Origin of the sequence: Pseudomonas sp. DC3200b2, assembly GCF_049895785.1 — a bacterium.
Classification (GTDB): Bacteria; Pseudomonadota; Gammaproteobacteria; order Pseudomonadales; family Pseudomonadaceae; genus Aquipseudomonas; species Aquipseudomonas massiliensis.
In genome coordinates this window covers 225186-452135 of the sequence record NZ_JAFCTA010000004.1, presented here as the reverse complement: position 1 = coordinate 452135, position 226950 = coordinate 225186, and the positions used below count along the sequence as shown (strand labels likewise).

Annotated in this window: 209 protein-coding genes, 2 tRNA genes, 1 other RNA gene and 2 pseudogenes (2 of these 214 running past the window's edge); 98 read left to right on the top strand and 116 right to left on the bottom strand. The window is 62.9% G+C overall.

The window, feature by feature from the left end; all coding sequences use genetic code 11:
* The 3 genes in view from ACP691_RS14760 to ACP691_RS14750 are tightly spaced (at most 15 nt apart) and all read right to left on the bottom strand, a layout consistent with a single transcriptional unit that may run on beyond the window.
* A protein-coding gene (locus tag ACP691_RS14760; RefSeq protein WP_426150409.1) for an N-acetylmuramoyl-L-alanine amidase crosses the window boundary here: on the bottom strand, positions 1-177 show its 5' portion. It extends 1236 nt beyond the left edge of the window; the window shows 177 of its 1413 coding nt (coding positions 1-177); the start codon lies at positions 175-177; its stop codon lies beyond the left edge, outside the window.
* Between the two features lie 15 nt (positions 178-192).
* Positions 193-663: a tRNA (adenosine(37)-N6)-threonylcarbamoyltransferase complex ATPase subunit type 1 TsaE gene (gene tsaE, locus ACP691_RS14755; protein WP_426150411.1), complete on the bottom strand. Its 471-nt coding sequence runs from the start codon at positions 661-663 to the stop codon at positions 193-195.
* Positions 651-2150, bottom strand: a complete 1500-nt coding sequence (locus ACP691_RS14750; RefSeq protein ID WP_426151098.1) for an NAD(P)H-hydrate dehydratase — start codon at positions 2148-2150, stop codon at positions 651-653. The genes tsaE and ACP691_RS14750 overlap by 13 nt, the downstream gene beginning before the upstream one ends.
* A gap of 64 nt (positions 2151-2214) precedes the next feature.
* On the opposite strand from ACP691_RS14750, the gene queG reads away from it, so the two are divergent.
* Positions 2215-3288 (top strand): tRNA epoxyqueuosine(34) reductase QueG, encoded by a 1074-nt coding sequence (queG, locus tag ACP691_RS14745; RefSeq protein WP_426150413.1) that lies wholly within the window; start codon positions 2215-2217, stop codon positions 3286-3288.
* On the opposite strand, the gene orn is transcribed toward queG, so the two are convergent.
* Positions 3285-3827 (bottom strand): oligoribonuclease, encoded by a 543-nt coding sequence (gene orn / locus ACP691_RS14740; protein WP_040260044.1) that lies wholly within the window; start codon positions 3825-3827, stop codon positions 3285-3287. The two genes, queG and orn, sit on opposite strands and share 4 nt — an antisense overlap.
* 104 nt (positions 3828-3931) lie before the next feature.
* Here orn and rsgA point away from each other — a divergent pair, with 104 nt between their 5' ends.
* Positions 3932-4963, top strand: coding sequence for a small ribosomal subunit biogenesis GTPase RsgA (gene rsgA / locus ACP691_RS14735; RefSeq protein ID WP_426150415.1), 1032 nt, complete (start codon positions 3932-3934; stop codon positions 4961-4963).
* Positions 4964-4990: 27 nt separating this feature from the next.
* Here rsgA and motB read toward each other — a convergent pair whose 3' ends face one another.
* Together motB and motA are read right to left on the bottom strand one after the other, a co-directional pair.
* Complete coding sequence (motB, locus tag ACP691_RS14730; RefSeq protein WP_426150417.1) at positions 4991-6061, bottom strand: flagellar motor protein MotB; 1071 nt, start codon at positions 6059-6061, stop codon at positions 4991-4993.
* A gap of 3 nt (positions 6062-6064) precedes the next feature.
* Positions 6065-6916: a flagellar motor stator protein MotA gene (gene motA, locus ACP691_RS14725; RefSeq protein WP_426150419.1), complete on the bottom strand. Its 852-nt coding sequence runs from the start codon at positions 6914-6916 to the stop codon at positions 6065-6067.
* Between the two features lie 273 nt (positions 6917-7189).
* Here motA and ACP691_RS14720 point away from each other — a divergent pair, with 273 nt between their 5' ends.
* From ACP691_RS14720 to ACP691_RS14685, 8 genes are all read left to right on the top strand, one after another.
* Complete coding sequence (locus ACP691_RS14720) at positions 7190-8710, top strand: HDOD domain-containing protein (protein WP_426150421.1); 1521 nt, start codon at positions 7190-7192, stop codon at positions 8708-8710.
* 47 nt (positions 8711-8757) lie between these two features.
* Positions 8758-9573, top strand: a complete 816-nt coding sequence (locus ACP691_RS14715; protein WP_426150423.1) for a rhodanese-like domain-containing protein — start codon at positions 8758-8760, stop codon at positions 9571-9573.
* Positions 9574-9582: 9 nt separating this feature from the next.
* A complete protein-coding gene (gene asd, locus ACP691_RS14710; RefSeq protein ID WP_426150425.1) occupies positions 9583-10449 on the top strand; it encodes an archaetidylserine decarboxylase in 867 nt (288 codons plus the stop codon).
* A gap of 114 nt (positions 10450-10563) precedes the next feature.
* The gene (locus ACP691_RS14705) at positions 10564-12312 is read left to right on the top strand and encodes a molecular chaperone (RefSeq protein ID WP_426150427.1); all 1749 of its coding nucleotides are present in this window, start codon (positions 10564-10566) and stop codon (positions 12310-12312) included.
* 196 nt (positions 12313-12508) lie between these two features.
* Positions 12509-13204 (top strand): RraA family protein, encoded by a 696-nt coding sequence (locus ACP691_RS14700; RefSeq protein ID WP_426150429.1) that lies wholly within the window; start codon positions 12509-12511, stop codon positions 13202-13204.
* Positions 13205-13336: 132 nt separating this feature from the next.
* Positions 13337-14764: a multidrug transporter subunit MdtD gene (gene mdtD / locus ACP691_RS14695; protein ID WP_426150431.1), complete on the top strand. Its 1428-nt coding sequence runs from the start codon at positions 13337-13339 to the stop codon at positions 14762-14764.
* 98 nt (positions 14765-14862) lie between these two features.
* Positions 14863-16200: an ATP-dependent RNA helicase DbpA gene (gene dbpA, locus ACP691_RS14690; RefSeq protein WP_426151100.1), complete on the top strand. Its 1338-nt coding sequence runs from the start codon at positions 14863-14865 to the stop codon at positions 16198-16200.
* Entirely contained in the window at positions 16197-17372 is a 1176-nt protein-coding gene (locus ACP691_RS14685; protein WP_426150433.1) for an NAD(P)/FAD-dependent oxidoreductase, read from the top strand. The genes dbpA and ACP691_RS14685 overlap by 4 nt, the downstream gene beginning before the upstream one ends.
* 89 nt (positions 17373-17461) lie before the next feature.
* On the opposite strand, the gene ACP691_RS14680 is transcribed toward ACP691_RS14685, so the two are convergent.
* Both ACP691_RS14680 and ACP691_RS14675 read right to left on the bottom strand, forming a co-directional pair.
* Complete coding sequence (locus ACP691_RS14680; protein ID WP_426150435.1) at positions 17462-18232, bottom strand: ParA family protein; 771 nt, start codon at positions 18230-18232, stop codon at positions 17462-17464.
* A gap of 72 nt (positions 18233-18304) precedes the next feature.
* Positions 18305-19198: a LysR family transcriptional regulator gene (locus ACP691_RS14675; RefSeq protein WP_426150437.1), complete on the bottom strand. Its 894-nt coding sequence runs from the start codon at positions 19196-19198 to the stop codon at positions 18305-18307.
* Positions 19199-19353: 155 nt separating this feature from the next.
* Between ACP691_RS14675 and ACP691_RS14670 the strand changes: the two genes are divergently transcribed.
* Positions 19354-20568 carry an MFS transporter gene (locus tag ACP691_RS14670; RefSeq protein ID WP_426150439.1) on the top strand — a complete coding sequence of 405 codons (1215 nt, stop codon included), beginning with the start codon at positions 19354-19356 and terminating at the stop codon, positions 20566-20568.
* Between the two features lie 127 nt (positions 20569-20695).
* Here the strand turns inward: ACP691_RS14670 and ACP691_RS14665 are convergent, their stop codons facing one another.
* The 12 genes from ACP691_RS14665 to ACP691_RS14610 all read right to left on the bottom strand — a co-directional run bounded on the left by ACP691_RS14665 (position 20696) and on the right by ACP691_RS14610 (position 36885).
* Positions 20696-21085, bottom strand: coding sequence for a NirD/YgiW/YdeI family stress tolerance protein (locus tag ACP691_RS14665; RefSeq protein ID WP_426150441.1), 390 nt, complete (start codon positions 21083-21085; stop codon positions 20696-20698).
* Between the two features lie 70 nt (positions 21086-21155).
* The gene (gene hemE / locus ACP691_RS14660; RefSeq protein WP_426150443.1) at positions 21156-22229 is read right to left on the bottom strand and encodes a uroporphyrinogen decarboxylase; all 1074 of its coding nucleotides are present in this window, start codon (positions 22227-22229) and stop codon (positions 21156-21158) included.
* Positions 22230-22326: 97 nt separating this feature from the next.
* Complete coding sequence (locus tag ACP691_RS14655; RefSeq protein ID WP_426150445.1) at positions 22327-23748, bottom strand: FAD-dependent oxidoreductase; 1422 nt, start codon at positions 23746-23748, stop codon at positions 22327-22329.
* 106 nt (positions 23749-23854) lie between these two features.
* Complete coding sequence (gene gltB, locus ACP691_RS14650) at positions 23855-28303, bottom strand: glutamate synthase large subunit (RefSeq protein ID WP_426150447.1); 4449 nt, start codon at positions 28301-28303, stop codon at positions 23855-23857.
* A 361-nt stretch (positions 28304-28664) separates the two neighbouring features.
* Positions 28665-30251 (bottom strand): AAA family ATPase, encoded by a 1587-nt coding sequence (locus ACP691_RS14645; protein WP_426150449.1) that lies wholly within the window; start codon positions 30249-30251, stop codon positions 28665-28667.
* Positions 30252-30267: 16 nt separating this feature from the next.
* On the bottom strand, positions 30268-31365 hold the full coding sequence (gene aroB / locus ACP691_RS14640) for a 3-dehydroquinate synthase (RefSeq protein ID WP_426150451.1): 1098 nt from the start codon (positions 31363-31365) through the stop codon (positions 30268-30270).
* A 49-nt stretch (positions 31366-31414) separates the two neighbouring features.
* Positions 31415-31933 carry a shikimate kinase AroK gene (gene aroK / locus ACP691_RS14635; RefSeq protein ID WP_040260067.1) on the bottom strand — a complete coding sequence of 173 codons (519 nt, stop codon included), beginning with the start codon at positions 31931-31933 and terminating at the stop codon, positions 31415-31417.
* A 4-nt stretch (positions 31934-31937) separates the two neighbouring features.
* Positions 31938-34046: a type IV pilus secretin PilQ gene (locus ACP691_RS14630; RefSeq protein WP_426150453.1), complete on the bottom strand. Its 2109-nt coding sequence runs from the start codon at positions 34044-34046 to the stop codon at positions 31938-31940.
* Positions 34047-34080: 34 nt separating this feature from the next.
* Positions 34081-34608 carry a pilus assembly protein PilP gene (locus ACP691_RS14625; protein ID WP_426150455.1) on the bottom strand — a complete coding sequence of 176 codons (528 nt, stop codon included), beginning with the start codon at positions 34606-34608 and terminating at the stop codon, positions 34081-34083.
* A complete protein-coding gene (gene pilO, locus ACP691_RS14620) occupies positions 34605-35228 on the bottom strand; it encodes a type 4a pilus biogenesis protein PilO (protein ID WP_426150457.1) in 624 nt (207 codons plus the stop codon). Before pilO ends, ACP691_RS14625 begins: the two co-directional genes overlap by 4 nt.
* The gene (locus ACP691_RS14615) at positions 35225-35821 is read right to left on the bottom strand and encodes a PilN domain-containing protein (RefSeq protein ID WP_426150459.1); all 597 of its coding nucleotides are present in this window, start codon (positions 35819-35821) and stop codon (positions 35225-35227) included. The genes pilO and ACP691_RS14615 overlap by 4 nt, the downstream gene beginning before the upstream one ends.
* Positions 35821-36885: a pilus assembly protein PilM gene (locus ACP691_RS14610; RefSeq protein ID WP_426150461.1), complete on the bottom strand. Its 1065-nt coding sequence runs from the start codon at positions 36883-36885 to the stop codon at positions 35821-35823. The genes ACP691_RS14615 and ACP691_RS14610 overlap by 1 nt, the downstream gene beginning before the upstream one ends.
* Before the next feature lie 182 nt (positions 36886-37067).
* On the opposite strand from ACP691_RS14610, the gene ACP691_RS14605 reads away from it, so the two are divergent.
* Positions 37068-39500 (top strand): penicillin-binding protein 1A, encoded by a 2433-nt coding sequence (locus tag ACP691_RS14605; protein WP_426151102.1) that lies wholly within the window; start codon positions 37068-37070, stop codon positions 39498-39500.
* A 112-nt stretch (positions 39501-39612) separates the two neighbouring features.
* On the opposite strand, the gene ACP691_RS14600 is transcribed toward ACP691_RS14605, so the two are convergent.
* The 3 genes from ACP691_RS14600 to rpmE all read right to left on the bottom strand — a co-directional run bounded on the left by ACP691_RS14600 (position 39613) and on the right by rpmE (position 42046).
* On the bottom strand, positions 39613-40881 hold the full coding sequence (locus ACP691_RS14600; protein ID WP_040260077.1) for a malic enzyme-like NAD(P)-binding protein: 1269 nt from the start codon (positions 40879-40881) through the stop codon (positions 39613-39615).
* An 89-nt stretch (positions 40882-40970) separates the two neighbouring features.
* On the bottom strand, positions 40971-41765 hold the full coding sequence (locus tag ACP691_RS14595) for a thermonuclease family protein (RefSeq protein WP_426150463.1): 795 nt from the start codon (positions 41763-41765) through the stop codon (positions 40971-40973).
* Between the two features lie 59 nt (positions 41766-41824).
* Positions 41825-42046, bottom strand: a complete 222-nt coding sequence (rpmE, locus tag ACP691_RS14590) for a 50S ribosomal protein L31 (RefSeq protein ID WP_040260078.1) — start codon at positions 42044-42046, stop codon at positions 41825-41827.
* Positions 42047-42219: 173 nt separating this feature from the next.
* Between rpmE and ACP691_RS14585 the strand changes: the two genes are divergently transcribed.
* The 6 genes from ACP691_RS14585 (at position 42220) to ACP691_RS14560 (ending at position 49433) form a co-directional block, all read left to right on the top strand.
* On the top strand, positions 42220-44439 hold the full coding sequence (locus ACP691_RS14585) for a primosomal protein N' (protein WP_426150465.1): 2220 nt from the start codon (positions 42220-42222) through the stop codon (positions 44437-44439).
* A gap of 99 nt (positions 44440-44538) precedes the next feature.
* Positions 44539-46275 carry an arginine--tRNA ligase gene (gene argS, locus ACP691_RS14580; protein ID WP_426150467.1) on the top strand — a complete coding sequence of 579 codons (1737 nt, stop codon included), beginning with the start codon at positions 44539-44541 and terminating at the stop codon, positions 46273-46275.
* A gap of 1 nt (position 46276) precedes the next feature.
* Positions 46277-46957: an SPOR domain-containing protein gene (locus tag ACP691_RS14575; RefSeq protein ID WP_426150469.1), complete on the top strand. Its 681-nt coding sequence runs from the start codon at positions 46277-46279 to the stop codon at positions 46955-46957.
* Positions 46958-47095: 138 nt separating this feature from the next.
* A complete protein-coding gene (hslV, locus tag ACP691_RS14570; protein ID WP_040260526.1) occupies positions 47096-47626 on the top strand; it encodes an ATP-dependent protease subunit HslV in 531 nt (176 codons plus the stop codon).
* 22 nt (positions 47627-47648) lie between these two features.
* Entirely contained in the window at positions 47649-48986 is a 1338-nt protein-coding gene (gene hslU / locus ACP691_RS14565; RefSeq protein ID WP_040260527.1) for an ATP-dependent protease ATPase subunit HslU, read from the top strand.
* Positions 48987-49055: 69 nt separating this feature from the next.
* Positions 49056-49433 (top strand): gamma-butyrobetaine hydroxylase-like domain-containing protein, encoded by a 378-nt coding sequence (locus tag ACP691_RS14560; RefSeq protein WP_426150471.1) that lies wholly within the window; start codon positions 49056-49058, stop codon positions 49431-49433.
* A 116-nt stretch (positions 49434-49549) separates the two neighbouring features.
* On the opposite strand, the gene ACP691_RS14555 is transcribed toward ACP691_RS14560, so the two are convergent.
* A complete protein-coding gene (locus ACP691_RS14555; RefSeq protein WP_426150473.1) occupies positions 49550-50179 on the bottom strand; it encodes a phasin family protein in 630 nt (209 codons plus the stop codon).
* A 163-nt stretch (positions 50180-50342) separates the two neighbouring features.
* On the bottom strand, positions 50343-50618 hold the full coding sequence (locus tag ACP691_RS14550) for a polyhydroxyalkanoic acid system family protein (protein ID WP_040260086.1): 276 nt from the start codon (positions 50616-50618) through the stop codon (positions 50343-50345).
* A gap of 122 nt (positions 50619-50740) precedes the next feature.
* Between ACP691_RS14550 and ubiE the strand changes: the two genes are divergently transcribed.
* From ubiE to ACP691_RS14505, 9 genes are read left to right on the top strand one after another with little or no spacing between them, the layout of a single operon-like run.
* Positions 50741-51511 (top strand): bifunctional demethylmenaquinone methyltransferase/2-methoxy-6-polyprenyl-1,4-benzoquinol methylase UbiE, encoded by a 771-nt coding sequence (gene ubiE / locus ACP691_RS14545; RefSeq protein WP_040260087.1) that lies wholly within the window; start codon positions 50741-50743, stop codon positions 51509-51511.
* Entirely contained in the window at positions 51511-52134 is a 624-nt protein-coding gene (locus ACP691_RS14540) for a ubiquinone biosynthesis accessory factor UbiJ (protein WP_426150476.1), read from the top strand. Before ubiE ends, ACP691_RS14540 begins: the two co-directional genes overlap by 1 nt.
* Positions 52131-53741 carry a ubiquinone biosynthesis regulatory protein kinase UbiB gene (ubiB, locus tag ACP691_RS14535; RefSeq protein ID WP_426150478.1) on the top strand — a complete coding sequence of 537 codons (1611 nt, stop codon included), beginning with the start codon at positions 52131-52133 and terminating at the stop codon, positions 53739-53741. Before ACP691_RS14540 ends, ubiB begins: the two co-directional genes overlap by 4 nt.
* Positions 53742-53791: 50 nt before the next feature.
* Positions 53792-54190: a phosphoribosyl-AMP cyclohydrolase gene (hisI, locus tag ACP691_RS14530; protein ID WP_426150480.1), complete on the top strand. Its 399-nt coding sequence runs from the start codon at positions 53792-53794 to the stop codon at positions 54188-54190.
* Positions 54183-54518, top strand: a complete 336-nt coding sequence (locus ACP691_RS14525; RefSeq protein WP_040260092.1) for a phosphoribosyl-ATP diphosphatase — start codon at positions 54183-54185, stop codon at positions 54516-54518. The genes hisI and ACP691_RS14525 overlap by 8 nt, the downstream gene beginning before the upstream one ends.
* 19 nt (positions 54519-54537) lie before the next feature.
* Entirely contained in the window at positions 54538-54804 is a 267-nt protein-coding gene (locus tag ACP691_RS14520; RefSeq protein ID WP_040260097.1) for a twin-arginine translocase TatA/TatE family subunit, read from the top strand.
* A 3-nt stretch (positions 54805-54807) separates the two neighbouring features.
* Positions 54808-55254, top strand: coding sequence for a Sec-independent protein translocase protein TatB (gene tatB / locus ACP691_RS14515; RefSeq protein ID WP_426150483.1), 447 nt, complete (start codon positions 54808-54810; stop codon positions 55252-55254).
* Positions 55251-56039: a twin-arginine translocase subunit TatC gene (tatC, locus tag ACP691_RS14510; protein ID WP_426150485.1), complete on the top strand. Its 789-nt coding sequence runs from the start codon at positions 55251-55253 to the stop codon at positions 56037-56039. The genes tatB and tatC overlap by 4 nt, the downstream gene beginning before the upstream one ends.
* On the top strand, positions 56036-56743 hold the full coding sequence (locus tag ACP691_RS14505) for a 16S rRNA (uracil(1498)-N(3))-methyltransferase (RefSeq protein ID WP_426150487.1): 708 nt from the start codon (positions 56036-56038) through the stop codon (positions 56741-56743). The genes tatC and ACP691_RS14505 overlap by 4 nt, the downstream gene beginning before the upstream one ends.
* Positions 56744-56815: 72 nt before the next feature.
* Here the strand turns inward: ACP691_RS14505 and mdoH are convergent, their stop codons facing one another.
* The 12 genes from mdoH to hutC all read right to left on the bottom strand — a co-directional run bounded on the left by mdoH (position 56816) and on the right by hutC (position 71380).
* Entirely contained in the window at positions 56816-59383 is a 2568-nt protein-coding gene (mdoH, locus tag ACP691_RS14500; RefSeq protein WP_426150489.1) for a glucans biosynthesis glucosyltransferase MdoH, read from the bottom strand.
* Positions 59376-61115, bottom strand: coding sequence for a glucan biosynthesis protein G (locus ACP691_RS14495; RefSeq protein WP_426150491.1), 1740 nt, complete (start codon positions 61113-61115; stop codon positions 59376-59378). The genes mdoH and ACP691_RS14495 overlap by 8 nt, the downstream gene beginning before the upstream one ends.
* 275 nt (positions 61116-61390) lie before the next feature.
* Entirely contained in the window at positions 61391-61828 is a 438-nt protein-coding gene (dtd, locus tag ACP691_RS14490) for a D-aminoacyl-tRNA deacylase (protein ID WP_426150493.1), read from the bottom strand.
* A complete protein-coding gene (gene pip / locus ACP691_RS14485) occupies positions 61825-62796 on the bottom strand; it encodes a prolyl aminopeptidase (protein ID WP_040260108.1) in 972 nt (323 codons plus the stop codon). Before pip ends, dtd begins: the two co-directional genes overlap by 4 nt.
* Positions 62797-62939: 143 nt before the next feature.
* A complete protein-coding gene (hutG, locus tag ACP691_RS14480; protein WP_426150495.1) occupies positions 62940-63734 on the bottom strand; it encodes an N-formylglutamate deformylase in 795 nt (264 codons plus the stop codon).
* Positions 63731-64951, bottom strand: coding sequence for an imidazolonepropionase (hutI, locus tag ACP691_RS14475; RefSeq protein WP_426150497.1), 1221 nt, complete (start codon positions 64949-64951; stop codon positions 63731-63733). The genes hutG and hutI overlap by 4 nt, the downstream gene beginning before the upstream one ends.
* An 18-nt stretch (positions 64952-64969) precedes the next feature.
* Positions 64970-65782 carry a quaternary amine ABC transporter ATP-binding protein gene (locus tag ACP691_RS14470; RefSeq protein WP_426150499.1) on the bottom strand — a complete coding sequence of 271 codons (813 nt, stop codon included), beginning with the start codon at positions 65780-65782 and terminating at the stop codon, positions 64970-64972.
* Positions 65779-66630 carry an ABC transporter permease gene (locus ACP691_RS14465; RefSeq protein ID WP_426150501.1) on the bottom strand — a complete coding sequence of 284 codons (852 nt, stop codon included), beginning with the start codon at positions 66628-66630 and terminating at the stop codon, positions 65779-65781. The genes ACP691_RS14470 and ACP691_RS14465 overlap by 4 nt, the downstream gene beginning before the upstream one ends.
* Before the next feature lie 58 nt (positions 66631-66688).
* The gene (locus tag ACP691_RS14460) at positions 66689-68137 is read right to left on the bottom strand and encodes a purine-cytosine permease family protein (protein ID WP_426150503.1); all 1449 of its coding nucleotides are present in this window, start codon (positions 68135-68137) and stop codon (positions 66689-66691) included.
* Between the two features lie 65 nt (positions 68138-68202).
* Positions 68203-69864 carry a urocanate hydratase gene (gene hutU / locus ACP691_RS14455; protein WP_426150505.1) on the bottom strand — a complete coding sequence of 554 codons (1662 nt, stop codon included), beginning with the start codon at positions 69862-69864 and terminating at the stop codon, positions 68203-68205.
* 200 nt (positions 69865-70064) lie between these two features.
* Positions 70065-70619, bottom strand: a complete 555-nt coding sequence (locus ACP691_RS14450) for a HutD/Ves family protein (RefSeq protein WP_426150507.1) — start codon at positions 70617-70619, stop codon at positions 70065-70067.
* Positions 70616-71380, bottom strand: coding sequence for a histidine utilization repressor (gene hutC / locus ACP691_RS14445; RefSeq protein ID WP_426199722.1), 765 nt, complete (start codon positions 71378-71380; stop codon positions 70616-70618). Before hutC ends, ACP691_RS14450 begins: the two co-directional genes overlap by 4 nt.
* Positions 71381-71467: 87 nt before the next feature.
* Between hutC and ACP691_RS14440 the strand changes: the two genes are divergently transcribed.
* On the top strand, positions 71468-72832 hold the full coding sequence (locus ACP691_RS14440; RefSeq protein WP_426150510.1) for a formimidoylglutamate deiminase: 1365 nt from the start codon (positions 71468-71470) through the stop codon (positions 72830-72832).
* Here the strand turns inward: ACP691_RS14440 and ACP691_RS14435 are convergent.
* Both ACP691_RS14435 and ACP691_RS14430 read right to left on the bottom strand, forming a co-directional pair.
* Positions 72829-73407, bottom strand: a complete 579-nt coding sequence (locus ACP691_RS14435; RefSeq protein WP_426150512.1) for a lipocalin family protein — start codon at positions 73405-73407, stop codon at positions 72829-72831. The genes ACP691_RS14440 and ACP691_RS14435 overlap by 4 nt on opposite strands.
* 62 nt (positions 73408-73469) lie before the next feature.
* Complete coding sequence (locus ACP691_RS14430) at positions 73470-73688, bottom strand: hypothetical protein (protein ID WP_426150514.1); 219 nt, start codon at positions 73686-73688, stop codon at positions 73470-73472.
* Between the two features lie 220 nt (positions 73689-73908).
* Here ACP691_RS14430 and ACP691_RS14425 point away from each other — a divergent pair.
* Positions 73909-74943, top strand: a pseudogene (locus tag ACP691_RS14425) (HAMP domain-containing protein); the annotation flags it as partial.
* A gap of 90 nt (positions 74944-75033) precedes the next feature.
* On the top strand, positions 75034-75798 hold the full coding sequence (locus ACP691_RS14420) for a methyl-accepting chemotaxis protein (protein ID WP_426151104.1): 765 nt from the start codon (positions 75034-75036) through the stop codon (positions 75796-75798).
* Positions 75799-75843: 45 nt separating this feature from the next.
* Here the strand turns inward: ACP691_RS14420 and ACP691_RS14415 are convergent, their stop codons facing one another.
* Both ACP691_RS14415 and ACP691_RS14410 read right to left on the bottom strand, forming a co-directional pair.
* On the bottom strand, positions 75844-76851 hold the full coding sequence (locus ACP691_RS14415) for a class 1 fructose-bisphosphatase (protein ID WP_426150516.1): 1008 nt from the start codon (positions 76849-76851) through the stop codon (positions 75844-75846).
* A 295-nt stretch (positions 76852-77146) separates the two neighbouring features.
* Positions 77147-79600 carry a glycogen/starch/alpha-glucan phosphorylase gene (locus ACP691_RS14410; RefSeq protein WP_426150518.1) on the bottom strand — a complete coding sequence of 818 codons (2454 nt, stop codon included), beginning with the start codon at positions 79598-79600 and terminating at the stop codon, positions 77147-77149.
* A gap of 170 nt (positions 79601-79770) precedes the next feature.
* Here ACP691_RS14410 and ACP691_RS14405 point away from each other — a divergent pair, with 170 nt between their 5' ends.
* The 3 genes from ACP691_RS14405 (at position 79771) to ACP691_RS14395 (ending at position 81600) form a co-directional block, all read left to right on the top strand.
* On the top strand, positions 79771-80175 hold the full coding sequence (locus ACP691_RS14405) for a YkgJ family cysteine cluster protein (protein ID WP_426151106.1): 405 nt from the start codon (positions 79771-79773) through the stop codon (positions 80173-80175).
* Between the two features lie 87 nt (positions 80176-80262).
* A complete protein-coding gene (locus ACP691_RS14400; protein WP_426150520.1) occupies positions 80263-80712 on the top strand; it encodes an NfeD family protein in 450 nt (149 codons plus the stop codon).
* Positions 80713-80739: 27 nt separating this feature from the next.
* Complete coding sequence (locus ACP691_RS14395) at positions 80740-81600, top strand: SPFH domain-containing protein (RefSeq protein ID WP_426150522.1); 861 nt, start codon at positions 80740-80742, stop codon at positions 81598-81600.
* A gap of 57 nt (positions 81601-81657) precedes the next feature.
* Here the strand turns inward: ACP691_RS14395 and typA are convergent, their stop codons facing one another.
* Both typA and thiI read right to left on the bottom strand, forming a co-directional pair.
* Entirely contained in the window at positions 81658-83466 is a 1809-nt protein-coding gene (typA, locus tag ACP691_RS14390) for a translational GTPase TypA (RefSeq protein ID WP_040260129.1), read from the bottom strand.
* Positions 83467-83589: 123 nt separating this feature from the next.
* Entirely contained in the window at positions 83590-85044 is a 1455-nt protein-coding gene (gene thiI / locus ACP691_RS14385; protein ID WP_426150525.1) for a tRNA uracil 4-sulfurtransferase ThiI, read from the bottom strand.
* A 321-nt stretch (positions 85045-85365) separates the two neighbouring features.
* On the opposite strand from thiI, the gene glnA reads away from it, so the two are divergent.
* The 6 genes from glnA to ntrC all read left to right on the top strand — a co-directional run bounded on the left by glnA (position 85366) and on the right by ntrC (position 91517).
* Positions 85366-86772: a glutamate--ammonia ligase gene (glnA, locus tag ACP691_RS14380; RefSeq protein ID WP_040260132.1), complete on the top strand. Its 1407-nt coding sequence runs from the start codon at positions 85366-85368 to the stop codon at positions 86770-86772.
* 177 nt (positions 86773-86949) lie between these two features.
* On the top strand, positions 86950-87513 hold the full coding sequence (locus ACP691_RS14375) for a chorismate mutase (protein WP_426150527.1): 564 nt from the start codon (positions 86950-86952) through the stop codon (positions 87511-87513).
* 77 nt (positions 87514-87590) lie between these two features.
* The gene (locus ACP691_RS14370; protein ID WP_426150529.1) at positions 87591-88115 is read left to right on the top strand and encodes a DUF4124 domain-containing protein; all 525 of its coding nucleotides are present in this window, start codon (positions 87591-87593) and stop codon (positions 88113-88115) included.
* A complete protein-coding gene (locus tag ACP691_RS14365; protein WP_426150530.1) occupies positions 88112-88738 on the top strand; it encodes a DUF4124 domain-containing protein in 627 nt (208 codons plus the stop codon). Before ACP691_RS14370 ends, ACP691_RS14365 begins: the two co-directional genes overlap by 4 nt.
* Positions 88739-88998: 260 nt before the next feature.
* Complete coding sequence (glnL, locus tag ACP691_RS14360; RefSeq protein WP_040260135.1) at positions 88999-90084, top strand: nitrogen regulation protein NR(II); 1086 nt, start codon at positions 88999-89001, stop codon at positions 90082-90084.
* On the top strand, positions 90081-91517 hold the full coding sequence (gene ntrC / locus ACP691_RS14355) for a nitrogen regulation protein NR(I) (protein ID WP_040260137.1): 1437 nt from the start codon (positions 90081-90083) through the stop codon (positions 91515-91517). The genes glnL and ntrC overlap by 4 nt, the downstream gene beginning before the upstream one ends.
* Positions 91518-92077: 560 nt before the next feature.
* Here ntrC and ACP691_RS14350 read toward each other — a convergent pair.
* Positions 92078-92524: a hypothetical protein gene (locus ACP691_RS14350; RefSeq protein WP_426150533.1), complete on the bottom strand. Its 447-nt coding sequence runs from the start codon at positions 92522-92524 to the stop codon at positions 92078-92080.
* On the opposite strand from ACP691_RS14350, the gene trmL reads away from it, so the two are divergent.
* Positions 92523-92978 carry a tRNA (uridine(34)/cytosine(34)/5-carboxymethylaminomethyluridine(34)-2'-O)-methyltransferase TrmL gene (gene trmL, locus ACP691_RS14345; protein ID WP_426150535.1) on the top strand — a complete coding sequence of 152 codons (456 nt, stop codon included), beginning with the start codon at positions 92523-92525 and terminating at the stop codon, positions 92976-92978. The genes ACP691_RS14350 and trmL overlap by 2 nt on opposite strands.
* A 105-nt stretch (positions 92979-93083) precedes the next feature.
* On the opposite strand, the gene secB is transcribed toward trmL, so the two are convergent.
* Genes secB through ACP691_RS14330 form a run of 3 tightly spaced genes read right to left on the bottom strand, consistent with a single transcriptional unit; the run spans position 93084 to position 94273 of the window.
* Positions 93084-93569 carry a protein-export chaperone SecB gene (gene secB / locus ACP691_RS14340; RefSeq protein WP_426150538.1) on the bottom strand — a complete coding sequence of 162 codons (486 nt, stop codon included), beginning with the start codon at positions 93567-93569 and terminating at the stop codon, positions 93084-93086.
* 36 nt (positions 93570-93605) lie between these two features.
* On the bottom strand, positions 93606-93857 hold the full coding sequence (gene grxC / locus ACP691_RS14335) for a glutaredoxin 3 (RefSeq protein WP_426150540.1): 252 nt from the start codon (positions 93855-93857) through the stop codon (positions 93606-93608).
* Between the two features lie 2 nt (positions 93858-93859).
* On the bottom strand, positions 93860-94273 hold the full coding sequence (locus ACP691_RS14330) for a rhodanese-like domain-containing protein (RefSeq protein ID WP_426150542.1): 414 nt from the start codon (positions 94271-94273) through the stop codon (positions 93860-93862).
* A gap of 192 nt (positions 94274-94465) precedes the next feature.
* Here ACP691_RS14330 and gpmI point away from each other — a divergent pair, with 192 nt between their 5' ends.
* The 4 genes from gpmI to ACP691_RS14310 all read left to right on the top strand — a co-directional run bounded on the left by gpmI (position 94466) and on the right by ACP691_RS14310 (position 99496).
* Positions 94466-96001, top strand: a complete 1536-nt coding sequence (gene gpmI, locus ACP691_RS14325; RefSeq protein WP_426150545.1) for a 2,3-bisphosphoglycerate-independent phosphoglycerate mutase — start codon at positions 94466-94468, stop codon at positions 95999-96001.
* An 87-nt stretch (positions 96002-96088) separates the two neighbouring features.
* Positions 96089-97357, top strand: a complete 1269-nt coding sequence (locus tag ACP691_RS14320) for a murein hydrolase activator EnvC family protein (RefSeq protein WP_426150547.1) — start codon at positions 96089-96091, stop codon at positions 97355-97357.
* Positions 97358-97395: 38 nt separating this feature from the next.
* Positions 97396-98718: a S41 family peptidase gene (locus tag ACP691_RS14315; protein WP_426150549.1), complete on the top strand. Its 1323-nt coding sequence runs from the start codon at positions 97396-97398 to the stop codon at positions 98716-98718.
* A 1-nt stretch (position 98719) separates the two neighbouring features.
* A complete protein-coding gene (locus ACP691_RS14310) occupies positions 98720-99496 on the top strand; it encodes a divergent polysaccharide deacetylase family protein (RefSeq protein ID WP_426150551.1) in 777 nt (258 codons plus the stop codon).
* A gap of 114 nt (positions 99497-99610) precedes the next feature.
* On the opposite strand, the gene hisF is transcribed toward ACP691_RS14310, so the two are convergent.
* The 5 genes from hisF to ACP691_RS14285 all read right to left on the bottom strand — a co-directional run bounded on the left by hisF (position 99611) and on the right by ACP691_RS14285 (position 104376).
* A complete protein-coding gene (gene hisF / locus ACP691_RS14305) occupies positions 99611-100381 on the bottom strand; it encodes an imidazole glycerol phosphate synthase subunit HisF (RefSeq protein WP_426150553.1) in 771 nt (256 codons plus the stop codon).
* Positions 100382-100475: 94 nt separating this feature from the next.
* Complete coding sequence (hisA, locus tag ACP691_RS14300) at positions 100476-101213, bottom strand: 1-(5-phosphoribosyl)-5-[(5-phosphoribosylamino)methylideneamino]imidazole-4-carboxamide isomerase (RefSeq protein ID WP_426150556.1); 738 nt, start codon at positions 101211-101213, stop codon at positions 100476-100478.
* Between the two features lie 123 nt (positions 101214-101336).
* On the bottom strand, positions 101337-101975 hold the full coding sequence (hisH, locus tag ACP691_RS14295) for an imidazole glycerol phosphate synthase subunit HisH (protein ID WP_426150558.1): 639 nt from the start codon (positions 101973-101975) through the stop codon (positions 101337-101339).
* Positions 101975-102568 (bottom strand): imidazoleglycerol-phosphate dehydratase HisB, encoded by a 594-nt coding sequence (gene hisB / locus ACP691_RS14290; protein ID WP_040260157.1) that lies wholly within the window; start codon positions 102566-102568, stop codon positions 101975-101977. Before hisB ends, hisH begins: the two co-directional genes overlap by 1 nt.
* 149 nt (positions 102569-102717) lie before the next feature.
* Positions 102718-104376 carry an OFA family MFS transporter gene (locus ACP691_RS14285; RefSeq protein ID WP_426150561.1) on the bottom strand — a complete coding sequence of 553 codons (1659 nt, stop codon included), beginning with the start codon at positions 104374-104376 and terminating at the stop codon, positions 102718-102720.
* A 353-nt stretch (positions 104377-104729) separates the two neighbouring features.
* Here ACP691_RS14285 and ACP691_RS14280 point away from each other — a divergent pair, with 353 nt between their 5' ends.
* The 6 genes from ACP691_RS14280 (at position 104730) to ACP691_RS14255 (ending at position 109407) form a co-directional block, all read left to right on the top strand.
* Positions 104730-106949, top strand: a complete 2220-nt coding sequence (locus ACP691_RS14280; RefSeq protein ID WP_426150563.1) for an AsmA family protein — start codon at positions 104730-104732, stop codon at positions 106947-106949.
* On the top strand, positions 106946-108013 hold the full coding sequence (gene mutY / locus ACP691_RS14275; protein ID WP_426150565.1) for an A/G-specific adenine glycosylase: 1068 nt from the start codon (positions 106946-106948) through the stop codon (positions 108011-108013). The genes ACP691_RS14280 and mutY overlap by 4 nt, the downstream gene beginning before the upstream one ends.
* Positions 108010-108282 (top strand): oxidative damage protection protein, encoded by a 273-nt coding sequence (locus ACP691_RS14270; RefSeq protein WP_040260162.1) that lies wholly within the window; start codon positions 108010-108012, stop codon positions 108280-108282. The genes mutY and ACP691_RS14270 overlap by 4 nt, the downstream gene beginning before the upstream one ends.
* 89 nt (positions 108283-108371) lie before the next feature.
* Positions 108372-108447 (top strand) — tRNA-Phe (locus ACP691_RS14265).
* 95 nt (positions 108448-108542) lie between these two features.
* Entirely contained in the window at positions 108543-108986 is a 444-nt protein-coding gene (locus ACP691_RS14260; RefSeq protein WP_426150568.1) for a hypothetical protein, read from the top strand.
* Positions 108987-109089: 103 nt separating this feature from the next.
* On the top strand, positions 109090-109407 hold the full coding sequence (locus ACP691_RS14255; RefSeq protein WP_426150569.1) for a hypothetical protein: 318 nt from the start codon (positions 109090-109092) through the stop codon (positions 109405-109407).
* 75 nt (positions 109408-109482) lie between these two features.
* Here ACP691_RS14255 and gabP read toward each other — a convergent pair whose 3' ends face one another.
* Positions 109483-110877: a GABA permease gene (gabP, locus tag ACP691_RS14250; RefSeq protein WP_426150571.1), complete on the bottom strand. Its 1395-nt coding sequence runs from the start codon at positions 110875-110877 to the stop codon at positions 109483-109485.
* Positions 110878-111333: 456 nt separating this feature from the next.
* Between gabP and ACP691_RS14245 the strand changes: the two genes are divergently transcribed.
* Positions 111334-112083: a transporter substrate-binding domain-containing protein gene (locus tag ACP691_RS14245; protein ID WP_426150573.1), complete on the top strand. Its 750-nt coding sequence runs from the start codon at positions 111334-111336 to the stop codon at positions 112081-112083.
* Between the two features lie 2 nt (positions 112084-112085).
* Positions 112086-113306, top strand: a complete 1221-nt coding sequence (locus tag ACP691_RS14240; RefSeq protein ID WP_426150575.1) for a methyltransferase — start codon at positions 112086-112088, stop codon at positions 113304-113306.
* A gap of 71 nt (positions 113307-113377) precedes the next feature.
* Here the strand turns inward: ACP691_RS14240 and ACP691_RS14235 are convergent, their stop codons facing one another.
* From ACP691_RS14235 to ACP691_RS14205, 7 genes are all read right to left on the bottom strand, one after another.
* On the bottom strand, positions 113378-114004 hold the full coding sequence (locus ACP691_RS14235) for a response regulator (RefSeq protein WP_426150577.1): 627 nt from the start codon (positions 114002-114004) through the stop codon (positions 113378-113380).
* A 44-nt stretch (positions 114005-114048) separates the two neighbouring features.
* Positions 114049-114810: a molecular chaperone gene (locus tag ACP691_RS14230; RefSeq protein WP_426150580.1), complete on the bottom strand. Its 762-nt coding sequence runs from the start codon at positions 114808-114810 to the stop codon at positions 114049-114051.
* Complete coding sequence (locus ACP691_RS14225) at positions 114807-115991, bottom strand: hypothetical protein (RefSeq protein WP_426150582.1); 1185 nt, start codon at positions 115989-115991, stop codon at positions 114807-114809. Before ACP691_RS14225 ends, ACP691_RS14230 begins: the two co-directional genes overlap by 4 nt.
* Positions 115992-116070: 79 nt before the next feature.
* Positions 116071-117297 carry a hypothetical protein gene (locus ACP691_RS14220; RefSeq protein WP_426150584.1) on the bottom strand — a complete coding sequence of 409 codons (1227 nt, stop codon included), beginning with the start codon at positions 117295-117297 and terminating at the stop codon, positions 116071-116073.
* The gene (locus ACP691_RS14215; RefSeq protein ID WP_426150586.1) at positions 117290-119815 is read right to left on the bottom strand and encodes a TcfC E-set like domain-containing protein; all 2526 of its coding nucleotides are present in this window, start codon (positions 119813-119815) and stop codon (positions 117290-117292) included. Before ACP691_RS14215 ends, ACP691_RS14220 begins: the two co-directional genes overlap by 8 nt.
* A gap of 60 nt (positions 119816-119875) precedes the next feature.
* The gene (locus ACP691_RS14210) at positions 119876-120343 is read right to left on the bottom strand and encodes a CS1 type fimbrial major subunit (RefSeq protein WP_426150588.1); all 468 of its coding nucleotides are present in this window, start codon (positions 120341-120343) and stop codon (positions 119876-119878) included.
* The gene (locus ACP691_RS14205; RefSeq protein ID WP_426150590.1) at positions 120340-121122 is read right to left on the bottom strand and encodes a molecular chaperone; all 783 of its coding nucleotides are present in this window, start codon (positions 121120-121122) and stop codon (positions 120340-120342) included. The genes ACP691_RS14210 and ACP691_RS14205 overlap by 4 nt, the downstream gene beginning before the upstream one ends.
* Before the next feature lie 225 nt (positions 121123-121347).
* Here ACP691_RS14205 and ACP691_RS14200 point away from each other — a divergent pair.
* A tRNA-Thr gene (locus tag ACP691_RS14200) sits at positions 121348-121423 on the top strand.
* A 538-nt stretch (positions 121424-121961) separates the two neighbouring features.
* Here ACP691_RS14200 and ACP691_RS14195 read toward each other — a convergent pair.
* Entirely contained in the window at positions 121962-122348 is a 387-nt protein-coding gene (locus tag ACP691_RS14195; RefSeq protein ID WP_426150592.1) for a type II toxin-antitoxin system PemK/MazF family toxin, read from the bottom strand.
* Positions 122349-122878: 530 nt separating this feature from the next.
* Between ACP691_RS14195 and ACP691_RS14190 the strand changes: the two genes are divergently transcribed.
* Both ACP691_RS14190 and ACP691_RS14185 read left to right on the top strand, forming a co-directional pair.
* Positions 122879-123496: a LysE family translocator gene (locus ACP691_RS14190; protein ID WP_426150594.1), complete on the top strand. Its 618-nt coding sequence runs from the start codon at positions 122879-122881 to the stop codon at positions 123494-123496.
* Between the two features lie 72 nt (positions 123497-123568).
* A complete protein-coding gene (locus ACP691_RS14185; RefSeq protein WP_426150596.1) occupies positions 123569-126904 on the top strand; it encodes a DEAD/DEAH box helicase in 3336 nt (1111 codons plus the stop codon).
* Here ACP691_RS14185 and ACP691_RS14180 read toward each other — a convergent pair.
* The 7 genes from ACP691_RS14180 to ACP691_RS14150 form a co-directional block, all read right to left on the bottom strand.
* Positions 126901-127137, bottom strand: coding sequence for a hypothetical protein (locus tag ACP691_RS14180; protein WP_426150598.1), 237 nt, complete (start codon positions 127135-127137; stop codon positions 126901-126903). The genes ACP691_RS14185 and ACP691_RS14180 overlap by 4 nt on opposite strands.
* A gap of 13 nt (positions 127138-127150) precedes the next feature.
* Positions 127151-127810, bottom strand: coding sequence for a CatB-related O-acetyltransferase (locus ACP691_RS14175; protein WP_426150600.1), 660 nt, complete (start codon positions 127808-127810; stop codon positions 127151-127153).
* Between the two features lie 13 nt (positions 127811-127823).
* Positions 127824-128705, bottom strand: a complete 882-nt coding sequence (locus ACP691_RS14170; protein WP_426150602.1) for a glycosyltransferase family 2 protein — start codon at positions 128703-128705, stop codon at positions 127824-127826.
* A 127-nt stretch (positions 128706-128832) separates the two neighbouring features.
* Positions 128833-130110 carry an OprD family porin gene (locus ACP691_RS14165; RefSeq protein ID WP_426150605.1) on the bottom strand — a complete coding sequence of 426 codons (1278 nt, stop codon included), beginning with the start codon at positions 130108-130110 and terminating at the stop codon, positions 128833-128835.
* Between the two features lie 582 nt (positions 130111-130692).
* Positions 130693-131799 (bottom strand): agmatine deiminase, encoded by a 1107-nt coding sequence (gene aguA, locus ACP691_RS14160; RefSeq protein ID WP_426150607.1) that lies wholly within the window; start codon positions 131797-131799, stop codon positions 130693-130695.
* Positions 131800-131804: 5 nt separating this feature from the next.
* A complete protein-coding gene (aguB, locus tag ACP691_RS14155) occupies positions 131805-132683 on the bottom strand; it encodes an N-carbamoylputrescine amidase (RefSeq protein WP_426150609.1) in 879 nt (292 codons plus the stop codon).
* Positions 132684-132918: 235 nt separating this feature from the next.
* Positions 132919-135822, bottom strand: coding sequence for an aminotransferase (locus tag ACP691_RS14150; RefSeq protein WP_426150611.1), 2904 nt, complete (start codon positions 135820-135822; stop codon positions 132919-132921).
* A 195-nt stretch (positions 135823-136017) separates the two neighbouring features.
* Between ACP691_RS14150 and rfbB the strand changes: the two genes are divergently transcribed.
* From rfbB to ACP691_RS14120, 6 genes are read left to right on the top strand one after another with little or no spacing between them, the layout of a single operon-like run.
* Entirely contained in the window at positions 136018-137100 is a 1083-nt protein-coding gene (rfbB, locus tag ACP691_RS14145; protein ID WP_426150613.1) for a dTDP-glucose 4,6-dehydratase, read from the top strand.
* On the top strand, positions 137097-137969 hold the full coding sequence (gene rfbA / locus ACP691_RS14140) for a glucose-1-phosphate thymidylyltransferase RfbA (RefSeq protein WP_040260196.1): 873 nt from the start codon (positions 137097-137099) through the stop codon (positions 137967-137969). Before rfbB ends, rfbA begins: the two co-directional genes overlap by 4 nt.
* Positions 137966-138514, top strand: a complete 549-nt coding sequence (rfbC, locus tag ACP691_RS14135; RefSeq protein ID WP_426150615.1) for a dTDP-4-dehydrorhamnose 3,5-epimerase — start codon at positions 137966-137968, stop codon at positions 138512-138514. The genes rfbA and rfbC overlap by 4 nt, the downstream gene beginning before the upstream one ends.
* On the top strand, positions 138511-139389 hold the full coding sequence (gene rfbD / locus ACP691_RS14130; RefSeq protein WP_426150617.1) for a dTDP-4-dehydrorhamnose reductase: 879 nt from the start codon (positions 138511-138513) through the stop codon (positions 139387-139389). Before rfbC ends, rfbD begins: the two co-directional genes overlap by 4 nt.
* Before the next feature lie 33 nt (positions 139390-139422).
* The gene (locus ACP691_RS14125; protein WP_426150620.1) at positions 139423-141231 is read left to right on the top strand and encodes an ATP-binding protein; all 1809 of its coding nucleotides are present in this window, start codon (positions 139423-139425) and stop codon (positions 141229-141231) included.
* Positions 141228-142619, top strand: a complete 1392-nt coding sequence (locus ACP691_RS14120) for a sigma-54-dependent transcriptional regulator (protein ID WP_426150622.1) — start codon at positions 141228-141230, stop codon at positions 142617-142619. The genes ACP691_RS14125 and ACP691_RS14120 overlap by 4 nt, the downstream gene beginning before the upstream one ends.
* Positions 142620-142772: 153 nt before the next feature.
* On the opposite strand, the gene cysQ is transcribed toward ACP691_RS14120, so the two are convergent.
* Complete coding sequence (gene cysQ, locus ACP691_RS14115) at positions 142773-143600, bottom strand: 3'(2'),5'-bisphosphate nucleotidase CysQ (protein WP_426150624.1); 828 nt, start codon at positions 143598-143600, stop codon at positions 142773-142775.
* On the bottom strand, positions 143597-144163 hold the full coding sequence (gene nudE, locus ACP691_RS14110) for an ADP compounds hydrolase NudE (RefSeq protein WP_426150627.1): 567 nt from the start codon (positions 144161-144163) through the stop codon (positions 143597-143599). Before nudE ends, cysQ begins: the two co-directional genes overlap by 4 nt.
* Before the next feature lie 86 nt (positions 144164-144249).
* Between nudE and yrfG the strand changes: the two genes are divergently transcribed.
* The 6 genes from yrfG (at position 144250) to ACP691_RS14080 (ending at position 150621) form a co-directional block, all read left to right on the top strand.
* Positions 144250-144939 carry a GMP/IMP nucleotidase gene (gene yrfG / locus ACP691_RS14105; protein WP_040260208.1) on the top strand — a complete coding sequence of 230 codons (690 nt, stop codon included), beginning with the start codon at positions 144250-144252 and terminating at the stop codon, positions 144937-144939.
* The gene (locus tag ACP691_RS14100) at positions 144940-145836 is read left to right on the top strand and encodes a LysR family transcriptional regulator (protein WP_040260210.1); all 897 of its coding nucleotides are present in this window, start codon (positions 144940-144942) and stop codon (positions 145834-145836) included.
* Between the two features lie 91 nt (positions 145837-145927).
* Positions 145928-146761, top strand: coding sequence for a formate dehydrogenase accessory sulfurtransferase FdhD (gene fdhD, locus ACP691_RS14095; protein WP_426150629.1), 834 nt, complete (start codon positions 145928-145930; stop codon positions 146759-146761).
* Between the two features lie 2 nt (positions 146762-146763).
* Entirely contained in the window at positions 146764-149097 is a 2334-nt protein-coding gene (locus ACP691_RS14090; RefSeq protein ID WP_426151108.1) for an FdhF/YdeP family oxidoreductase, read from the top strand.
* Positions 149098-149275: 178 nt separating this feature from the next.
* Positions 149276-149728 carry a glycine zipper domain-containing protein gene (locus ACP691_RS14085; protein ID WP_040260213.1) on the top strand — a complete coding sequence of 151 codons (453 nt, stop codon included), beginning with the start codon at positions 149276-149278 and terminating at the stop codon, positions 149726-149728.
* A gap of 164 nt (positions 149729-149892) precedes the next feature.
* The gene (locus ACP691_RS14080; protein WP_426150631.1) at positions 149893-150621 is read left to right on the top strand and encodes a hypothetical protein; all 729 of its coding nucleotides are present in this window, start codon (positions 149893-149895) and stop codon (positions 150619-150621) included.
* 81 nt (positions 150622-150702) lie between these two features.
* Here ACP691_RS14080 and ACP691_RS14075 read toward each other — a convergent pair whose 3' ends face one another.
* Both ACP691_RS14075 and hslO read right to left on the bottom strand, forming a co-directional pair.
* The gene (locus ACP691_RS14075; RefSeq protein WP_426150634.1) at positions 150703-152247 is read right to left on the bottom strand and encodes a phosphoenolpyruvate carboxykinase; all 1545 of its coding nucleotides are present in this window, start codon (positions 152245-152247) and stop codon (positions 150703-150705) included.
* A gap of 176 nt (positions 152248-152423) precedes the next feature.
* Positions 152424-153329 carry an Hsp33 family molecular chaperone HslO gene (gene hslO, locus ACP691_RS14070; protein ID WP_426150636.1) on the bottom strand — a complete coding sequence of 302 codons (906 nt, stop codon included), beginning with the start codon at positions 153327-153329 and terminating at the stop codon, positions 152424-152426.
* 108 nt (positions 153330-153437) lie between these two features.
* On the opposite strand from hslO, the gene ACP691_RS14065 reads away from it, so the two are divergent.
* Positions 153438-154244, top strand: coding sequence for a phosphatase PAP2 family protein (locus tag ACP691_RS14065; protein WP_426150638.1), 807 nt, complete (start codon positions 153438-153440; stop codon positions 154242-154244).
* Here ACP691_RS14065 and ACP691_RS14060 read toward each other — a convergent pair.
* Positions 154241-154642 carry an RNA-binding S4 domain-containing protein gene (locus ACP691_RS14060; RefSeq protein WP_040260219.1) on the bottom strand — a complete coding sequence of 134 codons (402 nt, stop codon included), beginning with the start codon at positions 154640-154642 and terminating at the stop codon, positions 154241-154243. The genes ACP691_RS14065 and ACP691_RS14060 overlap by 4 nt on opposite strands.
* A gap of 227 nt (positions 154643-154869) precedes the next feature.
* On the opposite strand from ACP691_RS14060, the gene ACP691_RS14055 reads away from it, so the two are divergent.
* Positions 154870-155325: an ATP-dependent zinc protease family protein gene (locus ACP691_RS14055; protein WP_267904426.1), complete on the top strand. Its 456-nt coding sequence runs from the start codon at positions 154870-154872 to the stop codon at positions 155323-155325.
* Positions 155322-156227 carry a 30S ribosomal protein S6--L-glutamate ligase gene (gene rimK / locus ACP691_RS14050; RefSeq protein ID WP_040260222.1) on the top strand — a complete coding sequence of 302 codons (906 nt, stop codon included), beginning with the start codon at positions 155322-155324 and terminating at the stop codon, positions 156225-156227. Before ACP691_RS14055 ends, rimK begins: the two co-directional genes overlap by 4 nt.
* 17 nt (positions 156228-156244) lie before the next feature.
* Here rimK and ACP691_RS14045 read toward each other — a convergent pair whose 3' ends face one another.
* Both ACP691_RS14045 and ompR read right to left on the bottom strand, forming a co-directional pair.
* On the bottom strand, positions 156245-157555 hold the full coding sequence (locus ACP691_RS14045) for an ATP-binding protein (protein ID WP_426150642.1): 1311 nt from the start codon (positions 157553-157555) through the stop codon (positions 156245-156247).
* Positions 157556-157654: 99 nt separating this feature from the next.
* The gene (ompR, locus tag ACP691_RS14040; RefSeq protein WP_040260226.1) at positions 157655-158395 is read right to left on the bottom strand and encodes a two-component system response regulator OmpR; all 741 of its coding nucleotides are present in this window, start codon (positions 158393-158395) and stop codon (positions 157655-157657) included.
* Between the two features lie 218 nt (positions 158396-158613).
* On the opposite strand from ompR, the gene ACP691_RS14035 reads away from it, so the two are divergent.
* Both ACP691_RS14035 and gshA read left to right on the top strand, forming a co-directional pair.
* Positions 158614-160935, top strand: coding sequence for a Tex family protein (locus ACP691_RS14035; protein ID WP_426150645.1), 2322 nt, complete (start codon positions 158614-158616; stop codon positions 160933-160935).
* A gap of 278 nt (positions 160936-161213) precedes the next feature.
* The gene (gene gshA / locus ACP691_RS14030) at positions 161214-162767 is read left to right on the top strand and encodes a glutamate--cysteine ligase (RefSeq protein WP_426151111.1); all 1554 of its coding nucleotides are present in this window, start codon (positions 161214-161216) and stop codon (positions 162765-162767) included.
* 95 nt (positions 162768-162862) lie between these two features.
* Here gshA and argA read toward each other — a convergent pair whose 3' ends face one another.
* Both argA and argE read right to left on the bottom strand, forming a co-directional pair.
* Positions 162863-164161 carry an amino-acid N-acetyltransferase gene (gene argA, locus ACP691_RS14025; RefSeq protein ID WP_040260230.1) on the bottom strand — a complete coding sequence of 433 codons (1299 nt, stop codon included), beginning with the start codon at positions 164159-164161 and terminating at the stop codon, positions 162863-162865.
* Between the two features lie 121 nt (positions 164162-164282).
* On the bottom strand, positions 164283-165437 hold the full coding sequence (gene argE, locus ACP691_RS14020; protein ID WP_426150648.1) for an acetylornithine deacetylase: 1155 nt from the start codon (positions 165435-165437) through the stop codon (positions 164283-164285).
* Positions 165438-165566: 129 nt separating this feature from the next.
* Between argE and ACP691_RS14015 the strand changes: the two genes are divergently transcribed.
* From ACP691_RS14015 to ACP691_RS14005, 3 genes are all read left to right on the top strand, one after another.
* Positions 165567-166931, top strand: coding sequence for an inorganic triphosphatase (locus tag ACP691_RS14015; protein WP_426150650.1), 1365 nt, complete (start codon positions 165567-165569; stop codon positions 166929-166931).
* Between the two features lie 107 nt (positions 166932-167038).
* A complete protein-coding gene (locus ACP691_RS14010; RefSeq protein ID WP_426150652.1) occupies positions 167039-168802 on the top strand; it encodes a GspE/PulE family protein in 1764 nt (587 codons plus the stop codon).
* Positions 168803-168878: 76 nt separating this feature from the next.
* Positions 168879-169196 (top strand): DUF2388 domain-containing protein, encoded by a 318-nt coding sequence (locus ACP691_RS14005; protein WP_040260235.1) that lies wholly within the window; start codon positions 168879-168881, stop codon positions 169194-169196.
* A 45-nt stretch (positions 169197-169241) separates the two neighbouring features.
* Here the strand turns inward: ACP691_RS14005 and gcvH are convergent, their stop codons facing one another.
* From gcvH to ACP691_RS13965, 8 genes are all read right to left on the bottom strand, one after another.
* Positions 169242-169622, bottom strand: a complete 381-nt coding sequence (gene gcvH / locus ACP691_RS14000; protein ID WP_040260236.1) for a glycine cleavage system protein GcvH — start codon at positions 169620-169622, stop codon at positions 169242-169244.
* A gap of 87 nt (positions 169623-169709) precedes the next feature.
* Entirely contained in the window at positions 169710-170789 is a 1080-nt protein-coding gene (gcvT, locus tag ACP691_RS13995) for a glycine cleavage system aminomethyltransferase GcvT (protein WP_426150654.1), read from the bottom strand.
* A gap of 65 nt (positions 170790-170854) precedes the next feature.
* Positions 170855-172489 (bottom strand): ABC transporter permease, encoded by a 1635-nt coding sequence (locus ACP691_RS13990; RefSeq protein WP_426151113.1) that lies wholly within the window; start codon positions 172487-172489, stop codon positions 170855-170857.
* The gene (locus tag ACP691_RS13985; protein ID WP_426150657.1) at positions 172486-173487 is read right to left on the bottom strand and encodes an extracellular solute-binding protein; all 1002 of its coding nucleotides are present in this window, start codon (positions 173485-173487) and stop codon (positions 172486-172488) included. The genes ACP691_RS13990 and ACP691_RS13985 overlap by 4 nt, the downstream gene beginning before the upstream one ends.
* Positions 173488-173574: 87 nt before the next feature.
* Positions 173575-174849 (bottom strand): 2-octaprenyl-3-methyl-6-methoxy-1,4-benzoquinol hydroxylase, encoded by a 1275-nt coding sequence (locus ACP691_RS13980; RefSeq protein WP_426150659.1) that lies wholly within the window; start codon positions 174847-174849, stop codon positions 173575-173577.
* On the bottom strand, positions 174846-176069 hold the full coding sequence (gene ubiH / locus ACP691_RS13975; RefSeq protein WP_426150661.1) for a 2-octaprenyl-6-methoxyphenyl hydroxylase: 1224 nt from the start codon (positions 176067-176069) through the stop codon (positions 174846-174848). The genes ACP691_RS13980 and ubiH overlap by 4 nt, the downstream gene beginning before the upstream one ends.
* On the bottom strand, positions 176066-177400 hold the full coding sequence (gene pepP / locus ACP691_RS13970) for a Xaa-Pro aminopeptidase (RefSeq protein ID WP_426150663.1): 1335 nt from the start codon (positions 177398-177400) through the stop codon (positions 176066-176068). The genes ubiH and pepP overlap by 4 nt, the downstream gene beginning before the upstream one ends.
* A gap of 17 nt (positions 177401-177417) precedes the next feature.
* The gene (locus tag ACP691_RS13965; RefSeq protein ID WP_426150664.1) at positions 177418-177972 is read right to left on the bottom strand and encodes a YecA family protein; all 555 of its coding nucleotides are present in this window, start codon (positions 177970-177972) and stop codon (positions 177418-177420) included.
* 154 nt (positions 177973-178126) lie between these two features.
* Between ACP691_RS13965 and ACP691_RS13960 the strand changes: the two genes are divergently transcribed.
* The 4 genes from ACP691_RS13960 (at position 178127) to ACP691_RS13945 (ending at position 179531) form a co-directional block, all read left to right on the top strand.
* Positions 178127-178336 carry a TIGR02449 family protein gene (locus tag ACP691_RS13960; RefSeq protein WP_040260243.1) on the top strand — a complete coding sequence of 70 codons (210 nt, stop codon included), beginning with the start codon at positions 178127-178129 and terminating at the stop codon, positions 178334-178336.
* Complete coding sequence (locus ACP691_RS13955; RefSeq protein WP_040260244.1) at positions 178333-178650, top strand: cell division protein ZapA; 318 nt, start codon at positions 178333-178335, stop codon at positions 178648-178650. Before ACP691_RS13960 ends, ACP691_RS13955 begins: the two co-directional genes overlap by 4 nt.
* Before the next feature lie 32 nt (positions 178651-178682).
* A non-coding RNA gene (gene ssrS / locus ACP691_RS13950) (6S RNA) lies at positions 178683-178861 on the top strand.
* Positions 178862-178922: 61 nt separating this feature from the next.
* Positions 178923-179531 carry a 5-formyltetrahydrofolate cyclo-ligase gene (locus ACP691_RS13945; RefSeq protein ID WP_426150667.1) on the top strand — a complete coding sequence of 203 codons (609 nt, stop codon included), beginning with the start codon at positions 178923-178925 and terminating at the stop codon, positions 179529-179531.
* Here the strand turns inward: ACP691_RS13945 and ACP691_RS13940 are convergent.
* A complete protein-coding gene (locus tag ACP691_RS13940; RefSeq protein WP_088776188.1) occupies positions 179528-179668 on the bottom strand; it encodes a hypothetical protein in 141 nt (46 codons plus the stop codon). The genes ACP691_RS13945 and ACP691_RS13940 overlap by 4 nt on opposite strands.
* 191 nt (positions 179669-179859) lie before the next feature.
* Here ACP691_RS13940 and ACP691_RS13935 point away from each other — a divergent pair, with 191 nt between their 5' ends.
* Entirely contained in the window at positions 179860-180309 is a 450-nt protein-coding gene (locus tag ACP691_RS13935; RefSeq protein ID WP_426150669.1) for an EVE domain-containing protein, read from the top strand.
* A gap of 74 nt (positions 180310-180383) precedes the next feature.
* Here ACP691_RS13935 and ACP691_RS13930 read toward each other — a convergent pair whose 3' ends face one another.
* Positions 180384-180794 carry a flagellar basal body-associated protein FliL gene (locus ACP691_RS13930; RefSeq protein ID WP_426150672.1) on the bottom strand — a complete coding sequence of 137 codons (411 nt, stop codon included), beginning with the start codon at positions 180792-180794 and terminating at the stop codon, positions 180384-180386.
* Positions 180795-180925: 131 nt separating this feature from the next.
* Between ACP691_RS13930 and ACP691_RS13925 the strand changes: the two genes are divergently transcribed.
* Positions 180926-181915: an NADPH:quinone oxidoreductase family protein gene (locus ACP691_RS13925; RefSeq protein WP_426150674.1), complete on the top strand. Its 990-nt coding sequence runs from the start codon at positions 180926-180928 to the stop codon at positions 181913-181915.
* Here the strand turns inward: ACP691_RS13925 and ACP691_RS13920 are convergent.
* From ACP691_RS13920 to trxA, 5 genes are all read right to left on the bottom strand, one after another.
* A complete protein-coding gene (locus tag ACP691_RS13920) occupies positions 181906-182595 on the bottom strand; it encodes a gamma-glutamylcyclotransferase (protein WP_426150676.1) in 690 nt (229 codons plus the stop codon). The two genes, ACP691_RS13925 and ACP691_RS13920, sit on opposite strands and share 10 nt — an antisense overlap.
* A 76-nt stretch (positions 182596-182671) precedes the next feature.
* Positions 182672-183637 carry a CDP-6-deoxy-delta-3,4-glucoseen reductase gene (locus ACP691_RS13915; protein ID WP_426150678.1) on the bottom strand — a complete coding sequence of 322 codons (966 nt, stop codon included), beginning with the start codon at positions 183635-183637 and terminating at the stop codon, positions 182672-182674.
* On the bottom strand, positions 183638-185104 hold the full coding sequence (gene ubiD, locus ACP691_RS13910) for a 4-hydroxy-3-polyprenylbenzoate decarboxylase (RefSeq protein WP_426150680.1): 1467 nt from the start codon (positions 185102-185104) through the stop codon (positions 183638-183640).
* Between the two features lie 112 nt (positions 185105-185216).
* Positions 185217-186476 carry a transcription termination factor Rho gene (gene rho / locus ACP691_RS13905; RefSeq protein ID WP_040260251.1) on the bottom strand — a complete coding sequence of 420 codons (1260 nt, stop codon included), beginning with the start codon at positions 186474-186476 and terminating at the stop codon, positions 185217-185219.
* Positions 186477-186713: 237 nt separating this feature from the next.
* Positions 186714-187040, bottom strand: coding sequence for a thioredoxin TrxA (trxA, locus tag ACP691_RS13900; RefSeq protein WP_426150682.1), 327 nt, complete (start codon positions 187038-187040; stop codon positions 186714-186716).
* 232 nt (positions 187041-187272) lie between these two features.
* Here trxA and ppx point away from each other — a divergent pair, with 232 nt between their 5' ends.
* A complete protein-coding gene (ppx, locus tag ACP691_RS13895) occupies positions 187273-188775 on the top strand; it encodes an exopolyphosphatase (RefSeq protein ID WP_040260254.1) in 1503 nt (500 codons plus the stop codon).
* Here ppx and ppk1 read toward each other — a convergent pair.
* Complete coding sequence (gene ppk1 / locus ACP691_RS13890) at positions 188762-190972, bottom strand: polyphosphate kinase 1 (protein WP_426150685.1); 2211 nt, start codon at positions 190970-190972, stop codon at positions 188762-188764. The genes ppx and ppk1 overlap by 14 nt on opposite strands.
* A 322-nt stretch (positions 190973-191294) precedes the next feature.
* On the opposite strand from ppk1, the gene ACP691_RS13885 reads away from it, so the two are divergent.
* Positions 191295-191897: a DedA family protein gene (locus ACP691_RS13885; protein ID WP_426150687.1), complete on the top strand. Its 603-nt coding sequence runs from the start codon at positions 191295-191297 to the stop codon at positions 191895-191897.
* A gap of 47 nt (positions 191898-191944) precedes the next feature.
* On the opposite strand, the gene rhtB is transcribed toward ACP691_RS13885, so the two are convergent.
* Entirely contained in the window at positions 191945-192577 is a 633-nt protein-coding gene (gene rhtB, locus ACP691_RS13880; protein ID WP_426150690.1) for a homoserine/homoserine lactone efflux protein, read from the bottom strand.
* Positions 192578-192641: 64 nt separating this feature from the next.
* Positions 192642-194552, bottom strand: a complete 1911-nt coding sequence (locus ACP691_RS13875) for an ATP-binding cassette domain-containing protein (protein WP_426150692.1) — start codon at positions 194550-194552, stop codon at positions 192642-192644.
* Positions 194553-194601: 49 nt separating this feature from the next.
* Between ACP691_RS13875 and ACP691_RS13870 the strand changes: the two genes are divergently transcribed.
* Positions 194602-195042, top strand: a complete 441-nt coding sequence (locus ACP691_RS13870; protein ID WP_426150694.1) for a TIGR02444 family protein — start codon at positions 194602-194604, stop codon at positions 195040-195042.
* Positions 195043-195067: 25 nt separating this feature from the next.
* On the opposite strand, the gene ACP691_RS13865 is transcribed toward ACP691_RS13870, so the two are convergent.
* On the bottom strand, positions 195068-195829 hold the full coding sequence (locus ACP691_RS13865) for an AlgP family protein (RefSeq protein WP_426150696.1): 762 nt from the start codon (positions 195827-195829) through the stop codon (positions 195068-195070).
* Positions 195830-195990: 161 nt separating this feature from the next.
* On the opposite strand from ACP691_RS13865, the gene ACP691_RS13860 reads away from it, so the two are divergent.
* The gene (locus ACP691_RS13860) at positions 195991-196650 is read left to right on the top strand and encodes an FKBP-type peptidyl-prolyl cis-trans isomerase (RefSeq protein ID WP_426150698.1); all 660 of its coding nucleotides are present in this window, start codon (positions 195991-195993) and stop codon (positions 196648-196650) included.
* A gap of 21 nt (positions 196651-196671) precedes the next feature.
* On the opposite strand, the gene rsd is transcribed toward ACP691_RS13860, so the two are convergent.
* From rsd to ACP691_RS13825, 7 genes are all read right to left on the bottom strand, one after another.
* On the bottom strand, positions 196672-197145 hold the full coding sequence (rsd, locus tag ACP691_RS13855) for a sigma D regulator (RefSeq protein WP_426150700.1): 474 nt from the start codon (positions 197143-197145) through the stop codon (positions 196672-196674).
* A 181-nt stretch (positions 197146-197326) separates the two neighbouring features.
* Positions 197327-197815: a disulfide bond formation protein B gene (locus ACP691_RS13850; protein WP_426150702.1), complete on the bottom strand. Its 489-nt coding sequence runs from the start codon at positions 197813-197815 to the stop codon at positions 197327-197329.
* Between the two features lie 135 nt (positions 197816-197950).
* Positions 197951-199186, bottom strand: a complete 1236-nt coding sequence (locus ACP691_RS13845; RefSeq protein WP_426150704.1) for a heme biosynthesis HemY N-terminal domain-containing protein — start codon at positions 199184-199186, stop codon at positions 197951-197953.
* A complete protein-coding gene (locus tag ACP691_RS13840) occupies positions 199183-200277 on the bottom strand; it encodes a uroporphyrinogen-III C-methyltransferase (protein ID WP_426151115.1) in 1095 nt (364 codons plus the stop codon). The genes ACP691_RS13845 and ACP691_RS13840 overlap by 4 nt, the downstream gene beginning before the upstream one ends.
* A 141-nt stretch (positions 200278-200418) precedes the next feature.
* Complete coding sequence (locus ACP691_RS13835) at positions 200419-201168, bottom strand: uroporphyrinogen-III synthase (protein ID WP_426151117.1); 750 nt, start codon at positions 201166-201168, stop codon at positions 200419-200421.
* Positions 201165-202106: a hydroxymethylbilane synthase gene (hemC, locus tag ACP691_RS13830; protein WP_426150705.1), complete on the bottom strand. Its 942-nt coding sequence runs from the start codon at positions 202104-202106 to the stop codon at positions 201165-201167. Before hemC ends, ACP691_RS13835 begins: the two co-directional genes overlap by 4 nt.
* Before the next feature lie 104 nt (positions 202107-202210).
* A complete protein-coding gene (locus ACP691_RS13825; protein ID WP_040260267.1) occupies positions 202211-202957 on the bottom strand; it encodes a LytR/AlgR family response regulator transcription factor in 747 nt (248 codons plus the stop codon).
* A gap of 436 nt (positions 202958-203393) precedes the next feature.
* Between ACP691_RS13825 and argH the strand changes: the two genes are divergently transcribed.
* From argH to ACP691_RS13805, 4 genes are all read left to right on the top strand, one after another.
* On the top strand, positions 203394-204806 hold the full coding sequence (argH, locus tag ACP691_RS13820) for an argininosuccinate lyase (RefSeq protein WP_426150707.1): 1413 nt from the start codon (positions 203394-203396) through the stop codon (positions 204804-204806).
* Positions 204799-205077 (top strand): hypothetical protein, encoded by a 279-nt coding sequence (locus ACP691_RS13815; RefSeq protein ID WP_426150709.1) that lies wholly within the window; start codon positions 204799-204801, stop codon positions 205075-205077. The genes argH and ACP691_RS13815 overlap by 8 nt, the downstream gene beginning before the upstream one ends.
* Before the next feature lie 74 nt (positions 205078-205151).
* Entirely contained in the window at positions 205152-205397 is a 246-nt protein-coding gene (locus ACP691_RS13810) for a TIGR02647 family protein (protein WP_040260269.1), read from the top strand.
* 71 nt (positions 205398-205468) lie between these two features.
* Entirely contained in the window at positions 205469-208303 is a 2835-nt protein-coding gene (locus tag ACP691_RS13805; protein ID WP_426150711.1) for a class I adenylate cyclase, read from the top strand.
* Here the strand turns inward: ACP691_RS13805 and ACP691_RS13800 are convergent.
* Positions 208300-208512 carry a DUF1289 domain-containing protein gene (locus ACP691_RS13800; RefSeq protein ID WP_426150713.1) on the bottom strand — a complete coding sequence of 71 codons (213 nt, stop codon included), beginning with the start codon at positions 208510-208512 and terminating at the stop codon, positions 208300-208302. The genes ACP691_RS13805 and ACP691_RS13800 overlap by 4 nt on opposite strands.
* The gene (gene cyaY / locus ACP691_RS13795) at positions 208512-208844 is read right to left on the bottom strand and encodes an iron donor protein CyaY (protein ID WP_040260273.1); all 333 of its coding nucleotides are present in this window, start codon (positions 208842-208844) and stop codon (positions 208512-208514) included. Before cyaY ends, ACP691_RS13800 begins: the two co-directional genes overlap by 1 nt.
* A 177-nt stretch (positions 208845-209021) precedes the next feature.
* Here cyaY and lptM point away from each other — a divergent pair.
* The 6 genes and pseudogenes from lptM to ACP691_RS13765 form a co-directional block, all read left to right on the top strand.
* Positions 209022-209156 (top strand): annotated as a pseudogene (lptM, locus tag ACP691_RS13790) (LPS translocon maturation chaperone LptM); the annotation flags it as partial.
* Positions 209157-209167: 11 nt separating this feature from the next.
* Complete coding sequence (gene lysA / locus ACP691_RS13785; RefSeq protein WP_426150716.1) at positions 209168-210415, top strand: diaminopimelate decarboxylase; 1248 nt, start codon at positions 209168-209170, stop codon at positions 210413-210415.
* 5 nt (positions 210416-210420) lie between these two features.
* Positions 210421-211251: a diaminopimelate epimerase gene (gene dapF / locus ACP691_RS13780; protein ID WP_426150718.1), complete on the top strand. Its 831-nt coding sequence runs from the start codon at positions 210421-210423 to the stop codon at positions 211249-211251.
* A gap of 17 nt (positions 211252-211268) precedes the next feature.
* Positions 211269-211988, top strand: a complete 720-nt coding sequence (locus ACP691_RS13775; protein WP_426150720.1) for a DUF484 family protein — start codon at positions 211269-211271, stop codon at positions 211986-211988.
* A 2-nt stretch (positions 211989-211990) separates the two neighbouring features.
* Positions 211991-212893 carry a tyrosine recombinase XerC gene (xerC, locus tag ACP691_RS13770; protein ID WP_426150722.1) on the top strand — a complete coding sequence of 301 codons (903 nt, stop codon included), beginning with the start codon at positions 211991-211993 and terminating at the stop codon, positions 212891-212893.
* A complete protein-coding gene (locus ACP691_RS13765) occupies positions 212890-213591 on the top strand; it encodes an HAD family hydrolase (RefSeq protein WP_426150724.1) in 702 nt (233 codons plus the stop codon). The genes xerC and ACP691_RS13765 overlap by 4 nt, the downstream gene beginning before the upstream one ends.
* Positions 213592-213646: 55 nt before the next feature.
* On the opposite strand, the gene sutA is transcribed toward ACP691_RS13765, so the two are convergent.
* The 4 genes from sutA to glnK form a co-directional block, all read right to left on the bottom strand.
* Positions 213647-213973, bottom strand: a complete 327-nt coding sequence (gene sutA, locus ACP691_RS13760) for a transcriptional regulator SutA (RefSeq protein ID WP_040260281.1) — start codon at positions 213971-213973, stop codon at positions 213647-213649.
* A gap of 89 nt (positions 213974-214062) precedes the next feature.
* The gene (locus ACP691_RS13755; protein ID WP_426150726.1) at positions 214063-214485 is read right to left on the bottom strand and encodes a secondary thiamine-phosphate synthase enzyme YjbQ; all 423 of its coding nucleotides are present in this window, start codon (positions 214483-214485) and stop codon (positions 214063-214065) included.
* Between the two features lie 240 nt (positions 214486-214725).
* A complete protein-coding gene (locus ACP691_RS13750; RefSeq protein WP_426150728.1) occupies positions 214726-216060 on the bottom strand; it encodes an ammonium transporter in 1335 nt (444 codons plus the stop codon).
* A gap of 36 nt (positions 216061-216096) precedes the next feature.
* Positions 216097-216435, bottom strand: coding sequence for a P-II family nitrogen regulator (gene glnK, locus ACP691_RS13745; RefSeq protein ID WP_002555808.1), 339 nt, complete (start codon positions 216433-216435; stop codon positions 216097-216099).
* Positions 216436-216850: 415 nt separating this feature from the next.
* On the opposite strand from glnK, the gene ACP691_RS13740 reads away from it, so the two are divergent.
* Entirely contained in the window at positions 216851-217135 is a 285-nt protein-coding gene (locus ACP691_RS13740) for an accessory factor UbiK family protein (RefSeq protein WP_426150730.1), read from the top strand.
* Positions 217136-217173: 38 nt separating this feature from the next.
* Positions 217174-218091 (top strand): LysR substrate-binding domain-containing protein, encoded by a 918-nt coding sequence (locus ACP691_RS13735; RefSeq protein ID WP_426150732.1) that lies wholly within the window; start codon positions 217174-217176, stop codon positions 218089-218091.
* A gap of 3 nt (positions 218092-218094) precedes the next feature.
* Here ACP691_RS13735 and yghX read toward each other — a convergent pair whose 3' ends face one another.
* From yghX to ACP691_RS13720, 3 genes are all read right to left on the bottom strand, one after another.
* On the bottom strand, positions 218095-218979 hold the full coding sequence (yghX, locus tag ACP691_RS13730) for a YghX family hydrolase (protein WP_426150734.1): 885 nt from the start codon (positions 218977-218979) through the stop codon (positions 218095-218097).
* Positions 218980-219057: 78 nt separating this feature from the next.
* The gene (locus ACP691_RS13725; RefSeq protein ID WP_426150736.1) at positions 219058-219459 is read right to left on the bottom strand and encodes an NUDIX hydrolase; all 402 of its coding nucleotides are present in this window, start codon (positions 219457-219459) and stop codon (positions 219058-219060) included.
* A 54-nt stretch (positions 219460-219513) separates the two neighbouring features.
* Positions 219514-220731: a GGDEF domain-containing protein gene (locus ACP691_RS13720; RefSeq protein WP_426150738.1), complete on the bottom strand. Its 1218-nt coding sequence runs from the start codon at positions 220729-220731 to the stop codon at positions 219514-219516.
* Between the two features lie 231 nt (positions 220732-220962).
* Between ACP691_RS13720 and ACP691_RS13715 the strand changes: the two genes are divergently transcribed.
* Positions 220963-222456 (top strand): YifB family Mg chelatase-like AAA ATPase, encoded by a 1494-nt coding sequence (locus ACP691_RS13715; RefSeq protein WP_426150740.1) that lies wholly within the window; start codon positions 220963-220965, stop codon positions 222454-222456.
* A gap of 34 nt (positions 222457-222490) precedes the next feature.
* Here ACP691_RS13715 and ACP691_RS13710 read toward each other — a convergent pair whose 3' ends face one another.
* From ACP691_RS13710 to ACP691_RS13695, 4 genes are all read right to left on the bottom strand, one after another.
* Positions 222491-223867 (bottom strand): hypothetical protein, encoded by a 1377-nt coding sequence (locus ACP691_RS13710; protein WP_426150742.1) that lies wholly within the window; start codon positions 223865-223867, stop codon positions 222491-222493.
* 1 nt (position 223868) lies between these two features.
* The gene (locus ACP691_RS13705) at positions 223869-224855 is read right to left on the bottom strand and encodes a nucleoid-associated protein (RefSeq protein WP_426150744.1); all 987 of its coding nucleotides are present in this window, start codon (positions 224853-224855) and stop codon (positions 223869-223871) included.
* A 131-nt stretch (positions 224856-224986) separates the two neighbouring features.
* Entirely contained in the window at positions 224987-225874 is an 888-nt protein-coding gene (gene bla, locus ACP691_RS13700; protein WP_426150746.1) for a class A beta-lactamase, read from the bottom strand.
* A 49-nt stretch (positions 225875-225923) separates the two neighbouring features.
* Positions 225924-226950, bottom strand: the 3' portion of a protein-coding gene (locus ACP691_RS13695) for an NAD(P)/FAD-dependent oxidoreductase (RefSeq protein WP_426150747.1). The gene runs 266 nt beyond the window's last position; only the last 1027 of its 1293 coding nucleotides appear in the window; its start codon lies beyond the right edge, outside the window; it ends in the stop codon at positions 225924-225926.

The window sequence follows — 226950 nt, the reverse complement described above, 5'->3', positions numbered from 1 at the left end:
AGGCGCGGTCAGGGTGAACACGCTGTGCTCCACTGGCCCCGAAAGATCGAAGACCAGCCGGGTATTATCGGGAGCGCGCCACAACCGCATGCTCTTGACTTGCGTGACGGCCATTGCGTCGACCGCGAATACCGTAAGCCAAAGTCCCACGACCGCGACCAGCGCGCGAATGCGCATATGCTCCCCACCTCTTCATTCAATAACCGGCGCCAGGGCGCCTAACCACGATTCGCCACTTGAGCTGCCGGCGCGCAATTCAAGGCGGCGCCCCTGCTCTTGGGCGCTTATGGTAATGGTCAGGTCAGGCTTTGGCAAAACGCCTTGTCCCTTGGCAGGCCATTCCACCAGGCATAGCGCCTCGCCCTGGAAATAATCGCGGATGCCCATGAATTCCAGCTCTTCCGGGTCGACCAGACGGTAAAGATCGAAATGGTAGAGCGACACCCCTTCGAGCTCGTAGGGCTCGACCAGGGTGAAGGTAGGGCTTTTCACCGGCCCTGCATGGCCGAAACCGCGGACGATGCCGCGTGAGAGCGTGGTTTTGCCCGCGCCCAGGTCGCCTTCCAGAAACAGAGTGCCACGCCCACCGGTCGCCTGGGCGAGCTTGCCACCGAACGTTGTCATCGCTGTTTCATCCGGTATGAAGAGCGTCAGGCTTTGCATGGGGCTACCTCCTCGAGCAACCGACGAATGGTGGGAATCAGGTCCACGGCGGCCAGGCCGCGTCCACGGGCGCCTTCAAGCTCACCTGCCCGGGCGTGCAGCCACACCCCCAGGCAGGCCGCCTCGAAGGCTGGCATTTGCTGGGCCAACAAGGCGCCTATCAGGCCGGACAGCACATCCCCCAACCCTGCGGTTGCCATGGCGGGGTGGCCATGGTCACAGACCGCCAGCCGACCTTCTGGCGCGGCGATCAGGCTGCCAGCGCCCTTGAGCACGCAAACCGCCTGATAGGTCCTGGCGAGCGCGCGAACAGCACCCGGCCGGTCCGCCTGCACCTCTTTCACGGACAGGCCCAGCAGGCGCGCGGCTTCGCCAGGGTGCGGCGTAAGCACAGCCCCAGGTGGCAATTGAACCGCTTTTTCCGCCAACAGGTTGAGCGCGTCAGCGTCCCACACCTGAGCCTTGTGCTGGCCCGCCACTACCGATAGCAGGCTCCGCCCCCAAGCCCCGGTACCAAGCCCCGGGCCAGCCACCAATACGCTGGCCGCGGACAGCAGCGCCGGAAGCTGATTGGCCGAGGCCACGGCCGTGGTCATCACTTCCGGCAAACGCGTCAGTGCTGGCGCTACATGCTCGGCGCGGGTAGCCAGGGAGACCATGCCGGCGCCGCTACGTAGCGCGGCTTCGGCTGCCATGAGCGCCGCGCCCCCGGTACCCTGCTCACCACCGACCACCAATACCCGGCCGAACTGACCTTTGTGAGCCGTCGCCCGGCGCGGCTCGGGCCGTGGCAGGTTGTCTGGCCGCAGCAGAGTCGCCTGGCCCGCGGCCTCGCCTACGGAGCCGATGTCAGCCCCCAGGCCGGCGAATGACAACTGGCCTACATGTGCCGCCGCTTCGCCAGTGAACAAACCGAGCTTGAGGCCAATGAAGGTCAGGGTGAGGTCAGCCTGCACCGCACAACCCATGACATGCCCTGTGTCGGCGTTCAGCCCGGAGGGAATGTCCACCGCCAGCACCGCCAGGCCACAGGCATTGATCGCCTCGATCGCCTGCCGGTGCATGCCACTGACCTCCCGACTCAGGCCTGTGCCCAGCAACGCATCCACGACCACACCGGCCAAGGGGGCGCCTGGTTTCCAGGGCCGGGCACCGACGCCAGCCTCCCGCGCCCGAGCCAGCGCGGCGGCGGCGTCGCCCCGAGGTTCCTCAGCCCCGGTGAGGGTATAGAGCGTGACCGTCCAACCCGCCTGCCGGGCCAGCGCGGCGATGAGAAAACCATCCCCGCCATTGTTGCCATTGCCGGCCAGTACGGTCACTTCGCTCGCATCCGGCCAGCGCTCGCGCAGGGCTTGCCAGCAGGCGTCGGCGGCACGCTCCATTAGGGTCAGCCCCGGAGTGCCGGCGGCGATCAGGCGCGCATCCAGGTCTCGAACCTGGGCGGCGCTATGCAGTACGTCGGGTAAGACGGTGTGGGATAAGGGCATCATGCGACCCTGGGTGTGGATGTCTGGCAGAATTATACCCATCAACGCTTTGGTTTCCCTGTCCATGTCCGCTGTTGCACTCGACCTTGAAGAACTCGCCTCGTCCATCAAGACCTGGGGCCGCGAACTGGGCTTCCAGCAGGTAGGCATCAGTGGCCTGGCCCTGGGCGAGCATGAACGGCACCTGCAGCGCTGGCTGGAGGCTGGCCATCATGGCGAAATGGACTACATGCAGGCCCATGGCAGCAAGCGCTGGCGCCCTGATGAACTGGTACCGGGTACGCTGCGGGTAGTGTCGGTCCGCATGGATTACCTGCCAGGCGATACAGGCATGGCCGAGCGGCTGGCCCAGCCGGAAAAGGCCTATATCTCCCGCTACGCGCTGGGCCGGGATTACCACAAGGTGGTGCGTAAACGCCTGCAACAGTTGGCGGAGCGGATTCAATCCAGCATTGGCCCCTTCGGTTACCGCGCCTTCGTAGACAGCGCCCCCGTGCTGGAAAAAGCCATCGCCGAACAGGCGGGCCTGGGTTGGATCGGCAAGAACACGCTGGTGCTCAACCGCAAGGCGGGCAGCTATTTTTTCCTGGGTGAGCTCTTCATTGACTTACCGTTGCCGGTAGATCCTCCCCAGGCCAGCGAACACTGCGGCAAATGCCGTGCCTGCCTGGACATCTGCCCTACCAACGCCTTCGTGGGACCCTACCAGCTCGACGCCCGACGTTGCATTTCCTACCTGACCATCGAATACAAAGGCTCGATCCCCGAGGCGCTGCGCCCGCTGATCGGCAATCGGGTATTTGGCTGCGACGACTGCCAGCTGGTTTGTCCGTGGAACCGTTTCGCCCGCCCCACGGGCGAGGCGGACTTCAGCCCTCGGCACGGCCTGGACAACGCTGAGCTGGCAGCCCTGTTCCGCTGGGACGAGCAGCAGTTCCTCAGCCAGACCGAAGGTTCGCCCCTGCGCCGGGCCGGTTACGAGCGCTGGCTGCGCAACCTGGCGGTGGGGCTGGGCAATGCTCCGACCACCATTGCCGTGATGGAGGCGCTGCGGGCACGCCAGGCGGACCCGTCGCCGCTGGTGCGCGAGCACGTGGCCTGGGCCTTGGCGCGCCATGGCGAATCGGTCGCCGGCTAGGCCTTGATGAAGTGCTCGCGGTAGTGCTGCAGCTCGGCAATGGAGTCGCGGATGTCATCCAGGGCCAAATGACTGCCGCCCTTCTTCAGGCTGTCGCGTACCTGCGGCGCCCACAGGCCAGCGAGGATCTTGAGCGTGGAGACGTCCAGGTTACGGTAGTGGAAGTAGCTTTCCAGCTCCGGCATGTGACGGTAGAGGAAGCGCCGATCCTGGCAGATGCTGTTGCCACAGATGGGCGACTTGCCCTTGGGCACCCACTGCTGAAGAAAATCGAGGGTCTGTCGCTCGGCCTCGGCCATTGAAACCTTGCTGTCGCGCACACGCTGGGTCAGGCCGGAGCCGCCATGCTGGCGGGTGTTCCATTCATCCATTCGAGCCAGTACTTCGTCGCTGTGGTGGATGGCGATGACCGGGCCTTCGGCCAAGGTATTGAGTTCGCTATCAGTGACGATGGTCGCCATTTCGATGATGACATCGGTATCCGGATCCAGGCCGGTCATTTCCAGATCGATCCAGATCAGGTTGGTGGGGTTGAGCATTGAAACCTCCTCGACAAGACTGCCAAGTGTAGCTTACCGGCGCATGCTAGACTCGCGGCTCGACCCATCGCCCGCAACCGCGCGCCCTCTTTTCCGGTACCTCCATGGCCAAACGCCAGCTCAACCGTCGCCAGGCCTGGCGCATCGATAAAATCCAGAATGAACGCGCCGCCCGTGCCGCCAAGCGCGAGTCCCAAGCCGAGCAAGTGCTGGAAGGCGGTGACCTGGGCCCTGAAGAAACCGGGCTGATCATCGCCCACTATGGCGTACAGGTAGAGGTCGAAGCCCAGCAGGGCGAGCATGCCGGTGAAGTGTTCCGCTGCCATCTGCGCGCCAATCTCCCCGCGTTGGTAACCGGCGACCGAGTGGTATGGCGGGCGGGCAACCAAGGCATCGGCGTGATCGTGGCGCAACTGCCACGTAGCACTGAGCTGTGCCGTCCGGATGCCCGCGGCCAACTCAAGCCAGTGGCGGCGAACGTGGACTTGATCGTGATCGTCTTCGCGCCCGCGCCGGAGCCCCAGGCCAACCTGATCGACCGCTACCTGGTGGCTGCGGAGCACGCAGGGATTCGCCCGCTTCTGCTGCTCAACAAGGCCGACCTGATCGACGCGGGCAACGAAGCACGCCTCAACGACCTGCTCGAGGCCTATCGCCAGCTGGGCTATCCGTTATTGGAAGTCTCGGCCCATCAGGGCGATGGCATGCAGCAGCTCAAGGAGCGGCTCAAGGGCCATACCAGCGTATTCGTCGGGCAGTCCGGCGTGGGCAAGTCGTCCCTGGTCAATGCGCTGCTGCCTGAGGCCCAGGCCAGGGTAGGCGCACTGTCCGACTGGTCGGGGCAAGGCACTCATACCACCACCACGGCCAAGCTGTTCCACTTCCCCCAGGGGGGCGACCTGATCGACTCCCCGGGGATCCGTGAATTCGGCCTGGTGCATGTGAGCCGTCAGGACGTTGAGGCTGGCTTCATTGAATTCGCCGACCTGCTGGGTCGCTGCCGCTTCCGTGATTGCAAGCATGACCGCGAGCCCGGCTGTGCGCTGCTTCAAGCCTTGGAAGACGGCCGCATCCATCCGCAGCGGATGCACAGCTACCGAGCCATCGTCGCTGGCTTGCCGGACGACAGGTATTGACCATAGGGGCCTCGCCGGCCCCTATGATTACAGCTGCTTGCCGGCCGGGGCTTCCATCTTCAACGCACCGCTATCGAAGATGTTCAGTTTTTCCCGCAGGTCCCGAGGTTGTACGGTCGGGGCCCGTCCGGCCACATCGTTGGCCCCGGCACCGGCCGCCGGAGCGGCGGCGCCAGGCGTGGCAGGCGTTGGCGTGGCGGGTGCCGGAGCGGTTGGCGCGGCTGGGGGCGCCGCCGGCTCGTCTGGTTGCTCACCTTCGATGTCGCGCTGGGCCTTCTTGGTCAGCACGATGATATCGATACGACGGTTGACCGGGTTCAACGGATTCTTGCGATCGAACAGCGAGGATGAGCCGTAGCCCACCACTCGGGCAATCTGCGTTTCCGGATAGCTGCCAGCCACCAGAGCGCGGCGCGCCGCGTTGGCACGGTTGGCCGACAATTCCCAGTTGCCGAAGTCCGCGCTTGCCGCGTAGGGCTTGGCGTCCGTGTGGCCGCTGATGCTGACCTTGTTCGGCACTTCCTTGATGGTATCGGCCATCGCCAGAAGAATGTCCTCGAAGTAAGGCTTCAGGCGCGCGCTACCCAGGTCGAACATCGGCCGGTTCTCCGCGTCCATGATCTGGATGCGCAGGCCATCCTGGGTGATTTCGAACAGGATCTGGTCCTTGAACTTCTGCAATTGAGGGTTCTCGTCCACCTTGTTCTGCAATTCCTGCAACAGGAGTTCGAGACGGTCCTTTTCCACCTTCTCAGCGATGTTCTGCGCCTCGTCCGGAGTGACCTGGTTCTCCGCCTCAGGCTTGGGCGGGGCCACCTTGGCTTCCGGGTTGAGGGTGTGGTCCGGCGCCAGCTGCGGCGACCCGCCAAGGTCGATCACATAGGGCGAGCCACTTTCAGTAAAGCCGATCGGGTCCTTGAAGTAACCAGCGATGGCAAGCTTCTGCTCGGGCGTGGCGTTGGACAACAACCACAGCACCAGGAAGAAGGCCATCATCGCGGTTGCGAAGTCGGCGAAGGCAATTTTCCAGGCACCCCCGTGGTGCCCGCCGCCAAAGCGTTTTACGCGCTTGACGATGATCGGCTGATTATTTTCCATGGCTTAGCGACCGCGTACTGCTTGTTCCAGCTCAGCGAAGCTCGGACGGTGGGCCGGGTACAGCACCTTGCGTCCGAATTCCACCGCCAGGGTAGGCGGCATGCCGGAGGCCGAGGCCACCAGCGAGGCCTTGATGGCCTCGAACACGTTCATTTCTTCCTTGGCATCATGGCCAAGGCAGGAAGCCAGGGGCCCGAAGAAGCCGTAGGCTGCGAGAATACCGAGGAAGGTACCTACCAGCGCCGCGCCGACGTGCATACCGATGGCCGCCTTGTCGCCGTCGCCCAAGGACGCCATGGTCACCACGATCCCCAGTACCGCGGCCACGATACCGAAGCCAGGCAAACCGTCGGCGATGCCCTGAACAGCGTGGGAAGGATGCTCGAGCTCTTCCTTCATGCTCAGCAGTTCCATGTCGAACAGGCCTTCCAGTTCGTGAGGCGCCATGTTGCCCGAGGACATGATGCGCAGGTAGTCGCAGATGAACGCGGTCATCCGGGCGTCATTGAGTACGGCCGGGTACTTGGCGAAGATCGGGCTCGCGGCGGCGTCCTCGATATCGCTTTCGATCGCCATCATGCCTTCACGGCGGCTCTTGTTGAGGATCTCGTAGACCAGGCCAAGCACTTCTAGGTAGAAGGCATGGGTGAACCGAGACTTGAACATCTTCAAGGATTTCTTGAGGACGTGCATGGTCATCGAGCCAGGGTTGGCCTGAAGGAATGCGCCAAGGCAGGCACCGCCGATGATCATGACCTCGAAAGGCTGGATCAGGGCCGCGATCTGGCCGTGGGAAAGAACGTATCCGCCGAGCACGCTCGCGAATACGACGATGATGCCGATAATTTTAGCCATAGGTCAGGACACTTCGAAACGTGGGAAAACTGGCACGGGGCCGTTTCAATCTCTGCTTCTACCTATCGGCAGAACTGCGCCAGACTATAGTGACGATTCGTTAGGTTGTGTACGAAAAGTCCGTTAGCCAGCGCTGCACCAGAGGAAGCAGGCAAGGAAGCGACGTTCATATTGTCTAGATCGGCCTTGTGTGCAGCTTCTTGACGCCCCTTGGGCACATTAGGCCACCTTGGCGTATAAACCTGAAAACCGTTCGAGCGAGCGCCGAGCCTTATGTCAGCAGTCCGACAGCAGAATATCGAAGCCTGGATCAAAACCCTGGGCAATGTGCGCATCCCGGTCCCCAAGGTCAGTCATGAACAGGTGTGCCGTGTGCTGAACGATAGCCGCAGCTCGCTGCGTGACATTGCCGACTCCATGCAGCATAGCCCCGCGCTCGTATTGAATGTGATCCGGGAAGCCAACCTCCTGGCCGGAGGTACCCTGGCCGAACCGGCCGAGAGCCTGGAAATCGCCATCAACCGCCTCGGCCTGGCCCGCACTGGGGAACTACTTGCTCGGGTGCCGGCCCTGGAGCCCGACGCCATACCGCTGCCCCTGCGCCAGTTGCAGTTGGTCAGCCAACACGCCAGCCAGCAGGCCAGCGGTTTCTTCGCCGCCCGGCTGGCCCGCTTGTGGCAGGAGATCCATTGGGGCAGCCTTCTGTTCCTGGCGCCCCTGTGGCCCCTGGCAATGGCAGAACCGAAGCTGTTCGAGGAATGGGACCTGCGCGTTCTGCACAAGGGCGAGAATGCGGCGCGGGTGGAGCGCGAACTGTTCGGTGTGCGCGTACTGGAACTGTGCATGGCACTGGCCGAGTACTGGCGCCTGCCAGCATGGGTGCGCCAGGGTTATCGCGCCATGACCGAAGAGCGTCGTTCGCTGGCCAAGGCCATGCTTATCGCACGGCATGAGGATGACCCACTTGGCCAGCAGCGGCAGCTGGATGCCAACCCGGACCTGTATCGCTGGTTCAACCAGCCCGCCACCACCATACTGTTAGCCAATGGCCTGGCGCTGGCTTGCGAGCAAGGCTGGGGCGTGCCCCATGTGCTGCGCTGGCAACAGTTGCTCGCGCTCTACACCCAGGCGCCGCTGGAACAGGTCCAGCAGCAGACCCACCTGCAGGCGGTGCAAAGCGCGCGGATACACGCCGCGCCGGGGGTCTGGCACCCGGCGGCGACGCTGCCCTGGCCGCTTACCGAGCGGCGCCTGCATCCGGGCCTGATGCCGGCGGCGGGCCCAAGCGCCGAAGCCATCGCCCATTGGCGACACCTCTGCACCACCCTGATCAGCGAGCCCAGCCCTTTCAACAACGCCTTGCACCTGACCGGGGTGGCCATGCAAGCGCTGGAAGCCTGCGGCATGCGGCGGATCGCCTTGCTGATGGTCGATAAGGCGCAGGCCAACCTGCGTGTCCATCAGATCGTCGGGTTGCCCAAGGCGGCCAGCGAGCTGAGCATGGCATTGAACCACGCCCCGCTGCTGCAACGCCTGGTTGAACGGCCAGGGCAGTTGCGCCTGACGCCGGAGAACAACGTTTCGCTCTCTCGCCTGATACCGGCAAGCCTGCGGGTCATGTTCCGAGGCGAACACTTGTTGTTGCGCTCGATCACCAGCCAGGACCGCGTCCTGATGCTCCTTCTGGCAGACCAGGGCGGGCTGCCCATGGCCGAGACAAGCGTCCAGGCCTTCACCAAGACAGCCCAGTGCATCGAGCGTGCGTTATCAGTGTTCAGCCAACGCAGCCGTTGAACGTTGCGCTACAATCGCCGCCTGAATCAACCCGAGGGTACGCTTGAATGGCAGACTTTTCCGGCCTAGGCCTGGTCATCGAACCCGCCGAACTGGCCGCGCGCCTCGACGCCACAGGCCTGGTGATAGTCGACCTCACCAGTGCGGCCCGCTATGCCACCGGGCACATTCCCGGCGCGCGTTTCGTCGCCCCGGCCCGCACGCAACTGGGCAAGCCCCCTGCCCCTGGGCTGCTGCCCGATATCAACAGCCTCACGCAGCTGTTCGCCGAGCTTGGACATGGCCCGGAGATGACCTACGTGGTCTATGACGACGAGGGCGGTGGCTGGGCCGGTCGATTCATCTGGCTACTGGATGTGATCGGGCATGGCCGCTACCACTACCTCAATGGTGGTGTGCTGGCATGGGAGGCCGAGGGCCTTCCCTTGAGCACCGAGGTACCGGCGCCCCTGACCGGGCAGCCCCGTCTCGAGCTTCAGGAAGCGCCCACTGCCACGCTCCAGTATCTGCGCAACCGCCTCGGTGCCGCGGACCTGGCCATCTGGGACGCGCGCGGCCCCTTGGAATACCGCGGCGAGAAAGTAGTGGCGGCTCGTGGCGGACACATCCCCGGTGCGATCAATTTCGAGTGGACCGCCGGCATGGACCCGCAGCGCCAGCTACGCTTGCGCCCGGACCTGCGCGAGCGGCTCGGCGAGCTTGGCATCACCCCGGACAAGGAAATCGTCACTCACTGCCAGACCCACCACCGGTCGGGCTTTACTTATCTGGTCGCCAAGGCCCTCGGCTATCCCCGAGTCAAGGCCTATGCCGGATCCTGGGGCGAATGGGGCAACCACCCCGACACCCCTATCGAAGTTTAAGGGCTCCCTATGAAAGATCGGCTGTTTATCCTGTCGCAGTACCTGCTTCCGCACCACCTGGTTTCGCGCCTGGCCGGCTGCGTTGCCGAATGCCGCGCCCGCTGGCTCAAGAACGCCTTCACCGGCTGGTTCGCCCGCCGCTTCAACGTGGACATGAGCGAAGCCCAGGTCGAAGACCTCACCGCCTACGAAAACTTCAATGCGTTCTTCACCCGCGCGCTGAAACCGGACGCTCGACCGCTGGACCCTACGCCCGGCGCCATCCTTTCCCCGGCCGACGGCGCCATCAGCCAGATGGGCGCAATCGAACACGGGCGCGTCTTCCAGGCCAAGGGACACAGCTTCAGCGTACTGGAGCTGCTTGGCGGTGACCCGGCCCACGCGTCGGCCTTCATGGGCGGCCAGTTCGCCACTGTTTATCTCTCTCCTCGGGATTACCACCGCGTTCATATGCCGCTGGCGGGCACCCTGCGGGAAATGATCTACGTACCGGGGCGCATCTTCTCGGTAAACCAGACCACCGCCGAAAACGTGCCCGAGCTGTTCGCGCGCAATGAGCGGGTAGTATGCCTGTTCGATACCGAACGCGGCCCCATGGCCATGGTACTGGTGGGCGCCATGATCGTCGCTTCCATCGAAACGGTCTGGGCTGGCCTGGTGACGCCACCGAAGCGCGCGCTTAAAAGCTGGCGCTACGATGAAGCCGCACGTGCCCCGATCCACTTGGAAAAAGGCCAGGAAATGGGCCGGTTCAAGCTGGGCTCCACTGTGATCATGCTGTTCGGGCCGGACCAGGTCACCTGGGGCCATCACCTGGCGGCGGTCTCGCCGGTACGCATGGGGCAGGCCCTGGGCATGCCCGTCACGGTTTCCTGATTGGTTTGGGTGCGACGTAATCGGGATGCTGTTAGAGTCCGATAGACAAGGCCCCCAAAAAGGCTACGGGGCCGACTGATGCCCCTGGCCCCTTAGGACGATCAGGAATCCTGGATGCCGCGCCCCAGCCCTCATCTTTCGCTACGCGCACCTACACCCTCGCAGAATACGCTGTCGTTCTGCGAGGCGAACCCGCGCGGCCTGAAAGAATGGATTTCCGAATTGCCCAAGGCCAATATCGGGGAAACCGCCAGGCTGCTCTATCAGGGGCTGACCGAACTCAACCAGTTGGTGACACCCAACGAAAACCGCTTGCAGATGCTGGAGCTGTTGCGCCCTGAAGTCTATTACGTGTGCAAGCAGCTGGAACGGCATTTCCTCAACCAGGCCATCGTGCTGGACGAGCGTGCGCGCAAGGTGGCCAACCTGTGCCAGGCCCTGCAGAACCATCTGGCAGCAGGCTACAAGATCATCGTGGTGCGAGTGGCTTCGGCCGGGCGTGAGCAGTCCACGGCCCTGGCCATTTCCTTGCAGCGCGCCATTCACTGCCTCTACGGCCCACTGGTTCGCACCGCCTTGCTGTATTGCCCGGTGCCCGAGGGGCTATGGCTGGAGCTGCATCATCTCTACCTGGTGGCCTGCGATCATAAGGTCCAGCAAACGTCGGTGGCTGATGGCCTCGCCCATGGCGTAAAGGCGCTCACGCCAGAGCAGAGCTATGTGGCGGCGCTGTTGTTGGGTAGCTCTCGTTGCAACCAGATGCGTCAGAGCGCCATCATGCGCCTGGCCGAGATGCTTGAGAGCTGGGCGCAGTTCGCCCGCATGCAGCCTGCCTTGGCGGCCAGTAGCCTGTTCGCGGTTGCTCCGGCCACGGACGGCCCGCCCCGCTACAAGACGCTGTTCGAAGAGCGACAGCTGGACGAGTTGCTAGGCCTGGACACCACCCTCCTCGCGCATGCCATAAAGGAATACCTGGCGTTGCCTGCCGAGCAACGGCCGTTGGCCCGCCTGCCCATGCCGGCAGGCTTCAGTACCGATGTTCTGCAACACGTAGCGGCGGCCTGGGGGAATGTGGCCGAGCGCACCTTCCAGCGCACCCCTGGCCAGGGCAACCTGACCGTGTGCATTGGCATGAGCGCCATGCATTATTACCTCGGTGGCGAGCGAAGCTTTGGCGAGCAGCTGGGCCTGCCGGGCAGCAGCACGTCCGCCCAGTTCAGCGCATTGGGCAAGCACGGGGTATGGGGGCCGGTAGTGGAGGCCCCGGCCCTGGAAGAAATCGAATACCAACCGGACCAGGCCAGGAACCCGGCACCACGCGAGTTCCCAACCTACAGCCTGCGGATCGTCAATCACAGTCCCGGCGGCTACTGCCTGGCCTGGCGGCGGGAAGTGCCCTCCCAACTACAGGCTGGAGAGCTGGTCGGTATCCAGGACGCGCCCTCCCAAGGCTGGAGCGTGGCTGTGGTGCGCTGGATTCGCCAGGTCCGTGACGGCGGCACCCAGATGGGCATCGAGCTGATCGCCCCCCATGCCCAGCCGTGCGGGCTGCAGCTGATCCGCGGTGATGAACCGCAGAGTGAATACCTGCGCGGCCTGGTATTGCCGGAAATCCGGGCTATCGACATTCCGGCTACCCTGCTGGCGCCGCGCCTGCCTTTCCAGGAAGGCCACAAAGTGGTGCTCAATACCAACGGCGAGGAGCACCGTGCCGGCCTACTGAAACGGCTCGCCACCACGGGTAGCTTCAACCAGTTCGAATATCGCTTTGCCGAACAGGCTGCGCCTGCGATCAGCAGGCAGACGGTAAGTGACACTCCAGGGCGCGAGGAAGACTTCGACTCGCTTTGGCGGGACCTCTAGGCCCATTCCCTGCCCCCAACCAGGCGTGCGCCGGGTTTTCAGAAAAACGATTCAGCCATGGTTAAGCCATCGACCCGGTGCCGCTTGCGGTGCAGCGCAGGCCGGGCCTAAGCTTGTTTACCCAAGAGAAGCGTTCCCCGTCACGTCGGCAAAGGTCGGCGCCGAGGTTTCACCAGGTTTTACCGAGGCTTTATCCATGTTTGATGTCGTATCTTCAGGCAAGTGGCCCGCCGGCTACATGATCAACCCCAACGTCGAGCCGCTCGACCCGAAATGGCTCAGCGAATTCAGCAAGATCCCCGCTGCCGCCGTGAGCGACTGCCTGGGCCGTAATGTGGGTGGGCTGGGCCTCAAGGCCTTCCACGGCAACAAACCGATGCTCGGAAGCGCGCTTACGGTGCGGGTACGTCCAGGTGATAATCTGATGATCCTCAAGGCCATGCAGATGGCCCGCCCCGGTGACGTACTGGTCATCGACGGTAGCGCAGACCTGACCCGCGCTGTATTCGGCGGCATCATGCGCGCCATGGCCCTGAAAGCCGGCATCGCCGGTGTAGTGATCAACGGCGCCCTGCGCGACCTGGATGAATGGCAGAGCGGCGATTTGCCTGTGTATGCGATTGGGGTCGTACATCGTGGCCCAAGCACGGACGGCGGTGGTGAGATCAACGTGCCTATTTCCTGCGCGGGCATGCTGGTAATGCCGGGCGACCTGATGATTGGCGATGGGGACGGCGTGGTGGCCGCGGCCCGGGCTGAATTGCCGGAGCTGGTCCAGCGTTGCAACGACCTGCTGGCCCGTGAACGCGCTACACTCGAAGGCATCGCCAACGGCACCCTTGACCCGAACCGTTTCGATGCAATCCTTCGCGCCAAAGGCTGTCCGATCTAACGGGCGTGCGCACGGTAGGAGCCAGCGAAGCTGGCGAATCGGCCCGCTTTTCCAATCCTTGGCTAGCTCAAAGAGCCATGCAAGGATGCCGAATTCGGCAGTTCCGCTGCCTCCAACACGCCAAGAGGTGCCATGCCTACCCACGCCACGCTGGACCCCGCTACCGCTCGCTGGATTCCCTGGGTGGTAGCCATCGCTTTCTTCATGCAGTCCCTGGACGGCACCATCCTCAACACTGCCCTGCCTGCCATGGCCCGCGACCTGGCCGAGGATCCCCTGCGCATGCAGTCGGTAGTCATCGCCTACATGCTCACGGTCGCATTGCTCATTCCGGCCTCCGGCTGGGTAGCGGACCGCTTCGGCATCAAGCGGGTATTCACCTGCGCCATCGGCTTGTTCACCTTCGGCTCGCTCTTGTGCGCCATTTCCATGACCCTGCCGATGCTAGTGGCGGCACGAATTCTTCAGGGCCTGGGTGGCGCACTGCTGCTACCTGTCGGGCGCTTGGTGGTGTTGCGTGCCTACCCTCGCTCCGAGCTGGTGCGAATACTCAGCTTCATTACAGTGCCAGGCCTGGTGGGTCCGCTGATCGGCCCTACCCTGGGCGGCTGGATGGTGGAATACCTGACGTGGCATTGGATCTTTCTGATCAACCTGCCTGTGGGGATCCTGGGCGTTCTGGCCGTCAAGCGATTGCTGCCCGAACTGCCCGGCGGCGAGCGAACTCGCTTCGATAGCCTGGGCTTCGGCCTGTTCGGTGCTGCCATGGTGCTGATCACCATTGCCATGGAAGGCCTGGGCGAACTGCATCTGCCTCACCTGCGGGTCATGTTGCTGCTGTTCGCCGGAATGGCGTGCCTGGCCGCCTATTGGCTGCGGGCCGTGCACATGGATGAGCCGCTGTTCGCGGCCAGCCTGTTCCGCACCCGCAGCTTCGCGGTAGGTATCCTTGGCAACCTGTTCGCCCGGCTTGGTTCCGGCGCGCTGCCCTTCCTGGTGCCCTTGTTATTGCAAGTCGGCATGGGGTATTCACCTTCCCTGGCAGGCATGAGCATGATTCCTCTGGCCGCCGCCGCCATGGTAGCCAAGTCCCTGGCTCGCCCATTGATCGAACGGTTCGGTTACCGCAAGCTGCTGACCGGCAATACCCTGGCGTTGGGCGTCATGCTCGCCAGCCTGGGCCTGGTTACGGCTGAGACACCTTACCCCTTGCTGTTGGCCCAGCTGGCGGTGCTGGGGGCCATAAACTCCATGCAGTTCACCGCCATGAACACGGTAACGCTCATTGACCTGGGCGATCAGGAAGCGAGCAGCGGCAACAGCCTGCTCTCGGTGGTCGCACAGCTCTCCATGAGCCTGGGGGTAGCCTGCGCCGGGGCCTTGCTTGGAGGTTTCGAGGCTTCCATCGGTAAGGAAGGCGTGGAAAACATCCTGGGCGCCTTCCACCTCACCTTCCTGACCATCGGCCTGATGGCAATGTTCGCGGCCACGATTTTCGTCCAACTGTCACCGGAGGTAGGCCGACGCGCTGTTCGTCCGCCCCCGGGCCCGGACGCATAGGGGGTTTGCCCGCGGGCTGGTAAACTGCGCGCCATTTTGTCCTGCAGGCTCCTCCCGTGACCGCCACCGCTTTCGAAACCCTGTCATTGTCCCCAGCGATGCTTGGCAACCTTGTATCACTGGGCTACACCCAGATGACCCCCATCCAGGCCCAGAGCCTGCCGGCCATTCTGGCGGGGCAAGACCTGATCGCCCAGGCCAGCACCGGGAGCGGCAAGACCGCCGCCTTCGGTATCGGGTTGCTCAACCCGATCAACCCGCGTTTCTTCGGCTGCCAGGCCCTGGTGCTCTGCCCTACCCGCGAGCTGGCCGACCAGGTGGCCAAGGAGATCCGCAGGCTGGCCCGGGCCGAGGACAACATCAAGGTGCTGACCCTGTGCGGCGGTGTACCCTTCGGTCCCCAGGTCGGCTCCCTTGAACATGGCGCTCACATCATCGTCGGCACCCCTGGCCGGGTACAGCAGCATCTGGACAAGGGCACCCTGTCGCTCAATGGGTTGAACACCCTGGTGCTGGACGAAGCCGACCGGATGCTGGACATGGGCTTCGTGGACGCCATCGCCGCGATCATCGAACAAACCCCGAGCCGTCGGCAGACCTTGCTGTTCTCCGCCACCTACCCCGCTGGCATCGAAGCCTTGGCCGCGCGCTTCCTGCGCAACCCACGCACGGTCAAGGTGGCGGCGCTGCACGATGATCGCAAGATCGAGCAGCGTTTCTACGAGGTCGATGCCGAGCAACGGCTGAGCACGGTGCTCAAGGTGCTCGGGCATTTCCGGCCGCAGTCCTGCATCGCCTTCTGCTTCACTCGGCAGCAATGCCAGGAACTGACCGATCTGCTGACCAGCAAAGGGGTCAGCGCCAATGCCTTGCACGGCGACATGGAGCAGCGCGACCGTGACCAGGTATTGGCCCTCTTCGCCAACCGTTCCACCACGGTACTGGTCGCCACGGATGTGGCGGCGCGTGGCATCGACATCGAAGGCCTGGACCTGGTGATCAATGTGGAACTGGCACGAGACCCGGAGATTCATATTCACCGTATCGGCCGCACCGGCCGAGCGGGCGAAAGTGGCACTGCCGTAAGCCTGGTAGCGCCGGTCGAAGCCCATCGGGCGCAGGCCATCGAAGCGTTGCAGAAGGCCGAGGTGAACTGGCGCCCCCTCGAAGAGCTGAAACACCGGGGAGACGGCCCGCTGGTCCCCCCCATGGCTACCCTGTGTATCGCCGCCGGGCGCAAGGACAAGCTCCGGCCCGGAGACATCCTGGGCGCGCTCACAGGCGATGCTGGCCTGCCCGGCGCCCAGGTTGGCAAGATCGCCATCTTCGATTACCAGGCCTTCGTCGCGGTTGAGCGAGGCGTGGCCAAGCAGGCCCTGGATCGCCTCGGCAAAGGCAAGATCAAAGGCCGTTCCTTGCGGGTACGCCTGTTGTGAGCCTGGACGTCATCATCATAGGCGCGGGCGCCGCGGGCCTGATGTGTGCGGCCACGGCCGCCGCGCGGGGGCGTCGGGTATTGGTCATCGACCATGCCAACAAGGCAGGCAAGAAGATCCTCATGTCCGGTGGCGGCCGCTGCAACTTCACCAATATGTATACCGAGCCGGCGAATTTCCTTTCCCAGAACCCTCACTTCTGCAAGTCGGCCTTGGCCCGTTACACCCAGTGGGATTTCATCGGCCTGGTAGCGGGCCATGGCGTGCCTTACCACGAGAAAAAGCTCGGCCAGCTGTTCTGTGACAACAAGGCCAGCGATATCCTCGGGCTGCTGCTGGCCGAATGTGAGCGCACCGGGGCTGAGGTTCGCCTGAATACCAGCGTCCAGGAAGTCACCGCGAACGCAGCCGGCTACCGCCTGCTGACCAGCAGCGGTACGCTGGATTGCGCTTCGCTGGTCGTGGCCACGGGCGGGCTGTCCATCCCGACCTTGGGCGCCACCGGCTTCGGCTATCAACTGGCGCGGCAGTTCGGGCACCAGGTGCTGCCCACCCGCGCCGGGCTGGTGCCCTTTACCATTACCGACCACTTGAAAGAGCTATGCAACGCGCTATCGGGCACCTCCGTCGACTGCATCGCCAGCTGCAACGGCCACAGCTTCAGGGAGAACCTGTTGTTTACCCACCGGGGCCTCAGCGGGCCGGCCATTCTTCAGGTTTCGTCGTTCTGGACGCCCGGAGACAGCGTTTCGATCAACCTGCTACCCGACCATGACGCCTTGGCCTGGCTTGCAGCCCAGCAGGCCGAACGCCCCAACGCCGAACTGCGCACTCTCCTGGGCGAGCTGTTCACGCGCAAGATGGCGCAGCTCCTCAGCGAGCACTGGTTCGAATCCAGGCCCATGAAGCAATACACCCCGACACAGCTGCAGGAGGTCGCAAGCCGCTTGAGTGACTGGCAGGTTGTTCCCGCAGGAACCGAGGGCTATCGCACCGCTGAAGTGACGCTTGGCGGCGTGGATACGCGGGAAGTCTCCTCCAAGACCATGGAGTCCTTGAAAAGCCCGGGCCTGTATTTTATCGGCGAGGTGCTGGATGTCACCGGCCACCTGGGCGGATTCAACTTCCAGTGGGCCTGGGCGTCGGGCCATGCGGCGGGCGAGGTCTGTTGAGCCGCCGCCTTCGCCTATCGAAGTGATGCCCTGCAGGCAGGAGCCAGGAAGCTCGGCAATGCATGAGCAGTCCTTGGTTCCTGTTTCTGTCAGTGCCCTTCGAGCAAGTCGTGCAGTTCCACGAACTGCTGGGTCAACTTATGGCGCGAGTCGAAGTGAATCAAGGGTTTGCTCGCTTCATGGGATTCGCGCATGCGCACAGAGCTGTTCAGGTACACCGGCAACACGGGCAGCCCTTCGGCCAGCAGTTCCTCGAGCATCTTCTGAGGCAGGGCTGCCCTGGGCTGAAACTGATTGACCACGATACCCTCTATGGCGAGGTCTTCATTATGCTCGTCGCGCAGTTCGCCGATCTCCTTGAGCACCGTATACAAGGCCTGGCGGGAAAAGCTATCGCAGTCGAACGGGATCAACACACGGTCGGCGGCGATCATGGCCGACACCGCGTAGAAATTCAGGGCCGGCGGGGTATCCAGATAGATCCGTTCGTACTCCTGCTCAAGGCTGTCCAGTAACTTGCGCAGCTTGTTGATCTTGAACTTGGCCTCCAGCTTGGGTTGAAGGTCCGCCAGCTCGGCCGTGGCGGTCACCAAGTGGAGGTTGTCGAACTCGGTTTCGTAGATATCCACTTCGTTCTTCTTGGCGAAGGGGCCGGACGCCAGGGTGTTGCGGAAGAAGGTCGCGATGCCGGGGGGCACCTCCTGCCCGGCGAGCCCAGTCAGGTATTGAGTAGCGTTCGCCTGAGCATCGAGGTCGATCAATAAGGTGCGATAGCCGGCCTTCGCACTGACCGCAGCCAGGTTGCAAGCGATGCTGGACTTACCCACACCGCCTTTCTGGTTGAACACCACCCTTCGCATTGCATCCTCCTGTTCGCCATCGAATCATCCGAACCTAGATATGTACAGGGTTCAGGCGACATTAACCACCGTTTACCCGGCATGGTGCCCTAAAAGCAGCCGGGTGAAGGCTTCTGCCATGGCAGAGCCCAACCCATTGCGACGCACCAGCCAGACGGCGGATTGCGCCGCTTCGTCGAGCAAGGGTCGATAAACCACTCCGGCTATACGAATGGATTGAAACGAGGCGGGCAGCACAGATACGCCCAGCCCGGCGGCCACCAGGCCGATGATGGTCATGGCTTCGCTGGCTTCCTGGGCGAAATGCGGGCTGAACCCCGCGGCCCTGGCTAGCGCCAGCAACTGGGCGTAAAGGCCGCTGCCATAGCTGCGAGGAAAGAACACGAAGGGCTCCTCGGCCAGGGCCGCCAGGGCCACGCCATTCGAAGGCTCGGAGGCGAGCGAATGACTGGCATGAATGACCGCGACCAGCGGTTCCCTTGATAGCTCCACTGCATTGAGGGCGTCGGCCAAGGGCAGCGGCCGTATCAACCCAACATCCAGCCGCTTTTCCAGCAAGGCGTCGGCGACCGCCCGACTGCTCATTTCCCGCAGGTGCAAATGGACATCGGGATACGCCTGGCGAAACTGGTAAATGGCTGTGGACAAGGTCGCGTTGAAAGGCGCTGACGAGCTGAAACCGATTTTCAGCTCGCCCAGCTCACCCAGCTGTGCCCGCCGCGCTACGTCAGCGGCTTTGTCCGCCTGGGCCAGCACTTGCCGGGCCTCGTCGAGAAACAAGCGTCCGGCCTCGCTCAAGGCGACCCGGCGGTTGGTGCGTTCGAACAGACGCGCCCCAAGCTCCTCTTCCAAGGCTTGGATCTGCTGGCTCAGGGGCGGCTGACTGATACCCAGGGCGTCAGCAGCGCGGCCGAAATGCAGCGTTTCCGCCACGGCCACGAAGTAGCGCAGATGACGAAGCTCCAATTGATATGCCTAGGCTATTAAACAGGTCGAACAATATATTGGAAGTCATGTTTGCCCGACTATATGCTCACCCGTGTTTTCTCTGATCCATGAGGCCTGTGTTGAAGACGGTCGAGACGCCAAGCTGTAACTCGGGGTTAGTCAACCCTGCGTCAATGAAAACCGTGCAGTGGATAGAAAAAGGCACGCCGTTGTTCATGCGTACCGTATTGGCGTTGTTCTGCGGTGGCTTCGCGACCTTTGCCCTGTTGTACTGCGTGCAGCCTATGATGCCGCTGCTCTCCCAGGAATTTTCCATCAACGCAGCCCAGAGCAGTCTGGTGTTGTCGGTGTCGACCGCAATGCTAGCCATCGGCTTGTTGATCACCGGCCCCCTCTCGGACCGCGTAGGTCGCAAGCCGGTGATGGTGGCGGCCTTGTTCAGCGCGGCCATATGCACCCTGGCCAGCGCGCTGATGCCCAACTGGCCAACCATCCTGTTGACCCGCGCTCTGCTGGGGCTTTCACTGAGCGGAGTCGCGGCGGTAGCCATGACCTACCTCAGCGAAGAGATTCACCCGGAACACATTGGCCTGGCCATGGGCCTGTACATCAGTGGCAACGCCATTGGCGGCATGTCCGGCCGGCTGATTCTTGGAGTGCTCATCGACTATGTGAGCTGGCACACCGCAACCCTGGTGGTCGGCGGACTGGCCTTTGGGGCCGCCATGGTATTTCTGAAGATACTGCCGCCTTCACGTAATTTCCGCAGCCGGACCCTTCACCCACGTAGCCTGCTGGAGGGTTTCGTCATTCACTTCCGGGACGCGGGCCTGCCGTGGCTGTTCTTGGAGGCCTTTCTGCTGATGGGCGGCTTCGTCACTCTGTTCAACTATATTGGCTACCGTCTGCTGGCCTCGCCCTACGACTTGAGCCAGGCGTTAGTGGGTCTGCTATCGGTGGTTTACCTGGCCGGTATCTACAGCTCGGCCCAGGTAGGCGCCCTGGCGGACAAGTTTGGTCGGCGGCGGATGTTCTGGATCGCTATCACCGTCATGCTGGTCGGGTTGATGCTGACCATGCTGGCGCCTCTGGGCGCGATCCTGCTGGGAATGCTGGTGTTCACTTTCGGCTTCTTCGGAGCTCATTCCGTGGCCAGCAGCTGGATAGGCCGGCGCGCGACCCAGGCCAAAGGACAAGCGTCCTCCCTTTACCTGTTCAGCTACTACCTGGGGTCGAGCCTGGCCGGAACCCTGGGCGGAGTGGCCTGGCACTATGGAGGCTGGCATGGTATCGGCGCGTTCATCGGCGCCTTGCTGGTGCTGGCCTTGGGCGTCGCTGTGAAGCTGGCGCGGCTTCCGCTGTTACCGACGAACCGGAAGCCGGCCTGATTCACTGTGCGGGGGCTGGGCCATCAGTCGGAGCTGGCGAAGGTATTCGTAGCCCTGCCGGTGCCGCCCTATTCGAGAGCCTCGCCCAGCTTCTACAACTCCCAACAGGGTATTTACAACCGGGGCTTCATTTCAGTAGCTGAATCAGCTCTACGTCCACTTCCTGCTTACCGTGGTCAAGGTCGACTTCGCCAAACAGGCGTACGCGCTGCTGGTCATTGATGTCCGCTGGCCATTTGTCGCTGTCGATATCCAGCTGGATACTGTCCTTGCCATCGGTGAACTCGTAGCGGTTGTCTTTTCCAGCGACGGCCAGTTTCTTGACGATACGCCCCTCCAGCACCACGGGCGTGTCTTCGGCAGCGCTCAAAGCGGCCTTGACCGTTTCCACCGCGGTAGCGGCTGTGGCGCCGGTATTCGCGGCCTGGCCGCCTGGGCCAATGAAGCCGGCGGCTTGGCTGTAGCCGGTAACGCCCAGCAGGGGCAGCAGGCAGATCGAAAGATAACGCAGTTTCATCGGAGTACCCTCGTGGCTGTCTTGATGAATACAGCCTAGCGAGGGTAGATGAATCCAACCTTAACTCAGGTCACGGCTGCGCGTGATAGACAGCAGACAGCTCATGCACTGCCTCGATGAACGCCCCGGCATGGGCCGGGTCGACTTCCGGGGTGATGCCGTGACCTAGGTTGAACACGTGCCCCGAGCCTTGCCCATAGCTGGCCAGGATGCGCGCCACCTCGGCACGGATCGCCGCGGGCTTGGCGTAGAGCACGCTAGGGTCCATATTGCCTTGCAGCGCCACCTGGGTACCGACGCGCCGGCGGGCTTCACCAATGTCGCACGTCCAGTCCAGGCCCAGGGCATCGGCGCCTGCATCCGCGATGGATTCCAGCCAAAGGCCGCCGTTCTTGGTAAAGAGGATCACCGGGACCTTGCGGCCTTCGTGTTCGCGAATGAGCCCGCTGACGATCTGCTTCATGTAGGCAAGCGAGAACGTCTGGTAAGCCGCCGAGGACAGGTTGCCGCCCCAGGTATCGAAGATTTGCACCGCCTGGGCGCCGGCACGGATCTGTCCATTGAGGTAAGCGGTTACCGACTGGGCCAGCTTGTCGAGCAAGCGGTGCATGGCCTCGGGTTGGTCGTAGAGCATGGCCTTGGTTTTGCGGAAGTCTTTCGAAGACCCGCCTTCGACCATATAGGTGGCCAGGGTCCATGGACTGCCAGAGAAACCGATCAGAGGTACGCGACCATTGAGCTCGCGGCGGATGGTGCTGACCGCATCCATCACATAGCCCAAGTCCTGCTGAGGGTCCGGGATGGGCAAGGCCTCGATATCGGCCACCGTGTCGATGACCTTGCGAAAGCGTGGGCCCTCGCCGGTTTCGAAGTACAGGCCCTGGCCCATGGCATCGGGAATGGTCAGGATGTCCGAGAAGAGGATGGCCGCGTCCAGCAAGGGGTAGCGGTCCAACGGCTGCAGGGTGACCTCGCAGGCGAACGCCGGATTCATGCAAAGGCTCATGAAATCACCCGCCTTGGCCCGGCTTGCCCGATACTCAGGCAGGTAACGGCCGGCCTGGCGCATCATCCACACAGGGGTGACATCCACCGGTTGCTTGAGCAGGGCGCGCAGGAAACGGTCGTTCTTCAAGGCAGTCATGGGGGCATCCGCGAAAAAAGTGCGGGCATTTTCTCAGACGCCAGCGCAAAAGGCACGGCGTTGCGCCGTGCCTTTTATCAATCGCCTCGATTAAGGTTTACACCTGCAAGTAATCCATGATGCCTTCGGCCGCGGTCCGCCCTTCGTAGATGGCGGTCACTACCAGGTCGGAACCGCGTACCATGTCGCCCCCGGCAAAGATCTTCGGATTGCTGGTCTGGTGCCGGTACTGGCCCCCGGAAGCTGGCGCGATCACCCGTCCCTGGCTGTCCAACTGGATCTGGTGCTGCTCGAACCAGTCGGCCGGGCTTGGGCGGAAACCGAAAGCGATGACCACCGCGTCGGCCGGCAAGATCTCTTCCGAGCCTGGAATCGGCTCCGGGCTGCGCCGGCCACGGGCATCCGGCTCGCCCAGGCGGGTTTCCACCACCTTGACGCCTTCGACCTTTTCCTCGCCAACGATGGCGATGGGCTGACGGTTGTAGAGAAATTTGACCCCTTCTTCCTTGGCGTTCTTCACTTCGCGGCGCGAACCGGGCATGTTCGCTTCGTCACGGCGGTAGGCGCAAGTAACGCTCTTGGCCCCTTGGCGAATGGAGGTACGGTTGCAGTCCATGGCGGTGTCGCCACCACCGAGCACCACCACCCGCTTGCCCTTCATGTCGATGAAGTCCTCCGGTGATTTCTCGAAGCCCAGGTTACGGTTTACGTTGGCAATGAGGAAATCCAGCGCGTCGTGCACACCAGGCAGGTCTTCACCAGGGAAACCACCCTTCATGTAGGTGTAGGTCCCCATGCCCATGAAGACGGCATCGTATTCGGCCAGCAGTTGCTCCATGGTGATGTCCCTGCCCACCTCGGTATTGAGGCGGAATTCGATCCCCATGCCGGTGAAGATCTCCCGGCGGTTGCTCAGCACGGTTTTCTCGAGCTTGAACTCTGGAATGCCGAAGGTCAGCAGGCCACCGATTTCCGGGTTGCGGTCGAAAACCACCGGGGTGACGCCGCCGCGCACCAGCACATCGGCGCAGCCAAGCCCGGCCGGACCGGCGCCGATGATCGCCACGCGCTTGCCGGTCGGCTTGACCTTGGACATGTCTGGCCGCCAGCCCATGGCGAAGGCGGTATCGGCGATGTATTTCTCCACCGAGCCGATGGTGACCGCGCCGAAGCCGTCGTTCAGGGTACAGGCCCCTTCGCACAGGCGATCCTGGGGGCACACGCGTCCGCAGACTTCCGGCAGGGTGTTGGTCTGGTGCGCCAGCTCGGCCGCCGCCAGGATGTTGCCTTCGGACACCAGCTTCAGCCAGTTGGGAATGAAGTTGTGCACCGGGCACTTCCATTCGCAATAGGGGTTGCCGCAACCCAGGCAGCGGTGGGACTGTTCCCCCGCCTGCTGGGGCTTAAGGGGCTCGTAGATTTCCACGAAGCCCTTTTTCCGCACGCGCAGGGTTTTCTTCTTCGGGTCTTTACGGCCTACATCTATGAATTGAAAGTCGTTACTCAAGCGTTCGGACATGGTCGCCTCTCGGCGCAGCTCAAAGCATCGAGCTTCAAGCTGCAAGCAAATTCTGGGTTACCACGGGCAGCCTGAGCTTATCGCTTGAAGCTGCCCGCCAGGGCTCTTATTGGGGGTTGGCAATGGTGCTGGACAGCAGCGACTTGAGGCTGGCTGCCTTGGGCTTGACCAGCCAGAAGCGACGTACATAGTCATCCAGGTTTTCCCAGAGGTTGCGCCCCCACTCGCTGTCGGTCTCGGCCACGTACTCGGCCAGCACGCTTTCCAGATGACTGCGATACGCTTCCATCGCTTCGCCGCTGATGCGCTGTATCTCCACCAACTCATGGTTCACCCGGTCCACGAAGGTGTTGTCCTGGTCCAGCACGTAGGCGAAGCCCCCGGTCATGCCCGAGCCGAAGTTATAACCAGTTTTGCCCAGTACGCAGACGAAGCCGCCGGTCATGTACTCGCAGCAGTGATCGCCAGTGCCTTCCACCACGGTATGGGCGCCGGAGTTGCGCACCGCGAACCGTTCGCCGGCCGTGCCGGCGGCGAACAGCTTGCCACCGGTGGCGCCATACAGGCAGGTATTGCCGATGATGGCGCTGTCCTGGCTCTTGAAGGGGCTGCCTTTGGGCGCCACGATCACCAGTTTGCCGCCGGTCATCCCTTTACCCACGTAGTCGTTGGCATCACCTTCCAGGTACATGTTCAGGCCGCCGGCGTTCCATACGCCGAAGCTTTGCCCGGCGGTACCCTTGAAGCGGAAGGTGATAGGCGCGTCAGCCATGCCCTGGTTGCCGTAGCGCTTGGCGATCTCCCCGGAAACCCGCGCGCCGATCGAGCGGTCGCAGTTGCACAGATCCAGGCTGTAATCGCCGCCGGTGCGGGCTTCGATGCCGGTCAGGGCCAGCTCGACCATCTTCTCGGCCACCAGCCCCTTGTCGAATGGCGGGTTACGCTCGGCCTCGCAGAATTGCGGCTTATCCGCCGGTACATGGGAGCTGCCCAACAGCGGAGTCAGGTCCAGGTGCGCCTGCTTGGCGGTTTCGCCCGGCAGCACTTCCAGCAGGTCGGTACGCCCGATCAGCTCACCGAGGCTGCGCACACCCAGGCGCGCCAGCCATTCACGGGTCTCCTCGGCCACGAAGGTGAAGAAGTTCACCACCATGTCCACGGTGCCGATGTAGTGGTCCTTGCGCAGCTTTTCATTCTGGGTGGCCACGCCGGTGGCGCAGTTGTTCAGATGGCAGATGCGCAGGTACTTGCAGCCAAGCGCGATCATGGGCGCGGTACCAAAGCCGAAGCTTTCGGCGCCCAGGATGGCCGCCTTGATGACATCCAGGCCGGTTTTCAGGCCACCGTCGGTCTGTACCCGCACCTTGCCACGCAGATCGTTGCCGCGAAGCGTCTGGTGTGTCTCGGCCAAACCCAGTTCCCAGGGGCTTCCTGCGTACTTGATGGAGGTCAACGGCGATGCACCGGTGCCGCCATCGTACCCAGAGATGGTGATCAGGTCGGCGTAGGCCTTGGCAACGCCAGCGGCAATGGTGCCCACCCCGGCTTCGGACACCAGCTTGACCGATACCAGCGCCTGGGGGTTGACCTGCTTGAGGTCGAAGATCAACTGCGAGAGGTCTTCGATCGAGTAGATGTCGTGGTGCGGCGGTGGGGAAATCAGCGTGACGCCCGGCACCGCGTAGCGCAGCTTGGCGATCAACCCGTTGACCTTGCCGCCCGGCAACTGGCCGCCCTCGCCGGGCTTGGCCCCCTGGGCCACCTTGATCTGCAACACCTCGGCATTGACCAGATATTCTGGCGTGACCCCGAAACGGCCGGTAGCCACCTGCTTGATCTTGGAGCTGCGGATGGTGCCGTAGCGGGAGGGATCTTCGCCGCCCTCGCCGGAATTGGAACGCGCGCCCAAGCGGTTCATGGCCTCGGCCAGGGCTTCGTGGGCTTCCGGGGAAAGGGCGCCCAGCGAGATACCAGCGGAGTCGAAGCGCTGAAGAATGGCGTTGAGAGGTTCGACCTCGGCCAGGTCCAGTGGTTGATGGGTTTCGCGCACCTTGAGCAGGTCACGCAACATGGACACCGGGCGGTTGTCCACCAGCGCGGTGTATTCCTTGAATTTGGCATAGTCGCCCTGCTGCACGGCTGCTTGCAGCGAGTTGACCACGTCCGGGTTATACGCATGGTATTCGCCGCCGTAGACGAACTTGAGCAGGCCGCCTTGCTGGATGGGCTTGCGAGGGCTCCAGGCTTCCATCGCCAGGGCCTTCTGTTCGGCTTCCAGGTCGCTGAAACGAGCCCCTTGCAGGCGGCTGGCCACGCCGCGGAAGCACAGGCCGGTGACTTCGTCGGCCAGGCCGATGGCTTCGAACAACTGGGCGCCGCGGTAGGAGGCAATGGTGGAAATCCCCATCTTGGAGAGGATCTTCAGCAGGCCCTTGGTAATGCCCTTGCGGTAGTTCTTGAACACCTCGAACAGGTCGCCCAGCACTTCGCCGGTACGAATCAGGTCGCCAAGCACCTCGTAGGCCAGGAAGGGGTAGACCGCCGAGGCGCCGAAGCCGATCAGCACCGCGAAATGATGCGGGTCGCGTGCCGTGGCGGTTTCCACCAGGACGTTGCTGTCGCAGCGCAGGCCTTTCTCCACCAGCCGGTGATGAACGGCGCCCACCGCCATGGCTGCGTGAGCGGGCAGGCGGCCCGGTGCGATGGCGCGGTCGCTGAGCACGATCTGGGTCTTGCCAGCGCGTACGGCCTCCTCGGCCTGATCGGCGATATTGACGATGGCGGCTTGCAGGCCTACCTGCTCATCGTAGTTGAGGTCGATGAGCTGGCGGCCGAAACCTTCGCGCTCCAGGTTCATCAGGGCGCGCCACTTGGCCGGGGAGATCACTGGCGAGCTGAGGATCACCCGGGACGCATGCTCCGGGGACTCCTGGAAGATATTGCGCTCGGCGCCCAGGCAGATCTCCAGGGACATGACGATGGCTTCGCGCAGTGGGTCGATCGGCGGGTTGGTGACCTGGGCGAACTGCTGGCGGAAATAGTCGTAGGGAGTGCGAACACGCTGGGACAGTACCGCCATGGGCGTATCGTCACCCATGGAACCGACCGCCTCGTAGCCCTGCTCGCCCAGCGGGCGCAGCACCTGGTCGCGCTCTTCGAAGGTGACCTGGTACATCTTCATGTACTGTTTCAGGCGATCGACGTCGTAGAAGTCCGAGCCGTGGTCGTGGTCGTCCATCTTCGCCTGGATGCGCAGCGCATGTCGGCGCAGCCACTGCTTGTACGGGTGGCGGGACTTGAGCCGATCGTCGATGGCGTTGGTATCCAGAATCTGCCCGGTCTCGGTGTCCACGGCGAAGATCTGACCCGGCCCTACCCGGCCCTTGGCGATGACGTCTTCGGGCTTGTAGTTCCACACGCCGATTTCAGAGGCCAGGGTGATATAGCCGTTACGGGTAGTCACCCAGCGCGCCGGCCGCAAGCCGTTGCGGTCGAGCAGGCACACCGCATGGCGGCCTTCGGTCATGACCACTCCGGCCGGGCCATCCCAGGGTTCCATGTGCATGGAGTTGAATTCATAGAAGGCCCGCAGGTCCGGGTCCATGGTTTCGACGTTCTGCCAGGCTGGCGGAATCAGCATGCGTACGCCACGGAACAGGTCGATGCCGCCAGTGACCATCAGCTCGAGCATGTTATCCATGCTGGAAGAGTCCGAACCCACACGATTGACCAGCGGCCCCAGCTCTTCAAGGTCAGGGATCAGCTCGTTGGCGAACTTGGTGCGACGGGCCTGGGCCCAGTTGCGGTTACCCGTGATGGTGTTGATTTCACCATTGTGCGCCAGGAACCGGAATGGCTGTGCCAGGGGCCACTTGGGCAGGGTATTGGTGGAGAAGCGCTGGTGGAACACGCAGATCGCCGTTTTCAGGCGCTCATCGCCCAGGTCCGGATAGAACGCCGCCAGGTCGGCGGGCATCATCAGGCCCTTATAGATGATGGTCTTGTGGGAGAAGCTGCAAATGTAATGGTCTGTATCCTCGGCATTGGCGACAGAGGAACGACGACGCGCGCTGAACAGCTTGATGGCGAACTCCTGATCGCTCAGGCCTTCTCCGCCGACAAATACCTGCTCGATCTTCGGTAGCCGCTCCAGGGCCAGCCGGCCGAGCACGCTAGTGTTGATCGGCACTTGCCGCCAACCGACCAGTTGCAGGCCCGCGGCGAGGATTTCCCGGTTCATGTTCTCACGAGCAGCTTCGGCGCGAGCGTCGTCCTGGTTCAGGAACACCATGCCCACTGCATATTGGCGGGGCAGTTCACGCTGGAAGTGCTCCTGGGCGATGGCGCGCAGGAACTGATCCGGTTTTTGCATCAACAGCCCGCAGCCATCGCCAGTCTTGCCATCGGCGTTGATGCCGCCGCGATGGGTCATGCAGGTCAAGGCCTCGATGGCCGTTTGCAACAGGTTGTGGCTCGGCTGGCCCGTCATATGGGCAATCAGGCCAAAGCCACAGTTGTCCTTGAATTCTTCGGGATGGTACAGACCTGTTTTCATAGACACTTCTCACCAGGCTTGCTTCTCATGGAAGCAAATGCTCTTTAATTCAACCACTTACCATCCACGCCGAACGAACGCCAGCTTTGCGGGGGCAAAAGGGCAGTCATTGTACACAGCAGGGCTGCGGGCCACAAATACAAACGACCGAACAATGTATTTTGATGTCGCTAATTTGAACGCTTTTAGCAGCTTTATGAGGTAGGCAAGCTGCTCGAGTCAATGATTATTGGCCGTCGCGACAAGCTTTTGGCTCGCGGGCACTTTGGAGGGACACGAAAGCCCGCCGCGCAATGCGCGGCGGGCTTGTGCAATCGACTCGGGGGACGTCTGGTGGTGGCGAGGGTGAGGCCACCGGCCTTCAGTGGGCTGAAGCCAGCTCTTGTTGGACGCTGGCGACAGTTCTAGGCCAAGGTTTACCAGCCTGGACCTTTGCTGGCAAGTTCTTGATGGCGGCAACCGCGGCGGCACGGTTCGGGAAACTGCCGTAGGTCACGACGAAAAGCGGCTTGCCTTGCAAGGTTTTCTTGAAATACCGGTATTCCCCGCCCTGCTCGCGCACGTAGGACTGCGCCGCGCTCTCGGAGCTCGTGCCGAAGATCTGTACCACGTAGCTGCTGGGCGCCTGGGCCGTATACCAATTGCCGCCTGTCGCCTTGCTTACGGGCTTCTCCGCCGGCTTGGCAGGAACCGGCGCAGGCTTGGCCACGGCGACTTGGGGCACAGGCGCGGGCTTGGCCGCCGGCGCAGGCTTGCTCGGTGCCGGCTCCATCGGTTGCGTTGGTGGCGCGGAGGCGACCGCGGGCGGGGCCACAGCCGGGCCGGCCGGCATGCCGACAGGCGGCGCGCTGGTGGTGACCATTGGGGGCTGACTGGGCGTACCCGCATCGGCTGCTGGCGCGCCGTCATCGTCTTCCGCGCCGGCGGCGGAGGCCAGAGGCTCGCGCATCACAGGCTGGCCGTTCAGAGGCAGCGGCTTGGAGTTGCCAGCGAACTCGATCGACGGGTTACCGTCCTGGTTGGGTTGCGCGCTGCCAGGCTCACCCTGGCCCAAGGGCAGTTGCGCCTGCTCGCCAGCAGGGGCTGGCGCTTTGTTGTGCCCAGACAAAAGGCCGGCAGCGGCGACAACGATCACCACGACGGCGGAAAGGGCCAACAGGTATTTCTTAGGCATTTTAAGTCCTATGGATGGTCGCTTGACCGCGGAACGACTGGCGATCATCGCCTCGATCATCGAATCTCGGGCGACCTGGTTGATAGGGCCAGGCCAGCCGCCGGACGTTTCATGAATGTCCGCGATCTGCTCGTTGCTGAACAATGCGATTCCCTGGCCGGCGCCCTCCAGGCGCTGGGTCAGGTATTCGCGCGTTTCTTCCAGGGTATAAGGCTGCAACTCGATGACATGGTAGCGCTCCGGGCCCCATTCGAGCTGCTCCAGGGTCGACAGCAGCGAAGGCTCTCCGAAGAGGAACACATGCGGCCGCCCTTCCGGCATTCCCGCCGACAGTTCCAGCAGGGCTTCGAGCGCCGACTCGTCCAGTTGTTCCGCGTCGTCGACCAGCAAATACACTTCCTGGCCGGTCAAACCGAGCTGGATCACCCGATGCAGGAGGCTGCCGATCTCGGTATCGGCGGCGCCCACAGCGGGCGCGATCTGCCCGAGCACGCCAGCGGCATCGCCAGCCCCACGCGCCGACACCACCACGCTCATCACCGACTGCTTGTTGGTACTGGCCACCAGCGCCTGGCGCAGCAAGGTCTTGCCGCTACCATGGGGCCCGGTCACCACCAGCATCAGCTGGCTGTAACGCGCCAGGTGATGCAGCTGGCCCAGTACCGGCTTGCGTTGCGCCGGGAAGAACTTGAACCCTGGCACGCGAGCGGCAAAGGGGTCATGGTCCAGTTGATAGTGGCCGAGGAAGGCCTCATCGGCATGCAGACTTGTCATCGAACTCTCGTTAACCTCAAAGCTGATCCACGATGGCGCGGTAATCCGACGTCAGCGTGGCCTGGAGTATCTCGGGTGCGTATTCATCGGTCACTACCGCCTCGCCCAGGCGACGGAGCAGGACCAGGCGCATGCGGCCATCGAGCACTTTCTTGTCCACGGCCATGTGGCGCATGAAATCATCCGGCCCCATCTCGGCGGGCGGGACCACTGGCAATCCCGCGCGTACCAGCAGGGCGATGCCGCGGTCGCGCGCCGCGCGATCGAGCCAGCCCAGGCGCATGGACATTTCCAGCGCCATGGCCGTACCGGCGGCCACGGCCTCTCCATGCAGCCACACACCATACCCCATCTGGGTCTCGATGGCGTGGCCGAACGTATGGCCGAGGTTCAGGGTGGCGCGAACGCCAGCTTCCCGCTCATCGGCATTGACCACCACCGCCTTGGCGGCGCAGGAGCGACTGATGGCTTCGGTGAGCGCGGCCTGGTCCAGGCTACGCAAGGCGTGGATGTTGTCTTCGAGCCAGGCAAGGAAAGGCTCGTCGCAGATCAACCCGTACTTGATCACTTCGGCCAGGCCGGCCGACAGCTCCCTTGGCGGTAGCGAGCGCAGCGTGGCGGTATCGATGAGCACGGCCTTGGGCTGGTAGAAGGCCCCGATCATGTTCTTGCCCAGGGGGTGATTGATGCCGGTCTTGCCGCCTACGGAAGAATCGACCTGGGACAGCAGGGTGGTCGGTACCTGGATGAAGTCCACGCCCCGCTGATAGCAGGCCGCGGCGAACCCGGCCATGTCCCCCACTACGCCGCCGCCCAGGGCGACGATGGTGGTACGACGGTCGTGCCGGCTTTCCAGAAGGCCGTCGAAGATGAACTGCAAGGTTTCCCAGTTCTTGAACGCCTCGCCGTCCGGAAGGACCACAGGTCGTATCGAACGCCCCTCCAGCCCCTTGCAGAGCTGCTCTAGGTACAAGGGGGCGACCGTTTCATTGGTCACCACCGCTACCTGTCGTCCGGCCAGGTGGGGCTGGATCAGCTCCGGGTTGCCCAGCAGGTTTTCGCCAATATGAATCGGGTAGCTGCGTTCAGCCAGTTCGACCTTGAGTGTTCGCATCGCTTTGCAAGTCCGGTTCTGTAGCCATGGGTCGTGATAGCGGCGCGCGTCATCTGGGTGGCAGTTGACGCAGGCGCTCGAGGATGTCGAGAACGACCATGCGGGGTGGACGTTCATCCGTTTCCACCACCAGGTCGGCGATCTCCCGGTAGAGGGGGTCTCGGATTTCCAGGAGAGCGCGCAGGGTAGCCTCCGGGTTCGGCGTACGCAGCAATGGCCGGTTGCGGTCACGGGCGGTACGGCCCACCTGCTGCTCGACCGAGGCGTGAAGATACACCACACGCCCCCCTGCGCGCAGGATCCGCCGATTGGTGTCGCGCATCACCGCGCCGCCGCCCGTGGCCAGGACCACGCCATCGTAGGCGCAAAGCTCGCCCAGCATGGCGTGTTCGCGCTCGCGAAAGCCCGCCTCGCCCTCACGGTCGAAGATCCACGGGATGTTCGCCCCGCAGCGAGTCTCGATTTCCTTGTCGGAATCCCGGAATGGCAAGCGCAACTCTTTGGCCAGCAAACGGCCGATGGTGCTCTTTCCCGCGCCCATCGGCCCAACGAGTATCAGATTTCGCACAGAATCAATGACTCACAGCAATCGCCTGGTTGTTCATGATACGCGGAGTCAGGAATACCAGCAGCTCGGATTTTTCTTCCGAGACCGTATCGCTGCGGAATAGCCGGCCTATGTACGGCACGTCGCCCAGGAAGGGGACTTTCTGCGTGGTCTTGTTCTGGGTATTGGAGAACACTCCACCGATGACGATGGTCTCGCCGTCATTCACCAATACCTTGGCGTTGACCTCGTTCTTGTCGATAGGCGGCACGCCCAGTACCTCGTTCAGGTAGTCAGGGGCGTCCTTGGTCACCTTCACCTCCATGATGATGCGGTTGTCTGGAGTGATTTGCGGCGTGACCTCCAGGGACAGCGACGCTTCCTTGAAGGAGACCGTGGTCGCGCCGCTGGAACTGGATTCCTGGTAGGGAATTTCCTGGCCCTTGAGGATCTTGGCCGTTTCCTTGTCGGAAGTGACTACCTTGGGCTGGGACACCACCTCGCCATTGCCGGTTGCCTCCATTGCGCTGAGCTCGAGGTCGATCAAGGTATTGTTGGTAACGAAGCCCAGGCCGATACCCGAGGTGGCGTCAGTGGCGCCCATGTCCACGAAGGGTACGTTGGTGCCGGTATCGGTGCCTGTATTGCCCGACTCGTCGCCATTGTTATCCAGGCCGTAGATGGTGGTATTGCCATGGCCGGTGGAAGTGCCACCCCAGCGCACCCCCAGGGACTTGTCGTAGCCGACGGTGGCCTCGACGATGCGTGCTTCGATCATCACCTGCCGCACCGGGATATCCAGCTGGGCCACGATGCGACGCAGCTCATCGAGGCTTTCCTGGGTCTGGTAGGCGATGATGCTGTTGGTGCGGTCGTCCACGGTGATGGAGCCGCGCGCGTCGGTATTGTCCTTGGAGCCGGTCACGGACTGGAACAGCTTGGCGATGTCGGCGGCCTTGGCATAGTTCACCTGGATCAGGTCGCGACGCAACGGGGCGAGTTCCTGCAACTGCTTCTGGGATTCGAGCTCCTGACGTTCGCGAGCGGCGATCTCGTCCGCCGGCGCCACCAGCAGCACGTTGCCCACCTTGCGCTTGTCCAGCCCCTTGGTCTTGAGCACCAGGTCCAGGGCCTGGTCCCACGGGACGTTCTGCAGCCGCAGGGTAATGCCGCCTTGAACGGTATCGCTGGCAACCAGGTTGAGGTTGGTGAAATCGGCGATCAGCTGGAGCACCGACCGGACATCGATGTCCTGGAAATTCAGCGAGAGCTTCTCGCCGGTGTATACATTGCGGTCGGCGTTGCGACGCTGCACGTCTTCGTTGGTGAGCGGCCGGACGCTGATGGTCAACCGGTTCTCGGTCTGGAAGGCCGAATAGTCGAACGCTCCGGACGCCTCGATGGAAACCGTGGAGGCCTCGCCTGCCTGAGTGGAACTGACGAACTGCACCGGTGTGGCGAAGTCCTTGACGTCCAGGCGCAGCCTGAGTGGATCCGGCAATGCGGTACGGGCGAACGTGACTATGATTCGGCCGCCCTGTTCCTTTACATCGGGGCTGATCGAAGGGTCGCTCAGGTCGATGACCACGTTGCCCTCGCCAAGCGCGCCGCGCTGGAAGTCCACATTGCGGATGGCTCTGCCTGGAATGCCCACGACCGGGGCCCGGGGCGCGGCGGCCGTTGTCGTCCGGGGCGCGGCGGCTGGCGCGGGCGCCGCCTTGGGGGCTGTGCCGGTGGAGGCCTGGACGGCATTGGCGCCCGGACCGATGAGCACGAAGACGTTGTTGCCTTCGACCCGGGTACTGTAGGGCACCAGGGTAGCCAGGTTGACGATCAGGCGCGTACGGTCCTTGGCTTCGATCAAGGCCAGGGTGCGTGCGTTGCCCACGCCAAGGTCGCGGCTACGGTTGGCGACCTGGGTCACCACGCCGGGAAAGTCCAGGGCGATGCGGGCCGGATCTTCGGTGGTATAGCCACGTGGCGCGGTTACCGGGCTGTCGAAGGACAGCTTCAGCTCCACGCGATCACCCGGCAACGCGGCTACATCGACCGACTTCAGGGTGGCCGCCAGCAGGGCTGGCGACACCAGCATCGCGACCAGCGCGGCGCCTAGGGCGGAGAGGATCCTGTTCATCGTTGTTTTCCACTGAGCATGCTGTACCGACCCGTCAGGAGGGTTCCTTGAGCAAAATGGCGCGTGGCCGTTCGAGCCACCCCCCTTCGCCGTCCGGAACGAGTTCCACCACATCGACTTCTGTGTCGCTGATAGCGATGATCTTGCCATCGTTCTGGCCAATGTAGTCGCCTACCTTCACCCGATGCACGCCTCCGCCGCCTTTCATCAAGGCAAAACGCCCACCGGCATTGGCCAGGGTGCCGACCATTTCGAAATCCTCGATATTGAAGCCCTCCAGGAACTGCTTCACCCGATTCGGATCAGGGTGAATATCCTTCGACCCCTTGGGCCGATTCGCCCGTTCCACGCGGATGGGCGGCTGGAAGGGGCTGCGCAGGTCCGAGGCCTGATAGGTGAAGGCCTGGTACGCCTGGAAACGCGGGATGGGCTCGATGGTGCCTTTGGGCTTCTCGTTCACTTCCTTGAGAAACGCGTCTATATCGGAAAAATCGTCCGAGCCGCCACAAGCGGAAAGCACGGTGATGACCAACAGCAGGCCCGCCTTGGCCCAGGCCTTCATTGTGGCAGCCCCTTGTCGTTGTAGCGGTAGGTCTTGGCCAGGATCTGCATGCGCAGCTGCGAGGCATTGCCCTGGCTGGCGGGCTTCACGTCGAAATCATGCAGGGTGACGATCCGGGGTAGGCTTGCCACTCCGCTGACGAAGGCCGCCAGGTCATGGTAATTGCCGGTGACGGTGATCTGGATGGGCAGCTCGATGTAGAACTGCTGGGCGGTTTCCGGCAACAGCTTGATTTCCTGGAATTCCAGCCCTGCACCCAGGCCGGTGCGGGTGATGTCTTCCAGCAGGCCAGGCACCTCGGTATCGCTGGGAAGCTGACGCAGCATGGCACCGAAGGACGTTTCCATTTCCTTCATCTGGGCAGTGTAGGCTTCCAGGTTCGCTGCCTGGAAAGCCTTGGTCGCGTACTGCTGGCGCAGCGTTTCCTCCTGGGCGATATGAGCGTCCAGGTCCGCTTCCAGATCCTGTAGGCGGAAGTAATAACCCAGCCCAAGCAGAAGCAAGGCCAGCAGAATGGCCGCTATGACCTTCACCGGGGCGGGCCAGCTGCCCATGTTGTTGACATCGAGCTCGCTCAGCTCGACTTTCTTCAGGCTGTCCAGCCAGGCTGCCCCCTTCATTTATCGACCTCCTCCACCGCCGGCGCGGTTTGCCGTACGGACAGCTGGAACAGGTTGGCCTGGTCGGTGCCGATGTCGGCCGCGGCGCTCTCGTCACCGGCGTCGTCAGTCTTGGCCTTGACTTCGGTAAGGGTGGGCGATTCGAGCCAGGGCGAGGCATCGAGGTTTCGCATCAGGTCCGATACCCGATTGTTGGATTCGGCGGCCCCGGAGATGTTGATCTGTTTGTCGACCATCTTCACCTCGGTGAAATAGACCCCGTCCGGCAGGGTGCGAACCAGTTGATCGAAGATGCGTCCTATGATCGGCCGGTTGCCTTGCAGGTCCTGGATGATGCGCATGCGCGCCAGCAGCTGCTTGCGGCGGGTCTTGAGCTCGCTGATGGCCTTGATCCGCTGTTCAAGGTTGGCATTCTGGGTTTGCAGATAGTTGTTGCGGGCGGTCTGGCGGTCGATCTGCCCGGAAATATACTGGCTGGCCAGGAAAATGACTCCGCCGCTGAACAGCACCACCGCCGCCAGCAGCATGAAGAATTGCTTCTTGCGCTCTTCGCGCAACTGCTCCCGCCAGGGCAACAGGTTGATGCGTGCCATCAGTCGAAGCTCCTGAGCGCCAGCCCGCAAGCGATCATCAGCGCCGGGGCGTCACTGGCCAGGGCACCGGCATTGACCTTGCTGTTCAGGGCCATGTCCGCGAAGGGGTTGGCCACCAGCGTAGGCGTGCCGATGCGTTGCTGGATGAGTTGATCCAGGCCTGCCAGGGAAGCCGTGCCCCCGGCAAGCACGATATAGTCAACCTGATGGAACTGCCCTGCTGCAAAAAAGAACTGTAACGAGCGTGACACCTGCTGCACAACCGCTTCGCGGAAGGGTTGCAGCACCTCGGCCACGTAGTCGTCCGGCAACCCGCCCTGCTTCTTGGCCAGGCCGGCCTCCTCCACGCTGAGCCCATAGCGGCGCTGGATTTCCTCGGTGAGCTGGCGCCCGCCGAACAGCTGCTCGCGGGTATAGATGATGCGGCCACCATGCAGCACGCTCAAGGTAGTCAAGGTGGCGCCCACATCCACCACCGCCACGGTCAGCGGCCGCTCGGCATCCCGCAGTTGCGGCGCCAGCAGGCCGAACGCTCGTTCCAGGGCATAGGCTTCGACATCGACCACCCGGGCGGCCAGGCCGGCCACGGCCAGGGCCGCTTCGCGAACTTCGACGTTTTCCTTGCGGCAGGCGGCCAGCAGTACTTCGACTCGCTCAGGATTGCGGGCGGAGGGACCTTGCACCTCGAAGTCGATGGCGACTTCCTCGAGGGGGTACGGAATGTACTGATCTGCCTCCAGCTTGAGCTGGTTCTCCATTTCATCATCGGTCATGCCCGCGTCCATTTCGATGGACTTGGTGATGACCGCCGAGCCGGAAACCGCCAGCGCCACGCCGCGGGTAGGCGTGCGCGCCTTGGCCACGACGCGCAGCAGGGCGTTGCCCACACCTTCGAGCTCGGCGATGTTCTTCTCGACCACCGCATTGACGGGCAGGGGCTCGACTGCGTAGGACTCCACCTTGAAACGATCACCTACCCGGCTCAGCTCCAACAGCTTGACCGAAGTGGAGCTGATGTCGATCCCCAGAAGCGAGCTCGCTTTCTTGCTGAAGAGTCCTAGCACTGCCAATTCCCTAGCACTATCCGCGACTTACGGACCGTTTATGGTACCCGGCATTTAATAGCAGTCTTGACAGAAGCGCAAATGACGCTCCACCCCAAATTGCTTATAATGCCGAGCGTTTTTTTGCCTTGGCCCATGCTTGCCGCCAAGCCCCAACTCTCAATGGAAATCCGAAAGCCTTGATCCGCCTGCTCAAGTTTTTCTGCTGGACCTTCCTCGCCGTGGTATGCGGGCTTCTGCTCGGCCTGAGCGGCGCGTATCTGTATCTTAGCCCCGGCCTGCCGTCCGTGGAGGCTCTGAAAAGCGTTCAGTTGCAAATTCCTCTTCGGGTTTACAGCAGCGACGGCAAATTGATAGCAGAATTTGGCGAGATGCGCCGGTCTCCGATCAAGTTTTCCGACATCCCGCCTCATTTCATCCAGGCGCTGCTGTCCGCCGAAGACGACAACTTCGAGAACCATTACGGGGTGGACCCTTCCAGCCTGGTCCGCGCCGCCAGCCAGCTGCTGCGTAGCGGCCACATCCAGACCGGCGGCAGCACCATCACCATGCAGGTGGCGAAGAACTACTTCCTGACCAGCGAGCGCAGCTTCTCGCGCAAGACCAACGAAATTCTGCTGGCCTTGCAGATCGAACGCGAGCTGACCAAGGACGAAATCCTCGAGCTGTACGTGAACAAGATCTACCTGGGCAACCGGGCCTACGGCATCGAGGCGGCGGCGCAGGTGTACTACGGCAAGTCCATCCGGGACTGCAGCCTGGCCCAGATGGCGATGATCGCCGGCCTGCCGAAGGCCCCGTCGCGCTTCAACCCCCTGGCCAACCCGGCACGCGCCAAGGAACGTCGGGACTGGATCCTGGGCCGCATGTACAAGCTGGGCAAGATCGACCAGGCCAGCTATGACACCGCCCTGGCCGAGCCCATCAACGCCAGCTACCACGTACCCACCCCTGAGGTGAATGCGCCCTACATCGCCGAGATGGCCCGCGCCGAAATGGTCGGGCGATTCGGCAGCGAGGCCTATACCGAGGGCTTCCGGGTCACCACCACGGTGCCGAGCAACCTGCAGGAACACGCCAACAAGGCCGTTCTCGAGGGCCTGCTCACCTATGATCAGCGCCATGGCTATCGCGGCCCCGAGTCCCGACTGCCTGGCAAGACCCGTGAAGCCTGGCTCGCCGAGCTGACGCGCCAGCGCCCGCTCAACTCGCTGGAGCCGGCGATCGTCACCCATGTGGACAAGGCCGGCCTGACGGTACTGACCCGGGATGACAAGCAAGAGCCCGTGAGTTGGGACAGCATGAAGTGGGCGCGACCGTTCCTCAATACCAACAGCCAGGGCCGCGCGCCGAGCCAACCGGCGGATGTCGCCCAGGTCGGCGACCTGATCCGCGTCCAGCGCCAAGGCGATGGCAGCCTCAGGTTCAGCCAGGTGCCCACTGCCCAGAGCGCGCTCGTTTCCCTGGACCCGCATGACGGCGCCATCAGGGCCCTGGTCGGTGGCTTCGCCTTCGAGCAGAGCAACTACAACCGTGCCACCCAGGCGAAGCGTCAGCCGGGTTCGAGCTTCAAGCCCTTCATCTATAGCGCCGCCCTGGATAATGGCTACACCCCCGCCAGCCTGGTCAATGATGCCCCGATCGTGTTCGTGGACGAATTCCTCGACAAGGTCTGGCGGCCGAAGAACGACACCAATACTTTCCTGGGCCCGATCCGCCTGCGTGAAGCCCTGTACAAGTCCCGCAACCTGGTATCGATCCGGGTGCTCCAGAGCCTGGGCGTGGACCATACCATCGACTACATCACCCGCTTCGGCTTCAATCGCCAGGACTTGCCGCGCAACCTCTCCCTGGCCCTCGGCACCGCAACCCTGACTCCAATGGAAATCGCCACGGGCTGGAGCACCTTCGCCAATGGCGGGTTCAAGGTCAGCCCATACTTGATCCAGAAGATCGAAAGCCGCAATGGTGATGTGCTGTTCACCGCCAACCCGGCCGTGGTGCCTACCAAGGCCGAAGAGGCCAGCGAGCCGCCAGCGCCCGTCGTCACCGAGGCCACGAGCAACGACGCGCAAACCGGGACCCGGGCGCCTGAGGCAACGACACCTCAATATGCGCCCCGTATCGTCGATGGCCGTACTACCTACATCCTTACCAGCATGCTGCAGGACGTCATCAAGAAAGGCACCGGACGCCGTGCCCTGGCCATGAACCGGCCAGACATCGCAGGCAAGACGGGCACCACCAACGACTCGAAGGACGCCTGGTTTTCCGGCTACAACGCTGACTACATGACCACGGTCTGGACGGGCTTCGACCAGCCTGAGACCCTGGGCCACAAGGAGTTCGGCGGCACGGTGGCCCTGCCCATCTGGATGAACTACATGGGCGCCGCGCTCAAGGACAAGCCGCCGCATACCCAGCCTGAGCCGGAAGGCATCGTCAGCCTGCGGGTCGACCCTGTCAGCGGCCGCGCGGCCACTGCGGCCACGCCCAATGCCTACTTCGAACTGTTCAAGAGCGAGGACACCCCGCCTTCAGTCAACGAACTGGGCAACGGCGCACCCGGCAGCCCGCTGCCAGCGGACGAAGCAGCGCCCATGGATCTGTTCTGACAGGGCACCGCCGGGCCCTGTGGGCCCGGTCGGGCGCCAGCCCCAGCTGGCGAATGTTCATATTTCAGGCATTAAAAACCGGCCATCAGGCCGGTTCTTCATTGCAGGGTCATCAACCCTTGAATACGTCATCCACGCTCTTGAGCGGGTAGTTGGCCGGGTACGGCAGGGTCGCTACGCCGGTCTCGATGGCCGCCTTGGCTACCGCATCGGATACCACTTCGATCAAGCGGACATCCAGAGGCTTGGGAATGATGTACTCACGGCCGAAGCTCAGGCTGTCTACGTTGTAAGCCTCGCAGACTTCCTTCGGCACCGGCAGCTTGGCCAGGTCACGCAGGGCGTAGGCGGCGGCGATCTTCATTTCCTCGTTGATGCGCTTGGCGCGCACGTCCAGCGCGCCACGGAAGATGAAGGGGAAGCCCAGCACGTTGTTGACCTGGTTCGGGTAGTCCGAACGGCCAGTGGCCATGATGACATCGTCACGGGTAGCGTGGGCCAGTTCCGGGGAAATTTCCGGGTCTGGGTTAGAACAGGCGAACACGATCGGGTTGGCCGCCATGCTCTTGAGACCCTCGGGGCTGAGCAGGTTCGGGCCGGAAAGCCCGACGAAGACGTCAGCGCCGTCCAGGGCATCGGCCAGGGTGCGCTTGTCGGTTTCGTGGGCGAAGACAGCCTTGTACTGGTTCAGGTCGTCACGACCGGCGTGGATGACACCGACGCGATCGATCATGTAGATGTTCTCGACCTTCGCGCCCATGCTGATCAGCAGCTTCATGCAGGAAATGGCCGCGGCACCGGCGCCCAGGCAGACGATCTTGGCTTCTTCGAGCTGCTTGCCGGCGATTTCCAGCGCGTTGAGCATGCCCGCCGCGGTCACGATGGCGGTACCGTGCTGATCGTCATGGAAAACCGGGATGTCGCACTGCTCGATCAGGGCACGCTCGATCTCGAAGCATTCAGGCGCCTTGATGTCTTCCAGATTGATGCCACCGAAGGTGATCGAAATACGCTTGACCGTGTCGATGAACGCTTGCGGGCTTTCCGCATCCACTTCGATGTCGAACACATCCACGCCAGCGAAACGCTTGAACAGAACGCCCTTGCCTTCCATGACCGGCTTGGACGCCAGAGGGCCCAGGTTACCCAGGCCAAGAATGGCGGTACCGTCAGAGATCACTGCCACCAGGTTGCCCTTGCCGGTGTACTTGTATGCCAGTTCAGGGTCACGGCCGATTTCACGCACAGGCTCGGCGACGCCCGGGCTATAGGCCAGGGACAGGTCGCGCGCGGTAGCGGTCGCCTTGGTGAGTTCGACGCTCAGTTTCCCCGGGCGAGGCTGGGCATGGTATTCGAGAGCGGCAGTTTTCAGATCTGACATGGTGGCGTTCCGCTTGACTGTTGAACTTTTCGGAGCGCCGAGGATACGCACAAAGGATAGTCGCGACAAGACTGCCCAGTCACCCGCTGTCAAGGGTTAGAAGGTACGACTTTGGCCGCAGATGGCACCTGTTCGAACATGATGGGTGATGTCAGGCGCAGCAGCCAGGGCGCTTGCCCGGAGGCCTTGCCCGACCGGCGGCGCCGGTCGACGATCCAGCCTCGCGCCTCGACAGCCTGCCCTATCTGCAAGCCTTGCAGGCTGCCTTCGAACAGATGCGCGTCCGCCTGCCGCACCTGCAATACCAGACCGCCCTCAAGGTCGATCCAGGTGCCGCCGCGGTTGCGGCCGATCCTCTGAATCCTGCCGGTGACGATGGCAAAGCCCGCCCGCTTGAGGCTTGCTACCGGTTGCGGGCTGAACCCGCGCCACACACCCAGGCCCACCTGCCGCGCGGTACGTTCAGCGGCCGCATGGCACGCCCACAGAGCATCATTCGGCGGCACCACTATCTGAAAGCCAAGCCCTTCGCCCAGCAGAATGGCTTCGATGTTCCGGCCCCGGGGCGTATAGACATGAGCCAGGGTCCGGCCGTGACGGTCATGGGGCTCAGCGCCCGGTCGGATCGCGACCTTGCCGCCGCCCTCCTTCACCAGTGCTTGCAGGCGATCACGGGCCGCCTTGGCGCCCGGCTCATCCGCGCGTCCCTTGCGTCCCATTTCGGGCGTATTGATACCGATCAGTCGCACGCTTCGCCCATCCGCCAAGCGCAGGGTATCGCCATCGACTGTCCGCGCAACCTGAGCCAGCGGCAGCGTCGCCGGTATCGGACATTCGGCCCGCACCTGGCCGAGGAAAAACGCAGGCAATAAAAAAGCGCCCACGAGGGACGCTTTTTCGATCAGCCTGGCCAAGCCTCGAAGGCTTGCCAACGCGCGGAGCCTCAGTTGCTCTTCGCGGCGCCAAACACGCCGAAGCGCTGCTTGAAGCGGTCGACACGGCCGCCGGTGTCCAGCATCTTCTGCTTGCCGGTATAGAACGGGTGGCACTCGTTGCACACGTCCAGGCTCAGAGGCTGGGCCAGGGTGGAACGGGTCTTGATGACGTTACCGCAGCTGCAGGTAGCGTCGATGGCTTCGTATTTCGGATGGATTTCAGGCTTCATGGGGTATTCCTCTGTGGTCGCGCCGCCACCCGACACCATTGCCGGATACCGCACGAACTGGGGTCCGGCATATTACCAGAGCGCGCCAGGGACGCAAGCGCAGCCGCTACCGGTAGTCGCCGCCGGGGTGTTAGGCTTGCCGCTCGCTTTGCCCGCTGCCCTGGAAGCCCTTCGTGCCCGACGTCATCCTGCGCCTTGCCCTGCCTTCTCCGCTGCGCCGCCTGTTCGACTATCGTGCGCCAGCCGGGCCCACGCCAGCGGCATGGCGTCCAGGCATGCGCTTGCGGGTGCCCTTCGGCCGCCGCGAAATCATCGGCGTGCTGGTGGAAGTGGCGGAGCATTCCGACGTACCCAAGGACAAGCTCAAAGCCGCCAGCGCCCTGCTCGATGACAATTCACCGATACCTGAAAGCCTCTGGGGCCTGTGCCTGTGGACATCCCAGTACTATCAGCACAGCCTGGGGGATACCCTGTCCTGGGCCTTGCCCACCCTGCTGCGCCAAGGCGAACCGGCAGAGGCCCGCCAGGAGCGTTTCTGGAGCATAACCGAGGGCGCGAGGGCCACCGATCCGCGCCTGGCGCGCGCGCCTCGACAAAGAGAAGCCTTCAAGGCGCTGGCACAGCACCCTCACGGCGTCCCTCACTCGTTGTTGCCTCGGCTCGGTCTTGCCAAGGACAGCCTCGATGCACTCCTGGGCAAGGGCCTGGCGCGGGTCGAGGTACGCAGCCAGGCCCCTGCCCAACGGCATGCCCATTGGCTGGCGCAGCCGGAACTGCCGCTCAATTCGGAGCAGCGCAGTGCTTTCGAAGCGGTGCGGGCCGGATTTGGCGAGTTTCATGCCTTTCTTCTGGCTGGCGTCACCGGCAGCGGCAAGACCGAGGTCTATCTTCAGTTGATTCACCAGGCGCTCAAGGCAGGCAAGCAGGCACTGGTGCTGATCCCGGAGATCAACCTGGGGCCACAAACCCTGTTGCGCTTCGAACAGCGATTCAACGCCCGGATCGCGCTGGTGCATTCGGCCGTGAATGATCGTGACCGCCTCGATGCCTGGCTGGCGGCCCGCGACGGTGACGCCGACATCATCATCGGCACCCGCTCGGCCTTGTTCACGCCCATGCGCCATCCGGGGCTGATCATCATCGACGAGGAACACGACGCTTCCTATAAACAGCAGGAAGGTCTGCGTTATCACGCCCGGGACCTGGCGGTGGTACGTGCTCGCCAGGAAAACATCCCCGTGGTGCTCGGCTCGGCCACGCCTTCGCTGGAAAGCCTGCACAACGCCCATGCTGGTCGCTATGGGCTGCTACGCATGGAGCAACGGGCCGGCGGTGCCAGCCCGCCGCGCTACTTGCGCCTGGACGTGAAAAGCCGTCCCCTCGACAGCGGCATGAGCCCACCCCTGCAGCAAGCCATCGGCCAGGTGCTCGCCCTGGGCCAACAGGTGCTCGTGTTCCTCAACCGGCGCGGCTATGCCCCAACCCTGCTGTGCCATGAATGCAGTTGGCTGTCGGAATGTCCGCGTTGCGATGCGCGCATGACCGTGCATCTGCGCTCCGGAGAGCTACGCTGCCACCACTGCGGCCACGCGGCGCCACGCCCGCGGCAGTGCCCGACCTGCCACTCGGTGGACCTGCGTCCTGTCGGTGCCGGAACCGAGCGGGCCGAGGACCGTTTGAGAACCCTGTTCCCGGATGTGCCGGTATTGCGGGTAGACCGCGACAGCACCTCGCGCAAGGACGCCATGGCGCAATTGTTCGCCCGCGTGCAGCGCGGCGAGCCGTGCATTCTGGTCGGCACCCAGATGCTTGCAAAAGGACATCATTTTCCCCGGGTCACCCTGGTCGCCATCCTGGACGCCGACGGCGGCCTCTTCTCCGCCGATTTCCGCGCCGCCGAGCGCATGGCCCAGTTGATCGTACAGGTCGCCGGGCGCGCCGGGCGTGCTGAAGAGCCGGGGCGCACCATCATCCAGAGCCATATGGCCGATCACCCGCTGCTGGTGCAATTGACCGAAGAGGGGTATGGCGCTTTCGCGACCCAGGCCCTGAGCGAACGTCGCAGCGCTGGATTGCCGCCGTTCTGCCACCTGGCGCTACTGCGTGCCGAAGCTCACAGACCGGGACAGGCCGAGGCCTTTCTGGACCAGGCTTGCATCGAGGCCGAGCGGCTGCGTGACAGCCTGGGCGTCGGCGCGGTCGAACTGCTTGGCCCGGTTCCAGCCCCCATGGAAAGGCGCGCCGGCCGTTACCGGGCTCAGCTGTTGTTGCAAGCCAATGCCCGGGCGCCCTTGCACCGCTTGCTCAGCCTGTGGGTGCTGCAACTGGAGCGGTTGCCCGGCGGCCGCCAGGTGCGCTGGGCCCTGGATGTCGACCCCATCGACCTCTATTGAGCCGCCACGAAGGTTGGCAAGCCCGGCCCATGAACGGATAATGCCCAGTTTTTCAACCCGCGCTTGCCGCGCCGCCGCTTCGCGGCACACGAGACGATCATGAAAGACACCATTCGCCTGCTGATCCAACATGCCCTCACCCGCCTCGTCGAGGACGGCGTGCTGCCTGCCGGGCTGTCCCCGGCGATCCAGGTCGAGAACAGCCGGGACAAGAGCCATGGGGATTTTGCCAGCAACATCGCCATGATGTTGGCCAAGCCCGCTGGTCTGAAGCCGCGCGACCTGGCGGAAAAGATCATCGCCGCCCTGCCTGCCGACCCTCAGTTGAGCAAGGCGGAGATCGCTGGCCCTGGCTTCATCAATTTCTTCCAGAACACCGAGGCACTGGCCGCGCGACTCGACAGCGCGCTGGCCGACCGTAAGCTCGGAGTACGCAAGGGCAGCCCCACCCAGCGCGTGGTGGTGGACCTGTCCGCGCCGAACCTGGCCAAGGAAATGCACGTGGGGCACCTGCGCTCGACCATCATTGGCGACGCCGTGGCCAATGTCCTGGAGTTCCTGGGCGATACCGTGATCCGTCAGAACCACGTAGGCGACTGGGGTACCCAGTTCGGCATGCTGCTGGCCTACCTGGAGGAAAATCCCGCTGACAGCGACCAACTGTCGGACCTGGAAAACTTCTACCGCGCCGCCAAGAAGCGTTTCGACGAATCGGCCGAATTCGCCGAGCGCGCCCGCAGCCTGGTAGTGAAGCTGCAGGCCGGCGACCCGGACTGCCTGAGCCTGTGGAAGCGTTTCAATGAGATTTCGCTTTCCCATTGCCAGAAAACCTACGAGCGCCTCAACGTTCGGCTTACCCCAAACGACGTCATGGGCGAAAGCGCCTATAACGAAGACCTTCCCAGCGTAGTCGCCGACCTGCGCGCCAAGGGCCTGCTGGTGGAAAGCGAGGGGGCCCAGTGCGTGTTCCTGGAGGAATTCAAGACCGCCGAAGGCAACCCGTTGCCTGTGATCGTGCAAAAGGCCGGCGGGGGCTACCTGTACGCCACTACGGACCTGGCCGCGGTGCGCTACCGCAGCAATGTGCTCAAGGCGGACCGAGCCCTGTATTTCGTCGATCAGCGTCAGGCCCTCCATTTCCAGCAGGTATTCGAAGTTGCCCGGCGCGCCGGCTTCATCACCAATGGCATGGCGACCGAGCACATGGGCTTCGGCACCATGAACGGCGCGGACGGACGGCCTTTCAAGACGCGTGACGGCGGCACCGTTAAACTGATCGACCTGCTCGACGAAGCCGAGCAGCGCGCCTACGCCCTGGTCAAGGAGAAAAACCCTGACCTGGAAGAAAGCCGCCTGCGCGAGATCGCGCGAGTGGTCGGCATCGGAGCCGTCAAATACGCGGACCTGTCCAAGCACCGGACCAGCGACTACAGCTTCAACTTCGACCTGATGCTCAATTTCGAAGGCAATACCGCGCCTTATCTGTTGTATGCCTACACCCGGGTGGCGGGGGTTTTCCGCAAGCTGGGCAAGGGCTATGAGGAGGCCGACGGGCATATCCGGCTGGAGGCCGCCCATGAGCAGGATCTGGCCGCCAGGCTGGCCCAGTTCGGCGAAGTGCTGAACACGGTGGCCGAAAAGGGCACGCCTCATGTGCTGTGCAGCTATCTCTATGACGTGGCCGGGCTGTTCTCCAGCTTCTATGAGAATTGCCCGATCCTCGCGGCGCAGACCCCCGAGCAACAGCAAAGCCGGTTGCGCCTGGCGGCATTGACCGGCCTGACCTTGAAACAGGGCCTGGAGCTGCTGGGCCTGGAAACCTTGGAGCGCATGTAAGGTGGCGGCGAAGAAACCTGCACCCAAGCGTGGCGCCAGCCGCAACGCCCCACCGGCCAAGAAGCCCATTCCAGGCTGGCTGTGGCTGGCCATCGGGCTGTCGGTGGGCGCGTTCATCGTTTTCCTGATGAAGCTCGAACCGGGCCATAACGACGTCAAGCGGACCAAGCCGGAGGAACAGAAGACCGCGAGCAAGGCAGCCGAGGCGGAAAAAACACCGCCCAGCCCCGAGAAGATCAAGCCCAAGTATGACTTCTACACCTTGCTGCCCGAATCCGAAGTCATAGTGCCGCCCGAGGCTGTGCCGGAGAAAACGCCACCCGTGCCTGCCCAGCCGGTCACCCCGGCCGAGGCCGCCAAGATCGATACGGCGCGCGCCCAGGCAGCGTTGTCCGGCCAGGTGCCGCCACCGCCGCCACCGGTCATCAAGCCGGCCGCCACTACCCAGTACTATCTGCAGGCCGGCTCGTTCCGCAAGCAGACGGACGCTGACAAGGTACGCGCCCAGATCATCCTGCTCGGCCAGGCCGTGCAGGTCGAGTCGGGGATGGTGAAGGATGAGACCTGGTACCGTGTGCTGGTCGGCCCGTTCAGCAACCGGGAACAGCTGACCGCCGCGCAGAAGATGTTGGCCGGCAGCGGTTTCAACAACCTGTTGCTGCAGCAACGGCAAACGCGTTAGCCGCTCCAGCGTAGCAGGCGAGCGAGCCTGCCTACGGCGTCCTGGCCGGGGTGTTGCTGCCCCGGTTGAAATTCCCTACTGCTATCCCCACATCATGCTGCATTGGGCAGTTTCGCCCCGCAGCCTGAGGACCTTCCCTTGACCACCATCGTATCAGTCCGCCGCCACGGCAAAGTCGTCATGGGCGGGGACGGCCAGGTTTCCCTGGGCAATACCGTGATGAAAGGCAATGCGCGCAAGGTACGCCGCCTGTATCACGGCCAGGTGATCGCTGGCTTCGCTGGCGCCACGGCCGATGCCTTCACGCTTTTCGAGCGCTTCGAAGCTCAATTGGAAAAACATCAGGGCCATCTGGTGCGCGCCGCCGTCGAGCTGGCCAAGGATTGGCGCACCGATCGCTCCTTGAGCCGGCTCGAGGCCATGCTGGCCGTCGCCAACAAGGACGCGTCCCTGATCATCACCGGCAATGGCGACGTGGTGGAGCCCGAGGACGGCTTGATCGCCATGGGCTCCGGCGGGGCATTCGCCCAGGCCGCGGCCCGCGCGCTGCTGAACAAGACCGATCTGTCGGCACGGGAAATCGCCGAGTCCGCCTTGAATATCGCCGCGGACATCTGCGTTTTCACCAATCATCACCTGACCATCGAGGAGCAGGACCTCGCGCAGTGACATGCCCGAGGCCGTTAACGCCATGTCCATGACCCCCCGCGAGATCGTCCACGAACTCAACCGCCACATCATCGGCCAGGATGACGCCAAGCGCGCTGTCGCCATCGCCTTGCGCAATCGCTGGCGGCGCATGCAATTACCCGCCGAGCTGCGCGCCGAAGTCACTCCCAAGAACATCCTGATGATCGGCCCCACCGGCGTAGGCAAGACCGAGATCGCCCGGCGCCTGGCCAAGCTCGCCAACGCGCCCTTCCTCAAGGTTGAAGCGACCAAGTTCACCGAGGTCGGCTATGTGGGCCGCGATGTCGAGTCCATCATCCGTGACCTCGCCGATGCGGCGATGAAGATGCTGCGCGAGCAGGAAATGATCAAAGTGCGTCATCGCGCCGAAGATGCCGCCGAAGACCGCATCCTCGATGCGCTGCTGCCACCGGCGCGCGTTGGCTTCAATGAAGACCCGGCGCCTAGCGCGGATTCCAACACCCGCCAGCTGTTCCGCAAGCGGCTGCGTGAAGGCCAGCTCGACGACAAGGAAATCGAGATCGAAGTCGCCGATGCCGTGGGAGTCGATATTTCCGCCCCGCCAGGGATGGAGGAAATGACCAACCAGCTGCAGAGCCTGTTCGCCAATATGGGCAAGGGGCGTCGCAAGGCGCGCAAGTTGAAGGTCAAGGAAGCGCTCAAGCTGGTGCGTGACGAGGAAGCCAGCCGCCTGGTCAATGAAGAGGAACTCAAGGCCCAGGCGCTCGAAGCGGTCGAGCAGAACGGTATCGTCTTCATCGACGAGATCGACAAGGTGGCCAAGCGAGGCAACGTAGGTGGCGCCGATGTTTCCCGTGAGGGCGTGCAGCGCGACCTGCTGCCCCTGATCGAAGGCTGCACCGTGAACACCAAGCTGGGCATGGTCAAGACGGACCATATCCTGTTCATTGCCTCGGGCGCCTTCCACTTGAGCAAGCCGAGCGACCTGGTTCCGGAGCTTCAGGGGCGCCTGCCCATCCGGGTGGAATTGAAAGCGCTGACTCCAGGCGACTTCGAACGCATTCTCAGCGAGCCCCATGCTTCCCTGACAGAGCAATACCGCGAGCTGTTGAAAACCGAGGGGCTCGGGGTGGAGTTCCAGCCGGACGGCATCAAGCGCCTGGCCGAGATCGCCTGGCAGGTGAACGAGAAAACCGAGAATATTGGTGCTCGCCGCTTGCATACCTTGCTCGAACGCCTGCTCGAGGAAGTATCGTTCAGCGCCGGTGACCTGGCTGGCTCGCAGAATGGCGCGCCCATTCTCATCGATGCTGCCTACGTCAACAGCCACCTGGGCGAGTTGGCCGAGAACGAAGACCTTTCTCGCTACATCCTCTGACCAGGGGGTACCGTCCGATCGCGGCGCATGCCCTGGCGTGCGCCGCTATTTGCCTCAGGGGTCGAGCCGATGAGTCGAATACCGACTGCCATCAACCTGCACAAGGCGTCGAAAACCCTCACCTTGACCTACGGTCCGGATGAGGTCTATGCATTGCCTGCCGAATTCCTACGGGTGCACTCGCCCTCGGCGGAGGTCCAGGGCCACGGCAACCCAGTGCTGCAATACGGCAAGTTGCACGTCGCCTTGGTGGGACTGGAGCCGGCCGGGCAGTATGCGCTGAAGCTGACCTTCGACGATGGCCACGACAGCGGCCTCTACACCTGGGACTACCTCTACGAGCTCGCCACCCGCCGGGGCAGCCTCTGGGAAGAGTATCTGCAAGCCCTGCATGCGGCAGGTAAGTCGCGAGACCCGGTGGAATCGGTCGTCAAATTCGTACCCTGACTGGCGGATTCGCCAGCTTCGCTGCCTCCCACGGTGGGCGCTAGCGGCAGCTAGCGAAAACCTGGAAAACAGGTCGGATTCAGCAGCTTCGCTGCCTCCCACCGCGAAGGGCCAGGTTATAGGCCGTCGCTGACTGGCGCCTTCACAGCCTTGGGCTTCGCTGCCTTGGTGGCGGCACCGCTTTTGGCCGCGGTGATCCGCGTGGAAGTGGTGGGCTTGGTAGCCCCAGCCGATGCCGGCGATGTGCCTTCGGTGATCTTTGCAGCGCGCCGGGGCGCCTTGACGGCTTTGCTCACCTGGCTCGGGATGGCCGCTTCAGGTTGCGCTGCCGAGACGCCCGTAAGCCGTTGCAACTGGCTCATCACCAGATCCACCTTCTGCTGCAGGGCGGCGATTTCTTCCCGCGTGGGCAGGCCAAGACGCGAAACAGCGCTGTCCAGACGAGTGTCGAAGGCGTCCTCGAGTTCGCCCCACTTGCCCAGGCTCTTTTCCTTCAGGCTGCTTGCCTTGGTTCCAGCCACGGCCTTGGCCGTTTCCACCTGCTGGCCGATCTGCTTGTCGATTTCGCCGCGGGCCAGCTTTTCGGCTTTCTCGCCTTCCTTGACCAACGCCTCGAATTGCTTGTGGCCGTCAGCCGCGCCACGGGCGTAAGCACCCAGGCCAGCCAGCCAGATCTGTCGTGAATATTTTTCGATACCGCCCATCCAGGAAGCGGTTTCTTTGTCCACTTTCTTCTTGCTCGCCATGATGCGCTCCTCAATGCCAGCGGGCGGTGTATTCCACCAGCTCAGGCATTGGTCGGATTTGCATCGCATTTGTTCCGCGACAAGCGAAGCCGATTTTCGGCCAGCGCCGCCATGGCTCCCGTGTTCGCGCCTGTCGCGGCCAGCTACTGTCAGCCAGCGCCGGTCAGGCCAGCGCCTTGTCCAGGGCGCGATTGATTTCCGATTCGATCATCGGGGCCATCATCGACAGCATCATGCCCAGCTTCATTTCCACCACGACCTTGTCTTCGGCCACTTCCACCTGGCCAGTTACGCCACTGCGCTTGAGCTCTACCACGTCGCCATTCCATTGGGCGCTCATGTCATATTTGCTGACGAGCTTGTCCACCAGCCGCTCGGCCTTTTCCCTTGCTGCCTCTTTACCCAACTGGTGCGCGCGCTCAACCCGGATCTGGCTCATCGAAGACCTCTTCATCGAAAAATGGCCGCCATATTAACGCGGATCGCGACAACGGCCATCCGCCAAGACAAATGCCACGCGCGCCTATTAGAATGGCCAGTAATTTTTCCGGTGACAGCGATATGAACGATCAACGCAAAGGCAGCGACGGCGAACCTACCACGCACTTCGGCTACCAGAACGTGCCCGAAAGCCAGAAGGCAGAGAAGGTCGCGCAGGTGTTCCATTCGGTCGCGGCCAAGTACGACGTAATGAACGACCTGCTCTCCGGCGGCATGCATCGGCTGTGGAAGCGCTTCACCATAGAGTTGTCCGGCGTGCGCATGGGCAATCGTGTGCTGGACATCGCCGGCGGTACCGGCGACCTGACGCGCAAGTTCTCGCAGCTGGTTGGGCCTACTGGCGAAGTGGTGCTGGCCGATATCAACGCTTCCATGCTCAAGGTCGGGCGCGATCGCCTGCTGGACCTGGGCGTGGCCGGCAACGTGCAGTTCGTGCAGGCCGATGCTGAAAAGCTTCCCTTCCCGGACAACCATTTCGATTGCGTGACCATCGCCTTCGGCCTGCGCAACGTCACCCACAAGGAAGACGCCCTGCGTTCCATGCTGCGCGTGCTCAAGCCCGGTGGGCGGCTGTTGGTGCTGGAGTTCTCCAAGCCCACCAACAAGGTCATGTCCAAGGCCTACGACGCCTATTCCTTTGCCTTCATGCCGCTGATGGGCAAGCTGATCGCCAACGACGCCGAAAGCTACCGCTACCTGGCCGAATCGATCCGCATGCACCCGGACCAGGAAACCCTCAAGGCCATGATGATCGACGCCGGCTTCGACCGGGTCACCTACCACAACATGACCTCGGGGATAGTGGCTCTGCACCGGGGCATCAAGCCCTGATGCTCAGCGATGCCTTGCTGGCCGGGGTCGAGGCTGGGCTCAATGCCACCTTGCGCCTGGACAGTACCGCTTTACCCCGTCTGGCCAGGCTGTCCGGCCAGGTGATCCTGGTGGACTGCCGGCAGCCTGCCCAGCGCGTATTCATCATTCCCGGACCCGCCGGCCTGACCCTGGCCCGTCATTGGGAAGCGCCGGCTGCCTGCACCCTGCGCGCCCCGCTCGGCACCTTGCTGCAACTGGCCGTGCGCAAGGACAAGACCCGGGTACTCCACAGGCCCGACGTCACCCTCGACGGCGATAGCGCGCCCCTGATGGCTCTGGCCGCGGTGCTCCAGGACCTGGACCTGGACTGGGAATACGAACTTTCCCGCTGGCTGGGGCCTGTTCCCACCGCATTGCTCGCCGGACACCTGCGCCTGCGAGCCCGCTGGGCTGGCGAAGGCGGCGAGCGGTTGCTGGTCACCCTTGGCGATTACTTGAACGAAGAAACCCGAACCCTGGTCGGAAAGCGTGAAGCCGAGGCGCGCCTGCGCGAGCTGGACCAGCTCAAGCTTGACACCGACCGCCTGCAGGCGCGCTTCCACCGCCTGCTCCGAACCCTTGAAGCCAGCGAAAACGCATGAAGCTGCTCGCCGCCGTACGTCGTTTGTTCCGCATCCTGCGCGTTGCCATTCGTTTCCGCCTCGATGACCTCATCCTTGCACTGCCCCTGCCCTGGTGGCTGCGCGTCCTGCGCTTCGGCATGCCTTGGCGCTGGTTCCCACGCAGCAATCGCCAGCTCAGCCGAGGAGCCTGCCTGCGCCTGGCCCTCCAGGACCTGGGCCCGATCTTCATCAAGTTCGGCCAGATTCTTTCTACGCGTCGCGACCTGTTGCCCGAAGACATCGCCGACGAGCTGATGCTGCTGCAAGACCGCGTGCCACCGTTCGATCCGCAGAAGTCCATGCAACTGATCGAGTCCCAGTTGGGCGCCAGGATCAGTACGGTATTCAGCCGCTTCGATGTCGAGCCCCTGGCTTCCGCGTCGGTGGCGCAGGTACACGCGGCCCGGCTCAAGACCGGCGAGGAAGTGGTGGTCAAGGTGGTCCGTCCAGGATTGCGCCCGATCATCAGCCAGGATATTGCCTGGCTGTTCATCCTGGCTCGCGCCGCCGAACGGGTTTCGGCCGACGCCCGGCTGCTGCACCCGGTGGATGTGGTCGCGGACTACGAGAAGACCATCTACGACGAGCTGGATCTTCTGCGCGAGGCTGCCAACGCCAGCCAGCTACGACGCAACTTCGAGGATTCGACGCTACTGTATGTGCCCCAGATCTACTGGGACTGGTGCCGGCCCAAGGTGCTGGTGATGGAGCGCATCTACGGTATCCAGGTGAACGACCTGGATACCCTGGCGGACCAGCGCACCGACATGAAGCTGCTGGCCGAGCGCGGCGTTGAAATCTTTTTCACCCAGGTTTTCCGGGACAGTTTCTTCCATGCCGACATGCATCCGGGCAACATCTTCGTCAGTACGGTGACTCCGTGGGACCCTCGCTACATCGCCATCGATTGCGGGATCGTGGGCAGCCTGACTCCCGAAGATCAAGACTACCTGGCGCGTAACCTGTTCGCCTTCTTCAAGCGGGACTACCGCCGCGTGGCCCAGCTTCACATCGACTCGGGCTGGGTGCCGGCCGAGACCAAGCTCAATGAATTCGAAGCGGCCATTCGTACGGTATGCGAGCCCATCTTCGAGAAACCCCTGAAAGATATTTCCTTCGGCCAGGTCCTGATGCGCCTGTTCCAGACGGCCCGCCGTTTCAACATGGAAGTCCAGCCGCAACTGGTGCTTTTGCAGAAAACATTGTTGAACATCGAGGGCCTGGGCCGCCAGTTGTACCCGGACCTGGACCTCTGGACCACAGCCCAGCCATTCCTTGAGCGCTGGATGCGCGAGCGCATGAGCCCGCGTACCGTCCTGCGCAACGCCCATGCCCAATTGGAGCAGCTGCCGCATCTGGCCAACATGACCCGGGACCTGCTCGAACGCATGTCGCAACCCCATCGGCGCGATCCACCGCCGCCCTGGCGCCGCACCAGCGAGCGGGTAGCCTTGCGGGTGGTCGGCGGCATACTGCTGGCCGCTGGGGCAGTGCTGGCCACCACCGCCAGCGCCTTGAACAGCCTGGAAGGCTGGCCTGCCTGGGTGATGCTGGGGTCGGGGCTGTATCTGGTGGCGCGCGGATAGCCACGTACAGCCGGGGCTGGCACACTAGGCCGATAGTAGTGGAGCGAACGATGAAAGACTGGCTGGACGAGATCAACTGGAACAGCGACGGCCTGGTACCGGCCATCGCCCAGGATCACAAAAGCGGAAGAGTGCTGATGATGGCCTGGATGAACCGCGAGGCCTTGGCGCTGACCGCCAGCGAACAGCGTGCCATCTACTGGTCACGCTCACGCAACCGCCTGTGGCGCAAGGGCGAGGAATCCGGGCATGTACAGAAAGTGCATGAGCTGCGCCTGGACTGCGACGCCGATGTCATCGTCATGGCGGTAGAGCAACTGGGTGGCATCGCCTGTCATACCGGTCGGGAAAGCTGCTTCTACCGGGTATTCGAGAACGGCGCCTGGGTTACCGTAGATCCGGTATTGAAAGAGCCACACGCCATCTATCAAGGACATAAGCATGAATGACACCCTCGCCCGCGTGGCCGAGGTGCTGGAGGAGCGCAAGGGCGCTTCGGCCGACAGCTCCTACGTAGCCAGCCTTTATCACAAAGGGCTGAACAAGATCCTCGAGAAGGTCGGGGAAGAATCCGTGGAAACCATACTGGCCGCCAAGGATGCCGAGCGCAGTGGCGATTGCAGTGATGTCATCTACGAGACAGCGGATTTGTGGTTCCATAGCCTGGTAATGCTCGCCGCGCTCGGCCAGCACCCCCAGGCGGTACTGGATGAACTCGAACGCCGCTTCGGCCTGTCCGGCCACGCGGAAAAAGCGGCTCGCCAGCCGCAAGCCTGACAACCTCTACGGAGCTGCCATGGGTATCTTTGACTGGAAACACTGGATCGTCATTCTCATCGTGGTCGTGCTGGTCTTCGGCACCAAGAAGCTGAAGAACCTCGGCACCGATGTGGGTGAATCCATCAAGGGCTTCCGCAAGGCCATGAACGACGACGACAAGCCCAGCGAACCCCAGCAGCCGGTACACCCGCAAGCCACCTCGCCGATCACCCCGCCTCCGCCCATCGACGGGCAACACACCCGCGTGGAAGAGCCGGTGCGCAAAGACGCCGCTCGGGACTGAGCCATGTTCGGGATCAGCTTCAGCGAGCTGCTGCTGGTGGGCCTGGTAGCACTTCTGGTCTTGGGCCCCGAGCGCCTGCCTGGGGCCGCGCGCACCGCTGGGCTGTGGATAGGCCGGCTCAAGCGCAGCTTCAATAGCATCAAGACCGAGATCGAGCGGGAGCTGGGCGCGGATGAGATCCGTCGCCAGTTGCATAACGAGCATATCCTTTCGCTTGAACAGGAGGCCCGCAGGTTGATGGACCCGGCTGGCGGCAACCAGGCGACGCCGACCATTCATCCAGCCCCGACGGCGGTCCCGCCCGTGGTCGATGGTCCAGGCACCCCTGCGACTGCTCCCGTGACTAGCGTGGAGCGCGCGCCCGCGGCAATCCCGGCCGCTTCACCCAAACCCGTGACCGAGCCGGCCGCCGCGCCGCGAACGCCCCAGGATTCGACCCCAGCCCCATGAGCGAAATACCCGAAGACGACCAGCCGATGCCGCTGGTGTCACACCTGACCGAACTGCGTACCCGATTGCTGCGCTGCGTGGCCGTGGTCTTTGTGGTGTTCGCTGGGCTCTTTTCCTTCGCTCAGCAGATCTACACCCTGGTTTCGGCTCCATTGCGAGCGTACCTGCCGCCCGGGGCGACCATGATCGCCACGGATGTGGCTTCGCCCTTCCTGACGCCCTTCAAGCTGACCATGACAGTATCGCTGTTCCTGGCGATACCGCTGATCCTGCATCAGGTCTGGGGGTTCGTCGCGCCGGGCCTGTATCGTCATGAAAAACGCATCGCCATTCCCCTGCTGGTCTCGAGCATCCTGCTGTTCTATGCGGGCATGGCCTTCGCCTATTTCGTTGTCTTCCCACTGATGTTCAAGTTCTTCGCCGCGGCCACGCCCGATGGCGTGGCCATGATGACGGACATCACCAGCTACCTGGACTTCGTCATGACGCTGTTCTTCGCCTTTGGTGTCGCATTCGAGATCCCTGTGGCCGTAGTGTTACTGGTGTGGATCGGCGTGGTCGACATCAGGGCGCTGAAGAAAGCCCGGCCGTACGTGATCATCGGCTGCTTCGTGGTCGGAATGGTCCTGACTCCCCCTGATATCTTCTCGCAAACCCTGTTGGCGGTGCCCATGTGGCTGCTGTTCGAAGTCGGTGTACTGTTCGGCGGGCTCATACGCAAGCGTAGCGAACAGGCCAGCGAACCTGAGCACGGGAACGACCAACCGCCCGCTACACGCCTATGAACCTGCTGCTGCTCGAGCCCGCCGACTTCGTGGGCGAAAGCCTCGTTCAACTGAGCGGTCGCCGCCTGACCCATATGCGCGAAGTGCATCGGGCCGAGGTCGGTGACACGCTGCGAGTCGGCCGTGTGGATGGCTTGATGGGCGAAGGTCGCATCGAGATCCTGGACAGCCGGCACGCCCAATTGCGGGTCGGCTTCGACAGGCCACCGCCAGCCAAGCTTCCCCTCACCCTGGTGCTGGCCCTTCCCAGGCCAAAGATGTTACGCCGTGTCTTCCAGACCATAGCCACCTTGGGCGTACCCAGACTGATCCTGGTAAACAGTTACCGCGTGGAAAAAAGTTTCTGGCAAACGCCGTTCCTGCAGCCAGAAGCCATTCGCGAACAACTGGTGCTTGGGCTGGAGCAGGCGCGGGATACCTGCCTGCCCGAAGTGGTGATCGAGAAACGCTTCAAGCCTTTCGTGGAGGACCGCCTCGGCGCCATTGCCGCTGGCACCCTGGGCCTGGTCGCTCATCCTGGCCCCTTTCCCGATTGCCCACGCGCCATCGACGGCCCGATTACTCTGGCCATCGGGCCTGAGGGCGGATGGATACCCTATGAAGTGGAATTGCTCAAGCTCGCCGGCCTGGCGCCGGTACAGATGGGGGAGCGGATTCTCAGGGTAGAAACCGCTGTGACCGCGCTGCTATCGCGGCTCCTGTAGAAGCCAGCGAAGCTGGCGAATTGCATTTTCATGCTTCATTCGCCAGCCCGCTGGCCGCTACCGGGAGCGCCGCTAGACGCTAGCCAGGCTCCCTGCCGCGGCGGGCTGCAACGGCAGCGCCGGGGCATGGGGGTCCGCGGCCTGGGAGGCGCGCCAGGCCGATAGCCAGGCTTTATTCTGCGAATCCCAGATCTGCTTATGCAAGCGGCTCAAGGCCTCAGGGTCGCTAAGCAGGTAGAGCCGTGCGCTGCCTTGCAACGCTTCTGGGCCGCCAAGCAGTGCCTTGCCGACCATGCTTTCGCGCATCTCCTCGATAGGCCGGGCCTGGCCATGACGGGCAGTGGCCAGGGCGCAGGCCAATGCGTTCTGGCGGGGGTCCACCACCGCGCGAACGAAGCCATCGAGCAAGGCGTGCTCCCGGTTGTTCTCCGTATAGGCGTCGGTCGACAGCAGCTCCTGGGGCGGATCGTACTCTTCCGGGATCAGGAACAGCTTGTCCTGCTTGGCGCGCAGGCCCAGGTTGGTACGACTGGAGATGACCGATACCGGAATCGACAGCATCAGCGACACCACGATCGGCGCCAGCCACCAGAGGAAGCTCGGGTTGAGCGCCGCGACCAGCAATGCCCAGAGCAGGCCCAGCAAGGTCTGCGGCCCATGGCGACGTACAGCCTCGCTCCAGGGGGTCGAATCGTCGTCCCGCTGTGGCGAATTCCAGGTCGCGGCCCAGCCCAGGAAGGCGGCCAGCACGAAACGGGTGTGGAAAATCATGCGCACCGGCGCCAGCAGCATGGAGAACAGCATCTCGATGAGCATGGAAAGGGTGACACGAATGCGCCCACCGTATTCCTTCGCGCCTTTCGCCCAGATCAGGATGATGCTCAGGAGCTTGGGCAGGAACAGCAGCACGATGGTAGTGGAGAACAATGCGATCGCCTTCTCCGGATGCCACTGCGGCCAGAGCGGATACAACTGGCGAGGCTCGAGGAAGTACGTCGGCTCCATCAGGGTATTGACCGCCAGCAAGGCCGTGGACAGTACCAGGAAGAAGAACCACAGCGGTGCCGACAGGTAGGACATCACCCCGGTCAGGAATACCGCGCGATGCACCGGATGCATGCCCTTGACCAGGAACAACCGGAAGTTCATCAGGTTACCGTGGCACCAGCGGCGGTCACGCTTGAGCTCATCGAGCAGGTTCGGCGGCAGCTCTTCATAACTGCCCGGCAGGTCATAGGCGATCCAGACCCCCCAGCCCGCGCGACGCATGAGGGCGGCCTCGACGAAGTCGTGAGATAGAATCGCGCCGGCGAACGCGCCCTTGCCCGGCAGCGGCGCCAGGGCACAGTGCTCGATGAAGGGCTTCATGCGGATGATCGCGTTATGCCCCCAATAGTGGGATTCGCCCAGTTGCCAGAAATGCAGGCCTGCCGTGAACAGCGGGCCATACACCCGGGTAGCGAACTGCTGCAAGCGCGCGTAGAGCGTGTCCATCCCCGACGCCTTGGGCGCGGTCTGGATGATCCCGGCATCCGGGGTGGCTTCCATCAGCCGCACCAGGGACGTGAGACATTCACCGCTCATGACACTGTCGGCGTCCAGTACCACCATGTAGCGGTAGTCACTGCCCCAGCGACGGCAGAAGTCGTCCAGGTTGCCACTCTTGCGCTTGACCCGCCGACGGCGACGCCGATAGAAGATCTTTCCGAAACCCTTGGTTTCGCGGCAGACGTCCAGCCAGGCCTGTTGCTCGGCCACGGCGATGTCGGTGTCATAGGTATCGCTGAGGATGAAGAAGTCGAAGCGGTCCAGGTCACCGGTGGCGGCTACGGACTCGAAGGTTGCCCGCAACCCGGCGAACACCCGGGGAACGTCTTCATTGCAGATCGGCATTACCAACGCGGTGCGCGCCCCGGGCTCGATCGGCTCGTTACCAGCGCTGGCCCCGGAAATGCGGTACTTGTCGCGCCCGGTCAGCAGTTCCAGGAAGCCCATCAGGGCGGTCCAGAACCCCGCTGAAACCCAGCAGAAGAGGATGCCGAACAGGATCAGGATGGTGGTTTGCAAGACATAAGGCAGTACCTGCTGGGCCGTTTGCAACAAGGGCTGGTGAGCCACCTCTTGCAAGTCCACAAGCGCCCAGCCCTGATAGGGCAGGATGCCTTTCATGTAATAGCCGGCAACGATCGTCTGGCCCAGCATCAACAGCAACAGGATGTAGCGACGGATGGACCCCACGGTGCGCCAGCGAGCCTTGGGCAGGTCGCGTTTGTCGCTGGTTGGCTCCGGCTTCGGGCTCTTGCCCAGCAGGCGGCGCCAGCCCCGCGCGATCACATTGGTGCGCCACGGTTCGGGCACCATCCGGGTGCGGTGGATCACAGGCGTAGCCTTCAACCGCACACGACCGGCGCCGTCGAGGCTGAGCATTTCATGGGCCTCGAATTCCGCGGCGGAATCGAGGGTCAGGCGAGGCCCCACCGACACCTGAGGATCTTCCCCGGTCGCTTCCGACCGGGAAAGACGCTGGTGCAGCTCGGTGAAGGACCTGCACTGCGAGAGCTCGGCGCGCTGCGCCTCGCTCAGGGGCAGGTGTGCCAGATACTCGTTGAGGGTCTCTGGCCGTTCGGCTGGCTTACTCATCGGCGGGCAACTGGTAGCTCCAGGTTTCAGTCAATACTTCTTCAGTCTTGACCGGTTCGGAAGGCGGCGTTTCGGCCGGAGCCTCGGCGGGCGTGGCAGGCTTCTCGGCAGCCTTGTCATGCTTGGCGCCTTTCTTGTGGCCGTGATTGGCTTCCTCGGCTTTCGGCTCGACAGCCGGCTTGGGCGGGTCAATCGGCAGCACGTCCTGAACCAGGGCCGCGCGCATTTCGACAGGCCTGCTGCCATCCTTGACCTTGAGGCGCAGCGTCAGGCGCCAGCCCTGGATTTCAGGGTTGTAGCGAACGCTGTTCTCGACCAGATCCGCGTTGTCGCCCACGCTTACCTGGCTACGCACGCCGGCGTCGTCCAGAAGGGACTTGAGCTTCGGCCCTTCGAAGTCGATCAGGAAGGCCACGGTGCCATCCGGCTGGCGCACCAGGTTGGACTGCTTCACATCACCGGTGGAGCGCAAGGTCTGCTTGACCCAGGCGATGTCGGAGGAATGCAGCTCGGCCTCGTCGGTGGTCCAGTGAATGCGGTAGTTGTGCTCCAGGGGCTGGCCTGCCTCCGGCAGCTTTTCCGGATTCCAGAACGCAACGATGTTGTCATTGGTTTCATCGGCGGTGGGGATCTCTACCAGGTCGATGGTGCCCTTGCCCCAGTCACCGCGCGGCTCGATCCAGGCGCTCGGGCGACGGTCGTAACGGTCGTCCAGGTCTTCGAAACGGCTGAATTCACGGCCACGCTGCAGCAAGCCGAAGCCCTGCGGGTTCTCTACGGTGAAGCTGCTGACGGCCAGGCGCTTGGGGTTGTTCAGCGGACGCCAGATCCACTCGCCATTGCCGGCATGGATCGAAAGGCCATTGGAGTCATGCAGCTCGTGGCGATAGTTCAGCACGCGGGAGGGCTGGTTGGCGCCAAAAAGGTACATGCTGGTGAGCGGGGCGATGCCCAGACGGCTCACACGGTCGCGCATATAGACCCGCGATTGGACGTCCACCACGCTGTCGCTCCCGGGCCGCAGTACCATGCGGTAGGCACCGGTGGCCCGAGGGGAGTCGAGTAGCGCATAGATGATCAGCTGCTTGTCTTCCGGATTCGGCTTCTCTACCCAGAATTCGGTGAAACGCGGAAACTCCTCGCCGGAAGGCAATGCGGTGTCGATGGCCAGGCCGCGGGCGGATAGGCCGTAGGTCTGCGCCTTCCCGATAACGCGGAAGTAGCTGGCGCCCAGCAGGGTCATGACTTCGTCCTGCTTGTCAGCCTTGTTGATCGGGTAGAGCACGCGGAAGCCGGCCCAGCCAAGGTTTTCCGTCGTCTTGGGATCGAACTGCACGTCACCGTAATCGAAACGGCTGGGGTCGTACTTGATCTCTTCCACGGTGGTGGACGTGACTTCGTTGATCTTCACAGGCGTGTCGAAATGCATGCCCTGGTGATAGAACGACAGCTTGAAGGGCGTCTTTTCGTCGGCCCACTGGGCCTTGTCGGTGCGGAAATGGATCTTCTGATAGTCCGCGAACTTCATGTCGCGGAACAGGGGGGGCAGGTTGCTTTTCGGAGCTTCGTATTTCTGTCCGGCAAGATCCTTGGCCCTGGCGGCTACGTCGTCCAGGCTGAAGGCCCACAGCTGCCCTGCGCCAAGCAGGCAGAACAGCGCGGAACCCGCAGCCAGTGCCTGGCGCAAGCGTTTGCCGGTTGTTCTTGGTTTGTTACACGGACTAACAATCACGAGCTATCCTCGCCGAAAACAGATCATTGAACCAACGGCCAGCTGCGTTTGCCGGGTTGGCGAGCACTGTTCCGACTGCAAAAGGGCTTGATGATTCCCTGAGCGCAGTCGACCAGCGCTCAACTTAGAACAAAACCGGGGTCAGGACACAGGCCCCCTCGGCGCGCGATTATCTAGCAGGCCGCGACACAACGCATCAGGCCAAGGAAAGATTTTCCACTACAAAATCGGATTTTCCATGGCTTTTTCAACGTTTCGCCTGGCCAGGCCATGTTTCAGGCCTGCAACTGGAAGGTTACAGGCCCATCATTGACCAGGTGTACCTGCATGTCCGCGCCGAAGCGTCCGCTCTGCACCTGGCCATGCTCAGCGCGTGCCCGCTCGAGGAGGTAGTCGAACAGAGCCCGGGCAAGGTCCGGTGGCGCCGCGCTGGAAAAGCTCGGGCGCATGCCGCTGCGGGTGTCAGCCGCCAGGGTGAACTGGGACACCAGCAACAGGCCGCCGCCAGTGTCCTTGAGTGAGCGATTCATGCGCCCTTCGCTGTCGGCGAACACCCTGTAGTTGAGGAGCTTGTGCAACAGCTTGTCGGCCTGGGCCTGGGTATCCATTGGCTCGACGCCCACCAGCACCAGCAATCCCGGGCCGATGGCGCCCACCGTCTCGCCGGCGATCACCACGCGCGCCTCGGCGGCGCGCTGCAACAGCCCCTTCATGCTTCTTCGAGAGGCAGGTCGAGCAGCCGACGGGCCATTTGGTCCGCGGCCCGTACCAACGCATCGATGATTCCCGGCTCGGAACCGGCATGCCCCGCGTCCCGGATCACCTTCAGCTCGCTGTTCGGCCAGGCCTGGTGCAGCTCCCAGGCGTTGTCCAGCGGGCAGATGACGTCGTAGCGGCCATGGATGATCACGGCCGGCAGATGGGCGATCTTGTGCACGTCGCGGATCAACTGGTCGGGTTCGAGGAACGCGTTGTTGATGAAATAATGGGTTTCGATCCGCGCGATGGACAATGCCCGCTGGGGTTCGGAGAAACGGTCGACCACCAGTGGATTGGGCCGCAGGGTAGCCGTACGGCCCTCCCAGATGGACCAGGCCTTGGCGGCGTGCATCTGAGCGATCTGGTCAGACCCGGTGAGCCGCTTGTGGAAAGCCTTGAGCAGGTCGTCGCGCTCTTCATGGGGAATGGGCGCGAGGTAATCCTGCCAGTAATCAGGGAAGAGGCGATTGGCGCCGCTCTGGTAGAACCACTGGAATTCCTGTGGCCGGCACAGGAAGATGCCGCGCAGGATCAGCCCGTGCACGCGCTCGGGATGGGATTGCGCATAGGCCAGCGCCAGGGTCGAGCCCCAGGAGCCACCGAACAGTACCCATTTGTCGATGCCCAGGTGTTCGCGGATGCGCTCGATGTCGCGCACCAGGTCCCAGGTAGTGTTGTTCTCCAGGCTGGCGTGCGGCGTCGAGCGACCGCAACCGCGCTGATCGAAGGTAACGATGCGATACAGCGTGGGGTCGAAGTAGCAACGGCTGGCTGCATCGCATCCGGCGCCAGGCCCGCCGTGAATGAACAGCACTGGCAGACCTTCAGGCGAACCACTTTCGTCCACGTACAGCACATGCGGCTCATCCACGGCCAGATCGTGCCGTGCATAGGGTTTGATCTGCGGATACAGGGTCAGCATCAGGCGCTCCGTCTAGGGTTGGTTCAGCCGTGAGTCATCATAAACCCGAATCGCCGCCATGTGCTGGTTTAAACGCTGCGGTGGTGGAGGCACGGAAGCCTTTCGCTGGCTGGCGCTGGCTCCTGCAGGGTCGGATCAAGCCGTCAAGCCTTCTCACCCCATGCCAAAGCCGTTTCAAGGAGCTGGCGCAGCACGACCTGGGTACGCTCGGCCAGATCCGGACGATATTGGAACGGCGGCTGCTCATTCATGTAGGTCGCCTGCGCCAGTTCAAGCTGCACAGCATGAACATGCTGCGCCGGATTGCCGTAATGGCGAGTGATATGGCCGCCCTTGAACCGACCGTTGAGCACATGGCTGTAGCCCTCGGCCTGGGCGCAGACTTGGTCCAGGCGCGCCGACAGCTCGGGCGCGCAGCTGGCATTGTCGAAGGTGCCCAGGTTGAAGTCAGGCAGCTTGCCCTCGAACAGGCGCGGCACCTGCGAACAGATGGAATGGGCGTCCCACAGCAATGCATAGCCATGGACCTGGCGCAGCCGCGCCAACTCCCGGGCAATACAGGCATGATAGGGACGCCAGACCTGCTCCAGGTAACGGGCACGCTCCTGGATCGAGGGTGTCCGGCCCGTCTGGTAGAGCGGCGTGCCATCGAAGAGCGTATCTGGGTAGAGGCCCGTGGTGGCACCGGCATATAAAGGCTGGTCATCGTCGGGGCGGTTGAGGTCGATGACGAAACGCGAGTACTGACCTACCAGCAGGCTTGCCCCGAGGCTTTGAGCGAAGTCGTAAAGACGCGGGATGTGCCAGTCCGTATCCGGCAGGCCAAGGGCCGGCTCGACCAGGCCCTCTTCCACCGCCGGGGTCAGGCGCAAGCCGGCGTGAGGCACGCTGATCAGCAGTGGCACGCTGCCCGCTTCGAAGGTGTAACTGTCGTTCATATGCGCTCCTGACTGAAGGTCGACTCCGCGCCTTGGCGGATGATGCGTTTATCCAGGTCTGCGCCTAGCCAATAGGCCAGGTCAGCGGGGCGGTCGATGGCCCAGGCCACGAAGTCGGCCACCTTCCCCGGCTCGAGCGAACCATGGCTGGCTCCCAGCCCCAGCGCCTTGGCCGCATTGAGGGTCACCCCGGCCAAGGCTTGTTCCGGGGTAAGCCGGAACAGCGTGCAGGCCATGTTCATCATCAAGCGCAGGGACAATGCCGGTGAGGTGCCCGGATTACTGTCGGTGGAGATGGCAATGGCCACGCCTTGGTCGAACAGGGCCTGTATAGGGGGCAGGCGGGTTTCCCGCAGGAAATAGAAAGCGCCCGGCAGCAGCACCGCCACGGTTCCCGCCGCGGCCATGGCCGCCACGTCTGCTTCAGTCATGAATTCGAGGTGATCGGCCGACAGTGCCTGATAACGCGCAGCCAGGCTGGCACCGCCCAATGATGAGAGCTGCTCGGCATGAAGCTTCACCGGCAAGCCAAGGCTTGAAGCAACCCGGAACACTTGCTCGACCTGGGCCGGGGAAAACGCCAGGTACTCGCAGAAGGCATCGACGGCGTCTACCAGCCCTTCTTGGGCCAGGGCAGGCAGCAGCTGCTCGCACACGAAGTCGATGTAGCCTTGCGCATCGTTCTTGTATTCCACCGGCACCGCGTGAGCAGCCAGGCACGTGGCTTTCACGGTTACCGGAAGTTCGGCGCCCAGGCGGCGAATGACGTTCAGCATCTTGCGCTCGCTGGGCAGGTCCAGCCCATAGCCGGACTTGATCTCGACCGTGGTCACCCCTTCGCGCAGCAGGCAGGCCAGGCGCCGCCGGGCGCTGCTGAACAGTTCATCTTCACTGGCGGCGCGGGTGGCGTTCACGGTATTGGCGATGCCTCCGCCCGCGGCTGCGATCTGGGCATAGCTCACGCCTTCCAGGCGTTGCTCGAATTCCGCGCTGCGGTTGCCACCGTAGACAAGATGAGTATGACAGTCGATCAGGCCAGGGGTGACCCAGCGGCCTTGCAAATCCACTTGATGCATGCCCGGTTGGGCTGGCGCCTCTGCGCGGGGCCCTACCCACCGGATCAGCCCATCCTCGGTCAGCAAGGCGCCGTCCTCGATGATGCAATAGCCTCCTTGAGCCATGGTGGCCAGGTGGCAGTTGTGCCAGAGCGTTGGCATGATTGAAAGCTCCGCTATTCAAGTTCCGGCCCGGCGCTGGACGAATCGCTTCACATAGTCGTCGGCCGGGTGTTGAAGAATGTGTTGGGGCGTGCCCACCTGTACCAGCCGGCCGTCCCGCAGGATGGCGATCCGGTCACCCAGGCGCAGCGCTTCGTCCAGGTCATGAGTGATGAACACGATGGTCTTGCGCAGGCGCGCCTGCAGCTGGCCCAGCTGATCCTGAAGGTCGGCGCGAATCAGCGGGTCAAGGGCGCTGAAGGCTTCGTCCAGCAGCACGACGGGGGTATCACAGGCCAGTGCCCGCGCCAGGCCTACCCGCTGGCGCATGCCGCCAGACAGCTGTTCGGGAAAATGCTCCGCATAGCCGCCCAGGCCCACCTGGGTCACCCAGTGGCTGGCCCGCTCGCGGCTCGCCCTGGTGCCCTCCCCACGCAGGCGTAGCCCATAGGCGACGTTATCCAGCACTGTCTTGTGGGGCAGCAAGCCGAACCCCTGAAATACCATGCTGACCTGATGCCGGCGAAAATCGCGCAGGCGGCCGCGCCCGAAGGCCAGGATGTCCTGACCGCCGACGAGAATCTCGCCGCGGCTGGGGTCGACGAGCCGATTGAAGTGCCGCACCAGGGTTGACTTGCCTGACCCGGACAGCCCCATGATCACGAACACTTCGCCAGCCTCGATGGTGAGCGAGACGTTCGCCACGCCTAGCACGCAATCGGTTTCGGCGAGGATGCGCGCCTTGTCCGCGCCCTGGTCCAGCAAGGCCAATGCCTGCGCGCTACGGCGTCCGAACACCTTGGTGACTCCGCGTAATTCAATGGCGCTCATTTGGCCCCCTTGCGGCGCGGTCGGCCATAGGCCTGGGTGATCCGATCGATGACGATCGCCAAGGCGACGATGGCCAGCCCAGCCTCCAGGCCCTTGCCCACGTTGAGGGTCTGGATTCCGGCCAGTACGTTCTCGCCCAGCCCCCGCGCGCCGATCATCGAAGCGATCACCACCATGGACAACGCCATCATGATGGTCTGGTTGACGCCCGCCATGATGCTTGGCAGGGCCAAGGGCAGTTGCACGCCGACCAACTGCTGCCAGGGGCTTGCGCCGAAGGCCTGCACCGCTTCCATCACTTCCCGGTCCACCTGGCGGATACCGAGGTCGGTCAGGCGGATCACCGGCGCGATGGCATATACCACAGTGGCGAAGATCGCCGGTACCTTGCCCAGGCCGAACAGCATCAGCACCGGGATCAGGTAAACGAAGCTGGGTAAGGTCTGCATCACGTCCAGCACCGGCAACAGCACCGCGCGCAGGCGTGGGCAGCGCGCCGCGAGCATGCCCAAGGGCACGCCCATGAGCACGGCCAGCGAAGTGGCCACCAGTACCAGGGCCAGGGTCTGCAGAAGTTTGTCCCACAACCCCACGGTGCCGACCAGGAAGAGCAGGCCTGCCATCAACAGCGCTACATACCAACGACGGCTGGCATGCCAGGCCAAGGCCGCCACTATGATCAGCAGCAGCCACCAGGGCGTGGCCCGTAGCAGGTTCTCCAAGCCGACCAGCAACGTCAGCAAGCTGTCCGATAGGTGTCGCAGGGCCGTGCCATAACGGCCAACCAATTGGTCGACCCAGGCGTTGACCACCTCGGCGATGGAAAAGGTAAGGTTCTCGGGGAACATGGGCGCTGCTCTTCAGAAGATTATCCACAGCCTAGGACAACCTTTGGAACGCAGCGGCTCATACCACCCTCGCCTGGCCAAATGAAGTGCCGGAGTCAAGCACTTCCTCCACCGGTAGGATCAACTGCGCCGGCACCGGCCGGGGCCACCGGCGCGCGGCCCAGTAGTACACCAATGCGGGCAGTATCAGGCCGATGATCCAGGAGATGTCCGTGTCACCCAAAGGCTCTACCAGGGGGCCGGTATAGAAGTGCGTGGCGATGAAGGGCATCTGCGCCAGCACGCCTAGCACATAGGTCGCGATGCCTACGCGATTCCAGGCACCGTAACGCCCGTTGGGGTCGCTCAAGGCAGGCAGGTCGTAGCGCTCCTTGCTGATGCAGTAATAGTCCACAAGATTGATGGCGCTCCAGGGGGTGAAGAAGGCCAGCAGGAACAGAATGAAGGCCGAGAAATCCTTGAGGAAAGCATCCTTGCCCAGCAGTGCCAGCGTAGTGGATACCGCCACCATGCCCAGGATGCACAGCAACCGCGCCCCGCTGCCGATACGACGCTGACCGCCAAGCCCGGTAACGATGGTGGCCAAGGACATGAAGCTGCCATAGGCATTGAGAATGGTGATGGTGAGCTTGCCGAAGGCGATGCTGAAGTAGAGGGCGGCGGCCACCGCGCCGGTACCTCCAAGACCTACGATGAAGGCGACCTCGTGATGAGCGAAGCCTTTGCCCGCCAAGGCTGCGGCGAATACGCCGAAGACCATCGCCGCCTGGGCCCCGATCACCGAACCCAGGCCAACCGCCCAGAAGGTCCCCGTGGCCGAAGTGTCGCGTGGCAGGTAGCGTGAATAGTCGGCGACATAGGGCCCGAAGGCGATCTGCCAGGAAGCGGACAGCGATACGGCCAGCAAAAAGCTACTCAGAGAGAAGTGCCGGTTGGCCAATAGTGCGCTGATGTCATTGCCTGCCAGAAGCGCCTGGAACATATAGGCGAACGCCACCACCCCGAGCACACTGGCCACGCGCCCGACCAGGTGAATCACCCGATAGCCGAATAGGGTGAAGCAGACGATGACCGCGGCGAAGAGGCAGATGCCTTGCCAATCCGCGATGCCCACCAATTGCGCCACGGCTTGGCCGGCCAGTACAGAACCGCTGGCGGAAAAGCCTACGTACATCAGGCATACCAGCACCAAGGGGATCACAGCTCCATACACGCCGAACTGCACGCGGCTCGAGATCATCTGCGGCAGGCCGAGGCGCGGGCCTTGGGCGGCATGGAGAGCCATCACCGCGCCCCCGAGCAGTTGCCCCAAGAGCAACCCGACCAATGACCAGAACACGTCACCGCCCAGCACGACCGCCAGCGCACCGGTGACAATGGCGGTGATCTGCAGGTTGGCGCTGAGCCAGAGCGTGAACTGGCTGCCCAGGCGGCCGTGTCGCTCTCGGTCCGGGATGTAGTCGATGGAGCGCCGTTCGATCAACGGTTTGCCTGTCGCCTCACGCATGTCTACCGCCATACCAAGTCTCCGATGCAAGAGGCCCCCAGCCCTGCGCCAGGGGCTTGAGGGGGTCAGTCGATCATCGGCAGGTCCAGCCCCTGCTCGCGGGCGCACTCGATGGCGATCGGGTAGCCAGCGTCGGCATGGCGCATGACGCCAGTGGCCGGATCGTTGTGCAGCACGCGCGCGATGCGCTCGGCGGCTTCGTCGGTGCCGTCGCATACGATCACCATGCCCGAATGCTGGGAGAAGCCCATACCCACGCCGCCGCCGTGGTGCAGCGAAACCCAGGTGGCACCACTGGCCGTGTTCAACAGCGCATTGAGCAAGGGCCAGTCGGACACAGCGTCCGAACCGTCGCGCATGGCTTCGGTTTCCCGGTTAGGGCTGGCCACGGAGCCGGAATCCAGATGGTCCCGGCCGATGACCACGGGCGCGGACAGTTCACCGCTGCGTACCATTTCATTGAAGGCCAGGCCTAGCTTGGCCCGCTGGCCCAGGCCAACCCAGCAAATCCGCGCGGGCAGCCCCTGGAAACTGATGCGCTCACGCGCCATGTCCAGCCAGTTGTGCAGGTGGGCGTCGTCGGGAATAAGCGCCTTGACCTTGGCATCGGTCTTGTAGATGTCCTCCGGGTCGCCCGAGAGCGCGGCCCAGCGGAACGGCCCTACCCCACGGCAGAATAGCGGACGGATATAGGCCGGGACGAAGCCGGGGAAGTCGAAGGCGTTCGCAACCCCCTCTTCTTTGGCCATCTGGCGGATGTTGTTGCCATAGTCGAAGGTCGGCACGCCCATCTGCTGGAAGGCCAGCATGGCCTGGACATGTTCGGCCATGGACTGACGGGCAGCCTTGACCACCACTGCCGGCTCCTGCTGGGCGCGGCGGCGGTATTCTTCCCAGCTCCAACCCTTGGGCAAGTAGCCATTGAGGGGATCGTGGGCGCTGGTCTGGTCGGTGACCATGTCTGGCCGCACACCGCGGCGGACCAGCTCTGGCAGAATGTCCGCGGCGTTTCCACAGAGGGCTACGGAAACCGCCTTGCCTTCGCCCGTATAGCGTTCGATGCGCGCCAAGGCATCGTCCAGGTCATCGGCCTGCTCATCGACGTAGCGGGTCTTGAGCCGGAAGTCGATGCGGCTTTGCTGGCATTCGATGTTGAGCGAACAGGCGCCAGCGAGGGTCGCGGCCAAGGGTTGCGCACCCCCCATACCGCCCAGGCCTGCGGTGAGCACCCACCTGCCGGTCAGGTTGCCGTTATAGTGCTGGCGCCCGGCTTCGACGAAGGTTTCATAGGTACCCTGCACAATGCCCTGGCTGCCGATGTAGATCCAGCTGCCGGCGGTCATCTGGCCGTACATGGCCAGGCCCTTGGCATCCAGCTCGTTGAAATGCTCCCAGTTGGCCCAGTGGGGCACCAGGTTGGAGTTGGCGATCAATACCCGGGGCGCATTGGCGTGAGTCTTGAACACGCCCACCGGCTTGCCCGACTGCACCAACAGGGTTTCATCGGCCTCTAGCTTGGTCAGGCTTTCAACGATGCGGTCGTAGCATTCCCAGTTGCGCGCGGCTCGGCCGATACCGCCGTACACCACCAGTTCGTTGGGGTTTTCCGCAACCTCAGGGTCCAGGTTGTTCATCAGCATGCGCAGCGGCGCTTCGGTGAGCCAGCTCTTGGCGGTCAGTTGAGTACCACGGGGGGCGCGAATCTGTACGTTGCGGAACAGGGTCATGGGCAGGGTCCTCAGGATTGCGGGCTGTTTCGTCCGCACACATATTTACTTGTATGTACAAGCATATGCAATCCAGGGGCCAGAGTTTATTTCGCCTGCGTTAGTGGCCTTTCAGGGGGGATTGCCACGTACGGATGCGCCATAAGGGCGCAATCGAGAGAGATTGCGCCCCTGAAGGGCTCACGCTTGAGAGGTGAGATTCAGCGCTTGAACAGGTCGATGAGAGCGCAATGGCCACTGACACGAACGGCCGCGCCATCGAGGATCACGCAGTCATGGCGGGCCAGAGACAGCTTGTTACCGTTGGTTTCAACGACGACGCCGGCTTCTGCCGCGAAAAGCACTCGAGTAGTCGCGGATTCGGCCAGGCATTGCGCCGCTCCCGCGTTGAGCCAGCGAAGCTTGGCCCGGTAGCGCTCAGGTGCGTAGATCAGGTTGAAATCCCGGATGGGCCCGTCGATAAGCGAGCAATGCACGTGGCTGGCGCCGGAAAACGCAAAGGGTTGATAGGCATGCAAGGGCCCGCTAGTGGCGTTATCGACGTCCAGCACCATACCCGCGCCTTCGAGCACGGTGATGATCCGCTCGTAACCCTCGAAGGTAGAGAAAGGACCACCCTCAGCGATGTCCGCAATGGAAAGGCGCCAACCGAAACCGTCCAGGCCGGTGCCGTGGTCGCGACAGATTTCCAGTGTGGTGCCACCGCCGTTCTTCCAAGGCGTGCGAAGGTAGTCGGTTGCCTTGAGGTGCTTCATTTGCTGAAACGCCCTTCCAATCGGTGTCGGGAGCCGGGGTGGATCAAGCGGGCCGCCGTGACCGCCTCACGGCCCGACCAGGTTCGCCGGCGGATCAGCAAACAGGGCTCGCTGGGGTCGATCTGCAACCACCGGCAGGCTTGCTCATCGGCCAGAATGGCCTCCACCACGTGCTCGCCCTCGGTCAGGGGCGCCACCCGATTCAGGTAGGCATAGGGCGTTTCCTTGGCGAAGTCCTGCTTGAGGTAGTCCGGCGCTACCTGGGCATTGACGTAGCGGTCCTCTATCTGCACGGGAACATCGTTTTCGTAATGCACAATGATCGAATGGAAAATGCGCTGGCCTTCGCGCACATCCAATGCCACGGCGCGGTTGGCGCCAGCGGTTTCTTCCTCCAGCTTGATCACCTGGCAACGGTGCCGGTGCCCTCGCGCGGCGATTTCATCGGCAATGTTATGCACTTCGAACAGCGCCGACTGCGTCTTGGGCTCGGCCACGAAGGTGCCTACTCCCTGCATGCGCACCAGCAAACCTTCGGCGGTCAACTCGCGCAGGGCGCGATTGATCGTCATGCGACTGAAGCCCAGTTCGTTGACCAGTTCGCTCTCCGAAGGCACTCGATAATGGGGCGGCCAGCTGCCGTTCTGGATTTGCAGGGCAATCATCTGCTTGACCCGCGCATAGAGCGGCGCGGGGCTTTCGCCCAATTGGTCGGCCAGGGAAGAAGCAACAGGCGGCGTCGGCACGGAAGTTTCCTGCATGAAAGGGTGAGGTATAGCTTGCCGGAGTTTACCCAGCACGCAAACAGCTGTATATGTATATACAACTTTGTCTCTGGAAGATTCCTCATGCCGGCTTATCTAGCGGAACGCGCCCTTCTGCCTGACGGTTGGGCGAGGCAGGTACGTCTTGAAGTCGACTCACTAGGCAACCTGGTTCAGGTACAGCCCGATGCCACCGGCGAAGGCGCGCAGCTGCTGGAAGGGGCTGTGCTCCCAGGCATGCCCAATCTGCATTCCCATGCCTTCCAGCGCGCCATGGCCGGACTGGCGGAAGTGGCCGGCAACCCCAACGACAGCTTCTGGACCTGGCGGGAATTGATGTACCGGCTGGTCGGCAAGATCACGCCGGAACAGTTGGAAACCATCGCCCGCCAGCTGTATATCGAAATGCTCAAGGCAGGCTATACCTCGGTGGCAGAATTCCATTACCTGCATCATGCCCCGGATGGCTCGCCCTACGCCGACTCCAGCACACTGGCCATGGGCATCAGCCGCGCCGCCGCCAGCGCCGGCATAGGTCTTACCCTGCTTCCAGTGCTCTACAGCCATGGTGGCTTTGGCGGCCAGGCCACCGCGCCTGGCCAGAAACGGTTCATTCACAGCACCGACAGCTACCTTGAGCTGCAGCAGCGCCTGGCCACCCAGCTTCAGGGGCAGCCCCTGCAGCGCCTTGGCCTGTGCTTCCACTCCCTGCGCGCGGTGACACCCGAGCAGATCGACACTGTGCTGGCCGAAAGCGACGCAACCGCGCCTGTGCATATCCATATCGCCGAGCAGCAAAAGGAAGTGGACGATTGCCTGGCCTGGAGTGGCGCCCGCCCGTTGCAGTGGCTGTTCGACCACGTGCCTGTGGATAAGCGCTGGTGCCTGGTCCATGCCACCCATGCCGACCCCAGCGAAGTAGGTCGCATGGCCAGCAGCGGCGCCGTGGCCGGCTTGTGCCTGACGACAGAGGCTAACCTGGGTGACGGAATTTTCCCGGCCGTGGACTATTTCGCGGCCCAAGGCCGCTGGGGTATCGGCTCGGACAGCCACGTGTCCGTTAGCGTCGTGGAAGAACTGCGCTGGCTCGAATATGGTCAGCGTTTGCGCGATCAACGCCGCAACCGCCTGCACGGCCCGAGTGGCCCGCATGTAGCCGATACGCTCTACCAGGGCGCCCTGGCCGGCGGCGCCCTGGCCTTGGGCCAGGCAGTGGGCCGGCTCGAAGTGGGCGCGCGCGCTGATTGGCTGCGGCTGGACGCGAACGATCCCTACTTGGCTACTGCCAGCGATGACGCCCTGCTGGGACGCTGGTTGTTCGCTGGCGGCGATCGTCAGGTGCGTGACGTCATGGTAAGCGGCCGCTGGGTGATCCGCGACGGGCATCATCCCGATGAGACCAGCAGCGCCGCAGCCTTCGCCCGGACGCTGCGGGCCTTGTTGAGTTAGTCCGGCGCACGCCAGATCAGGCGTGAAGTGTCGAAGCCCTGCTGGCGCGCCCTGGCCAGCATTCGCTGCTTCACCTCCTCGCTGACGGTGGGGGTACGCGACAGCAGCCAGAGGTATTTGCGGTCCGGCGCGCCGACCACGGCCTGCCTGTAATCGCTGTCCAGGTCGATGATCCAGTAGTTGCCCTTGGCCAAGCCAGGGGCCAGGCGGGAAAACCAGTTATCGAAGACCACCCAGAGCTTGTCGGATTGCCCAGGCACTTGCTGGGTAGCGGTACCGCTGGCTTCTTCCCATTCGCCATCGGCGGTCTTGCAACGATTGAGCACCGCTACGCTGCCGTCCGGCTTGAGGGCGTAATGAGCTTCGGACTGCGCGCAATTACGTTGGAAGAACATAGGCAGCCGTGCCAGCTCATACCAGGTGCCCTGGTAACGCTGGAGGTCAACCTTTCCTACTGTCTTGGGGGCCACTTCCCCGGTACCCGCGTTGCTGCAGGCCGCCAGCAGGCCCGCGCATACCGCGCCCACGGCCACGGCAATCGCCAGCCGCCGGGTGTTTTTCCTGAATATCGCCATGCTGTGCTACTCCCTTGGGTCTCTGCACGGTCACGACGCCCGGGCGCCTGACCACGCTATGCTTACTCCAGTTCTTCCGAGGGCTCCAATGCCTGCACCTTACGCTCCAGAGCCAGGCGCAAGTCCGGGTCGATGACGCCCGCATCGGAAAGCGCTGCCATGTAGCCCAGCGCCATGCCCGTCATCAGCACGGTTTCGGGCCCTTTGTTCGCCCGGGTAATGGCCGCCAGGCGGCGGTCGATGGCGCGCCCGATCTTCTCGGGCAAATCCTGTTCGGTCATGAAGCATCCTGTCGTTGGCCAGCGAATCGCGGTTGGACGGCGTTGCAAGGTGCCTGGTTCCTCGACGCATGCCGCTTGTGGATATCGACAAGACGGCAGTTTCGGATATCCGCCCTCTTGCCGCTGAAGTTTTCGGCGGCGCGGCCGAAAGCATGCTCAAGCAAACTCCGTATTGTCCCTGCCCTTTTTGGCCTGCCTTAGGCCTGAGCATCACCACACCATGAAGAACATGAAATTCAGTCATAAGATCCTGCTGGTGGCGGGGCTTATCGTGGCCCTGGCGTTCGCCGGCTTCACACTGTTCAACGATTACCGTCAGCGCCAGACGCTCCGGGCACAGACTGCCAGCTCTTTGGCCCAGCTGGGGGCCCTGACCGCGAGTAACGTGCAGACCTGGCTCACCAGCCGCATGCAGTTGGTGGACTCCATGGCGCAGCAGGTCGCTACTGAGAATGGCAACCCGGACGAGCTACCCCGTATCGTCGGCCTGCCGGTTTACCCGGCCAATTTCCAGCTGAGCTACTTTGGCAGCCGCGACGGCCTGATGTACTCGGTACCGGCAGGCAATCGCGCCGCTGACTACGATCCGCGCGCCCGCGGCTGGTACAAGGCGGCCAATGCCGCAGGCCAGACCGTGGTTACCGAGCCCTACATCGCTGCTTCCTCGGGCAAGCTGGTGATCACGGTGGCATCACCGGTCAAGCGTGGCGCCGAAATGCTGGGGGTGGCGGGAGCCGACATCGATCTGGGCCAAGTCAGCGAGATCATCAACTCGCTCAACTTCGACGGCCATGGCTACGCCTATATTGTCAGCGCCCAGGGCAAGATCCTGATTCACCCCGATGCCAAGCTGGCGCTCAAGCCCTTGGGCGAGGCCTACCCGCAAGGCGCCCCGACCCTGAGCGAGGGGTTGAAGGAAATCGAAATTGACGGTGAGCACCAGTTCATCACCTTCACCCGGCTCAAGGGCGTTCAGTCGGCGGACTGGTATGTGGCTACGGTGCTGGATAAGTCCGCTGCCTTCGCCATGCTCGGTGAATTCCGCGCCTCGGCCGTGGTCGCCATGCTGATCGCCGTGGTCAGCATCATCGCCTTGCTGGGCTTGCTCATTCGCGTGCTCATGGCGCCACTCACCCTGATGAACCGTGCGCTTGAAGACATCGCCGCGGGCGAGGGCGACCTCACCCGCCGGCTCGCCATCCACGGCAAGGACGAATTCGGCACGCTGGGTGAGTCGTTCAATCGCTTCGTGGAGCGTATTCATGAGTCCATCCGTGAAGTGGCTTCAGCCACCGCCCAAGTGAACCAGGTCACCGAACGGGTAGTGCAGACCTCCAACGCCTCCATGGTCAATTCCGACCAGCAGGCCAGCCGCACCAACAGTGTGGCGGCGGCCATCAACGAGCTGGGCGCCGCTGCCCAGGAAATCGCCCAGAACGCCGCCCTCGCCTCTCAGCACTCCAGCGAGGCACGCAACCTGGCCTCCGATGGCCAGCAAGTGGTGCAACTGACCATCAACAGCCTGGGCGAACTGTCGGCCAATATCAGCGATTCGTGTGGCAATATCGAAACGCTCAATGCCAACACGGTGAACATCGGCCAGATTCTCGAAGTGATCACCGGCATTTCCCAGCAAACCAACCTGCTGGCGCTCAACGCCGCCATCGAGGCCGCCCGCGCCGGTGAAGCCGGTCGAGGCTTCGCCGTGGTGGCGGACGAAGTCCGCAACCTGGCCTACCGTACCCAGGAGTCGGCTCGCCAAGTGCAGACGATCATCGAGCAATTGCAGCAGGGCGCCCGTCAGGCGGTAGACATCATGGTCGAAAGCCAGCGCCAGAGTGAGTCCAGCGTGACCGTGGCCAACCAGGCGGGGGATCGCCTGAACAGCGTGACCCAGCGCATTGGCAAAATCGATGGCATGAACCAGTCCGTAGCCACCGCTACCGAAGAGCAGACGGCCGTGGTCGAGGCGATCAACCAGGACATCAGCGAAATCAACACGCTGAACCAGGAAGGCGTGGACAACCTGCAGTCGACGCTACGAGCGTGCTCGGAGCTGGAGAGTCAGGTGAGCCGGCTCAAGCAATTGGTGGGGAGTTTCCGAATCTGACAAGCGAGGCGCCCTGCATCCAAAGGCGGGGCGCCCGGCTCTGGGTTACCGGTGGTAACCGGTCACGCGCTCGACTTCTTCCTTCGACCCCAGGAACACCGCCACCCGCTGGTGCAGGCCTTCGGGCTGGATGTCCAGGATGCGCTGCTGGCCATCGGTGGACGCGCCGCCGGCCTGCTCGATCAGGAAGGACATGGGGTTGGCTTCGTACATCAGGCGCAGCTTGCCTGGCTTGGACGGCTCGCGGGCATCACGTGGGTACATGAAGATACCGCCACGGGTCAGGATGCGATGCACGTCGGCCACCATGGAGGCGATCCAGCGCATGTTGTAGTTCTTGCCCAGGGGGCCTTCCTTGCCGGCCAGCAGCTCGTCCACGTAGCGCTTGACCGGAGCCTCCCAGTGGCGCTGGTTGGACATGTTGATGGCGAACTCGGCAGTGCTCTGGGGCACCTGGATGTTCTCGTGGGTAAGCACGAAGCTACCCAGCTCGCGATCCAGGGTGAAGCCGATCACACCGTTGCCCAGGGTGAGCACCAGCATGGTCTGCGGACCGTAGATCGCATAGCCGGCCGCAACCTGCTTGGTGCCTGGCTGCAGGAAGGCCTGCTCATTGAGCGAGTCGTTCTGGCTGAGGTATTGGTCAGGACAGCGCAGCACCGAGAAGATGGTGCCCACGGAGACGTTGACGTCGATGTTGGAAGAGCCATCCAGAGGGTCGAAGACCAGCAGGTAAGCGCCCTTGGGGTACTTGCCCGGAATCTGGTAGGCGTTGTCCATTTCCTCGGAAGCCATGCCGGCCAGGTGGCCGCCCCACTCGTTGGCTTCCAGCAGGATTTCGTTGGAAAGCACGTCCAGCTTCTTCTGGACTTCGCCTTGTACGTTTTCGGTTCCCATGCTGCCCAGAACGCCACCAAGGGCGCCTTTCTGCACCTGGTGAGCAATGGCCTTGCACGCACGGGCGACAACCTCGATAAGGAAGCGCAGGTCGGCAGGGGTGTTGTTGCTGCGCGTCTGCTCGATCAGGTAGCGACTCAGGGTAACGGGCGACATGGAAAAGCTCCGGGTCCAGGGAGGGGGGTCAAAACCCGCGCAGTTTACAGGGCGAATGCAAACCAGAGCTATGTACGGAATATAACTACGTCCGTATCGGCCCCGCTCGCCACCGGCGCGACTGCCCTCAGACCCCGGGCGTGACAGCGAGTTCAGTTCCCGAAGCGGGTATGACGTGATGGCAAGAATGCCCGTAGAAAGCCGCGAAGCTGCCGAATATTCGGATGTGAGAATATTCGGCAGCTCCGCTGCCTCCTACGGGATCTGCATGGAAAGGGGGCGATGCCTCCTGCCCTTACAACGCTTTCCAGATCTCCGTGGCGTATTCCCGGATAGTACGGTCCGAGGAGAACCAGCCCATGCGAGCGGTGTTGAGGATCGCCGAGCGCCACCATTGCTTGGGATGGCGCCACAGCTCTTCGACCTTCATCTGCGCTGCCCAGTAGGACTCGAAATCCGCGCACACCAGGAAATGGTCATAGCTCTGCAGCCCATCGATCAGGCCGGTGTAGCGAGACGGGTCATCGGGCGAGAACACCCCACCACGAATGGCTTGCAGCACATCGTTCAGACGATGCGAACTGGCCACTTCAGGGTACGCGCTGTAGTCCCCGCCGTGCTTGCGAGCCTCCACCTCGTCGGCCTTGAGGCCGAAGATGAACATGTGCTCCTCGCCCACATGATCGCGCATTTCCACGTTCGCGCCATCGAGCGTACCGATGGTCAGGGCGCCATTGAGGCCGAACTTCATGTTGCTGGTACCCGAAGCCTCGTAGCCGGCGGTGGAAATCTGCTCGGAAAGGTCCGCCGCCGGAATGATGCTTTCGGCCAGGCTCACATTGTAGTTGGGCAGGAACGCCACCTTGAGCAAACCGCGCACGGTCGGGTCATTGTTGACGGTGCGCGCGATATCGTTGGCCAGCTTGATGATCAGCTTGGCCTGGTGATAACTGGCCGCCGCCTTGCCCGCGAAGATCTTCACCCGCGGCACCCAGGGCTTCTCAGGCGTCGCGCGGATGGCTTGGTACAGCGCCACGGTATGTAGCAGGTTGAGCAGCTGACGCTTGTACTCGTGGATGCGCTTGACCTGAATGTCGAACAGGGCTTTTGGGTCCACCGAAACGCCCAAACGGTCCTGGATGATACGTGCCAGGGCTTCCTTGCTGTGAAGGCGCTGCTCTGCGAAGCGACGCTGGAAGGCTGCGTCGTCGGCGAAGGCCTCCAGGCCCTTGAGCATGGTTTCGGGCTTATCGAGCACTTCTGCCCCCAGCTTGTCCACCAGCATGGAGGTGAGCTTGGGGTTGGACTGGAACAACCAGCGGCGGAAGGTAATGCCGTTGGTCTTGTTATTGATACGGTCCGGGTAAAGCTTGTTCAGGTCCGAGAACACGGTGCTGCGCATGAGATCGGTGTGCAACGCGGATACGCCATTGACGCTGTGCGAGCCCAGGAAGGCCAGGTTGCCCATGCGCACTCGTCGGCCATGGCCTTCTTCGATCAAGGAAATGGTCCGCAGCAGGTCGATATCATGCAGGCCTTTCTCGCGCAGCCCATCGATGTGCTGGGCGTTGATCAGGTAGATGATCTGCATGTGCCGTGGCAGCATCCGCTCCATCAGGCCCACGGGCCAGGTTTCCAGGGCCTCCGGCAAGAGCGTGTGGTTGGTGTAGGACAAGGTTTCGACAGTGACTTTCCAGGCTTCGTCCCAGGGAAGCTGATGAATGTCCACCAGCAGGCGCATCAGCTCGGCCACGGCGATGGACGGATGGGTGTCGTTCATCTGGATCGAGGCATGCTGGCCCAGGGTGCTGACCTGCTCGTGCATGTTGATATGCCGGCGCAGCAAGTCTTGCAGCGAGGCGGAAACGAAGAAGTATTCCTGACGCAGCCGCAGCTCCTGCCCGGCCTCGGTGCTGTCGGCCGGGTACAGCACACGGGAGATACTCTCCGCACGGGCGACGTCCGCCACTGCGCCCAGGTGGTCACCGGCGTTGAAGCGCTCCAGATGCAGGTCTTCCATGGCCCGGGCGCGCCATAGCCGCAGGGTGTTCACGCTCGCCCCGCGCCAGCCTACCACCGGGGTATCGTAGGCCACCGCCCGCACGGTTTCAGCGGGTCGCCACACCTGGCGCGCGCTGCCATCGCTTTCTACGGTAGCTTCGACGTGACCGCCAAAGCTGATCGGATAAATGACTTCCGGGCGTTCGAATTCCCAAGGGTTGCCGAAATCCAGCCAGTTCTCGGTCTGCTCCTGTTGCCAGCCGTCGATGATGGCCTGGCGGAAAAGCCCGTGCTCATAGCGAATGCCGTAGCCATGCGCGGCGACGCCCAGAGTGGACATGCTCTCCATGAAGCAAGCCGCCAGCCGGCCCAGGCCTCCGTTACCCAGGGCAGCATCCGGCTCGAGCAAGCGGATCTTTTCCAGGTCCACGCCAAGGCCGTCCAGGGCTTCCCGAGCGACCTCAAGGATGCCCATGTTGCTCAGGCTGTCGACCAGCAGGCGGCCGATCAGAAATTCGAGGGAAAGGTAATAGACCCGTTTCTGCTGGCTTCGGTAGATCTGCCGGGTGTGGCCCATCCAGTGATCGACCATGTGATCCCGGGCAGCCAGCGCGATGGCTTCGAACCAGTCATGGTCGAACGCATGCTCTGGGTCTTTGCCAACCGCGTAGGTCAGTTTAGCGAGTACAGCGGCACGAAATTCGTCCACATCGACTTTGACTTTTCGGGTGAGCGGTTCCTGAGACATTTGCAGCCCTCAATGGCGTAAAGATTTCTGCACAAGTGCTATGAGCCTAGACGGTTCGACAGAGGGTGGTAGGGCTGGTTCGAGAAAGAACAGCGAGAAAAGGCATGAACGGCCATTGCTTCGGTGCCGGGGACGGGTATGATCGCGCGCCCGACTCCAGATACACCACCATGAAACCGACCCTGATCGCCGCCGCCGAGCTCGACCGCCTGGAAACCTGGCAGAAGTACGCCAGCCACATGTGCGGCGGCTGCAATTCCAGTTGCTGCACCCTGCCGGTGGAGGTGCGCATCAAGGACCTGATTCGCATCGGTGTCGTGGACGAGTTCGAAAAGGACGAGCCCGCCAAGAACGTCGCCAAGCGCTTGCAGAAGGAAGGCATCGTCGAGCGCTTCAACCAGAAGAGCGGGATCTTCACCCTGGCGCGCATGAGCAATGACGACTGCCTGTACCTGGATCGCAAGAGCCGCCTGTGCACCATCTATGACAAGCGCCCGGATACCTGTCGCAACCATCCCCGGATCGGTCCGCGCCCAGGCTACTGCGCCTACAAGCCCAAACCCCTGAGCCGCTGATCCGCTAACACCCTGAAATCCGCCAACCCTACCCAAAACGATGGGAAGGCTTCACTATGAGGCTCTCTTTGGGTTGTGAGCACTGGCATGGACATTCAGTGGTGGTATTGGGCAGTAGGCGGGACGGTGCTGGTTCTGCTCGAGCTGCTGGTCGCTTCGTTTTTCATCCTATGGTTCGGAATCGCCGCGCTCCTCGTGGCCGCGCTGGTCTGGGCGTTGCCTGGTCTCGGCCTTGGTCCGCAGTTGCTGGCCTGGGGGGCGGCATCGGTGCTGCTTACCCTGCTGTGGTTCAAGGTCCTGCGCGCCAACGTCCAGGGCGGCCCGCAATGGTCCGCCGCCGACGCCCTGGGCGAGGTAGGCCTGCTGACCAGCCAGGTCACGCCATTCCAGCGTGGCAAGGTCCGCTTCCAGAAACCCCTGCTGGGCGCCGAGGAATGGCCATGTGTCGCCGATACCCGCATCGAGGCCGGTGACCGGGTGCGGGTAATGGCGGTGGAAGGCAACCTGGTACGCGTCGGCCCCGCCTCTTCAAGTTGATATTCGTCTACGGAGCAAGGAGTTCCCATGAGCGCCACCCTCGTCATCCCCCTCATAGTCTTGATCTTCATCGTGGTCACCATCGCCAAGGGCGTGCGGCTGGTGCCCCAAGGGCAGGAATGGATCGTGGAGCGGCTGGGGCGCTATCGCGTCACCCTCAAACCAGGCCTGAACTTCCTCATTCCCTACATGGATACGGTTGGCTACAAGATGAGCACCAAGGATCTGATCCTCGACGTGCAGCAGCAGGAAGTCATCACTCGAGACAACGCCGTTCTCCTGGCCAACGCCCTGTGCTTCGCCAAGATCACCGACCCCACCAAGGCCGCCTACGGCATCGAGGACTACGACCAGGCGGTACGCAGCCTGACCATGACCAGCCTGCGCTCCATCATAGGCGGCATGGACCTGGACGAAGCGCTGTCCTCCCGGGACAAGATCAAGGCGCTGTTGCGCGAAGCCATGGCCGAGCAGACCATCGACTGGGGCATCACCATCCGCTCCGTGGAAATCCAGGACATCAAACCCTCGGAATCCATGCAGCGTGCCATGGAGCTGCAAGCCGCCGCCGAGCGGGAGCGCAAAGCCACGGTCACCCGTGCCGAGGGCGCGAAAACCGCGGCCATCCTCGAAGCCGAGGCCAGGTTGGAATCGGCCAAGCGTGACGGGGACGCACAAGTGACCCTGGCCAATGCGTCAGCCCAGGCCATCGAGCGGGTGAAAACAGCCATCGGCACCGACACCGGCCCCATGGTGTATCTGCTGGGCGAAAAGTACATCGGCGCCATGGAGAAGCTGGCCGCCAGCGCCAATGCGAAGACCATCGTGCTGCCAGCGGATATCCAGGACACCATCGGCGGGCTGATGGGGCGCGCCAAGCGGGCCTGATTCGCGGGCGTAAAAAAACCTGCCACCTTGCGGGGGCAGGTTTTTCAACCGCAGGGCTTACTTGGAAGCGCGCTTACGCTCGTTCTCGTTCAGCACTTTCTTGCGCAGGCGAATCGACTTCGGAGTCACCTCTACCAGCTCGTCATCATCGATGAATTCCAGAGCCTGTTCGAGGGTGAACTTGATCGGCGGAACCAGGGCGATGGTTTCGTCCTTGCCCGAAGCACGCATGTTGTCGAGCTTCTTGCCCTTGGTGGGGTTGATCACCAAGTCATTGTCACGGCTGTTGATACCGCACAGCTGGCCTTCGTAGATTTCCTGCCCAGGCTCGAGGAACAGCTTGCCGCGGTCCTGCAGGGTTTCCAGCGAGTAGGTCAGTGCCTTGCCGGTAGCCATGGATACCAGTACGCCGTTCTGGCGGTGGCTCACTTCACCTGCCTTGATCGGGCCGTAGTGGCTGAAGGTACCGGTGAGGATGCCGCTGCCGGAGGTCATGGTCAGGAAGGCGTTACGGAAGCCGATCAGGCCGCGTGCCGGAATGGTGTATTCCAGGCGAATACGCCCCTTGCCATCCGGAACCATGTTGCTCAGGTCGCCCTTGCGCAGGCCCATCTGCTCCATCACCGCACCCTGGTGCTGTTCCTCGATGTCGATGGTAACGGCTTCGTAGGGCTCCTGCTTCTCGCCGTCCACTTCCTTGATGACCACCTCAGGGCGGGAGATGGCCAGCTCGAAACCTTCGCGACGCATGGTTTCGATCAGTACCGAGAGGTGCAGCTCGCCACGGCCGGAGACCTTGAACTTGTCGGCGCTGTCGGTTTCCTCGACGCGCAGGGCAACGTTGTGCAGCAGTTCCTTTTCCAGACGCTCCTTGATGTTACGGCTGGTGACGAACTTGCCTTCCTTGCCGCAGAACGGCGAGTCATTGACCTGGAAGGTCATGCTGACGGTCGGCTCGTCCACGCTCAGCGCAGGCAAGGCTTCCACGTTTTGCGGATCGCACAGGGTGTCGGAAATGAACAGCTGGTCCATGCCGCTGATGCACACGATGTCGCCCGCTTCGGCTTCTGGAACCTCGACGCGCTGCAGACCGTGGTGACCCATCAGCTTGAGGATGCGGCCGTTGCGCTTCTTGCCTTCGGCGTCGATGGCGACCACAGGGCTGTTGGCCTTGATACGGCCACGGGTGATACGGCCGATGCCGATCACGCCCAGGAAGCTGTTGTAGTCCAGTGCCGAGATCTGCATCTGGAAGGGCCCTTCGGCGTCGACCTTCGGAGCCGGTACGTGATCCAGGATGGCCTGGAACAGCGGGTCCATGTTGTCGGCCATTTCGGACGGGTCGTTACCCGCGATACCGTTCAATGCGCTGGCGTAGATGACCGGGAAGTCCAGCTGGTCTTCAGTGGCGCCCAGGTTGTCGAACAGGTCGAAGACCAGGCCCAGGACTTTGTCCGGGTCGGCGCCTGGGCGGTCGACCTTGTTGATGACCACGATCGGACGCAGGCCGGCCTTGAAGGCTTTCTGGGTCACGAAACGGGTTTGCGGCATCGGGCCGTCCTGGGCGTCGACCAGCAGCAGCACCGAGTCCACCATGGACATCACGCGCTCTACCTCGCCGCCGAAGTCGGCGTGGCCGGGGGTGTCCACGATGTTGATGTCGTAGCCGTTCCACTTGATGGCGGTGTTCTTGGCCAGGATGGTAATGCCGCGTTCCTTTTCCTGGTCGTTGCTGTCCATCACGCGCTCGTCGTTCAGCTCTTTGCGGTCCAGGGTGCCGGACAGCTTCAGAAGCTTGTCGACCAGGGTGGTTTTACCATGGTCAACGTGGGCGATGATGGCGATGTTACGAAGATTGTCTCTCACAGGGCATATCTCGATGATGAATTCGGTGGGGCCGGCTAAACGCGACGGCCGGTCAAACGACGCGATTACACTGGCCGGTCGGGAGGGCGATGGCGGATGCTCCCGCCATTGAGCCCCGGGACTTTATGCCGGACGATAAACGCGCACATTGGCGTGCCCCTCGCTTAGCAGGTGATGAGCATGCAGCCTGCTCATGACACCCTTGTCGCAATACAACAGGTATTGCCGGGCAGGATCCAGGTCCTTGAACCGGCTGTTCAGTGCATAGAAAGGCACGGCCCGTACCTCTACCCCTTCGACGGCAAGGGGTTCGTCCTCCTGCGCGTCTGGGTGGCGGATGTCCAATACCACATGGCCAGCCAGGGCCTCGCTCACCTCTTCTACTTCAACCGCCTGCCCCAGCTCTTCGATCACATGGTCGATAGACACCAGACGCGCGCGGGCCAGGGCGTTTTCCAGTACCGCCATATCGAAGCGCTGTTCTTCGCGCTCGATACGGTAACCACGGGCGCTGGTGGTGGGGTTTACCGAAATCACGCCACAGTATTCCGGCATGTGCTTGGCGAAATCCGCGGTACCGATGGCGGTGGCCGTGTCGATGATGTCCTGCTTGTGGGTAGCCAGCAATGGCCGCAACACCAGGGTGGGCGTGACCGAATCGATCACCGCGAGGTTGGTGAGGGTCTGGCTGGACACCTGGGAAATGGCTTCGCCGGTCACCAAGGCGTTGATCTCCAGGCGCTTGGCCATCTGGCTGGCCGCCCGCAGCATCATGCGCTTGAGGATCACGCCCATCTGGCTGTTGTCCACCTTGGCCAGGATTTCTCCGACCACTTCCTCGAAGGGAACACTGATGAACAGCACGCGGTGGGAGCTGCCGTATTTTTTCCACAAGTAATGCGCAACTTCCATCACCCCGAGTTCATGGGCACGCCCACCAAGGTTGAAGAAGCAGAAATGGGTCATCAGGCCACGGCGCATCATCTGGTAGGCGGCGACCGTGGAATCGAACCCTCCGGACATCAGTACCAGGGTTTGCTCCAGCGCGCCCAGGGGGTAGCCGCCAAGGCCAGTGTGCTGGCCGTGGATGACGAACAGGCGCTGGTCACGGATTTCCATCCGCACCTCTACCTCGGGGTGCTTGAGGTCGATGCCGGCCGCGCCGCATTGCTGGCGCAGTTGGCTGCCCACGTAGCGGTCCACGTCCATGGAGCTGAAGACATGCTTGCCGGCGCGCTTGCAGCGCACGGCGAAGCGCTTGCCAGGCAGCAGGTGGCCGAAATGCGTCTTGCACTTGGCGACGATGTCGTCGAAATCACCGAGGGGGTATTCATCCACCTGCAGGAAATGCGCGATACCCGGGGTGCAGGTCAGCCGCTCGATGATTTCCCTGAGGACCTTGCCGTCGGTGATCTGCGTCTGAACCTCAAGGTTATCCCACACCCCGGCCACGGCGATATTCGGGTCCAGATCCCGGACCACCACCCGGATGTTCTTGGCCAGCTGGCGAATGAACTGCTTGCGCACTGGCCGGCTTTTTATGGTGATTTCGGGGAAGACTTTGACGATGAGTTTCATGAACAGCGCGCGCCATGGCCCAGCTGGAAAAAAGGGGCGGCATTATAGCGGAAACTGTTCAACCTTTGACCAACTATCTGTCGAAAGCCAGGCAAGCACCGATTTGGAACACTTTTCCGGCACTTCGCCCCATTAAAGGGCATCGAAATCTTGAGAGGCTACCGTAAGTGCCGCCAATCCAAGGATTTTTGCCACCGTGCCCATCTCGGGGCACTGGCATGCAAATTGCTCCCTTGTGAGGCAGGTTGCCTTGGCCGAGTATGCGGCGGCAGCACTGTATCCAGGGGCGCAAAGCACGTTCCTATCCACCCGGAGGACAACATGTCGAAGTCGGTTCAACTCATCAAAGATCATGACGTTAAGTGGATTGATCTGCGCTTCACTGACACCAAAGGCAAGCAGCAGCACGTCACCATGCCGGCTCGCGACGCCCTGGACGAGGATTTCTTCGAACACGGCAAAATGTTCGATGGCTCCTCCATCGCCGGTTGGAAAGGCATCGAAGCGTCGGACATGATCCTGCTGCCCGATGACGATACCGCTGTGCTGGACCCCTTTACCGAAGAGCCCACCCTGATCCTGGTCTGCGACATCATCGAGCCGTCGACCATGCAGGGCTACGATCGCGACCCACGCGCCATCGCCCACCGCGCCGAGGAATACCTCAAGTCCACCGGCATCGGTGACACTGTATTCGTAGGCCCGGAGCCTGAGTTCTTCATCTTCGATGAAGTGAAGTTCAAGTCGGACATCTCCGGCTCCATGTTCAAGATCTTCTCGGAACAGGCCTCCTGGATGACCGACCAGGACGTGGAAGGCGGCAACAAAGGCCACCGTCCAGGCGTCAAGGGCGGCTACTTCCCGGTTCCACCGGTCGACCATGACCACGAAATCCGTACCGCCATGTGCAACGCGCTGGAGGAAATGGGCCTGACCGTCGAGGTTCACCACCATGAAGTGGCGACCGCTGGCCAGAACGAAATCGGCGTCAAGTTCAACACTCTGGTGAAGAAGGCCGACGAAACCCAGACCCTGAAGTACGTCGTTCACAACGTGGCCGATGCCTACGGCCGCACCGCGACCTTCATGCCCAAGCCCCTGTACGGCGACAACGGCTCGGGCATGCACGTGCACATGTCCATCTCCAAGGAAGGCAAGAACACCTTCGCGGGTGAAGGCTATGCCGGCCTGTCCGATACCGCGCTGTACTTCATCGGCGGCATCATCAAGCATGGCAAGGCCCTGAACGGCTTCACCAACCCGTCGACCAATTCCTACAAGCGACTGGTGCCCGGCTTCGAAGCACCGGTAATGCTGGCCTACTCGGCTCGCAACCGCTCCGCGTCGATCCGCATTCCATACGTGTCCAGCCCCAAGGCTCGTCGTATCGAAGCACGCTTCCCGGACCCGGCCGCCAACCCTTACCTGGCCTTCGCCGCGCTGCTGATGGCCGGCCTGGACGGCATCCAGAACAAGATCCATCCTGGCGACGCCGCCGACAAGAACCTGTATGACCTGCCGCCGGAAGAAGCCAAGCAGATCCCGCAGGTCTGCGGCAGCCTGAAGGAGGCCCTGGAAGAGCTGGACAAGGGTCGTGCCTTCCTGACCAAGGGCGGCGTATTCTCCGATGACTTCATCGACGCCTACATCGAGCTCAAGTCCGAAGAAGAAATCAAGGTCCGTACTTTCGTGCACCCACTGGAATACGACCTGTACTACAGCGTCTGATCCAAGCGCCGCGCACATGAGGCCTCCTTCGGGAGGCCTTTTTCATGGCCAGGAATCCGGCCGCCCGACGCCAACCATCGTTTTTCCGAAAAAACGCAGGGGCGCGAGACCCACACTGGCCCCAAGGCCGCTTTGCTGGCATAACGAGGCTCTGAACAACAAGGGAGCGTTCCGCCAATGCAAAAGTTTTCCGCCTTCTGCCTCGCCTTGGGCACCAGCCTTTATCTGAGCGGCGCAATGGCCGCTCCGGCCTCTTCAGCACCTGCCGAACTGCCAGCGTTGCTCGGCAGCATCGAGCAGCGATTGAACATTGCCGATCAGGTCGCCCTGAGCAAATGGGATAGTCACAAGGCCGTGGAAGACCGTGCCCGCGAACGGGAAGTGATTGCCGGCGCCGTCGTCAAGGCTGCGCAATACAAGCTCGAACCTGCGTTCGTGGAGCAATTCTTCGCCGCCCAGATCGAAGCCAACAAACTGGTGCAATATGGGTTGCTCAATGACTGGCGCGTAGCTGGACAGGCTCCGGACAGCCCACGGCCTGATCTGGTCGGGCAGATTCGCCCGCAGCTGGACAAGCTTCAAATCGCCCTGATGGAACAGCTCGCCGCATTCGCCTCATACCGCTCGACCGCGGACTGCCCGCAATGGATTGCACAGGCGATCAATCAGGGCGAGCGTGACGACCTGCACCGTCTTGCTCTGATTCGCGCCACCGGCGAGCTGTGCCTGCCAGCCCACTAGCCACTGCCGGGCAAGGCGGCCTAGGCTATGCTGTCAGGGCCGCCGGGCCTGTCATCCTGTCAATCCGAGTAGTCGCCATGCGCCGCGCCTTACTGTTGTGCTTGCCCCTCGTCTGCGCCTCGGCCCATGGGCAGATCTACAAGTACACCGACGCCAATGGCAATACGGTGTATTCGGAGCAACCGCCCCCTCCAGGTCGGACGGCACAGCCGCTCAACCTGCCGCCGCTCAATAGCGTGCCAATGCCCAAGGGCGCGCCTCCCCCGGCGCCCGCAACTCAGGCGCCAGCCATCGATCCAGCGCCGCCCGCCGCCTATTCGGTTCTGGAGCTGACCGACGTCCCGGCCGACGGCGCTATCCGCGCCAACAACGGCACTTTCGACGTCGGCGTGAGCATCCAGCCGCGGCTGGCGGCTGGCCACCTCCTGCAACTCGTACTAGACGGTGTTGCCTACGGTACGCCGGGCAATGTTCCTCGCCTGCAACTCGTGAATGTGGATCGAGGCCAGCACAGCCTGGCCGTCCAGGTACTGGCTGGGGCCGAGGTGTTGCAATCGAGCACCCCCCGAACGATCCATGTACTGCGGGTCAGCGCTCCATGAGAGCGCTGGCCTTGGTTTCATTGATCTTCTTCAGCGGGCTGGCCTGGAGCCAGGTGTATACCTATGTGGATGCCCAGGGAAACCGGGTCTATACCGACCAACCCCGCAAGGGCGCGACCCCGGTAAAGGTCCCGGAGGGCAACCGCATAAGCCCACCGCCTGCCAAGGCCGCCGCTTCCGCACCAGCAGCTCCGCCGGGTGCTGCCAGGCCGATACGACCAGCCCGAATGGTCCACTATGAAATGTTCCGCATCCTGGTGCCGTTGCCCGAGGCATCAGTGGTACATGCCAGCGGAGAAATGATCGTCACGCTCACCAGCGAGCCAGGACTGGCCGAAGGGCATGCCTACCGCGTTATTCTGGACGGCGCACCCGCCTCGCAGCCCAGTGCAAGCCCAGTCGTTCCATTGCAGAACGTAGACCGCGGCGCTCACCTGCTGTCAGCGGAAATCCTCGATGCCCAGGGAACGGTGGTCGAACGCACCCCGGCGCAACCTGTGTACATGAAGCGTGCTTCCCTCGCGCAGAAACGTCGGGTAAGGCCCTGCAAGGAAGCTGACTACGGTGTTCGTCCAGAATGTCCACTCAGTGACAAACCCGCAGACGATGACGAAGGCAGCTAAAACCAGGCATTCAAAGCCGCGCACCTTTATAGTGCTCTCCATGCACCTGGCTGTCTTTCATGTACCAAGGTGGCGCAGCCCAGCAGGTTAATGAGCTGAATTGGCAAGGGCCTGCCTGCTTTTCGTAGGCATCGCGCTTCTTTTCGGCGCCTGGTTTGAATTTTGCATTTTCCTGGCATCAGTGGAGCGCAGGCCGTGCCCGCCCCGCACCTAGACCGCGCCCTTGGGTCGCGACGTGCCAAGAGAGGTCAAGGATACGCATGACCATCAGTGATGCGCTGCACCGGCTGTTACTGGATAACCTGACAACCGCCACCATTCTTCTCAACGCTGAACTGCGCCTGGAATACATGAACCCCGCAGCTGAAATGCTGCTGGCAATCAGCGGCCAGCGCAGCCATGGCCAGTTCATCAGCGAATTGTTCACGGAGTCCGCCGAAGCCCTCAATTCCCTGCGGCAGGCGGTCGAACATGCACACCCGTTCACCAAGCGCGAAGCCATGCTCACTGCCCTGACAGGGCAGACCTTGACCGTCGATTATGCGGTGACGCCTATCCTGAGCCAGGGCCAGACCCTGCTGTTGCTGGAGGTCCACCCACGTGACCGCCTGCTGCGGATCACCAAGGAAGAAGCCCAGCTCTCCAAGCAGGAAACCACAAAGATGCTGGTGCGCGGCCTGGCCCATGAAATCAAGAACCCCCTGGGTGGCATCCGGGGCGCCGCGCAGCTGCTGGCCAGGGAACTGCCGGAAGAAAGCCTTCGCGATTACACCAACGTGATCATCGAAGAAGCCGATCGCCTGCGCAATCTGGTAGACCGCATGCTCGGCTCCAACAAGCTCCCTTCATTGGCCATGACCAACATCCATGAAGTATTGGAACGCGTCAGCAGCCTGGTGGACGCGGAAAGCCAGGGCGGCATCGCCCTGCTGCGAGACTACGACCCTAGCATCCCGGATGTGCTCATCGACCGTGAACAGATGATCCAGGCGGTGCTCAATATCGTACGCAACGCCATGCAGGCCATCAGCGAAGACAAGGAGCTGCGACTCGGCCGCATTACCCTACGCACCCGTGCCATGCGTCAATTCACCATAGGCCATACTCGTCACAGACTCGTTGCCAAGATCGAAATCATCGACAACGGGCCAGGTATCCCCCCCGAACTCCAGGAAACCATCTTCTATCCCATGGTCAGTGGCCGCCCGGACGGAACCGGCCTTGGCCTGGCCATTACCCAGAACATCATCAGCCAGCACCAGGGGCTGATCGAATGCGATAGCCATCCTGGCCAAACCATATTCTCGATCTTCCTGCCGCTGGAACAAGGAGCCGCTTCGTCATGAGCCGTAGTGAAACTGTATGGATCGTCGATGACGACCGTTCCATCCGCTGGGTATTGGAAAAGGCGCTACAGCAAGAGGGCATGACGACCCAGAGCTTCGATAGCGCCGACGGGGTCATGAACCGCCTGGCTCGCCAGCAGCCGGACGTGATCATCTCGGACATCCGCATGCCTGGCGCCAGCGGGCTGGACTTGCTGGCCCGCATTCGCGAGCAGCACCCCCGGCTGCCGGTCATCATCATGACCGCGCATTCGGACCTGGACAGCGCCGTGGCGTCCTATCAGGGCGGCGCCTTCGAGTACCTGCCCAAGCCGTTCGACGTGGACGAGGCCGTGTCGCTGGTCAAGCGCGCCAACCAGCATGCTCAGGAACAACAAGGCATGGAGGCCGTCCCGACCCTCACCCGCACGCCAGAGATCATTGGCGAAGCGCCGGCCATGCAGGAAGTGTTCAGGGCCATCGGGCGCTTGAGCCATTCCAACATCACCGTATTGATCAATGGCGAGTCCGGCACGGGCAAGGAGCTGGTGGCCCATGCCCTGCACCGCCACAGCCCACGGGCGGCTTCACCTTTCATCGCCTTGAACATGGCGGCGATTCCGAAAGACCTGATGGAATCGGAGCTGTTCGGGCACGAGAAAGGCGCCTTCACGGGCGCGGCCAACCTGCGCCGCGGCCGCTTCGAGCAGGCCGACGGGGGCACCCTCTTCCTGGACGAAATCGGCGACATGCCCGCCGACACCCAGACCCGGCTGCTCCGGGTATTGGCCGACGGCGAGTTCTACCGCGTAGGTGGGCACATTCCGGTGAAGGTGGATGTACGTATCATCGCCGCTACCCACCAGAACCTGGAAAACCTGGTCCACGCTGGCAAGTTCCGGGAAGACCTGTTCCACCGGCTCAACGTCATTCGCATTCACATCCCGCGCCTGTCGGACCGTCGAGAAGACATCCCCACCCTGGCCCGCCACTTCCTCAGCCGAGCCGCCCAGGAGCTGGCGGTGGAACCCAAGCTGCTCAAGGCCGAGACGGAAGAGTACCTGAAGAACCTGCCCTGGCCGGGCAACGTGCGCCAGCTGGAGAACACCTGCCGCTGGATCACGGTCATGGCCTCCGGGCGGGAAGTGCATATCTCGGACCTGCCACCTGAGCTGCTGAGCCTGCCTCAGGACGCCGCGCCTGTGACCAACTGGGAACAAGCCCTGCGCCAGTGGGCAGACCAGGCGCTGGCACGCGGCCAGTCCAGCCTGCTGGACAGCGCGGTGCCCAGCTTCGAACGCATCATGATCGAAACCGCGCTCAAGCACACCGCCGGTCGCCGTCGGGACGCCGCGGTATTGCTGGGTTGGGGGCGCAATACCCTCACTCGCAAGATCAAGGAGCTGGGAATGAAGGTCGACGGGGGCGAGGAAGACGACAGCGACGAGGCCTGACCGGGCCCGTATCGATAGCCCCGCTCCGGCGGGGCTTTTTCATTCTGCCAGGCCTGATTGCCGACCCGCTATCGCCTGAGCGAATGGCCAGGGCGTTAAGGTCATAACCTGGGCATCCGCGCTTGGGTACGCTCCAGCGCCAGCGTCCACGGGCTATTCGAGCCTCTCATTTGTGCACGCCCCGGCCAGCTGCACCGCGGCAATGCGCACCCTTTAGGCGGGACGCGAGCGTCCGCAACAGACATCAGATCTGAAGCAAACCCGCCCTATAGAAAAAATATCATGCGAATCAGCAACCTATGAGGATCAGGTAGGCAGACCGGGCGCTCATCGCAAAACTGGCACGCCCTCTGCAATGACACCTACAACGGTTTCGGGGGCTTTGGTACAGGCAGGCCGGGGTTCCCCTCTTTACACCAGGGCGCCGTCGCAGACGGGCCTTTTTTTCAGGGGCAGCGGTACAGGCAGGCTGCTGCTCCTTCTTTACACCGGGCCAGGCGTCACGCCGAAGCCCGCCCCTTTCGGGGACCTTGGTACAGGCAGGCCGGGGCTTCCCTCTTTTATTCGTCCTGGAGGCTGATATGCAGCCTCCATTGGCCTTGCGCTTCGGCCCCTTCCCATTGGGCTCGCAGCTGGCGGGCCGCGATGATATTCAGCAGCAAACCCCGGTCGGTATGGCGCAGCGTCCACTTGGCCTGACGGCCGTGGAGTTCCAATTGGCCCTGCAATTGTGGCCCGCTGGCATCGAAAAGAATCGCTACCGCCCCGTCCACTACCTCCCCATGCACCTGAGGGGCATGATCGAACCATAGGTTCATTTCACCGCCGGCCAGCAACTCTACCCGATCGAAGGCGCTACGGCCTGGGTCAACCAGCTTGCCGATCATCATGCCCACCAGCAGCCCCAACAGCGCCAGCGCGCCGAGAAAGCGTGGCCAGAAGGAGGATCGTGGCGGCAGCGCTTCGGCGCTAGAATGCTGCCCGTCGTTCGTATCGGAGCCGCGCATGTTTCACGTCATCCTGTTTCAACCGGAAATTCCACCCAATACGGGCAACGTTATCAGGCTCTGCGCCAATAGTGGCTGTCAGTTGCACCTGATCGAGCCCCTGGGGTTCGAACTGGACGACAAGCGCCTGCGCCGCGCCGGCCTGGACTACCACGAGTATGCCCCGCTACAGCGTCACGCGGATCTCGCCAGCTGCCTGGCCAGCCTGGGTCAGCCGCGAGTGTTCGCCTTCACTACCAAAGGCTCCCAGCCCTTCCACGATGTAGCATTCGAGCCCGGAGACGCTTTTGTGTTCGGCCCGGAGAGCCGCGGTCTGCCACCAGAGGTGCTGGACAGCTTCCCCAGCGAACGCCGTCTGCGCCTGCCGATGCGCCCCAACAGCCGAAGCCTCAACCTGTCCAACACCGTAGCCATCGCGGTGTACGAGGCCTGGCGGCAACAGGGGTTCGCCTGAAAGGAAGCATCTGGGTTCAGCCGCTTATGAGCTCGCTTGAAAACAAAACCCCCGCTTCAGTAGGCGGGGGTTCAGTCGACAACGCCGTTCAGCGGTAACGCTTACTCAAGCCTGAGGCGCTTCGCCAGCTTCCTGCATACGCTGCAGCTCTTGGGCGTACAAGGCATCGAAGTTGACCGGTGCCAGCATCAGGGCTGGGAAGGAACCACGGGTCACCAGGCTGTCCAGGGTTTCTCGGGCATAGGGGAACAGGATGTTGGGGCAGAATGCGCCAAGGGTATGGCTCATGGCGGCGGCATCCAGTCCCTTGATCATGAAGATGCCGGCTTGCTGCACTTCAGCGATGAAGGCCACTTCCTCGCCGTTCTTCACGGTAACCGAAAGGGTCAGGACCACTTCATGGAAGTCGCTGTCCAAGGCCTTCTGCCGGGTGTTCAAGTCCAGGGAAACGCTTGGCTCCCACTGCTGACGGAAAATGCCAGGGCTTTTCGGCGCCTCGAAGGACAGGTCGCGAACGTAAATGCGCTGCAAAGAGAATTGAGGCCCTTCGGCTTCTTCGCTGGCTGCGCTGTTGGTAGCTTGATCGGTCATGGCAGATCCTTCTTGTAGCGTTCGGTAGGGTAGGTTTCAGCGCAGCAACGGGTCCAGCTTGCCCGCCCGCTCCAGCGCGTAGAGATCGTCGCAGCCGCCTACATGCAGGTCGTCGATCCAGATCTGCGGAACGGAGGTGCGTCCGGCCTTTCTGGTCATCTCGGCGCGCAGCTGAGGCTGGCCATCGACGCGGATTTCCTCGAAATCCACACCCTTGCTGGCCAGCAAGGCCTTGGCTCGAGTGCAATAGGGGCACCAGTCACTGGAATAAACGACGATCCGGGGCATGGTCACTTCACCAGGGGAAGGTTGTCGGCACGCCAGCTGGATACGCCGCCGGCAAGTCTGGCGGCGGTATGGCCGCTCTTGAGCAGATCACGGCACACGGCGCCGGCATGCTGGCCCATGGCGTCTACGATGATGAGGGTCTTGCCCTTGTGCCTGTCCAGCTCCGCAGCGCGGGCCTGAAGCTTGTCCTGGGGAATGTTGATGGCGTCCACGATGTGGCCACCGGCAAAATCCTTCTTGGCACGGATGTCGATGACCACGGCTTTGTCGGCGTTGACCAGCGCGGTGAGCTCACGCGGGCTGAGGCTACGCCCGCCCCGGCTGCTTTCAAGCACCAGCAGCAGTACCAGCAGAATGATGAAAAGACCAACGAGCAGGTAGTGATTGGTGGCGAATTCCAGCAAGTGAGCGACCATCGACAGCTTCCAGAGCATGAAAAATGGCGGCCAGTATACACAGCGGCCGGGCGCGGCCAAAGCCCACCGGGCGCCTGTTTCATGGAACCGGGCGGGGGTTGCGAGGTCTGCAGCAGCGCGCTTCGATATTCAAGGCGGGGCGAATTGACCTAAGATACTTCCTTTATCCTCTGACAGCCGCGAGTGGGAACCATGACAGCCACGCCGAAACCTCTGGTCCTGATCATCCTGGACGGATTCGGGCATAGCGATAGCCATGAATACAACGCCGTCTTCTCCGCCAGAAAGCCTAACCTGGACCGGCTGTTGCAAACCCATGCCCACGGACTGATTTCCGGCTCCGGCATGGATGTGGGCCTGCCGGATGGCCAGATGGGCAACTCCGAGGTAGGCCACATGAACCTCGGTGCCGGTCGTGTGGTGTATCAGGACTTCACCCGGGTCACCAAGGCCATTCGGGACGGCGAGTTCTTCCACAACCCCACCATCTGCGCGGCGGTCGACAAGGCCGTCGCGGCGGGCAAGGCCGTGCATGTGATGGGCCTGCTCTCCGACGGCGGTGTGCATAGCCACCAGGACCATATCGTGGCCATGGTCGAGCTGGCGGCGCGCCAGGGCGCGGAGCGCATCTACCTGCATGCCTTCCTCGATGGCCGTGATACCCCGCCCAAGAGTGCTGAAAGCTCCCTTGCCCTGATGGAAAGCACTTTCCAGCGTTTGGGCAAAGGCCGCTTCGCCAGCCTGATCGGTCGCTATTTCGCCATGGACCGGGACAACCGCTGGGATCGGGTCAGCTCTGCCTACAACCTGATCGTCGACGGCACAGCTGAATATCATGCCGCCACGGCCCAGGAAGGCCTGCTGGCCGCCTACGAGCGCGGCGAGAGCGACGAATTCGTCAAGGCCACCACCGTGGGCGAGCCTGTGCGGGTGGAAGACGGCGATGCGGTGGTGTTCATGAACTTCCGCGCCGACCGTGCCCGCGAGCTGTCCCGCGTTTTCGTGGAAAACGATTTCACCGACTTCGAGCGCAAGCGCCAGCCCAAGCTGGCCGGATATGTAGGGCTGACCCAGTATTCGGCCAAGATCCCCGCGCCTGCGGCTTTTGGCGCCAGCAGCCTGAACAACGTGCTAGGCGAATACCTGGCCAAGAACGGCAAAACGCAGCTACGCATCGCCGAAACCGAAAAATACGCCCACGTGACCTTCTTCTTCTCCGGTGGCCGTGAAGAGCCCTTCGAGGGCGAAGAGCGCATTCTCATTCCTTCGCCCAAGGTCGCCACCTACGACCTGCAGCCGGAAATGAGCGCGCCGGAAGTGACCGACAGGATCGTCGATGCCATCGAGCACCAGCGCTATGACGTGATCGTGGTCAACTATGCCAACGGCGACATGGTCGGCCATAGCGGCATCTTCGAAGCGGCGGTAAAGGCGGTGGAATGCCTGGATACCTGCGTGGGCCGTATCGCCCAGGCACTGGAAAAGGTGGGCGGCGAAGCGTTGATCACCGCCGACCATGGTAACGTCGAGCAGATGGAAGACGAATCCACTGGCCAGGCCCATACGGCTCACACCACCGAGCCGGTACCCTTCATTTATGTGGGCAAGCGCCCACTGAAGGTGCGCGAGGGCGGTGTGCTGGCAGACGTGGCGCCTACCATGCTCAAGCTGCTGGGCCTGGAAAAGCCTGAGGAAATGACCGGCACCTCCATCCTGGTCGAGGCCTGACCATTCGAGGGCGCGCATGGCGCGCCCTTTTGCTTGCCAGCCTCGCCGGGCATACTAGGCCCCTCTTTCTTCGGTGACCCTCCACCAATGCTCCGCACCCTTGCCTTTCTTGCCCTCGCCGCCCTGACGCTTCCCGCCTACGCCGACGACCGCAGCCAAACGCAGCAGCAGATCGAAGCGACCCGCCAAGACATTGTCGAGTTGAAGAAGGTGCTCACCCAGCTTCAGCAGGCGCGTAGCGACGTGCAGAAGGACCTGCGCGGCACTGAAGTGGAGATGGGCAAGCTGCAGAAACAGGTAGACCAGCTTCAGCAGCAGCTCAAGGACACCGAGAGCGAGCTCCAGCGTCTGGAAACCCAGAAAAAAAAACTCCAGAGTTCGCGCCTTGAACAGCAAAAGCTGATTGGCATCCAGGCACGCGCCGCTTATCAAAGCGGCCGCCAGGAATACCTCAAGCTGCTGCTCAACCAGCAGAACCCTGAACAGTTCACGCGCACGCTCACCTATTACGACTACCTGAGCAAGGCTCGGCTCGATCAGCTCAAGGCGTTCAACGAAACCCTGCGTCAGCTGGCCGAGGTTGAGAAGAACATCCAGTTGCAACAGGCCCAGTTGCTGGTGCAACAAGGCAACCTCGATGAGCAGCGGGCGCAGCTCGATAGCGTGCGCAAGGACCGCCAGGCAGCCCTGGCCAAGCTCAACGATGACTACAAGGCCCGCGACCAGAAGCTGCAGCAGCGTCAGCAAGACCAGGCTGACCTGCAAAAAGTGTTGGCCACCATCGAGGAAACCCTCGCTCGCCAGGCCCGCGAAGCCGAGGAAGCCCGGCGCAAGGCACTGTTGGCGCAACAGGAAGAAGAGCGCAAGCAGCGTGAGGCCGCCCAGGCAAGCAACACCCCACCACCGCCACGCAGGGCGCAGCCGCAGATCAGTGTACGCACGGGCGAGACCTTCGGCGGCGCTTTCGCCGCCGCTCGTGGAAAACTTCCATGGCCGGTCGATGGTCGATTGTTGGCGCGCTTCGGTGAAACCCGCGACGATGAACGCACCCGCTGGGACGGCGTGATGATCGGGGCAGCCGCCGGAAGCGCGGTGCATGCTGTACATGGCGGTCGTGTGGTATTCGCGGACTGGCTGCGTGGCGCCGGCCTGCTGGTGATTCTCGACCATGGGGACGGTTACCTGAGCCTGTACGGGCATAACCAGACGCTGCTCAAGAGTGCCGGAGACGTGGTCAAGGCTGGAGAAGCCATTTCCACGGTGGGCACCAGCGGGGGCCAGGATACGCCCGCGCTCTATTTCGCCATTCGCCAGCAAGGTCGGGCCACCGACCCTGCACAATGGTGCCGCGGTTGATGCGGCGCTGCTCAAACAGGATCAGGAGTTCGTTCGAGATGCTGCAATCCTTCCGCCTTTCCATGCTGGCCCTCGCCCTGGTGATGGCTGCGCCCCTGGCGAACGCCGCCGAGCCGGCTGCCAGCACGCCAGCCGCGAACCCGGCTACCGCGCCCGCGGCGAAAGCGCCATTGCCGCTGGACGAACTGCGGACCTTCGCCGAAGTCATGGACCGCATCAAGGCAGCCTACGTTGAGCCGGTGGATGACAAGACCCTGCTGGAGAATGCCATCAAGGGCATGCTCAGCAACCTCGACCCGCACTCGGCCTACCTGGGCCCTGAAGACTTCGCCGAGCTGCAGGAAAGTACCAGCGGCGAATTCGGCGGTCTGGGAATCGAAGTAGGCGTCGAGGACAACTTCATCAAGGTGGTGTCGCCCATCGACGACACCCCGGCCAGCCGGGCCGGCATCGAGGCCGGTGATCTGATCGTCAAGATCAATGGCCAGCCCACTCGCGGCCAGAGCATGAACGAGGCGGTGGACAAGATGCGCGGCAAGGTCGGGGAAAAGATCACCCTGACCCTGGTCCGCGATGGCGGAAATCCCTTCGACGTTACCCTTGCCCGCGCCATCATCCAGGTCAAGAGCGTGAAAGCGCAGTCGCTCGAAGACGGCTACGGCTACATTCGGATCACCCAATTCCAGGTCAAGACCGGCGAAGAGGTGGGCAAGGCACTGGCCAAGCTGCGCAAGGACAACGGCAAGAAGCTCAACGGCCTGATCCTCGACCTGCGCAACAACCCCGGCGGCGTGCTGCAATCGGCGGTGGAGGTAGCGGATCATTTCCTTACCCATGGCCTGATCGTCTATACCAAGGGCCGTATCGCCAATTCCGAGCTGCGCTTCAACGCTGACCCGGCCGATGCCAGCGAAGGCGTGCCCCTGGTGGTGCTGATCAACGGCGGCAGTGCCTCGGCTTCGGAAATCGTGGCTGGCGCCCTGCAGGACCAGAAGCGTGGCGTGCTCATGGGCACCGACAGCTTCGGCAAGGGCTCGGTGCAAACCGTGCTGCCCCTGAACAACGATCGTGCCTTGAAACTCACCACGGCGCTTTACTTCACGCCTAATGGGCGGTCGATCCAGGCGCAGGGTATCGTGCCGGACGTAGAAGTGCGCCGGGCCAAGATCACCCGCGAGCAGGATTCGGAAAGCTTCAAGGAAGCCGACCTGCAAGGCCACCTGGGCAACGGCAATGGCGGTGCCGACCGCCCGACCCCGAGCAGCCCGGCGGACAGGAAAGCACGCCCGCAGGACGATGACTTCCAGCTCAGCCAGGCCCTTAACCTGCTCAAGGGCCTGAAGGTCACGCGCGGCAACTGAAATGCGCGCATGGCTACTGGCGTGCCTGCTGGCTCTTTCCGGCGCCGGGCAGGCCTTGGCAGCGTCGGGTCCGGCCTACCTGAGCCTGATCATCGATGACCTGGGGCAGACGCCTTCTCGCGATAGCCGCGCGCTTGCCCTGCCTGGGCCCGTCACCCTGGCGGTGATGCCCGACACGCCCCATGCGGCCGAATTCGCGCGGCAGGCCCACAAAGCCGGCAAGACGGTGATCGTGCACATGCCCATGGACCCGGCCGGCGGCCCCTTTGCCTGGCGACCCGGCCTCTCGTCAGACCAGCTACGTGAACGCCTGGCGGCGGCCTTCAAGTCAGTACCCTTCGCCGCCGGGCTGAACAACCACGAAGGCAGCCGGATGACCGCCCAGGCCGACGCCATGGCGCTTCTGGCCAAGGAGCTCCAGCAGCGTGGGTTGTTCCTGGTGGACAGCCGTACCAGCGCAGCGACCCAGGCGGCTGCCCAGGCGCAGGCCATCGGCCTGGCCAGCGTGTCTCGGGATGTCTTCCTGGATGATGTGCGCACACCGGAAGCGATAGCGCAGCAGCTGGAGCACGCCGTCGCGCTGGCTGACAAGCAAGGCTCGGTGGTGGTGATCGGCCACCCCTACCCGCAGACGCTGGATGTGCTGGAGCATGCCTTGCCCACCCTCAAGGCCCGCGGTATCGAGATGATCAGCATTCGCCAGATGATCGGCGAACGGAGCAACCGCGCAATGTCCGGCCATGGCAAGGGCGGGATCTATCCAAAAGGACATCTGTGACCCCGCGGGCCCGAGCGCCAGCTGGGAATGGCATCCGCACCCGGTCATTCGGGAGCTTTGCTCCCTCCTACAGGGAAATGCGATCCCTGCAGGAGCGGGCGCAGCTCGCGAACGTCAGCGAACGCAGATTCCCTGGGCAGCCATGAAGGCCTTGGCCTCGGGCACGGTGTATTCGCCGAAATGGAAGATGCTCGCCGCCAATACGGCGCTGGCATGGCCCTCGGTAATGCCGTCGGCCAAGTGTTGCAGGTTGCCTACACCGCCACTGGCAATGACCGGGATGCCCAAGGCGTCACTGATGGCCCGGGTAACGCCCAGGTCGAAGCCGTTTTTCATGCCATCCTGGTCCATGCTGGTCAGCAGGATCTCCCCAGCGCCCAGGCCCTCCATCTTCCTGGCCCATTCCACCGCGTCCAGCCCGGTAGGCTTGCGCCCGCCGTGAGTGAAGATTTCCCAGCGGGGCGTTTCGCCCGGCCCGGAGACCTTCTTGGCGTCGATCGCCACTACGATGCACTGGGAACCGAAACGTGCCGCGGCTTCGCCGACGAACTCGGGGTTGAAGACAGCCGCGGTGTTGATCGAGACCTTGTCCGCCCCGGCGTTGAGCAGGTTGCGAATATCCTGAACGGTACGCACGCCGCCGCCTACGGTCAGGGGGATGAACACCTGGCTGGCCATGCGCTCCACGGTGTGCAGGGTGGTATCGCGGCCATCGACGCTGGCGGTGATGTCCAGAAAGGTGATTTCGTCCGCGCCCTGCTCATCGTAGCGACGGGCGATTTCCACTGGGTCGCCCGCGTCGCGGATGTTCTCGAACTTGACGCCCTTGACCACTCGGCCGTTATCCACGTCCAGGCAAGGGATGATGCGTTTTGCTAGGGCCATGGGGGCCTCCTTTCTCTCAGCTGTAGGCGCAAGGCTTACCCGCGCCAGGCCTGACAGCGAGCGCAAGCGCCGCGCCTACAGGAGTAAGTGACGCTTAGCCCTGGTAGTTATCGCAGAACGCTTGAGCCTCGGCCACATCCAGGGTGCCTTCGTAGATCGCGCGGCCGGTGATGGCACCGACGATACCGGGGGTCTTGGCGTCCAACAGCGCCTGGATATCCCCCAGGTTGTGGATGCCGCCCGATGCGATGACCGGAATGCGCGTCGCTTCGGCCAGTGCCTTGGTGAAAGGTACGTTGCAGCCTTGCATCATGCCGTCCTTGGCGATATCGGTGTAGACGATGGCGGCTACGCCGTCGGCTTCGAAGCGCCTGGCCAGGTCGATGACCTGCACGCTGCTCACTTCAGCCCAGCCGTCGGTAGCGACGAAACCGTCCTTGGCATCCAGGCCGACGATGACCTTGCCCGGGAAGGCCTTGCAGGCCTCGGTGACGAACTCAGGCTGCTTCACCGCCTTGGTACCGATGATCACATAGCTGACGCCGGCCTTGACGTAATGCTCGATGGTTTCCAGCGAGCGGATGCCGCCGCCGATCTGGATCGGTAGCTGGGGGTAGCGCTTGGCGATGGCGGTGACTACCTCACCGTTGACCGGCTGGCCTTCGAAGGCGCCGTTGAGGTCCACCAGGTGCAGCCGGCGGCAACCACCGTCCACCCACTTGGCGGCCATGCTCACCGGGTCGTCGGAGAACACCGTGGAATCTTCCATCCGGCCCTGGCGCAAGCGCACGCAGGCGCCGTCTTTCAAGTCGATAGCAGGGATAATCAGCATTTTCTGGAATCCTTCGGAATTGACACTGAGCCGTAGGCGCCACGCTTGCGCGCGCCTTGAAGCCCGAGCGCAGGCAAGCCCTGCGCCTACAGGGCTTGCCGCTTACAGCTTGTGATTGTGGTTCTACCAGCGCCCGTCCCAGGCAACGAAGTTCTGCAACAACTGCAGGCCATGGGTATGGCTTTTCTCAGGGTGGAACTGGACCGCGAAGCGAGAGCCCTCGGCCAGGGCGGCGGCGAAATCCTTGCCATAGTGACCGCGGCCAACCACCTGGGAAGGCTTGCCAGCCTCGATGTAATAGCTGTGCACGAAGTAGAAGCGGGCGCGGTTGGGAATGTCGTGCCACAAAGGGTGATCAACCGGCAGTTCGATCTCGTTCCAGCCCATGTGCGGCACTTTCAAGTGCTCGCCGGCCTCGCGCAGGTCCTTGCCGAAGAAGCGTACCTGGCCCGGGAACAGGCCGATGCAGTCCACCCCGTCGTTCTCTTCGCTGCGCTCCATGAGCGCCTGCATGCCCACGCAGATGCCCAGGAAGGGGCGATCCTTGCTGACTTCCTTGACCAGACTGTCGAAGCCGAGCCGGCGGATCTCCGCCATGCAGTCTCGGATGGCGCCCACGCCTGGGAAGACCACGCGGTCCGCCTCGCGGATCACCGCCGCGTCGCTGGTGACCAGCACCTTGCCCGCCCCGACGTGTTCCAGGGCCTTGGCCACCGAGTGCAGGTTGCCCATGCCGTAGTCGATCACCGCTACTGTCTGCATCAGAGTACACCCTTGGTGGAAGGCATCTGCCCGGCCATGCGCTCGTCGACCTCCACGGCCATGCGCAGCGCGCGGCCGAAGGCCTTGAACACGGTTTCGATCTGATGATGGGTGTTGTGCCCACGCAGGTTGTCGATGTGCAGGGTGACCTGGGCATGGTTGACGAAGCCCTGGAAGAACTCCTGGAACAAGTCCACGTCGAAGCGGCCGACCACGGCGCGGGTATAGGGCACGTGCATCTGCAGGCCGGGCCGGCCGGAGAAGTCGATCACCACGCGCGACAGGGCTTCGTCCAGAGGTACATAGGCGTGGCCGTAGCGACGGATGCCTTTCTTGTCGCCCACGGCGCGAGCGAAGGCCTGGCCCAGGGTAATGCCAACGTCTTCAACGGTATGGTGGTCGTCGATGGCCAGGTCGCCCTTGCATTCGATATCCAGGTCGATCAGCCCGTGACGGGCGATCTGGTCGAGCATGTGCTCAAGGAAAGGCACGCCAATATCGAATCGGGCCTTGCCAGTGCCATCCAGGTTGATCGAGGCTTTGATCTGGGTTTCCAGGGTGTTGCGCTCGACGAACGCCTTACGTTCGATCATCACCAGCTCCGCAAACAATCATTAAGCGAAAAAGGCGGACATTATAGGCCCATCCCGGCGACCGCATGAAGCCGAGCGCGACGAAGAAACGAAAAACCCCGCCCGGGGCCAGGCCCAGGGCGGGGTTGGTGTCGACTCAGGCGAGCCTGTCAGAACAGCACGGCGGTCTTCTGCAGGGTGATCAACACGCCCCAGGCCAGCGGAATGCCCACGGCCAGCCAGGCAGCGATGACCATCGGCAGGCTGCCGGGCGCGGCACGCCACTCCAGCACGGTGGAACCGTTGGCGGTCTTGTCGTGGCTGAGGGCGCGCTCGGCGGCCAGCTGCTCCGGCGTCATGAAGTACTTGTCGGCCACCGGGCGGATCAGCGCGTTGCAGATGAAGCCCAGCACCAGCAGGCCGGCAAGGATGTACAGGGTGATGTCATACACCGCAGCGCGCTCCACGCCGATGCTCAGCTGGTATTCGCGCAGGTAGTTCACCAGCACCGGGCCGAGCACGCCCGCCGCGGCCCAGGCGGTCAGCAGGCGGCCATGGATGGCGCCCACCATCTGCGTGCCGAACAGGTCCGCCAGATAGGCGGGTACGGTGGCGAAGCCGCCGCCGTACATGGACAGCACCACGCAGAACGCGGCCACGAACAGCGCCACGTTGCCCAGGTGGCCAAGGTTCGGAACCAGCGCGTAGAGCGCCACGCCCAGGGTGAAGAACACGAAGTAGGTGTACTTGCGCCCAATGTAGTCCGAGAACGAAGCCCAGAAGAAGCGACCACCGATGTTGAACAGGCTCAGCAGGCCGGTGAAGCCAGCGGCGATGGCGGCGATCTGCTTGAGCTGGTCCGCGTTCAGCTCGCTGAAGGACTGGCTGGTGCCCAGCAGCTTGCCGGCGAATACTTCCTGCAGCAGCGGCGAGGCCATGCCCAGGATGCCGATACCGGCCGATACGTTCAGGCACAGTACCAGCCATACCAAAGCGAACTGCGGGGTTTTCCAGGCTACGCTCACGTGCACATGGCGGTCGGTGATCATGCCGTTACCGGCTTTCTTCGCCGGCGCGGTCCAGCCCTCAGGCTTCCAGCCGGTCGGTGGCACGCGGTAGCTCAAGGCACCACCGATCATGAACACGAAGTAGATGGCCGCCATCACCAGGAAGCTCTGCCACACGCCCACGCTGGTAGGCGTGGCGAAATGCGACATCAGCGCGGTGGCCAGGGGCGCGCCCACCATGGCGCCACCACCGAAGCCCATGATCGCCATGCCGGTCGCCATGCCGCGCTTGTCCGGGAACCACTTGATGAGCGTCGAAACGGGCGAGATATAACCCAGGCCCAGGCCGATGCCACCGATGACACCCGAACCTATCCACATCAGCCAGATCTGGTGGGTGTAGACACCCAGGGCCGAGATCACCAGGCCGCCGCACCAGCAGAGCGCGGATACCACACCAGCCTTGCGCGGGCCGGCATGTTCGAGCCAGCCACCCCAGGCGGCCGCGGAGCAGCCCAGGAAGATGAAGAACAGCGTGTAGATCCAGCCCAGCATGGAAATCGGCCAGTCGCAATCGGAGGCGAAGACCTGGCTGAAGAAGCCCATGTCCGCCGGGCAGGCGACCGCGGCGGTGATGCCCACGGCCTTGGACAGCGGCAACCAGAACACCGAGAAGCCGTAGGCCATGCCGATGCACAAGTGGATGGCCAACGCGGCCGGTGGTACCAGCCAGCGATTGAACCCCGGCCTGGCGATGATGCGTTCCTTGGACAGGAAGCCCGGCCGCTCGGCCGCGCTCCCCCCAATCGAATGTTGAGTCATGTACTACCCCTAGTTGTGATTGGCACGCGGCCGTTACACCAGTGCATACCTGGTGCCCGGATCGCTACCCGACCTTCGCGCCCCAGTGGCCGCTGGTCGTCTTATCGGCAACGCTCCGGAAAACGCGACAAACTGCCGCACAAAGTTGAAACGGGCGAAGATTACCACTTGTTTATGTCAGTGAAAGCAAACTGACATCCCGTTTTGTCGGCCCGTGCCTTGGTTCACAACCCTGCTGGAGAACAGAAAGCCGAGCTGTAAGGGAATGGTTACATGCCGCCTCGTCGGAGCCGCGCCAGAGATGGCAAACCGGTATACTCGCGCCACTACGACTTGGACTAAAGGACCCGCCCATGAAAACGTTCGGCAAAATCCTGGGGCTGGGCCTTCTCGGGTTGTTGCTGATCCTCGTGGCTCTAGGCTTCGCCCTGACCCATTTTTTCGATCCCAACGACTACAAAGACCAGATCCGCGCCCTGGTCCGCGACAAGGCCCATGTAGAACTGACCCTCAACGGTGATATCGGCTGGAGCCTGTTTCCCTGGCTGGGCCTGGAACTTCACGACGCCAGCGTGGCGACCCTGGCGCGACCGCAAGCGCCTTTCGCCAACCTTCAGTTGCTGGGCCTGTCGGTGCGGGTCTTGCCTTTGTTGCGTCGTGAAGTACAGATGAGCGATGTGCGGGTCGAAGGCCTGGAACTGAGCCTCGACCGCGACGCCCAAGGCCATGGCAACTGGGAAGACATCGGCAAACCGCTGCCCACCCAGGGTACGCCCGCCACGGCTGACGATCAAAGCGCCTCTGAGCAAGCGCCTGCTCCCTCGCAATCTCGCCGCCAGCTGAAACTGGATATCGACAGCCTGACCCTGAACAATGGGCGGGTAACCTACACAGACGAGCAAAGCGGCCGCAGTTTCACCGCCGAAAGCATCCAGCTCAGCACCGGCGCCGTGCATACCGGCACAGATGTCCCCGTCACCCTGACAGCCTTTCTGGGCACCAATCAACCCGAGCTGCGAGCACGTACCGAACTCAAGGGCACCTTGCGTTTCGACCCATCGGTGCAGCGTTATCAATTCGAGGACATGCGCCTGGGCGGTGACCTTTCCGGCGCGCCCCTGCAAGGGCAAACCCTGACGTTCTCGGCCCAGGGCCAGCTACTGGCGGACCTGGCGGCGCAGGTCATCGACTGGAACAACCTGAAGCTTTCCGCCAACCAGTTCCGCGCCCTGGGTGAACTCCATCTGCGAGACCTGGACTCAACGCCTCAGCTCAGCGGAGCCCTGTCGATCGCCCAGCTGGACGTGCGAGCCTTCCTGGCCGGTGTTGGCCAGCCGGTGCCAGTCACCGCCGATGCGACCGCGCTGACCCAGGTCGAACTGGTCAGCCGCCTGCAGGGCAATCGAAACGCCCTGGCGCTGGAGGATCTGACCATCAAGCTCGATGGCAGCACCCTGGGTGGCCGTATCGCGCTGGAGGACATCGCTGCCCAGGCGGTGCGGATCAAGCTTGGCGGAGACCGGCTGGACCTGGATCGTTACCTGCCTGGCGACAGCGAGCAAGCGCGGGGCGCTGCCGCGGCCCGCCAGGCCGAGGTCCAGGGCACTGAGGCGGCGGCCATGGGCAAAGCCGATTCCCCCCTGCCGGAGGCGCCTGGCCGGCAGGCCTGGAGCGACGACCGGCTGTTCCCGGTCGAGCGACTTCGCGGCATCGACTTGCAAGCGGACCTGAGCCTTGGCCAACTCGTTCTGCAAAAGCTGCCAATCGACAATGCCCGTTTGACGGCGAGCGGCCAGGGCGGCCTGCTGAAGCTGGACAACCTCAGTGGCCAGGTGGGGCAAGGTAGCTTCAAGGCCAATGGCAGCCTGGATGTGCGCCCTGATTCCCCCCGGGCCAACCTGACCGCCCAGCTTGACCAGGTACCCGTGGAAACCGTGCTCGCGGCGCATACAGCCCAGCCGCCAGTGCGCGGCTTGCTGACCTTGAACACTACCTTGAACGGCAGCGGCAACAGCCAGAAGGCCCTGGTCGAAAGCCTGGACGGCAATGGCCGCTTCGCCCTGGACAACGGAGTGCTGGTCAATGCCAACCTTGAGCAGCAATTGTGCCAAGGCATCGCCTTGCTCAACCGCAAGACGCTCACCAGCGAGCCACGCGGCCGCGATACGCCCTTCCAGCGGTTGGACGGCACCCTGAGCATTCACAACGGCGTGGCCAGCAACCCCGACCTCAAGGCCAGCATTCCCGGCCTGCGGGTGAGCGGCAATGGTGATATCGACCTGCGCGTGCTTGGCATGGACTATCGCGTGGGCGTGGTGGTGGAAGGTGAAAGCGGCAACATGGCCGACCCGGCCTGCCAGGTGAACGACCGTTTCGCCAACCTGGAACTGCCGATACGCTGCCGCGGCCCGCTCGAGCTGGGTGCCCGGGCTTGCCGGATAGACCGCGACGGCCTCGGCCAGGTCGCCGTCCAGGCGGTACGCAACCGGGTCGAAGAAAAGATCGAAGACAAATTGGGAGACAAGGTGAGCCCTGAGCTGAAAGATGCGCTCAAGGGCTTGCTCAAGCGATGACCCCTGAGCAATTTTCCGATGCCGTCCTGACCTGGTTCGACCGTCACGGGCGCCATGACCTGCCCTGGCAGCAAGACATCAACCCGTATCGGGTGTGGGTGTCGGAGATCATGCTGCAACAGACCCAGGTCAGCACTGTGCTGAACTACTTCGACCGTTTCATGGCCGCATTGCCAACGGTTCGACATCTGGCCGAGGCCGCCGAGGACGAGGTGCTGCACCTGTGGACGGGGCTAGGGTATTACACCCGTGCTCGCAATCTGCAAAAAGCGGCGAAAATCGTCATGGCGGACTACGACGGTGAGTTTCCCCGTGACCCGGACCTGCTGGAAAGCCTGCCGGGCATCGGCCGCTCCACCGCGGGCGCCATCGCCAGCATCAGCATGGGCCTGCGCGCGCCTATCCTGGACGGCAACGTCAAGCGTGTCCTGGCTCGCTATACCGCCCAGGCCGGCTATCCTGGCGAGCCCAAGGTGGCCAATGCCCTCTGGGCGGCCGCCGAACGCTATACCCCTCATGTACGAGTGAACCACTACACCCAGGCGATGATGGACCTGGGCGCCACCTTGTGCACCCGCGGCCGCCCCAGTTGCCTGCTATGCCCCCTGCGCGCCGGCTGCCGCGCCCATCTGTTGGGCGAGGAAACCCGCTACCCGGCCCCCAAGCCGCGCAAGGCGCTGCCACAGCGGCAAACGCTCATGCCCTTGCTGGTCAACGAGGCCGGCGACATCCTGCTCTACCGGCGTCCGTCCGTAGGCCTTTGGGGTGGGCTATGGAGCCTGCCGGAGCTGGACAGCTTCGCTGATATCGAGCACCTGGTTGCCCAGCATGATCTGCGCCTGCTCGACAGCCAGGCGTTGGCCGGGATTACCCATACCTTCAGTCACTTCCAACTGAGCATCGCGCCCTGGCTGGTGCGCGTCAGCAGCCAGGGCAGCCACGTGGCCGAGGCCGACTGGCTCTGGTATAACCTCGCCACCCCGCCGCGCCTGGGCCTTGCCGCCCCGGTGAAAACGCTGCTCGAGCGCGCGGCCGATGCCATGCACGCAGGAGATACCCCATGACCCGCACCGTGATGTGCCGCAAATACAAAGAGGAACTCCCCGGCCTGGAGCGCCCGCCCTACCCTGGCGCCAAGGGCGAGGACATATACCTGCACGTGTCGCAGAAGGCCTGGGCCGACTGGCAGAAGCACCAGACGTTGCTGATCAACGAACGCCGCCTGAACATGATGAACGCCGAGGACCGCAAGTTCCTTCAGGCGGAGATGGACAAGTACCTTTCCGGCGAGGACTACGCCCAGGCCGAAGGCTACGTGCCGCCCTCGGAATGAGGGTTTTGGCGTAAGCGACGGTAATAATTAAAATTTTTTTGAATCGGCGCTTGACGCCACCCTGAAAAACCCGTTTAATGCGCCCCGTTGCCCAGGTAGCTCAGTTGGTAGAGCAGGGGATTGAAAATCCCCGTGTCGGCGGTTCGATTCCGTCCCTGGGCACCACTACTTCCAAACCCCTGAATCGAAAGATTCAGGGGTTTTTTATTGGCTGCGCTACGCTCATAACGCTTCGTTCGACCCTCGCCAGGAGCTCGCCCATGTCCTCCCCTCGCAAGCAGCAGAAGAAACACAAGCGCGCCTCGGCCAAGGCTCGGCAGAACCGCATCCTGCGCAACAACCAGGCCGCGGCCTCCACCGAAACCAACCCGGACGCGCTCTCCCCTGAATTCATCAGCATGGAAGAATTCTTCGTGGACGGGCTTGAACTGGGCGCCTTCGACGACCTTTTCGACGACATGGCCGCGGCTGAACCCGAGGGGCTCGAGGCCGTCGCGCGCGCGTTCTTCAAGGAGTCGCCCCTGCCGCTTGTGGTAGAGAACTATTCAGAGGAAGACGTTACCGACCTGATCGTTTCGCTGTGGGTGGCCTACTACGAAAAGCACCATGGGCTGAATGAAGACCAGGCCATGATCCGCATCGAGAGTCCAGAGTTCATGCGGGCCTACCAGGCTGCGGCGGACGACGTGGCCAACCAGCCCTGAAACCGACTTACCGAACCTTTACCTTCTCTAGACAGCGCTTTACACGCCCAGGGTGTTTCATACGTCCATGGCGCCACCTGATCGGCGCTGGAAGGAGATACCCATGTTTGCGAAGTTGACCAAAGCCGCACTGCTTAGCGCCTGCCTGGTAGCCGCTGGAGCGGCTGGCAGCGCCAGCGCCGACGAACGTGACCTGGTCGTTCCGGTGATTGCCGGCGCCGCGGTAGGCGCTCTCATCGCCACCAACTGGGATAACAACGGGCACCACCACCCTCATGAGCCGCGTTATGCACCGCGCCCGCAACCGGTGATGTATGTGCCAGCTCCCCAACCGGTGTATTACCAGCCAGCGCCTCCGCCACCGCATCGCCCCTGGGACCATCACGGGGAAGGCCGGCGCTTCGATGGCCCTCGCTGGTAAAGCGGTCGTTGTGTGAGCAAAGAAAAAGGCCGCTACCTGTCCAGGTAGCGGCCTTTCGCTTTGTAGCCGGAGCGGTTAGCTCCCCAGGACGGTCCTACCATGGCCGGCGGCCTTGCGGCGACGGTCCACGATCAAACCGGCAGCCACGACACCAATCGCCAACAGGCCGGTGGCAACGATTTCCATGCGGTGATCTTCACGGAAGAACATCACGGTCAGCACGGCGATGATGAACAGGATCACCAGGTAGGTAAGCCCAGGGAAGGCCCACATCTTGAAGGTCAGCGGCTCGCCACGGGCTTCAGCCTGGCGACGCATGCGCAGTTGCGAGAAGGCGATGACCAGGTACACCAACAGGGCGATGGCACCCGAGCTGGCCAACAGGAAGTCGAACACGGCAGCCGGGGCGACGTAGTTGGCGAAGGTCGCCAGGAAAGCGGCCGCGGTGGACAGGATCACCGCCATGTAGGGCGTGCCGGCCCGGGAAGTGCGCTGCGCGGCCTGGGGGGCATCGCCGCGCTTGCTCAGGGAAAACAGCATGCGCGAAGAGGTGTACAGCGCCGAGTTCAGGCAGCTGGTCACGGCAATCAGTACCACGATGTCCACGATCAGCTTGGCGTTAGGCACACCGATCAGGTTCAGCACAGTCTGGTAAGAGCCCAGTTTCGGCAAAGTGGGGTCGTTCCACGGCACCAGGGCTACCACGAGGAAAATGGACACCAGGTAGAACAGGCAAATACGCCAGATCACCGAGTTGGTCGCCTTGGAGATCTGACGACCCGGGTCGCGGGACTCAGCGGCGGCGATGGTTACGATCTCGGTGCCCATGAAAGAGAACATGGTAGTGAGCATGGCGGCGACGACGGCGCCCAGCCCGTTCGGCATGAAGCCCTGGGTATCGGTAATGTGGCTGAAGCCGCTGACCTGACTGCCCGGCACGAAGCCGAACGCAGCGCCCAGGCCGACCACGATGAAAGCGATGATCGCGATGACCTTGAGCAGCGCGAACCAGAACTCGAATTCGCCGTAGTTCTTCACGCTGAACAGGTTGGTCACCGTAAGCACGGCGGTGATGATCAGGGCGAACACCCAGACCTGCACGTCCGGTATCCAGGCGTGCAGGATCGCCGCGGCGGCGTTGGCCTCCAGCGGGATCACCAATACCCAGAACCACCAATACAGCCAGCCGATGGTGAAGCCAGCCCAGTGGCCAATGGCGCGATCGGCGTAGGTGGAGAACGAACCGGTGTCTGGCGAAGCCACGGCCATTTCGCCCAGCATCCGCATGACAAGCACCACCAGGGTACCGGCAGCGGCATAAGCCAGCAGCACGGCCGGCCCGGCCTCAGCAATAGCGTGGCCAGAGCCGACGAACAAACCGGCCCCAATGACCCCCGCGATGGACAGCATGGTCACATGACGGGTTTTCAGCCCTTGGGCCAGCCCGCTAGTGTTTTGAAGACTGCTCATAGGTTTACCTTCCGAGAAAGCGATTCGACCGGCGACTGCGTTCAAACCCTGCCGCTGTTTGAGAGAAGCAACGTACCGTTGGATTTATTTTACGCAAGAAGCGCGCCAAATTGATGCAAAATAGTTCAAGCCCTTGGACCAACGGCGCTGCAGCCCAAATTGCAAGCAGTTGAGCAATAGGGCTTTTTGTCGCAGCATGACAAAAGTATTACCGAGATACTCAGCCCGAAACATCGATTTGCCCTGTTTTGGCCCGACAGGTAACACCCTTCGCTCCAGGGTGGTGCAACCATTGTGTGGATTTTGGTGGTACGCCAGTACAACCTTCTTAGGCATTGGCCGTTTTGTGCGTGGAAAAAAATGTCACAGCCCGATGCCTGGAGCACGTGATGTTTCTGCGATAAACGTTGTCGAAGCTATACCCTTCCTGCTCGCTTCCCCCGGAGTTTTCATTTCATGGCTCTGCGTTTCGCTCCGCTGCTCGCTTGCGTCCTGGCTGTCTCTTGCTTCTCTGCTCATGCGGTCGACAAGTTGCGCATGGGTATGGAGGGTGGCCACCCCCCGTTCAACGACACTGACGCCAGCGGGCAGGTGGTCGGGTTCGATGCGGACATCGGCGCGGCGCTGTGCGCCAAGATGAAGGTTGAATGCGAGATCGTTACCGCCGATTTCGAAAGCCTGATTCCGGACCTGAACGCCAGCCATTACGACTTTCTCATCTCGTCTCTTTCGGTGACGGAAGAGCGCAAGCAGTTGGTGGACTTTACCGACCCCTACTACACCAACAAGCTCCAATTCATCGCAGCGACCACCAGCGACCTGGACGGTACCTCCGGCAGCCTGATGGGCAAGACCCTCGGCGCCCAGGAAGGCACCCTGGCAGCTACATGGTTGCAGAACAACGCGGCGGATCCGGCGATCATCCGCACCTTCCCTACCCAGGATGAGCTCTACGTGGCGTTGGCCACAGGGCAGATCGACGGCGCCCTGGCCGACAAGTATTCGGGCTACGAGTGGCTACGCACCGAGGCCGGTCGCAACTTCGAACTCAAAGGGCAACCGGTTATCGATAGTGACCAGATCGCCATTGCCACGCGCTTGAACGACCCACTGCGCATGCGTTTGAACGTGGCCTTGAAGGACATCATTGCCGATGGCACCTACAAGAAGATCAACGACAAGTATTTCCCCTTCAGCATTCGCTGAGCATGCTTGAAGCCGATGCGCTCGCCTCCCGTTTCGCCGAGCTGGGTGAATTCCTGAGGCAACACCAAGGGCTGTGGCGGCCGAAGCCGTTCACCAGCCTGACGCTCCCCTGGGAGGCGGAACACCCTAAGCTGTCTCATTGGCTGCGTGGGCGCTCTCTCGAAGAGGCCGAGGCGGCCGCCCTGGTTCCGGTTGATCTACTACCGCCTGGGAGCTTCGCTCATTGGGCGGCCGAAGCGGCGCGCTTGAGCGATCCCGGTGACCTGCCGTCGCAGACGCCTCCCCCGGCGGCCCCTCGCCTGAACCGTGATGTGCCTGGGCGCAAATGGGCACAGGTAGAGGCCTTCGCCGCGCATCTGGCGTTTGTCGAGCCGGTAGAGCACTGGCTGGACTGGTGCGGCGGCAAGGGGCATTTGGGTAGGCGATTGTTACAACCTCACCAACAGCTCACCTGCCTGGAGTTCGACCCCACCCTGGTGGATGCCGGCCAAGCGCTCAGCGACCACCACCGCCTACCGGCGCTCCACCGGCGGCAGGATGTGATGGCGACCGACACCCGCCTGGCTCCTGAAGAGACCCCGGTGGCCTTGCACGCCTGTGGCGATCTGCACGTGCGGCTGCTGCGCCTTGCGGTCACCCACGGTTGCCGACAGTTGGCGATCGCACCCTGCTGTTACAACCGTACCGGCGACGAAGGTTATCAGCCGCTGTCGCGTCAGGGCCAGGCATTGGGCCTGACGCTGGATAAAGACGACCTGGGCCTGCCCGCGAACGAGGCCGTTACCGCTGGCACCCGGGAGCGGCGCCAGCGCGACCTGTCCATGGCTCGACGGCTGGGTTTCGACTTGCTGCAGCGGCATTTGCGCGGGGTGGATGAATACTTGCCTACGCCTTCGCTGCCTTCGCATTGGCTCGCTGAAAGCTTCGCCGACTACTGCCGCCATCTGGCAAGGTGCAAAAACCTGGCCCTTGACGAAGCCATCGCCTGGCAAGTATGGGAAGCCATGGGGTGGTCTCGCCTGGCTCAGGTGCGCAACCTGGAACGAGTGCGAAACCTCTTTCGTCGGCCTCTGGAGCTGTGGCTGGTACTGGACCGCGCCCTGTTCCTGGCCGAACGGGGGTATCAGGTTCGGGTGGGGACTTTCTGCGAACGGAAACTGACCCCGAGGAACCTGCTGATGCTTGCTGAAAAAGGTTTGAAACCTGTGGATAAGCATGTGTGAAACCCGTCTGGGCGAGGCCTTTAGCTCAAGCAACGCGCCCCATGCAGGCATGCCCTATATGTGGATAACCTTTAAATCAAGCCGTGCCGTCTCGCCAGCTCCGCCAGCCCTACCAGCGTTTGCACCTTCAGCTTGTTGACCAGGCGTGTTTTGTAAGAACTGACCGTTTTGTTACTCAACATCAATGCCTGGCCGATCTGCACGTTGGTAAAACCAACGGCCAGGTAGCGCAGCACGGTCAATTCCCGCGCGGAAAGCCTGGACAAACGAATCCTTTCATCCTCGTCGCCATGGCCGGGCTGGTGCTTGTTACATGCCAGGTCAGGGTAGTAGGTAAAACCGGCCTTCACGGCACGGATGCCATGGCGAAATGTCTGGGTGTCGTAGGCCTTGGGCACGAAAGCGGTGATACCCGCCCGCAGGCAACGGTCCAGCGTATAGTCCGCAGGGCAGGCAGTAAGCACCACCCATTTGGTTGCCTGGCTTACCCGCCGCGCCCGCTCGATCACTTCGAGCCCTTCCAGGTTGGGCAAGGTCAGCTCCAGAACAGCGATATCGGGCTGGGCTTCCCGAATCAAAGCCAGGCCCTGAACGCCGTCCGCGCACTCGCCCAAGAGTTCGATACCTTCCTCCTGGAGGATTTGCCCCACCATGAGCCGAATGTAGGGCTGGTCGTCGATAATCACGGCTGTAGCCATTGGGCTTCTCCTTTCGTAGCGGTCGGCAAGTGGGCCAGCGGCTTTCATTCGGGGTAGGAATGGCGCGTAAGCGTGCGGCCTTCCTGCAGTTCGAACCGGTACACCTGGCCTGGGCGCCGGGCTACCTCGGCCTGCTGCCCCGGCCGGATATGCAGGGCACCGCCCAGTTCGCAGCGGTCCGTGACCGCCTCGCAATAACGCGCGCCTACCACGCTCACCGTGGCGTTACCCTCATTGACGATCCGCAAGCCATGAGCTCCCGGAACCAGGCGCGTGGCATAGCGGGCATTGGCGGGCGGCACGATCACCAGAGTGCCGACAGCCTTGAGGATGCCCACTCCTGCGCGCAGGGTGTCGGAATAAGCCCTGGCCTCCTCGGGCTGCAAAGCGAAGTCGTTCACTGCCTCTGGAGCCACGGGCACGTAGCGCAGGCGGAAGTAGCGCTCATGATCGCGTGGCCCGCGATAGATCACCCTGACGTGCCCGGCGCCTTGGGCCGGCAGGATGAGCCGGGGGGGCGTTACCACCAGCGCGCGATCGAGCCCGGCTTTTGTCTCCAGCGGTTGTTCCTCGGCCTGGCCCTGATTGTCGAAGGTCAACTCGGCCAACTGGAGACTGACGAAGGCTGTCACATCGCCAAGGTTCCTGATGTGCGCCACCAGTGTGCTTCGCTGGCTGGGCATGAAGGCGTAGAAGTTGCCAGGCGCCAGGTCCGGCCCCGCCTGGGCGACCATCGGCAAAGCCAGGGCCAGGTGGCACAGGCATGTCCGAAGCCGATGTAGAACCGTACTGATGATCCTGTTCATGGCAACTGCGCGTCGAAGTAAAGGACGACCGCGCCGGCATAGGTAGCGCCGCCATGCTTGATCATGTGCGACACCTCCCCGGGGGCGGTATGGAATTCCACCTCGCCCAACTCCGCCGTTATGGGGCGCTTGGCCTTGACGAGGTAGCGGACGTGTTCATGCAGGCGCAACCGGCTCACAGGCGCACCCTCCTGCTCCAGCCCGCTGGGCAAGGTCAGGCGTGTGACGACCGCGGCTACGTCACCACTGCCTGGCTCCATCAGGGCGCAATCACCCGCGCTGGCAGCGCGGCCACAGCCCAGGTAGAGGGCGAAGGGCCCGCTTGCGCTAAGATGCAGCGGCAAACGTCCCGTTAATTGCGCATCCGCCGGCACCCCATTGGCGAACCACTGGGCCCAGGAGCCCTTGCGGGGAGCCAGCGCCACTGCCGTCTGATCGAACACCACCGAAAGCCGATGCTCGACGTCTATGTCAAAGCGCAGGGTCAGGCTGTCGGTGGTCAGGCCCAGCAGCGGCCCACCCAGGGCCAGGTCGGCGTTTTCGCCCACGGACCAGGTGAAGCTGCCGCTGTAGCGCCCCGCAGGCACTGAATACATCGCAGGCAACAGCAGTCGGTAACCGAAGGAGAACGATCTGGCCCAAGGCTTGATGAGCCGTTGGCCTTCGGACACGCCCCCGGAGGTGGGATAGCAGAGCGTGGGGGCGTTCGGGCTGAGCACCTCCCAGACAAAACCCATGGCGCCGTTACCGTCGAAGCCCTGGGAGGTCATGAACCTGCATCCGCCCCCAGCGGACCAGTGAAAAGCCGGATTTTCATAAGTAGTGAACCCATTACCGCCCAGGATCTGCGCCAGGTGCGTCAGCTGGAAGCGCAGGTTCAGTGTGGCTCCGGTTTCCGAGGTCAGTGTCACCCGGGCCTCGGGTGGCGCCAGTAGCGACCAGCGCGACGCCAGCGGCGGCAAACCCGAGATGACTTGGCGACCGTATTCGACAGGCAGCCGTATGGAGGCCTCGTTTGGCCCGCATCCGCCGAACTCGAGGCAATAACCCGACACAGGCGTGGTGTTTTCGAAGCCATCACCGGGGCCGTCCGGGCGCCAGCGCCCGGAAATATCCAGGCTGGCCGCCTGAGCCAGAGGCGCGGCTATGCCAAGCACCACGGCGCACAGCACCCAAGGCATCACAGGCTGCGCCTGCGAGCCCGACCTTAACGCATTGACCATCCTGTACCTCCCTGTGCTGAACTGTGGCCCGGCGGCCTCAGAGCGTGGCGTCGAAAATCAAGGTCACCAAGCCTGCCCAGTCATCCCCAGGGGACTTGAGCAATTCCTCGATAAAAGGGTCGTAGGTTTCGAAGGTGAACTTACCCAGGCTATTGCGCAGCAGCTTCGGCGTGAGGAAACTGACCGACTGCCCGTCCAGGATGGGAAAGGGCGTGGCTGGCGCGCCGGGCTGATGAGCGAACTCCGTACCCTTGGGTGGATGTACCCAGACAATGAAGGACGTCAGCGCCTGGGTCCGCCGGTTGCGTATGGCGCAGATCTTCGGCCCGGTGGCTTCGCCACACTCCATGCGAATGCTGAACGGGCCCGAAGCGGTCAAGCGAAACGGCAGGCTGGCCGTGAGTTCGGTAGGGGCTACCCCGGTGCTCAGCCATTTTTGCCAGCCCCCGGTGGGTTCCAGGACCACTCGGTCGGAATTGGCTGGGAACTGCACGCTTACTTGATGGTGGACCGACAGGGTGAAATTGAAAGTCACGCTGTTCACGCTTAGCCTGGAAACCTTGCTTCCCAGGGCGAAATCGCCCGTTTCACCCACGCTGAAGGTGACACTGCCATGGTAAGTGCCCATGGGCAGGGTATGCGGCGGGGGATAGATCAGCTTGTAGGCTATGGACGTGTTCCAGACACGCGGGGTGATCGGCCGAGGGGAATCGTCCGGCTCGTTGTTTGGGTAACAGACCGAGGGAGATCGGGGATTGTCCACGCGCCATGCAAAGCCGCCAAGCACCGAATCCTCATTCAGCCAGCCTTCCAGCCGAGTGCATCCGCCTCCCGCCGTCCTATGGGCTGCCGGGTTTTCTGTATAGCCCAGGTCTCCATCGCTTCCAACGCCCACCGACTGGGCTATATGCGTGACCTGAAATCGCAGGGAGGCCCTTTCTCCCTGGTCGGAAACAATGTCCACGATGGCCTCGGCCGGCGTCTTCAAGGACCAGCGGTCCGGTATAGGGGAAAGGCCGCTGATGACGGTGCGTTCATACGTGATCGGCAGGGAGACTGAAAACATGTCAGTCTCGCAGCCATATTCCACGCAGTAGCCAGAATTCGGGGTGGTGTTGCGGAACTCATCGTTATACTCGGAGGCACGGTATTCAGCGGTGATTTCAACCGCGTCCGCTTGCGCCAAGTGGCTAGCCCCCAGTGCCAATGCCCCTAGGCAGGCTCGGGCCAACCATCGGCTGGCCATTTCCATGGGCTTAGACATCGTCATTCTCCTTCGCTGCATTCTCGGCCAGCGACCGTGGCGAGCACACCAGGTCGCCCATGAGCACCACGTCCTGGTCCCGTTCGCCCTTGGCGGTGTCCACGTTCACCAAGCAATGCCGGCCCGCCCCGAGCCGCACCTCCAGGGTGGGCGTGGATTCGCTCATCTCTACCGCGAAGAAGCCGTCAGCCTCGGAAACGCTCCGGCTGGCGTGGTTGATGATCATCGCGCCCGCTACAGGTCGCCGGCTGGGGTCGAGCAGGCGGCCGATCACCGTCAGCGTGCGCATGACATGCAACCGCTGATAGGCCACCCCGCCACGGTTGAGGTGGTAGTCGGTCACCTGGGGCGCTACCACTACGGGCTGGCCGTCCTCACCCGTGAAATCGAACCGTACGCGGCCTTTCTTGTAAGGGCTCAGCGGAATCACATTGCGCCCTGGCCGCAGGCGTCCGGAGGAACCCTGGCCGTCGAAGCTGCGCAGCTCGATGTCCGCGACATCGCTGTCTACCTCGACCACCATGCCGGCCTGGTAAGCGCTTATGTCCCCAGTACTGGCTAGATGGCCGCCGCCAATAGCCAGGGTATTGCTCAGGTTGAGCCCGCCGCCGAGCTCATCGTTGTAAGACGAGGTTTGCAGGTAGCCATCTCCAGCCAGCAGGCGGTTCTGGAAGGCCAACCGACCACCCACCCCCAGGCCATAGCTGTCCTGGTTGAGGGTGCCGGTCACACTGCGCAGGAAAGGCCCCTGGAGCCGATGTTGATAATTGAGCGATGCGGTCTGCTCCCGACCGCCGTCCCGCCGGATGCGGCTGCCGACGCTGCCATAAAGGGTGTCGCCGGCTCCACCCAGGGACAGGGTAAGGCTCAGGTCGACGCCTCGGTTGCGCCGCGCGCCGCTGCTGGCCATGGCCGGGCGGTCGAAGAGCGAGAAACGCCAGGTAGTGTCTGTGCCCAGCAATACGGCCCGTTGAATCCAGGAGAGATCCACCCCCACCCCGGACAGCGGCCCGGTGTTTTGAGAGAGACGCGCCACGCCGGTGCCGCGCGAAGTGAACCGGTGCTGCCAGCTCAACGCACTCTGGGTCGTTTCCTCACGTCGCGATTGATAGCGCGGCATCCAGAAACCGGGCAGGCGGTCGTCCAGCTGATACTGATAAAGCCACGAGCGGGTATGGCTGGCCACCAGGTTCCCCGCTTCGTAGGTGTAGATGGCTTGCAAATCCAGCCCATCGCCTCGGCCTTCGGTGCGGTACGCATTGGCGAAGGTACGCAGCCTGGGCGTGATGTCCCAATCCAGGGAAGCGCCGTACTGCATGGCGCCGTCCACATGCTCCACGGACAGCCCCAGGATCGCGGTGGGGTGCAGCAAGTAATTGGTGATAAGCCCGGCATTCATGCCTTCTTCCCGGTCGTCCTGCCAGTTACTGAACAGCTCCTGGCCCCGCCCCAGATAGGCGTTGTAGCGCCAGCGTTGAGCCGGGTTGTTCCAATTGGTGGGCTTGTAGATGAACTCTTCGCTGGTGGCGGTTACCTGGCCGTCTTCCACCAGGCGCACTTCCACAGGGTAAATTCCGCCCGGCAGGGGCCGGGTGTCGATGGCCTGCAGGCCCGGCTGTACCGGCTGGCTGTTGATCAGCGAGCCGTTGCGATACACCTCCACGGTAGCGGGCCGGTTCGGCGTGACGTAGATGGGCGTCGCGCTGGGCTGGGCATCGTCCACCGCCAGGCTGTCGCTACTGCCGAACATCAGCCCCAAGGTGCCTTGCGGCTGACCATTGAGGGTTCGTGGCTGGCGGCTCAAGCCCTGCAGCGAGGGCGAAAAATAGCCCAGGCGGTAGAAGGTGTCTTCGTGCAGATAATCGGTATACAGGCTGCGCAGGCGGTGGCGATCGATGCTCGCACCCTGGCCTGTGCTGCGGTCGAGTTGCGCTTCGGCCACGGCGGTCCAGGGGCCGCGGCTGCCCAGTGCTGAAGCCAGGTAGGTGCCGTACATCTGGGACTCGCTCCCGGCCAGGTTCAGCTGGTTGCGCAGCAGCAGCCCACTGCCCTCCTCCGGAAGGCTGTAGTAGCGAGGCCCCACCTGATTACGTTCGGCGGTATCGGTGAGAATCGACAACTGCGAACGTTCGAGGCTGTACTCCAAGGCCAGTAGCCCTGAAGGGCAATCCCCATCGCACCGCCCCAAGGGCCGAGGCGTGCCCAGGGCCTTGAGCCAGATGGCCTGGTCTTCTTCGCTCACCTCGGACTGATCGGTTGCGGTGTACTTGACCACCTGCACTTGCTGGTCTCGATTGAGCACCAGCATGGCATCGGCCAGGTACAGGCCATTGAGGTCCACCCGAACCACCAGGGGCGTGTCGAAAAAGTGGTCGCGAAAGTCCGCGGGTAATCCTTGCACCTGCGTCAGCAGATCCAATGCCCGCTCCGGCGGCGCCGAGGCGGCCAGTACGGTGCTGACACAAACACTCGCCGCGCAACCGACGGCAAGCCTTAAGGGATTGATCGCAAACGCCACGTATTCTTTCCCGTATCAAGAGAGGTGCGGCGGGCACTCAGGCCCGCCAGCGATGGGCCGTCAAGGGGTGGGCAGCGGGGTTTCGAAGGTGACGTCCACGAAGCCCATGTAATCGCCTGGCTCGTAAGGGCCGGTCGCGGCGGCGATGTCCATGGTCATGTAGTACGGCGTGCTGGCATCGGCGGCCGGTACGATCTCGGTGGACGTGGTGGACAGGTCTTTTCCGTTGGCGGTGATGGTCAGGGGAATCCGATTGTTACGGCTGGTCAGTACCGGGTCGTTTTCCAGGCGCGCGGAGATGGCGCCAGTGGTGCTCTTGGCGATCAGGCGGTTGGAAATCTTCTGCAAGTTGCCGTTGTACAGGCTCAGCTGCTGGGTTTTGTTCATCCAGCCACCTTCGTCGAGGATCGAGAAAGCAGATGTTGGAATGTAGGCGGTGACCTGGATCTGCTTGCTGATGACATCGGCGGCCGAGGCCTGGGCCGCGGCAAACAGTGCCAGTGGCAGCACGAGGTATTTGAGTTTCATTGCTTGGCTCCTTTGAGTGAAATGGCCGAAGTGAGGGTCGGCTGGCCCTTGATTTCGTATGGAAGGGGCGCGAGCGTGCCGCGCTGGTGGGTGAAGGCGTAGGTGCTATCCGGCTTGCGCTCGAACACCCGGGTGGCACCCGGCGGCAAGAGATGCACCACGGCCGGGTCGCATTCCAGGCCATTGGCATCACAGCGGCGAAAGCGATCCAGTACGGCGGTGGCATTGCCCACGTTGCGCACGACGAACCGATCCGGCTCTTCATCGATGGCCAATTGATGTGCAACTTCCCGAGGTCGCACGTATAGCAACGAGCCGAAGCCGGCGAGCATCTGCACACCACCGGAAATGGAAACTTCGTAGTCGCGGGCTTCTTTCTGGGTAAGTTGGAAACCGTCGCCGGCGTTGGGCAATACGGGATTGAAACGCAAACGGAAATAACGCTCCTGGGCGCGATCGCCACTGAACAGCAGCCGTACCGTTTGCAGGCCCGCGGCGGGGATGATCAGCCGTGCCGGGCTCACCACCAGCTCCCGCTTGCCCCCGGCCGACTCTAGGTCCAGCGGCACTTCAACGACCTTCCCGTCGGGCTGGCGCACCAGCTCCCACGCCCGCACCTTGACGAAGGCCGTGGCGTCGCCGTGGTTGTATACCCGCTTGACCAGCACGTTCTTGTCCGCCCGCATATAGTCGGAGAGCGAACCAATGCTGATCTTGGGGCCAGCCAACGCCACGGTCGGCAAAGCCAACAACCAGGCAAGAACGAATAAGCACCGCATTGAACGCTGCCTCCATTTATTCCACTGAGGGATTTCGATGGGGCGCTATTGTTGGGAGAAAAGACGTTTGAATATGCGGACACTTTCCGAGGAAGTTGCTCGAAACTGCCGTTTCGCTTGTAGGAAATTTCTGCAGCCAGCCGGCCCGCAGGGTGGATCGAAGGGCCTGTGCTAACGTTGCCCTTTACAGCGAGCCCTCAGTCGCTATAATCAGCGCCCTTACCTGCCGGTATAGCTCAGCTGGTAGAGCAACTGACTTGTAATCAGTAGGTCCCGGGTTCGATTCCTGGTGCCGGCACCATACCTGGCTTCGTTGCGCTCGTTGAACGCATCGGAAGCCCCGAAAACCCGCCTTCTGGCGGGTTTTTTCGTTTTGGCGTTCCGTTGGATAGCGAGGTAGCGACCGCTAAGGGCCGCTTGAAGGCTCGTGCTTTCGTGACCATCGATGTGGCGCTCAGGATCAAGGGACTGTCAGCGATAATCCGCAGGCAAAGCTGCCTGCGGTGATCAACGAAAGGGCGAGCTCAGTGGTCAAGGCCATGAGTTACACCACCTCTCGAGGCACGGTTCTGAAACCGCCATCACAGTGGGTCGTTTTGACAAACTCGGAGGCCATAAAGACAACATAAAGACAAAAGGCGCCTTGCGGCGCCTCTATTCACAAACAGGACGGCTTGTCATCGCCAATCTCCTGCCTGGCTCTACGATTGCCGGGTAAACCGGGATCCTTAGAGTCTCAAAAGCCCCTTTCGGGTACAGGAGTGATTATGCCGTGACAGTCACGCTCCCGCTAATTGAAAATCGCTATAAACCTGTTAGCTATGAGGTTTTGGCCTTCATCATAGGCCCAAACCTGCCCTCACTGCGGCCCGAACTGCCTCGAAATGCTCGGCCTTCATTGGAATGACTTTGTACTCACGCCCACTACCGTGACGACTACGGACCTTGAATAATTCCTGGCGTTCGAGACTCACCGTATACACCATGTCACATTTTGCCCAGCATGTGCCTGCATCACCCGGAAGGTAACAGGGCAGCTCAACATGGTGAGCGAGCAGCTGGTCCGGCCGAGTCGTACTAAGCGGTACAACAGTGACGAGCCGTGCGCTGTGACGGTGCTTTTTAAGAACCACTACCGGCCTTTTCTTGATCATCTCTGGCGCGACGAAACCAACAAAATCGCACATCACAACGCAGGCTTCTTTTGGCTGGAACTTAAGCGACATCCGATTTCTCTTCATGGACCATACGTAGTAACGGCGCCAATGTTATCGCACTAAATTTTGCGATACACCGCATTTCTGACGTCGGATATCCGCTGCGAAGCGGCCCGGCCGGTCAAGCGCCTACCTTACTAATGAGTAGTACCCACGTTCGATTCCTGGCGGAGCGCACATCCGCATCGAGACACCTTACAGTCTCCAAAATCGGCCATTCTCAAGTTTCTATTGCACCCGGTTCACACCAGCGCTGCCACCGCCTGGTAGACCAAGCGATACTCGCTGCTGCGCAGCTTGACCTTGTACCAGTCCGGAAGATCGCTTAAGCGGTTGTCTTCGATCTGGAATTTTCTAACAGTGCCACCAGCTTTTTTTTAGCAGCTGCTGAACTGTTTCTCCCCAGCTTGCGCCACGCCTGCAGCGTACATGCGCCGAATTCGACCTATGTGCGGGGGTAAAGCAAGGCCCCCTGAGGCCCCCCCTTTTATCCCCTTCGCTGCTACCCTACCTGCACCCTCCCCTTCGGATCTTTATCCATGACCCCCACCGACAGCCTATTGGCCTTCACCCTCGCCGCCACCCTGCTCACCGTGACGCCGGGTCTGGACACGGCGTTGATCCTGCGCACGGCCACGGTGGAGGGAAGCCGTCAGGCGGCGAAGGCTGCGCTGGGGATAAACGCGGGCTGTTTGCTTTGGGGCGCGGCGGTGGCCTTCGGCTTGGGGGCGGTGCTGGCGGTGTCGGAAGTGGCTTATACACTGCTCAAGTATTGCGGCGCGGCCTACCTATGCTGGCTCGGCATCAACCTACTGTGGTCGCCGCGCGCGAGTTTTTCCGGGCCGGACGCGCGCCAGGGCGGCGGTAACTGGTTCGTGCGCGGCTTGCTGGGCAATGTCTTGAACCCCAAGGTGGGCATTTTTTATGTGTCCTTCCTGCCGCAGTTCATTCCAGCCGGTAGCCCACTGGTGGCCTGGACCTTCGGTCTGGTCGGCATTCACATTGCCCTGGGTGTGCTTTGGGCAGGCGCGCTGATCCTGGCCACTCGGCCCTTGGGCGAGGCCCTGCGTCGGCCAGCCGTGGTCCGCTGGATGGACAGGGCCACGGGTGCGGTATTCCTGCTGTTCGCGGCGCGCCTGGCGCTGAGCAAACGCTAGCCGAGGTCAGCGCGCGGATCCCATCCGGGGTACACTCTTTGCCTTGTGGACAGTTATTCGGAACCGGCCTCCTTGACACCTCACCACCGCGACACGCTGCTGGCTGTACTGGACTACTGGCATAAGGTCGAGTTCTTCATACCCTACGGCCTGGAGCAGTACCTCGGCGAACTGGAGCCTTGGCAGGTCCGGGCGCTGGCCCGGGCTGAACTGGCCGACCCAACGAACCCTGCGCTGTTACGGGTAGACGTCGACCCGGGCATGGAGGTGGTCGGCTATAACCTGTTTCTCGGCGTGTTCGACAGGTCGGCCATCGGCCAGGCAGCGGACCTGTACGAGGGCCCGAACGGGCCGGGTGCCCGCTTCGAGGACGAGGCCCGGGCGGACCTGGAAGGCCTGACCTGCTTCGCCAAGCTGCCGCTGGACGTGAGCGGTTATCCGCTACTGGATGCTTTGTCGATCTCCACGGCGCCTTGGGCACTGGGGCAGGCCTTGTCCCAAGGCCTGAGTGCCTTGAGCTACGACGCTTTCGATTCAGCGAAGCGCGCCCTGCTCATCGACCTGCAGAACTTTCTCAGCGCACGCGGCGGTTTCGCCGGCCAGGGGCTTCAGCCGGCCGAAGTGCTGACCCTTCAGGCCCTGCTGTGCGCCTGGGCGGGTTTCACGCCCGAGGCGGAGCAGCCGATCGCCATGCTTACGGCCAAGGTGCGCCCGCGCAAGCAGAACCAGGCTCCGGCGAAAGATGCCGTCGCACAGGAGCTGCCGGAATCCAGCGAGGCCGAGGACGAAGACGAGTTGGCGCTGGATGACCTGGACATTCTCAACAGCTTCTACATCTCTGACCTGGAACGGGCCATCCAGGCGGTGCGTAGTGGTGAGGTGCCCGCCACGCTTGAGCGTTACCTCATTCCCCTGGCGGCGGAGCAGCGCATCGACCTGTATTCCGAGCAAGGTTGCGCGCTGGTCCAGGAGAGCCTGCGGCCCCGGCATATGAACGAGGGTCATTGGCTGGCCGCGCCGGGTCATGCCATGAGCCTGATGCAGCAGTTCGCGATCAACCAGATTCGCGCCGGCCTGGCCAGCGAAGGCCTGTTTTCGGTCAATGGCCCGCCTGGCACGGGGAAGACCACCCTGCTGCGAGACCTTTTCGCCGATAACCTGGTGCAACGCGCCAAGGTCCTGGCCGGGCTGAACAGCGTAGACGCCGCCTTCTCCGCGGAAAGCCTCAGCGTGCATTTCAAGGGTGACGATCAAAGCGTGAAGCTGCGCCCGCTCATTGCCGCGCTCACCGGTTTCGAAATGGTGGTGGCATCCACCAATAACGCAGCGGTAGAGAATATTTCTCTCGACCTGGTCAAGCGCCGGGCGCTGGATACAACCTGGAAACAGGTCGGCTACCTGCAGCCGGTGGCCCATAACCTCGCCATCCAGCAGGCCCGACGCGGCCCCGTCTCGCCCGAAGGCGAGGACATGCCCTGGGGGCTGTTCAGCTGCGCGCTGGGTAATGCCCGCAACCGTAACCGTTTCCTGGAGCGGTTCGGCATGTACAGCCTGGAAACCGACAGCGCCGAGTTGCCGCTGCGCATCTGGGACTGGTTCAAGGGCGTTCCTGGACAGTCGTTCAGCCAAGCCCAGGAAGCGTTCCGCGTAGCGCAGCACCGGGTCACTGAGGCCCTTGCCAAACGAGAGGCCCTGGCCGAGCTGCTGGCCTTCTTCAGCGCTCATACCGAGGCAACCTATACCGCCGAGGCTCAGGAAGCGGCGGCCCAAGCGGATAAAGCCTTGGCAGAGGTGGTCGCGGCCCAAGCGGCCCAGGCGCAACGCCAGCAAGCCGTGGCCGAGGTTCTGCAGCAGTTGGCTACCGAGCAGGTGCTGATCGAACGTACCCGGCCGGGTTGGTGGGCGCGTCTGCGTCGCACCTCCGAGGCCCGGGCCTACGCCCAGCGGCGCAGCGCGAACGCAGCTGCTCAGCTCGATGCCCATGCCCAGCTCAGGGCATTCCAGCCGCAAGCCCAGGCCTTGACCGAACAACTGGCCAGCGCGCAGGCCCGTCTGGAGAAAGCCCAGGCGGTGCTCGCGGAGCGCCGTGAGACATGGACCAGGAAAGCAGCGGAACGTGATCGGCTCGTGGAGCAGCTAGGTACACCGCGGCTACCCGCCACGCCCCTGGCGCTCCGGGACGACCCAACGCTACAGATTCACGGACTGTGGCACGACGAGGCTTTGGCGACCTTGCGCTCGGCGCTCTTCGCGGCGGCCCTGGCGCTGCATGAAGCCTGGTTGCACGAAGCCGGACAAGGCGCGCTGCGCAGCAACCTGGTGGCCGTGGGCAAGCTGTTGTCTGGCAAGAAGCCAGAAGATCGCAGCCAGACCCTGGCGATCTGGCAGAACCTGTTCATGGTGGTGCCGGTGGTCTCCAGTACCTTCGCCTCCTTCGCCAACCAGTTCGCAGGGCTGGGCGCCGGCTCGCTGGGTTGGGTGTATATCGACGAAGCCGGGCAAGCCGTGCCGCAAGCGGCGGTCGGTGCCATCTGGCGCACCCGACGTTGCGTGGTGGTGGGTGACCCGCTGCAGATCGAGCCGGTGTTCACACTCCCTACCTGTCTGATCAATGCCCTCGGGCAACTGAGCCCGGTCACCGCGGGCAATGCCTACGCCCCTCACTGCGTATCGGTGCAACGACTGGCGGACCTGGCCAACCGCTTCGGCGCCAACGCCCCCTTCATGGAGGAAACGCTCTGGGTGGGCAGCCCCTTGCGTGTCCACCGGCGCTGCCATGAACCCATGTTCAGCCTGGCCAACCAGATCGCCTACGGGGGTCGGATGGTGTATGGCCTCAGGGACCGCAGCCCTGGCGGCACGCCCTTGATCGACCTCCCCAGCGGCTGGGTCGATATCCAGTGCGCGGTGCGACGCAAACAGGCGGTCCCCGAACAGGTTGAATTCATGGTGAAGGTAATCACTCATCTGTACCAGCGCGACCAGCAGTTGCCCCCGCTCTATGTCATTTCCCCCTTCAAGGCCGTGCGACAAGCCCTGCGTGAGCAGCTGCTAGCCTTCGAATGGCCGAGCGGCGGGCCAAGGCGTGACGAGCTCAACCGCTGGGCAAGGCGCAGCATTGGCACCGTGCATACGTTCCAGGGCAAGGAAGAAGGCTGTGTGTTCATGGTGCTGGGCGCCGACCGTGACAACGCCGGCAGCGCAAAGTGGGCCGCGTCCAAGCCGAACCTTTTGAATGTGGCGCTGACCCGTGCCCAGCAGCATATCTACCTAGTGGGCGACAGAGCCCTATGGGGCGAGCTGCCCTACTTCCAGCGCGCCGCCGTGGGGCCATGGGCGCTGCCCCGGCTGGCACGACAGGATTTTGCGATCATTCGCCAGCGGCCGAGGGTGGTGGACGGAGCTTAGCGCGTCCAATGCCGGGCGTAGTTATCCCGTACATGCTGGCTGATATAAGTAGAAAGCCCCCTGCCCGCCTTGGCCAGGCGCTGCATCTCCCGCACTGCCTGAAGGCCCGGCTTGTGTGCGTCGTAGAGGTAACACGGCGAATCGTCACCTGCGAACTGCACCGTGATGGTGTCGTTACCCAGTTCATAGGCGACCACTCCGGAATGGCCGCTTAGATTGTAGTAACGCTGCATGGCACGCTCCTGTTTACGAGTTTGCTTGCTTCGCAAGCTCCCATGAGCCTCGGCTGGCGTTACGCTGCTCGGCATAGGCGAGGAACTGCTCGATGCGGTCACTCATCAGCAATTCGACCTTCGCGCGCAGCTCTTCCACAGGCCAATCCCACCAGGCGCTGGCCAGCAGTCGCTCGCGCACATCGGCTTCGAAGCGCCAGCGTATGAAGCGGCAGGGGTTACCCGCAACTATAGCGTAGGGCTCCACGCTTTTGGTCACCAATGCGCCAGCACCCACCACCGCCCCATGGCCGATGGTCACGCCGGAGAGGATCATCGCGCCCATGCCAATCCAGCAATCATTGCCGATGACCACGTCGCCCTTGGTCGGATGAATATCCGGGATGTTTTCCGCTTCCTTGAATACCTTCTGGAACGGGTAAGAGGTCACCCAGTCGGTGCGATGAATGCCGCCCAACAAAATGGTTACCTTCCCGGCGATAGAGGTATAAGCGCCGATGCGCAATTGCGCGGCGTCTTCGAAATCATAGACTTCAGGAACGCCATAGCTGCCCGGCCCGACGCTGTAGGTGGGGTAGCGCAAGCGTATCTTCTCTGGGTAGCGTTGCACCCGATCCAGATTGTTCAAGTGCTTGCGGACACGGCGTTTACGCCATTTTTCCAGCCATTCCATAGGCGTGTTCTACTCAGTAGTGAAACAACAGGCGCTTGACCCGCCGCAAGGTGGTGCCGTCGATCAGTCGCCAGGGGATCTCGCGCAGCAGGCGCCAGGCGTCACGCTTGTCCTGGATCACGGCATATTTGAGTGCCTTGTTGATCAGCGTGACCCGGCCACGGGCGTAGGCGGGATGACCCTTGTAGGGCTCGATAGTGCGCAGGTCGGATTCGAGCAACACTTTGTATCGGCGGGACAGGTTGTTCGGGTGGCGGCGGTAATGGGTCACCACCTCGGGAATGATATGTACCCCATAGCCCCGGCGGGCGATGCGTAGGGTGATCTGGAAATCCTGTACCCGAATGTCAGGGTCATACCCCTCGACAGCGCGCAGGGCCTCCATTCGATACAGGGAAACAGGCGCGCCCACCACTTCGCCATTGGCCAGGATGCTGGCGAAGTCAAGTTGGCGAATACCCCTGGGCCGCTGCTGTTTCCTGAGAGTGCCGTGCTCGTCCATGTAATGGATGAGCGCGCCCACCAGGCCTACGTCCGGATGCTGGTCAAGGTAGCGCGCACGCACACTCAATGAGTGCGGCAGCATCACGTCGTCCAGGTCCGGCGTGGCTACGTAGACGCCACGCGCATGTTTCAAACCGGTATTGAGCGCCCCGCTTACACCTTGGTTGGCCTGGGTATACAGAGCGAAGCCATAGCGCGGTTGAAGCTGCCTGAGCATTTCCAGGCTACGGTCGGAAGAGCCGTCGTCGACGATGATGACTTCGAAATTTGGATAATCCTGGGCATAGATGCTTTCCAGCGCCTGCTCCAGGTAGCGCTCCGCGTTGTAGCAAGGCGCGATCACGGAGATCAGCGGCGCCTGGGCCTCGGCGGTACGCGGTCGTTCGATCATGAGCGTCCCGTGAAACATAAGGTTTCGAAACGCTCATGATGCAGCAGGCCAGGCGGGCCTGTCACCCCGGTTGTTATCAGCGCTGATACAACAAGGGGCCAAGCCAGGCGGCCTGGGCCTTGCAGCCTTAGAAGATATTGATCGGGTATTCGACGAACAGCCGCACTTCATTGCCGTCGTCGTTGTAGCCGGACTCCCGCACATTGGTCGAAGTACGCAGGATGGAATTGCGCAGGCGCAGCTTCAGATCCTTGGCCGCGCCTTCCTGCACAACGTACTGGAGTTGGTTGAACCACTCACGCTCGACGCCTTCGCCGTCGTTGGTGCGGATATTGTCACCGCGCACGTAGGCGATCTTGTAGCTCAGCCCCGGAATGCCGTACGGGCCGAAGTCCAGCCCGTAGGCCAATTGCCAGGAGCGCTCGTCTTCGGCATTGAAGTCCGACCAGTAGGAATTGGCCAGGAAAATGGTATTGCCGCCATCGCCTACGCCGCCGTTGTTGGCGTAGCCGCCGTAGTTGTAGCCCGTGTCGCCGGTGCTGCGCTGGTGAGCCAGGGTGAGCGAGTGCGCGCCGAAGGCATAGGTGGCCGCCAGGCTCCAGATGGTGTTGTCCTGACCGGTGCCCAGACGATCGGCGAAGGCGCTGTCCAGCCGCGACCGGTAGCCGTTGAAGTCCAAGGTCAGCGAACGGTCACGGTCGAAAGGTTGCACGAAGGTCATGCCCAGGTACTGTTTGCGCAATTCGTCCTTTACGTCCGAGGCATACAGCGAGGCGCTGAACTGATCGTTGAAGCGATAGCTGCCGCCGAACACGTCCAGCTGCTTGAGGCCGCCGCTGTCCCGGCCTTCAGCGCTCTTGCGGGTTTGCGCGGTGAAGTGCCCGGCATTGAGTTCCAGCCCATCGATTTCGCGGGAGGTGAGCAGGTATCCGGTGTAGCTTTCCGGCAACAGGCGGCTGTCATCGTAGTTGAGCACGGGCAAGGCAGGCATCATTTCGCCGTACTTCAGTACGGTGTTGGAGACGCGGAACTTGATCGCCCCACCGGCGCGAGCCAGGTCATCGGCGGCATTGCCGCTACTGTCCTGCTTGAAGAAGTCGATACCGCCCGCGCCGCTGCGCCCGCGGCCGCCATCGAGCCGCAGCCCGTACAAGCCGAAAGCATCCAGGCCCACGCCCACCGTGCCCTGAGTAAAGCCCGAGGCGAAGTTGGCGATCACGCCCTGGCCCCATTCGGCTCGGTCTTCGGCGCCATGCTTGTAGTCACGGTTGATATAGGCGTTACGCAGCAACAGGTTCAGGTGGCTGTCCTCGACGAACCCCTTGCTCTCGGCCTGCTCGCTGGCCATGACAGGGGTAACGGCGCAAAGACCCAGCGCCAGGACGCCGATGCGGTAGTCAAACATCTTTTTTTCCTTGTTCCTTGAAGTATCGCCGCGGGCGCTGCCAGGGTAGCGAGCACCAGGCACGGCCCTGCGAAGGCCAGCCCGTACAGCGGAGCGGGATCCTAAAGAGCGAGGTTGGAAGCTGTCAAACTACGAAATGGAATGATGACATGAGAAGGTTTCACCCAGGCATCCTGCCTGAGGCGAAGGGTGAAAGCCTGGATCAGGCTTTGAGGATGCCCAGCAAGGCTTCCAGTTCGGCGTCGCTGATGAGCCCCGCTGGATAGCGTTGCGCGATCAGTTGGCGGGGGTCTGCGCTCCTGCCATCTCGACAAGCTCGGGCCCTGGAAGATTGGCCCAGGCTTTGTGAAGACACATTGTGGTTACCCTGGGGTACTGCCCCTCTGACTGCATTCATCGCAACATCCCCCGGTTCAAGCGAGCGGCACAGCTTAAGGCTTTTTTATGACAGACCAGCGACCCTCACAAGGGAAGCATCTGCTGAATTAAAAGATACAAAAGCTGTGCCAGCGCACCGGCAAGTAGCAGGCTGGATACATAAAAGCCCAGCGGCGGGCCGCTGGGCTTCAGGGTATCATCGGCTCAAGCGTGACGAGGAGCCGGTTGCTGCTGGGTCAGGCAGTGAATATTACCGCCTCCCAAGAGCAGTTCGCGTCCGGGCACCATCACCACTTCATGCTCGGGGAAAACTTGTTGCAGAATTTCCCGGGCCGCGTCATCCGTGGCTTCGCCGAAGCTTGGAGCAATGATCCCACCATTGACGATGAGGAAATTCACATAGGAACCGGCCAGGCGAACCGAGGGGTCGCGTGGCTGGCTGCCAGCGGCAATATCCACGCCTTCGCATTCTTCGGCCGACGCGAACAGCGGGCCGGGAATCGGCATCTTGTGCACCACGAAGGACCTGCCCTTGGCATCAGTGGTGCCCTCCAACACTTTCAACGCTTCCTGACAGCGGCTGTAGTTGGGGTTCTGTGGGTCGTCCGTCCACGCCAGTAACACTTCACCAGGGCGAACGTAACAGCAGAAGTTATCCACATGGCCGTCGGTTTCGTCGTTGAAGAGGCCGTGGGGCAGCCAGACCACCTTACTGACGTTCAGGTAATCGGCCAGCACCGCCTCGATCTCGCCGCGTCCCAGGTGGGGGTTACGGTTAGGATTGAGCAGGCATTCTTCGGTGGTGATGACCGTACCTTCGCCATCCACGTGGATGGAGCCACCCTCGAGCACGAAGCCCTCGGTGCGGTAACGGCCGCAGCGTTCCATTTCCAGCACCTTGCTGGCAACCTGGTCGTCGCGGTTCCAGGGGCTGTAGAGCCCACCGTCGAAACCGCCCCAGGCATTGAAACCCCAGTCCACGCCGCGTACTTCACCGGCGTCGTTGATCACGAAGCTGGGGCCTGTGTCACGCATCCAGGCATCGTCGGTGGTCATTTCCACCACACGGATATTAGGTACATCCAGGCGAGCCCGGGCATTCTCATATTGGCCGGCCGACACCGCCACGGTAACCGGTTCGAAGCGAGCGATGGCGCGGGCGAGCGCCACGTGGGCGGCCTGGGCCGGCTTGCCGCCGAGGCGCCAGTTGTCCGGGCGCTCTGGCCAGATCATCCAGACCTGGCTTTGCGGTGCCCACTCGGCCGGCATATGGAAACCGTCGGCCCGCGGTGTGCTGTTCAGGGTGGTCATGGTCGTCAGGACTCCAGTGAACCATCGAGTGTTTTGATCGGGCCGTAGAGGTTGGGCCGGCGATCACGGAAGCTGCCCCAGGCGCTGCGAACATGCTCCAGGGCGTCAAGGTCGAAACGCTGGACCAGTATGCCTTCCTCGGTTTCATTGAGCTCGCGAACTTTGGCGCCGAACTGGTCGGCGATGAACGACGAGCCGTAGAAGGTGATGTCGTAGCCGTCCTGTTCTTCGCGGCCGATCCGGTTGCTGGCCACCAGCGGCATCAGGTTGGCCCCGGCATGGCCTTGCTGCACACGTTGCCAGTGGTCGCGGGAACTGATGGTCGCATCATGGGGCTCGCTACCGATGGCCGTCGGGTAGAACAGAATCTCCGCGCCCTGCAGCGCCATGGCCCGGGCGCATTCCGGGAACCATTGGTCCCAGCAGATACCCACGCCGATCTTGGCATAGCGGGTTTGCCACACCTTGAAGCCAGTGTCCCCCGGGTTGAAATAATACTTTTCGTGATAACCGGGGCCGTCGGGGATATGGCTTTTCCGATAAATCCCGAGGTTGCTGCCATCGGCATCCAGGATGGCGATGCTGTTGAAGCGCGCCCGCCCCGCCAGCTCATAGAAGCTGATCGGCAACACCACTTGCAGTTCCCTGGCGACTTTCTGGAAGTGAAGGATGGCTGGGTTGGTATCCGCGGGGGTGGCCAGCTGCAAGTAATCAGGGTTGGGCTTCTGGCAGAAGTACGGGGTTTCGAACAGTTCTTGGATCAGGATGATCTGGGCCCCCTCCGCCGCCGCCTGGCGAACCAGGCGCTCGGCGTTGGCAAGATTGGCCTGGCGATCCCAGGAACAGGTCATTTGGGTAGCGGCGACAGTGACGATGCGGCTCATGAGAACTCCGTGCGAGAGGTGAAGCCGAGAATGACGGAGCTTTTATAGCCGATAAATATCGAACTAAAAAGGGGATTCAGCAAAAATTGGCCGGATACGCACATACTGATCCGGATTTAAATCGGTAATGGATGAAAGACTGTACCGCTACGCCTGGGCGCTTGCGGGACACGGCTGCAATTCCCGAAGCCGCTCGAGGGCTCCGGGAACCTGACCCGCTGACAGATGGAAAAACCTAGAGATCTTCGGCCAGCACCTTCGCCACGCTGTCGACAAAGAAATCGACGCTGCGCCGGGTGGTGCACATGGGCGGCTTGATCTTCAGGATGTTCAGATAATCCCCGGTGGGCTGCATGAAGATACCCAGCTCACGCAGGCGCTCGCAGAGCAAGGCGGTTTCCTCGGTGGCCGGCTCCAGGGTTTCCCGATCACGTACCAGCTCCAGGCCCAGGTAGAAGCCGGAGCCGTGTGCGGCGCCCGCCAGTGGGAAGCGCGCCACCAGCTCATCGAGCCGCTGGCGGAAGTAGCCACCGGTGGTGCGGGCGTTTTCCCACAACCCTTCTTCTTCCATTACGTCCAGTACCGCCATGCCGATGGCGCAGCTGACCGGGCTGCCGCCAGCGCTGGAGAAGAAATAGCCTTCGGCTTCCAAGGCCTCGGCGATTTCGCGCCGAGTGATCACCACACCCAACGGCTGACCGTTGCCCATGCCCTTGGCCATGGTGATGATGTCCGGGACCACGCCCTGCTCTTCGAAGCCCCAGAAGTAAGTGCCCAGGCGGCCATAGCCCACCTGCACCTCGTCGGCGATGCACACCCCGCCGCAGGCACGTACTTGCTGGTATACCTGCTCAAGATACCCCGGTGGCAGGGAAATCCCACCGGCATTGCCATACACCGGTTCGCAGATGAAACCCGCCACCTGCCGGCCCTGTTCATCCAGCCGCGCCAAGGTATCGGTCACGCTGCGCAGGTAATCGGCGGTACTGCCCGGGCCTCGATAGACGCCGCGATAGGTATTAGGCGCCACCACCGGGTGCACCCAGCCTGGGCGGGTTTCCAGGGCCTTGGGGTTGTCGGCGATGGAGGTGGAGATGGCATCCGTGGCCACGGTCCAGCCATGGTAGGCCTCCAGCACGCTGAGCAGGTCCCGCCCTCCGCTGTAGGCCCAGGCCAGGCGAATGGCGAGGTCGTTGGCCTCGCTGCCACTGTTGACCAGGAACACACGGTCCATGGAAGACGGCGCCAGGGCCAGCAGCCGCTCGGAGAACTCGGCCAGGGCCCCATAGTGGAAACGCGAATTGGTGTTGAGCAGAGACCATTGCCGACGGGAAACTTCCGCCATGCGGGGGTGACCATGACCCAGCACCGCCACGTTATTGAGCATGTCCAGGTAGGAGCGGCCCTGCATGTCGATCAAATGGTTGCGCCAGCCGCGCTCGATGCGCGGTGGTGCTTCGTAGTAGTGCTTCTGCGAGCGAGCGAAACTGGCGTCCCGGCGCGCCAGCAGCGCCTGAGCGTCTTCCAGCTCAGGCGCATCGCAGGGCCAGCCCAGAAGAACCGCTGGCGACGGACACAATGCCTGCCATGCCTGGGCACGAGCCGGAGTGGTAAAGGCCGGCGGGGTAAGCCCCGGCTGGCTCAGTTGCACTGTGACCACGCCGCGCGCTCGGCCCAAAGGCTGGCCCGCCGTGACGGTCGCGGGCGCGGTTTCCAGGCCCGCACCTTCAAGCCAGAGTGTCCAATGCTCGCCTTGCAAGCACCAGGCGGGACCTTCACTGACCCAATGCCCGGCGAAGGGAGCCTGCAAGAGCTGTTCTTCCGTCAGCTGCAGTCGTACATGCAAGGCAAAGGTTTCAGGCGCTTCGGCCACATCCGGGCGAGTCTGCGCCAGGCAGTACTCACCGTAGCGAGAAGCCGCCGCCGCGAAACCAGGCAAGGCCGCGGCCAACTGTTTGTCCACCGCCCCTGATGCCTCCCAATTGCCAGCCTCCCATAGGGGGCTCAGCACGCCTAGATCCAGAACGTTGACCCGCGCCGCCGGCAGATTGGGGAATAGCCTGGCGGCGTCCGTGAGTCGAGGCGGGGATGTCGCCACGCCGGCCGCGGCCAGGATGGCGCTTTCCATCAACGCTGCCGGTACCGAGGTCGCCACGTCGAAGATGCCCCATTCATGGCTCGCGTTGGCGTGCAGGTAGGGGTTGTCCGGGTTGAGGCGCAGCTGCTGCGCCGTACTGAGCACCAGAACGGCTGCTCGGTTGAGAATCAAGGGCCAGAGCGCGCGCAATTCGGCCTCGGTCAGCGGATTTTCCCTTTGATAGGCCGTCACCACTGGCAGAATGCCAAACGGATCGCCCTCGCAATGGTGCAGCAAGCCGGCACAGGTAACGCTCAGCTCAGCGATTCGCCAGGTATGGCTGAGGTCGCCGAAATCGATGATCCCCTTCAGGGCCCAGCCTCGCTGGGGTGTGCGTTGCCAGAGCGTATTGTCGTCGGTCAGGTCCAGGTGTACCGCCTGGGCCGGAAGCTGAGCGGCGAGCCTGCCAAGACGAGCTTGCGCCTCGCTCGCGGCCTGCCTGACCCCGGCCAGACGCTCGGGCTGCTCATTCAAGACAGGAAGCAGCTGCTGGATGAGCGCACTGGCCTGCCGCGGGTCCCACTGCAAGGTACGCGTCAGGCCGGGATGGGTGAAGCCGGCCAGGGCACGGTCAACCTGGGCACAAAGGTGGCCCATGGCGACCCGCAGTTCTGAGCCCAGGTAAGGACGCCGGGTCAGAGGCTCGCCTTCCAGATACTCCAACAGCCGTACATGCAAGGCTTGCTCACCGATGTTCAGGCTGAGCAACCCTTGACCGTCGCGGGCTGGCACTACCCTGGGCACAGGCAGCCCCTCACGAGCCAGATGCTCCAGCGCCGCATGCTGGGCCTGGAGTTCATCGCTGGCATAGCTACCGTGGCATACCTTCAATACGAAGCGCCCCTGGGGGCTGTCTACGCGCAAGTTCAGGTCTTGCTGGCTGCCGAGGGGCTCAAGCGCCCCCTCGATGCCGTAGTGCGTCGCCAGCAGATGGCTGGCATCGCTGGCCGATAGTTCGGGATTGGGCAGGCTGGAGCGCTGGATCAACTCGTGGAGTGACATCAGGGTGGCCTCGGCGTTCTTTTGGGCGCCACTATCGCTACGATCCCCAGGCTTGGCAACCCCAGGGCGGACAGCGGAACGCCACCATCCCCCGTACTGACATAACTAATCCGTATTCGGACTTGCGCCAGGCAGCGTATCCCCACAAAGTATGCTCATTTATTATTGGCGGCTTAAGGATAAAGGCCCGTAAACATGCGAATCCTCATCACTGGAGGGGCCGGCTTCATCGGTTCGGCCCTGGTACGACACCTCATCGAAAATACCGAGCACGACGTGCTCAATGTGGACAAGCTGACCTACGCCGGCAACCTGGAATCCCTGGCCAGCATTGCCACCAATACCCGCTACGAGTTCGTACAGGCCGATATCGCCGACCAGCCCACCATTTCCAAGGTACTGGCGCGTTTCCAGCCCGAGGCGATCATGCACCTGGCGGCCGAATCCCATGTAGACCGCTCCATCGACGGGCCTTCGGCGTTCATCCAGACGAACATCGTCGGAACCTACGCCCTGCTGGAAGCCACCCGCGCCTACTGGTCGGCCCTGGATGCTCCTGCCCGGGCAACGTTCCGCTTCCACCATATTTCCACCGACGAGGTCTACGGCGACCTTCACGGGGTGGACGACCTCTTCACCGAAACCACGCCCTATGCGCCCAGCTCGCCCTACTCGGCCAGCAAGGCCGCCTCGGACCACCTGGTCCGCGCCTGGCACCGCACCTATGGGCTGCCGGTGGTGGTCACCAACTGCTCCAACAACTACGGCCCCTATCACTTCCCCGAGAAGCTGATTCCGCTGGTGATTCTCAACGCGTTGGAAGGCAAGCCCTTGCCCGTGTATGGCGACGGCCTGCAAGTGCGTGACTGGCTTTATGTGGAAGATCACGCCCGGGCGCTGCTCGAGGTGGTGACCCGTGGCGAGGTGGGTGAAACCTACAACATCGGCGGCCACAACGAACAGAAGAACATCGATGTGGTGCGTGGCATCTGCGCCCTGCTCGAAGAACTCGCGCCGAACCGCCCGGCGGGCGTGGCCAATTACGTTGATCTGATCACCTTCGTGAAGGATCGCCCCGGCCACGACCTGCGCTACGCCATCGATGCCAGCAAGATCGAGCGCGACTTGGGCTGGGTACCTAAAGAAACCTTCCAGACCGGCCTGCGCAAGACCGTGCAGTGGTACCTGGAAAACCTGGAGTGGTGCCGCCGCGTGCAGGATGGCAGCTACCAGCGCGAGCGTCTGGGCAACAGCGAACCGAAGGACCTGATCGCATGAAAGGCATCGTTCTGGCGGGAGGCTCCGGCACCCGGCTTCACCCGATCACCCTCGGGCTGTCAAAGCAGCTGTTGCCGATCTATGACAAACCGATGATCTACTACCCCATTTCCGTGCTGATGCTGGCCGGCATCCGGGAAGTGCTGATCATCTCCACTCCGCTGGACCTTCCTCAGTACCGTCAGTTGCTGGGCGACGGTAGTCAGTTCGGCATCCATATCAGCTACGCCGAGCAGCCTTCGCCCGACGGGCTGGCCCAGGCTTTCCTGATTGGTGAGTCCTTTATCGGCAAGGATCCTGTGTGCCTGATCCTGGGCGACAACATCTTTCACGGCCAGCACTTCTCCGGGCAGCTGCAACGGGCGGTCGCCCGCCCGAGCGGGGCAACGGTGTTCGGCTACTGGGTCAAGGACCCGGAGCGCTTCGGGGTCATCGAGTTCGACGAGGCCGGCCGCGCGCTGTCCATCGAAGAGAAACCGAAGGCGCCCAAGTCCAGCTACGCGGTCACCGGCCTGTACTTCTATGACAACGACGTGGTGGAGATCGCCCGCAACGTCAAGCCCTCGCCCCGGGGCGAGCTGGAAATCACCGACGTCAACAATGCCTACCTGGCCCGTGGCGACCTGCATGTGGAGCGGTTCGGCCGAGGCTTCGCCTGGCTCGACACCGGTACCCACGACAGCCTGCTGGAAGCGTCCCAGTACGTACAGACCGTGGAGCATCGCCAGGGCCTGAAAGTAGCGTGCCTGGAAGAAATCGCCTTCATGAACGGCTGGATCGACGAACAACAATTGCTGGTACGGGCCAATGCCTTCGGTAAAACCGGATATGGCCAGTACCTCTTCGCATTGGCGCGGGAAGCTCGATGAACACGGTAACCACTTCCATCGCGGATCTTCTGATCTTCGAGCCCAGGGTCTTCGGCGATGACCGCGGGTTCTTCTTCGAAAGCTTCAACGAACGGGCTTTCGAGGAAGCCACCGGTCGCCGCGTCACCTTCGTCCAGGACAACCATTCCCGATCTGAGCGCGGCGTGTTGCGCGGCCTGCACTACCAGATCCAGAATCCCCAGGGCAAGCTCGTGCGGGTGGTCAACGGCGAGGTGCTGGACGTGGCCGTGGATATTCGTCGCCAGTCGCCTACCTTCGGCCAGCATGTAACCGTCCTGCTGTCAGCGGAAAACAAGCGGCAGCTGTGGATCCCCGAAGGCTTCGCCCACGGTTTCGTGGTACTCAGCGAATCGGCGGACTTCCTCTACAAGACGACCGACTACTACACCCCGAGCGCCGAGCGGTGCATCGCCTGGAATGACCCGACCCTGGCCATCGATTGGCAGCTCCAAGGGCGGGAGCCGCGACTGTCGGCCAAGGACCAGCAAGGCAAGCTGCTGCCGGAGGCGGACCTGTTTCCATGAGCGCTCTCTTGAAAGTGCTGCTGATCGGCGCCAAGGGTCAGGTCAGCACCGAGCTGCAACGCCGCCTGGCGGGCAAGGCCCAGCTCAGTGTGCTGGGCAGCGCCACCCTTGACCTGACCGACCCGAGCGCCATCCGTGAGCAGGTGCGGGCCTATCAGCCGGGCTTGATCATCAACCCGGCCGCCCACACCGCGGTGGACAAGGCTGAAAGCGAACCGGAACTGGCCTTTGCGATCAACGCCACGGCGCCTGGCGTGCTGGCCGAGGAAGCCGCCCGTATCGGAGCGCCGCTGATCCATTACTCCACAGACTACGTGTTCGATGGCAGCAAGCCCGCGCCCTACGTGGAAACCGACCCTACCGCCCCCCTGGGTGTGTATGGCCAAAGCAAGCTGGCTGGCGAACAGGCCATCCAGGCGGTGGGGGGCGAGCACCTTATCCTGCGCACCAGCTGGGTCTATGCCGCTCATGGCCGCAATTTCCTGCTCACCATGCAGCGCCTGCTGCAGGAGAAACCCGAGTTGAAAGTGGTCGCCGACCAGATAGGCGCGCCAACCTGGGCCGGCACCATCGCGGACAGCACCGTGCGGCTGATCGAGCGCTGGCAGGCCGGCCAGCCCGGCGCCTGGGGCTTGTACCACCTTACCGCCAGCGGTGAAACCTCCTGGTTCGGCTTCGCCGAGGCCATCGGCGAGACCTTGCGCCAGGCCGGCAAGCCGTGCGCGAACCTGGTCCCGATTCCGTCCAGCGAATATCCGACGCCCGCGCGCCGGCCGCTCAACTCGCGCCTGGACTGCGAACGCCTGGCCAGCGAGTGGGGCGTGCGCCAGGCCCCCTGGCACGACGGCCTGCTGGAGTGCCTGCGCGGGGCGTAACGGGTGCACGGCCGGGTGGGTTAACATGGCGGCATGATCAAGCCCGCCCTTCCCCCTCGGCCACGCTGGCGTAACCTCGCCCTGGTCGCCCTTTGCCTGGCCCCCTTGTTGTTGCCCCTGCAGCAACTGGCAGACCGTTACTACCGCAGCGAACTGGTCAGCCAGAACCGGCAAACCCTCGACCTTTATGTGGCCAACCTGCTGGGCACCTTGAGCCGCTATGAAGCCTTGCCGCCAATCCTTGGCGACCTGCCCGCGCTGCGCCAGTTGCTGGCCAACCCGACCGACTTGACCCTGCGCAACGCGGCCAACCGCCTGCTCAAGACCATCAGCGCGCAGACCGGCGCTGAAGTGATGTACCTGATGGACCCGGCGGGCAATACCCTGGCGGCGTCCAACTGGGAGCAGAAAGACAGCTTCGTGGGCCGCAACTTCGCTTTCAGGCCTTATTTCAACGACGCCATCGCCGGGCGCCTGGGCCGCTTCTTCGGCCTGGGCACCACCTCGGCCAAGCGAGGCTACTTCTTCGCCGCCGGCGTGCGTGACCACGACCAGACCCTGGGCGCCCTGGTCGTCAAGGTCGATCTGGACCACACCGAAACGCTCTGGGGCCGCACGCCCGAGCAACTGGTAGTGACAGACCAATATGGCGTGGTCATCCTTACTTCCAAGCCTGACTGGCGCTACCGCTCTACCCGGCCGCTGACCGATGCCGAACGCGCCGCCATCAGCGCGAACCAGCCCTACCCCACCGGCAACCCGGGCCCCCTGGACCTGGCCAGCCCCGCCTGGCTCAGCCAAAGCCGCTACATCAGCGAAACCGGCTGGACCGTGAACCTGCTCGCGCCGCGCAGCCTCATAGACCGCCCGGTGCGGACGGTGGTGGCGGTAGGCGGAGCTGCCTTGCTGGCGCTGATCCTGATGCTCGGGCTGATGATGCAGCGGCGCCGCAACTACCTGGATCGCCTGGGCTTCGAGGCCCAGGCCCGGCAGGAACTGGAAGCACGTGTCAGCGAGCGCACCAGCGCCTTGCAGAAGCTCAACAGCCGCCTGCGCCAGGAAGTACTGGAACGCGAGCAGGCCCAGCAAAAACTCGTGCAGGCCCAGGATGAACTGGTCCAGGCCAGTAAGCTGTCGGCTCTGGGAACCATGAGTGCCAGCATCAGCCATGAGTTGAACCAGCCCCTGGCCGCCATTCGCAGCTATGCCGACAACGCCGGCGTGCTACTCGACCATGCCCGGGTCGACGAGGCCCGGGGTAACCTCAAGGCTATCAGCGAGCTGACCACCCGCATGGCATCCATCATCGCGCATTTGCGCGCGTTCGCCCGGCGCGACCGTCACGCCCCGGAAAGCGTCGCCTTGCAGCCTGCCCTGGAGGACGCCCTGGCCCTGCTTGCCAAGCGACGCCGCGCCATGGCGGTGGAGCTGATCCGCGATCTGCCAGACGCGCCTTTGTGGGTCCAGGCCGGAGAAACCCGGCTGCGCCAGGTACTGGGCAATGTACTGGCCAATGCCCTGGACGCACTGACGGAAAAAGCCAACCCGAGACGCATCTGGCTCAGCGCAGACAAGTCCATCGACGGCGTCAGCCTGTATATTCGCGACAATGGCCCGGGCTTCACCAGCGAGGCGCTGGCGCATGCCCGCGAGCCCTTCTTCACCACCAAGACCCGCACCCAAGGCCTGGGCCTGGGCCTGGCCATCTGCGACACCCTCATGCGGGCGCTGGGCGGCGAGCTGCTGCTGGCCAACCATCCCCAGGGCGGCGCGTTGCTGACCCTGCGCCTGCGCCCCGCCACGCCCGGGGTAAGCCCGCAACCGCTAGAGGACCTGGCATGACCCTGCCTGACGTACTGAATGCACAAACCGATGTGGTTCTGGTGGATGACGACCCTCATCTACGTCAAGCCCTGCGCCAGACCCTGGACCTGGCAGGCCTGCGCGTCCTGGCGCTGGAAGACGCCAGCGGCCTGGATGGCCGCATCGGGCGAGACTGGCCGGGCGTCGTGGTCAGTGACATTCGCATGCCGGGCGTGGATGGCTTGACGCTGCTCAAGCGGCTGCACGCCGCCGACCCGGAATTGCCCGTGCTGCTGATCACCGGGCATGGCGATGTTCCCCTGGCGGTGGAAGCCATGCGAGCCGGGGCCTACGATTTCCTGGAAAAGCCTTTCCCGAGCGACGCGCTGCTCGACAGCGTACGCCGCGCCCTGGGCCATCGCCGACTGGTGCTGGACAACCGCAGCCTGCGCCTGGCCTTGAGCGACCGTCAGGCCCTGGGCGCTCGCCTTCTGGGAAACAGTCCCGCCATGGCGCGCTTGCGCGAGCAGATCGGTGCCTTGGCCGGGACCCGCGCCGATGTACTTATCCTGGGCGAGACAGGCGCGGGCAAGGAGGTGGTGGCGCGGGCGCTGCATGACCTTTCCAGTCGTCGCACAGGCCCTTTCGTGGCCATCAATGCTGGCGCCCTGGCCGAGTCGGTGGTTGAAAGTGAACTGTTCGGCCATGAGCCTGGCGCTTTCACCGGCGCGCAAAAACGACGTATCGGCAAATTTGAGTTCGCCAATGGCGGCACGCTCTTCCTCGACGAAATCGAGAGCATGAGCCTGGAAGTACAGGTCAAGCTGCTACGCCTGCTGCAGGAACGGGTAGTGGAACGCTTGGGTGGCAACCAACAGATTGCCCTGGACATCCGAGTGATCGCCGCCACCAAGGAAGACCTGCGCTTGGCCGCGGATCAAGGCCGCTTCCGTGCCGACCTGTACTACCGCCTGAACGTCGCCCCGGTTCGCCTACCACCGCTACGCGAGCGTGGCGAAGACATCATCATGCTGTTCGAGCATTTCAGCGGCGCCGCCGCCCAGCGCCACGGCCTGCCGCCCCAGGCGTTGCAGCCGGCGCAACGCAGTGCCTTGTTGCGACATGGCTGGCCTGGCAATGTGCGGGAACTGCAGAACGCGGCGGAGCGCTTCGCCCTGGGCCTGGACCTGGCCCTCGATCCACAGGCCGAGACCGAAGCAATGGCCGCCGAAACCTCAGGTAGCGCAAGCAGCGCCTTGAGCGAGCAGGTCGAGGCGTTCGAACGCCAAGTGATCAGCGCCGAGATCGCCCGGGGCCATGCTTCATTGCGCAGCCTGGCCGAAGCCTTGGGCATCCCTCGAAAAACACTGCATGACAAACTGCGCAAGCACGGCCTGGCCGTGGGCACCGGGGAGGACAGCGACTGAAACCGCTTGTTGGACCCAGCGCCGCCCGCGAGTCATTCCCCAGCTGGCGCTGGGTCCCACCGGTCGTCCGCGCAAGATCTGTTGGAGGCAGCGCCAGCTGCCGAAGTATTCCCCAGCTGGCGCTGGGTTCACCAGGGCCCTGGCAGGTCGTGTTCAGGCCCGGCACAGCGAGAGCAGCGCCGAGCGCCAGGGCGCGTGCCCCGGCAAAGCCAGGAAATGGCTATTGAGCAAGCTCTCCCGGGCCGGATAGCGGAACGGCTCGCCAAGGGTATTGATCACTTCGCCACCGGCCCCCTCCAGTACGCCCTGGGCAGCAGCGGTATCCCATTGCGAGGTGGGCGCCAGGCGGGGGTAGCAGTGGGCCGTACCCTCGGCCAACAGGCAGAACTTCAACGAGCTGCCAATGCTGGTCAGCGCCAACGGCCCGACCACGCTCTCCAGGCCCGCCAACAAGGCCTGTTGCTCCGGGCTTGAATGACGCCGGCTGGCCACTACGGTGAAAGGCTCGCCCGCGGCGGGCTCTGCCTTGGCGTGGATCCTCACCGGCGCCTGCCCGGGCTCGCTGCGCCAAGCGCCAAGGCCCGCGCCGCCCCACCAGCAACGCCCGGAGACCGGCGTGGCGACCACGCCGAATACCACCTCGCCGTGGTCGATCAAGGCGATGTTCACCGTGAACTCCTCGCTGCCGGAAATGAATTCCTTGGTGCCATCGAGGGGGTCGACGAGCCACCATCGCCTCCACTGCTCGCGTACGGCCAGGGGCAGGTTGCAGTCTTCCTCCGACAGCACCGGCACGCTGGAATCGAGACGGGTCAGGCCGTTCAGAATCACATGGTGGGCTGCCAGGTCTGCCGCGGTCACCGGCGAATCATCAGCCTTGGCTGTCACCTCTACCCCGGAACGCCAGAACGGCAGAATCGCCTCGCCTGCTTCCCGAGCCAACGCCACAACGCTTTGCAACCATGGATGCGGATAGCTCACAGGGCGAATACTCCCCGCTGGATCAACAGGTCTCGGGCCAGATAGAGCGCCGCCAAGGCACGCCCCTCACTGAAATCCGGATGGCTGGCCAGCTCCGCCAATCCTCGCAGGTTCACGCGATCTACCCTGAGGGGCTCCGGCTCATCACCTTCGAGGCGTTCTTCGTAGAGGTCGGTGGCGAGCACCACCTGGATCTTCTGGCTCATGTATCCCGGCGACAGGGACAGCTCGGTGAGGTATTCAAGCTGCCGCGCACCGAAACCGGCCTCTTCCTTCAGTTCCCGATTGGCCGCCGCCAGTACATCTTCACCAGGCTCGATCAGGCCCTTGGGCAGTGACAGCTCATAGGTTTCGGTGCCGCCGCAATACTCTTCCACCAGTACCGCATGCTCGGCATCGAGCATGGCCACGATCATCACCGCCCCGTGGCCAGTGCCATGCCCCACCAAGCGCTCGTAGGTCCGCTGCGCGCCATTGGCAAAACGCAACTGCACCTGCTCGACACGGAATATACGGCTGCTGGCGACGATCTCGCGGCCTAGTACGGTGGGTTTATGGCGCATAGGGGCGGCTCCTTGGCTTGAACGGGGTACTATACCTTGGCTCGGCGGAACGCCGAGCCTGTTTTCCGCCGCCCGGGAGCCTGCTCATGCCTGTTTTAGCCTGGTCCGACATCGACACCGTTCTGCTCGACATGGACGGCACCCTGCTGGACCTCCACTTCGATAACCACTTCTGGCTTCACCATCTGCCCCAGCGTTACGCCGAGCTGCATGGCACCGATCTGGCCGCAGCCCAGGCAAGGCTGCAGCCATTGTTCCAAGCCCACGCCGGACAGTTGAACTGGTACTGCCTGGACTTCTGGCAGCGGGAGCTCGAGCTGCCGATCGTCGAGCTCAAGCAGGAAGTGGCGGAATTGATTGCCTTGCGGCCCCATGCCGATACTTTCCTGGCTGCCGTTCACGCGGCAGGCAAGCGGCTAGTACTGATCACTAACGCTCACCGGGACTCACTCACGCTGAAACTGGAGCGCATCGCCCTGGCGCCCTGGTTCGACCGCCTGATCAGCTCCCATGATTACGGCCATCCAAAGGAAGCCCGTGCTTTCTGGGAGGCGCTGGAAGCGGATATCGGCTTTACTCCCGCCAATGCGCTGTTCATCGACGATACCTTGCCGATTTTGCGCAGCGCGCGGGCGTATGGCATCGGCCATCTGCTGGCGGTGTGCGAGCCGGACAGTCGCAAAGGCCGCAAGGATACGGAAGAGTTTGCCGCGGTGGACGACTTTCGCGAGCTGCTTGTGGGGCTGGCGGCCTCGCCCGCTTCCCAGGGGGCATGAATGGATATCAAGCAGCTGAAATTCCTGGTGGCCCTGGACGAAACCCGCCACTTCGGCCAGGCCGCGGCGCGCTGCCACATTACCCAGCCCACTCTGTCCATGCGCTTGCGCAGCCTCGAAGAAGAGCTGGATCTGCCCTTGGTGAACCGAGGCCAGCGCTTCGAAGGTTTTACGCCACCAGGAGAGCGTATCCTGGCCTGGGCGCGCACCGTGCTGGCCGCGTACGACGGCCTGCGCGCCGAAGCTGCCGCGTGCCGAGGACACCTGGTCGGCACCCTGCGCCTGGGCGTTGTACCGCTGTCGAGCTTCGATCCGATTCCCCTACTGCGCGACCTGCATGGGCTGCACCCCGAGCTTCGCTTCGAGCTCAGCTCGCTGAGCTCCGACCAATTGCTGGAGCAATTGGCCAGCAACCGCCTGGACCTGGGTGTGTCCTACCTGGATCGCCTCGACCCGACGCGATTCGAATCCTTGGTGCTCAATGACACCCGCATGGGCTTGCTTCATGACCCACGCCATTTCGACTTCGATGATGCGCCGCTGAGCTGGGAGGCAGTGAACGCATTGCCCCTTGGGCTGTTGACCGTGGGCATGCACTTTCGCCAGTCCATCGATCATGCCTTCCATAGCCGAGGCCTGCACCCTGAGCCCCTGCTGCAGACCGATGCGGTGCACCAACTTCTGCAAGCGGTTCAGGGCGGCCTTTGCTGCGCCATCATGCCGCTGCATGGCGGCCTTGAAGGCCTGACCGACCATCTGCGCCTGCAGCCGATAGAGCAGGCCCAGACCCTGGCCGGCCTGGGGCTGATCATGCGCCGAGCGGAACCGCGTTCGCCCTTGGCCGAGGCCTGCTTCGCTTACTGTCGGGCCCGTCTGGCGCCAGACCGCCTGGCTTAATCGAGGCCATCTATCAGCGGATTGGAACAAGCGATTAGACGACCAGTCACACCCGGCATAGGCTCCATGAACGAAACTGCCGGTACTGCCGATGTCCATCCCGCGTTTTGCTCCCTTGGCGCCCTCTGCGACAGCGCCTTCCGCCAGCCAGGACTATGCCTATGCCACCCTCGAGGGTGGCGAGCCAGGCTGCGCCGCCCTGGCTGACGAGGTAGCGCTGGCCATCGTGTACAACGGCATCAGCCAAGCGGTGATGCTGGTCAGCCCCAGGGACTTGGAAGACTTCGTGGTGGGTTTCAGCCTTGCCAGCGGCATCGTTCCTTCGCTCGAAGATATCTATGACATCAGCCTGCAAGCGTGTGGCGATTCCTGGCAAGCACAGGTCGAAATATCGAGCCGCGCCTTCTGGGCTCTGAAAGATCACCGACGGCAGATGGCCGGCACCAGCGGTTGCGGCCTTTGTGGCGTGGAAGCGATGGACCAGGCCCTGCCCGCGCTGCCTGTATTGGCGCGGGCACCCCTGCCGCCGCCGGCTTGGCTTGGGGGCCTGCGCGAACGTATCGCCGAGCTTCAGCCCCTGGGCAAGCATTCCGGTGCAGTGCACGCGGCCGCCTTCATGAACCGCGGAGGCGAACTGCTTCTGGCCCGGGAAGACATCGGCCGCCACAACGCCCTGGACAAATTGATCGGTGCGCTGCAACGCGAGCGTATCGAAACCACTGGCGGGCTGGTGGTCATGACCAGTCGCTGCAGCCTGGAGCTGATCCAGAAAATGCTGCGCGCCGGGATTCAAACCCTTGTGAGCTTTTCCTCCCCGACCGGCCTGGCCTGCCAATGGGCGCGCCAGCATCGCCTGAACCTCATTCACTTGCCGCATCACAGCGCGCCGCGGGTCTATAGCCCCGTGATGGAGAATCAATCGTGAGCATTTCCAAGGCTGAAACCGCCCCTGCGTCCGCCCCTCGCTTCAAGCCCTACAAGGGCCCGGCCGCGGGCTGGGGCGCTTTGCAGAGCGTCACCCGCTTCTGGCTGTACAGCGGCAACCCGCTGAAGAACATCCGCGCCATGCTCAAGACCAACCAGAACGGCGGCTTCGACTGCCCGGGCTGCGCCTGGGGCGAGTCACCCGAAGACGGCATGGTCAAGTTTTGTGAAAACGGCGCCAAGGCGGTGAACTGGGAAGCGACCAAGCGCCGGGTGGATGCGGCTTTCTTCGCTCGTCACAGCGTGACATCGCTGCTGGAACAAAGCGACTACTGGCTCGAATACCAGGGTCGGCTTACCCAGCCGATGGTCTACAACGCCGACACGGACCGCTACCAGCCCATCGACTGGGACGATGCCTTCGCGCTCATCGCCCGCCATCTCAACAGCCTGGAAAGCCCCGACCAGGCCGAGTTCTATACCTCAGGCCGGGCCAGCAACGAAGCGGCTTACCTGTATCAGCTGTTCGTGCGCGCCTACGGTACCAACAACTTCCCCGACTGCTCGAACATGTGCCACGAGGCCAGTGGTGTCGCGCTGTCCCAGAGCGTTGGTGTCGGCAAGGGAACGGTGACCTTCGAGGACTTCGAGCACGCCGACGCCATTTTCGTCTGGGGGCAGAACCCCGGCACCAACCACCCACGCATGCTTGAACCCCTGCGCGAAGCGGTGGAACGCGGCGCTCAGGTGGTATGTATCAATCCACTCAAGGAGCGTGGCCTGGAACGCTTCCAGCACCCTCAACACCCGCTGGAAATGCTCACCAACGGCGACCGCCCCACCAACACGGCGTTCTTCCGCCCCGCGTTGGGTGGTGACATGGCCATCGCTCGGGGCATGGCCAAGTTCCTGCTGCAATGGGAGCGTGACGCCCAGGCCAGCGGCGGCCCGGCCGTGTTCGACCACGAATTCCTCAATGCTCACACGACTTCAGTGCAGGAATACCTGGCGGCCGTGGATGCCACCACCTGGGAGCAGATCGTTCAGCAGTCCGGCCTGCCGTTGGTGGAGATCGAGCGCGCCGCCCGTATGTACGCCAGGGCTACCAAGGTCATCATGTGCTGGGCCATGGGCATCACCCAGCATCGCCATTCGGTGCAGACCATCCAGGAGCTGGCCAACCTGGCGTTGCTGCGCGGCAACATCGGCCGCCCAGGCGCGGGCCTGTGCCCAGTACGGGGCCACAGCAACGTACAGGGCGACCGCACCATGGGCATCAACGAGCGCCCACCGGTATTCCTGCTCGATGCCATGGAAAAGCGCTTCGGCTTCCAGGTGCCGCGCCGGCAAGGGCATAACGTGGTCGAGGCCATCCATGCAATGCTTGAAGGGCGCGCCAAGGTGTTCATCGGCCTGGGTGGCAACTTCGCCCAGGCGACCCCGGACACGCCACGCACGGCCGAGGCCCTGCGCAATTGCCAACTGACCGTGCAGATCAGCACCAAGCTCAACCGCAGTCACCTGGTTCATGGCAAGGAAGCGTTGATTCTCCCTTGCCTCGGCCGTACCGACATCGACCGTCAGGCTGAAGGGCCACAGGCCGTGACCGTGGAAGACTCTTTCTCCATGGTGCATGCGTCCTTTGGGCAGTTGGAGCCGCTCTCGCCCCTGCAACGCTCGGAGCCCGCGATTCTCGCCGGCATCGCCCACGCGACCCTGGGACCGCGTCCGGTGGACTGGCAGTGGCTGGTGGGCGACTACCAGCGCATCCGCGACCTGATCGCCGATACCATCCCTGGCTTTACCGACTTCAACGAGAAGCTCAAGCATCCGGGTGGCTTCTACCTGGGCAATACCGCCGGGGCGCGCCGCTGGAGCACTTCCAGTGGCCGGGCGAACTTCAAGGCCAACGCCTTGCCGGCCGACCTGCTGCATGACAGGGTCCATGCCACCGGCAAGGTACCCGACCTGATCCTGCAGACGCTGCGGTCCCATGACCAGTACAACACCACTATCTACAGCCTCGATGATCGCTACCGTGGCGTGCGCGGCCAGCGCGAGGTGGTGTTCGCCAACGAAGCGGACATTATCCGCCTGGGCTACCAGCCCGGGCAGAAAGTGGACATGATTTCCGTGTGGGAAGACGGCCGCGAGCGTCGCGTCAGCGGCTTCACCCTGTTGCCTTTCGACATTCCGGCAGGCCAGGCGGCAGCCTACTATCCGGAAACCAACCCGCTCGTACCTCTGGAGAGCACAGGCGAAGGCAGCAGCACGCCAACGTCCAAGTTCGTGGCCATTCGTTTCGAGCGGTCACGGGAAAGCGCGCGGATCATCTGATCCGGCATACGCCAGGCAGGCGGGTCGAATCTCTTACGACCCGCCTGCCTTGATTAAGTTTCCCCTAAAAACAATAAGTTAGCGTTTTGTGACACGCTCGTGTCATTCGTCGATTTTCAGTTGTTACCGGCAAAGGCCCGTTGCACGATCGCGGCGTCATAAGCCTGAGATTCCTTTCATGAAGCTTGCCTCGATTGTTGCGTTGTCCTTGAGCCTGATCAGCGGCGCGGCCTTTGCCGGCGGTACCGCCGAAGCAGGTATCGGCGGCGCCTTGGGTGGGGTTCTCGGTTCCGTGGTTGGCCAGCAGATTGGTGGCAGTACTGGCTCGGCCATAGGCGCTGGCCTGGGTGGCGCCGCAGGTAGTGCGGTAGGTGCCGACAAGCACAGCCGCGGCGAAGCGGCCCTCGGTGGCGCCTTGGGCGCGGCTGGCGGCAACGTCATCGGACGCAGCGTGGGCGGAAACACCGGAAGCCTGATCGGCGCGGCGGCTGGCGGCGGTGCCGGTGGCGCGCTCGGCAACTACATGGGCAAGGATGATGACCATGGCGACCGCGATCGTCGCGCCGACCGCCGCTGGAAACACGACCGCGGCCATCACTATGGTCACCGTAAGCACTGGCGTCATCGCTGATCCCTCCAGAGGGGCGCCTGTAGCGTCGGATCCATTCCGACCAAATACCAGGGTGCCCCTCTGTTCATTTTCTGAAGCCACGTTTACTCTGCGCGCAATGTAACAGCATTGCGACATCATCCTGTGGCCAGCCCTGGCGATGTCGGTACGCCAGGAACCGCTCCATGACCCAAGCCAATGACAACGGCGTGACTCACTTCCAACGCCTGGACCCGAGCCAGATCGACATCGTACTGGGCAGTGCCAGGCCCCCTCGTTCCTTGCCAGCCGAACGTAAAAGTCGAACCGGCCTTTGGTTGACAGGTCTGGCGGCCGCCGCCGCATTGGCCTGGGGCCTTGACCACGAGGCCTCGGCACCAGTGGCTCGCCCTGCCGCCTCGCCGCCCGCCGCGCCTCTTGAAGCCGAAACGCCGCCGGTTGCCGTTGTGAACCACGCTGTCTCCCAGGTAGTGAACCAGGCTACCCTCGTGGTGATCAACGCCCCCGTCAAGGCTGCCCCGGCCCAGACCAGCAAGCCTCAGGAGCAAGTTCCAACACCGCCCCAAGGCTTGGTATCAGCCGAGTACCTGGCCCAGTTCAGGGCCGGAGCCACCCATGCGCAGACGCCTGCGCAGCGCCCTTATCAGATTGCCAGCGTCACTATCCGGGAGTGGGACGGCCCCAATCGCTACGTGGCGCGCTGGCGGGTCTACGATAATGAAATCGACCAAGGCTCGGTCTGCTTCAACTTCCCGGGCGATAGTATCGAGCGTCGTGAGTGCCGTCGCGCCGCTCAACAGTACTTCAAGGACCAATGCCGCGACTGGACGCGCCGCGCGGAAAAATCTCGGGATCGCGACACCCGTGATGCCCGGACCCAGCTTTGTGCCGTGGCCAGCCAGTTCACGCCCTGACTGCCCTCTTCCGGCCCTCATAAGCCCCCTGAAAAAAAGAACCCCCGCACTGGGCGGGGGTTCGTTCAAGCCCGGGCTCGATTACAACTGCGGACCGGCGGCGCGAATGGCGTCCGAGACTTCGAACTTCTTGAAGTTCTCGATGAACAGCCCGGCCAAGGCCTTGGCCGCTTCGTCGTACGCGGCCGGGTCGGCCCAGGTGGTGCGAGGCTTGAGCAGGCCAGTGTCGACGCCTGGCACGGCCTTTGGCACGTCCAGGTTGATGATGTCCAGGTGCTCGGTCTCCACGCCTACGAGCGCACCGCTCTGGATGGCCGCGATCACGCCACGGGTAGTGGGGATGTTGAACCGCTTGCCTACACCGTAGCCACCACCGGTCCAGCCGGTATTGACCAGGTACACCTTGGAGCCGAACGCGCGGATGCGCTTGATCAGCAACTCAGCGTATACACCGGCCGGACGCGGGAAGAACGGCGCGCCGAAGCAGGTGGAGAAGGTGGACTTGATGCCGGCGCCCGAACCCATTTCGGTAGAGCCGACCAGGGCGGTGTAGCCAGACAGGAAGTGGTAGGCGGCCTGCTCTTCGCTCAGGATCGACACCGGCGGCAGCACGCCAGTCAGGTCGCAGGTGAGGAAGATCACGGCGTTCGGCTCGCCACCCAGGTTCTTCGGGGCGATCTTGTCGATCAGCTCGCGTGGGTAGGCCGCGCGGCTGTTCTGGGTCAGGCTGTCGTCGGTGTAATCCGGCACGCGGGTTTCCGGGTCCAGGACCACGTTTTCCAGCACGGCGCCGAACTGGATGGCTTTCCAGATCACCGGCTCGTTCTTCTGGGTGAGGTCGATGCACTTGGCATAGCAGCCGCCCTCGATGTTGAACACCACACCCTCGCCCCAGCCGTGCTCGTCGTCACCGATCAGGTAACGGCTTTCGTCGGCGGACAGGGTGGTCTTGCCGGTACCGGACAGACCGAAGAACAGGGTGACGTCGCCGTCCTCGCCCATGTTCGCGGCGCAGTGCATCGGCAGCACGTCCGCCGCCGGCAGCAGGAAATTCTGCACCGAGAACATGGCTTTCTTCATTTCGCCAGCGTAGCGCATGCCGGCGATCAGCACCTTCTTGGCAGCGAAGTTGATGATGACGCAGCCATCGGAGTTGGTGCCGTCACGCTCCGGCTCGCAGGTGAACCAGGGCGCGTTGAGCACTTGCCATTCCTGGCGCGCGGCAGGGTTGTACTGGGCGGGATTGATGAACAGGCAACGGCCGAACAGGTTGTGCCAGGCCGTCTCGGTGGTCATCTTCACGGCCAGGTAGTGGCTGTCGTCGGAGCCTACGTGAACGTGGGATACGAAATGATCACGCTCACCCACATAGGCGCTGACGCGCTCCCACAAGGCGTCGAACTTGTCGGCCGGGAATTTGCGGTTGATGGGCCCCCAGGCGATGTCGCCCTGAGTGGACGGCTCTTCTACGATAAAGCGATCGACCGGAGAACGGCCGGTACGATGACCGGTTTTCACAACCAGCGAGCCATTGGCGGCAAGCTCACCTTCACCGCGTCGAATGGCCTCTTCGACCAGTTGAGCGATGCTGATATCGGTATACACGGCGTTTTTGGCTTGCGTCATGAGAATCCCCGTCGGCGGTTAGCCGAGTGCTCCAAACGTTTGTAGTAGAAAACCGCACCCTACTACAGCTAAAAAGTGGCCGGATTATGCCTAGAACGGATGGAAAAGAGTAGCTCTCCCGGTCTAAAACGGCGCTATTCCGGCGCTCACAGCCCTATTTACACTGCTGAAACTGTTCAGTGACGACTATCTGACGCTGCATCGACCCCACCGCCAGCAAATAGTTGCTTGATATCCGCCACGTCGAACAAATATCGCTGGTTGCAGAATTGGCAGTCGATCTCTACCACGCCAGTGGCCTGCTCCTCCAGCAACGCCAGGGCGTCCTCTTCTCCCAGACTGATCAGTGCACGGCCAGAGCGCTCGCGCGAGCAAGAGCACTGGAAGGCAATCGGCTGGTGGTCGAACAGCCGCACCTCTTCTTCGTGATACAGGCGATGCAGCAGCGTTTCGTTGGCCAGGGTAAGCATTTCTTCGGTCTTGAGCGTATCCGCCAGAGTCACCAGATGCTGCCAATTGGCCGCCCGTTCCTCGGAATCACGAATCTTGTCCACTGGCAACTGCTGTAGCAGCATGCCACGCGCGCGTTGACCGTCAGCCTGCAGCCAGAAGCGGGTCCCCAGCTGTTGCGACAAGGCGAAGTAATTGGAGAAGCATGCGGCCAGGTCGTGGCCATCCAGGGCGACGATCCCCTGGTAGCGTTGCCCTTGCGTAGGGTCGATGGTCATTGCCAGGGTTCCATCCGGCATGAGCGCCTGCAGACCATCCTCTTCGCCGATGGAGGCTGCGTCATAACGGGCCAGGCCGCGCACGCCCAGCGTATTGGAGCATTCCACCATCAGCAGCGGCACCGGCCCGTCGGAGCGGGCCTGTAGTACCAGTATCCCTTCGAACTTGAGCGTACCGGCCAGCAGCGTCGCCGCCGCTATGAACTCACCCAGCAGCCTGGCCACCGGCGCGGGATAGGCATGGCGGGCCAGGACTTCGCCATAGCTATGTTGCACCACGACCATTTCGCCGCGCACATCGGCCTCGTCGAAGATGAAACGTTGAGTGAAATCAGTGTTCGGGAAATCGTCCATAGGTTCGGTTACCACAAAAAGATGACAAAATGTGTATCGACGGTTAACACGAACGCATCGATTGCGAAGCACCGACAGGTGCAGGGATATCGCGTGATAGAGGTCTATATGAACAAACCGGCTCTGTTCCGGACAAGCTGGAACCTGCCTGGACTTGCCTTGTGCAACCTGGTTGCGGTGGCATTGCTTTGCCTGTGGTTGTGGCCCACCGGGCACGCTGCCTTCGACGCATTCGACGAAGGGCTCTATGCCCTGCTCAATCACCCCTTGGCCACTCACACCGCATGGCGGTATGTGTGGACTATAGGCAGCCTGCGCCCATTCGATGCCGTTGTGGGCCTCATTCTACTGGTGCTGCTGATTCGCGGCGACTGGGTTTTCAAGGCAACCCAGGTGCGCCAGGCCTTCTGGGGCTTTATCGCCACGCTGTTGCTGTTGCTGGTGATCCGGGCGCTGTTTTCCAAATGGTGCGATACCATGGGCTGGCAGCATGACAGCCCAACCTTGGTACTGCCAGGCGCGGTGCATTTGAGCGACTGGTACCCTCACCTCGAAAAGGCTTGGGAGCTCAAGGATCAATCCAGCTCCAGCTTCCCGGGCGACCATGCCTCGGTGTTGCTGATCTGGGCGTTCTACATGAGTTTCTTCAGCTACCGTGCCAGCCAACGGGTAGTGATCTGGGGCCTTGCGCTGCTCTTCATGCTGCCGCGGCTGGTCGCTGGCGCGCATTGGGGCCAGGACGACTACATCGGCGGGATGATCATGGCCCTCCTCGCGCTGGGCTGGTCGTGCCACACCCCGCTCGCAGCGCATGCCAGCGCCTGGCTGGTCAAGGCCACCGCACCGCTGTTCGGCATGCTGGCAGAGGTACCAGGCTTGCGCCGCCTGAGCATCATTGGGCTACAACCGGCCTAATCAGCCCCGGTACGGAACTGGAAGAGCTGTCGGCGCTGCTTCTTGGTAGGCTTGCCATCGGAACTGACACCCAGCGCCCCGGCCTTGCGCATGGCCGCGGCCTGCTCGCGCCGGGCGATGCTTTGCTCGGTCTCGGCGTACAGTTGCTGGGCTTCAGGAGCGCCGCGCCGGACATCCGATAGCGCCTTGACCACCACCGTGCGCTCGTCGAAGCCGGTTCGGACTTGATACTCATCGCCTATGCGCGGTTCCTTGCCAGGCTTGCACCGTTCGCCCCGGCAATGCACCTTGCCACTTTCGATCGCTGCCTTGGCCAAGGCTCGGGTCTTGAAGAACCGCGCCGCCCATAGCCACTTATCCAAACGAACCTTGTCATCGTGCTCAGCTTGCTGTGCCACTACCTGACCTCATTTCGAAACATCCATTCACTCTACTACCCTCGTGGCCGGATGCAACGCAGGCTGGCTTTGTTTACAGTGCGCCAAACGGCTACGCCCGACGGCGCAATCAGCGAGTCGGCGCGGTCTATGCATAGACGAGCCCCTATCCGGGCTTGCCTGGGCGGGCGTGTTCAGTGCGTTTATTTCGGGCGATACCCTTGAAAACTTTCGACCACCTTACCGTGATTGGCCTACGTGAATGGATCGCCCTACCCGAACTCGGCGTGGCCGGCCTGCGCGCCAAGATCGACACCGGCGCCAGTACTTCCAGCCTTCATGCCACCGAAATCGAACCCTTCGAGCGCGATGGTCAACGCTGGGTGCGCTTCAATGCCCATCTGGGCTCGGTGGTCCAGCTACGCCATCGGCGCTGCGAAGCGCCATTGGTGGCGATAAAAACGATAAAAAGCTCCAACGGAGTCGCGCAAACCCGCTACGTCATTCGCACGTTGCTGGCCTTGGGTGATCATGTATGGCCGGTGGAGTTCACCCTCGCCTGTCGCAAAGCCATGCGTTATCGCCTGTTGCTGGGCTCGAAGGCGCTGGTGGCCGGCCAACTCGTGGTCAACCCGGGCGCTGCCTATGTTCAGGACAAGCCGGTGTCCCCGGCCTCCCTCTCCACTGCCTCAGGTGCTCAATGAAGATCGCTGTGCTTTCGCGCAACCCGCGCCTGTATTCCACCCGACGGCTGGTTGAAGCCGGTATCGAGCGCGGCCACGAAATGGTGGTGGTCGATACGCTCAGGGCCTACATGAACATTGCCAGCCACAAGCCACAGATCCACTATCGCGGCAAGCCGCTGGAAGGCTTCGATGCTGTCATTCCACGCATCGGCGCTTCGGTGACCTTCTACGGCTGCGCCGTGCTGCGCCAGTTCGAAATGATGGGCGTCTTCCCGCTCAACGAGTCCGTGGCCATTGCCCGCTCCCGGGACAAACTGCGCTCGCTGCAGCTGTTGTCACGCAAGGGTGTGGGGCTGCCGGTCACCGGCTTCGCCCATTCGCCGGACGACATCCCGGACCTCATCCGTATGGTCAATGGGGCTCCGCTGGTCATCAAGGTACTGGAGGGTACCCAGGGCATAGGCGTTGTTCTATGCGAAACCACCAAGGCGGCCGAATCGGTGATCGAAGCCTTCATGGGTTTGAAACAGAACATCATGGTGCAGGAGTACATCCAGGAAGCCGGCGGCGCGGATATTCGCTGCTTCGTAGTGGGCGACCGAGTGATTGCCTCCATGAAGCGGCAGGCCAAGCCTGGGGAGTTTCGCTCCAACCTTCATCGTGGCGGCAGCGCCAGCCTGATCAAGATCACCCCGGAAGAACGCATGACGGCCATCCGGGCGGCCAGAGTCATGGGCCTGAGTGTCGCTGGCGTGGACATCCTGCGCTCCAACCACGGCCCGCTGGTCATGGAGGTCAACTCCTCGCCCGGGCTGGAAGGCATCGAGACCACCACGGGCAAGAACGTCGCGGCCATGATCATCGAGCATCTGGAAAAGAACAGCGGACCTAATCTGACCCGGACCCGGGGCAAGGGCTGAAGCCCTCGCATGCAAGGTCAGACCGCGTCCCGGGGAAGCATGAGGTTCAATGGCAAGCGAACCCGTGCTTCCAGCCCACCCCCGGCGCGGTTGCGCAACTCCACATTGCCGCCGTGCATCGAAGCGATGCGCTTGACGATGGCCAATCCCAAACCGGTTCCCTTGCTCTGCGCTCGCCCGCCACGGGTGAACGGATTGAAGATGCCTTCGAATTCCTGAGGGTCTATGCCCTCGCCACGGTCCAGGACGCTGAGTACCACATAGGGCGCGCTCGAGTCGCCGGAAACGAAGGCTGCGACCTCCACCCCGGTACCGGCATGGTACAGGGCATTGGCGATCAGGTTGTTGAGCAGGCGCTTGATGGATACTCGTCGCAGCGGAAACGGCGGGATGGGCTCCAGGCACAGCCGTATCCTGACCTCTGGCTGATTGAACGCGGCCACCACCTCCTGCACCAGGGCACCGAGGTCCGTTTCTTCCATGTTTTCATCACTGCCATCGCGAATGAAGGCCAGGAACTGGTCCAGGATGGCGTCCATGTCCTCGATATCCCGGACCATTTCCTCGGCGAACTCATTGTCGCTGCTCATCAGCTCCACGGAGAGTCGCAAACGGGTCAGGGGAGTGCGCAGGTCATGGGAAACGCCGGCCAGCATCAACTCCCGCTCGCGAGTGGCCTGCTCGACGTCCTCGGCCATCTGGTTGAAAGCGCTGTACACCTCGGTCATCTCGCTGGGCGTGTCGCTGATCGGCAAGCGAACGCTGCGCCCCTGGCCAAGCTGGCGGGCGGCGAACACCAGATGCTTGAGGGGCTGGTTGAGCTGACGGACGAAGATCCAGGCCGATGCGGTGGACAACAGACCGATGGCCAGGAACCACCCCAGCACGCTCCAGATTTTCTGCCCGCGCAGGGGGTGTGGGTACAGCGGCACCTTCAGCCAATCCGGCCCGATGCTTGGCGCCCGCACCCATAAGGCGGGCGGCGCATGTACCCGTAGGCGAACCTCGGTATCCTCGCCCAGCTCGGCCTGCATCTGACGCTGATAGATCTCACTGTAAGGCCAATGCTGCTCGCCCTCGGGCACCGCATCGCCGGCCACCCTGAGCAACCCCGCCGCATTGGCGATCCGCTCCTGGTTCTGTTCATCGGCCGCCCAGTAGGCTCTGAGGGTCAGGGCCACGCCGTGACTGTACTGGCGATCCACGAGAACATCTTCGTTCATCAACAGATAAACAAGCGTCAGCGCCTTGGAAAACAACACCACGGCCAGCACCAGCCACAGCGTGCGAGCGAAGAAGCTCTGGGGGAACCATACCGGTGCTTTCATGAGTGCCAGCCTACCTTGGTGCCACGAGCCGAGCCACCCAGTACCGCGAAAAAAGGCAGGCGCTGCCTGTGGCATCGCCTGTCCACTGTCTTGAACCTGTCACTTGCCGGAATTGCCATCCGGAACGAAAACGTAGCCGACGCCCCAGACCGTCTGAATGTAGCGAGGCTTGGTCGTATCCGGCTCGATCATCCGGCGCAGCCGGGAAATCTGTACATCGATGGAGCGCTCCTGGGCGTCCCACTCGCGCCCACGGGCGAGACTCATGAGCTTGTCTCGCGTCAAAGGCTCGCGGGCATGGGTTACCAGCGCCTTGAGTACCGCGAACTCGCCTGTTGTCAGCATGTGGACTTCATCGCCACGGGTAAGCTCGCGAGTGGCCAGGGAAAGCTGGTAATCCCCGAATGTCACCACTTCGTCGTTCACGCCCGGAGCACCCGGAACAGGAGTGGACTGTCGGCGAAGCACGGCCTTGACCCGGGCAACGAGTTCGTCGGGATTGAAAGGCTTGGCCAGGTAATCGTCGGCGCCCAGCTCGAGGCCCTTGATTCGGCTCAACTCGTCGCCCTTGGCGGTGAGCATGATGATAGGGACCTGATTATTGGCGCTGCGTAGCCGACGGCAGGCCGACAGCCCGTCTTCACCAGGTAGCATCAGGTCCAGCACGACCAGGTTGAACACTTCGCGGCTAAGGAGGCGATCCATCTGCTCGGCGTTGGGTACGGCGCGTGCGCGATAGCCCTTGGTGGTGAAGAAGCGCTCCAGCAGGCTGCTCAGTTTGGGGTCGTCGTCCACGATGAGGATTTTTTCCCCTTCGTTGGTTTGGGCGGTGCTGCTCATGGGAACTCCTTTGCTATCGGCGCGCATTATGGCGCAGCCGCCGTTGGACGTGCTTGAGGCATTGTTAGCAGATTTTTCCCGGCCCAGGGGGAAATGTGCCGACACGGCCCCTGGCCACGCCTGGCTGGTTATAATGCGACGCTTTTACCGTCGGCAAGTGCCGGCTGGTTCGTTCTCCGCCCGCGTGGGCGCCGGCATCACAGCATTCAGGTGGTTTTATGGAAAGCATCAACAGCCGCATCGCCGAAGAACTGGGCGTGCGCCCGCAACAGGTCGAAGCCGCCGTGGCCTTGCTCGACGAAGGCTCCACTGTGCCCTTCATCGCCCGTTACCGTAAGGAAGTGACCGGCAGCCTCGACGACACCCAGCTGCGCCACCTGGAAGAACGTCTGCGTTACCTGCGGGAATTGGACGAACGCCGCGCCAGCATCCTGGCAAGCATCGAGGAGCAGGGCAAACTGACCCCTGAGCTGGCGCGTGACATTCGCCAGGCCGACACCAAGACCCGCCTCGAAGACCTCTATCTTCCCTACAAGCAGAAACGCCGCACAAAAGGGCAGATCGCCCTGGAGGCCGGCCTCGGCGAGCTGGCCGACGCGCTGCTGGGCGACCCCATGCTGGCCCCCGAGGCCGAGGCCGCCCGCTTCGTCGATGCCGAGAAAGGCTACCCGGACAACCGCGCCGTGCTCGAAGGCGCCAAGTACATCCTGATGGAGCGTTTCGCCGAAGATGCCGCCCTGCTGGGCAAGGTCCGCCAGTTCCTCGGCGAGCAGGCTACCCTGGCGGCGCGCATCGTGCCGGGCAAGGAAGAGGAAGGTGCCAAGTTCCGCGACTATTTCGAGCACGACGAACCCCTCAAGGCCGCGCCCTCCCATCGCGCCCTGGCCATCTTCCGCGGGCGCAACGAGGGCATCCTCAGCGTATCGCTGAAAGTGGGCGAGGAGCTTCCGGGTACCCTGCACCCCTGTGAACTGATGGTGGCCGAACACTTCGGCCTGAAGAACCAGAACCGTCCGGCGGACAAATGGCTTGGCGAGGTAGTGCGCTGGACCTGGAAGGTCAAGCTGTACACCTCCCTGGAAAACGACCTGCTCGGTGAGTTGCGCGAGAAGGCCGAGGCCGAGGCCATCAATGTCTTCGCCCATAACCTGCACGACCTGCTGCTCGCCGCCCCGGCAGGCCCCCGTGCCACTCTCGGGCTGGACCCGGGCCTGCGTACCGGCTGCAAGGTGGCGGTAGTGGACGCCACGGGCAAGCTGCTGGATACCGCCACGGTGTATCCGCACGCCCCCAGGAACCAATGGGACCAGACCCTTGCCGTGCTCGGCGCCCTCTGTGCCCGCCACCAGGTAGACCTGATCGCCATCGGCAACGGCACCGCCAGCCGTGAAACGGACAAGCTGGCCGCCGACCTGATCAAGCAGTACCCGGGCCTGAAGCTGACCAAGGTCATGGTGTCCGAGGCTGGAGCTTCGGTGTACTCGGCGTCCGAACTGGCCGCGCGGGAATTCCCCGATCTGGACGTTTCCCTGCGTGGCGCGGTGTCCATCGCCCGTCGCCTGCAGGATCCGCTGGCCGAGCTGGTGAAGATCGACCCCAAATCCATCGGGGTCGGCCAGTACCAGCATGATGTCTCCCAGGTGAAGCTCGCCCGCGGCCTGGATGCGGTGGTCGAGGACTGCGTGAACGCTGTCGGGGTGGATGTGAACACGGCCTCGGTCGCCCTGCTGTCACGCATCTCCGGCCTGAACGCTACCCTGGCCCAGAACATCGTGGCTCATCGTGACGCCAATGGCGCGTTCCGCAGCCGCGCCGAACTCAAGAAGGTCAGCCGGCTGGGTGAGAAAACCTTCGAGCAGGCGGCCGGCTTCCTGCGGGTCATGAGTGGAGACAACCCTCTGGACGCCTCGGCGGTACACCCGGAAGCCTACCCGCTGGTGCAGCGGATCGCCGCGCAGACCGATCGCGACATCCGTTCGCTGATCGGCGACAGCGCCTTCCTGCGCCGCCTGGATCCGGCCCGCTATACCGACGAGACCTTCGGCCTGCCGACGGTCACTGACATCCTCAAGGAACTGGACAAGCCTGGCCGCGACCCTCGGCCAGAGTTCAAGACTGCAGCCTTCCAGGAGGGCGTCGAGGACCTGAAGGACCTGCAACCGGGCATGGTGCTCGAGGGTGTGGTCACCAACGTCACCAACTTCGGCGCCTTCGTGGATATCGGCGTGCACCAGGACGGGCTGGTTCATATCTCGGCACTTTCCGAGAAATTCGTGAAGGATCCCCGTGAAGCGGTCAAGGCCGGCGACGTCGTGAAGGTCAAGGTGATGGAAGTCGATATCCCGCGCAAGCGCATCGGCCTGTCCATGCGCATGAGTGATACGCCAGGTGAGAAGGTCGATGGTCCGCGGGCTGGCAACCGCTCCGGCAGCAACCGTTCGTCAGGCGCGCCCAAGGTTCGGGAAAACGCCGCGGCCGCGCCGAGTGCCGGTGCAATGGCCAACCTCTTCGCCAATGCGAAACAGCTGAAGAAGCGCTGAAGGGTCCCACGGCGCCTCCCGGCCCTGGGAGGCGCCCAAGCCCGGCCAGCGTTTGTGCCTGATCGACCATCGGCCTTTCTATAGCTCAGCCGAGCGAACTGGGGTAAGTTCGGCAAGCATGAGGCAATGCCGAATGGCAACCCGACGCGGCCGTGGCGAAGCGGCCTTATCGATCGGGCGCCGCTTCGACCTTGCAGAACGTCACGACCATCCCCATATCGGGGCGATCGACGCGTAAGGACATCAACTTGAGCGAACTTCTAAACCGGCGCCTGCACATGCTGGGCGAGCCTGCCAACCTGCCCCTGCTCAAGCAGTGCCTGCATGGGATCGAGCGAGAATGCCTGCGTGTGACCCAGGACGGCCGGCTGGCGCAAACGCCGCATCCGGAGGCACTCGGCTCGGCGCTGACCAACGAGCAGATCACCACGGACTATTCCGAAGCATTGCTCGAATTCATCACGCCCGCGCTGGCCGACCCCGCCCAGACCCTGGAAAGTCTCGACAGCATCCATCGTTTTGCCTATACGGCCCTTGGCGATGAGCTGCTATGGGGCCCTTCGATGCCCTGCCCCCTGCCTGCCGAAGAAGACATCCCGATCGCCTGGTACGGCACCTCGAATATCGGCCAGCTCAAGCATGTCTATCGCAAGGGCCTGGCGGTACGTTATGGCCGAACCATGCAATGCATCGCCGGTATTCACTACAACTTTTCCCTGCCCGAAGCGCTTTGGCCTCTGCTGCGCGCCCAGGAAGGTGTCGAGGGAAGCGATCGGGATTTCCAATCCGCGGCCTACATCGGGATGATCCGCAACTTCCGCCGCTACAGCTGGCTGTTGATGTATCTGTTCGGCGCATCCCCAGCCCTGGATAGCGGCTTCCTGCGGGGCCGTTCCCACCGCCTGGAAACCCTCGGGCCCAACACGCTCTACCTGCCCTATGCCACCAGCCTGCGAATGAGTGACCTGGGCTACCAGAACAATGCCCAGGCTGGCCTCACGCCCTGCTACAACGATCTGCAGAGTTACACCGAAAGCCTGCGCCAGGCGGTAGCCACGCCTTATCCGCCCTATGTGGAGATCGGCACCCACAAGGACGGGGAGTGGGTGCAGCTCAACACCAACGTGTTGCAGATCGAAAACGAGTACTACTCCAGCATCCGGCCCAAGCGTGTCACCTATACCGGCGAGCGGCCCATCCAGGCGCTCGTCGCCCGCGGCGTTCAGTATGTGGAAGTCCGTTGCCTGGACATCAACCCCTTCCTGCCCACCGGGATCGACCTGCCACAAACGAGGTTCCTGGACGCATTCCTGCTGTATTGCGCCCTGGAAAGCAGCCCCATGCTCGACCGGCAAACCTGCGGCGACTGCACGGACAACTTCCTCAAGGTGGTCAAGGAGGGACGCCGACCTGGCTTGGAACTGCAACGCGATGGCGCGGCGATCAGCCTCAGCCAATGGGCTGAGGAGTTGCTCACGACCATTGCCCCCCTGGCCGACCTGCTCGATCGCAGCCAGGGCATGGATGAGCACGCCAAGGCCCTCACCGCCCAGCGGGCCAAGGTCCAGGATCCGTCCCTGACCCCTTCAGCCCAGGTACTGGCGCGGATGACGGCCAACCAGGAAAGCTTCACGGAATTTTCCTTGCGCCTGTCCCAGGCCCATGCCGACTATTTCCGCTCATTTACCCTTTCCAGCGAGGCGCGCGCGGCCTTCGAAGCCCAGGCGCAAGCGTCGCTGGCACAGCAGCGAGACCTGGAAGGCCAGGAAGTGGGCGAGTTCGACCTGTTCGTGGCTGCCTACCAGGCCAGCATTCTCGGAATCAGCCAGTGATCTGAGTGGCGTGCGAACAGCCGCGCGCGGGCCAGCATGGCCCGGCGCGGCGACTAAGGCGTTGGAACCGTCGGACGCAGTGACCGTGTGGGCAACTATAGGGTTTTCTCGAAAATCTTCGAGTTGCGCTGGTAGTTGTAGAGAGACGCTCGCGCCGCCGGCAGGCGCTCTACCCCACTCGGGCTGAAGCCGCGCTCCCTGAACCAGTGAGCCGTACGGGTAGTGAGCACGAAGAGCGTTTTCAAGCCTTGCTGCCGAGCCCTGGCCTCGATGCGTTCGAGCAACTCGTCCCCGCGCCCGCCGTGGCGGTATTCGGGATTCACGGCCAGGCAGGCAAGCTCCCCCGCCTCGGAGTCGGCGATGGGATAGAGCGCGGCGCAGGCGATGATCATTCCTTCACGCTCCACCACGCTGAACTGTTCGATTTCCCGTTCCAACACCTCGCGGGAGCGGCGCACCAGGATGCCCTGCTCTTCCAGCGGACTGATAAGTTCGATCAAGCCGCCGACATCCTCGATGTTTGCCTCGCGAATCTGTTCGAACTGTTCCTGGGCCACCAGGGTGCCTCCGCCGTTACGGGTGAATAGCTCCGTGAGCAATGCGCCGTTTTCGGCATAGCTGACGATATGGCTGCGCGCAACCCCGCCCCGGCATGCCTCGGCGGCGGCATCGAGGAGCTCGGCCTGGTAGTCGCTGCCCAGCCGCTCAAGATGGGTCGGCACCTGCTGCGGACGCAGCTCGCGCACCAGTTGCCCCCTGGCGTCGAGCAGCCCGGGCGCGGCGCCGAACAACAACAGTTTGTCGGCCGCCAGATCGATGGCCGCGCGGGTCGCTACGTCTTCGCAGGCGATATTGAAGATCTCGCCGGTGGGCGAGTATCCCAAGGGAGAAAGCAGCACGATGGTGCGTTCGTCCAGCAGGCGATTGATGCCCTTGCGGTCGATCCGGCGCACCTCACCGGTATGGTGATAGTCCACGCCTTCGACCACGCCGATCGGCCGGGCCGTGACCAGATTGCCGCTGGCCACGCGCAAGCGCGCGCCCTGCATGGGTGAAGAGGCCATGTCCATGGAAAGCCGTGCCTCGATTGCCACGCGCAATGCCCCCACCGCATCGATGACGCACTCCAGGGTAGGGCCGTCGGTGATACGCAGGCCATGGTGATAGTGAGGCGTCAGGCCCCTCGCGGCGAGGCGGGTTTCAATCTGTGGACGGGAGCCGTGCACCAGCACCAGGCGCACCCCCAGGCTGTGCAACAACACCAGGTCGTGAACGATATTGCCGAAGTTGGGATGTTCAACGCCGTCGCCTGGCAGCATGACGACAAAGGTACAGTCCCGGTGAGCATTGATGTAAGGCGAAGCGTGGCGAAGCCAATTGACGTATTCGGGCATTGAGCGGCCTGTCGAAAAAGGAAACGGAAGATGGGCGCGGAAGGGGGACGGTTATCGTCGTAACTGGCCTGGCAACACGCGCGTCTCTCCTTTTTCAATGGGTTTGCCGGTTTCCCGGCGCTCAAGCCTGAGGCGGTCTCAGGCAGTAATGTTCTACAAGCGTTTGCAACAGACGCAGCGTAGGGGCCAAACGTGACATTTCCAGGAATTCGCCTGGCTGGTGCGCGCAAGCGATGTCTCCAGGGCCCAATACGATGGTCTGGCAGCCCAACTGCTGAAGATAAGGCGCCTCGGTACCGAATGCCACTGCTTCGGCCCGGTGCCCGGTGAGTTTTTCCGCCACCCTGACCAGCTCGCTGTCCGCAGGCTCTTCGAAGGGCGGTACTTCGGAAAACAAGGGCTGGTAATCGATGCGCACCTGGTGACGCTCAGCCAAGGGCCGCAGTCTTTCTCGGATCGCCTCGCGCAACGCGTCAGGGTCCATGCCCGGCAAGGGCCGAAGGTCGAACTCAAGTGAACACTGGCCACAGATCCGGTTAGGGTTGTCACCGCCATGAATGCACCCCAGGTTCAGGGTCGGCTGGGGTACCCCGAACTGAGCGTTCTGGTATCGGCCCTGCCAGTCCCGGCGCAGGCTCATCAATTCCCCCATCACCGCGTGCATGGCCTCCAGTGCGCTGTGGCCCAAGCTAGGGTCTGAAGAATGGCCGCTGCGGCCCAGGACATCGATACGCTCCATCATCACGCCCTTGTGCAGGCGGATGGGCCGCAACCCGGTGGGCTCCCCGATGACCGCGGCACGGCCTAGCGGCGCGCCTTGCTCGACCAGCGCCTTGGCCCCGGCCATGGAGCTTTCCTCGTCACAAGTGGCCAGTATCATCAAGGGCTGGCGGAAGGGTTGGCTCAGCAAGGGCCGCACGGCCTCGATGATCAGCGCGAAGAAACCTTTCATGTCACAACTGCCCAGGCCGATCCAGCGGCCGTCCACTTCGGTGAGCCTGAGCGGGTCAGTGTTCCAGAGCTTTTCGTCATAGGGCACCGTGTCGCTATGGCCAGCAAGCACCAGCCCGCCCGGGCCACTGCCAAAGGTGGCCAACAGGTTGAACTTGCCCGTCGACACCTGACGGATATCACAGGCGAAGCCCAGGTCGGTGAGCCAATTGGCCAGCAGATGAATGACCTCGCTATTGCTTTGGTCCAGCGCGGCCTGGGTGCAACTGACCGATGGCGCGGCGATCAATGCCGCGAAGCGGTCCTTGAGGGTAGGAAACGGCATCTGGGCTCCTCGAAGGCGTAAGGGTGGAGGCCGCTGGCGCAACCTTGGGGCGCTGCCCACACGACTGCTGTACACTGCCCGGCTTTTCGCGTCTACGCTACGCCTTGTCAGCGTTCGGATATACCCGCCATGCATAAAGAAACCGAAATCAAACTGCGCGTCAGCCGTGAAACCCTGGCTGCATTGCGCGAACACCCTTTGCTGAAGAAGCGCAACAAGAGCGGTTGGTCTCGTCATGAGCTGACCAACCAGTACTTCGACACCCCTGAGCGAGACCTGGCCCAGGCACGGGTGGCGCTGCGCCTGCGCCGGGATGGCGATGCCATTATCCAGACCCTGAAGACCCGAGGCCAAAGCGTCGCGGGCCTGTCCGAGCGCAACGAATTCGACTGGCCGCTGAGCAAGGTGAAGCTGGACCTGAAAAAGCTGGACGACAGCTGCTGGCCAGCCGCCTTGGCCGAGCTGGACAAGAAGACCATCAAGCCACTGTTCACCACGGATTTCATCCGTGAAAAAGCCGAGATCGCCTGGGGCCGCGGCAAGGCAAGGGTAGTGCTGGAAGCCGCCCTGGACCTGGGTGCCGTGACCGCTGGCAAGCTGTCCGAGGAAATCTGCGAGCTGGAACTGGAATTGCGCGAAGGCGAACCCGCGGGCTTGCTGGAGCTGGCCTGTGAACTGGCCGCTACCCTGCCACTGATGCCCTGTGACATCAGCAAGGCCGAGCGCGGCTATCGCCTGCTCGACGCGGGTAGCTATACCCTTTCCGTGCCCGCGCCGGTGATCGATCCCGAGCAGCCGCTGGATGACGCCTTCACGGCCATCGCCTGGTACCTGCTGGGCAGCAGTCAGCGCCTGGCCGAGCAATACCGGCATACCGGCCAATGGCGCCTGCTCCAGGAGTGGGTACGGCAACTGGTGGAGCTGCGCGCCCTGTTGGGCAGCCTGGGCCAGGCCGCGCCTCGCCCCACCACTCACGGCCTGCGCGCGACCCTGGATGCTTTGCTTGAGGACTGGCGCGCGTTGGTAGACGCTGGCCAGGACGACGAAGACGTCCGCGCCGCCGCGCCCGAGCAGTTCGCGGAGGAATTGACCGACCCCCGGTGGGGCCATTTCTCCTTGAGCTTCTCGCGCTGGCTGCTGGAGCGCGCCTGGACCGTCGAGCGCTCCAAGCGGGGCGAGCGGCAGGGCCAGGCCATGCTGGGTAACTGGTTGGCCCACTTCCTCAAGGAAGAAACCCAGGCCTTGAAGCTCGAGCGCTACGAACAGCAACCCGAAGACCTGGCCGAGCAACTGCCGCGCCTGGAGCGGGTTCAGGTGTGGCTGCACCACGCTCGCCATTTGCTGGAGGTGGAAGAAGCAGACCGGCTGTACGGCGAGCTTAACAAGCTGCACGACCTGGCCAGCTTGCCGGTGAGTGACGAACAACTGCAGCCCCGGGCAGACCAGGCCGCGGTAGTCAGCCGGACCCGGGCGTGGAAGGCGCTGTCTCGCTGAAAGCAGTGACACCCACGCTAACAGTTGCGGACAGCTAGCGGCCAGGCATTGAGATAGCATTTCCTCCGTTGGGCAAGGATGCCCACTTGTGCATAAGGATGTGCCACATGCCAACGCTCAACTCAACGGGCGACAGCCCTCTGGATCTGCCCACATTGGTCGAGGCGCTACTGCGCCAGGAACGAATCGACCAACGAGCCGCCGAACTCGCCCTGAAGGGCTCTGAAGCCAACGCTTCCTTGCATCCCCTGGAGCGCCTCGCCGCGCTTCGCCTCGAGGACCTCCGCGCCCCAGGCTGCCATTGGAGCCTCGACGCGCTCTGCGCATGGCTTGCCGCTGAAGTGGGCCTGCCCTATTTCAGACTCGACCCGCTCAAGCTCGACCGCCAACTGGTCACCTCCACCATGTCCGCGGCCTTCGCCCGGCACTATCAGATCCTGGCCATTGCCAGCGATGCACAGAGCCTCACCATCGCCTGCGCCCAGCCCGGGATACGTGAATGGGAAGCGGACCTGGCTCAGGTATCACGCAAGGCCATACGCCGGGTGCTGGTGAACCCCGCGCAATTGCGGCGCCTGATCGACGACTCCTTCCAGTTGGCCCAATCCGTTCGCGGCGCCAATGACATTCAGTGCCTGGCCTACACCGATGACGAAAACTGCGTGGCCCCTGCTGCCGTGGAGGATAACGCCGCCAGCTACGAGGCGCCGGTGATCAAGATCGTCGACTGGCTATTGCGTTATGCCTTCGAGCAGGGCGCCAGCGATATCCATATCGAGCCCAGGCGAGCTCAGGGCGACATCCGTTTGCGTGTCGATGGCATGTTGCGCGATGCCTACCAGTTGCCCGTGCCCGTCACCCTGGCCGTGATCGGGCGACTCAAATCCTTGGCACGCATGGATGTAGCGGAAAAGCGCAAGCCGCAGGACGGTCGGTTGAAAACCCGAGCGCCTGGTGGCGCCACCGTGGAGCTGCGCCTGGCCACCTTGCCAACGGCCCTGGGCGAGAAACTGGTGATGCGTCTATTCGACCCGGCCGTGCTGGCTCGTGGCCTGTCGTCGCTAGGCCTGGAGCCTGAGGACCTGCTTCGCTGGCAGGCCCTGTTGGCAAGGCCCAATGGCATCATTCTGGTAACAGGCCCGACGGGCTCAGGTAAAACCACCACCCTCTACGCCAGCCTTCATCACTTGGCCGATCGTGCGGTCAACCTTTGTACCATCGAAGATCCCATCGAAATGGTGGAACCTGCCTTCAACCAGATGCAGGTACGCCCTAGTATCGGCCTGGGTTTCGCCGAGGGGGTACGGGCCTTGCTCCGCCAGGACCCGGACATCATCATGATCGGCGAGATCCGCGATGGCGAAACCGCGGCCATGGCTGTCCAGGCAGCGCTCACCGGTCACCTGGTGCTCTCGACCCTGCATACCAATGATGCCTGCGGCGCCATCACTCGCCTGCTGGAACTGGGCGTGGCCAGCTACCTGATTCGCGCGACCTTGCTGGGTGTCATGGCCCAGCGACTGCTGCGCGTCCTTTGCCCTCACTGCAAAGTGCAGCGGACCATACCCTCAACGGACTGGCAAAGCCTCGCCGGCGAGGCACCTCCACCGAAGCACGCGGCGACATACGATGCACAGGGCTGTGACCTCTGTGGCGGCTGTGGCTACCATGGACGGGCTGGCATCTATGAATTGCTCGTCATGGACGAACAGCTGGCCAGCTGTGTGAGTTCGACACCGGACATCACCCAGATACGGCGGCTGGCCACCAGGGCTGGAATGAAGCCGTTGAGCCTGGCGGCGTCACGCCTGGTCGCCAAGGGAGATACCAGCCTGGACGAAGCGATGCGCGTAGCCCTGGCCGCGCCCTGATGTATCACTGCTGGGAACTCGCCCCCCGGAAAGCCCATCAAAGCCAGTGCATAACTACCTTTCGGAGTACGCTGTCATGCGCCTCAAACTCGCTGTAGCCACCCTTGCGCTGGCTTCGTTGCACCTGACCCCGGCCTCGGCGGATACCTTCTGGCGCAATGTGCTGTCATCGGGCGCCACCACCGGATCTACCTACCTGACATCTCGCGACCATAAGCTGGTGGTCGCTACCCAGGATGACGCAGGCAGTTTCGTCGCAAGCAATGGCGCCATCCGTGGCCCTTACCTGGAGGCAGCGATCGCCGAGATCCGCTCCAAGAATCCGGGCATGCAGGCATCGGACATGGACCTGGCAAACGCCATCCTGTCCAAGAACGCCATTGCGGAGCAGTAAGTGCAATGTCCTTGCGTCAGCCCAGGCTGACGCAAGGGCAGCGTTTCATTCGCCGATGGCGTTGCGATAGCCGTCAGCGTCCAAGAGCTTGTCCAGCTCGGCCTTGTCGCTTGGCTTGATCTTGAAGAACCAGGCGCCATAAGGTTCGCCATTCACGGATTCAGGCGAATCGCCAAGGCTCTCGTTGACCTCGACTATCTCGCCGCTGACAGGCGCATAGATATCCGAAGCGGCTTTCACCGACTCTACTACCGCTACCTGATCGCCGGCCGCGACCTGCTTGCCTACCTCGGGCAGCTCTACGAACACCACATCGCCCAAGGCCTCCTGAGCGTGGTCAGAGATCCCGACTGTCACGGTGTCATCTTCCAGACGCGCCCATTCGTGGCTTTCGGCGTAGCGGAGGTCAGCGGGTATATTGCTCATGGATAATCCTCAAAAGGTCGGCGCAATGCCACGGTTGGCGTTGGGTTCCTGGGCACCGGCTCGGTGTGCTGGGCCTCGATACAAACCCTAGATCAAAATCTTGCCGTGTCGCACGAAGGTGGGGTTAACCACTCGCACAGGGTACCACTTGCCACGGATTTCAACTTCGGCGCGGTCTGGCGTCTGGCGCGGCACCCTGGCCAGCGCGATGGATTTGCCCAACGTAGGCGAGAAGCTTCCACTGGTGATTTCGCCTTCGAGATCATGAACCCGGACCACCTGGTGTGCGCGAAGCACACCGCGTTCTTCGAGCACCAGGCCCACCAGGCGGGCTGCCAGGCCGGCCGCGCGCTCTGCTTCCAGGGCCGCGCGCCCGATAAAGTCACGCTCCACCGGTTCCAGGGCGACGGTACCACCCATATTGGACACCCAGGGCGAGTGGGCTTCGTCCAGCTCGTGCCCGTAGAGGTTCAAGCCGGCCTCGAGCCGCAGGGTGTCCCGGGCACCGAGGCCTATGGGCGAAATGCCGGCGCCGATCAGTTCGTTGAAAAGTTCGCCAACCTGATGTGCCGGAAGAATGATTTCCACGCCATCCTCACCGGTATAGCCCGTGCAGGCAACGAACCACTGCCCATCCTGGGCGACACCGAAGGGTTTCAGATGCTCGAGCTGACCGGCCAGCGAACCACCGACCACACGCGCTACCGCTTCGCGTGCCTTGGGCCCTTGCACCGCAAGAATGGCAAGGGAGTCCCGCTCGCTGACCTCTACCGCCTGGCCTTCGGCCTGGCTACGTAGCCAGGCAAGGTCTTTATCTCGAGTCGCCGCGTTGACGACCAGCCGGTAACCTTCTTCGAGACGGTAGACGATAAGGTCATCGATCACGCCGCCGGAGGGATTGAGCATAGCGCTGTACAACGCGCGTACCCTGCCCTTGAGGCGGTCGACATCATTGGCCAGGATACGACGCAACCAACCATGGGCATCCCGCCCGACCACATCGATGACCGCCATATGGGACACATCGAACACGCCACAGGCCTGGCGCACCTCATGATGCTCATCGACCTGCGAACCGTAATGCAGCGGCATTTCCCAGCCGCTAAAGTCGACCATCTTCGCGCCGAGCGCCAAGTGCTGGTCATACAGCGGCGTGCGCAATCCCATGGGGTTCTCCTTCCCGGGGCTCCGATTGGCCCGCATTGTAGCCGCAAGCGGGTGGCCTGGCATCCTCAGTCGAGCGGTATCCCAGGAACACGGGCCGACCGCCGGATCAGCAGTACCACTGGCAGCAGGCCCACCGCTACCAGCGAAAGGGCGGGCAGTGAAGCACGAGCCCACTCCCCCTCGCTGGTCATCTCGAAAACCCTTACCGCCAGCGTGTCCCAACCGAAAGGGCGCAGCAACAAGGTAGCCGGCATCTCCTTGATGACGTCGACGAACACCAGCAAGGCCGCGCTTGACAGGGCAGGAGCCAACAGGGGCAAGTGGACGCGCCAGTACAATCGGGCTCCGCCGACACCCAGCCCGCGGGCGGCCTCTGGCAGGGCCGGCCGCAGGCGATCGAGCGCTGCGTCCAGCGGCCCATGGGCCGCTGTAAGAAAGCGCGCCAGGCAGGCCAGCAACAGCCCGGCCAGGCTGCCCAGCAACATAGGCTCTCCCGCCCCGCCGAACCAACGCGCCAGGGGAACGATCCAGGCAGAATCCAGATAACTGAAGGCCAGCATGATGGCTACTGCCAGCACGGATCCGGGAATGGCATAGCCAAGATTGGCCAGGTTCACGCCCACGCGCACGGCCGGATGAGGCGCGCGCCGCTTGGCCAACGCCAGCGACATGGCAGCCGTGACCGCCAGCGTCGCCACCACCCCGGCCAAGTACAGACTATGGCCGACCAGGGCAAGGTAACGCTCGTCCAGGTCGAACCGGCCTCGCCGCCAGCACCAGAGCACCAGTTGCATGAGTGGAATCGCAAAGGCCATGGCGAAAACCGTCAGGCATGCTCCACTCGCCGCCCAGGCGCGAATACCCCGCAACTTGTATAGGGCAATGCGAGGGCGTTCCTGGCTGGCGCCGATCTTGCCACGGCTGTAGCGCTCCACCCCTACCCCGAGCAATACCATCAGCAATAACAGGCTGGCCAATTGCGCCGCGCTGGCAAGGCTGAAAAAGCCATACCACGTCTTGTAGATAAGCGTGGTGAAGGTATCGTAGTTGAACACGGATACGGCGCCGAAATCCGCCAGGGTTTCCATCAGCGCCAACGCCACTCCGGCGGCGATGGCGGGGCGGGCCACCGGCAACGCTATGCGCCAGAAAGCGCGCCATGGCGTGCATCCCAGCAGGCGGGCTGCCTCGACGAAGCCACTCCCTTGGGTCAGAAAGGCCGAACGGGCCAGCAGGTAGACATAAGGGTAGAGCACCAATACCAGCACCACTATGACGCCGCCTGTAGAGCGCACCGGAGGGAACCGTAAGCCTGGGCCAAACCATTCTCGCAAAGTGCTTTGCACCGGGCCGGCGAAGTCGAACATACCGACGAAGACGAAGGCCAGCACATAAGCGGGCACGGCGAAGGGCAACATCAAGGCCCAATCCAGCCAACGGCGGCCTGGAAAGTCGCATGCACTGGTCAGCCAGCCCAGGCCAACCCCCAACAGCGTAACCCCACAGCCTACCCCGGCGGCCAGCATGGCAGTATTGAACAGCACCCGCGCCAGTTGCGTATCCCAGAGATGCGCCCAGATCTCGGTGTCGACGCTTTTCCAGGAGGCTGCCAATACGCCGATCGGCACCAGCACCAGGGCGGCAAGCGCCGCCGTGACCAAGTACCAGTACCAGCGATTGGGCACCCAGGGCCGGCTCAGCGCCAACCTGCCCTGTCCATGAGACGGATGGCCTCGGCCTGACGCCTGCCGGCTACTTCTACGGGGACAGTATCGGCCTTGAAGGCGCCCCAGCTTGCCACTTCAGTGGAAGGTGGCACTGCCGGGTTGGCGGGAAACTCCTGATTCACCTCGGCGAAGATGGCCTGGGCCTTGGGGCCTGTCAGCCATTCCATCAAGGCTTTGGCAGCCTGGGGGTGGGGTGCGTGACGGGTTAGCCCGATGCCGGACAGGTTCACATGCACGCCGCGATCCTGCTGGTTGGGCCAGAACAGGCGAATCGGCAATTCGGGCTGCTCTCGATGCAGGCGCCCATAGTAGTAACTGTTGACCAGGCCAAGGTCGCACTGGCCGGCGGCGATCGCCTGCAGTACCGAGAGGTCGTCGGAGAAGACGTCCGTGGAAAGATTGTTCACCCATCCCTGGACAATGGCTTCGGTTCGCTCTGGCCCTTGCGCCTCGATCAACGACGCCACCAGGGACTGGTTGTATACCTTCTTGGCCGTGCGCAGGCAGAGGCGCCCTTCCCACTGGGGCTCGGCCACCGCCTCGTAAGTGCTCAGCTCTTCAGGCCGGACCCGGTCAGTGGCATAGGCCAGGGTGCGCGCGCGCAGGCTCAGGCCAGTCCAGGCGTGGCTGGCGGCTCGGTACTGGGATGGAATGTTGGCGTCTATCACCGCGGAGGTGAATGGCTGCAGGATACCCATCTGTTCCGCCTGCCAAAGGTTGCCCGCATCGACCGTGAGCAGAAGATCGGCAGGTGTGTTGGCGCCCTCGGCCTTGATCCGTTGCATCAGCGGGGCTTCCTTGTCGGTGATGAAGCGAATCGGGACACCGGTTTCGGCGGTGTAGGCATCGAACACGGGCTTGATCAGCTCGTCGATCCGCGAGGAATAGACGACCACGCCTTCATTGGCCTGGGCCGTGGCGCCAATCATCGCCAACAGCAACCCGGCGATGGTGCGAACAAGAAGCGGCATGACAGGGCTTCCCTAGGAAAAACCCGGATGTTAGCGATTCGCGTTTTCGGCCACAAAGCCTGGTGGAGGTACTCTAGTTACCAGATATTACTCCGCTAAGGCATCGCCCCGCGCCAATGCAGGGAGATCCCCCGCCAGGCCGAGCGCCTGGCGCACGAAGAGAGCTTTCGCATCCGCCAGGCCATCGACCCAGGACAGGCCCGCATTGCGCAACCAGCGCAACGGCAACGGATCGGCCTGGAACAGCCGCTCGAACCCTTCCATGGCGGCCATCAGGGCAAGGTTGTGCGGCATCCGTCGTCGCTCATAGCGGCTGAGCACCCGCACATCCGCCAGACGCTCGCCGCGCCTGTGGGCTTGCAGCAGCTCTTCGGCAAGGACCGCGGCGTCCAGCAGCCCCAGATTCACCCCTTGCCCCGCTAGAGGATGGATGGTGTGCGCGGCATCGCCGATCAGCGCCAGGCCTGGCTCCACGTAACGCCGGGCATGACGCTGGCGCAGCGGAATGCACAGGCGGGTATCGGCGCCGAGCACCCGGCCCAGGCGGTATTCGAAGCGAGCGCCCAATGCAGCGCAGAAACCGGGGGTATCCAGGGCCATCAACCGCCGGGCTTCGTCCGGCGTGGTCGACCAGACAATGGAAGACCAATGCTCGCCGTTGCTGGCCTGTAGGGGCAGGAACGCCAGCGGTCCGTCGTCGCCGAAGCGTTGCCAGGCGGTGCGCCGGTGACTTTGCTCGGTCTGTACGCTGGTGACGATGGCGTGGTGCAGGTAATCCCATTCCCGGGTCGCGCAGCCCGCCAGCTGGCGGATGGCCGAGTTGGCGCCGTCGGCGGCTACTACAAGGCTGGCGCGTATCCGTGAACCGTCGGCCAGGCTCAGCAAGCGATCATCCCGGGAGTGGCGCATTCCTTCGACGCGCAACCCGGCAAGCAGCACGATGTCCCGTTGGAGCAAGCGCTCGATCAGGGCGTCCTGCACGACCGAGTTTTCGACGATATGTCCGAGTACATGGGCATGGACGTTGGCGGCACTGAAGTGCACCGCCCCCGTGCCGCTACCGTCCCAGACCCGCATGTCCGTGTAGGGGCTGGCGCGCCGCGCCACAATGCCCGGCCATGCGCCCAGCCGCTCCAGCATGCGTTGGCTGGCCGTCGAGAGGGCGCTGACCCTGGGTTCGAAGGGCGCTTTCGGTAGGAAGGGTCGGGGTGACAGGTCGCCGCCGTCGATCAGGATGACCTTCAACCCGCTGTCAGCCAGAGCCAGGGCCAGGGTACTACCGACCATGCCGGCGCCAACGATGGCGATATCGGCAACGCTCTCCGGGTGGCCATGGGCCGATGCCGCTTGCCGCGTGCTCATTCGAAAACCTCCGGTGCCCTGCCGGTGCCCAGCCCCATGGCCTGCCGCGCGAACCATTGGCGCGCCGGCGCAAGCAGATCGAGCCCGAGCAGCCCTGCATTGCGGCCCTGGGCAATCAGCCGACCTGGTTGTGAAAAGAGCCGCGTCACCTGGTCGGAAAAGCCAAGGGTCAAGCGCTGGTCCCGCGCCTGGGCAGTGACATACGCCTGCAAGGTGGCCAGATCTCCCAGCGGGGCGACGCTACCCTGAAGCGCGAGCGTCAAGGCATGGACGTCCCGCAGAGAAAGGTTGAAACCTTGCCCGGCAATGGGATGCAGGCTGTGCGCGGCATTGCCCAGCACTACCAAGTGACGGCGGACCTGCTCCTGGGCCTGGGACAGTGCCAGCGGATACAGGCTGCGCGCGCCCACCTGGACCAGGCGGCCCAGGCGATAGCCGAACGCCTGCTGCAGTTGGCCGAGGAACTCCTTTTCGGACAGACTCTGCAAGCGCCGCGCATCGGCAGGCTTGCGAGTCCACACAAGGGCGCAGCGATTGTCCATCAGCGGTAGCAACGCCAAGGGCCCATCATCCGTAAAGCGTTCGAAGGCCTGGCCACCGTGGGGCTGATCGAAGCTGACATTGGCGATCAGCGCGGCCTGGTCGTAGGTCCGTACCCTGACCTCGATGCCCAGTTGGTCGCGCAGCCCGGATCGGCCGCCATCGGCCAGCACCGCCAAGGTGCAATCCAGCTGGGTATCATCGGCCAGTTTCAGATGATAGCCATGAGGCTCAGCCCCCATGGCCACCACTTCGGCAGGGCAACGCCAGCTCACCAGATCAGGATCAAGCGCCGCCCAGAGGCACTGGCCCAGCCAGGCGTTTTCCACGACGTAGCCTAGAGCCGGCAACCCTTGCTCCGTGGCATCGAGACGGGTTGCCCCCAAGCGCCCGCGGTCGGAAACATGGATGTGGCGGATCGGCTCGGCGCGTTGGGCAATGGCGCTCCATACCCCAAGCTGTTCGTAGATCATGCGGGTGCCGTAGGCCAAGGCTGAACTGCGCGCGTCATAGCTGGGCTGGTAGCCGTCACCGGGCGCGAAGGGTTCGACCAGCACGATGCTCCAATCCCGCTCCCGTGCCAAGGGTTGCAGCGCCAGGGCCAGGCTGGCGCCGACCAGCCCTCCGCCAATGATGGCCACATCGAAGCGACCACTGCCTGCCCGCGCCGGCCGACTCATGCCCGGGCCTCGCGAGCGGCGGCCATCAGGGCTTCGATTTCGTCGATAGCCTTGGGCACCGCGCCGGTGAGGATCTCGCAGCCATGCCGGGTAACGACTACGTCATCCTCGATGCGCACGCCGATGCCCCGCCATTTCTTTGCAACCTGCTCATTCTGGGGGGAGATATAGATGCCCGGCTCTACCGTAAGCGCCATGCCCGGTTCGAGTACCCGCCATTCGCCACCGACCTTGTATTCACCTACGTCATGCACATCCAGGCCCAACCAATGGCCGGCCCGGTGCATGTAGAAGGCCCGGTGCGCCTCTTGGGCGATGAGTTCGTCCACTTCACCCTGCAGCAGGCCCAGGCGCACCAGACCTTCGGTGATCACCCGTACCGTCGCTTCATGGGCCTGGTTCCAATGCTTGCCCGGGGCGATCTGGGCAAAGGCCGCTTCCTGGGCCTGGAGCACGATCTCATAGATCGCCCGCTGCTCGGCCGAGAACACACCGCTGACCGGAAAGGTACGGGTGATATCACTGGCGTAGCAGTCGAGTTCGCAACCGGCATCGATCAGTACGAGATCTCCGTCGCGCAAGGGGGCGTTGTTTTCCTGGTAATGGAGGATGCAGCCGTTGCGGCCGGCCGCGACTATGGAGCCATAGGCGGCCAGGCGCGCGCCACCGCGACGAAACTCGTAGTCCAGTTCGGCTTCCAGGCTGTATTCATGTAGCCCGGGGCGGGCGGCCTGCATGGCACGCAGATGGGCGCGGGCTGAGATGGCGGCTGCCTCGCGCATCACCTTCACTTCCGCCGCGGACTTGTACAGCCGCATGTCGTGCAGCAAGTGGTCAAGGGCCACGAATTCCTTGGGTGGCTGGGCGCCCAGGCCGGCCTTGGCGCGAATCTGGTTCACCCATTCCATGAGGCGCCGGTCGAACTCCGGGTGGGTGCCCATCACGGTGTAAACGCGGTCCCGGCCTTCGATAAGGCCCGGCAGGATGTCGTCGATATCCGCGATAGGGAAGGCATCATCCGCGCCATAGTCTCGTATCGCCCCCTCCTGGCCGGCGCGCAGGCCGTCCCACAGCTCTCGCAGAGGATCCCGTTCCCGGCAGAACAACACGTAGGCGCCATGCTCGCGCCCTGGAATAAGGGCGATCACCGCCTCGGGTTCACCGAAGCCACTCAAGTACTGGAAATCGCTGTCTTGCCGATAGGCATGCTCCACGTCCCGGTTGCGCACGGTTACCGCCGCCGCGGGCAGGATGGCGATGCTGTTAGGCACCATTTGCGCCATCAGGGCCTTGCGCCGCCGGGCGTACTCGGACTTGGGAATCTGGACCATGCGGCGCGGCTCCCGGGTCAGTGCAAGGAGGGCTTGGGCGCGGGAGCGGCTGGCTTGGCCAGCTCCGAATACAGCAGCAATGGCGCGACGCGAAGGTATTCCATGACTTCCATGTAGTCGCTTTCTCCGTCTTCGGACTCTTCGAGGGCGTCCTGGACCTGGGCGATGGCGGACAGGTCCTGCAGCACTTCCCGGGCCTCGGCACTCAAGGGCGCAGCCCCGGCGGCCAGACCGAAGCCGGTCAGGAAGCCCTGGCACCAATGGCCAAGGGCGGCCGCGCGCTCGGCCAGGGGCAGTTCGTCGCCCGGCAGAAGCAGCACTACAGTCATGTCATCGCCGGTCAGTTCGGCCTTGACCATTTCCTGCAGGCCGAGCAATGCCTGACGGACATTGCCCTCAGCAGGCGCGCCAAGCACTTCCACGGCGTCATCGAGCCACGGCTCGGCGTCGAAGCCGGCGCCAGCGCAGCTACGTCCGAGCAGCAGGCCTTGCAGCTCGGCGGGAGTGACGGGATAGCCATTGCTGGCGAGCAGCGTGGCGAAAGCGGAATACGGAGAGCTGGTGTTAGGCATGGGCAGCTAGGCGCCAGGCGGCGCAATGTCTAGAATGAAGGCTTCGTATCCTACACCGGCAGGTAAGCCAAGACCATCGACGCAACCGCCGGCCCGCGTCGTGGTCTGCATTCGTTCACGCCGTCTCTCAACCAGGACACCTTAACTGCCTCCCATGGAACAGAACGACCTGCAAGCGCTGATGGGCAAGATCGAACTACTGATCGAACGCGTCGAGCAGCTGAATCGGCAGAACGCCTTCCTCCACGCCCAGGAACGCACCTGGCGCGAGGAACGTGCCTACCTCATCGAGAAAAACGAAGTCGCTCGCCGCAAGGTCGAATCGATGATTTCGCGCCTCAAGGCCTTGGAGCAAGACTCATGAATTCGAGCAATAGCGTTACCGTGCAAATCCTGGACAAGGAATACTCGATCATCTGCCCGCCGGAAGAGCGCGGCAACCTGATCAGCGCGGCGCGTTACCTGGACGGCAAGATGCGCGAGATCCGTAGCGGCGGCAAAGTCATTGGCGCCGATCGCATCGCCGTGATGGCGGCCTTGAACATCACTCACGACCTGCTGCATCGCAAGGACACCAGTGAAGCCCAGCCAGGCGGCGCCACCCGGGAACAGGTACGCGGCCTGCTGGAACGGGTCGACCAGGCCCTTGCCGCTAGTCAGATGACCTCCAAGGGCTGATTCGGACCTATGGTTTGGGGTATACTTGCGTCCGCTCCCTGTAGTGCGCGCCAGTCGGTCATGTCCCTGAGCCGATACGCACAACCACGGAAGTTGCACGTCGGGGCTGGTGTGCATGTCCGCTCGACGGAAAGCCTTAAAGCCCCCTGCAATCTCCACCTTGAACTTTCGGGTTCAAGGGCTACACCGACAGCGGTACGTCGGGGAGTCTCTTCTTTTCCTCCATGCGGGGGCCTCGATTGGCCATTCCTTCCCAGGGAGTCGCTGATCACATGATCCAAGCTTCTCGCTACTCTCGCGGCCAGTTGCGCAAACTTCTGCGCGAGGCGCGCAAGGCATTGTCTCCGGCGCAGCAGCGCGCCGCCGCCCAGGGGTTGTACCGCCAGCTCGGCCAGCATCCCGTATTGCGCCGGGCGCGCGCCATGGCGCTGTATTTGCCCAACGACGGCGAGATCGACCCGCGTCCCCTGCTACGCGCCGCGCAGAAGCGCGGGATACACACCTACCTGCCCGTGCTGAGCCCATGGCCACGTACCAAGATGGTGTTCCAGCGCATTCGCCCCGGCGAGCGGCTGCGGGCCAATCGCTTCGGCATTGCCGAGCCTGTGCCCAGTCCGCGCCGACAGCGGCCGATCTGGACACTGGACCTGGTGCTGTTGCCGCTGGTCGGCTTTGACGAGTATGGCGGACGCCTGGGCATGGGCGGCGGCTTTTACGACCGCAGTCTGGCCTACCGAGGCCGGCGCAAGTTCTGGCTCAAGCCCAGGCTGCTAGGGCTGGCTCATGAATGCCAGAAGGTGGATCGCTTGCAGCAGGCCAGCTGGGATGTGGCGCTGCAGGGAACGGTGACTGACAAGGGTTGGTATCGGGCCAGGGCTTAACGCAGCGGAACCGCGTAGGTTACGTCCACCGGCTCGCTGGCCTTGCGGTCCCAAAGGCTCTGGGCGTAACCGGTGGTCACCACTCCCAGGCCGAACAGGAACACAAGCACCCATAATAGATCCGGTTTACGCCGCATCGATGATTCTCCCCCTACCACGTTCACACATTGATCGAGCCTGGAAGCTGGCCCAACCGGCATGCCCCTGGCTTAAAATGGGCGCATTCTCCGACAGCTTCCAGCCACATGCAAACCCTGATTTCGACCAGCTGTCGGCCCATGCAACCCGGTTGGGTTTCCCTGTAATCCTCACGAAAAAGGACGCCGCCATGGCCTATTGGCTGATGAAATCCGAGCCCGATGAGTTGTCCATCCAAGGCCTGAAAACCCTTGGCCAGGCCCGCTGGGATGGTGTTCGCAACTACCAGGCGCGCAACTTCATGCGCCTGATGCAACCCGGCGACCGTTTCTTTTTCTACCACTCCAGCTGCCCCGAACCCGGTATCGCCGGCATCGCGCGCATCGTCAGCGCCCCTTATCCCGACCCTACCGCGCTGGACCCCACCAGCCATTACCACGACCCCAAGGCCAACGCCGACAAGAACCCCTGGCTTTCGGTTGACGTTACCTGCGAGCAGGTGTTCCCTCGGGTACTTGGCCTTGGCCTGCTCAAGCAGCAGGCCGCGCTAGCGGAGATGGCGCTGGTGAAGAAAGGCAGCCGGCTTTCGGTGATGGAAGTGACCACCCAAGAATGGAAAGCAGTGACAGCCCTGCTGTGAGAGCCTACCAGGCAGGCAGCAGCACCGGCCCCTACCTGAAATCCTCGCAAGATTTCAGGATCGGTAGATGACGCTTACTGAACGATCAGGTTATTGAACAGCAAGTCTTCGACCACCGGCTTGCCTTCCTCGGAATTGACCGCCTGCTGGGTTTGCTTCAGAGCTTCCTGGCGCAAGGCTTCCTTCGCTTCGCCCGAAGCCATCCCTTCGAGGCTTTGCTGGTTGAACAACTGAACCAGCTGATTGCGAATGAGCGGTTCGTGATGCTTGACTGCGGCCAAGGCTTCGGGGCCGGTCACCTTCAGGGCGATGTCGGCCTTGTACACGCGCAGGCGCGGACTCCCATCCATGGCATAGTTTCCGACCAAGGGTGGGCTCAGGGAGTAGTAGGACACCGGGGGTGGCCCTTCTTTGGGCTCCTCTTCCTTCGCGTTAGCGGCAAAGGGTATGCACAGGGCCAACAATACGGCGATCCAGGGTTTCACGGCAGCGATTCCTCTTCATGATGTACGCGGCGAGCGGGCGGTTATGGCAGCTTATCAGGCGCCGCCATCATCGTTGCTCGGCCGGGGGGCTTACCTACACTTATCGGCCATTACCCGGAAAGGAATAGCCTATGAAAGCGTTATTGTGCAAAGCCTTCGGCCCGGCGCAAAGCCTGGTGGTCGAAGACGTGCCTGCGCCTGAGCCAAAGCGCAACGAGGCAGTGATCCAGGTCCACAGCGCCAGCGTGAATTTTCCGGACACCCTGATCATCGAGGGCAAGTACCAGTTCAAGCCGCCCTTCCCTTTCGCCCCGGGGGGTGAAGCCGCCGGGATAGTAGTGGCAGTCGGCAAAGGAGTCAGTACGCTGCGCCAAGGAGACAAGGTCATGGCGCTCACCGGCTGGGGCAGTTTCGCTGAGCAGGTGGCAGTGCCCGCGTACAACATAATGCCGATGCCGGCGAGCATGCCCTTCGACGAGGGGGCCAGCTTTGCCATGACTTACGGCACTTCGATGCATGCGCTGCGTCAGCGCGGCAACCTGCAGTCGGGAGAAACCCTGCTGGTGCTGGGTGCGGCCGGGGGTGTAGGACTTGTCGCGGTCGAGATCGGCAAAGCCATGGGCGCTCGGGTGATCGCCGCCGCCAGCAACGCGAGCAAGCTGGAAGCCGCGCGCATGGCCGGGGCAGACGAACTCATCGATTACAGCACCGAGGATCTCAAGGCACGAGTAATGGCGTTGACCGCCGGCCAGGGCGCGGATGTTATCTATGACCCCGTAGGTGGCGATGCCTTCGATACCGCGGTGCGCTGCCTGGCGTGGAATGGACGGCTGCTGGTCATCGGCTTCGCCAGCGGTCGCATCCCACAATTGCCCGTCAACCTTGCCTTGCTCAAGGGCGCGGCCGTGATCGGTGTGTTCTGGGGTGCCTTCGCTCAACGCCAGCCCCATGACAACGCCAGCAACTTCCGGCAGCTCTTCGCCTGGCATGGTGAAGGTCGCCTGCGCCCGCTCATTTCCGCCCGGTATTCGCTGGATCAGGCACCGCAGGCGATCCAGGCGCTGGCTGAGCGCCGCGCGGTGGGCAAGTTGGTCGTGCGGGTGCGCGAGGCTCAGGCTTGAGGCAGCAGAGGTTCAGGTAGCGTGCTGGCGGGCACCAGGGCCATCTCCAGCCAGCGCTTGAACCGGGCCTCCAGATTGCGGTCGGGCATGGCGTGAGAGCGCAGCGCGGCGATGGTCTGCTCCACGTAGTCCAGACAGCTTCCAGAGCGGCCGCAGGCGCTGGCCAGTACCTGTACCAGCAGATCATCAGGCAGGTTTCCCGCGTAGGTGGGCAGGTGCCGCTCTAGCACGAAGCCCAGCGCCTGCACCTTGCTGCCGTCATCCAATCGACAACTGAGCCAGTGAGGTCGATAAGACGGGTACGGCATCTCGCGCCTCCATAGGGCCATCAGCGACGCCTCAAGATGTTCCTCATGCAAGCGATAGGCAAAACCTGTGCAAGAGCCTCCTCGATCAAGGCCGAACACCAGGCCGGGGCGTTGCGGCGTGCCACGGTGCTCCTGCGACCAGAGGTACAGCCCGCGGTGATAACCATGCACCCGCGCGCGCCGACGCTCGGCGCTGTTGCACTCAGGCCGCCAGATCAACGACCCGTACGCGAACAGCCACACCGGCCCGCCCTTGTGCAGGGCCATGGTCTGGACAACAGAGCAGGCAAGCTCTTCATCGCTCAGTTGCAGGGTATTGAGCACAGGTGGGTAGGCCACCCCATGCGCGGGGGCAGGTTCGATCGCCGACATAAGGAAGAACCCCGGATGGGTACAGATTGCTTCGCCGTCACTCTAACCGAAGGCTACCGCCGGGGGGAGCTACCAGTCATCGTGGGGCATAGGCGAAGACGTCCGCTCGCATCTGATGAGCATCCATGCCGGCTTCCACCAGGGCGTCCAGTGTGGCGTACACCATGGCCGGTGAGCCGCTGGCGTACACATGAACGACGCTCAGGTCTGTCAGGTCTTCACGCACGGCCTCATGCAAAAGCCCACAACGGCCTTCCCAACCACAGAGGTCACTGACGACCCGGTGCAAGTACAGGTTAGGCAGGCGCTGCCACTCGTCCCAGTGCTCGATCCGGTAGAAGTCCGATGGCTGGCGAACGCCCCAGTAGAGATGGACCGGATGCTTGAAGCCTTGTGCACGGCAGTGCTCGATCAAACTGTGCATTTGCGCCATGCCGGTACCAGCGGCGATGAGGACCAGCGGCCCATCGGGAAGCTCGGCCAGATGAGCGTCGCCATAGGGCAATTCCACCCGGGCAAGCTGCTCGCGTTGCAACTGCGCCAAGAGCTTCAGGGCGCTTTCTTCACGGCCCAGGATGTGCATTTCAAGATCGCGACCACCATGGGGCGCGGATGCCAGGGAAAAGGCGGCCTTGTCCGCGCCTTCGCGCTCGATGAGCAAGTACTGCCCGGCATGGTAGCGAGGCGGCTTGCCAGCGGGCGCGCGCAGCCGCACACGCCACACATCGCCGCCGACTTCAGTGCACTCGCTGACCTGGCAGGTAAACGCACGAACCGGCAGTTCTCCAAGGGAAAGCACGCCGTCCCATAGCAGTACGCAGTCTTCCAGGGGCTCTGCCACACAGGTGTAGAGCTCACCGTGGTCTCGCTCGTCTCCCTCTTGGAGAATACGCCCCTCGACCAGGATCGCCGCGCACACATGGCAATTGCCATTGCGACAACTATGGGGGCACTCGTAACCCAACCGCCGGGCCGCCTCGAGGATCTTCTCGCCCGGCTGTACGTCCAGCACAGCACCGGAAGGTTGCAAGGTCACGCGCATTCAGTCTATTCCCAGCTGGTTCCAGAGTTCGTCCACGCGGCGAGTCACGGCAGGGTCCCGCTCGATCACACGCCCCCACTCCCGGTTCGTCTCGCCAGGCCACTTGTGCGTGGCGTCCAGGCCCATCTTCGAGCCCAGCCCGGATACCGGCGAAGCGAAGTCCAGATAGTCGATGGGCGTGTTATCGATCATCACCGTATCGCGCTTGGGGTCCATACGGGTAGTCACCGCCCAGATCACATCGTTCCAGTCGCGCGCGTTGATATCGTCGTCCGTCACAATCACGAACTTGGTGTACATGAACTGACGCAGGAAGGACCATACCCCCAGCATCACCCGCTTGGCATGGCCGGGGTACTGCTTCTTGATGGTCACCACCGCCATGCGGTAGGAGCAACCCTCTGGCGGAAGGTAAAAGTCGGTGATCTCCGGGAACTGCTTCTGCAGGATGGGCACGAAGACTTCGTTCAGCGCCACGCCCAGAATGGCCGGCTCATCCGGTGGCCGCCCCGTATAGGTGCTGTGGTAGATCGGCCGGGTACGGTGGGTGATGCGCTCGACGGTGAAAACGGGGAAGCGGTCCACCTCGTTGTAGTAGCCGGTATGGTCGCCATAAGGGCCTTCGTCGGCCATTTCCCCAGGGTGAATCACCCCTTCGAGCACGATCTCCGCGCTGGCGGGCACCTGCAACTGGCTGCCCCGGCACTTGACCAGCTCGGTACGATGACCGCGCAACAGGCCGGCGAAGGCGTATTCGGACAAGCTGTCGGGCACAGGCGTGACCGCCCCGAGGATGGTGGCCGGGTCCGCCCCCAGAGCGACGGCTACCGGGAAGGGCTCGCCCGGGTGCTTTTCGCACCATTCACGGTAATCCAGCGCGCCGCCACGGTGGCTCAGCCAGCGCATGATGACCTTGTTGCGGCCAATCACCTGCTGCCGGTAGATACCCAGGTTCTGGCGTTCCTTGTTGGGCCCGCGGGTCACAGTCAGCCCCCAGGTGATCAAGGGCGCCACGTCTCCCGGCCAGCAATGCTGGATCGGCAACGTGCCAAGGTCGACGTCTTCCCCTTCCAGCACCACTTCCTGGCAGGGTGCATCCTTGAGCACCTTGGGCGCCATGGAGATGATCTTCTTGAAGATAGGCAGCTTGGACCAGGCGTCCTTCAGGCCCTTGGGCGGCTCGGGCTCCTTGAGAAACGCCAGCAGCTTGCCGATTTCCCGAAGCTCGCCCACATCCTCGGCGCCCATGCCCAAGGCCACGCGCCCTGGGGTGCCAAACAGATTGCCCAGCACCGGCATATCGAACCCGGTGGGTTTTTCGAACAACAGGGCCGGGCCTTGCTTGCGCAACGTACGGTCGCAGATTTCCGTCATCTCCAGCACCGGGGACACCGGTACCGTGACGCGTTTCAACTCGCCGCGCCGCTCAAGCTGCTGCACGAAATCTCGAAGATCCTTGAATTCCATCGGCCAGGCCACAGTGCAAAATAGGCGCTTAGCTTACCTGCTCTGCCGGCGACGTACAGGATACGGATAAAAAAACGGCGCCATCAGGCGCCGTTTTCGAACCGGACGAAGCTTACTTTCGCTTCATGGACAAGAAGAACTCGTCGTTGGTCTTGGTCTGCTTGAGCTTGTCGACCAGGAACTCGATGGCGGCGATCTCATCCATCGGATGCAACAGCTTGCGCAGAATCCACATGCGCTGCAGCTCGTCATCAGCGGTCAGCAGTTCTTCGCGACGAGTACCGGAGCGGTTGATGTTGATGGCCGGGAAGACACGCTTTTCGGAAATCCGACGGTCCAGCGGCAGCTCCATGTTGCCGGTGCCCTTGAATTCCTCGTAGATGACTTCGTCCATCTTCGAACCGGTTTCCACCAGGGCGGTGGCGATGATGGTCAGCGAGCCACCTTCCTCGATATTGCGCGCCGCGCCGAAGAAACGCTTTGGCTTTTCCAGGGCATGGGCGTCCACACCACCGGTAAGTACCTTGCCGGAACTCGGGATCACGGTGTTGTAGGCACGCGCCAGGCGAGTGATGGAGTCCAGCAGGATGACCACGTCCTTCTTGTGCTCGACCAGGCGTTTGGCCTTCTCGATGACCATCTCGGCCACTTGCACGTGACGCGTCGGCGGCTCGTCGAAGGTGGAAGCGACCACTTCGCCACGCACGGTGCGCTGCATTTCCGTGACTTCTTCCGGACGCTCGTCGATCAGCAGGACGATCAGGTGGCACTCGGGGTTGTTACGGGTAATGTTGGCAGCGATGTTCTGCAGCATGATCGTCTTGCCGGCTTTTGGCGGTGCCACGATCAGGCCGCGCTGGCCCTTGCCGATAGGTGCGCAGAGGTCGATCACCCGGCCGGTGAGGTCTTCGGTGGAGCCATTGCCGGCTTCCATCTTCAGGCGCTGGTTCGGGAACAGCGGCGTCAGGTTCTCGAAGAGGATCTTGTTCTTCGCGTTCTCGGGGCGGTCGAAGTTGATGGTGTCGACCTTGAGCAGGGCGAAGTAACGCTCGCCTTCCTTCGGCGGACGGATCTTGCCGACGATGGTGTCACCGGTACGCAGATTGAACCGGCGGATCTGGCTGGGAGACACGTAGATATCATCCGGGCCGGCCAGGTAGGAAGCATCGGCTGAGCGAAGGAAGCCGAAACCGTCCTGGAGGATCTCCAGCACGCCGTCACCGGAAATTTCCTCGCCGCTTTTCGCATGCTTCTTCAGCAGGGAGAAAATCACATCCTGCTTGCGCGAGCGGGCCATGTTTTCGATGCCCATCTGTTCGGCCATTTCGAGCAGGTCGGTGATCGGCTTTTGCTTGAGTTCAGTCAGGTTCATAGAGGGAATGACGTGTTCTGTATGGAGGGAATAAGCTTAGGGCTTAAGAGGTGCCGCGCCGGGGAAGGCGATAGGATCGCGCACAACTTCGAATTGGAATGCGTCGGCGACGACTTGCAAGGGGGCACTGGAGAGGCCAGTGCAAGGCCGAATTTAACACTTGCGGCTAAAGGCGTCTAGTGAGCAAAAACAAAAAAGCCCTGCAACGAGCAGGGCTTTGTAACGACTGACGATCCCTTAGATGTTGGCATCCAGGAAAGCGGCCAGTTGCGACTTCGACAAGGCTCCAACCTTGGTCGCCTCGACACTGCCATTCTTGAACAGCATGAGCGTAGGAATGCCCCGGACGCCGTGCTTGGCAGGGGTTTCCTGGTTCTCGTCGATGTTCAGCTTGGCAATGGTCACCTTGCCTTCGTATGTGTTGGCGATTTCATCCAGCACCGGCGCGATCATCTTGCAAGGGCCGCACCACTCGGCCCAGTAGTCCACCAGAACCGGGCCCTGGGCCTTGAGAACATCGGCCTCGAAGGACGCGTCAGTGACATGCTTGATTTTGTCGCTCATGAATATCTCCCGGTCAGGAACTTGGATGATTGGGCCCATCATAACGTTCAGCGTTTGTTACCGAAAGCGTTAGACCATTGACTCTAGCTATGAGAAATCACCGTTTTGCATATGACAGGCTGCCTACGGAAAAATGCTACCGACAACGGCGCGGCTCAAGCCAGGGGCATAACGTTGGCGAAGCGAGCGGATCGTGGCAGGATGTTCGAGTTATCGACCGAGAATTTCGCCCATGCCGCCACTCAAGCCGACGAACCTGTCCCTCATCGCTGCGATCGACCTGGGGTCCAACAGCTTCCATATGGTGGTGGCCAAGCCCAACCGGGGCGAGATCCGCATTCTCGAGCGAAGCGGCGAGAAGGTACAGCTGGCTGCCGGCATCGACGAACAGCGTCAACTCAGCGAAGAGTCCATGCAGCGCGGCCTGGAATGCCTCAAGCGCTTCGCCCAGCTTATCAATGGGCTGCCCCTGGGCGCTGTGCGCATCGTGGGCACCAACGCACTGCGCGAAGCCCGCAATCGCGCTGAATTCATCCGCCGCGCCGAAGCGCTGCTCGGGCACCCGGTGGAAGTGATCTCCGGCCGTGAAGAGGCGCGACTGATCTACCTTGGGGTGTCCCATACCCTGGCCGATACGCCCGGCAAACGCCTGGTGGCCGATATCGGCGGTGGCAGCACCGAGTTCATCATCGGTCAACGCTTCGAGCCGCTGATGCGTGAAAGCCTGCAAATGGGCTGCGTCAGCTTTACCCAGCGCTATTTCCGCGACGGCAAAATCACACCGGCCCGCTATGCACAGGCTTATACCGCGGCCCGGCTGGAGATCATGAGCATCGAGAACGCCCTGCGGCGCCTGAGCTGGGATGAAGCCATCGGGTCGTCCGGCACCATTCGCGCCATTGGTTCGGCCATCAAGGCCGCGGGAATGGGCGCGGGCGAGGTCAATGCCGAAGGCCTGGCCTGGCTCAAGCGCAAGCTGTTCAAGCTGGGGGACACCGACAAGATCGACTTCGATGGGATCAAGCCTGACCGCAGGGCGATTTTCCCGGCGGGCCTGGCCATCCTTGAAGCCATTTTCGATGCCCTCGAACTGCAACGCATGGATCACTGCGAAGGCGCCCTGCGCGAAGGCGTGCTCTATGACCTGATGGGGCGCCATGGCCACGAGGACGTGCGTGAGCGCACCTTGAGCTCACTGATGGAGCGCTATCATGTGGACCTGGATCAGGCCGCGCGGGTGGAAGAGAAGGCCCTGGAAGCATTCGACCAGGTCGCCAGCGCCTGGAGCCTGGACGACGGTGTATGGCGAGACCTGCTCAGTTGGGCGGCCAAGGTCCATGAAGTGGGCCTGGACATCGCCCACTACCACTACCACAAGCATGGCGCCTACCTCATCGAGCACTCGGACCTGGCCGGCTTCTCGCGGGAAGACCAGCACATGCTCGCGCTGTTGGTGCGCGGCCACCGCCGGAACATTCCAAAGGAGCGCTTCGCCGAATTCGGTGAAGAGGGGGCCAAGCTGATCCGGCTATGCGTGCTGCTGCGCTTCGCGATCCTGTTCCATCACATCCGTGGCACCCAGGAAATGCCTCAGGTCCAGCTCAAGGCCCATGGCGACTCCCTGGACGTGGCCTTCCCATCGGGGTGGCTGGAAAACAACCCGCTGACCCAGGCCGACTTCGCCCTGGAGGCGGAGTGGCTGGCCCGGGTCGGGTTCGCCCTTACCGTACGGTAAGGGCCTGGTTGCTGAGGCGGTCCAGCAGGGCCGCCTGTGCGTTACGAGCGTTCTGGTTACCCGTGGGGCTGAGCCGCACGTAGGTGCCATCCGGTTGCAGCACCCAGGCATGAGTGTTGTCCGTCAGGTAGGCTTCCACCTCTTTCTTCACTCGCGTGATCAGCTTCTTGCCCTCGACCGGGAAGCAGGTTTCCACGCGCCTGTCCAGGTTGCGCTCCATCCAGTCGGCACTGGACAGGAACAACTGTTCTTCGCCGCCATTGAGGAAGTAGAAGATCCGGGTGTGCTCCAGGAAGCGCCCGATGATGGAGCGCACATGAATGTTATGGGACACCCCAGGCACGCCCGGGCGCAGGCAGCACATGCCACGCACGATCAAATCGATGCGCACGCCGGCCTGACTGGCCTTGTAGAGGGCGCGGATGATCTTGGGATCGGTCAGGCCATTGCACTTGACCACGATGTGCGCCGGCTTGCCTTCGCTGGCGAACTGGGTTTCCCGAGCGATCATGTCCAGCATGCCCTTCTTCAGCGTGAAGGGCGCATGCAGCAGCTTTTTCATGCGCAGGGTCTTGCCCATGCCGATCAGCTGGGTGAAGAGCTTGCCGACGTCTTCGGTAAGGGCGTCATCGGAGGTCAGCAGGCTGTAGTCGGTGTACAGGCGCGCGTTGCTGGCATGGTAGTTACCGGTGCCCAGGTGGGCATAGCGAACGATCTCACCGCCCTCCCGACGCAGGATGAGCATCATCTTGGCGTGGGTCTTGAAGCCCACCACGCCGTAGATCACCACGGCACCCGCGGCCTGTAGCCGGCTGGCCATCTGCAGGTTGGACTCCTCATCGAAGCGGGCCCGCAGCTCGATGACCGCCGTCACTTCCTTGCCGCTGCGCGCGGCGTCCACCAGCGCGTCGACGATTTCCGAATTGCTGCCACTGCGGTACAGCGTCTGCCGGATCGCCAGCACGTGCGGGTCCTTGGCGGCCTGGCGCAACAGGTCGATCACCGGCGTGAAGGATTCGAACGGGTGCAGCAGGAGCATGTCCTGCTTGCCGATCACGCTGAAGATATTGTCGCTGTTCTGCAGCAGTTTGGGGATCGCCGGGGTGAAGGGCGTGTGCTGCAGTTCCGGATGACTGTCCAGCCCGGTGATGCTGAACAGGCGAGTCAGGTTCACCGGGCCATTGACCTGGTACAGCTCGGATTCGGCCAGGTTGAACTGCTTGAGCAGGTAGTCCGACAGGTGTTTGGGGCAAGTGTCCGCCACTTCCAGGCGCACCGCGTCACCATAGCGGCGCGAGAATAGTTCGCCGCGCAGGGCGCGCGCCAGGTCTTCGACGTCCTCGGAGTCCAGCGACAGGTCAGCGTTACGTGTCAGTCGAAACTGATAGCAGCCCTTGACCTTCATGCCCTGGAACAGGTCATCGGCGTGCGCATGGATCATCGACGAGAGGAAAACGAAGTTATCCCCCGGCCCGCCGACGTCTTCAGGCACCTTGATCACTCGGGGCAGCAGGCGCGGAGCCGGTATGATCGCCAGGCCCGAATCGCGGCCGAAGGCATCGACCCCCTCCAGCTCCACGATGAAGTTCAGGCTCTTGTTGACCAGCAATGGGAAAGGATGGGTCGGGTCCAGACCGATCGGGGTCACGATCGGAGCGATCTCATCGCGGAAATAACGACGCACCCACGCCTTGAGCTTGGGCGTCCAGTACCGGCGACGAATGAAGCGAACCTGATGCTTCTCCAGTTCGGGCAGAAGGATATCGTTGAGGATGGCGTACTGGCGGTCCACCTGGACGTGAACCAGCTCGCTGATCCGAGCCAGGGCCTGGTGGGGTTGCAGGCCATCGGCGCCGGCCTGTTCACGGGCGAAGGTGATCTGCTTCTTGAGCCCGGCCACTCGGATTTCGAAGAACTCATCCAGGTTGCTGGAGAAAATGAGCAGAAACTTGAGCCGCTCCAGCAAGGGATAGCTCTCATCCAGCGCCTGTTCCAGTACCCGAATGTTGAATTGCAATTGCGACAGCTCGCGATGGCTGTACATCACGGCATCGTCCAGGCCGGGCACGGGAGCGGCCGGGGCTGGCGGAATCTCGATGGGAGGTTCCACAGGAGTATCGGCGACCACGTCCGGGAGGGGTTCGGTCACAGGTTGAGCCTCTTCTACGACAAGATCGGGGAGCGCTTCATTATTCATCTGAACATCCTGAAGGGCCAGGGGCCCTGGGCGCAATGGGCGGCACGCACGGCAAAGTCGATCAGCTACAGTGACGATGGCTCGCAAAACGGGGTCACGGCCCAGACTCGGGCCAGGTCATGCCCGGGCCAAAGAGGTAGAAGCACCGTCGAAGACGGGCCGGGCTGTTATAAGGTCAATATGTGACAGCCAGATGACAGTGCGGTTTAAGTTGCCATAAGGTAGCCGAAGACCGCTATGTTCACGTCGAGACACATTTCGACACTTTCATGAATTTCTCCGAAGGGTTAGGCTGCGCGTTCACTTCGCCAGCATCTTCAAAATGCTCCAACAATTTCTAAACGATTTCGGTTACCTGGCCCTGTTCCTGGGGACCTTCTTCGAAGGCGAAACCATCCTGGTGCTCGCGGGTTTCCTTGCGTTCCGCGGCTACATGGACATCAATGTGGTGATGCTGGTGGCCTTCCTCGGCAGCTACGCCGGCGACCAGCTGTGGTACTTCCTCGGTCGGCGCCACGGCCGCCGCCTGCTCGCCCGCAAGCCTCGCTGGCAGACCATGGGCGACCGCGCCCTGGAGCACATCCGCAAGCATCCGGACCTGTGGGTGCTTTCCTTCCGCTTCGTCTATGGCCTGCGCACTGTCATGCCAGTAGCCATCGGCCTTTCCGGCTACCCGCCCCGGCGCTACCTGCTGCTCAACGGCTTGGGCGCGATGATCTGGGCCATCGCTCTCGGCCAGGCGGCGTACCACTTCGGCGCGGTGTTGCAAGGGCTGCTGGGTAACGTGAAGAAGTACGAGCTCTGGGTGCTGGGGGGGCTATTGCTCCTGGGCGTGCTGCTCTGGGTCAGCCGCCGCATCAAGGCCGCGCGCATCGCCCGCAAGGCTGAAGAAGCCGGCAAGCTTCAAGAGCCGCCATCACATTAGGGCACGACCATCACTGGGACAGCTGCTGAAGCTGCTTTGCCGGCTCGCTAGAGCGGTGCCCTGCGCAGGCTCGCCAACAGCGTGGCGGCACCGACGAACAATCCTGCGAACGTACGGTTGAGACGACGCTGCTGACGTGGACTGCGAAGTAGCCGTAGCACTCGCGAGGCGAGGCCGGTGTAGCCGGCCATGACGATCAGGTCCACGCTGACCATGGTGGCGCCAATGATCAGGTATTGAATGAGCAAGGGTGCGCTGGGGTCGATGAACTGCGGCAGTACCGCCAGCATGAACACCAGCGCCTTGGGGTTGCTCACGTTGACCAGCAAACCCCGAAAGACCAGGCCAGCCCGGCTTGCGCCCTCCAGGGTGGCGGCGGCGTCGCTCATGTCCATGGGCGCGGCGCGCCACTGGCGCACTGCCAGGTACAGCAGGTAGGCCACGCCGAACCACTTGATCAAGGTGAACGCCATGGCGGAGGTGGCCAATATCGCGCCCACCCCGGCGGCCACGATCGCGATCTGCAAGGCCAGCCCCAGCTGTAGGCCCAGGGCGTTCCAATAGCCACGGGCGAAGCCGTAGCGCAGGCCGGACGACATGGAGGCTATGGCCCCCGCCCCCGGGGACAGGCTGATCACCCAGCTTGCGACTAGAAATGCCAGCCATGTATGCCACGCCATGTTCGTGCCTCCGAGAACTGGAGTGGCTACGTTACTGGATAAAACGTAGCGTTGCTATTCGGGTTCAGGCACTGAGGTTTTCCAGTTCCGCCTGCAGGTTTTCGAGCAGCTCGAGGGCTTCCATCCAAGCCTCCTCCAAGGCGCCCTCCTCGCTCTTGAGTGCCGCCTGGCGAGCCAGCAAATCACGTAGCTCGTCCTTGCGGGCACTGTCGTAAAGCTCGCTATCGCCCAGGCGTGACTCGATCTGGGCGAGGGATCCATGGACCTTGCCCAGGGCAGCTTCCAGGCGCTCTGCCTCGCGCTTGTGAGGCGCCAGCTGCTGGCGCAGGGCGGCAGCGGCCTGGCGCTGTGTCTTCTTGTCGGTACGTTCACCCGAAGCAGGCGCCGCTACGGGGGCGTTGCGCTGACGATAGTCCACAAGCCATTTGGCGTAATCGTCCAGATCGCCATCGAAGGGCTCGACCTTGCCATCGGCAACCAGCAGGAAATTATCCGTGGTGCTCTTGAGCAGATGCCGGTCGTGGGACACTACCAGTACCGCACCACCGAACTCTTGCAAGGCCATGGTCAAGGCCAGGCGCATTTCCAGATCCAGGTGGTTGGTGGGCTCGTCGAGCAACAACAGGTTCGGCCGGCCCCAGGCGATGAGCGCCAGAGCGAGCCGGGCTTTTTCCCCGCCGGAGAAATTCAGTACGGGTTCATCGACGCGCGCGCCGCGGAAGTCGAAGCCGCCGAGGAAGTCCTTGAGGGTTTGCTCCCGCTCGGTCGGTGCCAGACGCTGCATATGCAGCAAGGGGCTGGCTTTCCCATCAAGGGAATCGAGCTGGTGCTGGGCGAAATACCCTACTTCCAGATTTTCTCCCCGTCGCAGCGCCCCACCAAGAGGCTCGAGTTCGCCCGCCAGGTTCTTGATAAGCGTGGACTTGCCCGCGCCATTGGGGCCCAGCAGGCCAATCCGGGCGCCAGGGGTCAACTGCAGCTTGACCTTGTCCAGAATCACTTTGCTGCCATAGCCCAGGCGGGCTTCCGACAAGTCCAGCAGCGGGCTGGACAGCTTGTGGGCTTCTCGGAACACGAACTCGAACGGCGAGTCCACATGAGCGGCGGAGATCTCTTCCATCCGCTCCAGTGCCTTGATCCGGCTTTGCGCCTGTCGAGCCTTGGTCGCCTGCGCCTTGAAGCGAGCGATGTATTTTTCCATATGCTCGCGCCGCGCCTGCTGCTTCTCGTACGCCTGCTGTTGCTGAGCAAGGCGCTCCGCGCGGGCTCGCTCGAAGGCGCTGTAGCCGCCGCGGTAAAGCACCAGCTTGCGCGTGTCCACATGGGCGATATGGTCGACCACCGCGTCGAGGAAGTCCCGGTCATGGGAAATGAGCAGCAAGGTACCAGGGTAGCCCTTGAGCCACTCTTCAAGCCACAGGATAGCGTCCAGGTCCAGGTGGTTGGTCGGCTCATCGAGCAACAGCAAGTCCGAAGGGCACATCAAGGCCTGTGCCAGGTTCAGGCGCATGCGCCACCCACCCGAGAAGTCGCCTACTGGCAAGTCCATCTGGGCATTGCTGAAGCCCAGCCCCGCCAGCAGCTTGCGCGCTCGCGCCTGCGCCGTATAGCCGTCGGCCGCGTCCAGTTCGGCATGCAGCCGGCCCAGGGCAGCCCCATCCTGGGCGGCCTCGGCGGCCGCCAGGTCAGCCTCGATACGCCGCAGGTGCTGATCTCCATCGAGCACGTAGTCGACAGCAATGCGCGTAAGGGTGTCCACCTCCTGGCGCATATGGGCGATGCGCCAATCCGGCGGTAGTTGGCAGGCGCCGGCGTCAGGCACCAGTTCGCCACGCAGCAGTGCGAACAGGCTGGACTTACCGGCGCCATTGGCACCGATCAGGCCGGCTTTCTGGCCGGCATGGAGCGTGAGCTCGGCGCCTTCTAGCAGACGCTGTGGGCCACGCTGTAAAGTGAGGTCTTGGATTCGGATCATAATGGCGGCGGAGTTTATCAGCTTCGCGAAGCCGTGGCGTGGGGGCTTGATGCAGGACGATCTATGGCGACATGCATGTGAGCTCTACGCACGTCCTGGTGTCGAGGCTGCCTGCCTGACAGCTCAGGAGGCGGGAAACAATGTCTGCCTGGTGCTTTGCGCCCATTGGCTGGAACGACGCGGCGTGGCCTGGACGGCCGAGCGGGCCGAGGCTCTCGCAGAAATAGCTCTGCCCTGGACTGAAACGGTAGTCACGCCGTTACGCACGCTGCGTCAACGGTGGAAGCCGGCCGCCATGGAAGACGAGACCCTGCGGGCGCTCAGGACCTCGATAAAAGCACTTGAACTGGATGCCGAACGAGCGCTGCTGGAGCGTTTGCAGGCGCAGGCCTGCCGTTGGCCGTGTTTCGCCGGCAGCGGCGCTGGCTGGCTTGATTGGGCCCTTCAGCAGGGCCAGGCCAGCGCCACCGTGCAAGCCGCGCTGGCTTGAGTTCAGGGCGCGACGGATCAGCCGTTCAGGAACCGCTTGCGGGGGTATCCGAGCCAGGCGCCGAGCTGGGGACACCAGTGCTCTTGGCTGCCGCATTGGCGCGTGGTTTGCGCGGGGCACGCTTGGGCGCGGGCTGTGCGGCGCTTTCTTCGGCCTGCTCGACCGCCTTGGCCAGGACGGCCTTGCGCAGAGGCGGCTTGCGTGGTGTTGCTGCGGGCTTGGCCTGAGGGTCCAGAATGCTTGCCACCGCGCTTACCGGAGTCGTGGCCGTCTTGCGCGAAGCCGCTGGCTTGGCGGCAGCCCGAGCCACGACTGGCTTGGCAACGGGCGGCTTGGCGCCGGCAGGCTTGCGCGAGGTCTTGACGCCTGGCGTTGCGCTAGCCGTACCGCGTTGATCCAGGGCCTTGCCGACCGCCTCGCGCACTTTGCCCACACCTTGTACCAGCGCCAGGCTGGCCTGGATGTCATCCTTGAGTTGGCCGATGTACTGACGGGTTTCACCCTGGCGCCGCTGGAGTTCGTCAAGGGCACCTTCCAGAGCTTCCACGCTGGCGCGCGCCTTGGCCTGTGCCTTGGCCTTGCCGGCACTGGCAGCCGCATCAATTCGCGCCCGCTGCTTGTGAAGCTTGTCCTGGGCTTTCACACGCTGCTTTTCCAGCTTGGCGAGCATTTTTTCGGCATCGGTCAGAGCCTGGGCACACGCTTGCTCGAAGTGGTCGAGCAAGCTACCGGTCAATTGCTGAAGCAGGTGCAACGGTGTACTTACAGGCTTCTTTTTAACCGACATGATGGTCCTCCTCGCGGGTTGGCCTTTCATGTTATGCGAGAGCACCCTCGCCGTCAGCAAGCGCGGCGGTATTTTATATTCAGCGCCCTTGCTGAGCCGCGGGTTTGAAAGCAGAGGGCATCACGGTGGATAATCCTCGCTTCCTCCAGGAGCCCATGCCCATGCCGCGTCGCCTGTTGCTCTCGCTGTGCCTGCTATCGCCCCTTGCCCTGGCCCAGGACGCCGCGCCCGCCGCTCATGAGCTGGGCTACAGCCTGGGCGCCAGCATTGGTGAACGCCTGCGTGAAGATGAGCCTGGCCTGGATATCGAAGCGCTGATCGAAGGCCTGCGTCAGTCCTATCGGGGCCAGCCCCTGGCGCTGGATGAAGCCCGCATCCGGGCCATACTGGCGCAACACGAGGCTAGCGCCACCGGCCAGGGCACGGGTTCCAATGTGGAAGCAGCCCTGGCGGCCGAGCACCGGTTCATGGCCACCGAGCGGGCCAAATATGGTGTTCGGGAGCTACCTGGCGGGGTTCTCTATACTGAGCTCGGCCCTGGACAGGGCGAAAAGCCCTCGGCCAATTCGAGGGTGGAAGTCAGCTATGTGGGCCAGCTTCCCGACGGCACGGTATTCGACCAGAACGACCAGCCCCAGTGGTTTCGCCTGGACAGTGTGATCGATGGCTGGAAGGTGGCCTTGCAGCAGATGCCCAAGGGGGCCCGCTGGCGGGTAGTGGTTCCGTCGGACCAAGCCTACGGCGCCGACGGGGCCGGCGAACTCATCCCACCCTACACCCCACTGGTGTTCGAGATCGAGCTGCGCGATTTCGCGGACTGACGACCAGGCGAGCGGGCCGCGTCAGACGACTTGCGCGGCTTCCTCACGATGGGCGGTATGCAACACTTCGATAAGGCAGTCTTCCAGCTCGAAACGCTCATGAAGAATGCCCCCGAGCTCCTTGAGCCGCGCCGACAGGTCGGCGAAGTCAGAGCAGTCACCCTTGTCGCAATGATCGTTGAATTTCAGGCAGCCTTGGGTAAGCGCCTCCAGACGCGGGCAGATCTGCTCCGCCAGTTCCAGCCCACGGTCGTCGCCGAAGGCCTTGGCTTCCTGGGTCAGTTGCTCGTAGACACCGAAATGCCCCGCCGAGACATAGTCCACCAGTAGGCCACAGAAATCCTGGAGCCCCGAGCGCCGCAACCGGCCTTCCTCGGAAGCCTCTTCGATCGCCGCGAAAGCAACGATAAGGTTCTGGCGGTCCTGCAGCCAGCGATCGATGATCAGGTGAACCCCGCCCCAACGTTCCTGCGCATTCTGACAACTTTCCAGCATGGTCTGATCTTCCCTTGAGGTTCACGTTGAAGACGGAACGCAAACCAGCCAATGGCCAGCGAACTTGAACTTTACGTCCCATCCGGCGTAGCAAAGGGCCACGATCCGGTATGTTATTGCACCCCTGCCGCGCGACATAGGCTTAAGGGTGTTATACACGTGTTTACCCGAATGAGGGCGTTCAACGCTGAATAACCTGACCCAGTGTAATCAGGCCTAACCCAGTGAACACCAGCAGGCTCCATTCAGGCAGGCTCAGGCCCGATAGCGTCCAATTGATGGCGGCGCAACCGGGCGTCCCCGAGATGAACAGCTTGAGGGCCTGAAGCAGAGCCTCAGACTGGTGCGCATCGAAAAGGTTCGCCGTGCACAGCGTGTCGCTCGCGGGTGGTCGGGACTGCCACCAGAGCTGGCGAAGCGAAGCGGCGGCACCCACGGCGATAGGTACCATGTTGAAGCTCGCGTAGGCCCTACGACCTGATCGCTCAGGCTGGTGAAGCCACGCCGATGCGCAGACGAAAGCCACCGCGACCAGACAGCCCTCCTGCAAGGCACGCAGGGAGCATGCCGGCAGGATTACCGTCCGGGTTAGATAGGCCGTTGCCCCTAGTGCCAGCGAGGCCACAACGAACGCCAACACAAACAGATGACGCGAACGGGCCATGGGCATGGACGATCCAGGTACGCGATAGACAGACAGCAACGGTAGTGGAAAGGCCAAAGCGCTTTCAAGGCAACGCAGGCAAGAAACAATCTGAAAAACGCCGCCGCGCAGAGGCTGGCCAGCGGCGTTCGGGGCAATTCTTCAGGCCCGCCCTGGCTCCGGCAACGGCAAGGCCAGGAGACGCTCATCCAGCAAGCCGAGGCCTTCCTGGAACAACGCATTGCTGCGCGCCGTGTCTCCCAGCTGGGCCAGCAGGCGCGCCAATTCGGCACAGGCTTCGGGGTTGCGCTGGCACCTGAGGCTTGATTCGAAATAGTCCCGTGCCTTGCCCCATAGCCGGTTCTGCAAACTGATGCGGCCCAGGGTCAGCAGCAACGCCGGATCTTGCGGATGCGCCTTGAGCAGCCCTTCGGCAAAAGCCAAGGACTTGGCAGGTTCATATCCCATCAGCAAGCCGTACTGACGCGCCAGATGGCTATCGTATTGCCGCTTGAGGGCTCCCCTGACTACTTCCTCAGCCTTGGCGGAGGCACCCAGTCGGCGTAGCCGCTCGGCGTAGCTGAGCACCAGAGGCGCCTCTTGTCGCTGACCGGCGCTGAGCTGTTGCCAGGCGCGGTCCAGCGCCTGCTCGTCGCCGCCCTCGCCTTCGAGTTCGCCCTGCAACAAGCGCTGCCCCACGGCTCGGGCCTCCAGGCTAGCGAGCTCCTCACCGCTCATGACCTTGTGCTTGCGCAGTTCAGGCACCAACCGGGTCAATTGCGACCATTGTTCTCGTTGCGCACAAAGACCGGCCAGTTGCCGCAGGACCTGACGATTGCCGGGGTAACGCTCGTGCATGACGCTCAGGGTCTCAAGCGCGCCGGCACCATCGCCCCGTTCTGCCTGAAATTGCGCATGACTCAGGGCAATGGCCAGCTCCGCCTTGGGCTGTCGCTCCAGGGCACGTTCGAGCAGGCGGTCACTTTCCTCATGGAGCCCTTGCTCATTGGCGGCGCGGGCAGCGCCCAGGTAGTAGAACAGCGGGTAACGCTCGCCTTCGGCGGCCAGCTTGAGGTGCTTATGGGCGCTGGCCCAACGCCCTTCGGCCAGGTCCACCTGCCCGCGCGCGATGGCGTCCTGCAGCCGGCGGCGACGATTACGGCCGGACCATGGGTTGACCAGCCGACCGGACGTCAGCAGAAGACGTGCCAGCCCGGCTAGCAGGAAGATGGCCAATGCCAGCGCCACCAGGGCGGCAAGCGTGGTCCAGAGTCCTGACTCATAGCGAAAGACGTGAGGATAGTCGACCAATACATAGCCCGGGCTCAGCGAAACCCCCAGGCCGATCGCCAATGCCAGGGCGATGGTAAGGAACAGCCCCAAGTACAAGCGCTTCATGGATGCCGCTCCTGCTCCGCCGGAGCGCCGTTTGCCTGATGGCGACGCGTGATATAGCCCTGGAGGGCCGACAGGCTCCCAGCCAGGTCGGGGGTTTGTACGGTCACCCGGCTACCCGCCAGCTCATCCAACCGGCCAAGCAGGGCCTGCGCCTGGGTATTATCCTGATTGAAATCGGTGGTCAGTACGTCCCGAGCCTGATCCAGCGCTTGCTTGAACACAGCCTGTTCACCGTTCAAGGCCGCCCACTGGGCCTGCTCCAGCGCCAGCCCGAGCGCCAGGCGCACCTGACCCAGGCTCTGCCCGGCCAGCAGCGGACGGACACTGGCGTCCGGGTTGAAATCAATGCGGAAGAAGCTGGATATGCGGGCCCACCACTGACGCCAGTGCAGTGTACTGTCATCGGCGACCATGTCGGCGGCCACGCGATCGGCCTCGAACTGCGGCGCCAGTGCCGAAAGCTGCGTCGCCTGCTCACGCAAGGCAGCCAACTGAAGGAACAGGCCTGTACGATCCGGTTGCTCGGTAGCCTGCAATTGCGCCAAGCTGCGTGCCAGCTGCTCCCGCGCCGCGAAGGCGTTGGGGTCGTCCTGCTCACGCAGAATGTCATCGGCCCCCTGCAACAGGGCCCGGGCGCTGTTTATGTCCTGCAGGGCCGACAAGCGAAGGCTTGCCAGGCGCACCAGGTGCTCGGCCTCGGCCAGGCGCCAGTCCTGCCGGCTAGCGCCCAGCACGGTTTCCAGGCGCTGCCCAAGCCGCTGCTGGTCAGCCTGGAGCTGAGCCAGCAAGCGCCGCCGTTCTTCCAGTTCGGTGGCGGGGGGCAACTGCGCGAGACGCTCATCCAGGGCTTGCGTCTGCTGCCCAAGGGTGCGATTGGCCGTCGCCAGTGTCTCGACCTGTGCGCCCTGCCGATGCTGGCTAGCGTCGAGCTGACGCAACTGCCAGGCGGCCCAGCCTCCCAGGCCAAGCCCGCCCGCGGCGATCAGCAAGGCCAGCGCGGCAAGGCCACGCCCAGCACGCGGCCGTTCCAGCGCCGGGCGCGGTGGAGGGCTGCCGACCGATGGCTTGGCCGTTCCATTGGCGGAGGCAATCGGCGGCTCGACTGCCGGCTTACCCTGGGGAGCGCCGGCCGCGTCCTTTACCGGCGAGGTCACCGGCTTGCGAACGGGCTCTTGCGGATCATGGGGCGGGACAGTATCGCTCACGTAGTCTTCCTTTATTCAGAGCAGGGTTCACGGGCTGTGGACCGCCAACGCGGCAACCAGAGCGGCAGTGCTCGCACCTTCGCAATTGATCGGGCGATGACAGCCGAGCCCGTGGGCCAGGCCTGCTACCCGCGCGCTGGGTACGAACAGCGGCATGGCAGCCAATGCCGGCCATGCACTGCCAGCGAGCCGGTGCAAATGTTCCAGCCCCTGACCACTGCTGACCACCACGCCATTCAAGCGTTCCGCTTGCAGCCGCTGGGCCACAGCGTTGGCAGCATAATCAGGAACGCCACGCCGGTACAGTTCGAGGTAACCCACCTGAGCGCCTCGCTCGCCAAGTCGATGTGCCAGCCAGTCGCGCCCGCCTTCGCCGCGTATGATCAATATGCGTGGGCAAGGCCTGGCCAGGACAGCCGCCAGCGCGGGCAAGCGCAATAATGCCTCGCTGTCGTCACCCTGGGCTGAATAATGGGCATCGAGCCCTGCTTCACGCAGAATGGCGGCGGTCGCCGGGCCAACCGCGAACCACTGAAGCCCAACCCGCTGCTCGCGGGGCGGCAGACCTTGCAGGCACAACCGGGCGGCCGGCTTGCTGACCACGATCACTGCATCGAGCGCCTGCCAGGCCTGACCCTTCAGTACAGGCAAAGGCGTCAAGGGCTGGATTTCAAGCATTGGCATGAGGGCCCCGTAATAGCCCTGCTCGGCCAAGGCCTCGGCCACCGGACGGCCTTCAGTCGCCGGCCGGGTCAAGAGCAATCGCCAGGCCATCAGGCAGAAGGCGCTTGGCCATAGACTTCGTCGAGGATCGCCTGAGCGCCTTGCTCGAGCAGCGTCTCGGCCACCTGCTGCCCCAGGGCTTCGGCGTGCTCCTGGGTGGCTCGAGCTTCGGCGCGCAACAGCAGGCTGCCATCGGGCCGCCCCACCAGCCCACGCAGCCATAATTGATCGCCTTCGATGACCGTGTAAGCGGCGATAGGCACCTGACACCCTCCGTTGAGATGGCGGTTCATGGCCCGCTCGGCAATTACCCGCACCGCGGTAGGGCCATGGTGCAAAGGCGCAAGCAAGGCCTGCAGTTCGGCATCGTGGGTACGGCATTCGATACCTACCGCGCCCTGGCCTCCGGCTGGTAGGCAGTCTTCAGTGGTCAGGCTGCCGCGGATGCGTGCTTCCAGACCCAGCCGGATCAAGCCGGCGGCCGCGAGGATGATCGCGTCATAGTCGCCGGCGTCCAGCTTGGCCAGGCGGGTATTGACGTTGCCTCGCAGGAAGCGGATTTGCAGGTCGGGACGCATCGCCAGCAGTTGGGCCTGCCGACGCAGGCTCGAGGTACCCACGACGCTGCCCTGGGGAAGTTCGTCGAGGCCGCCGAAATGATTGGAAACAAAAGCGTCCCGGGGATCCTCGCGCTCGCAAATGCAATACAGGCCCAGGCCCTCGGGGAAATCCATGGGAACGTCTTTCATGGAGTGCACGGCGATGTCGGCTTCGTCTTCCAGCAGTGCTGTTTCGAGCTCCTTGACGAACAGGCCCTTGCCACCGATTTTCGCCAGGGGTGAATCAAGCAGCTTGTCGCCGCGGCTCACCATGGGTACGAGGCTGACCTGCAGCCCCGGATGGGCCTGTTCCAGGCGAGCCTTGACGAAGTTGGCCTGCCAGAGTGCCAGCGCGCTCTTGCGCGTGGCGATGCGAACCGTACGAACGAACATGTGGACCATTACCCAAGCCGAGAGACCACCGATGATACCAGCTCAGCCTGAGCTCCGGCCCACAGGGTACGCTATCGACCAGATAGGCAAGGACCAGACTGCGCCTACAGTTGCTGCATTTCCTTGCGCACGCCGGCGACATGTCGACGGCTTACCGTCAGGGCATCTCCACTGAGCCCTTTCACGTACAGCTGGAAATGGCCCAGCGGTGTGCGCTGCAAGCGCTCCATTCGCTCACGGGCCACCAGCGCATTGCGATGGATGCGAACGAAGCGGTCGCCGAACTCATCCTCCAGCGCCTTGAGCGGTTCGTCCAGCAGGACCTCGCCGTTCTCGTGGCGCAGGGTCACGTATTTATGGTCGGCGATGAAGTAGATCACCTGCTCCAGGGGAATCAGCTCGATGCCTTTGCGGGTACGCGCGCTGATATGGGTGCGGGGCCCGGCCCCATTGCTCGCCGCCGGCCGGGTCAAGGCGGCCAGGGTCGCCCGGTTGGGCCGTTCGGCTCGCTTGAGGGCGTCGGAAAGCTTGTCGGAACTTACGGGCTTGAGCAGGAAGCGCCCAAGATTGTTTTCCACGGCGGTGGAGGCAAATTCCCCCTGGCCTGTACAAAAGACCACGGCTGGCGGCGCATCGCGCTCGCATAGCCGGGCGGCTACCTGCAAGCCATCGAGCCCGGGCAGGCGCATGTCCAGCAGCACCACGTCGGGCTTGAGGCTGTCGATCAGCGTCAGGGCTTCCTCGCCGCTACCGGCACCGGGCTCCAGGACGCTATACCCCTCGAGGTCGCTGACCATTCGGCTCAGTTTCTCGCGGGCCATGGGTTCGTCATCAACGATCAGGACATTCATAGAGTGCCGGATTCCTGCGTAAGTCTCGCGGATAAATAGCGTAGACAGGTGAACTGACGGCCGTAGCGGCGTACCTCGCTGAGACTGGTGGCCGTATGGAAAAGTGCCCTAGACCACAGCGATCTGTCGCCTGGGCCTCTGCCTTCGGGCAATTCGGCCGAGTGACCACATACTGCCGTACAATGATTGAGGCGCAATTGGACTCTCCCTTCGGTCACTTGCCTGGCTGGCCCAGGGCTGGACCACCGCGCACAGCCCTTGCCGCGCTAGCGGCTTCCCTTTCAACTGTAGACGCTCACAGGCGGCACATTGCTCAATCGGCGTCGCGCCCGCCCATGGCCGGGCGCCCTTCATATCCAGGCCGCCAGCCCTGCCGGGCAGGTGCAACCCTGTTATGATGGACGCCATTTTTCCGTTCGAACCCAACGAGCCAGTCATGAGCACCGACAAGACCAACCAGTCCTGGGGCGGCCGCTTCAGCGAACCCGTCGACGCCTTCGTCGCCCGCTTCACCGCCTCGGTCACCTTCGACCGTCGCCTGTACCGTCACGACATCATGGGGTCTATCGCCCACGCCACCATGCTGGCTCAGGTGGGAGTGCTGACCACGGCCGAGCGTGACGCCATCATCCAGGGGCTGGAGGCCATCCAGGGCGAGATCGAGGCCGGTGACTTCGACTGGCGCGTGGACCTGGAAGACGTGCACATGAACATCGAGGCTCGACTTACCGACCGCATCGGTGTCACCGGCAAGAAGCTGCACACCGGGCGTAGCCGCAACGACCAGGTAGCCACGGACATCCGCCTGTGGCTGCGTGACGAGATCGATACCATCCTGGGCGAGATCACCCGTTTGCAGAAGGGGTTGCTGGAGGTGGCCGAGCGCGAAGCCGGCACTATCATGCCGGGCTTCACTCATCTGCAAACCGCGCAGCCGGTGACCTTCGGGCATCACCTTCTGGCCTGGTTCGAAATGCTCAGCCGTGATCATGAACGCCTGGTGGACTGCCGCAAGCGCACTAACCGCATGCCGTTGGGCAGCGCCGCGCTGGCGGGCACCACCTACCCCATCGACCGGGAAATCACTTGTCGGCTGCTGGGATTCGAAGCCGTGGGCGGCAACTCCCTGGACGGCGTATCGGATCGGGACTTCGCCATCGAGTTCTGCGCCGCCGCCAGCCTGGCCATGATGCACCTGTCCCGCTTCTCCGAGGAACTGGTGCTCTGGACCAGCGCCCAGTTCCAGTTCATCGACCTGCCGGATCGCTTCTGCACGGGCAGCTCCATCATGCCACAGAAGAAAAACCCGGACGTGCCCGAGCTGGTCAGGGGCAAGAGCGGCCGCGTGTTCGGTGCCCTTACTGGCCTGCTGACCTTGATGAAAGGGCAGCCCTTGGCGTACAACAAGGACAACCAGGAAGACAAGGAACCTCTGTTCGACGCGGCCGATACCTTGCGCGACTCGCTACGGGCCTTTGCCGACATGATCCCGGCCATCAAGCCGCGCCATGAGGTGATGCGCGAAGCGGCCCTGCGCGGTTTTTCCACTGCCACGGACCTGGCTGATTACCTGGTACGCCGTGGGCTGCCTTTCCGTGACTGCCATGAAATCGTTGGCCACGCGGTGAAACATGGGGTGGAGACCGGCAAGGACCTGGCCGAGATGAGCCTGGATGAACTGCGTCGCTTCAGCGACCAGATCGACGCCGACGTATTCGAGGTGTTGACCCTCGAAGGCTCGGTCAACGCCCGGGATCATATTGGCGGTACCGCCCCGGCTCAGGTCCGGGCCGCGGTCATTCGGGGCCAGGCACTCCTGGCCCAACGCCGGGGAGCGGATCATGAGTGAAGACCTGGACGACGAAGCGTTCGCCGAAGCTACTCTGACCGACGCGATCCGCAATCAGCTGGAAAGCGGAGAACCCCCCGCGGCTCAGGCAACTTTTAACAAGTTGAAACTGGTGGGATACGAAGAAGGCGATATTCTCAAGCTCATGGCCCACGTGCTGGCGATCGAAATCGACAACATGCTCAGGGCCGACCGCCCCTTCGACGGTGCCTGGTACGAACAGGCGCTTCGTGCCTTGCCCTCGCTTCCGGGTGAAGACGAAGACGCCTGAAGCCCAGCCTCGAAGTGGATTCAAGGCGCTGCCTGGCAGCGGCGCCTATCCCATAACAACAGCGAGGCCGCCCCATGACCTACACGCCGGAACTGATCGCCGAACTCGAACTGCTTATGTTGTTCAACCTGGCCAACACCCAGGAAGGTCTCAAGGTGCACCACACCGCGACCGCCTCGGCAATTGCCGCGGCCCGGCGGCTGCATGAAAAGGAACTGGTCACCCAGCCCGATGGTGGCTACCTCACCAGCCTTGGCCTGGAGGCGGCCGAGCACGCCCAAGGCCTGGCGACCATTCTGGGCGCGACCGAAAACGCCTGATGGCCTAAAGCTTCCATGCTTGCGGCCGATACTCCGGATACCCGCCTATCGGCCTGGCAGGCCTTCCTGAAATGAATCGCAGCCCTGAAATCCGTCCGGATCTGGACACTGGCATCGATCGCAAGGTGCTGACTCAATTGCGCCAGCGCTTCCTGACGGTCAATCAGGGCCGCCTCGAGCGAGCGAGCGAAGGGTTCGCCGCTCGACAGCAGGCCGTATTACGGCTCTTGCCTCTGCTGTTCCACGTCAATCACCCGCTTTTGCCTGGCTATGTTTCCGGTTTCACGCCTGCCGGGGTGAGCGCTTACGAACCTGACGACGAGGTGCTGGCCGAAGCCCAGCGGTTGACGCGCTCGTTCACCTACAAGGCCCGCCGTGGCAATGCCCCGGCTCCGATCTTCGGCCTGTTCCTGATGGGCAGCCTTGGCAGCCTGGCCCAGGACGAGCGAAGCGACATGGACGTCTGGGTATGCCATGGTCCCGACCTGCCCGGCGAGGCGCTGGATGAGCTTCAACGCAAATGCCGGGGCATCGAGGCCTGGGCAGCCAGCCAGGGGGCCGAAGCGCATTTTTTCCTGATCGATTGCCAGCGGTTCGTTCGTGAAGACCGGGACAACCAGCTCAGCTCCGATGACAGCGGCACCACCCAGCACTACCTGCTGCTTGACGAATTCTACCGCTCCGCCATCTGGCTGGCCGGGCGCACCCCGCTCTGGTGGCTTGTGCCTGTGTATCAGGAGGCCAGTTATGTACCTTTTACCGAGGTATTGCTAAGCAAGCGCTTCATTCGTGAACAAGACGTCCTCGACCTGGGCAACCTTTCACGCATTCCAGCGAAGGAATACGTGGGCGCCAGCCTCTGGCAACTGTTCAAGGGCCTGGAATCCCCGTACAAGTCCCTGCTCAAGCTATTGCTGATCGAAGTCTATGCCGCCCAGCATCCGGCGGTAGAGTGCGTCAGCCTCCAACTCAAGCAAGCCATCTATGCGGGCCGTCTCGACCTGGACGAGCTGGACCCCTACATGATGGTGTACCGGCGCATCGAGGCCTACCTGCTGGGCAAAGGTGACCTGGACCGATTGGAACTGGTGCGCCGCAGCCTGTACCTCAAGGTCAACCGCAAGGTCAGCCAGGCCCGACCTGGCCGCCCCTCCAACTGGCGTCTGCAGGCCATGCAGCGCCTGGCCATTGAATGGGGCTGGAGCGAGCGGCAAGTGCGCCTGCTGGACAGCCGTAGCCAATGGAAGCTTGGCCAGGTAGCCAGCGAACGCCAGGCACTGGTGGGCGAGCTCAACGCGAGCTATCGCTTCATTACCCGTTTCGCCCGTACCCAACCCAGCGAAAGCCAGGGTAATCGCAAAGACCTCAATGTCCTCGGACGTCGCCTGTATGCCGCCTTTGATCGTCGCTGCGGCAAGATCGAAATCCTGAACCCTGGGATTGCCCCGAACCTGGCCGAAGACACCCTTACCCTGTTGCAAGGGCCCAATCGGCGCGAGCCTGGCAAGCGGCTGTGGTACCTGTACCGGGGCAACCACAGCAGCACCGAGTGCGAGCAATACACGCCTTTGCGCCGCGGCCCGGACCTGATCGAGCTGCTGACCTGGTGCCACCGCAATGGGGTCATCACCAGCGCCACCCGGCTGGCCCTCCATCCGGGCGACTCGGAGCTGACCGAATTCGAACTGTACAACCTGCTCGGCACCTTGCAGCGCCTGATGCCGCTACCGCTGCCGGTGGTCAGCGAGGCCGTGCTGTTACAGCCTAGCGTTCCCACCGAGATGCTTCTGCTGGTGAACGTAGGCGTCGACCCACTCAAGCATCACCGGGAATTGAACATCCTGATGACCACCGAGCGCACCGACTCGCTCAGCTACGCTGGCCTGCGCGACAACCTGGTGCTGACCCTGGACCAGATAACGCTCAACAGCTGGAACGAAGTGCTGTACCAACGCTACGACGGTCGACATGCCCTGCTCGACTGCCTGCGCGACCACCTGAATGCGTTGCCCGGCAACCGTCCAGGCCCCAGCTTGCGGGTAAGCTGCTTCTGCCACAACCGGGCCCAGGCTATCAGCACCCGTGTGCAGGAATTGTTCGACACCGCCGTCGAGTTGCTGGAACGCCGGCTCGGCCACCGTTACCTGATCCAGGTGGAGCAGCAATACCATGTGCTGGAACTGGTGCCGGGGCAGGTTCGGCACGTGCCCCTGCCCAACCTCTCGGTGTTGCTGGACTACCTGTCACGCCCGCTCAGGCAATACAGCCCCCTGCATCTGGACGCCTATGCCTTGGCAAGCCACGAACTGGCATTGATCCTGCCCTATGGGCATCCCGATTGCGTACAAGTGTTCTACAGCCGCCAGGGCAATGAGGCGACCTTGTATGTACTGGATGAATACAACGGGCTATGGCGTTACAAATTGCCCTACCATAACGAAGCGAGCCTGCTATCACCCTTGCATCGTTTCCTGCAATCAGTCGCTTACAGGCGCGAAGCCCGGTTGGCGATGGATGGCCCGCCCATGCTTGGCCCACTGTATTACCGAGTCAACAGCCAGCCAGGCCAGCCTCGCTCGGTGGAGCGTCGTACCCCGCCCCAGGGGGATCAGGACGTCCACTCCCTGGCGGTACAGGCCATCCTCAAGAAGCGGACAGAGGGCCCGCCGCAGGTGACGCTGTTTTGCAACGAGCGGGAATTCAGCGACCTGGAGTATGGCGACCGCCTGTATACCGAGGTGGCTAGGGCCATCGTCGGCCAGCGCCGGGACAGCACTGGCTATCGGTGCTATATCACCGACCTGGACCTTTCCGGCCTAGGCGGGGAGCAGAACCTCGCCAGCAGCGTTTACCTGCGCTACAAGGCCACGCTCGAGGAAGCCCTCAACGCAGCCCTGCGGGCCTAGCCGTGCTCGTGGGCCAGTCTGGCCCTGCGCTGTTCGGCCAGGCCGACGATTTCGCGACGCCGTTCATCGCTGGCCGCCCGCCATTCCCGGATGTGCTCCACGTGCCGGTGGCAGCCTTGGCAATAGCGGGCCTCGTCGAGCTTGCACAGGCTGACGCAGGGTGACTTCACGACGCTGCTGATATTGGTGTAAAGCGGTTTGGCAGCCATCAGATCTCTTCGAAATCCAGTTTTTCGCCTGTCTGTTCGAATACGATCCGCACCAGCATTTCGTTAAGCAGCTCGTCGGTGGAGTCGCACATCCACTTGCCGCTTTCCTCGTCGTAGTCGAAGTGGAATCCGCCCGAACGCGCCGCAAGCCAAAGCTGCCGCAACGGCGGCTGACGGCTGAAGATCAGTTGGGTGCCGTTGTCGAAGCGGATAGTCAGGATACCCGCGGAATTTTCCACATCCACATCCAGGCCGCTGTCTTCGAACAGGACATCCAGGGCCTGCTGGGTCTCGTCCACCAGATCGTGAAAACGCGCTTCGCTCAAACTCATCGGCAACCTCGAATATCGGACGGGCAAACAACGCGGCACGATACGAGCACAACCGGTGGAATGCAAAGACTATCCACTGCCAGGGACGCCCGCCCGGCGGGGTGGTCATTTCGTAGGCAATACCGCGCCTCGCCGGTATACTCGGGCGCAACTGACGGTTTATTCGAAGGATTTCCCATGAAGCGCCTGATCGCCTCATTCGCTGCGCTGGTCGCGGTAGCCTGCCTGCTGTCCGCCTGTGGCCAGAAAGGCCCACTCTATCTGCCCGATGACGGCAGGCATGACGGGCACAGCCAGTCGCACCAGCACGAATAAGGGTCGATATGAACGCTTTCAACTACCGCGACGGCCAGCTGTTCGCGGAAGAGGTCGCGTTGTCGGGCCTCGCCGAACGTTTCGGCACACCGCTGTATGTGTACTCCCGCGCCCACATCGAAGCGCAGTACCGGGCCTACGCCGATGCGTTGCAGGGCGTTGAGCACCTGGTGTGCTACGCCGTGAAGGCCAACTCCAACCTGGCCGTGCTCAATGTGCTCGCACGCCTGGGCGCGGGCTTCGACATCGTGTCCGGCGGCGAGCTCGAGCGTGTCCTGGCCGCCGGCGGCCGAGCCGACCGCATCGTCTTTTCTGGCGTGGGCAAGACCCGCGCGGACATGCGCCGGGCGCTCGAGGTAGGCGTGCACTGCTTCAATGTCGAGTCCACCGACGAGCTGGAGCGGCTGCAGGAAGTTGCCGCGCAGCTGGGCGTTCGCGCCCCGATCTCCTTGCGGGTGAACCCGGACGTGGATGCCGGCACCCACCCGTACATCTCCACCGGGCTCAAGGAAAACAAGTTCGGCATCGCCATCGAGCAGGCCGAGGATGTGTACATCCGCGCTGCCCAGTTGCCGAACCTGGAAGTGGTAGGCGTGGACTGCCATATCGGTTCCCAGCTCACCACCCTGGCTCCCTTCCTCGATGCGCTTGATCGCCTGCTGGCCCTGGTAGACCGCCTCGGCGAGTGCGGCATCTACCTTCGTCATATCGACCTGGGCGGCGGTGTGGGCGTGCGTTACCGAGATGAGCAGCCGCCGGAAGTAGCCGCCTACATCCAGGCCGTGCGCGAGCGTACCGTCGGGCGCGACCTGGCGCTTCTGTTCGAGCCTGGCCGCTTCATCGTGGCCAATGCCGGCGTGCTGGTTACTCGGGTCGAATATCTCAAGCACACCGAGCACAAGGACTTCGCCGTGGTCGACGCGGCCATGAACGACCTGATCCGGCCGGCCCTGTATCAGGCGTGGATGGACGTCGTCCCCGTGCAACCGCGCAATTCCACGCCGCGTAGCTACGACATCGTCGGGCCCATTTGCGAAACCGGCGACTTCCTCGCCAAATCCCGCGATCTGGCGCTGGCCGAGGGCGACCTCCTGGCGGTGTGTTCGGCGGGCGCCTATGGCTTCGTGATGAGTTCCAACTACAACACCCGCGGCCGCTGCGCCGAGGTGCTGGTGGACGGCGCCCAGGCGCACCAGGTACGTCGCCGCGAATCCGTGGCCGAACTCTACGCGGGCGAAAGCCTGCTACCGGAGTAACGGCCATGTTATTGCGCTTTACCAAGATGCATGGGCTGGGCAACGATTTCATGGTCATCGACCTGATCAGCCAGCATGCCCACATCACTCCCAAGCACGCCCGCCAGTGGGGCGACCGGCATACGGGCATCGGCTTTGACCAGCTCCTGCTGGTCGAGGCACCTACCAATCCGGACGTGGACTTCCGTTATCGGATCTTCAACGCCGATGGCTCGGAAGTGGAACAGTGCGGCAATGGCGCGCGCTGTTTCGCCCGCTTCGTGCTGGACAAGCGGCTTACGGCGAAGAAGAAGATTAGGGTCGAGGTCAAGAAAGGGATCATCGAACTCGACGTACGCAGTGACGGGCAGGTCAGGGTCGACATGGGTCCGCCCCGGCTGTCGCCCGCCGAGGTTCCGTTCCAGGCCGACCAGGACCGGCTTACCCATGTGCTGGAAGTGGATGCCCAGGCCTACGAGGTCGCCGCGCTTTCCATGGGCAACCCTCACGCCGTGATCCGGGTCGAGGACGTGGACGCCGCCCCGGTGCGCATTCTCGGCCCGCGTATCGAAAACCATCCACGCTTCCCCGAGCGAGTGAACGCAGGCTTTTTGCAGGTGATCGACCGCCAGCGTGGCAAGCTCAGGGTATGGGAACGCGGCGCCGGAGAAACCCAGGCCTGCGGTACTGGCGCTTGCGCCGCGGCCGTGGCGGCTATCGCCCAGGGTTGGATGGACTCGCCGCTGACCCTGGAGCTGCCTGGCGGACGATTGACCCTGGAATGGGATGGCCCTGGTCAGCCAGTGATGATGACCGGGCCGGCCGTGCGCGTATTCGAAGGCCAGGTCCGCTTGTAAACACTACAGGAGCCCCGATGAGCGACGAGCCGTTTCCAACCACCGCCCCGAAGGACACTCCGGGCGATGAGCTGACGACCGACGCGGTCGTGGCATTCCTGCGCCGCCAGCCGGATTTCTTCCTGGACCAGGAAGAACTGCTCGCCGGGCTGCGCATTCCCCATAAACGGGGGGACACGGTGTCCTTGGTGGAGCATCAGCTCAAGCTGCTGCGCGACCGTAACAGCGAACTGCGTCAGCGTCTGACGCACCTGATGGACGTGGCCAGGGACAACGACCGCCTGTTCGACAAAACCCGACGCCTGATGCTGGACCTGCTCGATGCTACCAGCCTCGAAGAGGTAGTGATGGCAGTGGATGACAGCCTGCGCCAGTCCTTCAAGGTGCCTTTCGTCAGCCTCATCCTGTTCACCGAAGCGCCCAGCACGGTCGGCCGATCGATGCCTCTGGAGGAGGCCCAGCAGGTACTCGGCGCCCTGTTGACCGAACCGCGCCCCGTCGCCGGCACGTTGCGCCCGGCGCAGCTGCAGTTCCTGTTCGGGCGGGAACATGAAAGCGTGGCCTCCTGCGTAGTCGCACCCCTGGCGTACCAGGGTGTCCACGGAGTTCTGGCTATCGGCAGCACCGACCCGGAGCAATACCGCAGCTCGGTCGGCACGCTGTTCCTGGCCCATGTCGCCGAAGTGTTGGGCCGTGTGCTGCCCAGGGTAACCGGCACCTTGCGTTCGGTGCGCTGATCATGCAGGCGCACCTGGGCCGCTTTCATGAGCACTTGCGCACGGAACGCCAAGCCTCCGCCCATACCCTGCAGGCTTATCGCAACGACCTGGCCAAGGTACTGGAATATTGCGAACAGGCCGGTGTCGCGCAGTGGTCGGCGCTTACCCCTGCCCTGGTGCGACGGCTGATCGCACGCCTGCACCAGCATGGGCAGGCGCCTAAAAGTTTGGCCAGGCTGCTCAGCGCGCTACGCGGCTTCTATGGCTGGCTGCTGCGCGAAGGCTTGTGCGAACACAATCCGGCCCTGGGCATCTCGGCGCCCAAGGATGCGCGCCGTCTCCCGAAAGTGCTGGACACGGACCGGGCCAAGCAACTTCTGGACGGCGCGGTGGAAGACGACTTCATTGGCCGCCGTGACCAAGCCATGCTCGAGCTGTTCTACTCTTCCGGGCTGCGCTTGTCGGAACTGGCCGGATTGGACCTGAGCGCGCTGGACCTGAACGAAGGACTGGTACGGGTGCAAGGCAAGCGGAACAAGACGCGCATCGTGCCCGTCGGCACGAAGGCTCGCGAGGCTGTGCGCCAATGGCTCGCCCATCGTGGCCTGGCCAGCCCCGCAGACAACGCCCTGTTCATCAGCAAGCGCGGTGAGCGTCTGGGGGCCCAGGCCATTCGCCTGCGGGTTCAGGCCGCGGGCCAGCGGGAACTTGGCCAGCCCCTGCACCCGCACATGTTGCGTCACTCATTCGCCAGTCACGTGCTGGAATCGTCCCAGGATCTGCGTGCCGTACAAGAGATGCTAGGCCACGCGGATATCTCCACCACCCAGATCTACACCCACCTGGATTTCCAGCACCTGGCCAAGGTGTACGATAGCGCTCATCCGCGCGCCAAGCGCAACAAGGACCCGGCACAGTCATGACCATCGAGTTGGTAACCTTCGATCTGGACGACACCCTGTGGCATACCGCGCCGGTCATCCAGAGCGCGGAGATCGTGTTGCGCGAGTGGCTGGCCGAGCATGCCGGCAGACTTGGCGCCTTCCCGCCGGAGCGCCTGCATGAGATCCGCCAGCGCCTGGTCACCGCCGACAGCAGCCTGGCCCACCGCATCAGCCATCTACGCCGCCAAGTATTGTTCACGGCCCTGCAGGAAGCGGGCTACGCGCCATCACAGGCCGAGACGCTGGCCCACGATGCCTTCGAAGCCTTTCTCCACGCCCGCCATCAGGTGACCTTTTTCCCCGACGCCGCCTCGACCCTCGAGACGCTCGCGCGGCGCTATACCCTTGGCGCGCTCACCAACGGCAACGCCGACGTGCGTCGGTTGGGCGTGGCAGATTATTTCAGCTTCGCCCTGTGCGCCGAAGATGTAGGGGTCGGCAAGCCGGACCCACGTACGTTCGAAGAAGCCCTCAGGCGCGGGCGCAGCCAGGCCAGCCGGGCCGTGCATGTGGGCGATAACCCGCGGGATGATATCGAAGGCGCCCAGCAGGCTGGGTTACGCGCCGTGTGGTACAACCCCCAGGGTTTGCCCTGGAACGGCAATGCGCGGCCGGATGGCGAGATCGCTACCCTGGGCGAACTGCCCGACCTGCTGGCTGGCTGGGCAGCGCCCTAGCGACCGCGCTGCCCGCCAGGCCCATGAAGGCCGTTGGCCTGGCGGGCGAGCCGGTTCAGATCGGCCGGCTGCCGTACTTGTTGTCCGGCTTGCGGGGTGGATCGGCCACGACATTGGCTTCCACCTCCTGAATCCTGCCGCCACGGGAAAGAAACTCTTCCATGGCCTTGGCCAGGGCATCACGTTCCTTCTGCTTGGCCTCGATGCTCGGCAGCTCATCCACGCTCACCGCGGCCTTCTTGCTCTTGCCCGCGGGGGCAGGGGTGTCGCCTACCTCGCTATCGTCTTCGGCAACGTCTTCGGCGCCTGCTTCGAGGGTTTCCTCGGTATCGTCCTCGTCACCCACTTCCAGGTCGTCTTGTTCCAGATCGTCGTCGCTCATCGTCCTACCTCATGTATTGCCGGAGCAGTTGTATAAAGCCCGGCGTGCCGCCTTAGGGCACAACCGGAAGAAATACCGAGGGCGCACCCCTACCCTTCGCCGCAGAGCGTGGCGATCACGCGCCTGGGGCCGCCGTGGTCACGGTGCTCGCCCAGATACACGCCCTGCCAGGTACCCAGTGCCAGGCGCCCGGCTCGTACCGGCAAGCTGAGCTCGCAGCCCAGCAGGCTGGCCTTGAAATGCGCCGGAAGGTCGTCTTCGCCCTCGTCGTTGTGTTCGTAACCGTGCGTGCCTTGCGGTACCAGGCGGTCGAAGAACCGCTCGAAATCCCGACGCACAGCGGGGTCTGCATTTTCATTCACTGTTAGTGAAGCGGAGGTATGTTGCAACCAGATGTGCAACAAGCCAACCTGGCATTTTGCCAAGCCTGGCACGCCCGCTACTATTTCCTCGGTTACCAGGTGAAAGCCCCGAGGCCGTGCCGCCAAGGTGATGGTCGTCTGCTGCCACATGGGGCATTCTCCACGGAGTCGGGCGCATTCTAGCGCGCTCGAAGAAAAAGCAAAGTCCTGTATCAGTGCCGGCTTTTCCTACAAAGAGGTTGAAGGGCCAAGGCTATCTGGAATGATGTCGCCAGCATTTTCCGGCCGCTTGAAGCAGTGACAAATCGTGAATAAAAAAATGCCCGGAAAACCGGGCATTTTTTCGCGAACGGAAGCGCAATCCGTTCAGCTTGCCTGCATGATCAGGCCTTACAGGTTGTAGCCGCGCTCGTTGTGCAGGGAAAGGTCCAGGCCTACGGCTTCTTCTTCTTCGGAGGCGCGCAGCCCCATGAGCAGATCCAGCACCTTGAGAATCACGAAGGTTGCAATGGCGGTGTAGATCACCGTGAAACCTACGCCTTTGGCCTGCACCCACAGCTGGGCGCCAATGTCTTCCACGGTTCCGAAACCGCCCATGGCAGGCGCGGCGAATATGCCGGTCAGCAGTGCGCCGATGATGCCGCCGACACCATGGACCCCGAACGCGTCCAGCGAATCGTCATAGCCAAGCTTGCGCTTGAGGGTAGTGGCGCTGAAGAAGCAGAGGACACCAGCGGCCAGGCCAATGATCAGCGCCCCCATGGGGCCGACGGTCCCGGCTGCGGGAGTGATGGCTACCAGACCGGCGACGACTCCGGAAGCAATGCCCAGGGCGCTTGGCTTGCCGTGGAAAATCCATTCGGCGAACATCCAGCCCAGCGCCGCGGCGCCGGTGGCGACCTGAGTCACAAGCATGGCCATGCCGGCGGTACCGTTGGCGGCCGCCGCGGAGCCCGCGTTGAAGCCGAACCAGCCTACCCACAGCATTGCCGCGCCTACCAAGGTGTAGCCCAGGTTATGCGGCGCCATTGGGGTGGTGGGGTAGCCTTTGCGCTTACCGAGCACCAGGCAGGTCACCAGGCCGGCGATACCCGCGTTGATGTGCACCACGGTACCACCGGCGAAATCCAGCACGCCCCAGTCCCACATCAGGCCACCGTTGCCACTCCATACCATGTGGGCGATCGGCGCGTAGACGAGGGTGAACCAGACGCCCATGAACACCAGCATCGCGGAGAACTTCATGCGCTCAGCGAAGGCCCCTACGATCAGGGCAGGAGTGATGATGGCGAAGGTCATCTGGAAGGTGATGAATACGGCTTCAGGGAACAAGGCCGTGGCGGAGGTCAGGCTGGCCGGGGTGACACCTGCCAGGAAGGCCTTGCCCATGCCGCCGACGAAGGAGTTGAGGTTAACGACACCCTGTTCCATACCGGTTGTGTCGAATGCCATGCTGTAGCCGTAGATGAACCAGAGCACGGTGATCAGCCCCGTGATCGCGAAACACTGCATCATCACCGACAGCACGTTCTTGGAGCGCACCATGCCTCCGTAGAACAGGGCCAGGCCCGGAATGGTCATGAACAGGACCAGCGCGGTGGAGGTAAGCATCCAGGCGGTATCGCCGGAGTTGAGCACAGGCGCCGCCGCCTCGTCAGCCAGGGCCAGGCCCGGCATTACGACAGACAACAGGGCGCCTAGCCCTGCGAATTGACGCAGAGTCATATTGTTTACTCCTGGGGCTTTTTTTAGGGGTTCGGCTTAGATCGCGTCGGTATCGGTTTCGCCGGTACGAATGCGGATCGCCTGTTCCAGATTGACGACGAAAATCTTGCCGTCACCGATCTTGCCGGTGTTGGCAGCCTTGGTGATGGCCTCGATCACGCGGTCCAGGTCCTTGTCGTCGATGGCGACGTCGATCTTCACCTTCGGCAGAAAATCCACCACGTATTCAGCGCCACGGTACAGCTCGGTGTGACCCTTCTGCCGACCGAAGCCTTTGACTTCAGTGACGGTAATGCCCTGCACGCCGATTTCCGACAGCGACTCGCGCACGTCGTCCAGCTTGAACGGCTTGATGATGGCAGTGACTAGCTTCATGAAACTCTCTCCCGAATTGGTGGACTTGCCCCAGGAAAACAAACCCAGCTCAAGTCTATGCGCAGTGTTCGGCTTTGTAACGCGTCGCCGGCCTGGCCCTGGCCGCGCCGCGAACACCGTTGCTGACGAACACCCCCTGCTCCGCCTGCGCACTGCGTTCGCCTGTCTGGTCGCCATCAGTGCATGGGTCGCCTGGCTTCAAGCAGAAACCTTGCCACTTCTGGCCAACCCCCGGATTTCGCCTCTGTCGTAGTGCTTGATGGCAAAAAGAAATCGCTGGCTCATGACAGCCGCACAGCATTGGTGCGGCGCCCTACCAGGTGGCGCCCAACAAGTGTGCGTGGCTGCGACGCCCGGCAGCTACCGACACGCGTGGTACACTTGCAGGCAGTCGCCCCCTTTGGAACCGCCTTCCATGCTCCCGCCCAAAGCTTTTCTCGATGCCTTGACCGACCAAGCCAGCCGTCTGCTGGGGGGTGATGCACTGCCGCCTCGGCAGGAGTTCGAAAACCAGTTTCGGACACTGCTGCAAGGCGCTTTCTCGCGCCTCGACCTGGTCAGCCGGGAAGAATTCGATACGCAGATGGCAGTACTGGCCCGTACACGGGCCAAGGTTGACGCGCTGGAAGCCAGGCTGGGCGAGCTGGAAGCGCGCCTGGCGTCCGGAGAGGTCTTGCCAGCGGCACCTGACCAGGCTTGATCTGACCGCCTTCCGTCACTGCCGGGTACCCGTCGCCAATGAACCGCAATGAACTGCGCAAGGCCGATATAAACCTGATGGTGGTGTTCGAAGCTCTGATGCTCGAACGCAACGTTACCCGTGTCGCGGAAAAGCTGTTTCTGGGCCAGCCTACGATCAGCGCGGCACTCAATCGCCTCAGGGCATTGTTCAACGATCCGTTGTTCATTCGGGTCGGCCACCGTATGGAGCCCACCGCTCGTGCCGAAGAGTTGATCAGGCACTTGTCACCCGCGCTGGATGCAATGTCGGTTGCCTTGAGCCTCAGCCACGACTTCGATCCGGGCACCAGCAAGATGACCTTCCGCATCGGTTTGTCCGATGACGTGGAGTTCGGCCTGCTGCCTCCTCTGTTGCGGGCGCTGCGCCAGGAAGCGCCGGATGTCGTGGTGGTGGTGCAGCATGTGGATTATTGGCGCATCCCGGACCTGCTCGCGGCCGGCGATATCACGGTAGGCATCAGCCAGACCCGCGGCCTGCCCGCCAACGCCAAGCGCAAGCTGCTGCGCAGGATGCATGCCCGGGTGCTGCGGGCGGACAAGGCGAACAGCCCATTGACGCTGGACGAATACTGCAGCCGCCCCCATGTGGTGGTATCTCATACTGCCAATACCCGGGGCATCGCCGATGAATGGCTGGATGAGATAGGCCGTACCCGCAAGGTAGTGCTTTCGGTGCCTCAATTCAGTTCATTGCCCGCCATACTGGCAGGCACGGACCTGCTTGCCGGCTGTCCGGATTACGCCGCCACCGCCATGGAAGCCTGGGGCACGCTGCATGCCGAACCCCTGCCCTTCGACACTCCGGCATTGGAGCTCTCGATGGTGTGGCTCAGCATCACCGACACCGACCCGGCCGAACGCTGGCTGCGCTCACGCCTGGAACAACATATGGGTGACGGCGGCCTCAAGGCGTAAGCGTCAGGCAAGGTATCGCTTGAACCACGCCAGCGTCCGATCCCAGGCGAGCTTGGCGGCCGCTTCGTCGTAGCGTGGCGTGGAATCATTATGGAAGCCGTGGTTCACCCCGGGATAAATATGAGCTTCATACGTTTTCCCCGCTGCCTTCAGGGCTTGCTCGTAAGCCGGCCACCCCTCGTTAATGGCGGTATCCAGTTCGGCGTAGTGCAGTAGCAGGGGCGCCTGGATACGCGGTACGTCTTCAGCCTTCGGTTGGCGCCCATAGAAGGGCACGGCGGCATCGAGTTCCGGGTAGGCCACCGCGGCGGCGTTGGACACCCCGCCCCCATAACAGAACCCGGTGATACCTACCTTGTCCGTGGCGGTGGGGTGCGCCTTGATCCATTCCAGGGCGGCGAAGAAGTCATTCATCAGCTTCTGTGGGTCCACCTTCTGTTGCAGTTCGCGTCCCTTGTCGTCGTTGCCCGGATAACCCCCTACCGAGCTGAGCCCATCAGGCGCCAGGGCCACATACCCTGCCTTGGCCAGTCGCCGGGCGACGTCTTCGATATAGGGGTTCAGCCCGCGGTTCTCATGCACTACCACAATACCTGGCGCCTTCTCGACAGCCTTGGGGCGCACCAGATAACCCCGCACCTGACCATGTCCATTGGGCGAGGGATAAGTCAGGTACTGCGCGACGATGTCTGGATCGGTGAAAGGCACTTGCTCGGCCAGGGCGTAGTTGGGGCTCAGGGACGCCAGCAAGGCCGAAGCCGTCATCCCTGCCACCGTGAAGGCCGCGGCGCGGTCGAGAAAGTCCCGACGGCTGATCCGGCCGTGGGCGTAATAGTCGTACAGCTCCAGCAGTTCGGGCGCGAAATCCTTGGCGGTCAGACGTTGCATGAGGTGCTCCTTCGGCGATGGGCGGCCGAAAGACTATAGCTGAGCGGCGTGGCGCTGCCCGGCGCAAACCCGGCGACTTCAAGCGGGCGTGAACAACCGAGGCAATACCGAATCCCGGGTCAGGGGCGCCAGGTTCAGGCTTTGGGCCTGCTGAAGGTCTACCCACACCGCTTCTTCGATTTCGGCGGCGGGCTTTACCGGCATCCGGACCTTCACTTCGAACAGCTCGCAGCGCACTTCAAAGCCAGGCTCGTTCGCCGCGGGCGCTGTGTAGGCTCCCAGGTAGGCCGCCTGGGCTGGAGCTATCTCTATGCCCAGCTCTTCATTCAACTCACGCGCCAGGGCCTGTATGGGATGCTCACCGGGTTCGATCTTGCCACCCGGCTGCATGAAGAATGCGGTACCACGCTTGCGCACCAGAAGGGTTCGGCCATTACCGTCCAGCAGTAGCGCGGCGGCGATGAGGATAGAGCGAGTCATGGCGGGAGCCCCTGGAGAAATGGGCTGCAAGTCTAACCCAATGGCTGGCAGGCTTCAGCGGCTGACCAGTTCCGGCTCGGCGCTGCACAGCCGATTGCGCCCCTGATGCTTGGCGGCGTAGAGGGCTGCGTCCGCCCGGGCAATCAAGGTATCGGCACTGACCCAGGGCGCCGTGCCTGTGGCCACTCCAAGGCTGATGGTGACCTGCGCGTTGGCTCCCATGACCGGATGGGGAAGCTTCAGATCCAGCACGGCCTGGCGTAGATTCTCGGCCAGATCCCGCCCGCGCGCCATGGTGGCCTCAGGCACCAGTACCAGGATCTCTTCCCCGCCGAAGCGAAACGTCAATGCGCCTGCCCGCTGCGCGGTACGCTGCACTGCCTGGCTCAAGGCCTTGAGGCAGATATCCCCCTGCATATGGCCGTAGCTGTCGTTGTAGGCCTTGAAGTGATCGATATCCAGCAGGATGACCCCTACGGGGCACGGCGCCTCATTGGCCTCGTTCCACCAGCGGGCCAGGACTTCAGCCTGATAGCGCCGGTTGTAAAGCTGCGTCAGAGGGTCTGTACGGGCCATCTGAGTCAGTTGAGCCTGTAGCAGGCGGCCGCGCAAGGCATAGAGGTAACTGAACCGGCCGCCGCGTTCCATGAAATAGGAGGCCATCAACAAGAGGATCGCCGTGGAAACGAAGAACAGGGCGTTGGATTGCCAGGTGATCGCACCCATGAAGCCCGCGACATGCGTTGTGACCAGTTGTATCACCGTCATGCAGGTAAGCGCCGCCGCCGCCCAACGCAAGGGCACCTGCTGGATCATGGCGCAGTACACCATGAGCAACAGCATGCCGAACTGGTAGTGCAGGCGATGCGGGCTTTCGCTGTGGATCATGATCAGCAAGGGTATCAGCGAAGCGAATACCGTTCCGAAAGTGGCCAGGCCTTCCATGAGCGCGCGCGACTTCAGCCGCTGGACGATCAGCAAGAGCGCGATCATCACCGGGGTGACCAACAACAGGCGGCCAGCCACCAGAAGGCCGAAGGTGTCGTTCAGGTTCAGCCAGTCGCTGATCAGGAACAGGTCATACACCAGGGCGCCAGCGATGCCCGTAGCGGTGAGAAACTGTCGCCGCTGCGCCTGGCTATCGGCCTGGTAGAGTGCCTCCAGCGCAGGCTCGAAACGCAACCCCCGCCCTCGTGAAGCGAGGCTACGCTCCACAGCTTCCAAGGCAAGCGGGTCAGGTTGGCAAGGGGTGTCTGGAATGAAGGCTGACATGTGATACCGGTAATGGTTGAGGCGGCGCCGATCAGCACTGGACCGCGCGAGTGATAGTTAAGTGCCATCACTGCTTAGCATACGCCTATCTTCATGAGCATAGACGGGCATTGGTCGGGCAGGGCTCAATGTCCAGCCTCCTGACATATCCTGCTCAACTCTGATTGCCCAGACAGGGTTTTCCTTGGGGTAAGCTTTCCGCGTCGCAAGGATGCGTCTGCAGGAGCTGTCATGTCTCTCGCCATTGTTCACAGCCGCGCCCAGGTCGGGGTCGGAGCGCCTCTGGTGCAGGTGGAGGCCCATTTGGCCAATGGGCTGCCTGCCCTGACGCTGGTAGGCCTGCCCGAAGCCTCGGTCAAGGAAAGCAAGGACCGGGTCCGCAGTGCCATCGTCAACTCCGGGCTCAATTTTCCAGCCCGGCGCATTACGCTCAACCTTGCGCCGGCGGACCTGCCGAAGGACGGCGGCCGCTTCGACCTGGCCATCGCCCTGGGCATACTTGCCGGTAGCGGGCAGGTGGCGGCCGACGGGCTACGGGAAATCGAATGCCTCGGCGAGCTGGCATTGTCCGGGGCGGTGCGATCGGTCCAGGGCGTGCTGCCCGCAGCGTTGGCCGCGCGGGATGCGGGGCGGGCGCTGGTCGTGCCCAAGGCCAATGCCGAGGAAGCGGCCCTGGCCAATGGCCTGACGGTGATCGCGGTGGACACTCTGTCGGAGCTGGTAGGCCATTTCAATGGGCAAGCTCCCCTCAGCCCTTTCAAGGCCCAAGGGCTGTGCCTGGCCCAGCGCCCCTACCCGGACCTCAACGAGGTCCAGGGCCAGGTTGCGGCCAAGCGCGCCCTGCTCGTGGCCGCCGCTGGGGCCCACAACCTGCTGCTCAGCGGCCCGCCCGGCACTGGCAAGACGCTGCTGGCCAGCCGCCTTCCAGGGCTGCTGCCCCCACTTAGCGAACACGAGGCCCTGGAGGTGGCGGCCATTCATTCGGTCGCCAGTCATGTACCGCTCAATAGCTGGCCCCACCGGCCGTTTCGCCAACCTCACCATTCCGCGTCTGGCGCGGCCCTGGTAGGCGGCGGCGGGAGGCCGCAACCTGGGGAGATCACCCTGGCCCACCATGGCGTACTCTTCTTGGACGAACTGCCCGAGTTCGACCGCAAGGTGCTGGAGGTGCTACGCGAGCCCCTGGAGTCTGGCGAAATCGTGATCGCCCGCGCCCGGGACAAGATCCGCTTCCCCGCGCGCTTCCAACTGGTGGCCGCGATGAATCCGTGCCCGTGCGGTTACCTGGGCGACAGCACCGGGCGTTGCCGATGCACTACCGAGCAGATCGATCGCTATCGAAACAAATTGTCCGGCCCCCTGCTGGATCGTATCGACTTGCATGTGACGGTATCCCGGGAGACCACCACCCTCAACCCCAACGGTCCGCGCGGGGACCCTACCGCCAGGGTCGCGAACCAGGTGGCCGAAGCACGGGGCCTTCAACTCCACCGCCAAGGCTGCGCCAATGCCTTCCTCGACCTCAATGGCCTGCGAGCCCACTGCGGGCTGGAACGGGTTGACGAAGCCTGGCTTGAACAGGCCTGCGAGCGGCTTACCTTATCGTTGCGCGCGGCGCATCGCCTACTGAAGGTCGCGCGTACCCTGGCGGATCTGGATGGCCAGGTCGGTATCCGGCGGGAGCATCTGGCGGAGGCCTTGCAATACCGGCCAGCGGCAGGCTGAGGTCTAGCCTGGCATGCCATGGCCGAGCAACCTTTTACACCGCCTTGGAATAGGCCAGATACAGCAAGCACCAACCCACCCCGGCATAGAGGCAGAAGCACACTGCCCAGGTAGCCCAGAAGACCTTGCGCCCGGCACGAATGGGGTGTTCCACCAGTTGGCTCCAATCCTGGTCGGACATGAAGCTGTAAAGCTTGTTGCGCCAGTCCCTGCGGCTCGCGTTGGTCAGAGCGTTGAAGCAGAATGCGGAAACGCCGCTCACGCTGACGCTCACCAGTAGCAGAATGGCGGTCGCGGTGTAGAGCCATTGCACCAGCCTGGCATCCACGGTTACCGGTATGCCCGGGGTCTTGAGCGCCAGCACCAGCCCGGCGATGGTGAAGTCTCGCCACACGGAAGACAGCAGGTCACGCGTGGCCGCCTGCGTTCTGGCCACCTCTTCCTGCAGGCCTTTGCGCAGCTCCCCCAGGCCCTTGACCGCTTCCTTGCTCTGGTCCTGGAGGTAGAAGGCGAATGCCTCCCGCGCCCCGGCCAGGCTGTTGGCGAGCACTTGCCTGGCACCCTCGGGCCAGTCCAAGCCATGCACCCAATTGACGGCCAAATGGTTGTTCAACAGCTGGAACTTGGTTTCCGCTTCCCGCGGTGTTCCGTATACCCATAGGCAGGCTTCGTTGAAACGCTCATGGTCGTGAAGGTTCCAGGCCACATCCCTGATCGCCACGGGCAGCGAGCGTCCTCCACGCAATATGGCTTCGACATCCCTACCCTCGCCGCGAATTTCCGCAGGCAGGCAGAAAGCGAGGTTGCGCGTAGCCACGGCAGCCCAGGCTGCGTAGACCTCACTGTCGGCCGCTGGCGGCTGCAATACCAGCCAGGGGCTGATCGAGGCGGGCGTATAGGCATGGGTCATATCGCGCACCAGCTTCCACGGCTTCTCCGGAAGCTGCTCTATGGTCGGCAGGCTGCGATCGGTGCCGAAGGGGCGAATGGCGTGCTGGTAGCTGGCGAACGGAGCGAAGCTTGCAGCTACCCACACGCATAGCCTTCTGGCGTCGATGGCCTGCCCGGCGCTGAATTGCAGCAGCCAGTGTTCGAAACCAGCGAGGGTCGCGAAATACAGCCAGTGCTCGGCGTAGGCCTTGGTGACGATCACCCTGACGGGCTCATAGGCGTCCTCGGCATTGAACGCTGACGCTGACCATTGCTCGCCGCTCAGCGAGCCAATGATGCTGAGCTCACCCAACTGCTGTTCGGCCAGCCAGGCAGAGGTTCGCCTGAGCTGGTCGATGAAGGCCTGGCCGAGGCCTTCGAGGTCGTCCATGCGAATCTGCGCCTGGGATTCGGAAATCTCTACCTTGGTGCTTACACCGGGCTGCTCCAGCAACCGGACCAGTTCCGCACCGAAGTTCATGTCAGATCTCGCTTAGTTGGGCCGTCGTGATAGTGATGACCTTACCATCTTCGGAAACATGAAAGTGATCACCGAGCCCGGCCGGCACGGTAATCAATACACCTTCGTGGGTTTTATAGCGCACCCGCCGCTCGGGTGGCAGCGCATCGGGCACGTAGTCGAACACCTCTCCGGACAACCCCTGTGCGACCAACTCTCGCTCGAAGGAGGCCCTGATGCGATCGTTGCCACTGGTACCGAACAGCTGGCCATAGAAGGTCTGCGCATCGAAGGTCTTCTGGTGCTCGGCGATGTCCCGCACCAATTCGCCGACGCGGTAGGTAAAGGACGCCGGCAGCAGATCCCTGTGCTTGGCTACTACCTTGATCACCGCCTTCTGCAAGGCCTCGGTCAGTTCCGCGGGTCGCTTGGTACGGGTGACATCCAGGAACTTCCTGAAGAGCTCGCTGATGCTGGCTCGGCTCTGGCGGTCGATCACCGCCACCTGGCCATCGGCCGGGTCCGCCTGAAGGTCTACCAGGGCAGACTTCTGCAGCGCCTTGGCAGACTGGGTGAAATTGTTGACCACTTCCTCCAGCACTGCCTGACCACCGCTACGGGTATAGCTGACCACTTCATCAGAGTCATATTTGATGAGTGAGTAGTACTTGCTGCTGCCGGACACCAGTTCAATGACGATCAGCACGCCAGGAGTCACCCGCCTGTCATAGAGCGCGTTGAACTGGTCCGCCAGACGCTTGGAGAAATCCACAAAGCTGGTGGTCCCTGCCTGCCAGGCTTCGATGGCCAGCTTGACGGGCGAGCCGGGCATGAACGAAAAGCGGTTTCCTCGCAGGGTGTCCTTGATCCGCGCGATGAAAAAAGGCTCGAAGCGTCCCAGCGGGACCTCTTCGAAATAGTCGGGATCAGTCCTGCCGTGGTGCACGACATGGAAGATGAAATTGGTGATGTTCAGCGTTGCGATCTGTTCGTCCGTTAGCGTGGCCAAAGCTTACCCTTCCCCGCGATGATGGCTATCTGATTCACCCGCTCGGCTACCGCCTGCAGCCTCAGATAGCCCTCAAACTACTGTATATGGATACAGTTATCAAGCAAGCCGGCCAGCCGGTCTCCCCGCCATCAGGAGACGCTTGCTACCCAGTCGGCCACAATCCGTGCCATCCGGGCCAAGACATCGCTACGGGGCTCCGCCGCGGCAGCAGGCTGGGTGCTATAGAGCGCGATCACAACCGGCCTGTCCTTGGCGGGCCAGATTATCCCGACATCATTGGCCGTACCGTAGTCCCCGGAACCGGTTTTATCAGCGACTTTCCAGCCGTGTGGCACCCCGGCTCGTATCCGTGCATCTCCTGTTGTATTCGCTAGCAGCCAGTCCGTTAGCTGGGCTTGCGACCGGGCATCGAGACCTTGCCCCAGCAACAGTGTTTGCAGCGTAGCCGCCATGGCCCCGGGAGTTGTAGTGTCGCGAGGGTCACCCGGAATGGCGCTGTTGAGTTCGGTTTCCCAGCGGTCCAGGCGCAGGCTGTTGTCGCCTAGCTGTCGGGCGAAAGCCGTCAAGCCAGCAGGGCCACCCACTTCTCGCAAAAGCAGGTTGCCGGCTGTGTTGTCGCTGTATTGCAAGCCGGCGGCACATAACTCGGCCAGGGTCATGCCAGCAGCCAGGTGCTGCTCAGTCACGGGCGAATAGGTAACCAGGTCCGACTGCTGGTAGCGCACCCGCCGACCGAGGCCAGAAAGCCCTGCCTGTTTCAAGATCGCGGCGGCAAGCACGACCTTGAAGGTGCTGCACAAGGGAAAGGCTTCATCCGCGCGCCAGCGCAGCGCGCGACCGTGGCTAGGGTCTAGCGCACATAGCCCTAGCCGGCCATTGAACTCCCTTTCAAGGGCCGCAAGGGCCACTTGGGCAGGTTCATCTTCAGCCCGAGCTGTTGCCCAGGAAAGCAGCGGCAAGCACGCGCTGAATGTAAGCAGGTGACGACGCAGCAGCACAAAAAACCTCCGGTGCATGGAAAATGGACGCCCAGGCTGCCACAGCGAGCCCGGGTCGGCCACTGCGTCAGAGCACCAGCCGCAAGCATTGCCCCGCATGGTAGAGGGAGAAGCCTGTTTCATAGACGCTGCTGCGCAGTGACGGAGCGCTGACCGGGCGCTGCCGGGAAAACGGCATGGGCAAGTCGGCGGCGCGTTCATCGATAAGAAAGTCCGCCATGGCGGCGCCGAGTACTGTCCCCGTGGTATTGCCCCGGCCGTTATAGCCCGTGACCGCGATCAATCCTGGCGCTGGCTCATAGAGACGCACCAGGTGATCGGGGGTGAAATCGATGGCGCCGGTCCAGTGGCACTCCCATTCCACCCGTCCCAATTCCGGGAAGTAATGGCGCTGGATACGGTCAGCCCAACTGCGCACGAACCAGGCCGGCTTGTTGTCCAGGCGTCCCATGCTGCCGAGCAGTAGGCGGCCATGGTCGTCCCGACGAATGCTGCTGAGCACCATGCGTGTGTCCCAGGAGCCCTTGGCATGAGGCAGGATGGCATCGGCAGCCGGGCCAGAAAGCGGCACGGAAGCCACCTGAAGGTAATAGCCTCGGAAGTAGTCACGCTTGGCAGCGTTCCAGTCACCCTCGGTGTAAGCCCCGGTTGCGATGACCACTTTGTCCGCAAGCACAGCGCCTTCGGCTGTCTGCACCTGCCATTGGCTGCCTTCGCGCCGCAGGCCACGGACCGCGGCCTGGCCATACAGCTTAGCGCCAAGGCGCCCTACGGCAGCAGCCAGGCCACGGGTATAGGCCATGGGATTGATGGTGCCGGCCCGGTAGTCCAGAAGCGCGGCGGATACCTTGGTGGTGCCGCAGTATTCCCGGCAGCGAGCCCCCGTGAGAAGCTCGACGTTCGCTCCGCGCCGCCGCCACTGGTCATGACGTGCCCGCAGATCTTGCTCACCGTTGGCGTTGTGCGCCATGTGCAGGGTGCCTCGAGAATGTGCCTGACAGTCAATGCCATGACGGGCGATGGTTTCGAACACCCGTGCCGGCGCTTCTCCCAGCACGCTGTTCAAGCGCCCGCCAACGTCAGTGCCCAACGTA

What these genes read in the sequence shown, in the direction of transcription:
- tsaE (WP_426150411.1), bottom strand. Translation starts at nt 663, where the DNA reads ATGCAAAGCCTGACGCTCTTCATACCGGATGAAACAGCGATGACAACG.
- ACP691_RS14750 (WP_426151098.1), bottom strand. Translation starts at nt 2,150, where the DNA reads ATGCCCTTATCCCACACCGTCTTACCCGACGTACTGCATAGCGCCGCC.
- queG (WP_426150413.1), top strand. Translation starts at nt 2,215, where the DNA reads ATGTCCGCTGTTGCACTCGACCTTGAAGAACTCGCCTCGTCCATCAAG.
- orn (WP_040260044.1), bottom strand. Translation starts at nt 3,827, where the DNA reads ATGCTCAACCCCACCAACCTGATCTGGATCGATCTGGAAATGACCGGC.
- rsgA (WP_426150415.1), top strand. Translation starts at nt 3,932, where the DNA reads ATGGCCAAACGCCAGCTCAACCGTCGCCAGGCCTGGCGCATCGATAAA.
- motB (WP_426150417.1), bottom strand. Translation starts at nt 6,061, where the DNA reads ATGGAAAATAATCAGCCGATCATCGTCAAGCGCGTAAAACGCTTTGGC.
- motA (WP_426150419.1), bottom strand. Translation starts at nt 6,916, where the DNA reads ATGGCTAAAATTATCGGCATCATCGTCGTATTCGCGAGCGTGCTCGGC.
- ACP691_RS14720 (WP_426150421.1), top strand. Translation starts at nt 7,190, where the DNA reads ATGTCAGCAGTCCGACAGCAGAATATCGAAGCCTGGATCAAAACCCTG.
- ACP691_RS14715 (WP_426150423.1), top strand. Translation starts at nt 8,758, where the DNA reads ATGGCAGACTTTTCCGGCCTAGGCCTGGTCATCGAACCCGCCGAACTG.
- asd (WP_426150425.1), top strand. Translation starts at nt 9,583, where the DNA reads ATGAAAGATCGGCTGTTTATCCTGTCGCAGTACCTGCTTCCGCACCAC.
- ACP691_RS14705 (WP_426150427.1), top strand. Translation starts at nt 10,564, where the DNA reads ATGCCGCGCCCCAGCCCTCATCTTTCGCTACGCGCACCTACACCCTCG.
- ACP691_RS14700 (WP_426150429.1), top strand. Translation starts at nt 12,509, where the DNA reads ATGTTTGATGTCGTATCTTCAGGCAAGTGGCCCGCCGGCTACATGATC.
- mdtD (WP_426150431.1), top strand. Translation starts at nt 13,337, where the DNA reads ATGCCTACCCACGCCACGCTGGACCCCGCTACCGCTCGCTGGATTCCC.
- dbpA (WP_426151100.1), top strand. Translation starts at nt 14,863, where the DNA reads ATGCTTGGCAACCTTGTATCACTGGGCTACACCCAGATGACCCCCATC.
- ACP691_RS14680 (WP_426150435.1), bottom strand. Translation starts at nt 18,232, where the DNA reads ATGCGAAGGGTGGTGTTCAACCAGAAAGGCGGTGTGGGTAAGTCCAGC.
- ACP691_RS14670 (WP_426150439.1), top strand. Translation starts at nt 19,354, where the DNA reads ATGAAAACCGTGCAGTGGATAGAAAAAGGCACGCCGTTGTTCATGCGT.
- ACP691_RS14665 (WP_426150441.1), bottom strand. Translation starts at nt 21,085, where the DNA reads ATGAAACTGCGTTATCTTTCGATCTGCCTGCTGCCCCTGCTGGGCGTT.
- hemE (WP_426150443.1), bottom strand. Translation starts at nt 22,229, where the DNA reads ATGACTGCCTTGAAGAACGACCGTTTCCTGCGCGCCCTGCTCAAGCAA.
- ACP691_RS14655 (WP_426150445.1), bottom strand. Translation starts at nt 23,748, where the DNA reads ATGTCCGAACGCTTGAGTAACGACTTTCAATTCATAGATGTAGGCCGT.
- gltB (WP_426150447.1), bottom strand. Translation starts at nt 28,303, where the DNA reads ATGAAAACAGGTCTGTACCATCCCGAAGAATTCAAGGACAACTGTGGC.
- ACP691_RS14645 (WP_426150449.1), bottom strand. Translation starts at nt 30,251, where the DNA reads ATGACAAGTCTGCATGCCGATGAGGCCTTCCTCGGCCACTATCAACTG.
- aroB (WP_426150451.1), bottom strand. Translation starts at nt 31,365, where the DNA reads ATGCGAACACTCAAGGTCGAACTGGCTGAACGCAGCTACCCGATTCAT.
- ACP691_RS14630 (WP_426150453.1), bottom strand. Translation starts at nt 34,046, where the DNA reads ATGAACAGGATCCTCTCCGCCCTAGGCGCCGCGCTGGTCGCGATGCTG.
- ACP691_RS14625 (WP_426150455.1), bottom strand. Translation starts at nt 34,608, where the DNA reads ATGAAGGCCTGGGCCAAGGCGGGCCTGCTGTTGGTCATCACCGTGCTT.
- pilO (WP_426150457.1), bottom strand. Translation starts at nt 35,228, where the DNA reads ATGAAGGGGGCAGCCTGGCTGGACAGCCTGAAGAAAGTCGAGCTGAGC.
- ACP691_RS14615 (WP_426150459.1), bottom strand. Translation starts at nt 35,821, where the DNA reads ATGGCACGCATCAACCTGTTGCCCTGGCGGGAGCAGTTGCGCGAAGAG.
- ACP691_RS14600 (WP_040260077.1), bottom strand. Translation starts at nt 40,881, where the DNA reads ATGTCAGATCTGAAAACTGCCGCTCTCGAATACCATGCCCAGCCTCGC.
- rpmE (WP_040260078.1), bottom strand. Translation starts at nt 42,046, where the DNA reads ATGAAGCCTGAAATCCATCCGAAATACGAAGCCATCGACGCTACCTGC.
- argS (WP_426150467.1), top strand. Translation starts at nt 44,539, where the DNA reads ATGAAAGACACCATTCGCCTGCTGATCCAACATGCCCTCACCCGCCTC.
- hslU (WP_040260527.1), top strand. Translation starts at nt 47,649, where the DNA reads ATGTCCATGACCCCCCGCGAGATCGTCCACGAACTCAACCGCCACATC.
- ACP691_RS14560 (WP_426150471.1), top strand. Translation starts at nt 49,056, where the DNA reads ATGAGTCGAATACCGACTGCCATCAACCTGCACAAGGCGTCGAAAACC.
- ACP691_RS14555 (WP_426150473.1), bottom strand. Translation starts at nt 50,179, where the DNA reads ATGGCGAGCAAGAAGAAAGTGGACAAAGAAACCGCTTCCTGGATGGGC.
- ACP691_RS14550 (WP_040260086.1), bottom strand. Translation starts at nt 50,618, where the DNA reads ATGAGCCAGATCCGGGTTGAGCGCGCGCACCAGTTGGGTAAAGAGGCA.
- ubiE (WP_040260087.1), top strand. Translation starts at nt 50,741, where the DNA reads ATGAACGATCAACGCAAAGGCAGCGACGGCGAACCTACCACGCACTTC.
- ACP691_RS14540 (WP_426150476.1), top strand. Translation starts at nt 51,511, where the DNA reads ATGCTCAGCGATGCCTTGCTGGCCGGGGTCGAGGCTGGGCTCAATGCC.
- ubiB (WP_426150478.1), top strand. Translation starts at nt 52,131, where the DNA reads ATGAAGCTGCTCGCCGCCGTACGTCGTTTGTTCCGCATCCTGCGCGTT.
- hisI (WP_426150480.1), top strand. Translation starts at nt 53,792, where the DNA reads ATGAAAGACTGGCTGGACGAGATCAACTGGAACAGCGACGGCCTGGTA.
- ACP691_RS14525 (WP_040260092.1), top strand. Translation starts at nt 54,183, where the DNA reads ATGAATGACACCCTCGCCCGCGTGGCCGAGGTGCTGGAGGAGCGCAAG.
- ACP691_RS14520 (WP_040260097.1), top strand. Translation starts at nt 54,538, where the DNA reads ATGGGTATCTTTGACTGGAAACACTGGATCGTCATTCTCATCGTGGTC.
- tatB (WP_426150483.1), top strand. Translation starts at nt 54,808, where the DNA reads ATGTTCGGGATCAGCTTCAGCGAGCTGCTGCTGGTGGGCCTGGTAGCA.
- tatC (WP_426150485.1), top strand. Translation starts at nt 55,251, where the DNA reads ATGAGCGAAATACCCGAAGACGACCAGCCGATGCCGCTGGTGTCACAC.
- ACP691_RS14505 (WP_426150487.1), top strand. Translation starts at nt 56,036, where the DNA reads ATGAACCTGCTGCTGCTCGAGCCCGCCGACTTCGTGGGCGAAAGCCTC.
- mdoH (WP_426150489.1), bottom strand. Translation starts at nt 59,383, where the DNA reads ATGAGTAAGCCAGCCGAACGGCCAGAGACCCTCAACGAGTATCTGGCA.
- dtd (WP_426150493.1), bottom strand. Translation starts at nt 61,828, where the DNA reads ATGAAGGGGCTGTTGCAGCGCGCCGCCGAGGCGCGCGTGGTGATCGCC.
- pip (WP_040260108.1), bottom strand. Translation starts at nt 62,796, where the DNA reads ATGCTGACCCTGTATCCGCAGATCAAACCCTATGCACGGCACGATCTG.
- hutG (WP_426150495.1), bottom strand. Translation starts at nt 63,734, where the DNA reads ATGAACGACAGTTACACCTTCGAAGCGGGCAGCGTGCCACTGCTGATC.
- hutI (WP_426150497.1), bottom strand. Translation starts at nt 64,951, where the DNA reads ATGCCAACGCTCTGGCACAACTGCCACCTGGCCACCATGGCTCAAGGA.
- ACP691_RS14470 (WP_426150499.1), bottom strand. Translation starts at nt 65,782, where the DNA reads ATGAGCGCCATTGAATTACGCGGAGTCACCAAGGTGTTCGGACGCCGT.
- ACP691_RS14465 (WP_426150501.1), bottom strand. Translation starts at nt 66,630, where the DNA reads ATGTTCCCCGAGAACCTTACCTTTTCCATCGCCGAGGTGGTCAACGCC.
- ACP691_RS14460 (WP_426150503.1), bottom strand. Translation starts at nt 68,137, where the DNA reads ATGCGTGAGGCGACAGGCAAACCGTTGATCGAACGGCGCTCCATCGAC.
- hutU (WP_426150505.1), bottom strand. Translation starts at nt 69,864, where the DNA reads ATGACCCTGTTCCGCAACGTACAGATTCGCGCCCCCCGTGGTACTCAA.
- ACP691_RS14450 (WP_426150507.1), bottom strand. Translation starts at nt 70,619, where the DNA reads ATGAAGCACCTCAAGGCAACCGACTACCTTCGCACGCCTTGGAAGAAC.
- hutC (WP_426199722.1), bottom strand. Translation starts at nt 71,380, where the DNA reads ATGCAGGAAACTTCCGTGCCGACGCCGCCTGTTGCTTCTTCCCTGGCC.
- ACP691_RS14440 (WP_426150510.1), top strand. Translation starts at nt 71,468, where the DNA reads ATGCCGGCTTATCTAGCGGAACGCGCCCTTCTGCCTGACGGTTGGGCG.
- ACP691_RS14435 (WP_426150512.1), bottom strand. Translation starts at nt 73,407, where the DNA reads ATGGCGATATTCAGGAAAAACACCCGGCGGCTGGCGATTGCCGTGGCC.
- ACP691_RS14430 (WP_426150514.1), bottom strand. Translation starts at nt 73,688, where the DNA reads ATGACCGAACAGGATTTGCCCGAGAAGATCGGGCGCGCCATCGACCGC.
- ACP691_RS14420 (WP_426151104.1), top strand. Translation starts at nt 75,034, where the DNA reads ATGGTCAATTCCGACCAGCAGGCCAGCCGCACCAACAGTGTGGCGGCG.
- ACP691_RS14415 (WP_426150516.1), bottom strand. Translation starts at nt 76,851, where the DNA reads ATGTCGCCCGTTACCCTGAGTCGCTACCTGATCGAGCAGACGCGCAGC.
- ACP691_RS14410 (WP_426150518.1), bottom strand. Translation starts at nt 79,600, where the DNA reads ATGTCTCAGGAACCGCTCACCCGAAAAGTCAAAGTCGATGTGGACGAA.
- ACP691_RS14405 (WP_426151106.1), top strand. Translation starts at nt 79,771, where the DNA reads ATGAAACCGACCCTGATCGCCGCCGCCGAGCTCGACCGCCTGGAAACC.
- ACP691_RS14400 (WP_426150520.1), top strand. Translation starts at nt 80,263, where the DNA reads ATGGACATTCAGTGGTGGTATTGGGCAGTAGGCGGGACGGTGCTGGTT.
- ACP691_RS14395 (WP_426150522.1), top strand. Translation starts at nt 80,740, where the DNA reads ATGAGCGCCACCCTCGTCATCCCCCTCATAGTCTTGATCTTCATCGTG.
- thiI (WP_426150525.1), bottom strand. Translation starts at nt 85,044, where the DNA reads ATGAAACTCATCGTCAAAGTCTTCCCCGAAATCACCATAAAAAGCCGG.
- glnA (WP_040260132.1), top strand. Translation starts at nt 85,366, where the DNA reads ATGTCGAAGTCGGTTCAACTCATCAAAGATCATGACGTTAAGTGGATT.
- ACP691_RS14375 (WP_426150527.1), top strand. Translation starts at nt 86,950, where the DNA reads ATGCAAAAGTTTTCCGCCTTCTGCCTCGCCTTGGGCACCAGCCTTTAT.
- ACP691_RS14370 (WP_426150529.1), top strand. Translation starts at nt 87,591, where the DNA reads ATGCGCCGCGCCTTACTGTTGTGCTTGCCCCTCGTCTGCGCCTCGGCC.
- ACP691_RS14365 (WP_426150530.1), top strand. Translation starts at nt 88,112, where the DNA reads ATGAGAGCGCTGGCCTTGGTTTCATTGATCTTCTTCAGCGGGCTGGCC.
- glnL (WP_040260135.1), top strand. Translation starts at nt 88,999, where the DNA reads ATGACCATCAGTGATGCGCTGCACCGGCTGTTACTGGATAACCTGACA.
- ntrC (WP_040260137.1), top strand. Translation starts at nt 90,081, where the DNA reads ATGAGCCGTAGTGAAACTGTATGGATCGTCGATGACGACCGTTCCATC.
- trmL (WP_426150535.1), top strand. Translation starts at nt 92,523, where the DNA reads ATGTTTCACGTCATCCTGTTTCAACCGGAAATTCCACCCAATACGGGC.
- ACP691_RS14350 (WP_426150533.1), bottom strand. Translation starts at nt 92,524, where the DNA reads ATGCGCGGCTCCGATACGAACGACGGGCAGCATTCTAGCGCCGAAGCG.
- secB (WP_426150538.1), bottom strand. Translation starts at nt 93,569, where the DNA reads ATGACCGATCAAGCTACCAACAGCGCAGCCAGCGAAGAAGCCGAAGGG.
- grxC (WP_426150540.1), bottom strand. Translation starts at nt 93,857, where the DNA reads ATGCCCCGGATCGTCGTTTATTCCAGTGACTGGTGCCCCTATTGCACT.
- ACP691_RS14330 (WP_426150542.1), bottom strand. Translation starts at nt 94,273, where the DNA reads ATGGTCGCTCACTTGCTGGAATTCGCCACCAATCACTACCTGCTCGTT.
- gpmI (WP_426150545.1), top strand. Translation starts at nt 94,466, where the DNA reads ATGACAGCCACGCCGAAACCTCTGGTCCTGATCATCCTGGACGGATTC.
- ACP691_RS14320 (WP_426150547.1), top strand. Translation starts at nt 96,089, where the DNA reads ATGCTCCGCACCCTTGCCTTTCTTGCCCTCGCCGCCCTGACGCTTCCC.
- ACP691_RS14315 (WP_426150549.1), top strand. Translation starts at nt 97,396, where the DNA reads ATGCTGCAATCCTTCCGCCTTTCCATGCTGGCCCTCGCCCTGGTGATG.
- ACP691_RS14310 (WP_426150551.1), top strand. Translation starts at nt 98,720, where the DNA reads ATGCGCGCATGGCTACTGGCGTGCCTGCTGGCTCTTTCCGGCGCCGGG.
- hisF (WP_426150553.1), bottom strand. Translation starts at nt 100,381, where the DNA reads ATGGCCCTAGCAAAACGCATCATCCCTTGCCTGGACGTGGATAACGGC.
- hisA (WP_426150556.1), bottom strand. Translation starts at nt 101,213, where the DNA reads ATGCTGATTATCCCTGCTATCGACTTGAAAGACGGCGCCTGCGTGCGC.
- hisH (WP_426150558.1), bottom strand. Translation starts at nt 101,975, where the DNA reads ATGCAGACAGTAGCGGTGATCGACTACGGCATGGGCAACCTGCACTCG.
- hisB (WP_040260157.1), bottom strand. Translation starts at nt 102,568, where the DNA reads ATGATCGAACGTAAGGCGTTCGTCGAGCGCAACACCCTGGAAACCCAG.
- ACP691_RS14285 (WP_426150561.1), bottom strand. Translation starts at nt 104,376, where the DNA reads ATGACTCAACATTCGATTGGGGGGAGCGCGGCCGAGCGGCCGGGCTTC.
- ACP691_RS14280 (WP_426150563.1), top strand. Translation starts at nt 104,730, where the DNA reads ATGAAAACGTTCGGCAAAATCCTGGGGCTGGGCCTTCTCGGGTTGTTG.
- mutY (WP_426150565.1), top strand. Translation starts at nt 106,946, where the DNA reads ATGACCCCTGAGCAATTTTCCGATGCCGTCCTGACCTGGTTCGACCGT.
- ACP691_RS14270 (WP_040260162.1), top strand. Translation starts at nt 108,010, where the DNA reads ATGACCCGCACCGTGATGTGCCGCAAATACAAAGAGGAACTCCCCGGC.
- ACP691_RS14260 (WP_426150568.1), top strand. Translation starts at nt 108,543, where the DNA reads ATGTCCTCCCCTCGCAAGCAGCAGAAGAAACACAAGCGCGCCTCGGCC.
- ACP691_RS14255 (WP_426150569.1), top strand. Translation starts at nt 109,090, where the DNA reads ATGTTTGCGAAGTTGACCAAAGCCGCACTGCTTAGCGCCTGCCTGGTA.
- gabP (WP_426150571.1), bottom strand. Translation starts at nt 110,877, where the DNA reads ATGAGCAGTCTTCAAAACACTAGCGGGCTGGCCCAAGGGCTGAAAACC.
- ACP691_RS14245 (WP_426150573.1), top strand. Translation starts at nt 111,334, where the DNA reads ATGGCTCTGCGTTTCGCTCCGCTGCTCGCTTGCGTCCTGGCTGTCTCT.
- ACP691_RS14240 (WP_426150575.1), top strand. Translation starts at nt 112,086, where the DNA reads ATGCTTGAAGCCGATGCGCTCGCCTCCCGTTTCGCCGAGCTGGGTGAA.
- ACP691_RS14235 (WP_426150577.1), bottom strand. Translation starts at nt 114,004, where the DNA reads ATGGCTACAGCCGTGATTATCGACGACCAGCCCTACATTCGGCTCATG.
- ACP691_RS14230 (WP_426150580.1), bottom strand. Translation starts at nt 114,810, where the DNA reads ATGAACAGGATCATCAGTACGGTTCTACATCGGCTTCGGACATGCCTG.
- ACP691_RS14225 (WP_426150582.1), bottom strand. Translation starts at nt 115,991, where the DNA reads ATGCCTTGGGTGCTGTGCGCCGTGGTGCTTGGCATAGCCGCGCCTCTG.
- ACP691_RS14220 (WP_426150584.1), bottom strand. Translation starts at nt 117,297, where the DNA reads ATGTCTAAGCCCATGGAAATGGCCAGCCGATGGTTGGCCCGAGCCTGC.
- ACP691_RS14210 (WP_426150588.1), bottom strand. Translation starts at nt 120,343, where the DNA reads ATGAAACTCAAATACCTCGTGCTGCCACTGGCACTGTTTGCCGCGGCC.
- ACP691_RS14205 (WP_426150590.1), bottom strand. Translation starts at nt 121,122, where the DNA reads ATGCGGTGCTTATTCGTTCTTGCCTGGTTGTTGGCTTTGCCGACCGTG.
- ACP691_RS14195 (WP_426150592.1), bottom strand. Translation starts at nt 122,348, where the DNA reads ATGTCGCTTAAGTTCCAGCCAAAAGAAGCCTGCGTTGTGATGTGCGAT.
- ACP691_RS14190 (WP_426150594.1), top strand. Translation starts at nt 122,879, where the DNA reads ATGACCCCCACCGACAGCCTATTGGCCTTCACCCTCGCCGCCACCCTG.
- ACP691_RS14180 (WP_426150598.1), bottom strand. Translation starts at nt 127,137, where the DNA reads ATGCAGCGTTACTACAATCTAAGCGGCCATTCCGGAGTGGTCGCCTAT.
- ACP691_RS14175 (WP_426150600.1), bottom strand. Translation starts at nt 127,810, where the DNA reads ATGGAATGGCTGGAAAAATGGCGTAAACGCCGTGTCCGCAAGCACTTG.
- ACP691_RS14170 (WP_426150602.1), bottom strand. Translation starts at nt 128,705, where the DNA reads ATGATCGAACGACCGCGTACCGCCGAGGCCCAGGCGCCGCTGATCTCC.
- ACP691_RS14165 (WP_426150605.1), bottom strand. Translation starts at nt 130,110, where the DNA reads ATGTTTGACTACCGCATCGGCGTCCTGGCGCTGGGTCTTTGCGCCGTT.
- aguA (WP_426150607.1), bottom strand. Translation starts at nt 131,799, where the DNA reads ATGACCACCCTGAACAGCACACCGCGGGCCGACGGTTTCCATATGCCG.
- aguB (WP_426150609.1), bottom strand. Translation starts at nt 132,683, where the DNA reads ATGAGCCGCATCGTCACTGTCGCCGCTACCCAAATGACCTGTTCCTGG.
- ACP691_RS14150 (WP_426150611.1), bottom strand. Translation starts at nt 135,822, where the DNA reads ATGTCACTCCACGAGTTGATCCAGCGCTCCAGCCTGCCCAATCCCGAA.
- rfbB (WP_426150613.1), top strand. Translation starts at nt 136,018, where the DNA reads ATGCGAATCCTCATCACTGGAGGGGCCGGCTTCATCGGTTCGGCCCTG.
- rfbA (WP_040260196.1), top strand. Translation starts at nt 137,097, where the DNA reads ATGAAAGGCATCGTTCTGGCGGGAGGCTCCGGCACCCGGCTTCACCCG.
- rfbC (WP_426150615.1), top strand. Translation starts at nt 137,966, where the DNA reads ATGAACACGGTAACCACTTCCATCGCGGATCTTCTGATCTTCGAGCCC.
- rfbD (WP_426150617.1), top strand. Translation starts at nt 138,511, where the DNA reads ATGAGCGCTCTCTTGAAAGTGCTGCTGATCGGCGCCAAGGGTCAGGTC.
- ACP691_RS14125 (WP_426150620.1), top strand. Translation starts at nt 139,423, where the DNA reads ATGATCAAGCCCGCCCTTCCCCCTCGGCCACGCTGGCGTAACCTCGCC.
- ACP691_RS14120 (WP_426150622.1), top strand. Translation starts at nt 141,228, where the DNA reads ATGACCCTGCCTGACGTACTGAATGCACAAACCGATGTGGTTCTGGTG.
- nudE (WP_426150627.1), bottom strand. Translation starts at nt 144,163, where the DNA reads ATGCGCCATAAACCCACCGTACTAGGCCGCGAGATCGTCGCCAGCAGC.
- yrfG (WP_040260208.1), top strand. Translation starts at nt 144,250, where the DNA reads ATGCCTGTTTTAGCCTGGTCCGACATCGACACCGTTCTGCTCGACATG.
- ACP691_RS14100 (WP_040260210.1), top strand. Translation starts at nt 144,940, where the DNA reads ATGGATATCAAGCAGCTGAAATTCCTGGTGGCCCTGGACGAAACCCGC.
- fdhD (WP_426150629.1), top strand. Translation starts at nt 145,928, where the DNA reads ATGTCCATCCCGCGTTTTGCTCCCTTGGCGCCCTCTGCGACAGCGCCT.
- ACP691_RS14085 (WP_040260213.1), top strand. Translation starts at nt 149,276, where the DNA reads ATGAAGCTTGCCTCGATTGTTGCGTTGTCCTTGAGCCTGATCAGCGGC.
- ACP691_RS14080 (WP_426150631.1), top strand. Translation starts at nt 149,893, where the DNA reads ATGACCCAAGCCAATGACAACGGCGTGACTCACTTCCAACGCCTGGAC.
- ACP691_RS14075 (WP_426150634.1), bottom strand. Translation starts at nt 152,247, where the DNA reads ATGACGCAAGCCAAAAACGCCGTGTATACCGATATCAGCATCGCTCAA.
- hslO (WP_426150636.1), bottom strand. Translation starts at nt 153,329, where the DNA reads ATGGACGATTTCCCGAACACTGATTTCACTCAACGTTTCATCTTCGAC.
- ACP691_RS14065 (WP_426150638.1), top strand. Translation starts at nt 153,438, where the DNA reads ATGAACAAACCGGCTCTGTTCCGGACAAGCTGGAACCTGCCTGGACTT.
- rimK (WP_040260222.1), top strand. Translation starts at nt 155,322, where the DNA reads ATGAAGATCGCTGTGCTTTCGCGCAACCCGCGCCTGTATTCCACCCGA.
- ACP691_RS14045 (WP_426150642.1), bottom strand. Translation starts at nt 157,555, where the DNA reads ATGAAAGCACCGGTATGGTTCCCCCAGAGCTTCTTCGCTCGCACGCTG.
- ompR (WP_040260226.1), bottom strand. Translation starts at nt 158,395, where the DNA reads ATGAGCAGCACCGCCCAAACCAACGAAGGGGAAAAAATCCTCATCGTG.
- ACP691_RS14035 (WP_426150645.1), top strand. Translation starts at nt 158,614, where the DNA reads ATGGAAAGCATCAACAGCCGCATCGCCGAAGAACTGGGCGTGCGCCCG.
- gshA (WP_426151111.1), top strand. Translation starts at nt 161,214, where the DNA reads ATGCTGGGCGAGCCTGCCAACCTGCCCCTGCTCAAGCAGTGCCTGCAT.
- argA (WP_040260230.1), bottom strand. Translation starts at nt 164,161, where the DNA reads ATGCCCGAATACGTCAATTGGCTTCGCCACGCTTCGCCTTACATCAAT.
- argE (WP_426150648.1), bottom strand. Translation starts at nt 165,437, where the DNA reads ATGCCGTTTCCTACCCTCAAGGACCGCTTCGCGGCATTGATCGCCGCG.
- ACP691_RS14015 (WP_426150650.1), top strand. Translation starts at nt 165,567, where the DNA reads ATGCATAAAGAAACCGAAATCAAACTGCGCGTCAGCCGTGAAACCCTG.
- ACP691_RS14010 (WP_426150652.1), top strand. Translation starts at nt 167,039, where the DNA reads ATGCCAACGCTCAACTCAACGGGCGACAGCCCTCTGGATCTGCCCACA.
- ACP691_RS14005 (WP_040260235.1), top strand. Translation starts at nt 168,879, where the DNA reads ATGCGCCTCAAACTCGCTGTAGCCACCCTTGCGCTGGCTTCGTTGCAC.
- gcvH (WP_040260236.1), bottom strand. Translation starts at nt 169,622, where the DNA reads ATGAGCAATATACCCGCTGACCTCCGCTACGCCGAAAGCCACGAATGG.
- gcvT (WP_426150654.1), bottom strand. Translation starts at nt 170,789, where the DNA reads ATGGGATTGCGCACGCCGCTGTATGACCAGCACTTGGCGCTCGGCGCG.
- ACP691_RS13985 (WP_426150657.1), bottom strand. Translation starts at nt 173,487, where the DNA reads ATGCCGCTTCTTGTTCGCACCATCGCCGGGTTGCTGTTGGCGATGATT.
- ACP691_RS13980 (WP_426150659.1), bottom strand. Translation starts at nt 174,849, where the DNA reads ATGAGCACGCGGCAAGCGGCATCGGCCCATGGCCACCCGGAGAGCGTT.
- ubiH (WP_426150661.1), bottom strand. Translation starts at nt 176,069, where the DNA reads ATGAGTCGGCCGGCGCGGGCAGGCAGTGGTCGCTTCGATGTGGCCATC.
- pepP (WP_426150663.1), bottom strand. Translation starts at nt 177,400, where the DNA reads ATGGTCCAGATTCCCAAGTCCGAGTACGCCCGGCGGCGCAAGGCCCTG.
- ACP691_RS13965 (WP_426150664.1), bottom strand. Translation starts at nt 177,972, where the DNA reads ATGCCTAACACCAGCTCTCCGTATTCCGCTTTCGCCACGCTGCTCGCC.
- ACP691_RS13960 (WP_040260243.1), top strand. Translation starts at nt 178,127, where the DNA reads ATGGAACAGAACGACCTGCAAGCGCTGATGGGCAAGATCGAACTACTG.
- ACP691_RS13955 (WP_040260244.1), top strand. Translation starts at nt 178,333, where the DNA reads ATGAATTCGAGCAATAGCGTTACCGTGCAAATCCTGGACAAGGAATAC.
- ACP691_RS13945 (WP_426150667.1), top strand. Translation starts at nt 178,923, where the DNA reads ATGATCCAAGCTTCTCGCTACTCTCGCGGCCAGTTGCGCAAACTTCTG.
- ACP691_RS13940 (WP_088776188.1), bottom strand. Translation starts at nt 179,668, where the DNA reads ATGCGGCGTAAACCGGATCTATTATGGGTGCTTGTGTTCCTGTTCGGC.
- ACP691_RS13935 (WP_426150669.1), top strand. Translation starts at nt 179,860, where the DNA reads ATGGCCTATTGGCTGATGAAATCCGAGCCCGATGAGTTGTCCATCCAA.
- ACP691_RS13925 (WP_426150674.1), top strand. Translation starts at nt 180,926, where the DNA reads ATGAAAGCGTTATTGTGCAAAGCCTTCGGCCCGGCGCAAAGCCTGGTG.
- ACP691_RS13920 (WP_426150676.1), bottom strand. Translation starts at nt 182,595, where the DNA reads ATGTCGGCGATCGAACCTGCCCCCGCGCATGGGGTGGCCTACCCACCT.
- ACP691_RS13915 (WP_426150678.1), bottom strand. Translation starts at nt 183,637, where the DNA reads ATGCGCGTGACCTTGCAACCTTCCGGTGCTGTGCTGGACGTACAGCCG.
- ubiD (WP_426150680.1), bottom strand. Translation starts at nt 185,104, where the DNA reads ATGGAATTCAAGGATCTTCGAGATTTCGTGCAGCAGCTTGAGCGGCGC.
- rho (WP_040260251.1), bottom strand. Translation starts at nt 186,476, where the DNA reads ATGAACCTGACTGAACTCAAGCAAAAGCCGATCACCGACCTGCTCGAA.
- trxA (WP_426150682.1), bottom strand. Translation starts at nt 187,040, where the DNA reads ATGAGCGACAAAATCAAGCATGTCACTGACGCGTCCTTCGAGGCCGAT.
- ppx (WP_040260254.1), top strand. Translation starts at nt 187,273, where the DNA reads ATGCCGCCACTCAAGCCGACGAACCTGTCCCTCATCGCTGCGATCGAC.
- ppk1 (WP_426150685.1), bottom strand. Translation starts at nt 190,972, where the DNA reads ATGAATAATGAAGCGCTCCCCGATCTTGTCGTAGAAGAGGCTCAACCT.
- ACP691_RS13885 (WP_426150687.1), top strand. Translation starts at nt 191,295, where the DNA reads ATGCTCCAACAATTTCTAAACGATTTCGGTTACCTGGCCCTGTTCCTG.
- rhtB (WP_426150690.1), bottom strand. Translation starts at nt 192,577, where the DNA reads ATGGCGTGGCATACATGGCTGGCATTTCTAGTCGCAAGCTGGGTGATC.
- ACP691_RS13875 (WP_426150692.1), bottom strand. Translation starts at nt 194,552, where the DNA reads ATGATCCGAATCCAAGACCTCACTTTACAGCGTGGCCCACAGCGTCTG.
- ACP691_RS13870 (WP_426150694.1), top strand. Translation starts at nt 194,602, where the DNA reads ATGCAGGACGATCTATGGCGACATGCATGTGAGCTCTACGCACGTCCT.
- ACP691_RS13865 (WP_426150696.1), bottom strand. Translation starts at nt 195,829, where the DNA reads ATGTCGGTTAAAAAGAAGCCTGTAAGTACACCGTTGCACCTGCTTCAG.
- ACP691_RS13860 (WP_426150698.1), top strand. Translation starts at nt 195,991, where the DNA reads ATGCCGCGTCGCCTGTTGCTCTCGCTGTGCCTGCTATCGCCCCTTGCC.
- rsd (WP_426150700.1), bottom strand. Translation starts at nt 197,145, where the DNA reads ATGCTGGAAAGTTGTCAGAATGCGCAGGAACGTTGGGGCGGGGTTCAC.
- ACP691_RS13850 (WP_426150702.1), bottom strand. Translation starts at nt 197,815, where the DNA reads ATGCCCATGGCCCGTTCGCGTCATCTGTTTGTGTTGGCGTTCGTTGTG.
- ACP691_RS13845 (WP_426150704.1), bottom strand. Translation starts at nt 199,186, where the DNA reads ATGAAGCGCTTGTACTTGGGGCTGTTCCTTACCATCGCCCTGGCATTG.
- hemC (WP_426150705.1), bottom strand. Translation starts at nt 202,106, where the DNA reads ATGTTCGTTCGTACGGTTCGCATCGCCACGCGCAAGAGCGCGCTGGCA.
- ACP691_RS13825 (WP_040260267.1), bottom strand. Translation starts at nt 202,957, where the DNA reads ATGAATGTCCTGATCGTTGATGACGAACCCATGGCCCGCGAGAAACTG.
- argH (WP_426150707.1), top strand. Translation starts at nt 203,394, where the DNA reads ATGAGCACCGACAAGACCAACCAGTCCTGGGGCGGCCGCTTCAGCGAA.
- ACP691_RS13815 (WP_426150709.1), top strand. Translation starts at nt 204,799, where the DNA reads ATGAGTGAAGACCTGGACGACGAAGCGTTCGCCGAAGCTACTCTGACC.
- ACP691_RS13810 (WP_040260269.1), top strand. Translation starts at nt 205,152, where the DNA reads ATGACCTACACGCCGGAACTGATCGCCGAACTCGAACTGCTTATGTTG.
- ACP691_RS13805 (WP_426150711.1), top strand. Translation starts at nt 205,469, where the DNA reads ATGAATCGCAGCCCTGAAATCCGTCCGGATCTGGACACTGGCATCGAT.
- ACP691_RS13800 (WP_426150713.1), bottom strand. Translation starts at nt 208,512, where the DNA reads ATGGCTGCCAAACCGCTTTACACCAATATCAGCAGCGTCGTGAAGTCA.
- cyaY (WP_040260273.1), bottom strand. Translation starts at nt 208,844, where the DNA reads ATGAGTTTGAGCGAAGCGCGTTTTCACGATCTGGTGGACGAGACCCAG.
- lysA (WP_426150716.1), top strand. Translation starts at nt 209,168, where the DNA reads ATGAACGCTTTCAACTACCGCGACGGCCAGCTGTTCGCGGAAGAGGTC.
- dapF (WP_426150718.1), top strand. Translation starts at nt 210,421, where the DNA reads ATGTTATTGCGCTTTACCAAGATGCATGGGCTGGGCAACGATTTCATG.
- ACP691_RS13775 (WP_426150720.1), top strand. Translation starts at nt 211,269, where the DNA reads ATGAGCGACGAGCCGTTTCCAACCACCGCCCCGAAGGACACTCCGGGC.
- xerC (WP_426150722.1), top strand. Translation starts at nt 211,991, where the DNA reads ATGCAGGCGCACCTGGGCCGCTTTCATGAGCACTTGCGCACGGAACGC.
- ACP691_RS13765 (WP_426150724.1), top strand. Translation starts at nt 212,890, where the DNA reads ATGACCATCGAGTTGGTAACCTTCGATCTGGACGACACCCTGTGGCAT.
- sutA (WP_040260281.1), bottom strand. Translation starts at nt 213,973, where the DNA reads ATGAGCGACGACGATCTGGAACAAGACGACCTGGAAGTGGGTGACGAG.
- ACP691_RS13755 (WP_426150726.1), bottom strand. Translation starts at nt 214,485, where the DNA reads ATGTGGCAGCAGACGACCATCACCTTGGCGGCACGGCCTCGGGGCTTT.
- ACP691_RS13750 (WP_426150728.1), bottom strand. Translation starts at nt 216,060, where the DNA reads ATGACTCTGCGTCAATTCGCAGGGCTAGGCGCCCTGTTGTCTGTCGTA.
- glnK (WP_002555808.1), bottom strand. Translation starts at nt 216,435, where the DNA reads ATGAAGCTAGTCACTGCCATCATCAAGCCGTTCAAGCTGGACGACGTG.
- ACP691_RS13740 (WP_426150730.1), top strand. Translation starts at nt 216,851, where the DNA reads ATGCTCCCGCCCAAAGCTTTTCTCGATGCCTTGACCGACCAAGCCAGC.
- ACP691_RS13735 (WP_426150732.1), top strand. Translation starts at nt 217,174, where the DNA reads ATGAACCGCAATGAACTGCGCAAGGCCGATATAAACCTGATGGTGGTG.
- yghX (WP_426150734.1), bottom strand. Translation starts at nt 218,979, where the DNA reads ATGCAACGTCTGACCGCCAAGGATTTCGCGCCCGAACTGCTGGAGCTG.
- ACP691_RS13725 (WP_426150736.1), bottom strand. Translation starts at nt 219,459, where the DNA reads ATGACTCGCTCTATCCTCATCGCCGCCGCGCTACTGCTGGACGGTAAT.
- ACP691_RS13720 (WP_426150738.1), bottom strand. Translation starts at nt 220,731, where the DNA reads ATGTCAGCCTTCATTCCAGACACCCCTTGCCAACCTGACCCGCTTGCC.
- ACP691_RS13715 (WP_426150740.1), top strand. Translation starts at nt 220,963, where the DNA reads ATGTCTCTCGCCATTGTTCACAGCCGCGCCCAGGTCGGGGTCGGAGCG.
- ACP691_RS13710 (WP_426150742.1), bottom strand. Translation starts at nt 223,867, where the DNA reads ATGAACTTCGGTGCGGAACTGGTCCGGTTGCTGGAGCAGCCCGGTGTA.
- bla (WP_426150746.1), bottom strand. Translation starts at nt 225,874, where the DNA reads ATGCACCGGAGGTTTTTTGTGCTGCTGCGTCGTCACCTGCTTACATTC.